We start from the raw sequence: 230,686 nt of genomic DNA on the forward strand, positions 1-230,686 counted from the left end.
TCGGGTTAAATCAGCAGGACAATATCTTCATCAATCCATATATCGGATCCTTGAATGTACTGAATGAACAAGAGGTTCGACGTTTAAGGAGAGCGCATAATTTTTTATGGACGGTTCGTTTTCAGTTGCACTATATCGCAGGACGAGCTGAAGACCGATTGACTTTTGATATGCAGCCCATCATTGGGGGGAGGATGGGATACACACGACATGGACAACAAGTCGGTGTTGAACGATTTATGCGACATTATTTTCTTACGGCCCGCGAAATAACGCGTTTAACCTATGTTATCGAGGCGGCTTTATATCTTCATGCCCAACGGCTCAAAATAACCGATTACCAAAACAATAAATTTCTTGAACATACCGGTTTTGCCCTTTTAGAAAACCAGCTTTTTCCAACGCCAAAAATTTCATTTGACAATCAACCCATTTACATGATGCGGATGCTTAAGATTGCCCAGACCCAAAAACGTGCCATTCATCCTCTGGCAATTCATCAAATGATCAGAGCGGAACGACAGACCAACCTATTACGTGGGGACAAAGAGGCTTCCCATATTTTCCTTGATCTGTTATGCGATATACCGAAATTACTTACTTCAAAGGCACGCTATAAACGTCTAAGCCAGAATAAAAATGAACGTCAGATAGCTGTTCCGTTTGACCCAGTCTCGGACGAACAATATAATTTTCATTGGCTGCAAATCCTTAATACAACAGGTGTATTGGGTCAGTTCATTCCTGAATGGCGTCATATGGTGGGACAGATGCAATTTGATACCTATCATGTATTTACCGTTGATCAACATAGTATTGAAGCTGTCAAACTTTTGGCGCTACTCGAAGCAGGATATTATCCCGAGGATTTACATTTTGCCTACAAACTCATTCAGGGATTACAGTCACGACGGGCATTATATCTTGCCACCCTTCTTCATGATTCAGGCAAAGGCAAAGGTTCAGATCATTCTGAACTTGGTTCTCAAATGGCGGTTAATATTTGTGCAAGATTGCATATGTCAGCCGATGAATCAGATACCGTTTCCTGGCTTATCCTTCATCACCTGCTTTTAAGCAGTACTGCATTTCAACGCGATATCGATGACCCAAAAACAATTTTGGATCTGGTTGATACCATTCAATCTCCAGAACGTCTTCGTTTATTATTTTTACTAACCGTTTCTGATATTCGTGCCGTTAACGATAAAGTTTGGAATGCATGGAAAGCTACCCTTTTAGTCGAACTTTACAACCGAATATCCGAGGTGTTAGAAGGAAGTCTTGCAACTGCTGAACAAGATACCCGAGTCCACCAGAGTAAAGATAGTATCACCAACCTGTTGAATAGCAAAGAATTCAATTCATGGGAAATTGATAATTTTATCAAGCTGGGATATGCCAGTTATTGGCTATCTTTTGATCAAGACACATATTTGCGCCACGCGGAAATAATTACAAAAGCGAATCAATCAAGCTCTCCCCTAACGGTCCATACCCATCCCATTCATGACCGTGGTGTCACAGAAGTCACCATCTATACACAGGATCACTCCGGTTTATTTTCAAAAATCGCAGGTGCCCTATCAATTGCTGGGGCATCCATTGTGGATGCACGAATTCACACCCTTACAAATGGCATGATTCTGGATACATTCTGGATACAAAATGCCTCCAAAGATGTTTTTGATGAACCCCACCGCCTGAAAAGAGTTGAGGAATTAATTCATTCAACTCTCGAACAGAAAACAGACATAGAACAATGCATATATAATTATTCCCATCACCTGTTATATGGAAGACGTATGCGGGCAATTCATGTCCCTCCCCGTGTTGTTATAGATAATCAGGCTTCTAACAGTTTTACCGTCATTGAAATTAATGGACGTGACCGGATTGGTTTACTTTATGATGTGACAAAGACTATTAAGGAACAAAATCTACAGATAAGTTCCGCCCATATTACAACTTATGGTATTAGAGCTGTGGATGTTTTCTATGTTAAAGACGCGTTTGGTCTAAAAATTCAAGATAAAACCAAATTATCTCTCATAAGAGACGCTATTCTTCAAAAACTATACCAAGCTGAAGAAAAAATTACTGGTCAACAATCTGAAAAATCTAAGGTAACACAGCATCAACCTCAGTCAGAAAATATCAATTTATAAATTTACTTACTTTTTTTTCCAATGCAAGTTTTACCTTATCAATAACAGCTTGCCAGCTCTCTTCCCCATTCCCCGCTTTTTCTTGTTTGAATAATGTCAAAGTTGGATACCACAAATTCTTTTTTGGTATATCGGGACTTTGATTGTACCATCGCCAGTCCCCACCATAACGGTTTAAAAGCCAGGTCTCTTTACCTAAAATACCGGCAAGATGCGCTATTACAGTATCAACTGTTATGATCAAGTCCATTTTCTGCATAATTATGGCTGTATCAAGTAAATCACCCTGTGGTAAAGTCAATATTTTATATTTATCAAGTAATTTCTGAGAAAAATTAATTTGTAAAGATTGAAAAATCACATGTTGAATTGAAAATAACGTTGATAATAATTTAAAAGATATAGACCTTATTCGGTCAAATCGATAATCCGGACTACCTGCCCAACAAATTCCAACATGAAATTTGTTTTCATGCAAAACTATTTCATTTGTTTTATCAAGAATAACTGTAGGCATAATTGGAATGAAATTAATATCTAACAAATAGGGCAAACTCATTAATCTTGCCTGGAAATCAATTGGCTGATTAATTTCCTCCCCTTTTACAATAACTTTACAAATATTATTTAATTCTTGTTGAACAATAACCAATCCAACCAATCGATATACTGGTAAAGGAACTTCCAAAATTATAGAAAGGTTTTTATCTAAATATGGTAGATACCGGATAAACTGAAGAATATCCCCCAATCCCTGTTCTGATCTTATCAGCAATGTGCCTTTTAGCACTTTCCCGTCCCAAAAAGGTATATCAGAATATTCTGGAGCAATTTCAAGTAAAGGATGACGAGATTCCATAAGTCTCCAGCCTTCTTTAAATTGACACTTAGCCAATAATATCGATGACAAATTATATTTTATTCTGTTCTGATCTTCCTCTGACAAAAAATGTAAATCATCATCATGAAACAATCTAATATACAGTTTTTCAGCCTCGTCAATCATTCCTAATTCAAAAAATAACGTACCTAAATTCAAGCCTATTTTCAGATCTGCCGGAAATTTGTCATAAACCTTCTTCAGTAACTTTAGAGATTTCAGCAATGATCCCTCTGCCATATAAACAAGGGACAAATTAACCTGACATTCTGAATTGTCATTCTGCTTATCAAATGCTTTTTCCAAATAATGTTTGGCTTCATCAATTTGATTTAATTGAAATAATATCCCCCCTAAATTAGCATAGGCACCGTAATCATCATGTTTTAAATGAATAATTTTCTTATAAACAATAACAGCTTCATCCAACAAATTTAACGCCTGCAAAACCAATGCAAGTTTGAATAGAAAATCTATTTCTCCTGGATTATTCCTGACAGATTCCTGTGCAACCGACAAAGCTGTTTCATAAAAATGCCGATCCCAATAAAAATCGATCAAATCATTCCAATAATTGAATGTCTTCTGTTGTAATTCAACCGCCTGCTTAAATGCCTGTTCGGCACGTGTATAATCATCTAAATCGTTATAAACTCTTGCTATGGCGTTTAATGCCCGATCATCGGATGGTTGTAAAATAATTGCACTTTTTAGCGCTGATTTAGCCTCATTTAAATGACCCTGACAATGCAACGCTTTCCCAAGAATTACATAATATTCAGGTTTGGAAGAAAGTTGGACGGCCCTACCTGCGAAACCTATGGATAGATCAAACCTTTTGGCCATATAAAAAACAAGTGAGCGCCCATATAATGCATCTGGTTCATCAGGATTGCTTTCTAAAATTTCAAAGAAAGCTTGATCCGCTTCTTGAAATTTTCCCTCGGATATGTAATCCATACCCAATTTTATCAACAGCTTATAATTTGTCATAAACAAATGTCACTTTATAAACAGAAGAATGGTCAAAAATTAATCAATACAAATTTTTTGGTTTAAAATTTCGTGCGTTATACATTTTTTTTATTCTATTATGAGAATAACAGTATTAAATAAGGTTTGTCTCTATCATAATCTTTGATTTTAACTTATAAATAAACAAAAATTAACTGGTAATAGAATATTCATCATGAGCATTTTAAAATATTGTTTCATTGCCCTGTCCATGATCCTGATGGTTGTGTTCGTCTCTTTTGACAAGGGTATGGCAAAGCAAAAATTAGATCAACCCTCTCTATTACCATCCAATGCGTTACAAAGCGTTGCAACTGTTAATCAATATATTCCAAATTATATTGCGGTTGATACGGAAAAAAGAATTTTTGTTCAATTTTTCAATTACAATAGAGATTCAGGCCCTTCTCTGGCAACTATAAACGCTGATAACTCAGTTACTCCATATCCGGGAGGTCAATGGAATGACTGGAACAAGACATCCAACCTTGATCCCTCAAACGCATTTGTTGGATTGTCTGGAATGACCTTAACACCTGATGGTTATCTATGGATCATTGATAATGGTATCGATAAATTCGGGAACAAGCCAAATAAAAAAGGCATTAAAATAATTAAGATAGATACAAAAACCAATAAGGTTGTTGATACCTATCCCATTCCTTCCTCTGTCATTTTGCCTAAATCGGTTTTTAATGCGTTGGCTGTCCACGACCATCATGCTTATTTTGCAGATAAAGGTGCCCCCGCCTTGATTATTATGGATTTAAACAATAATCAAGCCAGACGTGTCTTAAGCAATTCATCCAGCCTATATTCTCGACAACCCATTATCGTCAATCATAATCTTATACGTCCAAGTAGCGATCAGAATTCTTTTTTCAACGTTAACCAAATCGCAATCACCCCCGATGGGAAAAGACTTTATTATCAGGCTGTCAGTGGTCCACTTTATCGTATCGACACCATGTATCTCAATGATCCTACATATTCGGAATCCGAATTAAATGAAGCGATGATTCTATGGCTTGAAACTCCCTCTTCAGGTGGGATCACATGTGATAATGAAGGCAATCTTTATTTTACTGACATCTCCACAAACAGTATCTATCGTTTTACCCAGGGACGCATTTTAAATAAAATTGTTACGGATCCCCGCCTACAATGGCCCGCTCATCCTTTTGTTCTACAGGATAAAACCCTATATACTCCTGTAAATCAGTTTATCCATCATTCGGCACTGGATCATAATAATCATTCAACGATTAAATGGCCTTTGACGATTTACAAAATTGACCTTCCACCCTTAAAATAAACTCTATCTAAAATACAGGTTACCATGCGTTACATATCCACACGGGGACAAGCCCCAATTTTAAATTTTTCTCATACGCTCCTTACGGGTCTTGCAGAAGATGGAGGCTTATATATTCCTGAAACCTGGCCACACCTTTCCCATAATGATCTTAGAGAATTGAGAAAGCTTGATTATTCAGAACTTGCCGCAAAAATTATTGGTTTATTTACAGGGGATGATATACCTGCTCCCATCCTTTTGGATTTATGCAAACAATCCTACGCAAACTTTAACCATAAAGCAATTGTCCCCTTGGTTCAGCTCGAACACAACCTTTTTGTTCAGGAACTTTTTCATGGTCCCACCCTGGCTTTTAAAGATATGGCGATGCAGCTTTTGGGACGCCTGTTTGATTATGTTCTCAGTCAACGAGAGGAGCATATCACAATTGTAGGTGCGACGTCAGGCGATACAGGCTCTGCCGCAATAGAGGCTTTTAAGGACAGTAAATATCTTACGGTCACTATTTTACATCCCTATGGACGCACTTCAGAAGTTCAGCGTCGTCAAATGACAACCGTCCTTTCACCCAATATCAATAATATTGCCATTAAAGGTTCCTTTGATGATTGCCAGGATTTAGTCAAGTCCATGTTTGCGGACATGCCATTCCGTAAAGAAATGCATTTATCTGCCATAAATTCCATTAATTGGGGGCGTATCGCCGCACAAATTCCCTATTATATTTATGCGGCACTATGTTTAGGCGCTCCTGACCGTGAGATTTCCTTTACTGTCCCAACAGGAAATTTCGGCAATATACTTGCTGCATGGACGGCAAAGAAAATAGGACTCCCCATTAGATTTTTAGGAGTCGCCTCCAATCATAATGATATCCTAACACGCTTTTTATTAAATAATGACATGAGTATACAAGAGGTAAAACCGAGTTTATCTCCCTCAATGGATATCCAGATTTCTTCGAATTTTGAACGGTTGCTTTTTGAATTGCTTGATCGTGATGCAGCGCAATGCTGTCAAATCATGCAAAATTTCCGCAAGGATGGAAAAATGAATATTCCTGAACAATCCTGGACAAAAGCGACGCAGAATTTTAAGGGAATGTCACTGAATAATGAAGAAACGAAAAAAGCCATTACAAAAATTTTCAAAGATTCACTGTATCTTGCAGACCCACATACTGCAATCGGGATAATAACCGCACAAAAATATCTTGAAAAAGATGTCCCTATGGTAACTGTTGCAACAGCTCACCCGGCCAAATTCCCTGATGCGATAAAACAGGCAACAGGAATTCTTCCTCCACTGCCACTTGCAATGGCGGATTTATATGAAAGAAAAGAAAACTATCAAATTCTTCCTGCAGATTTACAAGCGATTGAAAATTCAGTCCGCACTGTAGCCTATCAAAATAATTTTTAATTTTAGGATAATTATGAATCAAGCCATAAATATCACACGTCTTCCTTCCGGCATGTTGATCGTGACTGAACAGATGAAACATGTAGAAACCGTTTCCATGGGAGCTTATGTTTCAGTCGGGACAAGATATGAAAAGGCTGAAGAAAATGGAATATCCCATTTTCTGGAACATATGGCTTTCAAGGGTACACACTCGCGCTCTGCATCCGTTATTGCGGAAACGGTTGAAAATGTTGGTGGACACATCAATGCCTTTACCGCCCGCGAACTTACAGCCTATTATCTTAAACTTTTAAAGGATGATGTGGAACTGGGGACAGATATTCTAGGCGATATCTTGACCCATAGTATTTTTGATGCGGAAGAATTTGAAAAAGAAAGAAGTGTTATTCTTCAGGAAATCGGTCAAGTTAATGATACACCTGATGAAATCATTTTCGATTATTTCCAGGAAACCGCTTATCCCGATCAACCAATGGGACGTCCCACTCTTGGGACAAGCAGTATTATCAGATCTTTGCAAAAAGAACATCTGCAACACTATATGAATTCACATTATAATGCGGAAAATATTATTTTCTCTGCAGCTGGTAATATTGAACACAATAAAATTGTTGCGTATGTAAACAAATATTTCAAAGACTTACCAAAAAAAAAATCAGTCTCTCCTGTTGCAGCCCTATATAAAGGTGGGGAATTCAGAAAATTAAAACACTTGGATCAGGCACATATTATTCTGGGCTTTCCATCATTTACATTCAAACATCCATGTTATTATGCCTCCATTCTTTTATCTATTATTCTCGGTGGCGGAATGTCCTCTCGTCTTTTTCAGGAAATACGAGAAAAAAGAGGGCTTGTTTACACAATCTACGCTTATAACCTTACCCATCAGGATGATGGAATATTCAGTATTTATACAGGTACTGGTAAAGAACAGGTCAAAGAATTAATGCCTGTTCTTGTACAAGAATTGAAAAATATTCAAAAATACATCAAGCCCGAAGAATTACAACGCACCAAGGCTCAATTAAAGTCTTCCCTGTTAATGTCAATGGAAAGCACTAACAGCCGTTGTGAACAACTTGCACGTCATTTACAGATTTATGGCCGGATCATTTCCCCCCAGGAAATTTCCAAACGCATTGATGCTGTCACCCTTGATGACATATGCCAAGCTGCAAAACACATTTTTACCCGTGTTCCCACGCTAACAGCACTGGGTCCTATTGAAAACGTTCCATTTCTATCAAGTATTACCGAAAGTCTTGCACAATGACAGATCATAAAGATTTTATCAAAAACCTGATTTTAAAGGCTAAAAAGGCAGGGGCGACCGATGCGGATGCAATCTATCTTGAATCTACATCCGTTGGTGTGCAGGTCAGAAATGGTCAGGTGGAAGAGCTTGAACGTTCCGAATCAAAAACAGTTGGATTAAGAGTTTTAGTTAACAAACGCGTTTCAACAGTCTCAACAACTGATTTGCAACAACAGAATATGGAAAAGCTAGTAGAGCATGCTATTTCAATGGCAAAAATATTGCCAGAGGATCCCTATGCCGAATTGCCCGCACCCTCAGAAAAAAATTATATTGAACCGCAAAAGCTAGATCTGTATGACCCTACAGAACAATCAACCAAACAGATGATTGAACAAGCCAAAGCCGTGGAAACTGCCGCAATAACCATAAAAGGAATAACAAATAGTATGGGAGGAAGCTGCAGTTATGGCAAGACAGCTATGACCTTGGCAAACAGTAAGGGTTTTTTGGGATCTTATCAACGTACCTCTCATTCGCTGGCTGTTTGTGTTCTGGCAGGAACCGGTACAGAAATGCAAAGAGATTATGACTTTCATTCCTCTGTTCATTTTCAGGATTTACAGTCCCCCAAAATCATCGGTGAAAATGCCGCCCGTAAAACGTTGGCCAAATTAAATCCTTCCAAACCCAAAACAGGTATATTATCTGTCGTTTTTCATCCTCGGGTTGCCAACAGCATTGTTTCTCATCTGGCAAGTGCATTAAATGGTCATGCAATTGCAAAAGGAACTTCTTTTTTGAAAGAGAAAATGGGACAGTTTGTTTTTCCCGAAAATATAACCATTATTGATAATCCATACAAAATAAGAGGGTTGGCATCTCGTCCTTTTGATGCTGAAGGATTGTTTCCTGAAGAATTGAAACTGGTTGATTCTGGTAAAATAGCCAATTGGTTGTTAGACAATCGTACAGCAAAACAACTCGGTCTGCAAAGCAACGGTCACGCAACCAGAGGTCCATCATCTCCACCCACACCAACGACAACCAATCTGTATATTCAGCCTGGCGAACAAACCCCCGAAGAATTGATGAAAGATATTGCAGAAGGTATTTACATAACAGAACTATTAGGTTCATCGGTCAATATTGTCACAGGTGACTATAGTCGTGGTGCCAGTGGGTTTATGATCAGAAATGGAAAAATTGCTGAACCAATTATGGAATTCACACTTGCTGGCAATCTAATGGACATGTTTTCAAAACTTCACGTCGCAAACGATCTTGATTTCAGATATACTACTAATAGTCCAACTCTACGGATTGATGAAATCAGTATTGCTGGACAATAATTTGATAACCTTAAGAGATGGATCAATAAAATGAAACGTGCGACCTTACACAGCCGTACACTGTTATTTTTATTAAGTGCTGCTTTGATTAGCCCCCCGCTCCTCATTTCTTCCTCTCATCAAGCTGAAGCAAGAGCAGGACGAGGGTTTTCCATGGGTAGCAGGGGAAGCAGAACCTTCAGCTCACCTTCCTATACTAGAATAACACCTAATGGAGGACAATCTTTTCAACGTACCATGACGAGACCTCCAGCAACTAATAATTCAGGTTTTAATGCGCGCCCTATAGCACCGTCAGCTCCAACTACGCGACAGATATCCCCCAATAACGCAACTGCTCCGCAAAGAGGAAATTTTCTTAAAGGAGTTGCCGGAGGAGTTGCCGGAGCAGCTGCCTATGATATGTTGATGGGTCATCATCAAACCAACGCCCAAACTCCTGCTGCTAATGCCAATCAAAATACTGATCAGAACATGAATCCGTCAGATCCCAATACAATGCAATCACATCCGACACCAATGTCTCAACAGACACCCAAAAAACATAATTCATCAGGATCTCTTGTATGGATTATAGTTCTTGGGCTTCTGGTATGGTTTGGTATCCGTTATTTTCGCAAAAATTCTGCCATTAATAAAGAACAAGGAAACAATAATTCAATAAATCCGATTAAGGAATATATCAAGGAATCAAATATACAACTTAATCAAAACGATTATACTGTTTTCCAACAACGACTCATCGAAATACAGGAAGCCTGGAATCATCAGGATTTGGGAATTATGCAAAAAATTGCCACTCCCGAGATGGTGTCTTATTTCAATGAGCAACTTACCGATTTGGCTAGTAAAGGTCTGCATAACAGCACTTCAAATGTACAATTTGAACAAGGGGATCTTTCCGAAGTTTGGACAGAAGGTACACGTGAATATGCTACAGTGGCTATGCGTTATTCGCTAATCGATATAACGACCGACAATAACGGAAACGTTGTAGAAGGTAATCCAAATCAGCCTGTAACTGTAACAGAACTTTGGACTTTCGTACGATCGGTTGATCATAATTGGTGGTTGTTGTCTGCCATCCAACAACAGAAATAATTTAAACTTTGATTAAGGTGATAATATATAAAATTCCACTTAATCCCAAAAATGCATAAAATAAAATTTTATTCCTTTGAATGTTACGGCGTTTTTTTTCCTGCCTTTCTTCAAGGGATATTTTTTTTTCAAAATATATCATGATTGATATTAGACACCCCATAAATCATAAATATAATGATCTATAATCAAGGCTAAAAATAAAAAGAAGAGATAAATCAAAGAAAAACGAAAAGACCATCTTGCCGCTTTATCGCTTCTTAAACTTTTTCCTGAATGATCCTGTTTTTCAAGTAAAACACAAATGGACATAAACATAAATCCGACATTCAATATCAACGCTGCCACCATATAGACGCTATGCGTGAAATGAAAATACACAGGCAATAAACTGACAATGGCCAACAAAATAGTATATATGAAAATCTGCCACCGTGTATGTCTGGCCCCTTTTACAACTGGAAGCATGGGAATACCAGCCCGTCCATAATCCTTACAAGCATATAGGGATAAAGACCAAAAATGGGGAGGTGTCCAGAAAAAAACAATCAAAAATAGTATTATTGGGAATAATTGGATCTGTCCAGTTACACTTATCCAACCTATCAAGGGTGGAAAAGCACCCGCTGCCCCACCAATAACAATATTTTGCGGGGTTGATCTTTTTAACCAAACTGTATAAATCACACTATAATAAAATATTGAAAACGCCAGTATAAAACTTGCAAAAAAATTTGTAGCCAGAAACATAAGGATGACAGAGATAATGGATACAGTTACCCCATAAATCAAAGCATCTGAAGATTGAACCCTCCCCGAGGGCAAAGGACGGGTTATAGTCCTGTTCATAACACGATCAATATCCTGATCGTACCACATGTTAATGGCACCAGCACCTCCTGACGCAAGACAAATACAAATAATACTTATCAAAGAAATAAAAGGGTTTGCATATCCAGGTGCCAAAATAATGCCGACAATTCCTGTAAAAACAACCAAAGAAATAACCCTCGGTTTTAACAGAAGGAACCAATCCCTGACATTGCTTCCAACAATTAGTGGGTCGAAGCGTATACGCTGGTTGACAGCATTATTCTCAATCTGAATTTTACTCATCTGTTTTGCTTGTTTGCAGTAAACATGGGAGAAGGCAATTTCCATTCATTCGTGATTGCACCTTTACCCCAATAATTGGCTACAGGTTTAACCACGTTATAAAATATGGCATTGATAATCACACCCTGAAAAACAAATATGGATAGTCCCATAAATATGTCACCCCAAAAAACTGTGTTTCTACCTAATGGGATTATTTTCAATGTCAGAACAATTCCAATCATTGTAATCACAAAATGTGAAATTCCCATTGATTCTGAATATTGTTTTCCAAAAATTTTACCCATCCAAAAATAAAACCCTGCAAAAATTGATAATATAATTGCATAAGTTAGAGTTGAATGAATCTGATTTATTCCTTGAATTAATCCTTTATATGGCCAAGCAAAAAGTAAAAGGAACAAGCAACCCAACGACCATAACATAGGCGTTGATATGTTTTTTAAGCCTGTTTTAAACAAGTTCAATGCAAAAATACTTAAAACACATATCAATCCATATAAACCAACAGCAAATATAGTTTCGATGTTCACAAATGAATCTGTCTGAAAGTAGACTTCTGTAAATATGGATTTATTCCAAAATAAAAATAATAGAAGAGAGAATGCTGTTGTAATGCCAATTAATAAAATTTTATCCGATTTGATTCTGTTTTCCGAGATTGTCTGAAAAATATGAAATAAGATACCAAATGATGGCAAGATTAAAACTACAACCATGGGAAAAACGAAATTTTTTACAGTTTGTGAAATCGCCCAATCCAACTGCATATTATAATTGAAATAATCTCGTGTTAATATTCCCAATAATATTGATCCCACTCCCAATAAAAAACTCGCACTTATAACATGCATCCAGGCAAATAGGGGAATTGAGTAATATTTAATATCCTGCCCACGATTATTAATAAAAGTAACAAGGACATTAATTGAAAATAAAACCGCACCAATTGACCAAAATACCAGGCTTATCAAGCTCATCAATCCAGTTTCTGAATTAAAAAAGGAAAAAAAATTAAAGAAAAATCCCGTCCATAATAAAATGATAGAAAGGATATTGACTAATGGAAACGCAAAATTTCTACTTCCAATTAAAACAGGAAAGAACCATGAACCGAAGGCTACCATTAATGCTGGCTGTAAGACAAAAAAAACCATCATTCTGGCATGAGTCTGGAAAATGTTAATGGTGGCAGTTTTGTCATGAATTTGAAATAATAAAGGTAGAAATTCATTCAGTTGGTAATATAAAGCGGTGATCCCTCCACTTAATCCTGCCAAGATAGCCAAAATAATGGCACTCATTCCTACTTTATAATTGATTTTCATTAATAATTTTCCACAAATATACTTTTTTTAGATTATATCTATCTTTCAAAACTAACCAAAGTAAATAATCCTAAAGGCGGAACCGAATTTACTTCAGCCCTTTTTAACACTTCTGGTGGTAACAAGGACTGAATGGCAAAATCGGGATGCCAACCCAATGCCTTGGAGGCAGGAGCCATAATTCGTTCAACATATGACCGGAGTCCTTTTTGAGCTATAAAATGATTCACAAAAAGAATATGCCCACCAGGCTTCACTACACGTTGTAATTCCTTAAACAATCGGTCTGGATGAGGCACAACCGAGGCAACAAACATGCCGACCGCAATGTCAAAAGAATCCGTTTCAAAAGTCGTTGCTTCAGCATCCATTTCCAACAATGCATCAACATTATCGATTTTTTCTTTTTTCACACGCTGTTTGGCCTTTTCCAGCATATCGGTTGAAAGGTCAATACCCGTCACTCTTTTATCATTATGATAAGAAGGTAAAGCTAGGCCAGTTCCGACACCCACCTCTAATATTTTTTTCCCCGGTAAAGAATTAACCTTTTCAACGGCACATCGTCGGCCAAATGAAGAAACTGTACCAAAAACAGTATCATAAACCTTGGCCCAGCGACGATAGGCAAGCTTAACTGCATCTGCATTTAAGGCAGTATGAGGTAAAGGAGACACGCTATTGCTCCAAATTTGGTGAAATAACAAAATAATACAAAAATAACACCTTATAATCCAATTTCACAAAAATAGAAATTTTTTTTATTTATCTTAAAATTAAAGTATTATTTTTTATAATTTTTCTTTGGATAATCAAAATTCATCGAACACTCTTTATTGTTTCCCGAATTATGTCTATACTCCATTTTGTTAACAAATTAAATAAAATATAATTAGGACTTAAGCGTTAAAATGTTAATGACAATTGTGGTATGGATCCTCGCGATTGGATCAATCATACTATGGAGCTATAATTTTACTTACCTAAAACATCGTGAAATATACGAGTGGTTTGATAACAAATTTGGCAAGGATGACCCGATACCGCCAATGCCTTCAAAATCGAATTCTGATCAATCCAGTGATAACAAAGAAAAATAATCTTTAATTCTTTTTCATTATAGATAGGATTCAATAACATTCCAGATACAAGCGGCAGAATTCATTTGATTAAAACGGTCCAGCTCTTGTAACCCTGTTGGTGAGGTGACATTAATTTCAGTAAGGTAATCCCCCAATACATCTATCCCAACAAAAATCAACCCCTGCTCTTTCAGGGTTTTACCTATTTTAGAGCAAATATAAAGATCCCGTTCAGTTAATTGAGTTTTCTCCGCCACTCCCCCAACATGCATATTGGATCGCATATCTCCTTTTTGCGGAACTCGATTGATTGCACCGATAGGTTCCCCATCAACTAAAATAATCCTTTTGTCTCCCCTTTTAACGGAAGGCTCGTAACGTTGCACCATCAGGGGTTCATTGGATATTGAAAACTGCATTTCTAACAATGCATTAAAATTCTCATCCTCATCCTGAATGCGGAAAACGCCTACACCCCCATTCCCGAACAACGGTTTAACAACAATATCTTTGTATTCCTCCCTAAACATCCGAATTGTTTCGACATCACGAGAAACAAGCGTGGGAGGCATTAATTCAGGCCAAAATGTAGCCATTAATTTTTCCGGTGAATTTCGAACGGATTTTGGATTATTTACAACAAATACCTTGTCCTTGCCCACACCATGAATACGTTCCAGAATATGTGTGGCAGTAATATATCCCATATCAAAAGGTGGATCCTGGCGCATCAACAGCACGTCAAAATCTGCCAGATTCACGGTTTCCACTTCTCCAAATTTTACATGATCACCTGTAACCTTTTGAATATTAACTTTTCGACCTCGTGCTGTTACATACTTACTTTTTTCATTATTGAACAAACTTAAGCTATTTACAGAATAAACAAAAAGTGAATAACCACGAGCCTGTGCCTCGAGCATCAATGCAAATGTTGAATCTCCATGAATATTTATCTTTTCCAAAGGATCCATTTGTACCGCGATTTTTAACATTTTTAAATATCCATTCTATTCTGACTCTGCATCATAAGTGATTTCTAAAATTTCAAGGTATTTTTCACCAACAGGGGTTTGCAACCTTATTTCATCCCCTACTCTAGCACGCATTAATGCCCTAGCTACAGGGGATACTAGACTTATTTGCCCTTTTTCCGTGATTGCTTCATCTGTTCCAACAATAGTAACCCTATGCTCACAATCATCCTCGGTTAAATAGCGCACTGTAGCACCAAAAAAAACCCGATCTTTTCCCTGTTGATCAATGGGGTTTACAATTTGTGCGTTCTCTAACCGTTTGGATAAAAATCGAACCCGACGATCAATCTCACGCAATCTTTTTTTTCCATAAAGATAATCTCCATTTTCAGATCGATCTCCATTACCGGCTGCCCATGAAACAATCTCCACTATTTTTGGACGCTCTTCATGCAATAGTTGCAATAATTCCTTTTTCAAACGTGTATAACCCCAAGGGGTGATATAAGGTAAAGACATATAAACAAACCTAAATTATAAAATAATCCCTATATTCCCATAAAGGAATAGAATATCCTGCCTTTTAAAATTTGCCCCGGTTTTAAGATAAACAAGCCGCGATCCGAAATTTCTGGCATATTGATTGCATTATTCATGTTAGTTGCCGGTTCCATAGTAAAAAAAGATTGGTCTGGTGGGGTATATACAACAAAATGCCGAAAAATAACGCTGGCAGAAACCGTTAAGAAACTATTACTATATTTCCAGCGGATAAACGCTTCGCGATCCCAGTTCACATAACAATTATCCAGAAAATCGTCTTGTTTCAAAATACGCATTTGATCAAAGTTCCATTGATCTTCGTTCAACATGCGACCCTCTGGCAATCCATCCGGACCATTGTTCCATACAGACGGTGCCGAAAAACCGATTTCAACAAGATTTCTTCTTGGCAAATAGGGATGAAAGCCCATCCCGATAGGTTGTTTGCAAATATCAGTATTTTTACATGACATTTGTATAAACAATCCACTTTCATAAACACAATATCTCAACCTAGCAAAATATGCATAGGGCCATTCCTTTTGAGATCCCTTATCCGGATTATAATTCAAAGTTAAAACAACACTATTTTCCGTAAAGGATTCAAGATCCCAAGACCTTTGCCATGCATTACCATGAATGGAATCCTTTCCGTTCGACGCATTGGGGGTTAATTGATAAACACTGTTATTGAATTTAAATTTACCGTTTGCAATACGATTAGAATAAGGCAACATTGGATAGGCTGCAATAATCTGGTCAGAATGTCTCGTCAAGGGCGAACGCTCGACTGGATAAAAAATCAATAAATCTTTTCTCAACCAATATGCTATGGCTCCACCCAAAGAAGGATATATGCCAATTCTATTATTTCCCGCCTTAATTTCTAGCATCCTGCATCCCTATTTAATGTTTCTTTGATCTTTGATGCCTCGATGGACTATAGCCTCCCCCACCAGGTCCAAGAGGTCTTGGTTTAAAATTGCTTTTTAGGATTCTCCCCTCTTCTCTGGTACGAATTGTCGGTTCAATATCAGAAATTAATCCCATATCTAAATCTTCCAATCTCTTTATTTCATCTCGTATACGAGCAGCCTCTTCAAACTCAAGATTGGTGGCAGCGTTACGCATTTCCTTTTCCAATTCTGCTATGGTTCCTTTCAGGTCCTTCCCTACCAGAGAATGAATATCAGAAAATTCTGTTGGGGAAACCGTTACATAATCCTGTTCATAAACAGAAGCAATGATCTCTCCAATTTTCTTTTTTACCGTTGCTGGCGTAATATTATGATCTTCATTCCATTGTGTCTGTTTTTCACGACGTCTTGCAGTTTCTTCGATCGCATATTTTAAACTGTCCGTCATTTTATCCGCATATAATAAAACACGCCCATCAACATTTCTTGCTGCCCGTCCAATCGTCTGTATCAAAGAGGTTCTTGACCTTAAAAATCCTTCTTTGTCAGCATCAAGAATGGCCACCAATTGACACTCTGGTATATCCAGACCCTCCCTTAGAAGATTAATCCCTACCAGGACATCTATCACACCCAAACGCAAATCCCTTATAATCTCTATACGCTCCAAAGTATCGATATCTGAATGAAGATAACGAACCTTTATATCAGCTTCACTCATATAATCAGTTAATTTTTCAGCCCATTTTTTGGTTAGAGTTGTAACAAGAACACGCCCACCCTTCTTGATGACCTTATTTGCCTCGGATAATAAATCATCCACTTGCAATTCAATTGGTCTTATATCAGTAACAGGATCAGTCAAACCGGTTGGACGTATGACCTGTTCAATAAACACGCCTCCTGTTTTCTCTAACTCCCAGGGACCTGGTGTCGCACTGACAAAAATGCTCTGGGGACGATAACAATCCCATTCCGCAAAATTAAGTGGCCTATTGTCCATACAAGAAGGGAGTCGAAAACCAAAATCCGAAAGCGTTTTTTTACGTGCATAATCCCCCCGTTCCATTCCTCCTATCTGAGGTACGCTTACATGACTTTCATCCACGATAAGCAAGGCATCTTCTGGCAGATATTCAAAAAGAGTAGGTGGAGGTTCACCGGGATTGCGTCCTGAAAGATAACGGGAATAATTCTCAATACCCTTACACAATCCTGTTGTTTCGATCATTTCAAGATCAAAAGTTGTACGCTGTTGAATACGTTCGGCCTCCAACAATTTGCCTTCAGCTACAAATTGATCAATTCTTTCCTTCAACTCAACCTTGATATTTTTAATTGCCTGATTCAAGGTTGGTCTTGGCGTAACAAAATGACTATTGGCATAAATAGTTATTGACTTTAAATTTGCTGTATTAACCCCGGTCAAAGGATCAAATTCGTTAATTGATTCAACCTCATCCCCAAAGAGCTGAATTCTCCAAGCACGATCAGCGTTTTGAACAGGAAAAATATCTATTGTTTCGCCTCTTACACGAAACGTTCCCCGCTGAAAGGCCATATCATTTCTACGATATTGCTGTTCTACCAAAGCTTTTAGCAAATCCTCACGATTTAACACTCCACCTTCCTCAACCCGCACAACCATATGAGAATAGGTTTCTGGAGATCCAATACCGTAAATACAGGAAACAGAACCAACTATAATAACATCATTACGTTCTAGTAAAGCCTGTGTAGCCGCATGTCGCATACGGTCAATCTGTTCATTGATCTGACTATCTTTTTCTATATAAGTGTCAGATCGAGGCACATAGGCTTCCGGTTGATAATAATCATAATAACTGACAAAATATTCAACCGCATTATTTGGAAAAAATTCTTTCATTTCTCCATAAAGCTGCGCTGCAAGCGTTTTATTGGGTGCTAAAATCAAGGTTGGTTTTTGCACGGCCTCAATAACCTTGGCCATGGTAAAAGTTTTGCCTGAACCTGTTACACCCAATAAGACCTGGTCACGATCTCCAGCCTCAATTCCATCAGTAAGTTGTTTGATGGCGTTTGGCTGATCTCCTGAGGGCTGAAATTGCGATACAATTTCCAACCTGTTCATTTTCGGCTTTGCCGGAATCTTTTCTGGATGAAAAATGACAGTTCCGCTTCTTTTTGGTTTTTTCATGGAAATTATCTGATTTTGTTATGATTTCTATATTTGATTTAAGATTAAGACTTTGTATTTGCTATATTATATAGCATAATAAATGGGCTACTAAAATGAACAATCCCAGTTCATAGATCAAAAAAACAAATGTCTGTTTTCATCGCCTGAAATATTCGATAAAATCCATTTATATAAAAGATCATTCATTTAAATCAAACAGAGATACAATGTCTAATTCATCTTGTCACACCAATCAACCGAATCATAATACACTAAAATCCGAAAAGAAAAAATCGGATCAACTTCCTTCTTGGGACCTGACAGATTTGTACCCATCACCCGATTGTCAAGAATTAAAGAATGATCTGCAAAAAGCTCAAACCCTCATCACACAATTTTCAGAAAAATGGAAGGGAAATTTATCCCAGACATCAAGTCAGGAATTAAACCAGGCTCTTAAAAGTTATGAAATAATCAATGAAATATTGGGAAGAATTGGATCTTATGCTCAACTGATTTTCGCAACTGATTCGACCAATCTTCAAAATACCAAATTTTATCAGGATATCCATGAAAAAATAACTGGATTAAGCACGCAGTTTCTTTTCTTTACCTTGGAATTGAACCAGCTTAGCGAGGAAAATGTCAAGAATAAAATGCAAGACAACGAATTACTGCAGTGGAAACCGTTTCTTGATAAAATCCGTATATTACGCCCTTATCAGTTAAGTAATGAAATCGAAAAGCTTTTCCATGAAAAAGCAGTTACGGGAGCCAATGCATGGTCAAGATTATATGACGAAACATTGGCGACCCTGGAAATCCCCTTAAAAGATAAAACCGTTTCTTTAGGTGAGGCTTTGAATAAATTATCATCTTCACAGGCAAAAGAAAGAAAAGATGCAGCCCAGGGATTGAGTTCGGTATTTTCGAAAAATCTGAGACTTTTCTCGATTATTACAAATACGTTGGTAAAGGATAAGCAAATCTCTGACCAATGGCGTGGTTTTTCCCGTCCAGACTCACAACGAAATTGTGATAACCAGATTGAAGACAGTGTCGTTGATGCGCTGGTTACCGCTGTTACCAATAATTATCAAAATCTGTCACACCGCTACTATCTTTTAAAAGCAAAATGGCTGGGTGTGGACAAATTACATCATTGGGATCGTAATGCTCCCTTACCGGAAGATCATGATCAACCTATACGCTGGAGAGACGCGAAGACAATCGTTTATCAAGCGTATCATGAATTTGATCCTCGGCTGGGCAAAATGATTGATCAGTTTTTACATAGTCCATGGATTGATGCCACACTACGTACCGGGAAATCCTCTGGTGCCTTTGCCCATCCCACTGTTCCATCGGTTCATCCCTATATTCTTCTTAATTACCATGGTCGCAGCCGAGATGTCATGACATTGGCCCATGAGCTGGGGCACGGGATTCACCAGATTCTTGCTGCAAAACAGGGATATATTCTATCTGATACACCGCTGACCCTTGCTGAAACAGCCAGTGTATTCGGAGAAATGCTGACTTTCCAGAGCCTTTTAAAAAATCAAACAGATCCCAGACATCGTCATATTCTCTTAAGCCGTAAGGTTGAGGATATGTTAAACACAGTAGTAAGACAAATTGCATTTTATCAATTTGAACGCAAGGTTCACGAAGCCAGACATGAGAACGAGCTTTTACCTGAACAAATTGGTCAGTTCTGGCTTGAAACGCAACAAAAAAGCCTTGGTCCAGCTTTTGAATTTACACCAGACTATAATACATATTGGACATATATACCGCATTTCATCCATACACCTTTTTATGTTTATGCCTATGCGTTTGGTGATTGTTTGGTAAATGCACTCTATAATGTCTATCAGGAAGGGTTTCCCGACTTCCAGGACCTTTATATTGAAATGCTGAAGGCGGGTGGAACAAAAAGTCATAAAGAACTTTTGGCGCCTTTTGGATTGGATGCCTCTGATCCAGCCTTTTGGCAAAAAGGATTAAATGTAATCAATGATTTCATAGATGAACTGGAACAAATTTAGATGGTGCATAATAACGATAATCTTGATAAAACCAGTTTATTCAGTGGAATGAAACGTATGGTCAATTCTACCCGGGCGGTGGGGGGAATTGCCGCACGGTTGGCTGGTGAAAAAATGGGAATACCGATTAACAAAGCTTCCCATGCAGAAGAGTTGAAAAACATTCTTGGGAATCTCAAGGGCCCCATGATGAAGGTGGCGCAATTAATCAGTACCATTCCCAATATCCTGCCTGATGAATATGCCGATGAATTGGCACAGTTACAATCAAATGCCCCTCCGATGGGATGGTCTTTCGTCCGTCGTCGCATGAGGGGAGAATTGGGTCCGAACTGGGAAACCGCTTTTGACGAATTTTCACATGAAGCTGTCGCCGCAGCCAGTCTTGGTCAAGTCCACAAGGCAAAATTGCACGATGGAAGGGAAGTTGCCTGTAAATTACAATATCCCGACATGATTAGCACTGTTGAATCAGACCTCAAGCAACTTCGTCTATTAATTGCTTTATACCATCGATTGGACAATGCAATTAAACAGGATGAGGTTTACAAAGAACTTGTTACACGTTTACAGGAAGAGCTGGATTATAAAAGAGAAGCGGCCAATTTAAGACTTTTCTCCTATATGCTCAAAAATAATGACACAACAGTTATACCAAATGTAATTGAAAATCTTTCCACTGAACGTCTTATAACCATGGATTGGATAGAGGGAAAGAATCTAAGATCCCTGATCACACCTGAATTAGATCAGGCTCATAGGAACAATATTGCCCGCGCACTCTTTAAAGCCTGGTATATTCCTTTTTATCAATATGGTGTCATTCATGGTGACCCGCATATGGGAAATTTTCTTATCAATCATCAAAATCAACTGTGTCTTCTTGATTTCGGTTCGATACGAATTTTTCAGGGTAAATTTGTCAAGGGTGTTATTGATCTTTGCCGTGCCGTAGAAACTAACAATGAGGAATTAGCCTATCAGGCCTATACCTCATGGGGATTTAAAAATATTTCCAAAGAGACAATGACTGTTCTAAATGAATGGGCAAGTTTTCTCTATGCCCCCCTTACCCAGGATAAAGACCGTTATATACAAGATGATACAGATCCGGATTTGGGACGTAAATTGGCCAATAAAGTACATAAAGGGCTTCAACAGGCTGGGGGAGTGACACCACCACGAGAATTTGTTCTGGTTGATCGTTCTGCGATAGGACTTGGAAGTTTATTTACAAGATTAAATGCAAAACTAAACTGGCATCAATTATTTCAGGAAATCATTGCAGATTTTGATGTTGACAAACTGGATCAAGAACAAGAAAAGGCAATAGAATTGGCCCGTGTTCCTCCCCCTTTGGAATAAAATAACGGCTACAGTGATTTAGTATGGAAAATTTGCTAGATTACTGTAGATATCAGGCAGTTAAAAGATTTAATACAAACCTTTAACTGCCTGATATAATTTTTTGAATTTTTGATATTTTTCTTGATATTGCGCACTGACAGATTGATTGGGAACATAGGTTGCCTGTATGGAAGATTCTGGCAATAAATCTCCAAATGCTACATTTGGATGACAACTCAACATTGCCAATCTTGCGGCACCCAATGCTGGCCCCACATCTCCACCTTCACGATATTGCAACGTTTCTCCTGTAATATCAGCCAGCAATTGACGCCAAAAAGAGCTTCTTGCCCCTCCGCCAATCAAACTGATATGGTCTGGCCTTAAACCCGTGGCATGTAAAACTTCCATACCCTCCGCCAATCCAAAACTTACCCCCTCTATTACTGCCTTGGCTATATCCTTCCGATCATGTTGATGAGTTAAGCCAAACAACATTCCATTTGCCTGGGGATTATTATGAGGCGTTCGCTCACCCGAAAGATAGGGAAGAAAAATAACGGATGATGGAATTGAAGAGGCCTGTCCTGCCATTTCCAACAATTTAGGCACTGTCTGAATTCCCATAATCCGAGCAGCCCAATCCAAACAGGAAGAAGCACTCAGCATAACAGACATTAGATGCCAGGTGTTCGGCAATGCATGACAGAAACTGTGAACAGCCTGTTTACAATTATTCAAAAACCCATCACTCGCGACAAAATATACCCCGGATGTTCCCAAAGAAAGCATAGCCTGACCTTTTCGCCAGATACCAACCCCAATTGCTCCAACGGCATTATCACCACCACCGGCAATAACCGAAGCTTTTGAAGTCATTCCCCATCGTTGCGCTAATTCAGGTTTAACCGTTCCGGTTGCCTGATTGCCTTCAAACAATTGAGGCATATTTTTTCGCGTCAACCCACATGCCTTTAATAAATCATCATTCCATTGACGATTTTTGACATCAAGCCACATAGTTCCAGATGCATCAGACATATCAGATGCATAAATTCCCGTTATCAACCAGCGAAGATAATCCTTGGGTAATAGGACTTTATCAATTTGTTGATATACTTCCGGCTCATGTTTGCGAACCCAAGCTATCTTGGGTGCGGTAAAACCAGGCATCAGTATATTGCCTGTTATCTCTCTTGAATTTTGTACATTCTCCTCAATTTCATTACACTCCCGATAACTACGCCCATCATTCCATAAAATAGCAGATCGCAATATTTTACCATTTTTATCCAGCAAAACTGCCCCATGCATTTGACCCGTCAACCCTATCGCTTTTACATCTTTCAAGGAATATTGACTCGATAGTGACAAAAAAACCTTGTCTGTCGCCTCCCACCAATCAATTGGATTTTGTTCTGACCAAAGGGGGTAGGGACGATAAACTTTCAGTTTTTCAGTATGGCTGGCGACAATCTGATGGTTATCATTCAATAAAATACCTTTAATACCTGATGTTCCAAGGTCAATCCCGATATACATAACCATCCTTTATAATGAAATATAATACAAAAATAATATCACTTATTTGACTGTTCCAAGCGTGACGCAGGAATTTGAAAATCCTTTATTGCAACTTTCATTCAAAAGTTTTTTAGCCTTTCCCTTATTCTTTGGAAAATCCTTACCAGACAGAAAAGCCATTCCAAGATTATACATGGCCTGGGCATTCCCTTCCTTAACAGAATTTTGCAAATAATATTCTGCCTTGCCAATATCCTTCTTAACATCCTGTCCAGTCAGATATATCTGTCCCAAAAGACGGGCCGCTTCGGAATTTCCATTACTAGCCAAGATATCAAATAGTTTAATTGCCTCAGATACGTCCTTTTTTGTACCAACCCCCTTATAATACATCTTGGCAAGAATGAATTGGGAATCTAGATCTCCTGCCGCAGTGCCTTGCATATAATATTGGAAAGCCTGACTGTCATCTTTTTGAACCCCCAATCCATTTTCATAAAGTTGACCCAGATTATAATAAGCCTTTACTTTTCCCTGTTCAGCCGCCTCCTTAAACCAATAAATGGCCTTGGAGTAGTTCTTGTCAATCTGATCATTATTTTTATATAATTCTGCCAAAACAAACTGGGTTTGTGCATCTCCCTGATTTGCACCCTTTTGATAGTATAGAATGGCCTTATTGATATCCCTTTTCACCCCTTGACCTGTTTCATACATCAAACCTAGAGTATAGATCGCATGAATATTATTTTGCGCTTCAGCCTTTTCAAACCAGAATTTGGCCTGATCATAATTTTTTTCTATGAAAAATCCCTGTTCATATAATTTACCCAGATAGAATTGCGCCTGAGCGTTCCCCTGTATTGCAGATTTTTTATACCAATCAACAGCTGCTGACGGGTCTTTCGGAATTCCGCTGCCTTTTTCATACATAGTGGCCAATTGAAATTGTGCCTTACTATCTCCTGCCTGTGCCGCTTTTTTAAAAAGGTCAAAGGCTTTCTGAAAATCCTTGTTAACCCCTCTTCCTTCTAGATATAATTCCCCCAGGGCATAAATGGCGTCATTATTTCCGGAATTGACCGCCATGTTGAACCAGTTCAGTGCCTTGGAATAATCCTGGGAAACAATTTTTCCCTCTTCATACAAAATCGCCAATTTATATTGTGCTTCCGAATATCCTTTTTCAGCAGCCTGCTGCAATAAAGATAATGCCAATTGCGAATTTGGATTAACCCCTTTACCCACCATATACATCATTGCGAGATTGTATTGAGCTGTCACATTCTTTTTCGAGGCTTTTTCATACCAATAAAGAGCCTTGGAATATTCTTTATCAACCCCAGTCCCGTTTTCATACATATTGCCAAGTTTATATTGGGCGTCAGCATAACCTTTATAGGCGGCCTGTTCAAAACATCGTTGAGCCAATTTCGGACTTTTTGTAATATATTTCCCTTCCAGATAAAGATTTCCAAGAAAATACAAGGCATGAATATTTCCCTGATCAGCAGATTTTTTGATCAGTTCTATACCTTTAGTTACATTTCTATCATTTCCCTCAAGATAAATGATACCCAATTGATACTGCGCATTTGTCTCCCCCTTATCTGCAGCGGTTTGATACCAGCGAATTGCACGTGAAAGATCTTTTTTTACCCCCTTGCCATTCTTGTACATATTGCCAAGTACATATTGGGCCTTTACATATCCGTGACGGGCTGCCTTGCGATATAACTGAATAGCTTTTTGATAATTCTGCTCGGTGTTTTCGCCATATTCATACATCACACCCAGCATATATTGAGCCTCGACATTTCCCGCCTCAGCTGATTGCTCAAAATATTCACGTGCTTTTTTATAGTTCTGAGACGTACCCTCACCCTGCATATAAAGATTTGCACGATTAAATTGTGCCTCAATAAATCCCTGACGAATCGTTTTATAGAAACAAATGCACAAAAACACAAAAATTATGCAAATTACTGCTGCACTTTTACCGATAAAGGCAATCTTAGATCTGGACATAAACCCAACAATAACAAAAAAGAAAATGAATTAAGGCTGAATTATAAAGAATTTAATCGATAAAATAAACTTAACAAATCAATTTATTAAAGGCTCGGATTCCGCTTTATCTCATCTTGAAACCTGATAATGAAATATACCAGTTACAGATATCATGTTTCGCTTAATCGAATTAGCTCCATCCCTTTTTGATGATCGTGAGGTATTCCTCTTCCCTCTAGATACATTTTTCCAAGGATTAACTGTGATTTTTTATGATTTTGATCGGCAGCTTTTTGAAACCATGCCGCAGCCTTATGATTATCCTGGATAACACCATCTCCCTTATAATACATGACCCCCAAATTAAATTGAGCCAAAACATAACCTTGTTCCGCAGCTTTTTTAAAATAATCATAGGCCTTTTGAAGATTTATTCTTGATGTCTTTCCAGTTAAATAAAGATATCCCAAATTATATTGAGCATTCATATCATTTTGATCGGCTGCCTGTTCATACCAATACACGGCTTTGTCAATATTCTGAAGGACACCCTTACCCTCCTCATACATTTGTCCAAGCATGAATTGCGCCTTGACGTAACCCTGCATCGCGGCCTTGTTATAAAAGCTGAAAGCCCTCTTATAATCTAATTCGACCGTATTTCCAGTAAAGTACAGATTGGCTACAAAATATTGTGCCTCAACGTCATCCTGATAGGCGGCTTTCTCAAAATATCCTCTGGCTTTATTAGTATTTTTTTCTCCACCTTCACCATTCCAATACATCAAAGCTAGATTATATTCCGCTTTACGATCTCCCTGATTAGCAGACAGTTCAAAATATTCACGTGCTTTTTCAAGATCCCTCGAAACACCTTGACCATTCATATAGATGAACGCCAGATTAGTTTTTGCCTCCATATTACCTTTTTGGGCGGCCTGTTCGAAATAAACTCTTGCTTTACTATAATCCTTATCAACACCCTTACCATCAAGATAGATTAAACCTAGATTGAATAAAGCCTCACCCTCACCCTGACGGGCGGCCATTAAAAAATATTCATTGGCCTTTTGATAATTTTGCTCTACAATTTGGGCATCCATATAAATCTGCCCCAATATCATCATTGCCTTTGTATTACCTTTTTGGGCCGCAATTTCAAACAATTCAAAAGCTTTTTCAACGTCAGCTTTGACACCCAAACCCTCGTAATAAATTATAGCCTTATACAAAATACCTTGCGCATATCCCGATGCAGCAGCTTTTTCAAAATATTCCAAGGCTTGTTTGTAATTTTGTGAAACACCATCCCCGTTAAAATACATTAAACCTATATCAACAGGATTGTTTCGTATTGCAGGTGAAGTTTCAATTTGTATCCGATGATTTTTTTTATTATTGGATTTATTGATTATATAAAATAATGCAATGAAACCTGTACATAAAAGAATAATTATAAAAAAAATCATATGAACCCTATCGATTCAAATTGAATGTTTAGATCCAAAATAATTCTGAAAACGAAGATAATCAATAGTAAAATTAGTTATTTATAATTCGAAAATACTTGTTCACACTAAATTAATACTTGCCTCTTATTCAGTAACAACTTTATATTTCCTATAAATCATCCAATTTGAATTTTTAAGAAAATTTGATCATGAAAAACATTAAACCAATTTCTCTTGAAGATTGTCTTCCTCTCAGACAGAAAGTCTTATGGCCTTCATTAACAGTGGAGGAATGTATTGACCCAGAAGATCAATATTCAAAACATGTTGGATATATTCTTGATAACCAGGTTATCAGCTGTTTTTCCATTTATCCAAAATTGCAAAACAATTATCAAATTCGTAAATTTGCAACTTCCCCCTCTTTTCAAAGAAAAGGTATTGGGACAAAACTTTTCACAACTGTTCTTAATGATCTGAAACAAAAGAAAATTGAATTTGTGACGCTGAATGCAAGAATAACCGCGGTTGAATTTTATAAAAAATTTGATTTTTATTTGTCCGGAAAAAAATTCATTAAAAAAAATATACCATTTATTCCAATGCAAATCGCATTGAAAGATTTTAATTTTAAATATAATTCAATTGAATAATTATTCTAAAGATATACAACTATACAGGATAAAAATTTATTGAATGGCGGAGAAGGTGGGATTCGAACCCACGGTACGCTATTCACGCACGGCGGTTTTCAAGACCGCTGCCTTAAACCACTCGGCCACCTCTCCGACTTATGAAAACTTCATATATGATTTAACGTGGATTTGGCAAGCATTTTTTTTACTTTTATTAATAAAACTGATTTTAAAAATGAAATATCATTATAAGATTAATTTGTTTAGATTAATAATAAAATAAAACATTAAATCGTCAAATCTTTGATAGAGTGACAAACATATCAGGTATTTCTTGATTATGTCTTATAAACCTTCTTTTTATCGGATATTTTATTACAATATTGGGCAATGATCGCAATTACAAATAGCTGAATTTGATGAAAAATCATTAAAGGCAATATTATCATTCCCACCATTGAGGGAGGCAATAACACGTTTGCAATTGGAACCCCGGAAGCTAGAGATTTTTTTGATCCACAAAATACAATGCTGATTTGGTCCTGCCAACAAAATTTAAAAAGTTTCGATAGCAAAAAAGAAATTATTAAAATTGAATCTAGTAAAACCACGTCAATTAAAATCAGTTTCATAAACTGATACAAGGATAATTTGTACCATAAACCTATATTCACTGCCTGACTAAAAGCTGTATAAACAACGATCAGGATTGACCCACGATCAGAACAGGATAAAAGACGGGAATTTTTTAATGCCCATTCCCTTATCCACGGCTGCAGGATCTGTCCCATGATAAAGGGTAATAACAATTGGTAAACTATGTTAAGATTATCTCTTGAAAAAATAGCCTGATGATGATTTGAAAATATTGATCCAACCAAAAAAGGAGTTATGAAAATTCCCAGAATATTTGAGGCAGTAGCTGAACATATTGCAGCTGGCACATTTCCTTTTGCGATTGATGTAAATGCAATTGACGATTGTACTGTAGATGGTAAACAGCATAAAAAAAGAATGCCCATCCATAAGTCAGGCAATAACATTTTTGGGAATAAATAATGCAAGCCTAATCCCAGTATAGGAAAAATGACAAACGTACATGCAAAAATTAGTAAATGTAATCTCCAGTGAAAAATACCCTCAATCACTGCTTGACGAGATAACCTTGCACCTTGCAAAAAAAACATAAGAGCAATGGCTATTACAGCCAGATTGTTAAAAAAAAGAACACCCGAACCATGACATGGAAAAAAGCTTGCCATTGCAACGGTCATTAATAGTAAAATTAAAAACGGGTCCAGATATTTCGGCATTGAAAATCCTTAATCTTTTAGTTTTGATCCAAATCATTATCCAACTATTATAATTTTCAATCTTTTGTAAATAACCCTTTAATATCTTTCTTAATATCGATATAGTTTAATTCTTTTTTGAAAATGAAAAATGTTTCTATGGTTATGAGTATATTTTTAAAGTCTTTGCCTTTTTTCGTGCTGATGCTTATTTATTCACTATTTAATAATGCAGTAGCTTTCGCTTCTGTAACTTGGCATTCATACTGTTCAAATATATCATCAGACACTGTTGATCATCATATCAATTCTTTACAAGTTACTAATTATACTGTCAAAATTCCGGATAATTCCAATGTTTTCCTGAATAGCAAACAGTTAATGGTAAACCAGAGCGGTAAAACCTTGTCCAAAGATCAGTTGCAAAGAGTTACCAATATCACATCGACCGGATTGTTGACCGTATTTCTGAAATATCAAATCAATTCCTGTAACAAAAATTACTATACTGATTCTATTACACCTATATTAAAACAACTTAAACAAAACGAACAACTTACCATTATATGGCGAAACATTTTAATAAAAAATTTAAACAATGCCTACAAAGCTGATGAAATACGGTTGCAAGTTCAAAATATCGCTGACAATGTAAATTTGAAACTGTTTTTTTCAGGTCTGAATGAAATAAACCCCTCTCAAAAATCAAACCTTTTCCTTCCAAGAGAAGGCATTTTGAATCTGAATACCCCTTCAAAATATTATCCCCTAATTTTAGCCGCCGCGAGTGGCAATAATGAGGATAAATTTTATGACCTGTCATTACCATTAAAAATCAATAACTTAATGATGCAGAACAATTTAACCCATATTACTGCGTATGGAAACGCCTTACTTGACCGAGAGCTCAACTTCCAATCGGCAAAAGGTAAAATCACTGTAAGCAATATGGAAAAATTGATTGCAAACAGTGGTTCTACCCGTATAAATAATCTAAAGACAGCATTGATTTTGGCTAAATTTGCCGGACGTTCTGTCGGAAACAATAATCTTGAATGGGATATAAACTGGCAGGGAAATCTGTTCAAGGTTAATAATGTTCCCATTCCCGTATGGTAATTTAAACAAAGAATATGAATTAAACAGTAACCTGATTAATGGGCTTGATACCATACCGATTATTTTCTGAACCGGGAAAACTTGCTATAACAAGAAAAATAATCTGAATTAAAAAATTGAGGTATAGATAGGGTAAGGGAATAATCATCAACAAAACCCACCAACCTGACAAATTAAGATCATGCAGGCGACGTATGAACAGCACAAATGATGGAAAGATCGTTAATAAAAAATATATTAAAAAAAATAGATGAATATCATAATAATAATAATGAAAAGTCACTCTGTAAATCAAATGAAAATATTCATCTATACAAAATAAAAAATATAGAATTAGACTATTTAAAACTGCAAAACACCAAAAACCTGATCTGCTTGTCCTGCCACTGAAATAAAAATAATGAAGTATAGCATCCCACCAATTCGATATAAAAATTGAAATCACCCGACCCAATCGAATATTATGCATCTTCATTATTTTATTTATTTCTCAAAAAAAAGCGAAACCATGGCTTCCCATGACTGCACCAATGATTGTAATGAAACTGATGGTTAATAAAAACCAGTGTAATCTCTGAACCTTAACATATACCTTATCAGGTTGTTGCTGGCCACTATTCCCTAATTTTTTATTGAGTATAAAGGGTTCAATTACAAATAACATGGTTGTAAAGATTAACCACACCAAAAACATGGCATGCATCCACCAAAATTCTATATGCTCAAATCGATTCCATATTTGCATTCGCCATACCATGTAAAACCCGGATAATCCGGCTATCAAAGTTGTAAAACGAGCCTGTGTAGCAAAACGGCTTTCAATACGATGAAATATAGACAATCGTTCGCTGGATGAAAAATTTTTACGAATGGTTGGTAGAAGAACCGTTGTCACCATACATACTCCACCTATCCAAATTACAATTGCCAATACATGTAAAGCCCGCGCCAAAATTAAATCTGACATCTTGTTTCTCTTGAATTAATTAATATGTATATTTTTTACATCAATTTAATTTGAAAAAAATAAAAGTGCAATTATAATTTGCAAGGTAATAATATAAATAGCGAAATTTAATATTCAAAACTTTGCAATAGCAAAGAAAATGCCTGTGTAAAATTGTTTCGATTGGGGTATCTCAGATAATATCCTGAAAAAGAGGGGCAGTATTCAGATAAAACATGTACAAGATGTTTTTGCTGAATGGCGTGATAAACCTCTTTCAAGGGAATATAGGCAAAACCAAAACCATCCAGTGTGGCCTGTATGACCTGGGTTAGGGTATTACAAGAAAATTGACCTTCCATATGGATTATTTGTGTATTACCCTTTACAACAAATTCCCAATCATACTGATTTTGCATAAAAGAAAGAAAGTAGTTTATAGATTGATGTTTGAGCAAATCATGCGGCGTTTTTGGAATTTTTTTATCTTGTAAATATAATGGTGACGCGACAACCGCTATTTGGACAGGTGCGCTAATTTTTATTGATAAGAAATCTTTGTCTACAACTTCGCCAAGGCTTATTTTTGCATCATATTTTCCATGAATTTCTTTTTGAAGATTGGAGGAAACCTCTACATTAAATTTTATATCAGGATAATGTCGCAAAAAATTTCGCAAATGAGGCCATACAACAAAGTTTGCAGCATGTTCATCTGTTAAAAGATTGATATTTCCAAAAGGCCTTTTTTTCAAATCAATAATCTTGCCAAGCTCTTCAACAATTTCCTCTAATCTCGGCGCAATATTTTTCAATAAAATCTCACCAAGCTTGGTTGGCTCTACACTTCGTGTAGTACGGGATAATAATTGCACATCCAGATTTTTTTCAAGATTTCGCATGGTATGACTTAATGCGGATTGGGATACACCTAATTTTGATGCTGCTTTTGTGAAACTTCTTTCTTTAGCAATTGTTAAAAAAACCAAAAGATCATTGACATTTTTTTGCAACATAATCTAATTTCTCTACTTAACTTTATTTATTTCTTAAAAAACATTTAAATTACGTAACATTATCATTAGATTAAAAAATATTCAATGATTTTAATAAATTATGTCTTATTAATAAATAAATTCATGAATGCTTCAAAATGTCATTTCTAACTAAATTCAGTCTGCTTAATTTAGGAAATGACGTTTTATTATCGGTAAATTTCAACAAGCTTGCTTAATAAGAATTGACAACGCTGAATCCGTTTTGCAAACGGGGTTTCTCGCAAATATATCAATTTACCATCAGGACGCAATCTCACAGACTGATCTTTAATACCGGCTATCCATTGTACTAATCCTTCAGGATTTTTGAATTGATTGTTAAAAAACTGAACAACAACCCCTTTCGGTCCAGCCTCAATGCGATTAACACCAACTTTTTTACAAAGTTTTTTCAGTTTCATTACATGAAGCAGATTACTTACTTCTTCAGGCAAGGTCCCAAAACGATCTATCAATTCCACTTGCATGGCTTCAATATCATCATGATTTTCCAGATTGCCTATTCGTCGATATAAACCCAATCTTACTGATAGATCCGTCACATAGGTTTCCGGGATCAGAACAGGTAATCCCAAAGTGATATTGGGTGTCCAATCCTGATTTTCCAATAACTGATTATTTTTTTCTGCACGGAGGCTTGCTACTGTTTCTTCAAGCATCTTCTGGTATAGCTCAACGCCAACTTCCCGAATATGACCAGACTGTTCTTCTCCCAGCAGATTACCCGCCCCTCTCAAATCCAGATCGTGAGATGCCAAAGTGAATCCTGCCCCAAGATTATCCAGTGACTGCATTATTTCCAGTCGCTTTTCAGAATTCTTGGAAAGAAAATGATGCTGTGGCCATGTCAAATACGCATATCCACGCTGTTTTCCCCGTCCCACACGACCTCTCAATTGATATAACTGACCTAATCCAAAATGATCAGCCTTATAGATTATCAGTGTATTGACAGTTGGCATGTCCAGTCCACTTTCAACAATATTGGTCGAAAGCAATACATCATATTTACCTTCATTGAATTCAGTCATCACCCGTTCAAGTTCTGTAGGGGATAACCGCCCATGAGCTTGTACCAACCGTAAATCTGGAACTATATCCAAAAGTTGATCTTGCAGGTTTTGCAAATCCTGAACACGTGGTGCAACACAGAATATTTGCCCCCCTCTGAATCGCTCCCTTTGAATAGCCTCTCGAATAACGATACGATCAAAGGGCATGATAAAAGTTCTAACAGCCAAACGATCAATTGGAGGCGTTGCGATTAGACTTATCTCTCGCATTCCAGTCAATGATAATTGCAACGTCCTTGGTAATGGGGTGGCAGATAATGTCAATACATGAATATCTTCACGCAAGGTTTTCAATTTCTCTTTGTGCGCAACACCAAAATGCTGTTCTTCATCTATAATAAGCATACCCAAATTTGCAAACTTGATCGTCTTGGCTAGTAAAGCATGTGTACCAATCACTATATTGACATTGCCATCTGCCAATTCCTTTTTGATCTGTGCCGCATTTTTTGATGTCACCATTCTGGAAAGTTGGGCAATTTTTACCGGAAATCCCTCAAAACGTTTCACAAAGGTTTGATAATGTTGACGTGCCAATAGGGTTGTCGGTACCACAACCGCCACCTGGCCTCCATTCATGGCCACAATAAAAGTGGCACGTAATGCCACTTCTGTCTTACCAAAACCAACATCACCACAAATCAAACGATCCATGGGACGTCCGGAAGCAAGATCCTGAATAATATCAGCAACAGCCCTTGCCTGATCATCCGTTTCAATAAAGGGAAACCGTGCACAGAACTCCTCCCACAATCCTTCAGGAGGGGTCTCGATCGTCGCTTCCTGCATCAAACGGGCCGCGGCTGTTTTCAATAACTCACCAGCCATGTCCCGAATACGAGCCTTCATTGTGGCTTTACGTTTTTGCCATGCAGGACTTCCCAGTTTATCCAGAGCAACACCCGTTTGATCAGATCCATAACGGCTCAATAACTCAATATTTTCGATAGGTAAGAATAATTTTTCATCACCATGATAAACAAGTGCTAGACAATCGTGTGGCGCAGCACCTATTTCCAGATTAACCAGTCCTTGATAACGACCAATCCCATATTCCTGATGTACAATAAGATCTCCCTCGCTAATTTCAGAAGCTTCTGAAATGAACTGCTCGGCTTTTTTCCGTTTTCTATGTGGACGTGAAATTCTTTCCCCTAACAAGTCGGCTTCAGAAACAAGAATGAAATCATCGGCAACAAATCCGCGATCCAAACCAAAAGTCAATAATCCAACAGAAGCTTCCCTGAAATTTTTAACTTCTTGCCACCCTTCCAGTTTCTGAACGGCGATTTTGTGTTCTTTCAATAATGTAGCGATGCGCTCTCTTGATCCGTTTGTCCAGCCGGCAACCAATGTTTTCCGTCCAGATGAATACCATTCCCTGAATCTTGACTTGAACATATCAAAAACATTATCGGCTTCAACTGTCAGATTACTTTTAGCAAAAACTATACCTGGCCTTCCCCCTGCATCCATTCCACTGGATCCGTCAGGCATTGCAAAAGGATAAAAATACACTCCTTTATATCGCGTGACTATATGATTCCACTCAGATTGAGTAAGATATAGCAAATCAGGTGGTAAGGGACGATATACAACTTCGCCATTTCTTACTAGCTGTTTGCGGGCTTCATAATGATCAGCAATCATTTCCAGTCTTGGTTGCAATGCCTCCTCGGCCTGATATGAAAAAGACAGTTTAACATCAGAAACATAATCAAAAAACGTTTCCATCTTATCATGAAAAAGAGGTAACCAATGTTCAAGTCCTTGAACCATTCGGCCTTCCGAAACGGCTTCATAAATTGGATCACTCATTGATCCCTGACCAAACAGTTCTCGCCATTTCGTACGAAACCTTGATATGCTTTCCTCATCCAGAGAATAAGCTGCGGTAGGTCTTAAAACAAGTTCCGTAACTTTCCGAGTTGAACGTTGCGTAATCGGATCAAAACAGCGAATTGAATCTATCTCATCTCCGAATAAATCCAAGCGGACAGGCTCTTCTTCCCCAGCCAGGAAAATATCAAATAAACTACCCCTCAAGGCAAATTCACCCGGTTCCATAACTGTATCCGTACGATTGTATCCCTGCGCAACAAGAAGTTCGACTAAAAATTCCTGATCCAGACTTTCACCCTGTTTAAGGGTCAGAGCACGTCCTGCAAAGACTGATCTGGGTGCTATTTTTTGTAATAGTGCGGGTATTGTCGTCAATATGATCCTTGGCCCGGTCAAGGGTTCAAGTAATTGCGTCAATGTTGCTACCTGTTCCGAGGTTATCGCCTTGTTCGGGGATACACGGTCATAAGGCAAACAATCCCAGGCAGGAAAATTCAAAACATTTAATTGAGGTGCGATATAATAGAGTAAATCAGCCAACCGGTTCATATCTATATCATTCCGTGCGACATGAACCAGAACATGGTTATCTTTTTGATAACATTCCTGAGCAATTTTACTTAATAAAAAGGCATCATATCCCTCGGGAGCTCCCCATATCGGCAAAAAATTTTTAAATTGCTTTTTTGAGGCTCCCCCCATGCGATTTCTCCTTAATGTTTATTCGGTTTATTTTGTTGAGCAAAATGATATAGCGAAAGAAAAACAGGACTCTCAATTTTTTTTGGGTAAGGCTCGAAACCTGTCAACCATAACATCAGATCTGTATCAGCCAATTCCATTATTTTTTCAAAATCCTCAATTTCAATAATTGTCATTGCTGGTACATTCATCATCGCAAACTGACCGATGATTAAGTCAGCCTCGAAGGTCCCTCTATGAGTTGCACGATAAATCAGTCTGCGTTTTCGTGCCTCAAGTGAACTTATATTTTCTTTTTGCTCTACCATTTAACATATCCTATACTGATATCTAAATTTAAACAATTCTACACTCTCATAACCAAAATAATCATGAGTCCCCCCTCTATTCCACCTTCCCTTTATCTTTCCATAAAACCTATATTGTCCCCCTTATCCAGTCTTAAAGGTATAGGTCCGAAATTGAGCAAGTTAATGACCCATGCAATTGGTGGTGAGCGAATTATTGATTTACTCTTTCATTTGCCCACTTCAATAATTGACCGACGATATCGCCCCAAATTGCAAAATGCAATCCCTGGAAAAATAGTTACACTTCAAATAGAAATTACCCATATTGAAAAACCCCGTCATCATAAACAACCCTGGCGTATATTTGTTAACGATGGCAGTGCTAAAGCTGAAATGATATTTTTTTCATCGTGGCAAGCGAAAAAACTAACCCTTGATACAATATTTGTTGTTTCAGGTCTCTTAGAAAATAAAAATAACAAACTGATTATAACCAATCCACATTATATTGAACCTATATATAACCAACAGGTCATTCCATTAATTGAACCTGTATGGCCCTTAACAGCAGGCCTTTTCCCAAAAAATCTTTCAAAAGCTTTACGCCTGGCATTAAACCTATGTCCCGAATTGCCCGAATGGATCAATCCTTCCCTTTTACATCAACACCATTGGCCAAGTTTTAAAGAAGCGCTTCATTTGCTACATTTTCCAGGAGATTTCCCCACTTTTTTTGAAAATCAAACCTATGAAGCTATTGAAAGTCGGGCACGTTCCCGTTTGGCATTTGATGAGTTATTCGCGGAACAATTAGCCATTACAAAAATAAAACATACAAATCAGTTAACCACAGGAAAATCCCTGATTGGTGATAATCATCTTATTTGCCACGCTTTACAAAAATTCGGATATTCACTGACATTTTCCCAAAGACAGGCATTCAAAGAAATTCAGACAGATATGGAACGCCCTTATCGCATGCTAAGATTATTACAGGGAGATGTCGGTTCCGGTAAAACCATTATTGCTATAATGGCCGCCTTACATGCTGTTGAAGCGGGATTCCAAAGTGTTATTATGGCACCCACTGAAATTCTTGCCAGACAACATTATGAAACCTTTATGAAACTTGCTCCTGTTGAAATTTCATTTTTAAGCAGTTCCATAAAAGGAATAGCTCGCAAGGAAACCCTCGATAAAATTAAAACCGGAAAAACAAAAATTGCTATCGGTACACATGCCTTGTTTCAGGAACAAGTTGTTTTTCATAACCTGGCGCTTGTCATTATTGACGAACAACATCGTTTCGGTGTTGAACAACGCATTAGACTGGGGGAAAAGGGGGAAAATACAGATACACTTGTAATGACAGCAACCCCTATTCCAAGAACCCTTTTACTGACAAGATGGGGAGAATTGCAGGTTAGTCGCCTTACAGAAAAACCTGCAAATCGGAAACCTATCCATACCACGCTGCATGCATTAAGCAAAATTGATAAAATTTTGGAAGGTATTAAAAGAGCCATTCAACAAGGTTGTCAAATATTCTGGGTCTGTCCTCTAGTTGAAGAAAACGAGGTTATGGATCTGGCTGCAGTCAAAAATCGTTACATGAGCCTACAGCATTATTTTGGTATCGAGAATGTAGGCTTAACGCATGGCCAACAAGATACTGGCGAAAGACAAGCTGAACTTGATAAATTTGCACAGAATAAAACCAAAATACTAGTTGCCACCACAGTTATCGAGGTTGGTGTCAATATTCCCAATGCTAATATCATGGTTATTGAACATGCAGAACGTTTTGGTCTTGCACAATTGCATCAATTACGTGGGCGTGTTGGAAGAGGAGAAAAACAGTCATACTGTCTTCTTTTACATGATGATAAAATTAGTTATATAGCAAAAAAAAGATTATCCCTCATACGCGACACAGAGAATGGCTTCCTGATAGCTGATGAGGATTTCAGGATACGAGGCGGCGGAGAGGTAACAGGTCGTAGACAATCCGGTTTACCCAATTTTAAAATGGTCAATGAAATCCTGTTGGATCATTGGATTAATACAGCCTGGAAAGCTGCTGAATACTGGTATAACAAAGAAACTCAAGCCTCTATTGATGAAAAAACGTCAATACAAGTTTTACTCATGTTATTTGAAAAAAATAATATTCAAAACCTTATCAAAGCAGGATGATTTCCAGAATAGCATCACAGTAATGCAACAAAACAATTTTCAATAAATTATAATTTGTAATTCAAAAAATCTGAGGAAACATCATTTTAAGATAATTAAATTAACATAAATTTATTTTTCAATTATTGAAATAATTTCATATTTAATTTGCCACAAATCAATAATGTTATAACATATTGACAAATATTTCCTTTCTCTTTTTTATATTTTCATTTATTTCAAAAAAATTAAAGTTCATATAATGATTTCAAATAATTTAATTTTAAAACAAGATTTCCGTTCATTTGAAAAAATATCAAAGCAAAAAAAAATTTGTATTTCATCCCCTGCCATTTTATCTCTTCCCAAAAATTTTAATACTATAACAGGTAAAAGGGATTTCATGCGTGGGTTGTCTTATTATAACGTAAGATCAAATCCTAAAAAAAATGATCAAATAACTTTACCTCTTACGTATTTGACTCTATTTACCCTTAAAAACGCATATTTTATCGTTTTCCCGGGACTGGACGGAGTAATCGTAACATCCGAAGGATATATCGTTGATGAACCTTCTTGTTTTTTAATAAAACAACAATTGCCACCCAGTGAAAATCATTCTGGCTTTTTATTTCCAGACATTGAACAAAAGTCCAGTTTAGATAATGTTTTTGTGGGTTTTGACGCTGCTTGCTTTAATTATTATCATTGGTTATTGTATGGAATCTCCAAAACACAATTAGCCAATTCCATATTGCCACCTGATACAATTCTTGCCTTACCATCTGAACATAGCCTATTCAACAATCGGCAATGCGCTTTCTCCCCAACAACTTATGTTCAAAGCCTTGAATATAGTGGATTGATTAATCGTGCCACTTTTATGAATTATGGTATTTACCCTGTAAAAAATCTGCATTTCTTCTGGCATAAACCCCTGATGCCGGAATTATATCTAACATTTGATGAAATTTATACCTTATTCGATACAATCCAGCTCCCTGTCAATACTTCATTACCCAAACGTTTTTACATTTCAAGGGAACATCATCCAAATCCTCGAATTAGTTTTGATGAACAACGTATTATTGATAAAGTTTTGAATGAGAAATCAATTGAAAAAGTGTTTCTTGAAAACATGGATTTTGCTGCACAAGTCAATCTTTTTCGTCAGGCTGATCTGATTATCGCCCCTCATGGTGCAGCTTTAGCAAATATGGTCTTTGCAAAAAAAGATACAGCTCTATTGGAGTTAAATAGAAAACTGGATAACCAAAATCATCTGCGTAATTGTTTCTATCTTCTTACCGCAGTTAAAAAGCAACGTTATGGTTGCATAAATTTAAGTGATCAACCTTTAACAGAAAATGATTTATCCAGTGCGATAAATCAATTGATAAATTAGAATTCCTTCATCTGATCATTAAATGCAATATTAACAAACAAAAATCAAGGTAAGGTAAATTAAAAAATATTATAATATTTTAACAGTTCACCCTTTAGGAAAAATCTTTTCCGCAGTTTAATAAATCCCCCAATGATTAATAAACCCAATATTCTCAATTATGATTCAGTTTTCAAATATCGCATAAGCAACGCATATTCGAGAGAAAGATTTTTCTGGACAGGAATGTAGACAATATGACTATTTCCTGGGGCGATTTTAATGGCTTCCCCTTTCGTGTTTTCCATTTTTTCTAAAGTAAAGCTAACATTTCCGCCAGGAGTCATTATTTCTAGTTGATCACCAATTTCAAAACGGTTTTTAACCGCGATTTCGGCAAGACCATCCCTGAAATTACCAGTGAATTCACCAGCAAATTGCTGTTTAACCGAAATTGATGAACCTGTTTCATAATTTTGATATTCATTATGTTTATGTCGACTTAAAAAACCTTCAGTATATCCACGATGAGCCAGAGATTCCAAACTTGTCATCAAATTCATATCAAATGGCCGACCTGCCAAGGCATCGTCAATTGCCTTGCGATATATTTGAGCAGTACGGGCACAATAATAATGAGATTTTGTTCTCCCTTCAATTTTAAGGGAATAAACACCAATATTAACCAACTTTTCAACATGCTGAATTGCTCTCAGATCCTTTGAATTCATGATATAAGTGCCATGTTCATCCTCAAAAGCTGTCATCTCCTCATCAGGGCGTTTTTCTTCGCGCAGAATGAAAACTTTATCCGTTGTCTCCCCTTCACCCAAGGTTGGTGGAACATCATCAGATTTACAACATGTTTCAGATTGGTTTTTATTGACAATTTCTCCCAATTCATTTTCTGTTGCCTCTTCAACATCATATTTCCAGCGACAAGAGTTTGTACATGTTCCCTGATTGGCATCACGGTGATTAATATATCCCGACAATAGACACCGACCTGAATAAGCCATGCAAAGGGCCCCATGCACAAATACCTCCAATTCAATATCTGGAACATGTTGATGAATTTCTTCAATTTCCTTGAGGGAAAGCTCACGTGACAAGATAACCCGTGTTAATCCCATCTCTTTCCAAAATTTAACCGTGGCCCAATTAACAGCATTGGCCTGGACGGATAAATGTATGGCCATTTGAGGAAAATGTTGCCTCACCATCATAATTAGTCCAGGGTCAGACATGATCAAAGCATCAGGTTCCATGGTGACAACAGGCTCCAAATCTTTGATAAATGTCTTTAACTTTGCATTGTGAGGTGCAATATTAACCACCACATAGAAAGATTTTCCTTGAGCATGTGCCTCATCAATACCGATTTTAAGATTTTGGTGATTGAATTCATTATTGCGAACTCGCAGACTGTAACGTGGTTGTCCTGCATAGACCGCGTCTGCACCGTATGCGAATGCATATCGCATGGCCTTTAACGTACCAGCTGGACTTAAAAGTTCTGTTTTCAAAGATTGACGCATAACAAGGTAAAACTTTAATGAAATAAAAAAGCCTTTTTAACAAGGCCAAGAAATTTTTCAACCTTTTAAAAAAGCTATATGAAGATAAAATTATTTATCTTCATAATTTAATTTATCTAGGCAAGAGAACATGCCTCCGTTAACCGTCTGACCACTCTTTCTCGCCCAATCAGCGGTAAAAGCCCTCTCATCTCCGGCCCTTTATCCTCTCGTGTTAATGCCAGACGCAATGGATGAAAAAGAGATTTTCCCTTTCGACCACTAACCTCTTTCAAAATATTGGTCCATTGGCTCCAGGTCTCTTGCCCCCAAGGTTCAGTTGGCAAACATTCCAAGGCCAGATGAAGATATGATTTATCTTCATCCGCAACTTCAGGAATAATATCCTCATGAACCAAATCCCACCAATATCGCGTTTCAGACAATATATCGATATTGGGTCGGACAATATTCCAGAATTCTTCTGTAACAGCTTCAGGCAATCGATCTCTGACTTCTGAAAATTCCATTGTATGTAAACACTTTTTATTCAATGCCAACATTTGTTGAATATCGAACCTTGCTGGTGAACGCGAATATGAGGATAAATCATAATCCTTTGCCAATTCGTCAACAGACAACAATTGTGGATCTCTTGATGTCCCCAATCTTGCCAGATAGGAAACCACAGCTTTTGCCTCCAATCCATCCTCGCGTAATCGGCGCAAAGAGATACTTCCCAATCGTTTTGAAAGCTTACCCCCATCCTCGTCAAGCAGTAACGGTAGATGTGCAAACTGGATCGTATTTGGATGATCAGTCAATGCCTCAATCAAATCCAGTTGAACACCTGTATTTGTCACATGATCCTCACCCCGGATAATATGCGTAATGCCACTTTCAAGATCATCGACAACTGATGCCAAAGTATATAAAACGGTACCATCCGCCTTGATCATGACTGGATCGGAAATGGAGGATAATTTGACGTGACAGTCACCCATAACCAAGTCTTTCCATTTCATTTCACGCCCAGAAAGCATGAAGCGCCAATGAGGTTTTTTTCCGTTTGCCTCTGACTCTTTTCGTTGTTCAGACGTAAGCTTAAGCATTGCCCGATCATAAATAGGAGGCTTATTTTGCCGACGACGCAACTCTCTCTTAAAATCAAGCTCCTGTTTAGTTTCAAAGCATGGATACAGACGCCCAGACTGTTTTAATTTTTCTATTGCCAATTGATAACGATCCATACGTTCAGATTGACGCATGAATTCATCCCAGCCAATCCCAAACCATTTTAATGCCTGATATATTTCCCGAACATATTCCTCCTTGGAGCGTTCAACATCCGTATCATCAATACGCAACATAAAGGTTCCACCATGATGACGGGCATAAAGTGCATTAGCAACTGCTAGACGGGCATTTCCTACATGCATTAAACCAGTAGGACTTGGGGCAAAACGTAATTTCATAATCTGTACTTGTATTTTAATTAACAAAGAAAACTTATATTATTTGTCGTCTTCAGGAAAATCATCCTCTTCCACCAAACGACGTGGATCAAGCGCACGCCAGTCCCTTTCCATTGGCGTAGCAACATTTTCAATAAACATCATAATGGAATCCGAAGAATCCCAATTCTCTTTTTCTCGTGAATCAACAACTTTCGCATCTTCTCCAAAAGCTGACCAAGCATCAAAGATTTCCTGTCGTGAAGCTCCCGGAATACGGCATCTTTCAACACTGTCCCGAACATAAGTTTTGGCGAATGCATTGGCATGTTCCAAACTGTAAAAACCGGCAACCACTTCAGTGACCTCATTTTTTTGCTCACTCGAAAGATCAAAGATCTGTACATTATATTCTCTCTTGTCTTCTTTGTTCTGATCTTCTTGATTTTGCAAATTATTTACCCCATTCATATATTATAAATTATCATATTCCCAAGTTAGGCATATACTGTCGGGCAAGATTAATCAAAAATTCCCGACCTTTTTTAACCAAAGGTTTGCCATTATAGGCAATAATATCGGCAGTTGCATATGTTTCATTCCATAAAACAGGAATGAATGAACCGGTCCCGACAATATCAACCGGGGCTCTTGCTTCAGAAATGATACGACATTTCTCGATATCAAACCCCGATGAGGCAATGATCTTAACCCTATCAAATCCGGCCTCATCAAGTTTTTTACGCATATACCATATTGCAGCCGCAGAGACACCTGTTCCTGCCAGATATGTCAATTCTTTTTCGGAACAATAGCGTTGAATTGTTTCAGGAGCATATCGCATTAACAGTTCATATGATGACTGTCTATTCAGTCCTTCAATGTATCGTCCACCATGAGTATCCAAGCGCAGCAAAACTTTACCCTGGGCCGCCAATTCTGGAAAAGCCTTGCAAACCGCCAATCCATCGGTAATTTCTTGACCAAAGTAATCAACCAATACACCAAGTTCCTGATCTGGAAACTGCCCATGAAACATTTCAGCAGCTTTAAGGGTTGAACCGGCATAACCGATCAAGGCGTGCGGCATTGTTCCAAGTCCATGATGTAATCCATAAAATTTTGAGGTTATCGTACTCGCAGTCCCGATAAATCCTTTCGCTCCGTTCTTTTTTTGTGCTGCCTTGCTACCAACCCATGCAGCATACTCCACCAACTCCTGCATTTCATAACCGGCACAATGTCGCGCATCCATCGCGATGAAGCTTGTATCTGGCAAAAGTTGGGTCATCTGAAACGCATTGCAGGCGGCAACACAACAGGCGCCGAGTTTTTGCAATAATATGGTTTCCAGTGTGACAAGCTGTTTAAAGGATCCCTTTAAGTATAGTATCGGCAACCCTGCTCCAACCCATTCCCCTTCTGGAAATGCCAGTTTATAACTGGCATTAATTTTTTCCCTGGCGATAATATGCTCTAGCCATTCAAGAGCAATACGAGGTGCAGAAATTACAGGACGTCGTAAAAAAACGGCATAAACAACTTCTGTATCCCCATATTGCTCGATTATTTTCTGTGTACGAACAAAATACATATCCGTACGATTTAATATTTCCTCATTATTACCAGGTACTGTCACAGCCAAGGTAGATGACAGAATTTTATCCACGTTCTTTTTCTCTAATCCATCAGTCATCCATTTGACTTTCAATAATATTACAAAACAATATTCCTGTTAATGAGCCGCAAAATTTCTTTTGGTCAACTCATCAGCAAGCAGAAAAGCGATTTCCAAAGACTGTTCAGCATTTAAACGAGGATCACAAAATGTCTGGTATCGTTTTGCAAGATCAGACTCCTTTAGATGATGGACTCCACCGATACATTCCGTAACATTTGTTCCGGTCATTTCAACATGAATACCACCCGGAATAGCGTTTGAAGAAGTCATTACATCAAAAAAACCTATAACTTCAGCAAGTATTGAATCAAATGAACGTGTCTTGACCCCGTTACTTGTTGAAATCGTGTTCCCATGCATTGGATCGCAAAGCCATGTAACAATATGACCAGAATCTTTAATCCCCTGAACTATCTTGGGCAAATAATCCCTAACTTTTGCAGCCCCCATGCGACTGATCAGAGAAATACGTCCCGGTTCATTGTTTGGATTCAAAATATCCAACAATTTTAATAAATCCTCCAAATCGGCAGATGGACCAACCTTGATACCAACCGGATTTTTAACGCCTCGCAAAAATTCAACGTGCGCACCATCAGGTTGACGTGTTCTATCACCTATCCATAAAAAATGCGCCGAACAATTATACCAGTCATCGGATGTTGAATCAATTCGTGTCAAAGCCTGTTCATAGGGCAATAATAAGGCTTCATGAGATGTGTAAAATTCTGTTTCATGAATTTGCGGCGTATTTTGTGATGTCAAGCCACAAGCTTTCATAAACGCTAGAGTTTCATCTATTCGATTGGCCAATTTGTTGTATTGTTTTGCCAGAGGCAGGCGCTTGACAAAATCCAGATTCCAGCGATGGACTTCATTTAGATTAGCATAGCCACCATTTGCAAATGCACGGATCAAATTCAAGGTCCCAGCTGACTGGAAATAGGCAATTTCCATTCTTCTCGGATCTGGAGTACGGGCCTCTTTCGTAAATTCAGCTCCATTGATAATTTCGCCACGGTATGATAAAAGACTCATACCGTTCTTATTTTCATGTGATGAAGAGCGTGGTTTGGCAAATTGACCTGCAATGCGACCAATTTTTACAACAGGAACTTTTGCTCCAAACGTCAGGACGACAGCCATTTGAAGAATAACCCTGAACATATCCCGAATGATATCAGCCGTAAATTCCTCAAAATTTTCAGCGCAAGGCCCACCCTGTAATACAAATGCCTTACCTTCCGCTGCTGCTGCCAATTGCTTTTTCAGTTTACGCGTCTCACCTGCAAAAACCAAAGGTGGATATTGGAATAATTTATCTTCGATTAATTTCAATACGGATTGATCTGGATATTCTGGCACCTGTTTAATTGGAAATGAACGCCAAGAATCTGGTGTCCAGTTCTTATTTACATTAGCATCAGACAATATCTTACTATCCATTGTAAATCCTGTTTCAATAAAAGCTTAAATTACAAATATTTTATCTAATATTTTACATTCAAACATACAATAACATTTTCCTAAAAAAACATATTATTTATCTTATAATATAAAAAATTAACCATATTTATAAAATAATTAACCAGCAGCTTTAATATTGTATGGTGTTTCATATAATATACTCTATACAGATACACGATTTTTATATAAAACTTTCCTTAAATATCTTTGACCTTGAACGAATGGGAACAACAGTTAATGATGATTTTCTCTCGCCGGGCTTTTCTTGCCAGCTTAACCGCATTTATCCTTTATTCGGGTATTCCGCAAGAAACTAAAGCCGCCTCCACCGTTCAAACTATTCGTGTCGGTATCATTAGTGGTCCTGAAGAGGAACTGGCCCTTACCGCCAAGGAAGTTGCAAAAACAAAAAACATTGATATTCAACTGGTCAATTTTGACGATTACAATATTCCAAATGAAGCGCTTGTTGGTAAAGATATTGATGCCAACGCTTTCCAAACAGTTCCCTTCATGGATGCGCAAATTCAAGCAAGAAATTATAAATTGGCCGTTCTTGGAAAAACATGGGCAGAACCACTGGGTTTTTACTCACATAAAATCAAATCCATCCGTGATCTTCCTGACCAAGCAAAAATCGCCATTCCCAATGATCCTTCCAATCAAGGCAGAGCTCTTAATCTTCTAGTGAAAGCCAATCTCATCCAACTACGGCAGAATGCTCCGGCATTACCTAGACTTGGGGATGTCATCAGTAATCCACATCATTTTCAACTTATTGATCTTGACGCCGCCCAATTATCCCGTGCCCTAGATGATGTCACAATGGCCGCGGTCAATACGAATTTCGTCATACCGGCCGGGATCAATCCAAAATCTGCTTTACTTAGAGAGGATATTAAAGACAGTCCTTATGACAATATCTTGGTTGTACGTAAAGGGGATGAAAACCGCCCTGAAATGAAATTGTTGCTGGAGAGTTTTCAATCCGATGCCGTGAAAAAGGCAATGGAAGATAAATTTCACGGCGCTATATTGCCTGCATGGTGACACATTCTTTTCCTCAATGCAGTTTAATTGATAAAAATTTATGACTTCAGATTTACCCGTTATTGAATTTGACAATGTATGCAGAAATTTTGGCAATCATGCCGCATTATCCAACCTTACTTTCTCGATTCAAAAAGGAGAAATAGTTGGAATTATCGGACACTCTGGAGCAGGAAAAACAACTCTGCTACGATGTTTGGCGGGGCTGGAAAAACCAACAAGTGGCAAGGTCAAGATTGAAGGAAAAGATATAGCCCATTTGCCTGAAAAGGCTCTTATTCCATTGAGACAGCGAATTGGGCTGGTTTTTCAGCATTTTAATCTACTTAATTCTAAAAATGTTTTAAATAATATTGCCCTTCCCTTGAAAATTGCAGGGATTCCTAAAGCCAAGCGAATTGAGAAAGCAAAAGAATTGCTCGAACTGGTTGGCATTCCTGACAAGGCCCTCAATTATCCAGCCCAGTTATCGGGGGGGCAAAAACAACGTGTTGGAATAGCAAGAGCCCTGGCAGCCAATCCCGCCCTTTTGTTATGTGATGAGGCAACCTCTGCCCTTGACCCAGAAACGACACGTTCAATAATTGAACTTTTATTACGAATTAATCAGAAACTAAAACTTACAATTGTTTTGATCACTCATGAAATGAGTGTTATCCGCCTTTTAGCAGATCGAGTTTTTGTTCTGCAAAAAGGTAAAATCATCGAGGAGGGAGCAGTCGGTAAAGTTTTTGCTCATCCGCAATCGGAAACAACCCAACAATTATTGCAAGAGGAACAGCCTTCCCTTCCCCAAAGTATATCGCAAAATATTCATCCCAACCCTGACAGGAATGACCATGCCATTCTACATGTCGTCATGATGGGCAAGGTTGTAAGAGATCCCTTAATAGCTAATCTTCAAAAAGATTATCAAATTTCCGCAGTACTGTTGGAAGGAAACATAACCCATATACGTGAAACACCAATTGGCACGACATTTCTTGCCGTTCCTGCGGATCAATGGCAACAAACAATAACAGCTCTTACAAGCATGGGTGTTGAGACAGTTGAAAAGGTTGGTTATGTCCGTCTTTAATCTTGATCAAATGAATAATCTCATAAGTCAGTACTCTCATATTTCAACATATCAACTTGAGCAGTTATATATTGCTATTGGCCAGACATTGGAAATGACTCTAGCTTGTGGTTTGCTAACCTTGACAGGTGGATTACCTCTCGCCCTTTTCCTGGTTATCACCGCACCTGACGGTTTAAGGCCCGCACCGATATGTAATCGATCGATTGGATTCATTATTAATATATTCCGATCCATTCCTTTTATAATATTGCTAGTGGCCCTAATTCCCGTAACACGATTTCTTGTTGGAACCGCTATTGGCACGACTGCAGCAATTGTTCCGTTAACTATTGCAACTATTCCCTATTTTACCAGAATAGCGGAAGTTTCCCTTAAGGAAGTCGACCGTAATCTTATTGAGGCAGTTAAAGCGATGGGAGGAAGCAATTTTACAATTATTAAAGAGGTTCTATTGCCTGAAGCTTTACCGGGACTCATTTCCGGTTTTACCGTGACTCTAATCCTGATTATTGGAATATCCGCCATGGCTGGGACCATTGGGGCAGGTGGATTGGGTCATTATGCTATACAATATGGATATCAACAATTCAGATCGGATATTATGGGAATTGTAATCGTTATATTGGTGCTCATGATTTCAGGAATTCAATGGTTGGGAGATTATCTTGCAAGAAAATATAATCACCGTTAATCCTTAGATAAAATTAAAATTACTGATATTTCTGAAATCATCAAATATGTTTTTATTTCATTTTATGTTATAGATTGAAGAATAAACCCATCCATTTCATCACGGGCTTAACTTTTCAAATTTGGTATATTATATCAAGAACGTAAATTATAAATCTATATCAGCTATTTTTTAGAGCCATAAAGGATAAATTATAATGAATTGGTTTAAAACTGGATTGTATACAGTTTTACTTTCTACGACTTTACTATCTGTCAAAACTTATGCACAAGTTACGCCAATCAATCAAGAAGAAAGCGGAACTTTACCAGGCTTATCCAAACAATCCGTTCAAATGAAATCCCAGGAAGCTGAAAAAGGGGGTGAACATATTACCGTTCGAGGACACCGTGAACCACCTCCCGGTTATACCTATGCGCCTTCCATGAACATGCAAAATGGACCAGATCCCGAGCATCAACAAGCTTTGGCTGAATCGAAAGACAAGGTAAGTGGTGCCAATCTTTCAAAATATGGTACCGCGTATCAAGAAAGTGGCCCAATGGGACAGGGAAAATTAGGGGATTCAACAGGAAATGGATGGTTAACCCCCCGATAATCAAACTTTTAATTTTGTTTATCTGTAACCCTTGCAACCTGACGAAGGGTTACAATTTCCTCCGCAGAAGTTGGATGAATACCGATTGTTTCATCAAAAACTGCCTTGGTTAAACCTGCCGCAACTGCAACTGAAAATCCTTGCAGCATTTCTGGTGCGTCATCTCCGACAATATGAAGTCCAACAACCTTTTGCGACGATTGATCAACGATCATTTTAATAAAGGTTTTAACCTTACGTTCCGTTAAACTATAGCGCATTGACGTAAAATTGGAGATATAGATATCAACTGCTCCTCTTAGTGCAGCCTCTTCTTCAGTTAAACCAATGCTTCCAATTGGTGGATTAAAAAATACAGCCTTTGGAATGTAGTCATAGTTACTTTTACGAATTTTATTTCCGAATAAACGATCAGCTAGGGCATGTCCTTGAGCAATGGCTACAGGAGTAAGATTAACAAAATCTATCACATCACCGATGGCATAAATATGGGGAATTCGAGTTTCAAAATCTTCATTAACAATGATTTCCCCTTTTTTCCCCTTTTCAATCCCAATTTTTTCAAGATTTAATCCTGACAAATTGGGATGCCGACCAGTGGCAAAAAATACACAATCTGTTTGCACCACTTCTCCGTTATCAAGATAAAGATGATATTGCTCACCTTGTTTAATAATCTTTTTTGGATGGGCTTTGACATGTTGGATAATATCCTTACGCTGTTCAATCGCATCATAGACAGCCTGACGTATATCCTGATCAAATCCTCTGAGGGGAACAGGTTGACGATAGACCAAATCCACATATGAACCCAGTCCGGCAAATATGCCGGCAAACTCAAGTGCAATATATCCAGATCCAATGATGGCAATATTTTCCGGACGTTTTGACAAATAAAAAGCTTCATCTGAAGTAATGGCGTATTCATTTCCTTCAATATCAAGTTTCGTGGGTGATGAGCCTGTTGCAATAACAATATGTTTGCCTGTAATAAATTTATCTTCTGCTTTTTCATCAGATAATACAGAAGATGAGATTTTAAGAGTATGATCATCTTTGAAAGAGGCATGACCTGTAAATAGATTCACTCCCGCCCTTTCCAACATGGAAATATAAATATTATTTAACCGTTTTATTTCCTTGTTTTTTGCCTCAATAAATTCAGGCCAATGATGGTGTCCGGGAACCGTATCCCATCCATATCCATGACTATCTTTGACCTGGTTGTTAAAATTGCTTGCATAAACCATAAGCTTTTTTGGTACACAGCCAATATTTACGCAGGTACCACCCCAATATTGTTTTTCAACAACCGCAACACGGGCACCATGGGAAGCTGCAATACGGGCACAGCGAACACCGCCTGAACCTGCTCCTATAACAATAAGGTCAAAGTCGTATTTCATGAATTATTGCTCCGCAAATGCTTTTTCAATTACAAAGGAACCAGGTGATGAACCGTTACCTTCTACAAAACCTCTTTTTTCAAGAATTGACTTGGTTTCCGCCAACATTTCTGGAGAACCGCAAATCATAGCACGATCATGTTCGGGATCCATAACAGGTAAATTAATATCAGAAAACAGTTTCTCATTTTCAATCAGGGTCGTGATACGATCTCTTACAGGAAATTCCTCACGAGTAACTGTAGGATAATAAACCAGTTTTTCTTTCACATATTCTCCCAGAAATTCATTATTTGGCAAATCATTTAAAATATAATTATGATAAGCCAGTTCCCCTTTGATGCGTACAGTATGGGTCAGGACCACTTTTTCAAAATTCTCGTATACCTCTGGATCACGAATAAGGCTCATGAAAGGTGCCAATCCGGTTCCCGTTGAAAAGAAATATAAGTTTCGACCGGGTTTCAAATTAGGAAGCACCAGGGTTCCCGTTGGTTTACGTCCAATAAGAACCGTATCGCCGACCTTCATATGACATAAACGTGAAGTCAAGGGGCCATCAGGAACCTTGATTGACAGAAATTCAAGATGTTCTTCATAATTAGCGCTTGCAACACTATAAGCTCGCAATAAAGGTTTGCCATTTACCTCGATTCCGATCATGCAAAATTGACCATTTTCAAATCTTAAACTTGAGGTGCGTGTACAAGTGAAAGAAAAAAGACGGTCCGTCCAATGATGAACAGATAAAACCTTTTCAGCATTTAAGTGACTATATTCTTTAGAGGGCGGGGAAAGACGAAAAGAATCATCAATCATCACTGATTCTGTCATTATTTACTAATCTCCTGCAATATTGGTCAATTTATATGAAATTTATCTTATATATTGAAACCCAATTCGTCATTTTTAAAAAATTACCGTGTTTAAAATTATCTATAATAAGAAAATACTGATAAAATTTTTTGATTCAATCTTATTTAATCAATTTTTTCAAATTATACATAAATATAAGGCATTAAAATAAAAAAACTTATATTATAAGTACAATATGTTGCGAAAAACCTATATCATCTTTTATCTTGTATTCTAGATATGTACTAAATAATAAAATTCAATTTTTTAATCTGTTAAATCATATGAACTCATCCCCTGCTGAACTTGCCCTTTACAAAGTCTTACAAGAAACCCGGCTAGATATTACGCCTCAAGAGGAAAATCGTCTAAAAAAACTCATTGAACGCCAACTTGAAACTGACTCTGACACGATTACACCAGCAAATTTTATAAAACTTCTCTGTACTATTCGTAGAAAGGGATGGACCAAAAAATTAACCCAGCTTGTCCAACAAAAAAAATATGTTTGGGTTCAACCCGAAGATATTGCATGGGCGGTTTCGTTTATTCACACACCTGAACCCAATGAAACTAATTTTGAAAATGCATTGCAGCTTGCCCTAGGAAACCGTTTGAAACAATCAAGCGGCAATGCCCATGAGGCAATTCAAAATTTACAGCTTGAAACCAATAATGTCTCAGCTAGAACATTCGATAATGAACAATTGACAATTATGGCAGATACCGTTGCCATGGCTTTTGATATACAGGATAAAGATAGTTTTATTGATCAGATTTTGACAGATTATAAGATCAATAAAGAAAAAGATGAACAGTTACTACAAACAGCCAAGGCCCGTAAGAAACAGGAGATAAAACGACAAAGGGAATGGGAAAATAGCCTTGTAAGCTTCAAGGATATACCCGCAATATTGCATTGCTCGTCCAGGGATGCCCTAAAATGGATTGGGCAGAACAGAATTCCAATTGCCCAGAAAATAAAGAAACACGGAAAAGATATTTGGAAATTTGATCCTGTTGAATTGAGAAAATTACGCAATCAAATTTCAAGTTGGATCGAAGAAGTCCCTAAGGGAAAAAAGGGTAAATATATAAACCTTGGTGACCTCAATATCAAAAACAAGGTATTGGCCAATGTAGCGGCAATGGATCGATATGCAGGGCATTTTATAACAGCCCGCTCCCTGAAAAGACATATCACCATTGTGACTGGACCAACCAACAGTGGAAAATCTTATACTGCCTTGGAATCAATGGCTAAAAGTGAGAGTGGAATTGCCCTTGCACCACTACGTTTATTGGCGCATGAATTCAAGGAAGCCCTGGCGGAACGTGATATTGAGGCATCCTTGAAAACGGGTGAGGAGCGCAATATTATCCCTGGAAGCCGTTTTCTGGCAGCTACTGTAGAAATGTGTCCGATGGACAATCCTGTTGATGTGGCGTTGATTGATGAGGCGCAAATGCTGACAGATCCTGATCGTGGCGCAGCATGGACGGCTGCAATTATGGGCGTTCCGGCACGCCATGTTTTTGTTCTGGGTTCACCAGAATGTATCCCTATTGTCAAACGCATTGCCAATTTATGTGATGATCCCTATGACGAGATTATCCTACAAAGAAAAAGTACCCTTATCACTGCCAGTTCACCAATCAGGTTATCAAAATTGAGAACGGGTGATGCACTTATCGCCTTTTCAAGAAAAGAGGTTTTGGATCTACGTTCCCTTCTAATGCAGAAAGGCCATCGCGTTGCTGTAATATACGGGGCTTTGAGTCCGGAAGTCAGGCGGGCGGAAGCAAAACGCTTCAATAATGGCGAGGCAGATATTTTAATCGCAACAGACGCTATCGGTATGGGATTAAATTTATCCATCAAACGTGTTATATTCAGCACGATCTTTAAATTCGATGGTCAAAACAGGCGCTCCCTCACATCCCAGGAAATCAAGCAAATAGGCGGACGTGCAGGTCGATATGGCAAGCATGAAAACGGAATTGTAGGTATTATGGCTGGTGCGGGCGATCCTGCCTTCATCCATCGTAATCTGGAGGCCCCTCCAATCCAGGAAAATGATTTGCGACCCCTGGTGCAACCTGACAGTGATATTGTTCAAGCAATTGCCAATGAAATCAATTCAACAAGTTTATTCGGTGTATTGACACGCTTGAAACGGGCTGTTTTACGTCCTGATGATCCCAATTATAGATTGGCAAAAATGGAGGAAACATTCGCGATTGCATCCTCACTGGAGGGAGTGGATGGTCTTTCCCTTAAAGATCGCTGGACATATTCAACATGTCCGGTCGATGACCGTGACAATGGCATTCAACGGCTTACCCATTGGGCAGCGGATCATGCTGCCGGCAAAACCATATCCGCCCCTGGATCTGGAAAACTACCGAATCCAGTCCAGGCATCCCGACGCGAACTTGAACGCGCTGAAAAAATGCATAAACGCCTGGTAAGTTGGCGCTGGCTATCCTTGCGTTTTCCCGATTTTTACCCAGATCTGGAAAATGCCGAGAAAAATACGAAGAAATTAAATGAATGGATTGAATCAGTCCTTCGCCAAAAACGCAGGAAGATTGAATTGTAATTAAATTCATGTGAATAATTTATTAACTGTTTTGAAAATATTTTCAAATCGATCTAAAGTTTCCTTTGATAAATTATTACAAAATGCAGGGTCGGTTGAAAATTGATAAGCGGGTTTATAATGATTAAATCTATTTTCATGCATAAGGTTATTCACCTGTTTTATAATACCTTCTATTTTCTTATCTAAATCTTCTATTTCAATCTTTTTTACTGGAAATGTCTTGTTAAATAATTGTAAATACTCCTGAGGTTCAAAAATATCCTCGATATCTGCTTTTTGTCTGTTCTCCAAAAATTCGTGAAAAAATTTTATATTCTTTAACGGAATAATTTTTTCTTGGTGCATTTTATCTAATTTTACTTTGGCTTTTTGATCCTCAAATGAATCTAATAAACAAACCATTTTTAATTTAGAACCACGTAATAAAGAAATAAAAGTAGCAACTTTGTCCAAACCACCCGTGGGAACAATTGATATATCTTGGGTTAAACCTTCTCGATCTTGTGCTTTTAAAAATTCAGAAAGCGTTTCTAAATATAATAAATCTGATACCCCTTCGACTAATAAATTCTTAGGAGATATAAAAAGGTTTTGAGCGAGATCATATCCTAAAGCAGCCTGTAAAGGGAATAACGTATCTGGATCTTTTTGTTGTATCGTATCTTGGACAACTGATCCCTTATCAATTTTGGAAGCATTATCGAAAACGGTTCTTACTCTGCTTAAACGATCCATTTCGATCATAAAGGGTGAATGCGTTGTATAAATAATTTGATATTTATCTTTTAAGTAATCAAAAAATCTTAATAAATCTGCTTGAGCAGAAGCATGCAAATTTAACCCTGGTTCATCCAAAAGTAAAATATAAGAAGATGAAGGGTCTTCCTGCATTTTTTCAAACCAGACAATGAATGAAAAAAACCAATTAAATCCTTTGCTACGATTATGTAAAGGTAAAGTCATTCGAGTTTTTAAATTTCTAACCCGTAATTTAAGATAATGAGCAACGATTGTATAAGACTCTATTTTTTCTTCTGTCCTACCATAAGGCCCATTTACATTAAATGTCTTTGTCGCTTTTTCTTTTTTTGCTTCTATATCTAACAGAATTTCCAAATTATTATTTTGTTTCCAATAATCGAATAATGTATCCGAAATATTAATTGCAGTTGATTCTAATTCGGCTCTATATTTTTCGTAATCACCAGATTCTAAAACCTCTTTAAGATTCATATCTGCTAGTTCAAGAAAAGCTTTAGCTGTTTTTAAATCGTCTGTTAATTTTAAATTTTCTTTTTGAAAATCTTCCAACCGAATGTCAGAAGGTAATTGATAATATTCGTCATAGTAAATAAATTTAGGAATCCGTGGTTGTATAATTTTAAAATAGATATATTTTTCTATAAAATTGCTCCATTTAACTTTATTATCTATAATAAATGAATCTATTTTATCTAAATTTTCTATAGAATTCGCATATTTTTTTTTAATCTCAGCCAATTCTTCTGGAGAATTAATGTCTAAGAATTTTTCTAAATTATTTTCATCAATATTTATGTTCAAATTTTTAAAAAATTGTTGAGCATCAACGTTTACTTCTTGAATAGTATTTCCATTTTCAAAAGACGTCTCTCTAATGATCTCGCTATTGCCAGCCCAAATATTTTTACCCAATTGTTTTTCAATAGAAGTAAAAATATCATCCGATAATTCATAAATACAACGAATTGCTATTGAATCTTGATCTTTATTTCTTGATTTTAACTCTTTCCGTGGATAATCCAGTTGTAAGCTAAAAGTAAATTTACTATCACTTTGAAAATAGTTACTTTTTGCTAGACATTCTAAAAAAGCTGTTTTCCCTGATTCATTTTTACCGACTAAAACTGTGATATCATCTTCAATGTTAACTTCCTGTTCTTCTGTAAAAGATTTATACTTATGAATTACTACTTTCTTAAGCTTAATTGCTCTTTTAATTTTCATAATCAATCCAATAATAATTTTATTAAATTATAAAAATTATAACGATGATATAAAAAAGGCGAATAATTTTTTATTATTCGCATTAAAAATTTAACTATAATCAAAATCTTTTCGATAAAATGGATTTTGGAGAAGGCAATATCGTGGTTTTATCAATTAGGGTATCCACGACTTTATTCTTAACAGGCTTTAGTAAATTGGCCGTTTTAATACCTAACCTCCTTAATTTCCACAACCCCTTTTCTTCACGTGTATAAAGCGTTGCAATAATGTTTGTCAGGGTAAACATCGGCATGGTTTTGATTCTTAACCGTTTTTCGAAATGACGTAATTGTTTCGATGTACCGATTTCCTCTCCCCTTTTTAAACCTGCCAAAACTTCATCTGCCAAGATTTCCTGGGCAATCAGGGCAAAATTGTAACCATGGGCTGTGATAGGATGCATTCCAATAGCCGTATCGCCGACCAAGGCGGCATGTCTTGTTTCAAACCGGTTGGCAAATACAGTTTTCAAAGGATAAACATGCCGGGTGGAAACAAGCTCCATTTTTCCAAGCCGTCCATGTATGCGTTTCATTATTTCCAGATTGAATTGTTCGGCTCCCAATGATCTGACCCGATTCATTTCATCAGGAGGAAGAGACAATACAACAGAAGTGACATTATTATTCAATGGCAGTAAGGCAACAGTCTGTCCTTTGTCAAACCATTGCAAGGCAACTTGATGATGACGCAACTCATGCTTCATACGACATACCATCATATGTCGATGAAAATCATGCAGCAAATATCCAATTTCAAGACTGTCCCTTATTTTGGAGAAACGTCCGTCACTTACAACAGCCAGTTTTGTAGAAAAAACTGCATCGTCCTGATCTGCATTGGAATATTCAACCCGGGCATAATCAACAAAGCAATTTAATTTATTACAGCGTGTATTGGATAAAACAGTAATCCCTTCACGAGATTGAACCTCTTCAAATGTTGCCTTTCGGATCAGATGATTTGGAACAAGATAACCAAGAGCCTCTTCGCCCTTTCCCTGCGTGTCAAAAATCAAAGGATTGTTTTCTTCCCCATTCTCAACCCTGGCCTCCCTGAGCGAAGAAATTTCATCTTGAGGAATACGGTCCCATATCCCCATTGATTTCATCAATGAAACGGAATGATGGGTCAAAGCTATTTCACGACCATCAAAAGAAGGTTCTTGCAAAGCTGTCATTGGGGCTGGATCAATAACAGTGACTTTCAGACCAATCCCTTCCAGGGACAATGCCGCACTTAATCCTGCAGGACCCCCGCCAATCACAACAACATCCATCATATCTTTAATCTTTAACATCGTTTCATCTCTTTAACTATTTATGAATCAATTTTGAAATTTACTGCATTTCCCTGCCAGTTGGCGACATAATCATCCACTGAAACCCGTGGAGGTGCCTCAGATCCTTCCACAGGTGTTCCGATAAACATAAACCCGATCATTCTATACGGTTTTTTCAGTCCCAATAATTCCGTAATTTCAGGGACATCATTGGGGCCTGTAATCCATTTTGCACCAAATCCCAGAACATGGACAGCATTCAATATATTCATGGTTGCTGCTGATGCTGCCATCAACTGTTCATCAAGTGAGATAGACGTCTTGTCATCATGAAATTGACGAAATCCAAGTGCCAAGATCAAAGGGGCATTCGAAAAATTTTGCACTATTTTGGTTATATAAGCGGGGGGATAACAAGAATCCGGTTTTGTAAGGATCTTTTCCAATGATCTTACCCATTTTTCTCGATACTCTTTACCAATAATCACAAAACGCCAGGGACGTAAGCGCCCATGATCAGGAGCCCGCATCGCTGTTGATAAAATTTGATGCAATTCATCGTCATTTGGCGCAGGTTGAGTTAATGAACCACATGAAAAACGAGAAAGCAGAAAATCAATATTTGACATAAAATTATCCATTACAATAAAGTTATTTATAATTTTACCATTTATAATGTAAGTTTCATATCAAATCTAAACTTACTGTAATTTCCACGAGACAAAAATACGTAAAAAGTATTATGAATTTAAGTTCTATTCATAAGAAATTCATGATTTCATAATTTCATTTCTTACTCTTTAATCTTGGCATTCCGGCAAAAGCAAGTTATTAATTGAATGTCAAATATAATTTATATTTTAAAGTTATCTTTTATGAATACGCAAAGACAGGTATCCGTACATCGCAAAACCTCGGAAACAGATATCCAGCTCACCCTGAATCTTGATGGAGCAGGTCAGTCCAATATCGAAACGGGAATCGGTTTTTTTGACCACATGCTGACAGCTCTTACCAAACATGGCTTGTTTAACTTGGACATAATGGTCAAAGGCGATCTACATATTGATTTTCATCATACAGTGGAAGATGTCGGCATAACTTTGGGTCAAGCATTCCAGAAAGCTATTGGAGAGAAAAAAGGAATCTGTCGGTTTGGACAAGCCTCTGTTCCTCTGGATGAGGCCTTGAGCGAAGTCGTTATCGATATTTCTGGTCGCCCATACCTGGCATGGAACGTGTCTTTTCCAACAGAAAAGATAGGAAAGATGGATACCGAATTATTTGAAGAATTTTTTCGTGGGTTTGTGATGAGCGCCCATTTGAACCTGCATGCAATATTGCATGCGGGTCGTAATTCCCATCATATTGCCGAGGCAACATTTAAAGCAGCTGCACGTGCTTTGCGAATGGCTTGTGAATTCGATCCACGTGCTTTGCATGCCATTCCATCAACCAAAGGTGTGTTGTGAAATATTTTACTGTCTATGCAAACCAAAACCAACCTTCCGAATTAAAACTGGTGCCTGAGGGTTTTTCTTGGCTCGTATTTATACTTGGACCTGTTGGTCTTTTTGTCCAAAAAAGCTGGATTCATGGATTAATTCTTTTAAGTATTTGTTTTTCACTGATTATCTGGATACATCCATCTTTCTTCTTGATGGCTTTGGTACATTTTATAGTAGGTTGCTTTGCCTTCCACTTTCAAAGAACGGAATTGCAATGGGCAGGATGGAATCTTCAAACCGTAATTGCCGCACCCAATAAGAAATTTGCTCTTCTTCGTTTACTTGATAAAAAACACCGTTTAACAAACTATATCAATTCATGAAACATAAACCCGACAGCATTATTGTTATTGATTATAACGGCGGAAACCTTGCCTCCGCTCAACGCGCCCTGATTGCAGCGGCCCACATGATCAATCTGCCTGTTAATGTTGAAATCAGCAACAAACCAGAACATATTCAAAATGCGGACCGTCTTATATTACCTGGTCAGGGAGCGTTTGCAGATTGCATGAGTGGATTGCAATCCATTCCCGGTTTGCTTGAATCGTTAAATGCCAAAGTTCGGCAAGGGACCCCTTTCCTAGGAATTTGTGTTGGCATGCAAATAATGGCTGAACAAGGATTGGAACATAAAACAACCAAAGGTTTGGGATGGATCCAGGGTAAAATAAAACCTATCGATACAACAGATTTACCTTTACCCCATATGGGATGGAATGAACTAAATTTTAAAGTAAATGCACATCCTGTTATAAATGGAATAAATCCAGGTGATCATGCATATTTTGTCCATTCATATGCTTTATCCGCTGAAGATAACAAGGATATTATCGCTACAACCGATTATGGCATACCCATTCCGGCCATCATCGCCAAAAAGAATGCGATTGGCACGCAGTTTCATGTCGAAAAGAGTCAACAAGTTGGATTACATATTTTGGCAAATTTCCTAAGATGGAATCCTACCCCCGCTTAGCAAGTATTTATTAATTACAATGGATAACATCAACTCAAACCTACTTCCAAAAATCGAATTAGAACAAATTACCACTCTTGATAATGATGATGATTTGCATGCAATCTGTGAATCTCTGGAAGCCGCAATACTGGCTGGTTATCATTGTCGCTGGGTTAAGGCACCACCAAGACAATTGTTGGAAAGCTATATAAAGGGATCGTTACTTGTTCCCGAAAAAACTCTTTTCACAGGTCGAATGGATGGACATATTGTCGCATTTTGCGAGGTTGAAACACCACTAAAAGAAGAGGAATCTCCCTATATTGCTGCAAAAATCACCATTTTTGCAGTTGCACCCTATGCCATAAATGTCGGCGTCAGTAAACGTTTACTTCTAAAAATCGAACAGACCATTGCCCAACTAGGTTTCCCGATCATTAATGTGCAAATTGATGAAAGTCAGAAAAAATTATTTCAGTTTTATTTGAAAAATGGATATCATCATTGGGCAACCCACCCTTATTATCGAAAAATCAACGGGCAAATTTTCAGGGGATATTTTTTATATAAATCCTTTTTGAACCTACCATAATTTTAACTTCATGAAGTGTAACTTATTTATGTCCAGCTTTTCTTCAGCAATCCATCCCCTAACATTATATCCCGCAATTGATTTGAAAAATGGTCAATGTGTTCGATTACGTCAGGGTGAAATGGATCAGGCAACAATATATTCTGACAATCCCGGTGAACAAGCTCGAAACTGGAATAATCAGGGTTGTAAATGGTTACATGTTGTTGATCTTGATGGTGCCTTTGCAAAAAAATCTGTTAATACAGAAGCTATTTTAAGCATTCTTGCCAATTCTCAGGTGCCTGTTCAACTTGGAGGTGGAATACGGGACCTAAATGCTATCGAATATTGGCTTTATAAGGGCATAAAAAGAGTTATTCTCGGTAGTGTCGCCGTTAAAAATTCCAGACTAGTTTATCAGGCCTGCAAATCCTTTCCTGGTCAAATCGTGATTGGTATTGATGCCAAAAAAGGATATGTATCCACCGAAGGTTGGGCGGAAACCTCTGAAATGAAAGCCCTGGACCTCGCCTTACGTTTACAGGACAGCGGTGCTTCTGCCATTATCTTTACTGAAATTGAACGAGATGGCATGTTATCCGGACTTGATCTTGAACAAACTGCCAATCTTGCCCATCATCTCCAGATACCGATTATCGCCAGTGGAGGCATTGGTAACCTTGCACATATTGAGGCATTACGAAACATTGCCAATCAGGAGCCAGGAATAGAGGGGGTAATTGTTGGTCGAGCCCTCTATGATGGACGCATTCGGATCAATGACGCTTTAAAGGTGTTGGAAACATGTTGAAAACCCGTGTCATTCCCTGTCTTGATGTCAAGAACGGACGTGTGGTCAAGGGAGTCAATTTTGTCTCCCTACGTGATGCCGGTGATCCCGTTGAACAGGCATTGGTTTATGATAAGGCAGGTGCCGATGAATTGACATTTCTGGATATAACCGCAAGCAATGAAAACAGAAACACCATCATTGATGTGGTGAATCGTACAGCGGAAAAAATTTTTCTTCCTTTGACTGTTGGCGGGGGTATTCGTACACCGGACAATATACGTGCGCTTCTTTTAGCAGGAGCGGATAAATGCGCCATTAATTCCGCAGCCATTAAAAATCCGGATCTTGTTAATGATGGAGCCAATAAATTTGGCAGTCAATGTATCGTTGTTGCTATTGACGCACGATCTGATAATAAAGGTTCATGGGAGGTCTACAGTCATGGTGGTCGTAATCCAACGGGTATTAATGTCATTCAATGGGCAAAGGAAATGACCAGGCGTGGTGCTGGTGAGCTTTTAATTACCAGCATGGATCGTGATGGTACGGGAAAAGGTTTTGATCTTGACCTTCTGAAAGCAATTAACAGTAATGTTCGTGTCCCTGTGATTGCTTCGGGAGGGGTGGGTCAATTACAACATTTTACCGAAGGCGCACAAACAGGAGCAACAGGATTACTTGCAGCCAGCGTTTTTCATTTTGGCCAATTTACGATTGAGCAGGTAAAAAAATCTCTGGCAGGAAACAACATTCCCGTCCGCCTTTCCTGATCTGTATTTAATAAAGGAAACAAGGTATGAAATCCAATCTAAATGGTGAAATTCTTGATCGTCTATATAAAAAGATTGAAGAAAGAAAAAATAATGACCCTCAAAAAAGCTATTCCGCCAAATTACTGAAAAAAGGGTCACACAAGGTTGCACAGAAATTTGGTGAAGAAGCTGTTGAATGCCTGATTGAATGTGCCACAAAAAATCCACAAAACCTGATCAGTGAAAGTGCCGATGTTTTGTATCATTTGTTGGCCATGTGGGTTATAACAGATATATCGCCTGAAGATGTTTGGGCGGAACTTCATAAAAGAGAGAAAATAAGCGGGATCGAGGAAAAGGCTTCTCGTAATTTAAAATCTTCAAAATAACAGGTGAAACAATGGCTTCAACTTCAGTTCGTTACGATTCTCAAAATATATTTGCTAAAATTTTGAAAAAAGAAATTCCAGCAAAAACAATTTATGAAAATGAATATGTGTTGGCGTTTCACGATGTAGCCCCCAAGGCACCAATTCATGCCTTGGTCATTCCCAAAAACCCTTATACCTCCTATGCTGATTTTTCTCAACGTGCAGCCCCCGAGGAAATTGTAGCTTTTACCAAGGCTGTTGCACATGTAGCCAATTTATTGGGTCTTGACAAAGATGGTTATCGCATTATCAGCAATATTGGCAGGAATTCCGGCCAAGAAGTTTTCCATTTTCACTTTCATATTCTTGGTGGGAAAAAGTTACCATTTGCTTAATTAAAATTTTTCCATGATTATTAAAGCAGATAAAGAAACACCTTTAGCAAAGGCAATGAATAAGAAAGAAATCAAGGGATTCATTCGTCTTCTTGCCAAGGCACGTCCGGACGCTAAAACTGAACTGAATTATTCTTCACCCTACACGCTTTTAGTATCCGTTGTTTTATCGGCTCAGGCAACTGACATATCTGTTAATAAAGCCACAAATAAATTGTTCAAGATTGCATCTACACCTGAAGCAATGGTTGCTCTTGGTGAGGAAAAATTAGTTCCCTTTATCAATTCCATCGGTTTATGGCGTGCCAAATCCCGAAATGTTATAGCGCTTTCCAAACAATTGATCGAAAATTATAATGGGCAAGTCCCGCAAACGAGAGAGGCTTTGGAAGCTTTACCCGGTGTTGGAAGAAAAACGGCGAATGTAGTATTAAGTGTTGCTTTTGATCAACCTGCCATGGCAGTTGATACGCATATATTTCGAATAGGCAATCGCACGGGTCTAGCTCCCGGCAAGACACCCCTCGATGTTGAAAAAAATCTAGTAACAAATATTCCCCGAGAATTGATTGCGAAATCACATCATTGGTTGATTTTACATGGACGCTATTGCTGTAAGGCTAAAAAACCTGAATGCTGGCACTGTCCTGTTGTGCAAATATGCCATTACCAAGATAAAAACATAAGTCCGTTTTGATTTATTCACTCAAAGCTTCGGGTAAATTCGGAATACCACGTTGAATTGGTTCCATAACCCATGGACGATTGCCTCTTAATGACAAATCATTTTTGATCTTGTTTGAATTCAACCATATGCTATGTGATCCATATACCCAGTTTTTTTCTTTATCAACGAATGATATATCAGGACATAAACGCTGTTCCCATAATAAAGAAATTTCCAACCGCATAGCATGACATATTTCAGCTTGGGAAAAGAAATTCTCAGGTTTTTTTAATATGATCAAAACATGTTCATCCAGCAATTTGCAATAAAAATCCTTGCAAAGAATATTTCTGTCATGATTGTGAGAAAATTGAATTCTCACTTTTGATACACCCAAGTATTGTTTCCATCCCTCAATCGTATATTTATTGCATCCATGCTGACAAATTACCCATATAAACCCAGTTCGTCGAATGGCAATCATTTGTCCATCCGCAGAGGTTACCAGATCAGGATTTTTACCCCATAAACAGGATATAATCCCTATCGTAATCAGAAGAATGCCGGTACTTTTTAATCGAGTCACGCATAAACAGATAATGCATAATCCAATAAAATAGCATGTCAACCCCCATCCAGGCATATCCTTAACCCATATAACCGCATAAGGGAAATCATTAACAATTCGGGCTGTATTAATTACCAAATTAATTCCATACGCCATCAAATGTAAAAAATAATAATCAATTCCTGTCCCAATAGTTACCAGGGATAGTAATCCAGTTGGCATGATCAAAAACATTGTTACAGGAACCGCAATCAAATTTGCCAAAATAAAATATAAATTCAGTTCATGAAAATGAGCCATAACAATTGGACATACTGCCAAGCCAGCCAGGAAACTGATCCATGCAGCCTCTGAAATATAGAAAAAAAAATTTTTTAAACCACAAGTATTCTTGGATTTTTTTAAAAAACGGTCATATCCCCAACCATATCCTGCAATTATAGCCATCACAGCTGCCATAGACATTTGAAAGGATACGTTCATGATCGATGAGGGTGAAAAAATCAAAATCATCAATGCTGCCAGCATCAAATTATGCATTGATAAACTTCGACGATCCATAGACATAGCGAAAACGATCAAACTTGCCATTATCAGACTACGAATTGCCGGCAAATGAAATCCTGTAAGAAAAAGATAGATACAACCTGCAATCCATCCAATTGATAACGCAATCATTTTCACTGGCCAATGCAAGGCAATATATTCACTTCGCAATAAAAGCCAGCGTACTGTACCGCCAACAATCAACATCACCGTTCCCAGATGTAGACCAGCAATGGCCAATAAATGGGCAAGTCCGGCCACAGCAAAAACATGTCTTTTTTCTTGAGATAAATTCGCATCAATTCCGGTTAATAGAATTTGCGCAATTGCACCAGTCTCACCAGGCAATAAAATCCTGATACGACAGGCTATTTTTTCACGTATCAATTGTATTGAGGTTTTATCGCTTTTTCTAATTACGTTAATAGGAGCGATAGCATATCCATAAGCACCAATATTTTTAAACCAATCATGAAATTGCAAATCATAACTCGCCATTCTAACTGGAGGAAATGGATGCTTCAGCATCGCTTTAACCTCTATCCAATCTCCGACATTAATTTGGGAATGATCGGTATGGAATAATGTAATTTGAATATATCGATGCCATTCTTTCTGTTCAGATTCTGGATATGATAAAAAATGAACACGATGCACTAAAACACGGGTTTTTCCACTTGATAAAATCTCTATTCGACGAATTTTTCCTTTCATTGTAGCCGCATGCGTTGGCAAACGGTAAAAAGGTTCCTGTCGATGTGTTTGTAACCATGCAAGACAAAACCCTGATCCCAATAAAAAAACAACACAGTGAAAAATATAGAGATTTAGTTGAAGGGGATAACGCCATCGAATGACTGCCATTCCTATCAAACCGAATATTGAAAATATAAAACCATAAGATAAATCTGGTTCACTCGTAAGAGTGAAATAAATCAGACTTCCAAGACCCAATATCACAGGCATCCATAATTTCGAATGGTCGGTTTCCCTTACCAACAGAGCAATGACATTTTTTATGCTGTCTAAAATAGTTCAAAAACTCCATAAAAATATTTTTTTTCTAGACTTCATATCTTTATTTTTAATAATTAATATAAACATTATTTCAATTCATTTTTCATTCTACGTGCAAGAAAGATACCCATGACCGTTCGTACACGTTTTGCTCCAAGTCCAACGGGATTGCTTCATATTGGCAATGCTCGCGCTGCACTATTCAACTATCTTTATGCCAAACATCATCATGGCGAATTCTTATTACGGATTGAAGATACTGACAGAGAGCGTTCCACTCAAGAAGCTGTTGATGTTATTCTTGATGGACTGGCATGGATGGGGTTAACACCAGACGAACCGCCTGTTTTTCAATCGACAAGAATTAAAAGACACCAGGAAATCGCTCTTCATCTTCTCGAGACAGGAAAAGCCTATAAATGTTTCTGCACACCAGAGGATTTGGCTCAAATGCGTGCCAAGGCACTGGCTGAGGGAAAACCTCCCCGTTATAACGGATACTGGCGTGACCGTGATCCATCCGAGGCACCCTCCAATGCACCTTATACCATTCGCATCAAGGCCCCCAAAGAAGGTGAAACCGTTATTCAAGACCTTGTTCAAGGAGAGGTCACCGTCGCCAATATCGAAATGGATGACATGATTATTCTACGCGCTGATGGAACCCCAACATATCAACACGCTGTTGTCTGTGATGATCATGACATGAATATCACCCATGTCATTCGTGGCGATGACCATTTAACCAATAGTTTTAGACAATTAATGATCTATCGCGCGATGGAATGGAATATTCCCAAATTTGCCCATCTTCCCCTTATTCATGGTCCCGATGGTGCGAAATTGTCCAAACGACATGGTGCAAGTTCGGTTGTTGAATTTCGTGATGAAGGATATTTGCCTGAGGCTTTATGTAACTACCTGCTTAGATTAGGCTGGGGTCATGGAGATGAGGAAATACTTAGTCGGAAAGATCAAATTAGGTTATTTGATCTGGATGGTGTTGGCCGTTCTCCATCTCGAATGGATTATGCCAAATTAACACACGTTAATGGATACTGGTTAAGACAGGCAGATGATGTAAGACTAACCAAAGATGTATTGTCTCGTTTGAAGGGACGGAAAGACCTTGATTTAAGCCAGAATAATGAACAGAAAATCAAATTATTGATGCCTGGATTGAAAGAACGCGCCAAAAATCTGAATGAATTGGCTGAAAATGCTTCTTTCCTTTGTATGTCAATTCCATTAAATTTTACGGACAAGGCACAAAAATTATTGAATGAAAATAATCGTGCCTTGTTGAGTAAACTTGTCGTGGAACTGAATGAACTACCTGAATTCACAAAAGAGTCTGTCAATAGCTGTTTACATGCATTTGCTGAAAAGGAAAACCTGAAATTGGGTAAAGTTGCCCAGCCTTTACGGGCGGCTGTAACAGGAAGTACCATGTCGCCAGGAATTGATGATACACTTCTCGCATTAGGCAAAAATGAGGTTTTGGCTAGATTAGGAGCTGTAATTAATGGTTAATTCCTTTGGACAGCATTTTCTTGGTATAGAAGGACTTCCCGAAGACCAAATTGAAATATTACTGGATCGGGCAGAAAACTATGCCTTACTAAACCGTTCTCGCAAGACCCCTCGCAATCTGTTGAGAGAACGTACGTTAATCACCCTGTTTTTTGAAAATAGTACCCGCACTCGTACATCTTTCGAACTGGCGGGGAAACGTCTGGGTGCTGATGTCATTAACATGTCCGTTTCCACTTCTTCGGTCAGCAAGGGGGAAACATTACTGGATACGGCCTATACTTTAAACGCTATGCGAGCTGATTTGCTTGTCATTCGACATGCACAATCTGGTGCCCCTGCGCTTCTTGCCCAAAAGGTCGATGCAAGTGTCATCAATGCAGGCGATGGAACTCATGAACATCCCACTCAGGCTTTGCTCGATGCATTAACAATTCGTCGCCACTTTGGAAAATTGACAGGTTTGACTGTTGCAATATGTGGAGATATAGCTCATAGCCGAGTTGCCCGTTCAAACATAATCCTTCTTAAAACAATGGGTTGCAATGTCAGGGTTATTGGTCCAAGAACCTTATTGCCTTCAACAATCGCTAAAATGGGTGCCACCCCTTATTACTCAATGGATGAGGGGGTTAAAAATGTTGATGTTATCATGATGTTACGTCTTCAAAGAGAAAGAATGAGTGCTGGATTAATTCCAAGTACTCGTGAATATTTTCGTTTCTTTGGACTAGATCGAAGACGGTTAAACCTTGCAAAGTCAAATGCATTGGTCATGCATCCTGGACCATTAAACCGGGGAATAGAGATTGATAGTCATGTTGCCGATGATCCACATCAAAGCGTCATACAGGAACAAGTCGAAATGGGTGTTGCCGTAAGAATGGCAGTTCTTGAAAAATTCTCTCACATAAAGGCGCAGCCATGAAACCAATTCTTTTCACCAATGTCCATTTAATTGATCCTCAATCAGGATTGGATCAACCGGGAAAACTTCTTGTCAAAAATGATAAAATTGCCGGGATAGATCTTCCGGAAACAGAAGGGCAACCATCAGATTGCGATGTCATTGATGGAAAAGGAGCCATTCTTTGTCCTGGTCTTGTTGATATGCGTGTAACCGTGGGAGAACCTGGATTTGAATATAGGGAAACCATTGCCACCGCAGCAGAAGCGGCTTCTGCAGGTGGGATAACCACCATGGCAATTCTACCCAATAGTAACCCCGCCATCGATAATCCTGCGTTGGTAACCCTGCTAAAAGCCAAGGGTGAAATAACAAAATCCGTATCCATTCTTCCTTATGGTGCATTAACTGTTGGTTGTGAGGGAAAGGAACTTGCAGAAATAGGCTTGCTTCAAGAAGCTGGCGCCATTGGTTTCACGGACGGAGACAAGGCGCTTGCAGATACCCGTTTGATGATGCAGACCATGGCCTATGCAAGTGGATTTGACGGATTGATCATTCAGCATCCCGAAGACCCCAGTCTGGCCAAAAATAGCAGTGCCACCCAGGGAGAGCTGGCAACAAGACTTGGTTTGCCTTCTGTCCCAACTGCGGCTGAAGCAATTATGATTGCCCGTGATTTACGATTGGCGGAACAAACAAATTGTCGATTACATTTTGGACATATTTCCACCGCGGAGGGACTTAATCTAATTCGACAGGCAAAATCAAAGGGATTTAATATCAGCTGTGATACCGCCCCAGTCTATTTTGACTTGAATGAAGAGGCAATTGGTGATTTTAGAACCTATGCCAAACTTTCCCCACCACTCCGTTCCGAAGCGGATCGTCTTGCAATCTGTCAGGGATTAGCAGATGGAACCATTGATGCAATCGCCTCGGATCATCTTCCAAGAGATGTGGATGACAAACGTTTACCCTTTGCAGAGGCGGCTCCGGGCGGAACAGGGCTAGTTACCCTTTTAAGTGTTACCCTTATTCAAGTCAAAAATGGCAATCTGCCCCTTGCAAAGGCTATTTCACTTTTAAGTAACAATCCTGCGAAAATCCTGCGTCAACCTATCGGAACGCTTGCCAGAGGAAATGTTGCAGATTTATGCTTATTTGATCCGGATCAAACCTGGCAGGTTGAAGCGGGAAAATTACCAGGACGGGCTCAAAACACCCCATTTGACAATCGTGTCCTTCCAGGTGTCGTCCTTGGAACCTGGAAGATGGGACACTGTATTTACAAAAGAGAGACTCTATGATTTGGCATATACCCCAATATGCATGGACATTAATGGCAGGCATTATCCTTTTGTCCTATCTGATTGGCAGCATTCCTTTTGGAATGTTGGTTAGCTATATTGGTGGAATGGGAGATATTCGCCAAATCGGTTCAGGCAATATTGGCGCCACAAATGTTTTACGTACAGGCAAAAAAAAACTAGCGGTTTTAACTCTTTTACTCGATATGGGGAAAGGTTCTTTTGCAATATGGTGTGCCTATATTTTTGCCATTAACTATACAGTTCAGGCCGAATCACTTGCCGCAATTCTTGTAGTAGTCGGCCATTGTTTTCCCGTTTGGATAAATTTCAAAGGTGGAAAAGGTGTTGCTACGGGGTTGGGTGTCAGCCTTGCCTTAACACCTATTGCTGGCCTATTATCATGTATTGTATGGTTACTTGCCGCCAGATTGTCCCGAATTTCCTCTATAGGAGGGTTGTCCGCATTTGTTGCATGGCCTTTATTCATTATGATTTTCAATCATCTTGATCTTAAAACCCCTCTTTTATTTCCCGCTCTTCTTATAAGTTTACTCATATTTTTTCGTCATAGAACCAACATATACCGTCTCAGCAACGGTACAGAACCTCGTATTGGTGAAAAAAACCAAAAAAATTAAGCTAAATGTCCAAGAAACCATTATCTTCCACCCTATCTGTAAAACAATTACTTCCATATTTAAAAATTGCCAGAACGGAAGGGATCGGTGGAATCCGTTATCGACAATTACTTGACCATTATCAAACCCCTGAAGCTGTTTTGGAAATTTTACCAAAATTAAAACGTTCAAAAGATTCAACAAAAAAATTTCAAGTTCCTGATAATAAAATACTTCATAGAGAAATTGATCAAACACTTGAATTGGGGGGACAATTCGTTCTTCGTGGAACTCTGGAATATCCGCCCTTGCTTGATATGCTTGAAGATGCCCCTCCTATTCTGATTGCCATGGGCAATATCGAGTTATTAAAAAAGAGAAATGTTGCTATTGTCGGGGCGCGTAATGCTTCTATACATGGCATTAAAATGGCGGAAAATCTTGCGGCTGATCTGTCCGCACATCAAATTGGCATAACCTCTGGTCTAGCCAGAGGTATTGACAAAGCAGCTCATAAAGGGGCCTTATACACAGGTTTCACCATTGCCGTAATTGGTTGTGGAATCGATATTTTTTATCCAACAGAACATAAAGACCTTCAAAAATCAATAGCAGAAAAAGGAGTTGTTTTAACTGAATTTTCTATTGGAACCCAACCTCAAGCCATGCATTTTCCACGCAGAAACCGTATTATTGCTGGATTGAGCTGGGGATGTATTGTCATTGAGGCTGCCCAGCATTCCGGCAGTCTTATCACGGCTAAACAAGCGCTTGATTATAACCGTCCCGTTTTTGCAGTACCAGGATCTCCCATTGACCCACGTTGTAAAGGAAGCAATAACTTGATTAGAATGGGGGCTATATTAACAGAAAATGCCATGGATATAATATCCGAACTCCCCCATCCCCTTATCCAAGAAAACACCTATTCCAATACTGATCTTTTCACCTATTCTTCCGCAGCTGAAAATATATCCCTCCAGAACAAGAATCTTCCACAGGTCAATATACCTGATAAAAACAATTCAAGAACAATTGAAGATGATATTCTCTTCCTACTTTCTGCCACCCCTACACCTATCGATCTAATCTTGAGAAATGTTCATTACCCTACCAATGAAATTCAGAGTGCTCTTTCCTTGCTTGAAATCCAGCAAAAAATTTTTCTTTGCCATAATGGCTATATTTTAAAATGAGGAAATCAAACGAATTCTTGAATTTTTCTTCTATTTTCGTTTTAATATGTAAATCACATCCATTTAAAAAATTAATTAAAAACCAAAATAGCAGTTGCTTCTTACTAAAGAAAAGATAGTATTCTGTTTCTAATTGAAGAAATCATTTTTACTAATCCGTCTGGAGAGAAAATGACAGACGTCATCGTTGTTGAATCGCCTGCCAAGGCCAAAACCATAAATAAATATCTTGGAAACAAATACACTGTTCTCGCCTCTTTCGGGCATGTCCGAGATCTTTCTCCGAAGGATGGAAGTGTTAGGCCGACTGAAAATTTTGCCATGGATTGGGAAACGGATGAACGTGGAAACAAGCAGATCAAGGCGATTGCCCAGGCCTTAAAAAATGCCAAAACACTTTATCTTGCCACTGACCCCGATCGTGAGGGGGAAGCAATTTCCTGGCATGTCCAATCCATTCTGAATGAAAAGAAATTACTTAAAAATATTAATGTCGAGCGTATTACCTTCAATGAAATTACCAAACAGGCAGTTCAATACGCTATTCAACATCCCCGGAAACTGGACCAACCTTTGATTGAAGCATATCTTGCACGACGTGCACTTGATTATCTGGTAGGCTTTACATTATCACCAATTTTATGGCGGAAATTACCTGGATCCCGAAGTGCAGGACGAGTCCAATCTGTTGCCTTGCGTCTTGTATGCGAACGTGAAGCTGAAATCGAGATTTTTCAATCCAAAGAATATTGGACCATTCATGGCACTTTTATCTCTTCATCCAATAAGGATTTCACGGCAAAACTTACCCATTTAAAAAACAAAAAACTTGAACAATTTGATCTAAATACGAAAAATCTGGCAAAAGAGGCTTGTACATATTTAAATAATCAACAGTTTAGCGTTCGTACCATAGAGCGAAAAAAAACAAGAAGGAATCCATCCCCCCCCTTTACCACCTCGACATTACAGCAGGAAGCATCAAGAAAATTAAGAATGAGCGCACAAAACACGATGCGTACCGCACAACAACTTTATGAAGGAATTGAAGTCAAGGGGGAAACCGTTGGTTTGATTACCTATATGAGAACCGATGGAGTACAAATGGCCAATGAAGCAATTCAGGCCATTCGTAATCATATCAATACCGAATATGGCGAAAAATTTGTACCAAAATCACCACGCAAATACACAAGTAAGGCAAAAAACGCCCAAGAGGCACATGAAGCCATACGACCTACACATATCAATTTCACTCCTGAACAAATCAGTTCTTATTTAACAGCTGATCAGAAACAACTTTATGATCTTATCTGGAAAAGAGCTCTTGCCAGTCAGATGGAATCCGCAGAACTTGATCAAATTTCCATAACAATAACAGATGAAAAGCAGGAAAATTGCTTTAAAACAACGGGATCAACAATAACATTTGAGGGTTTCTTAAAAGTTTATACAGAAAGTTTTGATGATACAGATAAAGATGAGGCGGAAAATAAAAACAACAAAGGGTCACTCCTACCCCCCTTAAGAGAAAAAGAGACTCTTCAAACCAAAGAAATTTTGCCTAGTCAGCATTTTACTCAACCTCCTCCACGCTATAGTGAAGCTTCACTTGTTAAAAAGATGGAGGAACTGGGTATTGGTCGTCCATCTACTTATGCATCCATTCTCGGGGTTTTACGTGACAGAGGTTATGTTACTCTTGAAAATCGTTATTTTATTCCTCAGGATCGTGGACGTTTGGTTACTGCTTTTCTAACATCTTTCTTTAAACGTTACGTTGATGTCGATTTTACCGCCACGTTAGAGGGACAACTTGATGAAATTTCCGATAGTAAAATAGATTGGAAAAAAGTTTTACAGGATTTTTGGAACGATTTTTCCAATGCCATCGAGCAAACAAAAGAACTGAAAATCTCTGATGTTATTGATGCGCTTGATCATGATCTTGGCTCTCATTTCTTTTCCGAAACAACGGACAGGTCCGACCCCAGAAAATGTCCTGCCTGTGAAAATGGCAAACTTCATCTAAAACTGGGTCGCTATGGGGCGTTTATAGGATGTACCAACTATCCTGAATGTCAATATACTAGAAAATTAACTCTGGATAATGCTGATCAAGAAGATAATGAGATTTTAAAAGAAGGCAGCAAAATCCTTGGAAATAATCCAGAAAATAATGAAGTAATCTCACTTCGTAAAGGACCTTACGGATTATATATACAATCTGGTGAGGCTGATCCTGAAAATAAAAAGATCAAACCCAAACGTGCCGCTATTCCAAATAATATTGATGGAAATACACTTACCCTGGATCAGGCCATTGCCCTATTATCTTTTCCAAAATTACTTGGAGAATATCCTGAGACAGGTGAAAAAATCGAAATCGGATTGGGACGTTTTGGCCCTTATATCAAAATGGGAAATATTTTTGCCGCCTTGGATAAAAATGAAGATATTTTATCAGTAGGATTGAATCGAGCCTTGGAGGTTCTTGCAAAAAAAATGGCTTCTATCCGTAATCTGGGGCTTCATCCAAAAGATAAGGAACCTGTTTTATTAAGAAAAGGACGTTTCGGATTTTATATACAGCATAAAAAATCTGTTGCATCCCTACCAAAAGGAGATAACGGAGATAATACAACCCTAGAGGACGCATTGAAACTTCTCGAAGAAAAAGGAAAAGAGTTAAAGAAAACGCCAACAAAAAAGAAAAAAACAGTAAAAAAAACAAAAAAATAATATGATTTTTAACTAGATTATTGTGTTTTTTACGTGACAGATTTTGTTATTTTTATATTTAGGTTTTAATAATCTTAAAGTTGCTATAGCTTTTTTAATATTGGCTAACCTTATATTTAAAATATTTTATTGTCTTTGGAGAACAATCATTTTCCTCCTAATACGACATTTCTGTTTCTTTAGACTGACGCAAAATGCGATATGTTTTCTATGTTTCATTTTGCAAAAATACAAACCTTTATTTTATTGTCTGTATATAATTCTTGCATTTAATACCTATACCCCTATATACGCACAATCCACTACATCCACAAAACCAAAAGATATCGCCCCGTTTAATCAACATAGCTACGAAAATGTCATCGCCACCGCATTGACTTTTCTACAACCCAGAATACTGGAAGAACATACGATAAAAGAATTGTCTTTATGGGGACTGAATGGCTTAAATGCCGTTGACCCCTCTTTATCAATTCATGAAATCGAAGATAAGCTTGTTCTTCAACAGTCTCAAAAAATTCTAGCTAACTATCCCTTGCCGGCAGATAACGATATACCCCAATGGGCAAAGACCATAACGGATATTTCTACCAAGGGATGGGAAAATTCCAATTTAATTCAATTGGCAAACAATCAAGGTCTTACCCAAGCTTTTTTTGATGAATTATTTGATCATATGGATCCCTATTCAAGATATGTCGCTCCCAATTTTGCATCCACGGATCGTAATCAACGAGGAGATGGTGAGGCAAATATCGGAATTACCATCTCCAAAGATAAAAACTATATCGTTATCAGCTCTATCAATACCAATGGTCCCGCTTGGTCAGCAGGACTTAACGTAGGTGAACGTATCTATAAAATAGATAGCAAACGTACCTATAAACAATCTGTTGATACAATTAATAACTGGCTAAAGGGCAGCAACAATTCATCTTTGACTCTTGTCTTGGGCTCACACGGTAGAAAAAAAACAAGAATCGTACATTTGAAAAGAGAAATTGTTCCACCAGCGACCGTATTTGCATTTACAAATGATAACATAATTATTTTGAAAATAACCTCCTTTTCAACTTTCACTGCGGAAGAAATCAATCAGTATCTTGATCAAGCTGTTCAAGATATGAAATTAAAGGGCCTGATTCTTGATCTCAGAGGAAATAGAGGAGGTGTTTTGCAACAGGCCATAACAAGCTCTGCATTATTGCTGGATCATGGTATTGCAGCAACGACACAAGGACGAGATCAAGAGTCCAATCACGTATGGGCAGTACAGGGAGGAGATATAACCAATAATGTTCCCATTGTTATTTTGGTTGATGGCAGAACTGCAAGTGCTGCCGAAATTTTAACCGCTGCGTTATCCGATCATAAGAGAGCCGTCGTAATCGGCAGCACAACTCTGGGTAAAGGTCTTGTACAAACCATTGCACAATTACCTGATGGAGGAGAGCTCTTCGTTACATGGAGCAGGGTTATTGCCCCCTTGGGATGGCCAATCCAGGGCTTGGGCATCATTCCGCAAATATGCACAAGTCGTGGAGTTAATTTCACTCAAAAACAAATGAATGAATTAATTAATGATCAATCTTCCTATGCACGTGATGTTATCTTTTCTAGACAATCACGTTTTCCGGTTGAAGCAAAGGACATTCTTCAAATTAGAAATGCCTGTCCCCCTGCCATCGGTTCAGATATTGATCTTGAGATTGCCGATGATTTGCTTCTTAACCCAAAGCTTTACCAAAAAGCACTTGATATGATCCCGAATGATTAAGTTGTATAGACAACCAAATTGGATTTTTCACGGTATTAATATTTTTTTGATTATTACATTGCTAAATGATAACAATTAAAAATTGCTCTCTTGTATTTATTTAAGTTTGAAAATAGTATATTGCTTCTATTCAAGTAAATTTAAATTATGTGATGTTTCAATGACATTTGATATATTTTTCGAACAAAAAATTTTTTTTACTTCTTTCTTCACTAAAAAAAGGGTATTTCAGTTCGAAGAATATTTTACTAAAACAATTTGCAGCTGATAGCTAGATTTAAGGAGTGAAAAATTAAGATGAGTTTGAAATTCCCTCTATTTGCTGCATCTATATTTAATATTTCTACCCTTTTATGTTTAACCACTTTTCTCATGCCCTCAACCACGATAAAAGCACAACCGGTTAAAGGTTTGTATGTAACAGGTGCTGGCGGGCTTAGTATCAATCAAGATCAAGTTGTGCGTCAAAATCCCATTATGCCTGATGGTCGCGATAAATATACACCAGGGGCCACTGCAGTAACGAGTCTAGGATATGGTCTTGGAAACGGTTTTCGAGTTGAAGTGGAGGGAAATTATCGCAACAATCCCTTGAAATATCAAAATCTCGGTTCCTATAAAGCCCGTGGTGAGGGCCGCCAACAAACTTATGGATTTATGGTTAACGCCCTTTTTGATATGGATGTGGGAAGCCCTTATATATTTCCATATTTCGGTGCGGGGATTGGTTATGGATGGTCTACAATGAATGGAGTAAAACTTCGCACCTCGGATCATCGTCTTACTGAACACATGGGAGGTACATTCGGACAATTCGCTTACCAGGGAATTGGAGGGCTATCATTTCCAACCCCTTGGATTGTTGGATTGTCCTTCATTACAGAATATCGATTCTGGACAATGCTGGCACCCCAAAGTCATACCGCCGATGTATGGGGTACCCAAGGAGGAAGAAACATTACCCATCCTTATGGTCATACTAAAGGCAATCGGGATACAACCACCTATTTTAACCATTCCATTTTACTCGGGTTACGTTATGAATTTAACCCTGCCCCTCCTCCTGCAGCACCTGTTGATGAAACCCCTGTAGTTCCTAAGGCTAGAAAATCAAGATTATATCTTGTGTTTTTTAACTGGAATAGTTACAGCCTGAGTAATCGAGCGCGACTTATTGTCCGAGAGGCTGCCCAAGCATACAATAACGTGGAAAACACCCGTATTGAAGCGGATGGTTATACAGATACATCTGCTAGTCCTGACATTAAGGGAAAAAAATACAATATCGAACTTTCCCTAAAAAGAGCCAAGGAAATCAGATCCGAATTGATACGAAATGGTGTTCCGGCCGGCAATATTGATATACATGGATATGGATCACAAAATTTGCGAGTACAAACAGGATCCAATGTAAGGGAGGCACGTAACAGACGTGTGGAAATAATTTTACGCTAAATAGTTTCATCGTGGAGGGAATATCACATATTCCGGATTTCCCTTACGATACAGTTTTAAATAAGGATTTAAACCAATCCATTGAACAAAGGTGTTGATAGATAACGTTCCGCAAATGAAGGAACAATCGTTACAATGACTTTACCTTTGTTTTCTTTACGGGCTGCCAACTGAATACTCGCAAACAGAGCTGCACCTGAAGAAATACCCACAGGAATACCATCCAATCGAGCAACGCGTCTTGACGTGGCAAGAGCGTCACTTTCTGAAACCATCAGAACCTGTTTAAGTAAATCGGTATCCAAAATACCTGGTTTAAATCCTGCCCCTATTCCCTGAATACCATGAGGACCAGGCTCTTCTCCGTTAAGAACAGCACTTTCTGCAGGTTCAACACCAAATATCTCCACCTTTGGATTATGTTTCTTCAATCCTCTGGCAATTCCTGTAATGGTTCCACCTGTTCCGATACCGGCAACAACAATATCGACTTTTCCTTGCGTATCCTGCCAGATTTCTTCCGCAGTGGTATACTCATGGACAAGTGGATTCACGGGATTTTCAAATTGTTTTGGCATCCAGGCATGAGGTGTATTTTCTACAATTTCTTTTGCTCGAGCAATTGCCCCAGCCATTCCCAGATGACCTGGGGTCAGTTCAACCTGCGCATCAAGAAAACGCATCATTTTTCGACGCTCAATCGATGCCTTTTCAGGCATTGTAACGATCAGCCGATAACCTTTCGCTGCGGCTATAAATGCCAAGCCAATTCCTGTATTGCCTGATGTTGGTTCAACTAATACACTTTTATGAGGACTAATAATCCCTTCTTCTTCCGCCTGATATACCATTGCGGCGGCAATTCGATCCTTGACTGAAGATAAAGGGTTAAAAAATTCTAGCTTTAATAAAATATCAGCTTCGATATTATCCTGCTTTATTAGATTTCCTGGCCTTACAAGCGGTGTCCCACCAATTGTATCAATCAAAGAATTATAAATTTTACCTCTAGGTTGTGCCAACCCAAAACGATTATTTTTTGTCATAACAATTCCCATTACTCGTTGATTAAGGATAATAATCGCTATAAATAACCTATTTATGCAAAATATTTCCACATCACAGATTTTATTTATAAAAAATACTATTTTTCATCTTAAATAATTATTATATACTATTAATATTAGGATATAAATTTTAAATTAACTAAATATTTCTTTAAAACCTTAGGAAAAATATTTAATGCTCTTAAGACAAGATCGTGCCATTATCGCTATTCTTATTGTAACAGATATCGCCTTTTACTCAAGTCACAATAATACCGTAAGTGCTTCTGACATTTCTTCAAGGACAAAACTACCCAAAAGAAGTATTGAACCGATTTTACAACTTTTATCCAGAGCTTCAATCTTGGAAAGTACTCGTGGACCACGAGGTGGGTATCATCTGGCTAAACCAAAAAGACTACTTTCAATCGCTGATATCATTAAGGCCATTTCGGTTGATGAAAAAGAAAAATATGAAGAATTTACGTTTCCACTTTTTCAACAAGTTATCAAACCATTATGGCAATCTATTGATCAAAAAATCATGAAGGAAATAGCTTCAATAACGATGCAAGATCTGATCAGAAAAGCTGAGGAAAAAGGAATGAAGCGTCCTCGTCCCACAGCTATTAATTTTACTATTTAACGTAATGGTAAATTCAAATCATCATTTAGCTTTTCTTACGGTTTTTCGATGATGGGAGACAGCTCTATGACGTGTTACCTTTTTTCGAGAAGTCGTATTTTTGTTCGCGGGTTCTATAGCGGGTTTAGGAATCTGAACACCTGTATTGTCTACTGTTACATCTACTGACAAAACCGTTTTATTGCTCCCATCCTGATGTAAAAGATTCACAATGAATCTATCTGTTCCTGCATATGCCAAAGATGGCGTATATCTTATATAGGTTCTTTTATCATAATTATAAACAAATGTCTTGCCATGTTCAGGAACAGTTGCAATACCAAAAGAGATGAAGTTGTTTTTGGAGTCAGGTTGCACAACATTGAATTCACATTGACCATCATCGCTGCGGACTGTCATCGTCGTTTTCCAACTTCCATCCGCTTCTTTAACTATAGGTGTTATTTGACAAACAGATGATTTTTTTGAATATTTAAAAGGATTGGCAGCCTCCCTATCGGGTTGGGCCACTGGTTGCTGATTATGTTGACAAGCTGCCAAAGCAATTCCCAATGAAACCAAAATAAAAGATGAACGCAAACGCACGAAACTAGCCTCCATTTATTAAATCCTACCTATAACTTGGCAGTTTACAATTACAAACTTGATGAGAATATTAGTTTAAACCCGGATTGGTAAAAAAGATGTAAGAATTTATTCCTACCTTTTGTATCAATTACACATCCACTTACAAAGATCACTACCAGATAAAAACAAAATCACCAATAACTTTATGATATTTTAGATGAATTTTAACTTTTTTATTTTCGTTTATTATTGCAAAATGTGAATATAAACTATTGCATTATGTACAATTCCTGTTATATCCGATTTAATAATGTCATATACAACTGCAATAAACTTTTATAGAATAAATCCAATATTCTTTTAACTACCCAACCAATCTTTTTAGTTCATATCCGATTTGGAGCACTCAATGTCTCTATTAGTTAAACGTTTTCTCTTCTCAGGATTAATCGCTGCGGGAATGTTTTCGAATCCATCATGGGCTTCAACAGCCACTTGCAATAATTCCCCTTCTCACGAAGCTTTTAACATAGAAGGCTTGAAAAGCGAATTAATGGTGACAGCCCTTTCATGTCAGGCTCAAAATCAATATAACGCCTTTATCAATCAATTCCGCCCGATTGTTAGCAGTGAGGAAGTTAAATTGAAGGGTTATTTCCGGTCAAGTTACGGAAAACGCTCAGGAAAGGCATATCAAAAAGCATATGATGATTACATCACACAGCTAGCCAACGTACAATCCTCTCAGGGACTTAAAGCGGGAACAATTTTCTGCATTCAAAGAATGTCCATGTTTGATGAAATCAAACCATTGAAAACGGCAAGTGAATTGTCTCAATATGCAGAGGCAAAAGATATTCTCCAACCAGCATCTTATGAAATCTGTCAGGCACCTGCAACACATAAAAAAGGCAAAGTCGTTAGAAAAAGACGAATCACACGCAAAGCGGCTGTTCACAAAAAATAATCTCAAAATTTAAGAGTCATGAAGAAAACATTTTGTAAAAACGTGTTTTTATGCGAAATACACTTATATGAGCGATTTATTTTCTTCAAACAATTCTTCTAAAACCCATTTTGCAGACAAGAAAAATGTAAAAGGGATAAAATCTGTTACCAGCGATTATAACGCCAAAGACATAGAGGTTCTTGAAGGTTTGGAGCCTGTCAGAAAGCGACCTGGTATGTATATTGGTGGTACGGATGAAAACGCCCTGCACCACATGGCAGCTGAAATATTGGATAATGCCATGGATGAGGTCGTTGGCGGTTTTGCAAACACCATTCACATAAAACTTGAACAGGATAACAAATTGACCATTCGCGATAATGGACGCGGAATTCCTGTTGACCCTCATCCAAAATTTAAAAATAAATCCGCCCTGGAAGTAATTCTAACCACGCTTCATGCAGGAGGGAAATTTTCCAATAAAGTCTATAATACTGCTGGGGGTCTTCATGGAGTTGGATCTTCTGTTGTCAATGCCCTATCTTCTTGGATGGAAATCGAAATTGCCCGTGATAAGATGCTGTGGAAACAAACCTATGAACGCGGATTACCGATTACTCCATTAATTGAATGTGGTTATATACAAAATCGCAGAGGAACCCAAATCAGTTTTATTCCTGACATCGAGATATTTGGCAAACTGCAATTTTCACCGAAACAGTTGTATAAACTGTGTCGCTCCAAGGCGTTTCTTTATAAAGGTGTCACCCTAAACTGGTCGTGTGATCCTGAATTAGTGAATAACACTGATATTCCAAGGGAAACAATCCTGCATTTTGCTAATGGACTTGAAGACAGTTTGAAAGAAGAAACCGACTCGGACCAGTTGATCTGTCCTATATGGTCCGGTGACGTCAATTTACCCAATGATTCAAAAGGTGAAAATACAGGCAAAATTGAATGGTCTTTGGCATGGCTGGAAAAAGGTGAAAGCGGTTTGGCATCGTTTTGTAATACCATACCGACGCCATTGGGTGGAACCCATGAACAGGGCTTCAAAAATGCCCTGTTAAAAGGAATTCGGACATGGGGGGAAAACCGGTCCAATAGAAGATCCTCAATCATCACTTCTGATGATATGCTGGGATCTCTTGCGGCAAAATTATCCATCTTTATTCGGGATCCAGAATTCCAGGGACAAACAAAAGAGAAACTAAGCTCAAAAAATACAACCAAACTTGTTGAAACCGCACTACGGGATCGTTTTGATCACTGGTTGGCAGCCGATCCAAATCAGGCAGATCAACTTTTCTCTTTCCTTCTTGATAAAGCTGAAGAACGTTTACAACGTAAAGAAAACCGGGAAACAGTTAGAAAAAGCGCAACAAAACGTTTAAGATTACCAGGTAAGCTGACCGATTGCACAAGTTCTAATACCAATCAAACAGAAATCTTTATCGTAGAGGGAGATTCTGCTGGAGGATCGGCCAAACAAGCCCGTAATCGCGAAACTCAGGCAATTTTACCTTTGAGAGGTAAAATTCTCAATGTTGCAAGTGCTTCCAATCAAAAATTAAATAATAATCAGGAATTAAAAGATTTAATAGAAGCCTTGGGTTGTGGCATAGGTTCCGCATTTGATATCGATAAACTACGCTATGGTCGCATCATTATCATGACAGATGCGGATGTTGATGGTGCGCATATTGCTTCTTTATTGATGACTTTTTTCTATCAAGAACTTCCAGAGCTTATTCTTCAAGAAAAAATTTATCTGGCTCAACCACCCTTATACCGTCTTAGCCAAGGAGATAAAATTATTTATGCCATGGATGATAAGGATAAAGACCGTAATTTATCAAGGTTGAACAAAAAAAAAGGTAAAATTGAAGTTTCTCGTTTTAAAGGTTTGGGTGAAATGCCACCCAAGGATTTAAAGGAAACGACAATGGATCCCAAACACCGTATCCTATTGAAAGTCATCATTCCTCATGATGAAAAAGAAATCACGGAAACACGTGTTTCTGATTTAATGGGAAGAAAATCAGAAATGCGCTTCCAATTCATACAGGAGCATGCCGGTTCTGTTGATTTACTGGATATTTAATTCAATTATATTATAAATATTCGTTTTATCTGCCATGGAAAGGAATTATTAAATTCCTTTCTATTCGTTGTTAAAACATTTTATCGATGCCTAGAAAATTAAATCTTTTTATTTAGGCACCTTCAACACCATGTCCAGCCATCAACCGAGGTTTTACATGCTCGTCAAACCGCTTTTCATCAATCAATCCCGATTTTAAAGCCGCCTCTTTAAGACTTAATCCTTCAACATCCCCCATATGTGCAATTCTAGCCGCCCCATCATATCCAACGACAGGTGCCAGAGCTGTAACAAGCATTAATGAATTATCAATATATTTTTGAATACGCGCATTATTTAATGTTGTCCCTTCAACTGAAAATTCACGAAAGGCTTTAGCTGCATCCCTTAACAATCGGCTGGCGTGTAGCGTATTCATGATAACCAGCGGACGCGTTACATTTAACTGCAAATTACCCTGTGAGCCAGCAAAGGCAACGGCAGCATCAAGACCCATGACCTGCATGCAAACCATGATCATTGCCTCACATTGAGTCGGATTGACCTTTCCAGGCATAATTGACGACCCCGGTTCATTTTCAGGCAAATGAAGTTCTCCAAGTCCACATCGTGGTCCTGAAGCGAGCCAACGAGTATCATTTGCTATTTTTAATAGAACAACCGCAACGCCACGTAACGCAGACATCGTGGCCACCATAGCGTCAAGTCCACCCAAGGAGGCAAACTTGTTGGGCGCTGTTACAAAAGGATAGCTGGTGATTTGAGCGATTTTTTTAGCAATCGCCCTGGAGAAACCTTTTGGCGCATTCAATCCTGTTCCAACAGCTGTTCCACCTGCAGCCAGTTCAAACAATTCTTTCTCTACTGATTTTAAACGATGTAAACTTTCCTTTAATTGAGCAGCCCAACCAGACCATTCTTGACCAACGGTTAAAGGAACTGCATCCTGTAAATGGGTACGACCGATCTTTACAACATCCATCCATTCCTTAGCTTTATGCTCAATGGCATTATGTAATTTTTGTAATTCTGGAAAAAGATGCCTTTCCAATTCCATTACCATAGCGACATGCATAGCTGTCGGGAAACTATCATTGGAAGACTGTCCCATATTCACATGATCATTGGGATGAACAGGTTTTTTGGAACCGATCTCCCCCCCTAAAAGCTGAATGGCCCGATTGGCAAGCACCTCATTTACATTCATATTGGTTTGTGTACCTGAACCCGTTTGCCAGACACAAAGAGGGAAATGATCATCAAGCGCACCCTCGGCTGCCTCTTCAGCAGCCTGAATGATTGCTTTTGCCTTCGTTTCATCCAAACGGCCCGCTTCACAATTCACCTCTGCGGCGGCATGTTTAACAATACCGTAGGCATGATAGACCTCACGCGGCATGACATCCCCACCAATATTGAAATGATGCAAGGAACGTTCAGTCTGTGCTCCCCAATAACGATCCGCAGGGACCTCTATTTTTCCCATTGAATCACTTTCTTGACGCAATCCTTTTTTATCAATTCCAATTGCCACTTCGCCAGAAACAGATTTGATCATAATTTACCTTTTAAAAAAATTATTAAAATAATCATTATAAATCATAAAAAAAACCCACGCATAAGCCAAGAGAGGCAACGTGGGTATTAATCAAATATATTCGCTTAGACTATCAAATCTTAGCGAACAAAAATACTGTGCATATTATTAATATTATCGGCCACAATATGACCATGATTCATCAATTCTGCTATACGGTCTGAATTTGTAAAGGCAGTCACTACCGGATTAAAAACCGATAAGAAACTGTTTGGATAAATCCCCATCCACAGGATAATTACAGCTAATGGTACCAAGATTGTCATTTCTCTTGCGTTTAGATCCCGAATTGAATTGATAACCGGATTAACAATTTTTCCAAATATGACATTGCGATACATGACCAGCATATAAACAGCACCTAATATCATGCTTGATCCTCCCAGGAAAGCAACCCAGAATGATATATGTAAAACTCCAATCATGACCAGCAATTCACCCACAAACGAACCCGTACCAGGCAGTCCAACATTGGCCATGATAAAGATCATTCCAAGCAAGGCCAGTTTGGGCATTTTACTAGCGATACCTCCAAACGCCTCGATATCTCTTGTACCAATACGATAGGTGACAGCGGCAACACATAAAAAAAGTGCCGCAATTGTTACCCCATGAGTAAGAACCTGTAATAGGGCGCCATCAATTCCCTCTGGTGTCAGAGAGAAAAATCCTATGGCAATAAGACCCATATGAGAAAATGATGAATAGGCTATAATCCGTTTAATATCTGTTTGTTTATAAGCGATTATTGCACCATAAATAATTGCACATATACCCAATCCCATAATCAGCATTGCATAACGGTGAGATGCCTCAGGCAACATTAAAACACAAAATCTTAATAATCCATAGGCGCCTGCCTTAGACATGACGCCAGAAACCAGCAAGGTGGTCGACGCCGGACCCTCAACATACGCGGCTGGTAACCAAGCATGCAGAGGAAAGAGAGGCAATTTGACTCCAAACGCGAGGATAAAACCCAGCAATAACCACCCCTGGACAGCAGGTGAGAAAGATGCGTGCATTAAAACGGGAATATCCGTGGTACCTGTATTCACCCATATCCACAAAATCCCAATCATCATAAATAAAGAACCAGCAAACGTGAATAGAAAGAATTGCAAAGAGGCAAAAATCCGTTTCGGACCTCCCCAGATTCCAATTAACATGCTGCTTGGCAGCAGGGTCGCTTCATAAAAACAGTAAAATACAACCATATCTAGGGCGGAAAACAGGCCAATCAATGTCGTTTCCAACACCAGAATAGCAACCATATAATCACGGATACGATCCGTGATCATCTGCCATGCGGCCATTATTCCAATCAGGGTCAATAAAGTTGATAGGATAATAAAAAATAAACTGATCCCATCCACGCCAACATGATAGGAAACACCAAATCCCGAAATCCATGAATTTTGAATTTCAAATTGATATCCATCATGTCGAGGATGAAATTCACTCCACATAACAATTGACAGACCAAATGTTATGATACTTGTCCATAAAGCAATCCAACGGGAAGTACGTGCAACCTCTTCAAAGGATCCACGCATAAGAAAGATGACCAAAGCCCCAAGCAAAGGCAAATACGTTACTAATGTAAGCAGTACTGAATGCACGGTATTCTCTTTTTTAATCTATTTAAACGTAACAATTGTTCGATTATATACAACTTTCTGACCATATTGCCCAGAAAGTTTTTATTTTTGTCAATATTACTTAAAATTAATTTTTCCTTAATATCAATTTATTAGGAGCGATGAAATAATTTTTCCATATCTTTTTTGCTCCATTTCAGCCATGTCGGTCTTCCATGTGAACAGGTTCCTGCCCTTGGAGTGGCCTCCATCTGACGTAAAAGGGCATTCATCTCTTCCTCATTTAAAGAGCGGCCTGCCCTTACACTGTTATGACATGCCATTCTGGCAAGAATAGCATCAAGTTGGGTATGGACAGATTCAATATCATTAACCGACATCTGTTCTTTATCCTGCAATTCTTCAGCAAGATCAATCAAAAGCGACTGTGCGGAAATGCTTCCCAAAAGTTGTGGCAGAGCCCTGACCAGAATCGTTTTTTCACCAAAAGATTCTATTTCTATTCCCAAATCGGCCAAACTGTCCTTAAAACCCATAAGACAACAATAATGAACAGCAGAAAATTCAATTGCTTCCGGTATGAGTAAAGGCTGTGTTTGTATTCCAGCCTCTAAATACTGTTGACGTAATGCCTCATGAGTTAAACGTTCATGAGCTGCATGCTGATCAACAATGACAAATTCTTCATGTTCTGTTACCGCAACAATATACGTTTTGAAAATTTGTGCCACGGCATATCCCAAAGGCAAGGTTGCAGTAGTTTTTTGATATTTTTTACCAGGAAATCTTGATAACGTATCGCCAACATCCTTGAAAGATAATCCTGCTTCCAATTCAAAACTGTCCCCGGCACATGCATCTTCTTCTTGAATAAATTCTTTATTGTTTATACCCATTCTTTGCTGATACGCGGGATATTGAATAGAAGCTTTTATGGGATGATATTGTGTGGTGGGAAAAACATGCAAAGATTCAGGATTAACATTTGCAACTCCCGCACCAATAGCCAGACTCTTTTGAATGCTACCAATTATCAAGGCTCGAACTGCAGCTTCATCAGCAAAACGCAATTCAGTTTTGGCAGGGTGTACATTCACATCTACCTGATCCAAGGGTAGCTGCAGAAAAAGTACGGCGACAGGATAACGTCCTTTTTCAAGAACTTGACGATAACCAACACGAATAGCCATTTGCATTACTGGATCAGCAACAGGCCGATCATTAACAACCATAATTTGACCATTTGTTGTTGCCCGATTTACAGATGGAGCACTGATGAAACCAGATAATTTCAAATCCCCCCGATCGAAATTCAACATAATCAGTTCTTCGTCATGAATATCAGAAAACACTGCCAAAATACGATCTTTTTGCGATTGAATCGGTAGATTCAAAACGGTCTTACCATCTTTTATAAGAGTGAATGAAACATCGGGGTGAGAGATGGCCAAACGCTGTATAATCATTTCACACCGATTATATTCAACTCGAGCGGTTTTCAAGAATTTACGTCGTGCAGGAAGCGCATAAAATAAATCTTCTACAACAACTTGTGTTCCCATTTGACCAGCGGCCGGACTGGGATTTATAATTTTTCCACCTTCAACCGAGATCTGCCACGCACTTTCCGCCGATTTGACACGCGAAATAATTTTCAATCGGGCGGCGGCCCCAATGGAAGGCAGAGCTTCCCCCCTAAATCCCAATGTTTTAATATTTACAAGATCATCTTCAAACAATTTTGAAGTACAATGTCTTGAAACTGCAAGAGGCAGGTCGGCAGCCTCTATTCCACAACCATTGTCAATGACCTGAATATGATCAATACCACCGTTATCAAGATTGATCTCAATTCTGCCTGCCCCTGCATCAAGCGCGTTTTCCACAAGTTCTTTAACAACGGCGGCAGGACGCTCAATAACTTCTCCTGCAGCAATTAAATTAACTGTATGTTCGGATAAAGGGCGAATAATCATTATTCTAATAATGACTTGGAGAATTGCAAATTTTTTTATAACCCTCTTTTGTCAAAAAACCTATTTTTGCGTCGTTGTTGGTGTTGCCCCGTCATCAGGACGCAAACCCAAACTCAAATTATTATGTAATCGTTTATTTTCAGCCGCACTGTCAACAGCCAAATCTGAAGGCTTGCCATTTTTCCAGAACATGACCTGGTCAACAAAACCATTCTGCGTGACCAACTCATTATGACGCTCCTGATCAGCTGATTGATTGGCATCCTGAATCAACCGGGTTTGACCCTGGCTTGGAACATCTTTCATGCCTTCCAAGGCAACATCGGGAGAAAGAATTTCCAATGCCTGCTGACGTATGGACTGTTCTTGAGGTCTGACTCCATTTTCATCAGGCTTCATCAAACTATCATTAGGTGGCATTGATAAAGGTGCGCGAGTCGTAACGGTATATTCATCAGGCATTGATCTTTTGATACCAAATGCACGGGAAACATCCTGACCGGAACAGGCAGAAAGCAAAACAACAATACCGATTAGGGATCCCATAGGCAATAAAAATTTCAAACCTGATTTACGCATTATCATCCGTCTTATTCCTTAACAAAATCCGTAAAAGCAATAATAGTTAATAATATGAATCTATTTCGTATCATATTAAACTATTCTTCCCAACCAAAAAAAGCATCCATTAACAAGATAATCACACCACAAACAATTGCGCTATCTGCAACATTGAAAACATACCATGACCACCCTGCAACATGAAAGTGAATAAAATCAACCACTGCGCCAAAGCGCAAACGGTCTAAGATATTTCCCAACGCTCCGCCAACAATGGCACCCAGACTCATGATAACCCAGATTTTACGGGCACGAATCATCCATATGAATAAACTTGCCGCAATCACAAAGGCGGAAACAGAAAAAATAACGGATCCCCATGAACCAAACTGACCCAACATGCCAAAAGTAATTGCCCTGTTCCATACCATAGTGAAGTTGAAAAATGGAATCACGGGAATAGAACCTTTTTGGGGCAAATTTACTATATTGAGAATACAGTATTTGCTGATCTGGTCCAGCAAGAATATCAGAAACAGCATTCCCAATCCCCAATACCATTTTTTCAAATGATTAACTTGCATGACAACGGAACTTTTATTCATGAAAATCCCTAAACCAAATATTACGAAACAACATCAATGCAACGCAAGCACAATTCTGGATAACTTGAATTGCCTCCCACTTCATCGAGAACTTTCCAGCAACGTGCACATTTATGTCCTGTTGCTACCCGAATACGAGGTGCGGCATGACCCTCTCCACCCTGTTTGGTTTCCACTGAATATAAAGATGCCGAACCCGGTATAATATTGATATCAACCCGGGACACAATAACCAGTTCAGCCCAGTCATAATGACCGAACAAGGCGGCTTCTTCCTCTGAAAAATTCAATTCTACAGCAGCTTGAAGCGAAGACTTGATAATCCCTTCCCGACGCATATTTTCAATTTCCGTCGTAATGATACGACGAATAGAACGTAATTGAATCCAACGTTTTGCCAGATCATCATTCAACCATTTCACAGGTATGAGAGGAAATTCTTCCAAATGAACAGTCGCATTCTCACCAAAGCGAGCAGTCCATGCATCCTCTGCAGTAAAGCATAACACCGGTGCCAACCAAGTGCATAAACATCTATGCAAAACATTCAATACGGTTCGAACCGCCCTACGACGTATATTCTCTTTTTTATCACAATAAAGTGAATCCTTGCGGATATCGAAATAGAAAGCCGACAAATCACTTGTACAAAAATAGTGTAAAGCAGGATAAACCCCAACCCATTCATGAGTATGAATAGCTTTTTGAATAACCTGATTCATTTCATAAATACGATGCAGAACCCATTGCTCAAGTTCAGGAAGATCTTCATAATCAAGTTTTTCCTTATCTGAAAACCCTTCCAAACCTCCAAGAACCCAACGTAACGTATTTCTTAAACGTCGGTATAATTCACCTTGCTGTTTTAAAATCTCTTTTCCAATTCGAAGATCTTCATTCGTATCAGAGTTCATTACCCATAAACGCAAAATGTCTGCACCAAGTTCATCATTGACATTCTGGGGTGCAATAACATTACCGAGGGATTTTGACATTTTACGTCCCTGTTCATCCATTACAAATCCATTAGTGACAATGGCCTTGTAAGGTGCAACTCCACGTGTTCCCACACATTCGAGCAACGATGACTGGAACCAACCACGATGCTGGTCGGAACCTTCCAAATACAAATCCGCAGGAAAATCAAGTTTGTCCCTACCCAGGACAAAAGCATGCGTTGAACCACTTTCAAACCAAACATCCACAATATCAAACACCTGTTCATATTCTTCACTATTGTAATTTTCACCAAGAAAACGCGAGGGAGAAGAATTATACCATGCATCTGCACCTTCTTTTTTGAAAGCTTCTACAATCCGTTGCATAACTTCAGCATCCCTTAAAACCTCACGGGTTGCCTTATTGACAAAAACGGCGATTGGCACACCCCAGGCACGTTGCCGGCTAATACACCAGTCGGGACGCGAGGCAATCATGCTGGTCAAACGGTTACGGATTTGTGCGGGAACAAATATCACATCCTCTAGAACTGACAATGCATTCTCACGAATTTTTCTATTATCATCCATTGCTATGAACCATTGCGGGGTAGCCCGGTAAATAATCGGGGCCCGTGATCGCCAGGAATGAGGATAAGAATGCACGATGGAGGATTGGGCAACAAGACCAGTAAATGGTTTGTTTGCATTCCTTGCCTCATCTCTGGATAAGTTTAACTCTTCACAGACAGGTTCAGCCGCCTTGAAAACATGGATACCGGCAAATAGAGGGACATCCGAAGCGTAACGCCCATCATCTTCAACATATTCCGTTACACCAATTTGATGTTGCTGACATAAATAAAAATCATCTTCACCATGTGCGGGAGCACAATGAACCAATCCTGTTCCCGCTTCAGTCGTGACGAACTCGCCTGCTAATAAAGGGACATCAAAATCATAGCCTTTTCCCCGCAAGGGATGCGCTGCAACTGCACCTGCCAACGCGTTTCCTTCAAGCGATGCCTCTTCCTTGAATTCCGTAATACCTGCCTGTTCACAAAATGAGGTCAGCAAATCCTGTGCAATAAGAAAATTAGCTCCAATGGACACGTGGGAATCAGCGTTAACAGCTTTAACACTGATAATTTGATAGGTTATATCGTTATTGTAAGCTATGGCTCGGTTCGCAGGAATTGTCCATGGAGTCGTTGTCCAGATAACAGCCGAGACATTTTCCAATAAATGCTGGGGGGTTGGATCTTTGACAAAAGGAAAAGCTACAAATATAGTTGTCGATGTATGATCGTGATATTCAATCTCAGCCTCAGCCAGAGCTGTTTTTTCAACCGGGCTCCACATAACCGGACGCAGGCCACGATATAAACTGCCATTTAATAGAAAACGACCAATTTCTTCAACAATGGCTGCCTCTGAACTGAAATCCATTGTTGCATATCGGTGATCCCACTCTGCCTGAACCCCAAGTCTCTGAAATTCGGATGATTGAATTGACAACCAGTTTTGGGCATAGCTGCGACATTCTGCCCGAAATTGCAATACTGGGATATCATCCTTGTTTTTACCTGCCTTGCGATATTTCTCTTCTACCTTCCACTCAATGGGCAAACCATGACAATCCCAACCGGGAATATATCGAACAACCTCTCCATTCATACGATGGGAGCGATTAATCACATCCTTGATAATCTTGTTAAGCGCATGTCCGATATGCAAATGTCCATTGGCATAGGGAGGGCCATCGTGCAGGGTAAAGACCTTTTTCCCTTCCAAAATCCGTTGATCCGATTGCCGGATAATAGCCTCATCCAATCCTATTTTTTTCCAACGTTCCAAAATTTCAGGTTCCCGTTGAGGTAACCGCCCACGCATTGGGAATGAGGTTGAAGGTAAAAAAACTGTATCTCTATACAGGTCGGTAGATTTGGATTCAGCCATGATTTCGTTCTAACTGTAAAATTAAAGTAGATTAAGACAATATTTGATTTTATAAAATAAAACCAATTTCTAAAAAATAAAATTTATCATTATTAATAATTCTTTTTTACAAGGAATTAACAGATTCATTTTTTATTTTAAAAAATTCTTTCGCATTATTTGCATCCCGGGCTATTTGTTTTTTCAATTCATTCAAATCACTAAAACGTTTTTCATCACGAATAAAATGATACAAATAAACCGTAATCTTTTGACCATAAATATCCTGGTTAAAATCAAACAAATGAGCTTCCAGACAGGCTCTGGTCTGTTTTCCAATTGTTGGACGGTATCCGAGATTGGCCACTCCTTCGTGCATTCTCCCATTGGCCAACCGAATTTTAATCGCATAAACCCCGCATTTGGGCTCTACCTGTTCCCCCAACTGTAAATTCGCAGTTGGAAAACCAATTGTCCTGCCCCTTTTATCCCCATGCTCCACTATATTCTGAATGCACCAGATCCTACCCAAATAATGGGCAGCCTTTTCAGGATTTCCATTTTTCAGACAGGAACGGATAAGGCTGGAAGAAATCACCGTTCCCTCTTCCCGCAAAGGTTTTACAATCGTAACGCCAATACCCAGTTTATCCGCTTCAGAAATCAAAAAATCGGTATTTCCTTGACGATTGTGCCCGAATACAAAACCCTCACCACAAGCTACATGAAAAATCCCGAATGATTTATAAAGAATTTGATGAATAAAATTCTTTGCATCTAGCGCAGCAAATTCTTGATCAAATGTTATCTGAAAAATATTTTCAACACCCAGAGCAGACAAGGCTGCATTTCGCTCATCTGCATTCGTCAATCGAAATGAAATTTCCCTGCCTTCGAAAAGCTGTCTTGGATGAGGTTCAAAAGTTACTACAGATAAAGAACGGTTTGGAAACTGTTTTTTTAAAGTCTCCAATAAATAAGCGTGCCCACGATGCACACCGTCAAAATTGCCCAAAGCTGTTACAGAACCCCGGGCTGATAGCGGAATTGCCTGTCCGTTTGTATAGATAGTCGTCATAAACGGCAAATTTTCTTTCGTTATTAATCTAAAACCTCTTCTGAAACAACAAAACCTTATTTCTGTGTTTCGGATGATACAGGGGTTTTTTCCTTATTATCGTTAAAGGAAACAGAGGTATCCCCTTTGTTGTCGACATCTGGCAAAATTGTCTTGCTTTGTGGAGAAGAGGTTTCATCGTCGGCAATATTTTTCTTGAAAATCTTGATACCCCTGGCCAGATCCCCCATTAATGTTGAAATCTTTCCTGATCCAAAAACCAGCAAAACCACAATCAATACAATCAGCCAATGCCAAATACTCATACTGCCCATAATATATTTATTCCTTACACAACTTACACATGCAGACAATTTTCGGAAAATTCAATCGACTTTTTCTAACTTAAACACAGGAAATATCATAATTTAATTAAAATTATCATACTATATTTTACTTTTAACACCAAATTGCAAATCACGCGGTTTTTTGTTACCTTGATCACGACTTGTTGGGAATAATAAAACCATAAGTCGCATATCGCTTGATCCCGATTTTTCCCGTAGGTGCCCACCAAACCCTTACCAAAGACCAGTCATTACGTGATGAAACATCTATAATTGGCGCCTTGTGATCAATTCTCTGCGCTTCCCAATTGGCATGATCAACAATAATCGTGCGTGAATCCTGAAGTTTTTTTACGACAGAAACATGCCCATAAGGCAATCTGGAAGTTTTACGAAAAACCAATATTGCCCCCGGTTCTGGCCTTTTGGTTCTATAATATTTCCCTCTTGATTGATACCACCAACTATAGGCTGCCCCCTGAAGTTCAACACCAGTGATCTTGCGGGCATAGGGTGCACATTGCAAGGAGCCATGATAGCTTCTTCCCCCTCCACAGGCAGCCAGCAAGGGTAGAATTCCAAAAAACATGATTAAGACGCGAACAAAAAATCCTGATTTCATTTTCCCCTATAAAGAACGTATTTTATTGATACATTCTTCTGCCTCTGCATGGGTCATCGATAAAACTTCTTTTGAGATTGTAAACGAAAATCCACGCCTTGCAAGGATCATTTGTTCACGATCCTTCAGTTCAGCTGTTTTTTTTAACAAACGCTTACGAAATGGTCCAATCTTCCTTTTCCGTGCATAGGCCAAAGCGGATAGCAGCTCAAGATGATCATCATGATATTCTTGCAAGGAGGACTGAATTAAGGAGGGATTGATTCCCTTTTGTATAAAACGTCCCTGAATTTGTTTTTTGGAACAACCCGCACGGATCAAGGATGGCATTTTGGAAAAAATAAATCTGTCATCATTAATACCGCCATTTTGCTTCAATTCATTGACAATCTGATCAATCTTATCGTATGCCTTCTTGAGAATTTCATCGTAATCTTGATCGTCCTCCTTTTGAATTTGTTTAATCCAACGATTGACTTTCTGCCTTAAAAGTTTAACCAATCCTGCCTCGGTATTATTATAACGGGCAAGATAATTCAGTGCATACTCTTTTAAGTCAGGAAGCTGTATCCTGTTTGACATGATTTGCATCACTTCCCTTTAAACATTATCCAATCAATTACCCTTGATTATATTAGGAATAAATTGACTTTTTTTTCTCAATCATTAATTATGTCTGTTTCCTTCAATAAAATCGACAAGAGAGATTATGATTTCCGCTTTGATGCCCACCTATAATCGTGCAAACCTTGCCTTTGACCATGGAAACGGCGTGTGGCTTTTTACGGTTGATGGGCGACGATTTCTGGACTTCGGGGCTGGAATTGCAACATCATCTCTAGGTCATAATCATCCCCTTTTATGTAAAGCTATTTCGGAACAGGCAAAAAAAGTCATTCATGTTTCCAATTTATACCAAATTCCTCAGGCAATAAAATTAGCCGAAAGATTAATAGCAATAAGTTTTGCCGACAGTGTGTTTTTTTGCAACTCTGGGGCAGAGGCAAACGAAGGAGTCATAAAGGCTATTCGTCGCGCCCAATATAAAAACAACCATCCAGAAAGAACAGATATCATCTGTTTTAATCACGCTTTTCATGGAAGAACTATTGCAACTTTGAATGCGACAGGCAATCAAAAATATCTGGAAGGTTTCGGGCCTAAAATACCTGGAATCAAACATATTCCAATACATGATATTGACCTGGTGAAAGAAGCCATTAACCAGAATACGGCAGGATTTCTGATCGAACCCATACAAGGCGAAAGTGGAATCACTGTTATTTCTCCTGATTTTCTAAAGGCATTGCGACAAATCTGTGATGAGAATGATCTTTTCCTAGGATTTGACGAAGTTCAGTGCGGAGTTGGCAGAACAGGTAAATTTTTTGCCTATCAATGGACAGATATTGAACCTGATATTCTTTCATTGGCAAAGGGTATCGCCGGGGGCGTACCTATGGGCGCTTTTCTTGCCAAGGAAAAAATCGCCAAACACATGACCTTTGGAACGCATGGATCAACCTTTGGAGGAAACCCTCTTGCATGTGCGGCTGGAAATGCAGTTATGGATATCATATTGAAACCTGGATTCCTGAAAAATATACGAGAAACAGGACTGTATCTAAAGGAACAACTGCAACAATTAACCGAGATTTATCCAGATGTTTACGCTGAAGTTCGCGGAAAGGGTCTTTTATTGGGATTAAAGGGAGCCATTCCTGCAAACGAAATTCAAAATGCAGCCCTAGAGCAAAATCTACTGACCGTATTGGCAGGAAATAATGTCATTCGCATAATTCCTCCCCTAATTATAACCAAGGAGGAATGCTTGGATGGTATTCACCGGTTAAGAAATGCTGCCGAGCAATTACGTAAAAACCTGAAATCTGTTCAATGAGTAATTTCTATGAATAACCCAATTATTTCTCAATCAAAAAAAATAAAACACTTTTTAGAACTCAAAGATATTAGTAAACAAAATTTAAGAGATATTATCACCCTCGCCTCTCAAATCAAAGGAATGCAGGAAGATAGAAAATATCCCTCACATCCTGCCCAACCTCTGAAAGGACGTTCAATCGCACTTATCTTTTCCAAACCTTCAACCCGTACGCGCGTATCTTTTGAGGTTGGAATTCATCAACTAGGCGGTAATCCGATTGTTTTATCAACCAGTACAATGCAGATTGACCGGGGCGAAACCATTGCCGACACTGCCCGCGTTCTTTCAAGATTTGTGGATGGCATAGTTCTTCGAACAGGCTGTACCGAACATTTGACCGAATTGGCACAATTAAGTTCAGTCCCCGTTATTAACGGACTGACTCCCGCCTCGCATCCGGGACAAGTCATGGCTGATGTCATGACCTTTGAAGAACATAAAGGTCCTATCAAGGGACGTGTAATTGCCTGGATTGGCGATGGTAACAATGTTGCAAATTCTTTCATTGAAGCTGCCGCACAATTTGATTTTACTCTTAAATTAGCCACCCCACCCGATTTATTGCCCTCAAAAACCATACTGTCATGGGCCAAAGAAATGGGGGCAGACATTCAGCTGACTACAGATCCAAAAAAGGCAGTTAAAGAAGCAGATTGTATTGTTACCGATACCTGGGTTAGCATGTCTGATAATGATTCTGAAAAACAACAACGCTTGAAATTATTGCATCCTTATCAAGTTAATCTCGATTTAATGAAACTAGCCGCCCATGATGCCATTTTCATGCATTGCTTGCCTGCCCATATCGGTGAAGAGGTAACCGCTGAGGTTTTTGAAAGTAAACAATCAGTTGTTTTCGATGAAGCTGAAAATCGTCTTCACGCACATAAAGCCATTCTGATTTGGGCTTTGATGGGTGATAATTGGCGTGATTACGGCTCCCGTTAATTCCATTCTTGAAATAGACAATATTTAGCCTATCTTTTCAAAAAAGATTTCTCGGCTATTCGCTTTTTTCTTGAGAAGATAACCATGAAAAACCTTCATCATTCCAATAATGATCGACCCAATGTTCCAGATATTACCTACGGCAAAGGAATTACGCCTTTTTTCTTCCCTTCGGCAAGAGGAAGGCTCATTCGTTTGGGACCTGTAGCTCATTCCATTCTTGAACGCCATAACTACCCAGACTGTATCACCAAACTGGGAGGTGAAGCTTTGTCATTAGTTGCTGGCCTGGCTTCATCATTAAAATTTGAGGGATCATTTTCCCTGCAAATCAAGGGAAAGGGAGTCGTGTCAATGTTGGTTGCTGATTGTACCCATAAAGGCGAGCTACGCTTCTATATTCGTTATGACAAAAACAAAATAAATGATTTTACTGAAAATGCATCAGCAAAAACCCTTTTGAAAAAAGGATTATTCGTTCTGACCATAGACCAACAAGACAAAAAAGACAATTATCAGGGGATGGTTGAACTGACAGGAGAAACGCTTGCAGAAATGGCCAGTCACTATTTTGAAAATAGTGAGCAGTTTCCCTATTCAATTCAATTATATTGCGAATGCTATCAAAATAAATGGCAAGCTGGCGGCCTAATTCTTGAAAAAATTGCCCATGAAAATTCAATCGTTTTGAAACCAGCCGCTGAAAATGATGAAAAAGAATGGGAAACAATATGTATTTTAGCCAACACTTTAAAAGCTTCAGAGTTATTTGATAAAAATCTTGCTTCAGAAAAATTACTTTATCGTCTTTTCAACAGTTTGGAATTTTCTGTTGGCAAGCCGAAAAATGTCGCTTATGGTTGTCGTTGTTCCCGATCAAGGTTACAAGAGGTCTTGAACAATTTTTCCAAAGATGAACTTGATAGCATGGCAGAAAATGGAAAAATTATCATGACATGCGAATTTTGCTGTTACGATTTTATTTTTTCTCGTAAAGAAATCTAATAAAAATAATATCGATTAATAAGCAAATTCAAAATAATGTTAAAATTTTCTATTTGTTGAATATAAACAAATGTGAATTTTATAGAATTTTTACTAATTATAATATTCACTTTTTAATTTTTAAATGACCAAAAAACAGATAAAAAACTGTTTTAATAAATAACACCTAATAAAATTATAATTTCTTCGTATTGTTTCAAACAAATAAGCTTTTAACTCTCTATTATCATAATCATTGTCATATTTTATTCTAAACAAATTATATCATTCATAAAATTGGAATAGTAATATGATATAATTTTTTCAAAAGATTTGTTATCATGACTAAATTTTGGAATAGGATTATATCATGATAAACAGGTTAAATATATACGTATAATTAACCTGTTTTAACGTAACCAGCAATTAATGAATTTATAAATATCAAGGGGTTGTCATGTCATTCGAATTACGCAAATCGTTATCATATCGATTTAAATTTTATTTATCTGCATTTTTATGGATTAGTCCGGTCGTGATATTATCAGCTTGTGCACATAAAGATACCACTCAATATGCACCACTAACATATGATTATCTAACCCCTATATTCCTGAATGTTGGACAAATAAGCATACAGGATCATTCTAACGCAAATCAATATCCAAGGGATATTTCCAATTTAAGCCCGACCCCTCCCGCCATGGCCTTGAATAACATGGTTAATAATCGTCTTAAAGCAAGAGGCACATCCGGAAAGGCTATATTTACAATCAGCCGAGCTTCTTTGCAAGAAAACAATGATGATGCCGTTTACGGGCAAATTGATATTAGTCTTGATATTTATAACAACAATAATAGAAAAGTTGGCTCAATTCAGGTCAGTACAAATCATACATACCAGACTGATCATAATAAGGGAGACTTAGATAGCCGAGCAAATTTATATGATATTACCCAAAAAATGATGCAAGATGTCAATGTGGAACTAGAATATCAAATTCGCAATCATTTGGAGCCCTGGATTGTTGATGCCACAGGCACACCAATTTCAGACTCAATTAAAACACAGGATTTGAATGATAAGGCATCTTCAACCGCTGTAAAACATGATATGTCCCCTCCAGATCACAGGATTATAGCACCTGCCACCAACAAACCTCCAGCTTCAAACGCAGATTTAAATGCTGTTTTCCCTGATGGCATTCCCAACAATGAATCTGCCGCACCCCCAGTCCATGATACACAACCTGTTTCTTCAACTAAAGGTAAATATCCTGTTGGGGTATTGGGAACACTGCCTCAATCAGCCATTTCCAAAAAATACTAGATTCTAAAGCAATAACAAGGAAAATGAACGTACACCCTGGGCGCCATGGATCAATACCCCTTCAATATCTGCGGTGGCCGAGGGACCTGTATGTAGTGCTGCATAATGATTTCGCCTCCATTCCGGACGTGCATACGCATCATGCAGGTTTTCCACGATTTCAGAGCTGTTCAATAAAACGACCAGATGTTGCGGTAAATAACCCAAAGTATTTACAACCAGATCTTTTTCGGTAAGACAAACAGATCCTGTTTCAGCCACACCAAAACTTGCCCTGACAACTGCATAGTCAATATCATGCAAACTATTCGGAGGCGTTTGATCCGTTATATTATAATCACCCTTTATTTCCTTAACAACAGAACAGATATTCTTTGCGTTTGAAAGTTTTTCATAAATCGACTCAAAAGGATTATCGGCATGATTTTCCAGTAATTCACCCCCCATCTGCTCAAAAACTTTCTTAAATTTTTTTATCAAATCAAGATCATTCTGGTGAAACAAGGGAACAGAAGGAGGCTTAACATATTCATCAACACAGGCCTTGCGGATTTTGCCTAAAATGATATCACGACTATTCATTAACACTTTCCTTTTTCAGATAATTCTTTTCATACCAGCCATGAAAGGTCTCCTTGGGTGCAGGTGGCAAGTCTCTCTGCTTTCCCCATTTATTGAGGTTATTGTAAACAATAAAATGTGGGAGATATTTCAATGCCCGATCGGCATTTTTTATCGCGGCCCTGTACAGGGCTGGATTGCCCAAAATTTTCCCGGCGGCCTGCATCAATATTCTTTTTGCAAGGGACAATTCACCCTTTTCTGCCAATGTCTCTCGCCACTCAAAAATTTGTTCATGAATATTGATTTTAACAGGACAGACATTAGAACAACTGCCATTCAAGGTTGAGGCAAAGGGAAGGTTGCGAAATTTATGGGCATTGTATCCCGGACTAAGTATCAAACCAATTGGCCCTGCATAGGTACTTCCATAACTTAATCCACCACTACGACGAAACACGGGACATGTGTTCATACAGGCACCACAGCGTATACATTTCAAGCCTGCCTTGAATTTCTTGTCAGCTAAACGGGTGGAACGCGTATTATCGACCAGTATGACATGCATTTCCCCGCCATGATGTCTGGGCCCCCGGAAATAAGATGTATATTGTGTTATTGGGGAACCTAGCGCACTACGTGACAATAAACGAATGAATACTGCCAGATGTTCAAGCCCTGGAACTATTTTTTCAATTCCGACCGTTACAATATGCATCCCGGGTGTATTGGCAGAAAGATCGGCATTCCCTTCATTCGTGCAAACAACCACCGCACCCGTTTCAGCAACCAAAAAATTTCCTCCTGTCATGCCAGCTTCGGCTTTCAGGATCAAGGGACGATTTGTTTCGCGCTGGGTTTCGGCAAGATAATGTATATCATTATTGCCCGCCTGTGCCCCGAGAGTTTTGGTAAAAACCTTGGAAACATCCGTACGGGATTTGTGAACAGCCGGAACAACAACATGACTTGGATCCTCATTGTCCAATTGCTGGATCCGTTCACCCAGATCCGTTTCAATTACGTTGATCCCCTCCTTTTCCACAGCCTTTCGCAAACCACATTCTTCCCCAAGCATGGATTTGCTTTTCACTAAAATTTTGGTCTGGCGTTTTTTCATCAACTCGATGGCAATCGAATTACACTCTTCAGCATTTTGCGCCCAATGAACATGAATACCATTATCTTTGGCATTTTTTTCAAACATTTCGAGATAATGAGCAAGATGATCAAGCGTGTGCTCCTTGATATCCGAAGCCAACTGTCTAAGTTCCTCCCATTCTGGGATAAGATGCATTTGCGCATCACGCTTTTTACGTAAATCCCATAAACGATTATCATGCATTTTCTCGTGGGCCTGCGCAGCGATAAAGCGATTGGCGGCTTCAAGCTGATCTATGGGTTTATTACCTTTGACAACCGCACCCCTTGCGCCAACTTCATGTTGAAGCGCCACATCATTCACGTCTGAATTAATATTGACATTCATTGTAGATCTCCATTCAGAACGCGTGCAATATGGGCATATTTCACGGGAATTTTCATCCGTTGCGCGCATCCCTGCTGATGCATGAGACAAGAGCTGTCTGCGGAAATTACGTATTCTGCACCGCTATTATATTGGTCCATAACCTTATCCTGACCCATTTTTGCTGAAACACCCTCCTCAAAAACTGAAAAAGTCCCCCCAAAACCACAACACTCATCAGGACGTGTCAATTCAACAAATTCAATTCCTCTTACCTTTTCAAGCAAATCCCTGGGTTTTGAGAAATATGGTTCCCTCAATTCTGACATGCTCGCATGTCTTAATCCTCTCAATGCATTGCAATTATTATGAATGGCAACCTTGTAGGGAAAAAACGCCCAGGGAAAAGAATCAATCTTGAGAATATCATGCAGAAACTCAACCAGATCATAAGTATGCGTTCTGACATGTTTTACCTCATCAGTCTGTTCGATGGCATCAAAATTGGAACGAACCTGATGCGTACAGCTTCCCGATGGCATGACAATATAATCAAATTGCGAGAAATTCCTCACAAACAGGGTTTCAGTCGCGGCAGCCTCTTTATGACACCCCGTATTAGTCATGGGTTGACCACAACAGGTTTGATCAAAAGGATATGTAATATCCAGATCAAAACGTTCCAATAACTTTAAAGTTGAAATACCAACTTCAGGTTCCAATGCATCCATATAACATGGAATGAATAACCCTACCTTCATTTGTGCAAACCTTGATATCCATTTATAATTATTATATTTTCAATGGCAATTTATCACTTTATGAGTTGTTTCACTACTTGTAATTATTATTTCGATTTTTAATTTTTAACATTTTCAATATTTTTTATCACCAAATCCGGGGTCAGGATTTGGGGCAACACCCTGGGGTTTCCATAGGCAGGATAATAGATATAAAGTGGAACCCCTTCCCGTCCAAACTGTTTTAGAAAACGACTGATTTCATTATTGTGATGTGTCCAATCACCAATCACATATTGAATATGATGACGATGGAAATAGTCTCTTACTTTTCGGTTGGATAAGGCAACCTTATCATTAACGAGACATGTTAGACACCAACTTGCCGTCATGTTAACAAATACAGCTTTATGATCAATCTGCAATTGCTGAACATTCTTTAATGAAAATACCATATATTCCCTATTTTCCACTGTTTCATTAGAGGATTGTACAAGATTCATTTCCGTGATCATACCCCCTAACAAAATGAAAATCAGAATAAGCGTGATACTGGAAACCCTTTGAAATACACGTGTAGCAGTTTTATATCGCAATAGCTGATTTTTACCCAATAACCATGCTCCAAATCCAATTAAAACACAGCCTAACAAAACAGTTAATAAAGATATGGACTGATCATGCTGATAAATTACCCATACCAGCCACACACAGCTAAGTAATAGGGGAAATGCCAAAAATTGCTTCAATATTTCCATCCATATTCCTGGCCTCGGTAAAAAACGGGTCAATTTTGGAATAAAAACCAATAGCAAATAGGGAAAGGATAGACCTAATCCCATTCCTATAAATATAAAAAAAGTTTTTTCGGCTGAACTATTTAAGGCGGCTGCTACAGCTATACCCATAAATGGTGCGGTGCAAGGTGTTGCAACCAAGACAGCAAGAATACCTGTAAGAAAATCAGAAAGGTAAGAGGATGAATTTGTTCTTGAATAAAATGAAAAATTTATTGTGAAGGCATCCAGAAGATTTAAGGCAATGATAAATAATAACCAGCATAGAATTATCAAAAATGAAACCGATTGAAACTGGAAACCCCATGTTATCTGTTTTCCCATCCAGCGCAGACTTATAAATATGAGCGATATACCCGTAAAACTGCTTAAGATCCCTGCCGTGTATGACAGACATGACCGGTATTGATAGGCACGGTTTTTATTTCCCAAACGACTTAAGGATAATAATTTCATGGCAATGACAGGAAAAACGCAAGGCATGAAATTTAACAGGCACCCACCAAGAAAGGCACTGCTGATCAATAAAAATAGATTCAGAATATGTGAGACAGGTTTCTTTTTAATTATGGGATGAATTGACCAGTAATGAATCTTGCCATTGTAATCCTTCAATGCCAAGATACCAGCCAAGGACTGATCAAGCGGTTTTTTAGATAATAGGGGCAATTTCAATTCAAAATATTCTGGATTGATTTTAAAATGCTGTTTTTGATCTTGATCAATCAATCCCAATCTTTCTGGCATAAACCAAGCATCCTGCACTTGATCAAACAGAGAATCTGTTTTATTGCCCCACAATTTTCCATTTGGTGTAATGAATAAATTATGTTGCAAAGGCATGGGTTTATTATTCAGTGATTTTTGAATTAAGATCGCTTCATTTGCCTGATTGATTTTTCCTTTTGGTAGATCAATTGTAAATTCGGCCTGCACGGGAACACAGATATTGGCACAAATCAACCACGTCGCCTTGATATGAAGATGCAGATCTTTGGCACGATAGGATTCTGGAATATGAAGATAAAAAGGTAAAATAACTTCCCCATCATATATGTAAGACAATAAACCTTTTTCAAACAACCGTTTGGGAACAGGCCATTCTATTTTTGGAAATATAATTTTTCTATCATGGTTGATTGAAACTTGTAACGAAGCAGGATCTCCCGCATCTCCCGGATTCAGCCAATAAGTGTGCCACCCTTGCTCCAGTTTGATTTTAAGGGCTAGTAAAGACCGATCAACATCATCATTGAAATCGCTTGCACTGATGATACTTGCCTCAACATGCGCTTTAAAGATTTTATCGCTTTCTTTACCCCAAATAACATGCGTGTTAAACCCTATTACAACCAATAATATAGTAATCCAGAATCGCACTTGATTTAATCCTGTCCCTGTCAATAATATTCCATTTTTATCTTAAAGATGAGATAAACAAAATTAATAATCATTCATGTCACCAAGGCATTTTATCGACTAGTCTCAACTTATGTTTAAACCTGATCCCATTTCCCTACCAATACAGAATACCTTACCAGAACTCCATGATCATCTACTTACCTATCAGAACTGTATTCTTGTAGCTTCACCAGGGTCAGGAAAAACAAGCCTTGTACCCTTGTCATTATTACAGGCTCCATGGCGAAACGGACATAGGATCATCATGCTGGAACCACGACGCATTGCCGCCCGAGCCGCAGCAAAACAGATGGCCTGTCTATATCATGAAACCATTGGCCAAACGATAGGTTACAGAACCCGCATGGAAAAAGTGGCCAGTTCAAAAACCCGTATAGAGGTTGTTACACATGGACTGTTCTTGAGACATCTTTTGAACAATCCATTTCTTGACCAAGTTGCCGCCATTATTTTTGATGAAATTCATGAACGTTCCCTTGAGTCTGACCTCTGTCTTGCCTTGTGTCGTGATCTTCAAAAAAACCTGAGACCGGATTTAAGGCTCATCGCAATGTCGGCTACACCATCCTTGTCTCAACTACAAAAAATATTAAACTGTCAGATTATTGAAAATAAATCAAGAATACATCCTGTAACAATACATCATCGACAAAGAGATATTCATGCAATAAAAGATTTGCCCAAAATAACCGCTGCGGAAATAGAGAATGTTTATTACAAAAATCAGGGTAATATACTGGTATTTTTACCAGGCGTTACCGAAATTCATCGCACAATGAATATACTTGCATTGCCAGATGCTGAAGTTCTTCCTCTGTATGGCGAATTACATTCCACAGAACAGGACAAGGCCTTGCGATCTGTCAGTGCCAAAGATAAAAGGCGGATAGTTTTGACCACTTCCATTGCTGAAACTTCCCTAACCGTTCCTGGCGTAAGGATTGTCATTGATGGAGGTTTTCGTCGTGCTCCTCAATTGGACGGAGACACTGGACTAACACGACTTTTAACACGAAGAATATCTAGGGCAGCAGCTGATCAAAGGGCCGGAAGGGCTGGACGTGAAGCTGAGGGAATTGTCTATCGTCTATGGACCCAAGCGATGGAACGAAGTTTTATCCCGCATGATTCTCCTGAAATATTATCCAGTGAATTAAGTGAATTCTTATTGATTTGCAAAACATGGACAGACCTTATGGGAACCTCAATAAAGGAATTGGTCTTTCCTGATTTTCCTTCCAATGGCCTTCTTGAGGCGGCCAGCAATTTACTGACTTTATTAGGTGCGTTAAATGAAAAAGGGCTCATCACTGATTTTGGTAAAAAAATTATTCAATTCGGTGCGCATCCACGTTTGGCGTCAATGATGTTAAGAGCAAACTCAAATGAAGAAAAGGTATTGGCGGCCGATCTGGCTGCATTACTGGAAGAGCGTGATCCTTTTCGTAAAAATCATGACCAATCCTGCGATATCCAAACTCGTCTGAACTGGCTACAAACCCTACCTCATAATCAACATGATAAGGAATTATGGCACCGTATCCACCATATAGGCCAGGAATATCGCAAAAGATTAAAAATACCACTCACCCAAAAATCTCTTGGAAATCCTGCCAAATTATTATGCGCCGCTTTTCCCGACCGATTGGCACAAAAACGTGATGAAATTGGATCATTCCGATTGGCAGGCGGTGGCAGTGCATATCTTTCTCAACAAGATATATTGGCAAAGGAAAAACTATTAATTGTTGCAAATATCCATACTCAGAAAAAAGCCAGAATCTGTCTGGCAGCACGCATGAATTCCGATATTCTTCCCGATTTTATCCTTAATCAGTCCCGTCAGGTAGAAAATATTTCTATTGACCCAACCAATGGAAAAGTCATTGCCCGAAAACAAGTAAAATTTGGGCGGCTTATTTTACAAGACAGAAACGATATAGTCCCAGCTGAAAAGGCTTATCCGGTCTTGCTTGGTTATGTTAAAAACAATTTTTATAAGGCTTTGAACTGGAACGAGGCTACAAAACAATTACAGTCACGTGCTTCATGGGCAAGACAATATTTAACAGAAGAAAAAATTCCGGATTTAACTGATGACAAGCTTGAAGTGCATATTGAAAAATGGTTATCCCCCTGGATCACACAAATCAATAATTTGAAAGATCTAAAAAAAATAGACTTAAAAAATATTCTCGAAGCCTATCTTGGTTATGATATTTGCCAAAAACTAAACCGGTTATTTCCTGAATTTATTATATTGAATCATAATAAATTTTATATTGATTATACACAACCCGCACCCATTATTTCAGCACATGCACAAAAATTTTATGGTATAAAAGATACTCCTTCTATTGCAAAAGGACAAATTCGATTACAATGCTGCCTTCTGTCCCCAGCCAATAGACCTCAAGCAGTAACCAGTGATTTGAAAAATTTTTGGAAAGAGGGTTGGAAAGATATGAGAAAAGATATGAAGGGGCGTTATCCCAAACATCACTGGCCAGAAAATCCCATGAATGACGAATAATAGTTTATTTAATAACTTAAATTTTTTGAATAGATTAATAATGTTTGTACCAATTGAATATTCAAACCGGATAAAAAAAAAGCTAGGTCTCAATCTCAAGACTTATCTCATTATTGTTTTATTCAATTTTCCCGTCTATGCCCAGGATATAAATAAAAAAGATATCGAACCATCAAAAACAGTCATTCCATCCGACACATTTACGGCCTCCGCAACACCACTTGTAGAAAATGGGCCTCTGACCTTCTCCCCGCTAGTGAAAAAAGTTGTACCAGCCGTTGTTAACATTTCGGTTTCCCAAAATATATATACAAAACAATCCAGAAACATTCATATACCACCCTCCTTAAAGGGAACACCATTTGAAAAAGAATTCAGGCAACGTCAACATACCCGCAACCGTAGGGTTACAGAAGCTGGGTCTGGTTTTATCATTGATCCCCATGGGATCATAGTAACCAATACGCATGTAATCGGGACTTTCAACAACATAACAGTATATCTTGCGAATGGAAAACGTTTCACAGCAAAAGTTATCGGTAATGATTCTCTCACAGACATAGCAGTCATCAAAATTGATAGCGATCATCCCCTTCCCTATGTACAATGGGGTGACAGTCGCAAAGTGGAGGTTGGTGACTGGATTCTTGCTGCAGGAAACCCTTTTGGCCTTGGTTCTTCCGTCACTGCCGGAATTGTATCAGCTCGTGGTCGCGATATTGGTTCCAGCCCTTTTGACGATTTTTTTCAATTGGATGCTCCAATGAATCCGGGAAATTCTGGAGGACCATCCTTTAACCTTGCCGGACAAGTTGTCGCCTTGAATACCGCAATTGTTTCCCCTACCGGAAGTTCTGTTGGAATTGGTTTTGGTATCCCCTCTGAAATCGCCGCCCCCATTGTTACTCAACTATGTAAAACAGGATTTATTGACCGAGGATGGCTTGGTGTTACCCTTGAAGAGGATTCTGGACACAATGGAGTGAAAATCATTGATCTTGATCTGGATGGCCCGGCCTACAAGGCAAAAATCAAAATTAATGACCGCGTTGAATTAATTGACGATCAGCATGTAGACACAATTCGTACTTTTATTAAAACAGTGGCCATTGCACATCCTGGATCAAATTTACAACTGACAATAAGGCGCAACAAGAAAACCATCAAACTTGATGTTACGGTTGGTCATCGACCAAAAGATGATGTAGAATAACAAATTTTTTTTATCTCTTGCTAAAATAAAATTTTTTTATAGATTGATATCATGAATACGAATAATTTTATTACATTGGTGATCAATTTTATCTTAAGATAACAATTAAATGAATATTTTAATCCGTTTAACAAATATAATATTTAATCTTTACTAATTACAAATGGTTATAAATACTATTAATTGATCACTTGAAATTATTTAATCATAAAAAATCGTTATAATTTATGTTTTCCCCATAACTTTGATTGAGGAATTTTTTGATGCATCGTCGTTTCATACAAACCCCTGTATCTCAATTTTTATTGTTTTGCAATAATACTAAAATAAATTTTTCGTTAATTTGCATCTCTGTGATATTTACTTCACATTACACATATGCAAGCAATGCATCTAAATCCGATATAAACAATTCATCAATCAATAATATATCCGACAGTGTCAATGTATTGGATGAACAACGATATACGGGTTCCCTTCTTTCCCCTTCAGGTGCCATTACCAAGGCAGGTATCCTTGCTTTGGAACCGTATCTCCAATCTACAATCAGCCGTGGGGCCTATCAATCCGATGGCAGTGTCAAAAATAGCAAACACAGAACAGATTCAGCGGACAGTTTCCTTTTGATCAAATACGCCATTACCGATAATCTGACCATTCAGGCAACCCCACAGGTTAATTATGCCTGGAACGGTAAAACCACATCCAGCAGTGTACATATTTCTGACTTGCCTGTAGAATTTCAATATCGCTGGATTGACCAGGATAACGCACATTATCGACCCAGCTTCACGACTTTCCTGGGCATGAATTTTCCTACCGGCAATTTTGATCAGTTGAACCGTTCCCTTGATGCTTTTGGAAGTGGACAATATACCCTACGTTTTGGTCTTCATTCCCAAGCTGCCTATGAAATATTTCATCGCGCCATACGCTTCCGCTGGTGGGGTGTAGGTCGAAAACCTATTGGTCACCGAAATATCAAGGGGATAAGCAACTATGGTACAGATCAGGGTTTTGCAGGCACAGTCAGAGGTGGCTTATTTGGCAACGCCGGATTTTCATTTGAATTTGGAATAACCAAAGCATGGGTATTGGCCTTTGACTTTCAGTATGATTGGGCTCAGGGGACACATATTAAGGGAAATTATAATCACCAGCGTTATTTACGCCATATCACAGGTGCCTCTCATGATTTTCAAATCGCTCCTGGTATAGAATATAATTTTACACCGGCCGTTGGACTTATCGCTGGTGCGGCATTGACCGTTGACGGCCATAATACCAATGATTTCATTCAACCTCAATGTGCCGTGAACATCGTTTTTTAATCTGATAAAATTTAACTTTTCATCAATATTGCAACCGTAAGCGATTGAACTATATAGAATAAGCAACTATCTGATAACCTTATAATTTATAACAATTATAAGGTCATTTTATAGAAGCATTATGAATTATCCCTGACTAGGAGCCATTTTATGACTCAAATTTTCAGCAATTCCTGTATTCTATTTCGTATGCTTAAAAACAGAATTAAAATTAGTTATTTTTGTTTTGTTTTTTTCAGTTTACTCAACCCTTCTGTAAACGTATACGCTGTCCCGAACGACATTGCGCTTGAAGCTACACAAGAGGAAAACAAGGAAGATACAGGTTCCAAAATTTTACAGGAACAAAGATATACAGGTTCCTTGTTGGCACCATCCGGGGCATTGGTCAATGCCGGGACTTTTGTTATCGAACCGTATTTGCAAAACACAATAAGCCGTGGTGCCTATCAGGCAAATGGAAAAACCAAGAATTCCAAACATAGAACTGATAATACCCTGAATTATACATTAGTTAAATATGCAGCAACCGATCGCCTGTCAGTTCAGATTGTGCCCCAGATCCGCTATACCTGGAACGGTCACACAACAGCTAGTACAGTTCATTTCTCAGATTTACCTTTTGAGATTCAATATCGTTGGATTGATCAAGAAGATGCCCATTACCAACCTAGCCTAACTACTGTCCTTGGCATGATCTTTCCAACAGGCAATTATAACAATCTTGGTCGTCATTTGGACGGTGCAGGAACAGGCAATTATACGCTGAGATTTGGATTGCAGTCCCAAGCCGCATATCAGGTATTTGATAAAGCCATTCGAGTTCGTGTTTGGGGTATGGGCAGGGAACCTCTGAATTCCGTTAATCTCCGCAATATTAGCAGTTACGGTACTGATACTGGATTTCGTGGAAAAGCAAGATCAAAACTTTTTGGCAATACTGGTTTTTCCCTGGAGTACGGTCTGGATAAAAAATGGTTAATGGCTTTTGACCTTGTTTATGATTGGGCAAAGGGCACTCGAATAAAAGGAGGATATCTTGATAAACCCCATTCCTATCAACGTAAAGTAAATGGTGCCTCCCATGACATTCAGGTTGCACCAGCAATCGAATATAATCCCTCCACCCGCATAGGTATTATTGTTGGAACGGCTTTAACCGTGGACGGGCATAATGCAAATAATTTTGTTCAGCCTCAAATGGCGGTGAACTTTGTTTTCTAATTCAATCAATTCAGAAATACCAAACGCGATAATCGTTGATCTTGTATAACAACAATCGCGTTTTGACGAAACTTTCTTGCTAATACGATCGCCTTTCTAGGATCCATGACAACCATAAATAATGGCTCTGAAAAATTTCTTAAAGTTCCTGTCCCTTTTCTGTAATCATAGCCTGACAAATACAAGGAAAGTTTTTGCATCATGCGCTTGTTCCATCCCTTGGCCTTTATTCTTCCTCCCGGATTACAGGCACTCATCATAACCAGTTTCTCACTTTTATAGCGTTTTGGTAAATTTAAAGGATAGTGCCCTATTCTGATTTTAACAGTTCCAGCCTGATATATACTTTTAATATAGTTAGATCTAATTTTATTTGTCGCAGGTAATATTCCAGTCATTATTATATCTTTTTATAAGATTGATCCTCACCAAATGTTGAATTTTTATGAACTTGTACAGATAATAAAAGACCAAATCCAAACATTACCGTCAGCAGGGCTGACCCTCCATAGGATACCATTGGTAACGGCACACCCCCCACGGGTATGGCACCCATAACCATTGAAAGATTAACTGCACAATAAAAAAAGAAATTCATCGTGATCCCCAATGCAAGCAAGCGACCAAACTGATTACGTGACCGCATGGCGATAACCATGCCACCCACAATGATTAACAGTAATAACCCTATAACACAGATTCCCCCCACAAAACCCCATTCCTCTGCAATCATCGTAAAGATGAAATCAGTTTGTTTTTCTGGTAAGAAATTCAATTGCCCCTGTGTACCATGCAAATATCCCTGTCCCCACATTCCACCAGATCCCAATGCTATTTTTGACTGGATGATATTATATCCCGCTCCTAATGGATCATTTTCAGGATGCATGAAAGTGGTAATCCTCGCTTTCTGATAATCATGCAAATGATTATAAACCAACTTTATGACAAACGGGATCGGTGTTAGTAACAAAAGAATCAAATACCAGCGCATACCTGCCGCAAAAAAAATAACAGCCCCTATACAACCTATAATAACCGCTGTGCCCAAGTTCGGTTCTTTTAATACAAGAACAACAGGTAATAATACAAGGATTGCAGGAATAATCAGGCGTAATGGATTTGCCATCTGCTTCCAGCTAATTTTGTAAAACCAGCTGGACAATAAAAGAACCAAGGCAATTTTCATTAATTCAGAAGGTTGCAAGGCAATACCGCCAATTATAATCCAGCGCTCTGCTCCTTTACCCACATGCCCCATATGCAATACTGCAACCAATAACATTACAGCCAGTCCATAAAGAGGCCAAGCCAGTTTTACCAATATTTGCGGAGGAGTTAACGCCAACCCTATCATGATTATAAAACCCACGCAAAATTTAACAAATTGTGAATGAGCATAAGGATGGGAAGATCCTCCCCCAGCGGAATATTGGGCAAAATAACCAACCATTGCAAGAAGGCAGATCAATCCAACAAACAGCCAGTTAACTCGCCAAAGCTTGCCCAGAATTCTAAAATTTGGTTCTGCTCTTAATAAACGTTTCTCAAAAACCATTATGTCTATACTTCATTCAACTTCAGATGGTTTTGAATCACCTGTTTCCGTTCTTGTATTTTTAGACTGATCTTTTTTCCAACTTTTTGCAGGATCACACTTTAATGTTGCAACCATCATCTCACGTGCCAAAGGCGCCGCAACAGAAGCCGCAGCATTACCATGTTCTACAATTAAAGAGATAGCATATTGTGGATCATCATAAGGTGCAAAACAAATAAACAGCGCATGAGGACGATATTTCCATGGCAAATTAGCAGAGTTGAAATGGCCACTTTCTCTCAATGCACGGGAAACACTCTTTACCTGTGCCGTACCCGTTTTTCCAGCCAGTAACATACCATGATAGTCCATTTTTGCTTTTGCACCCGAACCTTTGTTTTCATTGACAACAGCATACATTCCAAACCTGATCATTTTTAGAAAATCAGGCTTGATATCCAGTTTTTGCCAATAGTTTGGATCTGCTTGCGGAACCAAAATATTATTGCGCTTCCTAATAAGATGCGGATCAATTTTTTTACCCGTGGCAATTCTCGCCACATAAGTGGCAAGCTGCAATGGGGTTACATGAACAAATCCCTGTCCAATACCGCTGACGATTGTATCACCTACATTCCAGTGATGTCCTCGGGACTCACGCCATTTAGGAGTGGGAATTAACCCGGAACGCACATGAGTCAACTCAATCGGCAACTCCACTCCCAAACCGAGCTTATCACATGTGGCATGAATTGCTTCCATTCCCGTCCTGCGGGCAACCTCGTAAAAATATACATCACAAGAATATTTTAGGGCACCATGCAAATCCAGTGACCCATGTCCATATTTATTCCAGCAATGAAACCGGCTTCCCCCATAATCATAATAACCCGGGCAATGAATACGCGTATTTTCCGTAATCGTTGAAGCTTCAAGCGCAGCTAGCGCAACAGCAGGTTTAAAGGTTGAACCGGGAGGATAGGAACCTGCCACTGCCTTGTTTGTTAAGGGACTCCTTTCATCTTGAATCCAGGTCTTCCATTGTGCATGACTGACACCACTGTCAAATAAGGAAGGATCAAAAGATGGATTACTGACCATTGCCATCACTTCCCCATTCCGACAATCTAAAACAACTGCACTGGCGGATTGGTCCGCGACGATTGAGGAAATTTCCTTTTGCAATTCAACATCAATGGTCAAGGCCACATCCTGGCCCTGGATACTATCAACATGGCCTAATTCTGTAATGATATGTCCCACGGAATCTACTTCAACCTGAACCTCACCGGCCTTTCCACATAGATCATTTTCCTGAGTCTGCTCGATCCCGGACCGACCCACTCGCATACCTGGCAAAGCCAAAATGGTATTCTGTGCAATGTCTTTATCATTTGGGGGCGCTACATAACCAACAATATGAGCCAACAAACCTTCCAATGGATAAAGTCTTTTAGTACCCACATCAATGACAATACCTGGTAGGGAAGGCGAATTCACCTCGATAATCGTCATTTCGTCACGAGACAGAAAATCTTTCAACATAATGGGTATAAAACGACGTTGATGATCCAAATTCCATTGTATACGGGCGTAATCATGCTCATCCAAGGAAATTAAATCAGCAAACCGTTCTATCACATCAGAAACATTGTCTGTTTCTTCAGGTATAAGCATGGCCCTCCAATTTATCTTGTTATTGGCAAGAATGGCCCCGAAACGATCAAGGATACGTCCACGAGGTGGAGACAATAACCTTTTGCTTATAAGGTTTTTCTTGGCCATTTTTATATATCGATCGCCATTTACAACCTGCAATTTATAAAGACGATTAGCCAATAAAGACAAGATCCCTGTTTGAGCCGCTAGAATCAAAATTGCCCGCCGCGTAAATACACGTCGCGAATTCGTATCTGACAATACATTTCTGATACGATAGGGTAATCTTTTCTTCATTTTACAAGTTGTTCTACACCTGTTCGGGATCAGCTATGGTACGATGGGCCCAGGTAAACATGATTGATAAGAGCGGATAAAATCCTATAGCAAAAACCATCTCAAATATAAAGTATGAAACTGAAACCAGCTTTAAACTTAACAAAGAAATCAACAGCCATTGTATAAAAAAAACACTCAATGCAATTATTGAAAAAATTAACCAGACTATTAAAAAATTATATCTTGCCAGACGAAAACGCTGCGTGATTGCCATTCCATAAACAATAAGTAAAATGAAAATCACAACACCAGGTGAGGAAAAGTTTAGGAGATCAATAAGAAACCCCAGAAAAAAAACACCAATTGCCGGCATGGAAGTTGGACGATAAATTGACCAAAAATAAACCGATGATATCACAATAGCCAATAAAAGTTCATTACGGCCAGGAATATTCAAGGGAACTGAAAAGATTAAAATTACAAACAGATTAAATCCCATAGGAACCATCCAACGAATGACAGCATCAATTTTTTGACACCTCGTTAAAGAAGGACGTATCCCTGGATGCCTTTTATGTGTTTTACTTTCAGATGATTTTTCTTTTTTAATCATTCCTAATCATGGCCTAGTAATTCAGGATTGGCGACGGGCCTGGTTTTCATCTTCTTTTTAGCCAGATTTACACGTCCCGGTGCATCAGGTGGAATGATATCATAATTTTTAAAATCAAAAATTCGAACAATTCTCAGACTTTCCAATGAAGTGTAAGGCACAACAACGGGATGTCCAGGTTCAAGATAATGTACGAAACCAACAGGGATTCCAGTCGGAAAAGCGTTTCCTTTATTGTCAGTCAAAACTTTCTCCCCTTCAGTTGGAGGTTTATCTTCCGGGTAAAAAATCAATTTGGGATAAAGACTGTTATCACCAGCCATAATCGCCTGTACATGTGAACTCATCAAATTAACAGGAATTCGACTGGCAAGATCATTGATTAAGAGTATCCTGGCAGAACGATCACCAATTTCTGTCACTCTACCTATCAAACCGAAACCACTCAAGGCAATTTCACCGGCGTGCACGCCATGCCCCGGTTGTAGCATCACCAAAACTGCCTTATGATAAATTCCGCTTCCATCTGCGGCAACATGTGCGGTAATATAGGATATTGTCGGATCGGGTATCCAATGCAATTGATTTTTCAATTCAACATTTTCCTCTGCCAATCCTATTGCAACATGATACCATCCCTTAAGTTGCGCATTTTCCTCTTCAAGTTTCTTTTTTTCCTGAGAAATATTTTTAACTGTATTAACATTCAGAAAAAAACCATGAACAATATCAAACGGTCTCTCCACCAAAACATAGGCAGGCAAAAGAAAATCAATAACTTTTAACCGTATATCTTCTATTAATTTGGGTTTTGCCTGGCCAAGCAACATGATTAAACTCGCCATTACAAATAAGAATGGTAAGATTAATTTTGCCAACGCTTGCTTGATTTGAATGGATATAGGAATCATTATCGTAATATTTTTACGTTATTTTTCATTTTAAACCAGCTACTTAATATATAAGATGAGCAATATACCAAACTGTATATTGCTTATTAATATTAACGCTATTTTTTATATTTTCTCAATTGTGTTGACGTAACAACTAATACATAGTTGTTAAAACATTCCTAAGCTTTTTCATTTCCTCCAATGCACGTCCTGTTCCCAAAGCCACACAGTCCAATGGATTTTCTGCAACAATAATAGGTAACCCTGTCGCCTGTCGCAAAACATCATCCAGTCGAAGCAATTGACTGCCCCCACCTGTCAACATAATCCCTTTATCAACAATATCAGCAGCCAGTTCCGGAGGGGTATTCTCTAAAGCAACGGATACTGCCTCGACAATTTGAGAAACCGGTTCAGCCAAACTATCGGCAATTTGCTCCTGGGAAACCAAAACTTCCCTGGGCACTCCATTCATCAAATCTCGGCCTTTTACTTCACGCCAAGGACCGCCATCCTCCTTGGAGGAATCGGGAATAGCGGCTCCCAGTTCCATTTTCAATTTTTCCGCTGAACTCTCTCCAATTAAAAGATTATGATTACGACGTATATAGGCAATGATGGCATCATCCATTCGGTCACCACCAACTCGAACGGAACGCGCATAAACAATTCCCCCCAGGGAAATTACTGCAACCTCGGTCGTACCTCCTCCGATATCAACAATCATGCTGCCAGAGGGTTCCGTAACTGGCAAACCGGCCCCAATTGCAGCAGCCATAGGTTCTTCAATCAGCTGAACCCGTCGAGCACCTGCACTTTCTGCGCTTTCCTGAATAGCTCGCCTTTCAACGGCCGTTGATCCTGATGGAACACAAATTACGATTTGCGGGCTGGCAAACATACGACGATTATGCACTTTATGTATGAAATGCTTAATCATCTCTTCCGCAACTTCAAAATCCGCAATGACACCATCCCGCATTGGCCGTATAGCAGTTATATTACCAGGCGTTCTTCCCACCATATTTTTGGCCTCTTCCCCAACAGCCAAAACCTGCTTTTTCCCACGAACATCAGCAATGGCAACAACTGATGGTTCATTCAATACTATTCCACGACCTTTGACATAGACTAGTGTATTAGCCGTTCCAAGATCAATTGCCATGTCTGCAGACATAAAACCAAACAGACGAGAAAACATCCAAAACTCCCGACAACAAACTTATAATTCTAACAAAAAATTTGTCTTAAATTTCTATCATCACAATTTGATAGAAATTACCAACCCCTACTTTTCACAGTATTTCCTTTCGACTTACTCATTTACAACCAATGGAGCAAGCGTTATCTGGCAAATGCTATATAGCCTTATATATTATTTTTACCTTAAAGTATCGTTCACTAAAAAAAAATGTAAAAAAATCATTTCCTACAATGTAATTACCCTATTTTGACTAATATTTTTCTCATTTAAATAAAAAATCATTTTAAAAATAAAAACGAATCGAAAATATAATTATTTATACCCCCTTTGCATATTATTTATGTTTCACTGTTTATACGTTTTATTCTGACTTTTTTATGTCTTTTTAGAAATTTATTTTAATAATCAAAAATCAAATTTTCATAAAAATGACAAAAAACATGTTTTATATAAATAAATAACAAGGAGAATTTATAAATGTTTAGAGTTAGCAAACAAACTTTTTTGGGGTTTTCAACCGTTATATTATCTGTTTCTTTTTTAACTGCCTGTGATAATGGCTATAGTGCTGGTGGAAGGGCAGGAACTGGTGCACTTATTGGTGGTGGAACCGGAGCAGCCATCGGGGCCCTTGCAGGAGGGGGAAGAGGAGCCGCTATTGGAGCTTTATCTGGTGGCGCGTTAGGGGCAGGTGTTGGCGCTTTGACAACACCTAATCGTCCAGGACCCAATTATAATAATCAGTACTATCAAAACCAACAATATCGTCAGCAACCAGTTAATAATTACAATTCATCCCGTCGTTAATCAAAAACGGCGTCAAAACGCCGTTCCATTTTTAAGAAACGTTTTCTGGTTTCTGTCGCTGACGCTTTGTTAACAATTTATTTAAAGCATGGACATAGGCCTTAACAGCAGAAACCACGGTATCAACATCTGTTCCTTGACCATCAACTGTTTTGCCATTTTCTTCCAACCTTACAGTTGTTTTTGCCTGTGCATCCGTTCCCTGCGTAACAGCCCCGATCGAAAATAGGGATAATGTTGCTTCAGGATGAGGGAAAATTTTCCTAATCGCATTGAAAGCTGCGTCAACCGACCCGCTATTTCCCGTAAATTCGACTTTTTTATTTTGTTTGTCAACTTCAAGAGTCAATAAAACCTCAGAAGCTCTTATCCCACTTTTAATTGACATATCAATAAACCGGATAAATTCATGATCTCTGACTTCATCATCAACCAAAGCCGAAATATCATCATCGTAAACCGTCTTCTTTTGATCAGCCAACGTCTTGAATCGCTGAAACGCCTCGTTTAATTTCTCATCAGAAAATTCATCATATCCCAATGATTTTAATTTGTCCCTAAAAGCAGCACGACCCGAATGTTTACCCAAAACAAAAGAAGAACGGTTCCAGCCTACACTTTCAGGTGTCATGATCTCGTAGGTTTCTGCATTTTTCAACATTCCATCTTGATGGATACCACTTTCATGTGCAAATGCGTTTCTACCTACAATTGCCTTATTCGGTTGCACATCGAACCCGGTAATCGTTGATAAAGTCCGTGAGGCATTTAATAATTTCTTAGAAATTATCCTGTTATCATAAGGAAATTCATCATGACGTGTCCGTAAAATCATTGTTATTTCCTCCAGGGCAGCATTCCCGGCCCGTTCACCAATTCCATTGATCGTACACTCAACTTGCCTTGCTCCACCTTGCAGTGATGCGATAGTATTAGCCACCCCTAATCCCAAATCATTATGGTTATGACAAGAAAAAATGACCTGATCAGCACCTGGAACCCGTTCCAACAAATCTTTAAATATACGACGCATATCTTCAGGAGTTGAATAACCAACCGTATCAGGAATGTTAATTGTTGTCGCTCCATTTTTAATGGCCACTTCAACACAGCGACATAAAAAATCTGGGTCTGTGCGTGATCCATCCTCCGCTGACCATTGAACGTCATCTGTAAATTGTCTGGCCTTTTTATTTCCATCGGCAATAATTTCCAAAACGGTTTCAGGTTCCATGCGCAATTTATATTTCATATGCAGTGGAGAAGTCGAAATGAAATTATGAATACGTTTACGCTTGGCCGGTTTTAAAGCTTCCCCTGCCTTTTCAATATCATTTTTACCACCTGAACGTGCCAAGCTACAAATAACTGAGTCTTTGATTAGCTCAGCAATTCTGTAAACACTTTCAAAATCTCCTGTTGACGCAACGGGAAATCCTGCCTCGATTACATCAACTCCTAATTCAGTCAATATTCTAGCCATTCTCAGTTTTTCATCCAAATTCATTGAAAAACCAGGGGACTGTTCACCATCACGTAACGTTGTATCAAAAAAAATAACTCTATTTTTGTCAATTTTTCCAAATGATGGATGATTTATATTCATATCCGATGAACCTTCATAATCGTTTACAGGCATATTCTGGACGCAGCTAACGCCCTCAATTTGCCTATGAAAAAATAAATTTTTAAAGGAAATTACAAAAAAAACCCCTAAATAAGATAACCTATTTTACAAGGTTATCTTACCTAGGGGCTGCTAAGTTGAAAGATCAAACAAAACACAGATATCCGTTCTCTATTTTTAAAATAGAAAAAATTTTTTTCCATAAGAGAGAATACCATAAATTTCATGCTGATATGACATCACTTTTCCCCAAAAAAAGCAAGTCCTATTTTTTAGCCCGTTAAATGTGTTACACTTCCACCAATTGTAAAATACCGATCAACAGCATTTTTCATGGACATGGCTATTAACTGTCTATATGAAGACTGACGTAAAGCGGCCTCATCTCTACGATTAGACATAAACCCCATTTCAACAAGAATTGATGGAATGTTTACCGATTTCAAAACCACAAAAGCGGCATGTCTTTTGGGATTAGGCAACAAACCAACACGGGAATTAAACGATAAGACAACATTTTGTGCCATTGCTGCTGATTCTTTTTTTGTTTCCATTTTAACCAGACTGGCCAATATCTTTTCCACCGCTGGAGAAGTTACATGAATATTGGGGCCACCATAACGATCAGCTTGATTTTCAACTGAAGCCAATGCAGCAGATTGTGCATCAGATGCATGATTGGATAAAGTATAGACACTTGCACCTCGCACAGATGAATTCCGCAAGGCATCCGCATGCATCGATATGAAAAGGTTCGCCCCTTTTTTCTGGGCAAAATCTACACGTCCATTCAAGGGAATAAAATGATCTGAGCTTCTTGTCAGATAAACTTGATATCGTCCGGAGCGTCTCAACTGATTGGCAAGTTCCACAGCCGTAGCGTATGCAACATGTTTTTCATAGGTTCCAGAATATCCTATGGCTCCAGGATCTTTTCCACCATGACCAGGATCCAGCACAATTAATGGTAAAGCAGGTCTGGCTTTGCCAATGATAGCTGGCGTCTTGGTTTTACCTTTGAATGTCCTCACCTTGGAAGTGGATTTAACTTGATTACGACCTTTTCCAGTTATTCCAATTCTTTTTTGCCTTTTTTGTTTCATTGCAAATGAAAAGGAAGGAAACAAAACTCCTATTGACATTAATAACGTATTTCGTCTGGAAAAATTTAAAGCCATTTCAATCTATATTACCTTATCAAAATGTATATTAATAATGTTAATTCATGTCTAAAAATCTGTATACCCAAAATAGGATTCAGCGTATAATTCGACATTATTGCAATAATTCTACATTTTTTTTGATCAAAAGCCATAAATCACGTTTTTAGCAACAAAAAACCTTTGCTTTCATAGCGCGTTTTGAGATATTAAAATAATTATTAGGTCTTTATTTTTAATAACAAATCAATAACCTAATAAAGTCCTATAAATTATTGTTTATTTTTGATAGCAAAATATGTCCATTTAATGTTTACAAAAATTTAATGAAAGCAATCTAGAATTTAAAATTATTTTAAATCTTATAACAATTCAGAAATAAACAAAAAAATGATCGAAATTCCTAATTAAAAATGCTTCATGGTTACATTTCCCTTAAGACGATAATTAAAAACATGTTTCCAACAAAAAGCATTTCTTCAAAAAACTATGGATTGTGACTACAATCACCGGAGTATTAGTAAAACATGAATAAAAAAATGCTGATTGATGCCAGCTATAAAGAAGAAACACGCGTCGTGATCCTTGATGGCAATTACATCGAGGGATATGATATTGAAAATTCCGCAAAGAAACAAATAAAAGGTAATATCTACCTAGCCAAAGTAATCAGAATTGAACCCAGTCTACAGGCTGCTTTTGTTGATTATGGTGGAAATCGCCATGGTTTTTTAGCTTTTAATGAAATTCACCCTGATTATTATCAAATTCCCGTTGCAGACCGAAAAAAACTGCTGGAAATCCAAGAATTAAATAAAATGGAGGAAGAACCAAATCCGAATCAAGAATTGGATCCTGATCAGCCTTCCTATTATGAAGACATGGTTCATTCCCATAATAGCATAATCAAGAACTATAAAATTCAGGAAGTTATTCATAAAAGACAAATTATCCTCGTTCAAGTGGTAAAAGAGGAACGTGGAAATAAAGGCGCGGCATTAACAACCTATCTATCTTTGGCAGGACGCTATTGTGTTTTAATGCCAAATTCCTTACGGAATGGCGGAATTTCTAGAAAAATCACTTCACCATCTGAAAGAAAACGGTTGAAGGATATTATCACTGAACTGAATATCCCATCACATATGGGAATGATTATCCGTACTGCAGGAGCCCAATGCCCAAAAGCAGATACCCTAAAAGATGGGGAATATCTGCTTCACTTATGGGATGAAATACGCAATCTAACCATGAAGTCGATTGCGCCAGCTCTTATTTATGAAGATTCCAACTTATTGAAATTGACATTACGTGATAATTATACACAAGATATTAATGAGATTTTGATAGATGGCGAGGATGCTTGGTCTCAAGCGAGAGATTATATGCGTGCATTGATGCCGCAAAATGTACATAAGCTTCATCTGTGGAGAGATCAAAAACAATCTCTTTTTTCTTATTACAAGGTTGAAAATTTGATTGATCAAATGCTTTCCCCGATTGTCCAACTAAAATCAGGGGGATATTTAGTCATTAATCAAACAGAGGCTTTGGTTGCTATTGATGTAAATTCAGGCCGTTCAATCAAGGAAAAAGATCTTGAAGAAACTGCATTGAGAACCAATCAGGAAGCCGCCAATGAAATTGCACGCCAGTTAAGGTTAAGAGATCTGGCTGGATTAATCGTTATCGATTTCATTGATATGGAAAACAAGAAGCATAATCATATTGTTGAACGTCGTTTGAAATCTCTACTTCACAAAGACCGTGCACGAATTCAGATCGGTTCCATCTCCTCCTTTGGCTTACTGGAAATGACCCGTCAAAGATTACGTCCCTCTATTGCTGAATTTGCCTTCACTGCATGTTCCGCTTGTAATGGAACAGGTATTATTCGAAGTGACGCCAATATTTCTTTACAAATCATCAGACAGATTGATGAAGAAGCTCGTAAAATCAAACCAGGAATTTTAACCGTTTCCATTTCATCCGGTGAAATTGCCTTGAATATTCTCAACCAAAAACGCAGATGGCTGGCGGATATTGAAAAGAAATATAAAATCAAGATTGAATTTACAATTGATTCAACCCTGTCCTCTCATAATGTCCGTTTTTCAAGCAAAACTGATTCCTCACTTGATATGGAACCTGATGATGAAATACTTCAATCTACACCAAATGTAGTTCAGGAGAATCTTTTTGTCAGGGAAATACCAATCCAATCCTATCTTGAATATCAGACAAATTCAAAAACAGATTATAGACAAGATGAGATAGAGAATAAAGTTATTGATCTAAAACCTGAATCAAAAGTATTACGTCAAAATTCTGTCTCCATAGAGCATAAACAAGACGATACAAATCTCGATTCTTATTCGGAACAATATAAGGAAAACAAAAAAACATACAGTAACTCCAAGGATAAAAAACAACCCCATCATTCCCGTCGTAACCGTTATAAAAGAGGACAAGGTAAGGCTCAAAAAAATAATGACTTTACTCCCATTCTTGAGGCTGAACCTATACCAGAACCTGTCATCAATGAAAAACCTGAAGAAATAACTGTGACTCCAACCTTTGTTTCAATTGAAATTGATGCCGATAAAAGCCAGAATCAGCATGAAGAAACTGAATCTTTGATAAATCAAGTTATTGATAATTCTGACGCTGTAAATAAAGAGGATGAAACTTCAGATAATCTGGAAATAAAAGAGGAAAAACCTGCTCCAAAACGTCGACGGGCCACTAAAACCACCAAATCCACAGGCACCACCAAAACGACACGTAAAAGAGCATCAAGCAAAAAAGAGTCAAAAGAAAACGAAACCGAGGAAAAATCGGATAATAAAGAGGAAAAGGAAACGAAGATTAAAAAAACTACCAGAGCACGTAAAACAACTACAGCCAAAAAAACAACGCTTCGAAAACCCAAAAAAACCAAGGAAGCTGATGAAAATAACGAACAACCCTTAATTCAGCCCATTGTCATAGATGATACACCGACCAAAACGCCACGTTCCGGCTGGTGGAAACGGTAATTTTCGTTTTTTTATAAAGGCTTAAAAGAATTACTTTTAAGCCTTTATTATTATGCCAAAACAAAAAATCATTCAAACTTTTTATAAATGTATATATAATATACATATTCGAAACAATAAAAGTTATCAACATATTATGCAACTTTCCCGATATACAGATTATGCGTTAAGAACCCTGATCTATTTACATGTTCATCATGATCGGCTTTGTTCTATCCATGAAATTGCGACTTGTTATTCGATTTCACAAAACCATCTAATGAAAATTGTCCATAGATTGGGTAAACAAGGGTTTATCAAAACATTGCGTGGAAGAAATGGAGGATTAACTTTAAACAAAGATGCTGGCAGTATCAAACTTGGAGACATTATTCGCAACACAGAGGAAGATGAAACCTATGTCAAATGCGATCAATGCCTTATTCAATGCACTTGCAACCTACCTGCATTTTTAATCGAGGCAATGAATAATTTTTATAAAACACTCAATCAATATTCTTTAAACGATCTTTTTAAAAATCCAAAACAGCTTGAAGCAATTTTGAAATATATTGAACTAGTCTGAAAACCTAAAGCTAAAATACTCACTTTTTTTATCATATTAATCAACAGAATTATATGATGTCCTTTTATAATTTTTTAAAAACGTGTAAAGCAATTGATTAATCGCTTTATAATCAAAAAATTAATTATTTTAATTTAAACAGGATATATCAATGCATCGCTACCGCACTCATAATTGTGCCGCTCTAAGATCCCAGGATGTTGGATCAACTGTCAAGCTTTCTGGATGGATTCATAGTAAAAGAGATCATGGGGGTTTACTTTTTATCGATTTGCGCGACCATTTTGGTATTACCCAGATTGTTATTCCCGCCAATTCACCTTTGATGAACACTGCGGAAAGATTGAGAGTGGAAAGCGTTATTTGCATTACAGGTAAGGTTGTCGCTCGTGAAGGAGAAACCGTTAATCCAAAACTGCCAACAGGACAAATTGAAATTCAGGCTGAAAATCTTGAAATTATTTCCGAAGCTGACGTATTGCCTTTTCAAGTGACTGGCAACGAAAACTATCCGGAAGATTTACGTTTAAAATATCGTTATATCGATCTGCGTCGAGAACGGGTTCATCGCAATCTGATGTTAAGGTCAAACATTATTGCAAGCCTTCGCCATAGAATGATTAAACAGGGTTTCACTGAATTTCAAACTCCTATCCTGACAGCTTCTTCACCTGAAGGTGCCAGGGATTTTCTGGTTCCTGCCCGTCTACATCCTGGAAAATTTTATGCATTGCCACAGGCACCGCAACAATTCAAACAGCTTGCAATGGTGGCTGGTTTTGACCGCTATTTCCAAATAGCCCCCTGTTTCCGTGACGAGGCTGCACGTGCGGATCGTTCTCCAGGAGAATTTTATCAACTTGATTTTGAAATGTCTTTTGTCACTCAAGAAGATGTTTTTGAAACGCTGGAACCTGTTATGGAGGGCATTTTCAAGGAATTTGCACCTACACATACTGTAAGTTCAGCACCCTTTGAACGTATTCCCTATAAACAAGCCATGAAAGAATATGGCAGTGATAAACCAGATTTAAGAAACCCCTTAAAACTTGTTGATGTTTCCGAAGCGTTCAAAAATTCTAGTTTTGGTCTCTTTGCAAAAATTGTTGAGGCAGGAGGAGAAGTTCGTGCTGTTCCCGCTCCTGGTGCAGGATCATTTCCCCGCTCTTTTTTCGATAAGTTGAATAAATGGGCCAGAGAAGAGAAAGCGGGTGGTTTGGGATACATCATCTTTGAAGACAATGGGGCAAAAGGACCAATTGCCAAAAATTTGGATGAAGAACGTTGTGAAATGATCCGCCAGGCCTGTCATTTAAAAAGTGGCGATGCTGTTTTCTTTGTAGCTGGACAGGGCCCTGATATGGTTAAATTTTCCGGTTCTGTTCGAACAAAAATTGCAACAGAACTTGATCTAATTGAGAAAAATGCCTTCCGTTTCTGTTGGATTGTTGATTTCCCTATGTATGAAATCAATGAAGAAACCGGATTGATTGATTTCTCTCACAATCCCTTCTCCATGCCTCAGGGTGGACTTGAAGCACTGATAAACAAGAATCCTTTGGAAATTAATGCATATCAATATGATATCGTCTGCAATGGTATTGAACTTTCTTCAGGTGCAATTCGAAATCATCGACCTGACATCATGATCAAAGCCTTTGAAATTGCCGGATATCCAGAGGAAGAAGTCGAAAAGCGTTTTGGTGGTATGCTAAACGCATTCCGTTATGGAGCTCCGCCTCATGGAGGTGCCGCACCTGGTATTGATCGCATGGTCATGCTTCTGATGGATGAACCCAATATTCGTGAGGTTATTCTATTCCCATTAAATCAACAAGGTGAGGATTTAATGATGGAAGCGCCTGCCCCGATTTCTGCAGAACGATTAAAAGAATTGTCCTTGGCAATCAGTGTACCAAAAGTGGCAGTAAAAAAATCTAATGAAACTGTTGAAACAGATAAAAAATAAATGATAATTTCAGCCACTCCAATATATTTTATAGAGTGGCTAGAAACAATTAAATTGTTGAAAATCTCGAAATGATACTTTATTGAAAAATTTTAGGCATTCTAAATTTTGGTATCAATAATGAAATTTATCTATAACAAAATTACATAACTAACATTATCGTGATTAATTCTTTACAATACTCAACCTTTAAAAACTCAAATTGCGAAATATAATAACAATTATCTATCTTTAAAGATAATTAAAATTCCTTTATACCTCCTATTTCAGGATTAAATATTACATACATTTTATTATTACAAAATTAATCTACAAATTTTAATATGGGAAAATGGCATTGCAAGAAAAAAAACATCAAGAAAAAACAGCCCTTTCATATTCCGATGGGCAATTAGCACACACCCTCCAACGCCGCCATATTATCATGATCTCTATCGGTGGTATTATTGGGGCCGGTCTTTTTGTAGGTGCCTCTGCCTCAATTAAGCAAACGGGACCTGCTGTTCTTTTGTCCTATGTCATTACTGGATTTCTCATTTTTTTTGTTATGCGAATGCTTGGCGAATTGGTTATTGAAAAACCAGAGGCAGGTTCCTTTCTCAATCATATCCGCCGTGGACTTGGCGATCATGTTACCTTTATATTAGGATGGGGGTACTGGCTTTTCTGGATTTCTGCCATTGCTGCCGAGGCCATAGCCGGTGGTATTATTTTACTACATTACATGCATATTCCCGAACAATACACATTTCTGGCAACCATGGTTCTGGGACCTTTATTGGTTATTATCATGATGATAACCAATCTATTTTCTGTCAAGGGATATGGTGAATTTGAATTCTGGTTTGCCCTGCTTAAAATCCTAGCTATTACGGCCTTTATTATTCTTGGCGGTATAGCAATAAGCCATTTGGGTGGATATTACACAACAAAAATTAATAATATATGGCATTTCCAAAGCTTTTTTCCAAAAGGCATTCTTGCCGTTTTCACAATCATTCCAACCATCCTATTTACAGTTACTGGATCCGAAGTGGCTACCATAGCGGCAGCTGAATCCGATAAACCTGCGGAGAATGTCGCTTATGCCAGTAAAACAATTATTTTCCGAGTTATCACCTTTTACGTTATTTCAATTGGAATTATTGTCTCTATCCTGCCCTGGAATTATGTAATCCCGGGGATATCACCTTTTCTAATGGTTTTGCAAAAGCTTGAAATTCCATATGCCTCGGATATTATGGCAATGACCATCCTGATTGCTATTCTCTCTTGCTTAAACTCATCTATTTACGCAACCTCCCGTACACTCTTTGAACTGGCAGAATTTAATGATGCACCCAGATGGCTAATTCATACCAATAAAAATGGCGTTCCCAAAAGAGCAATTATTACCGCCTCCATCATCGGTATAATAATTTCGATTTTCTCGGTAATTTCGCCAAAAGTTTTTTTCACTTATATTTTAAGCTGCGCTGGATCCATTATCCTGTTTGTCTATATTGCAATAGGTTTATCTGAAATCGTAATTCGCTCAAAATTGGAACGAACCAAACAAAAACTAACATTTAAGATGTGGTTTTTCCCTTATCTATCCTGGTTTACAATCATGTCGTTTGCCATGGTGATTCTTGCCATGTTTTTTAATCATGACAGTCGAAATCAAATTACACTCAGCTGCCTTACCTTAATTTTGATAAGTATCTGTCGAATCATTATGTGTCGATACAATAAAATCAAATCTGTGGTTTAAAATTCATCAATTTGCTCATATTTATAATTCTGATAATAATTTTTAATTTATAGTTACAGGGTTTGATATGGGTGAAATTATTTTAGATCTCAAAGATTTGCGATGCCCCTTACCTATTTTGAAGGCTAATCGGGTTTTACAAACTCTTGAACCTGGGGATTGTTTACGTGTCTTGGCGACAGATCGTCATACAATCAAGGATTTTCATGAATTCTGTCGTAAAACTGGTCATTCACTGATTGCTTTTTCAGAACAGGGAAATAATTTATCTTTTCTAATTAAAAAAAAGTAAAATTGCACAAAACAATTTTTAAATCTATAAATTGGTTTCTTTTTTCAAAAGAGGTATAAAGAAATAATATTTATCAGATATAAACTTGTTGGAAGTTCAACATGACAGATGATCTCTCTTCCCTTTCATTTGAGGATGCATTAAATGAATTGGAAAAAATCGTTCATAATTTGGAAACTGGACAACAAAAACTTGAAGAAGCCATCGTATCTTATGAACGCGGTGCCTTACTTCGACGTTATTGTGAAAAAAAATTGAATGAAGCCGAGGCTCGGGTAAAAATGATTGTCGAAAAAGATAACCAAAGCCTTGATACTGAAACTATTGAATAAATTTAGGGTTAATTACCATGACTTCTGTTGAAGCACAAAATCAGTCTCTTAATCAATCGCTTTCATCACGTGCCCAAAGCCTTGAAACAACACTTGATAAATTCCTTCCCAGAATGAAGGGGGGCGAGGCAAATCTGATTGAGGCAATGCGCTACGCTGTACTTGGGGGGGGGAAAAGATTAAGGGGTTATCTTGTTACAGAAGTCGCTTCTCTCTTCAATATCCCAATGAAAAGCGCGCTTTATGTGGGCGCTTCTGTTGAAATGCTTCATGCCTATTCATTAATTCATGATGATTTACCGGCAATGGATGATGATGATCTGCGTCGGGGAAAACCCTCCACCCATATTAAATTCGGTGAGGCGATTGCCATTCTTGCCGGTGATGCTTTACAAACCAAAGCCTTCGAAATTTTAACATGGGAAGATGTCAGCGAAAACCCGGATATTCGTATTGAACTGGTTAAGTCCCTTGCTGAAGCAAGTGGATCCAATGGGATGGTCGGTGGACAAGTTATTGATATGGAAGGTGAAAATCGTCATCTGACCCTTCCTGAGGTAATCAACTTGCATGCCATGAAAACAGGCCGCCTAATTTGTTATTCCGCTGAAGCTGGAGCCATTTTAGGCCAGGCAAATACCGACTTGCGCAATCATATCATCAGCTATGGTCGAGATTTGGGAACAGCTTTCCAGATCGCTGATGACATTCTTGATGCCACGGCAAGTGCAGAGGAACTTGGTAAAACAGCCGGTAAGGATAATGCCTCTGGAAAATCAACATTCGTTTCTTTGCTTGGAATTGAAGATGCAAAAAAGGAAGCAAACAGACTTATCAGTAAAGCCATCCGTCATTTAGAACCTTTCGGATCCGCCGCCGATAATTTACGCGCTTTGGCAAATTATGTTATTACCAGAAGAAATTGATTTACAATAAACAAATACTCATTCAATAATGGCTAACACTAAAAAACGCGTCGATATACTTCTCTTTGAAAGAGGCATGGTTGAAAGTCGTACAAAAGCGCAGGCCTTGATTATGGCGGGGCTGGTTTTTACGAAAGATCGTCGAATTCATAAGGCAGGGGATATCGTATCTGAAACCATTGAACTTACTATTAAAAATCAAGAACATCCTTGGGTATCGCGTGGTGGTTTAAAACTGGATCATGGATTGAAATCTTTCAATTTATCCCCCAGGGGGTTAAATTGCCTTGATATCGGGGCCTCCACAGGAGGGTTTACCGATGTTTTATTAACGAATGAAGCGAATAAGGTATACGCAGTCGATGTTGGGCATGGACAATTGGCATGGAAAATACGTCAGAATACACGCGTGATCGTGAAAGAAAAATGTAATGCCCGCTATCTTACATCGGAAATAATTCCGGATCCCGTTCAAGTCATCGTCTGTGATGCAAGCTTTATTAGTCTAAAAACAATTTTACCTGCCGCCTTATCCCTGTGTCAAACTGGCGGATGGGCAATAGCGTTGATCAAACCACAATTTGAAGCTGGACGCGAACATATTGGATCAAAAGGAGTTGTCCGCGATTCTGAGATTCATACAAAAATTTGCCAGGACATTAATAATTGGTGGCAAAATCTGCCCAACTGGCAAGTATTGGGAATTGAGACTAGTCCCATTACCGGCCCTGAAGGCAATAAGGAATTTCTAATAGCCGCACGTAAAGAATCCCCGTAAATCATAAAACAACTTTTCCCTTATATTATTTAAAGTTAATTTTTTGAATCAAAGTGTTTATAAATGGTTATACATCAGCATTTATCCATTCCAACCTTACAATTTGATCAATATCTTTTACGATTGATCCAAAAAAAGGATATCAAAAGCATACATAATCATATTAATGATTGGAATATTGCAAAAATGCTGAGTGACGTGCCATTTCCTTACTCACAAGAATTATTGGAAAAATGGTTTGAAACCACCCTTCAGCAAATCAAGGCAGGACAATCCTATCACTTTTCAATTATCGATACACAAACCAATCCGGACACAGTTGTAGGTTGTATAGGTTTAACCCTGAATATGGCAGAACAATCTGCCAAAATAGGATATTGGGTTGCTCAGAGATACTGGGGCAATAATATCGCTACCCGAGCCTTGAAACGCTTAACAAATTGGGCGTTAGCCAATCTAAATATCAATTACATTCATGCCACTGCCGCTGATGACAATATTGCCTCTATAACGGTTTTGAAAAAATGTGATTTTCAACCCTATGGTCAGGGCAAGGAGAAATTTTTAGCTCGTGCTGTTGAACAACCCGTCTCATATTTCCTTTTACAACGGGAAGATATTTGTCCCAACAATCTCACACCCAATCAAAATATTTATACATCAAAAGAAAAAAAAATATTATTAGTTGTAGCCGCCGCACTTATTGATATTGAAGGTAGGCTTTTACTCGCCCGTCGTCCGGAGGGAAAATCAATGGCAGGAATGTGGGAATTTCCGGGCGGAAAAGTTGAACCTGGGGAAACACCTGAAACAGCATTGATTCGAGAATTGAAAGAAGAAATAAATGTCGATATTTCTAAAAGCTGTCTCGCCCCATTCACATTCGCATCCCATGAATATCAGGATTTTCATTTATTGATGCCATTATATGTATGTCATCGTTGGAAAAATGACCCCATACCAAGAGAAAAACAGCAACTTGCATGGGTTACCGCCAATGAGCTTGACCGTTATCTTGTCTTGGAGGCTGACAAACCATTTATTCCACTCTTGAAGGATTTACTCTTCTAATCTTACCTCGTCAGGAATATGAAAAATATTCTGCCTTTTTCCAGCAATATTATTGTCAAAAGTGAATAAGACACCAGCTTTTGGATATTTTTCAAGATCTTTTTTTGATATTTTGGCACGTGCCGATGTAACAAAAGCCGTTTTTAAATCATTACCACCAAAAGCTATTTTGGTTAAATTCGGACAAGGAAAATCTATTGATTTCAATTTTTGTCCATCAGAGGAATAGACATTTATTTTATGTCCTTGATAAAGACAAACCCACAGATTGTTCTCGCAATCAAGCGCCATGCCATCAGGATATCCTTCCATTTCTTTTAAAAAAAGTCGTTTGTTTGCAAGTTTTTGCCCATCTTCAATATCAAACGAAAAAATTTCATGTGCATTGGAATGACTGCAATATAGGATCTGTTTGTCTTCATCAATTACAGGCCCATTAAGTACCGCATATTCCCTATCCTGCCTTATTACATAAGGTTTAGCCTGATCCCATTTTAACAAATAGAGCGATCCTGTTAATTTTTTTTCTTTTTCATCCATTGATCCAAACCAAAGTTGACCTTTGGCATCAATATATCCATCATTAATTCGATTATTTGGAAATTTTTCCTCTAAGGGATAAAATAACGTCACACTGCCATTAAATAGGCTAAACCAATATAAACCGTCTTCCATACCGCATAAATAAACAGATCGATTGGTTGGAAAAAAAAATGTAGGTTTCTTGTGAGTATTCCAGCTTTTCTTCTGATTGTCATTTAAGCGGTATTGATGAATTTTTTTGCCCTCAATATCAACAAAATAAACCGCTTTTTCAGAGGCATTCCACATAACCCCCTCCCCCAATTCTGATTGGATTTCCCAAATGGCGGATGGACATGACGAATTAATTGTAATCATTATAAACCCCTTTTTGAAAGGCTTTTTAAATTAAACAAAAAGAAATTCAATATTTGCAATAATAATTATTTTAACATAAAACTGTTTATACTAAACATTTACTTTGGAATTTTCTTAAACAATTCTTAATTTTAAATATAATTCTCTGTAATTTTTCAATACTTAAATATTGTAACTGTTTTAACAATTGGACTTTTGTAAAATGACTCTAAATCCAACTGCTTCAATTATGGTTATCGGAAATGAAATTCTTTCAGGCCGTACCCAAGACGTGAATATAAATTATATTGCGAAAGGATTAACCTGTTCCGGAATTAAACTCATAGAAACCCGTATCATTCCTGATGATCAAAAAATAATCATCAAAACAGTTAATGAATTACGTGCTGCATATGATTATGTGTTTTCTACAGGGGGAATCGGTCCTACCCATGATGATATAACTTCCGAGGCTATAGCAGAAGCGTTTGGTGTACCCAATCCAATTCATCCAGAAATATCCCGATTATTGGAAGAACATATTGGCAAGGAAAAATATAATGACGCCCATAGAAAAATGGCTCGTTTCCCATTAGGGGCTACACCCATTCCTAATCCTGTATCCGTAGCGCCGGGATATGTAATCAACAATGTATATGTTATGGCTGGCGTTCCCCAAATCATGCGTGCAATGTTTGATCAAATATTGCCCACCTTACACCATGGCAAGCCAATTGTTTCAAAAAGCTGGTACGCTCTTCATGCCTCTGAAGGTAAAATTGCGCATGATCTAGCACATATACAGGATCAGTTTCATAACCTTGATATTGGATCCTATCCATTTTACAAAAATGAAGATCAAAATGGAATAGCATTAGTTGTCAAAGGTCAGGATCAAGATGCTATTCAGCGTGCCGCTCAACAAATCCATCAGTTGTTTATCCGGATGGGATACGACCCGCAAGAGGGTGAGCCCATTTAAACCCAGGTTTAATTAGTTTATTTCCTCACGCCCCATAGCGAGGAACTTATTTCTACGTTTAGCCTGAAGAACCTGTTCTGGAACTAAGGCGAGTTCGCCAAATGCAGCTTCAATCGCCTTTTGAACATTACTGATCGCAGTTTCTGGATCTCGTTGCGCTCCACCAACCGGTTCCTCGATAATTTGATCAATTAATTTGAATTTCAACAAATCCTGAGCCGTCAAACGTAATGCGCCTGCCGCCTGAGCCGCTTGTGATGCATCCCGCCATAATATGGAGGAACAAGCCTCAGGAGAAATAACTGAATAAATCGCATGTTCAAGCATCAGAATTTTGTCAGCCGTTGCCAGAGCAATTGCCCCTCCCGATCCACCTTCACCAATGATAACGGAGACAATGGGAGTTGTTGCCCTAAGGCATGTCTCAATTGATTTTGCAATGGCCTCAGCCTGACCATGTTGTTCCGCATCAATCCCAGGCCATGCTCCTGGCGTGTCAATCAACATGATAATCGGTAAATTAAATTGTCCTGCCAGTTTAATTAAACGTTGAGCTTTTCTATATCCTTCAGGCCTGGCCATCCCAAAATTATGCTTTAGTCTTGTATCAAGATCGGAACCTCGCTCTATCCCGATCACAATAACAGATTGCCCTTTGAATCTTCCCAATCCACCGATAATGGCATGATCTTCTGCATAAAGACGGTCCCCTGCCAATGGCATGAAGTTTTCAATCATACCTTTAATATAATCCAAAGCATGCGGACGTTGCGCATGTCGTGACACCTGAACTTTTTGCCAGGGTGTTAGTTTGTTATATATAACTCGCAGCTGTTTTTCAGCCTTTTCCGTAAGCGTTTGCAATTCTTCGGCAATATTAATTTCTGTGGCGGTTTCAACACGTTGCAATTCATAAATTTTATTTTCGAGTTCTGCAACGGATTTTTCAAAGTCCAAAAATTGACGCATGATTATAAAAGATTACCAATTAAACGTTAATAACAGATCAGTGTAATGTATATTATCAATCAAATAAATTTTTAATTGTATAAATTACAATATTTTTTTAATAAAATTATTTTTTCATACTCAGGGGATGAAAATCCTGCACTATTTTTTTTAGGTGTTCAGTCTGTAAATGGGTATAAATTTGTGTCGTCGAAATATCAGCATGCCCCAACATCATCTGCAATGAACGCAAATCTGCCCCATGTGCCAACATATGACTGGCAAATGAATGACGTAAAACATGGGGAGACAGCCTGCAAGGATCAAGATTGGCCTTTAATGCGACTTCGAACAATATTTTATCAAATCCCTGCCGCGTTAAATGATTTTGCGGGTTTCGTCCAGGAAACAGAAAGACACTCTTTAAACTCGCATCATTTTTTTTAAGCACCAATGCCGCTTTTACCGCTGCATCTGAAACAGGTATTAACCTTTCACGTCTGCCTTTTCCGTATATTCGCAAAATTTTTGTTGCTTGCTGAATCTGGTCCTTGCGCAGAGATAACAACTCAGATATGCGTAATCCCGAACTATACAGAATTTCCAAAGCTGCCTTGGCAACAAGTGACCGTCTGTAATCGTCAAGGAATTCACTTGCTGATAACAGGTTAAAAACTTCCTGTTCGCTCAGATATTTGGGTAATGATTGTGGCAAAGAGGGGGATTGCATTAAATAAGTGGGATCATCGGAGCGAATATTCTCCTGAACCAAAAAACCATAAAACTGACGCAGACATGATAACCTTCTTATTGCTGTTCGCGCTGTTTTTCCCTCTCGACCCAAAAATTCAAAATATTGATGAATATCACGTTTAGAAACCCTGTCTATTTCTAGATCTCTGGCTTGCAAATAATCCATAAAATCTTTTAAATCAGTTTGATACGCCTGATATGTATTTGCGGTAACCCCTCTCTCTGCCACCAGCATTTCCAAAAAGAAATCAATCAGATCCCTGTTCATGATTTATTCAAAATCTATTGATTGGGCATTGTATTCAACGCATTTCCAGGAACTTTTCCAGGCTGGGGAATTGTTGGAGTGTTCATAGGAGCAGGCGCTGAAGCATTATGAGCGTTTGCATTGTTGTAGGGAACGATAATGGGGGGAGCGCCAGGGACAACAGGTACAGATGGCAAGGTTGTATGTTGCTGGGCTTTGGGAATGGAAATAACCTTGTGAACTTCTCTGATCGGCGTTTCGGGTGTTTGCAAGCCAAAAAACACTACCCCTGCCACAAGCAATATAACTATTAATCCAAAGAGAATAACAAATAATCGACGCATTATGGCTTCCTGATGTAAAATTACTCGTTGATGTTTTAATAATAACAGCTTGATTTCATACCATACTACAATTAATTTTTAATAGTCTGGATTTTATAAATTCTTTCAAAAATTAAATAAAATCTCAATTTATCAATTTTTATTCCTGTATTTGATCGACCACATGACTGATATACCTAGCAAATTACTAAATCGACCACTTGTTTTAATCGGTCTGATGGGGGCTGGAAAAACAACGATTGGTAAAAAAATTGCAGACTTGCTTTCCATACCCTTCATCGATTCGGATAAAGAAATAGAAATTACGGCTGGATGCAGTATCGCCGATATTTTCGAACAATATGGAGAAGAGGAATTCCGTCGTGTGGAAAACCAGGTTATCCAACGTTTATTGGATCAAGCCCCCTTGATTCTCGCAACAGGTGGTGGAGCTTACATGCATCCGAAGACAAGAAAAACCTTAAAGGAAAAAGCAACCACCCTTTGGCTACATTGTGATCTGGAAACACTTTTCAAGCGCGTTTCCAAAAATACCAACCGCCCCTTATTGAATGTCAATAATAAAAAAGAAATACTCTCCTCCCTTATGGAAAAACGTTACCCTGTCTATGCCGAGGCAGATATTGTCGTTGAATGTAAGGATAAAGACATTGATACAACAATTAATCTTGTTATCTCAGCTCTAGAAAATTCAAGTAAAATGCATATTTTACCCATAACCCTGTCAAAAAATCATTACGACGTAATCATTGGTTCTGATATATTACAGCAATGTGGAACACTGATTTTACCTTTATTAAAGCAAAAGAAAGTTTTTATTCTGGCGGATCAGACAGTTGCCGACCTTCATCTGGACAAACTTATCCATAGTCTTGATTTAGTACACGTAAATTATGAAGTTATCCTGCTTCCTCCTGGGGAAAAAACAAAATCCTTTCAATATTATGAAAAAGTCACGCAAACATTGTTAGAAAAAGGGGTTGAGCGAAATTCAACGATTTTGGCATTCGGTGGTGGTGTTACAGGAGATTTGGCAGGATTTTCAGCTGCCACCGTGTTACGTGGAGTGCCATTCATTCAAATCCCCACCACCCTGCTTTCTCAAGTCGATTCTTCCGTAGGCGGAAAAACCGGTATCAATACATCGGTGGGTAAGAATCTGCTTGGGGCCTTTTACCAACCAGAAGCCGTTCTCGCAGATACAAAGATTTTGGACACACTCCCTCAAAGAGAATTACAGGCAGGTTATGCAGAAATTGTTAAAGCTGGTTTGATCAATGATCCAGAATTATTCAAATGGTGTGAAAAAAACGGTAAAAAAATCATAAGTAAAGAACATGCTTGTCTGGCCAAGGCCATCGAAATGGCTTGTCAATTTAAAGCAAGGGTTATTCAAAATGATGAATATGAACAGCAATCGACAGGCAGAAACCTCCTGAATCTCGGTCACAGCTTGGGACATACCCTGGAAGCGGAACTGGGTTATGATGGTCGTTTACTGCACGGAGAAGCCGTTGCACTGGGTTGCTGCCTGATTTTCAAATTATGCACTCAAATGGGAATATGTCCGGAGAAAGACACACAACGTGTCATTCATCATTTCGAATCTGTAAACCTACCTGTTACAATAAAAAGGCTTCCCCAACCCATACGGGCCTCAAATCTTCTTAATCATTTGAAACATGATAAAAAAAGCCAAAACAATAAAATAACGTTTATACTTGTCAATGGGATAGGAAAAGCTTTCACATCACAAGATGTTAGTGAAAAACAGCTGTACAATCTCCTAATCGAGGACGGTTGTATACAGGACTAAAATTGTTGCATATAAAACACATGAATTAATTCTAATCAATAAAGTATATATGAAAGATTGTCATTCAATAAAATCTTTTATAAATTGCCGAATATCTGAAAATCTTTATAGAAATTAGAAGGTAAAGACCTTTTCTGTGTTTTTTTAGTTACATTACATTAATAACTATAATCACCGCATTAAAATTCTTCTAATTTTTCAAAGATATAGATTATAGTAAATTATAGAGTATAAATTTAAAGAGCTTCCGCCTTAATTGGCGGTCTATCGCTCGAAACTTATAAAAGAAGGATGTGTCAAGATGCGTCTTCGCACTGCATTGCTTGCAACGACTTTCGCGGTTGCTACTCCCGCCGCAGCGATGGCTAGCACAATTACTGGCCCTTATGTTAGCTTAGGTGGCGGTTATAACCTTGTTCAAACACAACATGCCCATTTCAAAAATGGTACCAATGCCGGTGGCAGGCTTGATAACGGTAAGGGAACCTCATCAAAACTGCGCCATAATACCGGTTTCACAACCATGGGTTCTTTTGGTTGGGGATTTGGTAACGGTCTCCGCGTGGAAGTTGAAGGTGTCTATAACTACTCCAACATCAGCGGACGTCATGGAACCCCTGTTTCCGCATACAAAACCAAAGGACATGACCAAGGTTATGGCGGATTGATCAATGTTCTTTATGATATTGACTTGCGTCAATTCGGCATTGACGTCCCTGTCACCCCATTCGTGGGTATTGGTGCCGGTTATCTCTGGCAAAATATGGCTCCATTAGATACAGTTTACCGTAATGGCAATAAAAACCGTATCGGTGGAACAGGTGGAAGCTTTGCCTATCAAGGTATCGTCGGTGCCGCCTATGATATCCCAGGCGTTCCAGGATTGGCAGTTACAACTGAATACCGTATGATGGGTCAATTGGATGATCATCGTTCATACAATTCAAGTGCATGGGTTGGCGGAAATCATTATAACAGCCACAGAGGCGTTAAAATGGATCACCGCTTCAATCATCAATTTATTCTGGGTCTGCGTTATGCATTTGACACCGCACCACCAGCACCTCCTCCAGCTCCACCAACTGTAGTTGCTCCACCACAACCATCTGTAGCTCGCACCTACCTAGTATTCTTCGATTTCGACAAATCAGCATTGACACCTCGTGCACGTGAAATCGTAAGAGAAGCTGCTCAGGCTTCAACACGTGTTCAAACAACACGTATCGAAGTTAACGGATATACAGATAACTCTTCTGCACATCCAGGTCCTCGTGGTCAACGCTATAACATGGGTCTTTCAATTAGACGTGCTAAAAGCGTGAAAGCTGAATTAATCCGTGACGGTGTTCCAGCAACAGCAATTGATATTCACGGTTATGGTGAATCTCATCCATTGGTTCCAACAGGACCAAATACACGTGAACCACAAAACCGTCGCGTAGAAATTATTCTTAAATAATTTTCAAGAAATTATCTGAATAATGTAAAAGAGATACTTAGAATTAAGTATCTCTTTTTATTTTGAAAAACAATCAGGCCAATTTATTTTTGAAGGTTCTTTTTGATATCAATCGGTCATAAACAACAATTTTTTCAATTTATCAAATTTGGTATTGTTGGATCATCCGGTCTGGGAATTGATATTCTAGCTGTATACTTGTTACGACCCTTAACTGGATTAACCATGGCAACCCTTGCTGCTTATTTTATAGCCGCAAGTTCTAACTGGTTCATAAACAGACTCTGGACATTTGGAAATATTAATCATCGTCATTCTATTTTTACACAATGGATACGATTTATTATGACCAATATTCTTGGTTTTTGTTGCAATAGAGGAGTTGTTTTCTTTTTATTTTTCCTAAATTCGTTTTTTAGGTACTATGCTTTTATACCTTTAATTATTGGTGCAATGACTGGAATGCTAGCGAATTTCCATTTATCGCGCAAATTGGTTTATAATGATTCTATATCAAAAAGGTAAATTATTTTTTCCAACGTTCCAAAAGGCAGTTTCCAATTGAACAACATCCTTAAACTTACGTAGAATCATTGGATAACGTTGTTCCGCCCCATACTGAAAAGCAATTTGATCCAGAAACATAATACTTTTCTTTACAAGACTGTAATAGCTATCACTTCCGTACGTTTCCAACCAAGATAAATACGGATGGTCCCTTTTATCAAATTCTTGATCATTTAATAAATTCAAACCGATTTCACCATACCCTATCAAACATGGTAGTATTAGAATTACGATATCTAACAAATCACCCTGCATACTTTTTGTAAGCAAATATTGACTGTATGCAATAAGCTCGATTGATTTCCTTTCATTTTCAATAAAATCAATTTCTATTCCCCATTGCTTGCAATATGATAAATGCAATGGAAGCTCTATTTCGATAAGCCCTTTCAATAATGATAAAAAATATTGCATTTCCCATAATGAATTACTTTTATAAATCGCTAGGGCCTCAACACGACTGTAATCAAGAAGATATAAATAATCCTGAACTAGATATTTTCTAAATTCCTCTGCCGGCAAGCTTCCCTTACCCAGCGCCTTGACAAACGGATGATGGATAAATTGTTGCCATTCCTTCTGGCAATCCTGTCGTAACCGACCAAATAATCCTTCAGAAAATAAAGAATACGTATTTTTATCATTATCAAACATTAAATCTTGACTTTCATGACAAAAGCTTAAATAGCTGTACTATAAAAAACATTTTGAATAATAATATATACGGTTAGATTAATTTCCATATTACTCTTATCCAGTTCGTTTAAAATATTATTTTAACATATCAGGATTGTTCATTCTACCATGTCCACAACAATGCCAAGCACAAATGAAATACGGTCGCACTTTTTGAATTATTTTTCTAAAAATGATCATCAAATTGTACCATCCTCATCTTTGGTTCCCCAGAATGACCCTACTCTGCTTTTTACAAATGCAGGAATGGTACAATTCAAAAATGTGTTTACCGGACAGGAACAACGTCCCTATTCACGTGCCACAACTGCACAAAAGGTTGTTCGGGCTGGTGGCAAGCACAATGATCTTGATAATGTTGGATATACCGCTCGTCATCATACTTTTTTTGAAATGCTCGGAAATTTCTCTTTCGGAGATTATTTTAAGGAAAAAGCAATCTATCTGGCATGGAACCTAATCACTGGCGAATTTAAATTACCCAGGGAAAAACTCCTTGTCACCGTTTATTCGGATGATAATGAAGCAGCTAATTTATGGAAAAAAATAGCTGGCTTTTCCGATGACCGTATTATCCGTATTAACAGTTCAGATAACTTCTGGCGTATGGGAGATACAGGCCCATGTGGACCATGTTCAGAAATTTTCTATGACCATGGCGAAGATGTATTTGGAGGCCCCCCAGGATCCAAGAACGAAGATGGAGACCGTTTCGTAGAAATATGGAATTTGGTTTTCATGCAATATTTTGAATATCCACCAGGTACACGAAATCCCTTACCCCGTCCATCAATTGATACAGGAATGGGATTGGAACGATTTGCCGCAATTATGCAAGGGAAAAGAGACAATTTTGATATTGATACTTTTCAGGTCTTGATCAGGGCATCTGCTGAAGTTACTAATACAGATCCATTTGGTCCCCATAAAGTCAGTCATCGTGTCGTTGCAGATCATCTTCGCTCTTCGGCTTTCCTTATTGCTGATGGTGTCTTACCGTCCAAAGACGGACGAGGTTATGTATTACGTCGTATTATGCGCAGAGCCATGCGTCATTTACACATGATCGGCACTCAACAACCGGTATTTTACAAGCTTTTACCTGCATTAATCGAGGAAATGGGAAGCGCCTATCCTGAACTGATACATTATGAAACTTTGATTTCTGAAACCTTATACAATGAAGAACAACGTTTCAAATCAATGCTGGATCGGGGTCTTTCCCTTTTGAATGAGGAAAGCGGCAAATTACCGTCACATGGTAAATTGTCTGGTGATATTGCTTTCAAACTGTATGATACTTATGGTTTCCCTCTGGATTTAACAGCTGACGCGCTTCGTGAAAAAGGATTGACCGTTGATCACGAAGGTTTTGATAAAGCCATGGCCGAACAACGTAACCGAGCCAGAGCCGCATGGGTTGGTTCCGGTGATAATGCAACTGAAACAATATGGTTTGAACTCAAGGATAAATTTGGATCATCTGAATTTCTTGGATACAAGAATAATAGGGCTGATGCTGAAATTCAGGCAATTATCATTGATGGTCAATTGGTAAACCAAGCAGAAAAAGGTAAAGAAATCAGTATCTTGTTAAACCAGACCCCCTTTTATGGTGAAAGTGGTGGTCAGGCTGGGGATCAAGGAATCATTTTCAATAAAAGCAGTATTATCGAGATTAAAGATACGCAGAAGAAACTTGGCGAACTGATCCTTCATCATGGAATTGTAAAAAAAGGCCAGATTAAAATCAATGATACGGTCACGGCTGAAATTGATACTGCTTACAGACAGACAATTCAGGCACATCATTCTGCCACCCATCTGTTACATCGTGCATTGAGAGAACAATTCGGGACACATGTCACCCAAAAAGGAAGTCTGAATACAGCAGAACGCTTAAGATTTGATTTCAGTCTCTCCAAACCGATTACACGCAATGAACTGGATATTGTCGAAGCTAAGGTTAATGCACAAATCCGGAAAAATTTACCGGTCAGAACGCAAATCATGACGCCGGAACAAGCTAGTAGACTTGGTGCAATAGCATTGTTCAATGAAAAATATGGTGAGGAAGTCCGTGTGGTTTCAATGGGAAATGGAAATGATATTGCCAATCCACAAACGGCATGGTCCATTGAACTTTGCGGTGGAACCCATGTCAATCGCACCGGAGATATAGGTTTATTTCATATAATTTCTGAAAGCGGGGTGGCTGCCGGAATAAGACGCATTGAAGCCGTTGCTGGTTTGGCCGCGGAAAATTATTTCAAACAGAATTTAAATATATTAAATGAAATAGCCTTTCTTCTTAATACTGCCTCTGTACAACTTACCGATAGAGTGCAGTTCTTATTAAACGAAAGAAAAGAGCTAAAACAGCAAATATCCAAATTGCAGCACCAATTGACAATCGGCAAAGACATGCAAAATGACATTGAAACAATCAATGGCATTGAACTTATTTTCCGTGATGTTGGTGAAATCCCGCCAAAAGAATTAAAACCTTTGGCTGAAAGTCTTGTTAAACAGCTTCAAAATGGAATAGCTGTCGTATTGTCATCCTTTGGTCACAAAGCATCCATCGTTGTTGCCGTAACTGCTGAATTAAGCAAAATTGTAAGTGCAATTGATTTGGTTAGAATGGCGAGTTCGATTGCGGGCGGTAAAGGTGGTGGTGGAAGACCAGATATGGCGCAAGCTGGAGGACCTGATATTAATAAGGCAAATGATATTTTTGAGAAAATAAAAAGCCATATCAATTCTTTATGATACTGAATTCAAGGCAGGCTCATCATGGCCTGCTTTTTCATTATAATTATTGGTTATTTATCCTGCATGATCATACTTTCGCCGTAAAATTGTACATAATATCATACAGTTAGCTGTTCAATTCATTCCGAAATGAAAGATCACAATATGTCGGAAAACAACCCTCAACTAACCCTCTTTGATATTTTAAAAGGTGTAAAGAAATTTCGAACGGATATTTATCCGGAACGTAAAGAATTATATTGTCAACTTGCCAATGGACAATCCCCTAAAACACTTTTCATAACTTGTGCAGACAGTCGAATAAGTCCTGAATCCCTGACCCAGCAACCTCCCGGAAATTTATTTGTCTTGCGTAATATTGGCAATATTGTACCTGCTTATGGTAACAGCTTCGGAGGAGTAACATCCGCAGTTGAATATGCAGTTTCCGCCCTAAAGGTTTCTACAATTATTATTTGTGGACATTCTGATTGTGGCGCGATGAGTGCCCTTATACATCCTGAAAAATTGAATTCAATGCCAGCCGTAAGAAAATGGTTGCAATATGCCGAAACAGCCCATGCCATTACGGATGCACTTTCTGCCACTGATGTCGGCCCCGAAAGCATCCAAAGTTTAACGGAACACAATGTCCTGCTTCAACTTGCACATTTAAGAACTCATCCTTCAGTTGCGGGTGCCTTGGCAAAAAAAGAAATCATACTTCAAGGATGGTATTATGATATTCCAAAAGGTAAGATTTATGTGTTAGATGAAGAAACAAGAAATGATATGACCGTCGATGAAGCTATTTTTATGTTGCAGAATCGTATCAACCAAAATACCAAATCTTAAGAAAACTATTGCTGTATTGAGCTGCTGGTTTGCTTTTTTTGCATCTTTTACGCTGCATGCCAGAACAATCAAGATAACCACCTGGAACACAGAGTGGTTATTATCAAAATCAGATTTTGATAAATATGAAATACCAAATGATATTCAAGCAAGACACTCCAAGAATTTCACAAGATTGTCTTTATATGCAAGAAAATTGAACAGCGATATAATTGCCTTACAGGAAGTGGGATCAGTCGAAACCGCAAGACGAATCCTTCCTGAAGACCAATATGATTTTTATATAACTCAGGATAATATCGCCCAACATCCTGTTTTGGCCATTCGAAAAAAACTTTCTTACAATATTATAAAAAACCCTGATCTTACCGCTTTGAGTAAGAATGACAAAACCCATATTTTACGAAGTGGTCTTGATCTTACCCTATACGATCATCGCATAAATATTCGAATTCTGGTTGTACATTTAAAGGCTCATTGCCCTGAAAGATCTCTTTATTCCCAACAAAAAGCATGTAATATCTTGAATCAACAGAAAATAATTATCCAAAAATGGATTGCAGACAGAATAAAAGACAAACAGGCTTTCATTATTTTAGGAGATTTTAACCGTATAGTGTCATTTAATGATGAATTTTTTCAATCCTTGTCAACAGAATCTAGTTTATCAATCCCAACATCTCAACTTGCTTCACCATGCTGGGGAGGCAATTATTTTCTCGATGGATTTATTTTGGATCCAATCTTAAGTGAATCCACTATTCCTAATACGTTAAAAGTATTGGTATACAAAGAAAAACAATATATGATGCATGCTGATCTGTCAGATCATTGTCCTGTCTCTTTAAATTTGTCTTTATAACAAAAAATGATTTGTTCTTTTTTCACCTAAGATTTTTTAAATTTCCTCAATAATAAAAGCCTTTTATCACCTAATTTTTAAAAGGATCAATCTCGCAAGAAAGGTTAACCCTTTTATGATTTAGACAATGAAATCAGTTAATATTAAAAACTATCGTCTCCCCAGCCTCCATCATCATCACCCCAGTCACCACCATCATCAGAGCCCCAATCAGCAGAATCTCCAGAATTACCCCAATTTGTATCATTTCCGCTGTTACTGAAACCATCATCAGCATAATTATCAAATCCGGCACCAGAATTGTTACCAGCATCAAAATTCGGATCAACTGCGGTACCCTCACCCGTAAAGGGATCACTGCCAGCTGCTGTTCCTGCAAGCGGATCATTCGGATCTGCAGCAGACATTGGTGCAGCACCATTAACTGCATGATGGCCACCAAACAATCCACTCAATGCATTATAAGCCATCATACCCCCGGCAACACCAGCTGCCGTTGACAATGCACTGCCTAAAAATCCATTTCCACCCCGATTAAACATTCCTCGTTGATAACCTGGGGGATAATTCACAGCCGGAGGTTGTTGCTGTCCATAAGGAGTATTCATAGACTGATTTGTTTGTGGTTGTGGCCGATTAGGATTTCCTCCCCACCCTGGCGGCATTTGTTGGGATTGAGGCGACATTTGAGTTTGCGACCGGTTTCCGCCACCAAAAAGCCCTCCCAGAAATCCTCCTGAACGAGGTTGGCTTGATTGGGCCTGAGCCTGTTTCAGCTGTTGAATCTGTTGTTGCATCTGCTGTAATTGCCATTCCAGCTGACGAATACGATTCTGAGATTCAACCAAGGCGGCTTCCTGAACAATGGCCATTTGTGTCATACGATAACCCGCTTCAGGATATTTCTGCAAATTACTGTTAATCAGTTGATTGGCTTCAGAATCAATAGGGGGTAACGGACTGGCTGTTCCAACCGTATTTGGAGAAGCTGTTTTTTTCCCACTGACACGTTCAAAAAATTGATTGATCAATTGCTGTTCGTCATTATTCATCTTTGATTAACCTTTAAAATTATCTTTGGATTTCTCTTTGTATTTTAATTATAAGACAAATTTTTGAAGATGATTCACTTTTCTTGTCATATCATCAAGATCGTATTATTTATTTAATCTTATTCGTAACCATCGATAGACTAAAAAATAATTAACACTTATTATTCGTTATTTTTGCATTCTTTTGGAATTATATAATTCATGCCATCGCATACACCCTTTCAACCAGCTTCAACAAAAAAAACGTTATCATTCCAGGGACTGATCTTAAAGTTACATGAATTCTGGAATTCTCAAGGTTGTGCATTATTACAACCTTATGATCTTGAAATCGGCGCGGGAACATTATCACCACACACGACATTACGAGCGTTGGGCGACAAACCTTGGAAAGCGGCCTATGTTCAACCCTGTCGGCGTCCAACAGATGGACGATATGGTGAAAACCCCAACCGTTTACAACATTATTATCAATATCAGGTTCTACTGAAGCCATCCCCTGAGAATAGTCAGGAACTATTGCTTGAAAGTTATAAAGCCATCGGTATCAATCCAAAAGAGCACGATATTCGTTTTGTTGAAGATGACTGGGAAAATCCCACAATTGGCGCGTGGGGACTTGGATGGGAGGTTTGGTGTGACGGTATGGAGGTCACTCAATTCACCTATTTCCAGCAGGTTGGCGGGATAACAACCTCTATTCCTTCAACTGAACTTACATACGGCCTTGAACGATTGGCCATGTATATTCAGGGCGTTGAGAATGTCTATGATTTGGCCTTCAATGATCACGGTCTGACCTATGGAGAGGTTTTTCTCAGGGCTGAAAAGGATTATTCCCGTTACAATTTTGAATGTGCAGACACGACCCTTTTATTCAATCATTTCAAGGATGCAGAAAAAGAATCCAATGCGTTGGTCCAACAGAAACTTGCTCAGCCAGCCTACGATCAGTGTTTGAAAGCAAGCCACTTATTCAACCTGCTTGATGCCCGTGGAGTCATCAGCGTGAATGAACGCGCTTCCTATATTGGTCGCATTCGTAATTTGGCAAAACAATGTTGTGAAACTTGGCTGGCAGAGGAAAAATAATATGTCGGAATTGTTTATTGAACTATTATCGGAAGAAATTCCCGCACGCATGCAAAAGCAAGCCATGGAAAATCTTAACCGTTTACTGAATAATGCGCTGATCAATCTTAATCCCACTGATGCTAAAACATTCTCCACACCAAGACGTATCGCTGTTTCTATGCAGATTGACGCTACCATTCCGGCACAAGAGCTGGAGGAAAGAGGACCACGAATTACAGCCCCAGAAAAAGCGTTAGAGGGTTTTTTACGCAAACATGCGGCTCAAAAAAAAGATTTGATTGAAGAGAACGGTTTTTGGGTTTTGAAAAAAATTAAGCCTGAACAATCAGCCAGCCAATTTATTCAAGAAAAAATTCCGCAACTTTTATGGCAATTCCCCTGGCCTAAATCACAGCGTTGGGGAAATGGCAGCCAATTTACATGGGTTCGCCCATTGCATCGCATCACCTGTATTCTAAATGGTGAGGTTGTTCCTTTTACCTTGGCAAAAGAAAATGATGATGCGCATGGATTATCCAGCGATCAAATCACTGAAGGCCATCGTTTTCTTTTTCCTTCCCCCTTTACCATCCACAATACAAAACAATGGCAGGAAACATTGTTTTCCCATTATGTTATTGCCGATTCTGAACAGCGTCGCAATAAAATTCTTGCAGACATATCCAAGCTTGCAGAAAATAACAAACTTCAACTCGTTTCTGATGAAGGACTTTTAAACGAAGTTACGGGACTTGTTGAATGGCCCGTCGCGTATATGGGTAAAATTGATTCCATTTTCATGGATTTGCCACAAGAAGTAATGCAAGTTTCAATGCGAGTGAATCAACGTTATTTTGCACTGAAAAATCAAGATGGCTCACCAGCAGCACGTTTTATTTTTATAGCGAATATTAGACCAGACGATGATGGTTCCTTAATCATTGCCGGAAATGAGCGTGTTTTGAGGGCACGTTTTGCCGATGCCCGTTATTTTTGGGAACAGGACCGTAAAACACAACTTGTATCATATAACAACTCATTAAATGATGTTATTTTTCATGCCAGACTCGGCAGCCAATACGAACGTGTGCAACGTATTGTCAAAGTTGCAGGCTTTCTTGCAAACGAACTTTGCGCCGATGTGGTTCATGCACAACGTGCTGCTTTACTTTGCAAGGCTGATCTTGCAACAGGAATGGTTGGTGAATTCCCGGAACTCCAAGGTATTATGGGGGGATATTATGCTCAACATGATAACGAAAATCCTGCCGTAGCACTTGCAATCAAGGAACATTACAAACCTTGTGGTCCAAAAGACCAGACACCCACTGAATCATGCTCTGTTATCGTTGCACTCGCGGATAAAATCGATTTGCTAACCGCATTTTTTGCCATAGGTGAAAAACCCAAAGGATCTGGTGATCCTTTTGCATTAAGACGGGCTGCCTTGGGGATTATCAGAATCATCCGTGAAAACAATCTCTCTCTTGATTTAGAAAAAGTATTTGAATTCTCCATTTCAACACTTCCGAAAGATTTACAACAAGCTTCAGATCTGAAATTTTTGGCAAATTTCATGAATGAACGACTTATTATTCAGTTACGAAGTGAGGGTTTACGACATGATATTTTATCAGCAGTTTCACAAAAAAATCATTTAACTGATATTTCCGAACTTCTTAAAAAAGTTAATGCCATAAATCAAATTCTTGAATCATCCGAAGGAAAAAATCTTCTGGCCGCTGTCAAAAGAGCAAGCAACATTCTCAGAATTGAAAACAAGAAAGACGGCCCTCATCACGGTGAACCCGATCCGTCTCTTTTCCATACTGATGAAGAAACAAATCTGTACAGTCATTTAAAGCAAGCTACACAAATGATTGAATCAGCACTTGATCATAAGAAGTTTGAATTTGCAATGAATACTATAGCTTCCTTACGCTCTGAACTGGACATCTTTTTTGATAAAACTATTATTAATGATCCAAATGAAATCATTCGTCATAATCGACTTAAACTTCTCAATCAAATTGATAATGTGGCTAACCTTATTGCTGATTTTAGCCAAATTGAAAAATAGTTATATTAGATTTTAGCTGGGTCTGTTAATTCATAAAACAGCTGGGGCTTGACTTTAAAATGAGGTGAATAGGCTGAATCATTTTTATAAACCGCCTTTTCACCCCATTTTTTTTCCATAAATTCCATTTCATATGTGAAGCGTTCTTGGTGTTCAGGTCTATCATCACTACCTCTTGAATAGCTTTCATGATGAATGGCAATCACATCCATGCACATAATAATTCGATAACCTGCCTCTCTTACTTTCAAACATAGATCGACATCGTTATATGCAATTTTTAAATTAATTTCATCAAATCCATCTACCTCATGAAAAACTGATGCCTTTACCAACATCATGGCCGCTGTTACTGCAGTCAATTCCTGTGATAATACAGAACGTCCGACATAACCAAAATCATTCTTGATCATCCCCCTATTCATATGTTGGGCAACTTCCCCAGGACCAACAATAATGCCTCCATGTTGTATTCTTCCATTCGGATATAACAGTTTGGCTCCCACAATTGCAATATCATCAGCAAATTCCGCCTCATTCAACATGATTTCCAGCCAATCCTCATTTTCAATAAATACATCATTATTTAAGAATAAATAAAAATCGGATTTTATTTTTTGAGCAGCCAGGTTATTCAAACGTGAAAAATTAAATTCTTCTTGTACTGTTAAAAAATTTACAGTCTTTTTTCGTGAATAGTTTTTTATAAACTCCAGAGTTTCTGGTTTTTTTGACCCATTATCAACCAATAATATATTATAGTGGCTATAATTGGTTTGGTCCAAAATACGGTCAACGCATTTTTTGGTAATTTCAATCTGATCTTTGAAAGGGATAATAATTGTAACAGTTGATTGCGGTATCTTATTCCATGCAACCTTATACATCGTAGCATTCTCTATCGAGCTTACCATAGTTTCTTGACCCTTACGTTTCAAATGATCACTTACACAGGCTATACCCGCTTTTACCGCATATTGTTTATTGGCGGTTGTTTCCGCTGTTGAATTCGGAGTAATACGCCAGTGATACAAAATCTCCTGAACATGATGAATTTGCGATGATTTTAAATATTCTGTCAATCGCAAAATAAAATCATGATCCTGTGCACCATTATATTGCGATGACAGAAAACCGACTTTTCTAACATAATCAACATGAATCATGACAAAATGACAAATATAATTACACCCTAACAAATAACGGTAATTAAAATCAGGTTTTAAATTGGGTTCGGTAAATTCACCATTGTTATCAAGCTTATCCTCATCTGAATAAACAAAATAGGCATTATGACACTGCGCCTCCATTATCATCATTTCCAATGCTTCAGGAACCAGCAGGTCATCATGATCAAAAAAAGCAATCCATTGACCTTTTACCTGTTTCAATCCTTCATTGGTAGCTTCGGAAATACCCATATTACATGTCAGTGTAATTGCCTTGATCCTGTTATCATACAAAACATATTTTTTGATTTCTCTCTGTATTGATGCTGATTTTCCTCCATCATCAATCAAAATCAATTCCCAATTTTTATAAGTTTGACATAAAACAGAATCAACAGCCTCCCTAAAATGAGATAAATCAGGTTTGTAAACAGGACATATAATTGAAATTTTGGGAGATTTAAGTTTTATCTTTAAATCTTTCAAATTTTGTCTTTTTTTATCAAGTAATTTTGGTAAACTCGAGAAATATTTTTGTGCCCATAGATGATATTCATCAATTACATATTCCGGATAAGCGATTAAATTTTTAATTTCACTTTTTAGGGAATTAATTTCATTATATAGACTATCTATATGCTGATTCATTATTAATAGTTTTTGTTCCAACAAATCATCAACAAGGCTTGTTTGATAGGGGCTGTTTTTCACTTCTATATAATCAGGCATTACATACACGCGAAATTCCGCCTTAAAACATTTTCGAAGCACTTTGGGTATAACAACCGCAAAACCGCATCTTGGCTCACCATTATAAGCATTTGCCACATCAGGACGATATCTATTGGCCTGAACCATTTGTAATTCAATCCCATTCATGACAACAAGAATTGAACAGTTTCCTATATATTCTCCTGTTTTCAAATCCTTTTTCAAAACCCATCCAACAATTGAACCATTCTTCCATCCATCAATAAAAGATTCATATTCAACAGAATCGTTATTTCTTAATAATTGAAAATATACATAGGATACTTGCTTATTATTCTGTTTTGAATCAGAGATTATAAAAGGTGTTTCATCAATAAATTGAAATGATAGTTTATGCTTCTTATTATCCCTGTATCTTTCTGGTATGGAAAATTGAAAACCGATATCGCCGCGAAAGAAATTCAGCTTTTGCTGGAGAGTTTTATTTTCAATATCGCATTTAATTTCAGAAATCTTTACATCATCGATAAAAGCAGAAACAATTGTAGGTTTTTCAGGTTTAACTACGTTAATTGCCCATCCCACAAATACTCCCTCTTCAACTCTTTGACAGAAACCCGTACAGCGAGATTGAGCATTCATGAACCCCATCCTTTTAGTTAACTTAAATTTACTATTTCTTGCAAAAAATTATAATTTTTCAAAAATAAATATCATTATAAAAAAAGGTATGTAAAATTTACATACCTTTATTGAACTTCATTTAATATTTTATCACATCAACGGGCTACTAAAACCATAATCATTTGACGATTTTCGATCTTGGAAGTTTGTTCTGGCTTTGCAACATCTTCCATATCAACACGGAATCGATCCAACAATTGAACACCCAGTTCTTGATGGGCCATTTCACGTCCACGGAAACGTAACGTGATTTTAACCTTGTCACCACCAGCAATAAAACGCTTTGCCGCGTTTAGTTTTACCTGATAGTCATTTTCATCAATATTTGGTCTTACCTTAATTTCCTTAATATCAATGACTTTTTGTTTTTTACGTGCCTCATTCTTTTTTTTCTGCTGTTCATATTTGAATTTGCCGTAATCAACAATTTTCGCTACTGGCGGATCAGCATTTGGACTGACTTCCAATAAATTCAGTCCAACAGCATAAGCCATTTTCAAAGCTTCACGTGTTGGCACAATACCTAACATTTCACCATCAGCACCAACCAGGCGAACCTGTGCAGCACGGATCTCATCATCAACCAAGGGTCCTTCACGATTAGTCGCAGGGGTTATCGATGTTTTTACTATGGTTAAGCTCCTTCTATAAATAAATCATTGAAAAGGGGATTACTTACTCAAAAATTAGAAAATTGAACTTATCAAAAAAATCAATCTTGTAAATAACCCATTTCCTAGATTTAATAATAAACAACTTCTTAAAACACTATAATAGATTTTAAAAAAACTATCTAGTCTTCACAATAAAATTTAGCCTTTCGCTGCGCAAAGGGAACTCGTCCTTTATCTGGCGGTGATGCCTCTCGAGACAGTTGATCCATGGCTTCATTCAAAGCCATGATCTCTTGTGATTTTCCACCCAATCGACGTACTGCCAATTGACGTTCTTCCGCCTCCTTGCGCCCAATAACCAAAATGACAGGAACATGTTGCAGACTATGTTCACGAATCTTTGCATTGATCTTTTCGTTTCTATCATCCAATTCCACACGAATTCCCTGGGCTTTCAGCAGGGCAACGACTTCTCGGGCATAATTCTCCACATCATTTACAATCGTTGCCACAACTACTTGGACAGGTGCCAGCCACAAAGGGAAATGACCTGCATATTGTTCTATCAAAATACCAATAAACCGTTCAAATGATCCTAAAATTGCCCGATGAAGCATAACTGGGCGATGTCTTGCGCTATCTTCTCCAATATAAGCCGTCTTAAGCCGTTCTGGCAGAACATAGTCAACTTGCAACGTGCCACATTGCCAATCCCTTCCTATCGCATCACGTAAAACAAATTCCAGTTTGGGGCCATAAAAAGCGCCTTCCCCTTTATTAAGCTCAAATTCTACACCAACCTGTTTACAGGCTTCCTTCAAGCTATTTTCAGCACGATCCCAAATCGCATCATCTCCCGCTCTTTTTTCTGGACGATCAGAAAATTTGATGCGAAAACTCTCGAAACCAAGATCTTTGTATACTTCTGACAACATTTGGACAAACAAGGCTGTTTCAGAAGTAATTTGATCTTCTGTACAAAAAATATGCGCATCATCCTGAACAAATGACCGAACACGCATAATCCCATGTAGTGCTCCAGAAGGTTCGTAACGGTGACAGGCTCCAAATTCCGCCATCCGAAGGGGAAGCTCACGATAGGAACGCAATGTATGATTGAATATTTGGATATGACATGGACAGTTCATGGGTTTCAAAGCGTAAATGCGATCTTCATCCTCAACGGAAGCAATAAACATATTTTCCTTGAATTTGTCCCAATGCCCTGATGCCTCCCATAATGAACGGTCAACAAGTTGGGGGGTTCGCACCTCCTCATATCCATAACGACGTTGGACACGCTGCATATAAGCCTGTAATTCGGTATAAATTTGCCATCCTTTGGGATGCCAGAATACGGAACCTACGGCTTCATCCTGCAGATGGAAAAGATCCATCTCTTTTCCAATCCGTCTGTGATCGCGTTTTGTCGCTTCTTCCAATTGCGTCAGATAGGCATCAAGCTCTTTTTGATCACGCCATGCCGTTCCATATATACGTGACAGCATGGCATTTTTTGAATCCCCACGCCAATATGCACCAGCAACCTTCATCAGTTTAAAAGCTTTACCGACATCCCCGGTCGTTCTTAAATGCGGTCCACGGCAAAGGTCAAGCCACTCCCCCTGTCTATAAACTGTGATCGTTTCTGTTTCTGGCAAATCCCGAATGAGCTGGGCTTTATAATGCTCCCCATTGGTTTCAAAATATTCAATTGCTTTCTGCCGAGGCAGAACCTCTCTGACAAAAGGTTCATTACGCGCAATAATCTCATGCATTTTCTGTTCAATTTTACCAAGATCCTCTGGCTTGAAAGGTTCTTCACGGGCAAAATCATAATAAAAACCGTCCTCAATAGCTGGACCAATAGTAACCTGGGTTCCCGGATATAGTTCCTGTACTGCCTGGGCAAGTACATGGGCAGCATCATGACGGATTAACTCTAACGCCGCCGCATCTTTTTTTGTAATGAATTTTACTGACGAATCTTCATATATTTCAGTTAATAAATCGACTAATTTTCCATTCAGCTCCATTGCTAAAGCTGCACGGGCCAAACCTGCCCCAATAGATTGTGCAATACTTAAACCCGTAACCGATCCTTCATATTCACGAACAGATCCATCAGGCAAGGTAATAGATGGCATACTTAAAACTCCAGAACGCTATAATAAACCTAATAATAAACTTTAATGAACCCAGTTCAATTCTTGTGCAACCTTTTTTACGGAAAGATTTCTTAAATCCGCCTCATACAATATTTTGACATGTTTTCCACGTGGTGCGGTCAGCGCAGGATTACTTGATGATGAAAACAAAACAACAGAACACCCCCCCACCAATGCGGCAATATGCATTGGTCCTGTATCATTTCCGAGCGAAAATTGTGCATTTTTCATTAAGTGCCCCAACTGAAACAAACTTGTTTTACCAATCAAGTTCATTGCCTTCGGACATAATTGCAAAATCTGTCGGGAAATCTCTTTCTCTTCTTTTCCTCCAGCAATTATAGGGATCAACCCTTTTTCAAGACATATATTCGCAATCTCACCATAATACTGAATAGGCCATCTTTTCTCCATACGTCGTGCCGAGCAACCAGGAACTAACACAACATAGGGTCGATCCATGGAAAAATCAATCATTTCGGATAAAAACCAGGATAAATCAAGCTCGGGATAATCAGTTATACCAACCTTGCTTAACTGATCTTTCTGGCGATCAAATGTATGCAAGCGATTACGCTCCTCATTGTCATGTCTATGCGATGCTGTTTTTGCAATCGCCGATCCTTGTCTCTGTCCTGTAAACCTAAAGTAACGTGTCGATCGATGAGAAGTTTGTAAATCAAAGATATAATCATATCCCCGTAGTTTTTTCACTAGCCTAATCAATCCCGCAATATTGAACCAGGAAGGTTTATCATCAACAATAACACGATCAAACCAAGGTGATCTTTTAGCCAGATCAACAAATGGTGCAGATGTTAACAAGGTGATCTCTGCATTGGGATAATACTGACGAATGGCCGCAAACGGGTAAAAACTTTGGATAAAATCCCCCAAAGCACCCAAACGTATAATCAAGATTCTTTTAACTGACATCATTGATCTTTAATTTGTTTTCAGCAGGTAATATCTCGTTATAAACAGAAAGGGTTTTGCATTGCATCTGTTGCAAAGTATATTTTTTTTGAACCGCCTCCCGGGCAAGCCGACCGATCCAATTTAAATCTGCATCTGTTTTTTCCATCAACTGATCCAAAACAAATACCAAATTATTAACACTGCCGGGCTTAAAAAGGTAACCTGTAACATTTTCTTCAACTGTTTCTGCCGCCCCACCATGATTGGCAACAACCACAGGTTTCTCCATAGCCTGGGCCTCAATTACGACACGTCCAAAAGGTTCAGGTTTAAGGGAAGGTACTACAACGATATTTGCCAGTGCATAGACCGCAGGCATATCCTGGCTATTTCCCACAAAATAAATCGAATTTTTTATTTTTAGATAATCGGCTAAGGCAAGCAACTCTTTTAAAAAATGATCTTTTTCTTTGGCGGGACCGACAAAAATGCAGATCCAGTTCGGATGATTGAATTTTAATTCAGCAAAAGCCTGCAATAATAATTTATGTCCCTTCCACTCCGTAATTCTTCCCGGCAATAACAGGATCTTTTGCTCTTCAGAAATTCCCCAACTCTGTGCCAATGAACTTATTCGGTTACCTAACGGCAAACTCGGATCAAAAATAGTTAGATCAACCCCGCGTGGAATGATACATAGTTTTTGCTGGTTGACATGATATTCTTGTTGTAAATGATTAGCAATATAATGACTGATCGCTATCACCTTTTCCCCTTTGGTCATTACCTGGTTGTACCAACGTTTTCCGAACCATTTGGCCTGAAAAACTCCGTGCCAGGTTGTGACAAAACGGATATGACATTTTTTTACTGCCAACCATGCAGACCATGCCGGCGCTCTTGAACGTGCATGAACAATATCTACTTTATAATACTGGATAATCTTAATTAACGCATAATGATTTTTCCAGATTATCCACGGATTTTTTGAGCTTAGCGGTAAATGAATGTAAATTGCCCCAATTTTTTCGAGATAATGCTGCCATATTCCATCTTCACTGGCTACAATTGCAATGCCACCCGCCTGTATGATTGCTTTTGCCATATCAACAGTTCCCCGCTCTACCCCACCTGTACCCAATGCTGGTAGAACTTGCAATATGACCGGTTTATTTTCCATTCCGACTAAAATTTCATTAAAAATCTAAATCGGCATAATATTTGGGAGGGACTACACCACTTACCCGATCATTTAACAAGGCACGAAAACTGGGACGGGATTTTATCCGAACATACCAATCCTTTACCATTGGATATTTATCCCAGTTAATATCACCAATATAATCCAAGCTGGAAAGATGGGCTGCAGCGGCAAAATCAGCAATTGACAAATTATTTCCTGCCAGCCAAACCCTGTTTTCAGCTAGATAGGCAATATAATCAAGATGAAATTTTATATTCTGGTAGCCTTCTCTCAATGCTTGAGCATTGGGATTGCTATTTCCAAAAAGACGTTTGAACATTTTCTCAAACAGTAAATTTCGAGTGATTTCTCGATTGAATTTGTCATCAAACCAGGCAACCAATCGTCGCACCTCCACTCTTTCCGCCAAAGTGCGACCCATTAATAACGTGTCAGGATAGGCTTCTTCCAAATATTCGCTGATCGCATAGGAATCACAAATAGCCAGACCCGTTTCTTCTACCAGGACAGGAACGGTACCAGCAGGATTCATCGACAGGAATTCATCCCGTTTTTTCCATACAGCTTCGGTCATCAATTCAAAAGATAACCGTTTTTCTGCCATTATCAGCCGAATTTTACGACTGAAAGGACAAAGGGGAAGATGATACAATATTCGCATAAAGCCTTGCCATTATTCCACAAAATCTCTTTAGTGTAACATAATATGTTTTTTTACTGAAAATATTTTAAAATCAGTTTATCACTACAGTTTAACCATATAGCTTAACTTTTAATCAATTATAAAGGCTTAAATTCATCTTTTAAAAAATTACAAGATATTTATTTTTTCGTATATTATTATTTTATTTTTCAACTTTATCAAAACGTAATAATTTAGACGTCATTAATTTATTGATCTGTCAAACAGGAAATACACTCGTGGTGCATCATTCTTCGCATTCACTGCCCCCCTTACGGATCCGAGGCCGTTCGTTTTTGGCACTGGTTCTTTCACCAAAAGCCCCTCTTGTAAATTGGTTACAAAGCCTAGACGAACAAATTAAACGTTCTTCACAATTTTTCTATGGCAAACCTGTTATTCTCAATCTTGAACTCTTGACGGGCGATGAAGAAGGATTGGAAAAACTTTATCATGAACTTTTAGGCAGAAATATTCAGATTATCAGTATGGAAGGATTGCCATCCAACCCTTCTGCATTAAAGGACTGGCCTAGAAATTTCATTCTTACAGGAGGAAAGAATATCGACAATTTAAATCCCCCGATCGATTCTCCAGCTAAAAATCAATCCGTTCCTTGCTATATTACTGATGATCCCGTTCGATCAGGACAAAGCATTTTTTTTCCGGAAGGGGATATAATTGTTGTTAATTCTGTTGCATCGGGAGCGGAAATTAGCGCCGGTGGATCCATTCATGTTTACGGCGCCCTGCGGGGACGCGCTATTGCCGGTATAAGTGGACAACCCAATGCCAGAATATTCACCAGTCATATGGCAGCAGAACTATTGGCTATTGATGGATATTACATGACAGCAGAAGAAATTCCAGAGGCTTTTAACAATAAATCTGCACAGGTTTTTTTAAAAGAGAATGTTATTACTGTAACTAATCTAACAAAAACAAGGTAAATAATATTATATTCTGATATTTTTAGTGTTTTATTTGCCGTAAAATGATATTTTTAACATATTGAAAATGGATTATCATAAAGGAACAAGTATGTCGAAGGTAATCGTTATTACCTCAGGTAAAGGCGGGGTTGGTAAAACGACAACAACCGCAGCGATTGGAGCGGCCCTCGCCCAGACAGGACAAAAGGTTGTCGTCATTGATTTTGATGTCGGTTTAAGAAATCTTGACCTTGTAATGGGATCAGAAAGACGTGTGGTGTTTGATTTTATCAATGTAATACAAGGTGAAGCCACGCTTTCTCAAGCATTGATTAAAGATAAACGTATCGAAACCCTTTTCATTCTAGCCGCCTCCCAAACACGGGACAAAGACGCCTTGACTGAAGAGGGTGTCAAAAAGGTTATTGAGGAATTAAAAGAGAAGTTTGACTGGATAATTTGTGACAGTCCGGCCGGAATTGAACGCGGTGCTAAAATGGCCATGCATTTTGCTGATGAGGCTATTGTCATTACCAATCCCGAAGTATCCTCGGTTCGTGACAGTGATCGTATCATAGGCATCCTTGACAGTACAACTGATAAAGCCCAAAAAGGTGAAAAAATTAACAAACACCTGTTAATTACACGTTATGCAACAAACAGGGCAGCCCATGGCGACATGCTTAACACAGATGATATACTTGATATTCTTTCCATTCCCTTGATTGGTATCATTCCTGAAAGTGAGGAAATTCTCAAGGCTTCAAATATAGGTACTCCGATAACACTTTCTGCACCCAACTCTGCTCCTGCCCGTGCCTATGTAGATGCAGTTAAACGCTTGCAAGGAGAAAAAATAGACATTACCATTCCGACTGACAAAAAAGGGTTTTTTGACTGGTTGTTAAAGAGGAATAGATGATGAGTTTTTTATTTTCAAATTTCTTTAATAAAAAAAGTTCAGCGCCCGTTGCCAAGGATCGTTTACAGATCCTGCTGGCTCATGAACGTTCTTCTTCCAGCAATCAAAATGATTCAGATTTATTGCAAAAATTACAAAAAGAAATTATGGCGGTTATCCAAAAGCATATCTCCATTGATCAAGAAAAAATTCAGGTCAAAATTGATCAAAGATCTGCCTGTTCAACATTGGCTATTGATATTGAGGTTCCCCAACAACGTCAAAAAAAATTTTGATTTATACTTGATAATATCGATAGACTTTTATTATGTATTTGAGGAGCTTGTTATTGATCTAGAATAAAACTCCTCAACATTTATTTAGAAATGAACTTTTTTATCAAGCTCTTTCAAACCTCTTTTTCCATAATTGAAGGATGCAATACGGTCTGCTGAATCCTGAACTTTTTTGGGTATGTCAAAAGGATCAATCATAATTTCAACAATACGCGGTACTAAAGTATCATTTTCCAGTTTTTCCAGGCTTGTTTCCAATTCATCCTCAGTTCTGACTTGATAGTATGAATAGGGTTTATTATCACTCAAAGCATCAAATAGTTTATGATAGTTCCATTCAGGAATATCATTAAACGAGGAATATAACCCCATAATGCTGCGTTCGATTGTATAACCTTTATTATTCACCAAAAAAATGATTGGATTAAGATCATGCGCAAAAAAAGCTGATACTTCCTGCGCTGTTAATTGGAATGACCCATCCCCGACAAATAATATTTGGCGCCGTTTAGGTGCTGCCATTAATGAACCAAACAAGGCAGGCAATGAATACCCGATTGATAACCACAAAGGCTGATTAATGATGGTAATTCCGGCAGGAAGAGCCAATCCCCTGACACCTCTCATCGAGGTGCCTGCATCCGTAACAATGACATCATTTTCCTGAATGAAATGATCCATTTTTGTCCAAAAACGATTGAGGATTAATGCCTTGCCCTTTTCAACTGTCCATGAATGTTTTTTATTTTTATGAATGGAAGAGAATAAATTTGACTGTCGGGACAAGTCATTTTTTATTAGGCTTTTCAATAGGTCTACAGCACAGACATCCTCAAACACTTTTTTACCAACGATAGTGCTGAAGGGCATGATATTGATCATATTTTCTGGAATATTCTGCGTAAAATACCCAGAATTACTGTCTGTAAATTTTACGTTAATTCCTATTAAGCAATCAGAATTTTCAATGATATCTAAAACGGATCTGACAGAAGCCCCGCCATTATATTCACCAACCCATTGCAATAAACCCTGATCCAAAATTGCCTGTGCCGCTGATTGGGTGGCAAATGGAATATTCAATTTTTCGATAAGTTCTTGCGTAAGTTCTCTAAGTCCAAATCGATCTATGGCATTACCCAGCAGCATAGCCGGGCGTTCAGCATGTCGCAGACGTTCTTTAATGCCATGCAAAAGATTTGAAAGTTGTAAGGAATCACTCATTTGTAATGAACAGACCAGTTTGTCATCAGGGACATCAATCTCGAAAAACGTTATATCCGATGGGATTTGAATATAAACAGGTCTTTTTTCCCGTTTGCAAACTTTCAATACACGATCAATTTCCCCCACTGCATTTTGTGGCGTAAGGCGCGCCTGAGCGACAGTATAGGAGCGGTAACAATTCATGACATCTTCATAATTACCCTCCGCCGTGGTATGATGCAAAAAGGATCTTTGATTTATACTGTGTAAAGGTGGCGCTCCAGAAAGACAAACCATTGGCACGTATTCGGCATATGCTCCTGCAACACCATTAAGGGCACTCAGGTCACCAACACCATATGTTGTTAGTATTGCAGAAATTCCATTTAAACGTGCATAACCATCCGCAGTATAGGCCGCGTTCAACTCATTACGATTTCCAACAAATTTTATATCTTTTCTTTTTTCTGCCTGCATCAAAAATTGAAGATTATAATCCCCAGGCACACCAAAAATTGTGTTGATCCCAATTTGAGATAATCTATCCAATAAGAAATCCCCAATTGTTTTTTTCATATATTATCTCCTAATTTTACAATGTATTTCTTAAAATAGTCTTAAATTTAGAGACTGTTATCTCAATTGAAGAATCTCAAATTATACGAAATAAATATTTCAAAAAAAATTAACACTATCGTGAGGCAATATGCTGTATGGCTTTAACCATCGACATAACCCCATTACTTCGATTTGCTGACAACGCCCCTGCAAGTCCCAGATCCTTAACAAATTCAGGATCGATTTTCAAAATTTCCTCTGCTGTTCTTCCAGAATAAATCCTTAGTAACAAAGCGATCAGACCTTTAACTATCACGGCATCAGACGATCCAGCAAAATAATATTTATTTCCTTCCCGGGAGTAATTTAACCAAACCTGACTTTGACAACCAACCACACGAAATTTATCATTTTGCCATTCAACAGGAAAAGCAGGCAAATTATTTCCAAGTTCAATCAAATAACGATATCGCTGCGTCCAATCATCAAAAAGATCAAACTCATCCCTAATGGCATCAATCGCCTCTACCGCGCTTTGTTCTTCGGGTAAAATAAAAGAACCTGAAATTGACATAGATAAATCTCGTACAGCCAGACAAATTACAAATTAAAGAATAAAACGACTTAAATCACTTTTACTCGCCAAGGAAGCAACTTTTTCCGTTACATCCTTTGCCGTTATCTGAATCTCCTCACCTGAACGTTCAGAAGCTGTAAAAGAAACTTCTTCGAGAAGCTTTTCCATAACGGTTGCCAGACGACGCGCACCGATATTCTCAACTCTTTCATTAATATCTGTTGCCAATTGGGCAATTGAATCAATTGCATCATCCGTAAACTGTAACTTGACTTTTTCCGTTTCCATCAAAGCGATATACTGTTTTAAAAGTGACTGTTCGGGTTCTGTTAAAATCCGACGCATATCTTCACAGGTTAAAGCCGATAATTCAACACGAATCGGTAGACGCCCCTGTAGTTCCGGCAATAAGTCAGAAGGTTTAGCCAAATGAAAAGCACCAGAGGCAATAAAAAGTATATGATCGGTTTTAACCAGACCATATTTTGTTGAGACAGTCGTTCCCTCTATTAATGGCAGTAAGTCACGCTGTACCCCTTCACGGGAAATATCGGCACCACCACGCCCACCACCTCCTTCATAAGAACGGGCACAAACCTTGTCAATTTCATCCAGAAAGACAATTCCATGATTTTGTGCACGCTGTATAGCTTCTTGCACAAGCGCATCATTATCCAGAAGCTTATCAGATTCTTCACGAATTAATGCCTCCCGGGCTTTTGCAACCGTCATACGGCGTGATTTTTCAGAACGGTTCATGAACCCTTTCATCATATCGGTAAAATTGATAATCTGGGCCGATGGCATCCCCGGTATATCCATTTGATTAACAGGAGAGGATATATCCGCCACTTTAATCTCTATTTCCTTGTCCTCTAAATCTCCATTAACCAGCATCTGCAGGAATTTATTACGTGTTTCTGCTGTCGCTCCATCTCCCACCAACGCCGTTACTATTCTTTGATTTGCGGCATCTTTTGCCTTTTCAACGACATTGCGACGTTTTACATCACGCAACATGACCAAAGATGCTTCAACCAAATCGCGAATAATGCTTTCCACATCACGACCGACATAACCGACTTCGGTAAACTTAGTTGCCTCAACTTTTAAAAATGGAGCTTGTGACAAACGGGCTAATCGACGAGCAATTTCCGTCTTACCACAACCCGTTGGTCCAATCATCAAAATATTCTTAGGAACGATTTCTTCCCGCATCCGGTCAGATAACTGAGCTCTTCTCCATCGATTGCGCAAAGCGATAGATACAGCCTTTTTTGCTTCATGTTGACCAACAATATAACGATCAAGTTCTGCAACAATTTTTTTCGGAGTATAGGTCGGGATTTGCATATATTATTTACTTTCTGCGTTCAAAGTCTCTACAACAAGGGAGTGATTGGTATAAATACAAATATCCCCAGCAATTTTCATGGCTCGACGTGCGATTTCTTCCGATGTTAGTCCATCAACAGTCAAAAGCGCCCTTGCGGCCGCCAGAGCATAATTACCACCGGAACCAATGGCTACCACCCCGTCTTCTGGTTCCAGTACATCACCATTACCTGTTAACGTGTATGAATGAACATGATCAGCCACAAGCAGCATTGCCTCAAGTCTTCTTAAGTAACGATCCGTTCGCCAATCCTGAGCCAACTCGACACAAGCCCTTTCCAACTGATTGGGATAACGCTCCAATTTCTTTTCCAAACGTTCCAGCAAGGTAAAAGCATCCGCTGTCGCCCCTGCAAAACCAGCCAATATAGAACCGTTTTGTCCTATTCTCCTGACTTTCCTCGCATTACCTTTTACAACTGTATTACCCAGTGTTACCTGGCCATCACCTGCTATTGTCACCTGCTTTCCGTAACGGACACATAAAATAGTCGTACCATGCCACTGAATAGGATCATACGTAGATGAAGTGTTATTTTGCATATCTAGGGTTAACCTTACATAAAATTATATGATAATAATTATCCGAACTGGTTAAGAAATCAATTCTTCTATACGCTTTGTCAAGACCCCAAGTGAAAAAGGTTTGGTTAACAATTGTATTTTATTGTCAAATGTCATGGTATTTATACCATGTGCATAACCAGTAATAAATAATATTGATAAATTCGGCCAGATCTTACGCGCAAATTCAGCAAGTTTGTTTCCATTTACTCCTGGCAACCCGATGTCGGTTAATAGTAAATCGACATGCATATGATTACAATCCAAATCTTGTAATAATGCCATTGCCTTTGTGCCATCTTCAGCGGCAATTACCTCAAACTGCATTTCATCCAGCAATTCCACCAATAATGGGCGTAAAATGGAGTCATCCTCAGCAACCAAAATTATTTTTTTTGTTTTTTGTTTTTGTGCTTCAATCAACATTTCCTTATGCCTTTACGTCAAAAGGAAAAATATAGTGTTCAGACTCTATAATCATTTTAAAACTATATATTCACTTCGTTATCTATATTATCATTTAAAAAAAATATTAAAAAGCGATTAAAGAATAAAAATATGCATCTACGTTTTATATAAAAATCATATTAGATTGGTGACATAATATAATATTAATTTTTGATTTCTATTTAATTAATTTATATTAATATTCAAATATGTTGATGGAAATTTATTAAATATCTATCTTTCCATTTCACTATATATGGGTAAATATATACTTATATTTGTTCCTGCTCCCAATTGACTTTGCACATTAACCTGTCCCCCCGACTGTTGTGCAAATCCATAAACCATTGCCATTCCCAGTCCTGTTCCCAACCCCATTTTTTTTGTTGTGAAAAAAGGTTCAAAAATATGAGCAATGGTTTCAGCACTCATTCCCTCGCCTTCATCCTGAATGATGGTGATTGCATAAGAACCCGGATTTAAATGAAGCCGTTTGCCTTCATCCGGACTAATATCTTTCTTATCCAAAATGATAGTTATTACACCTCCATTTTTCATGGCATCTACTGAATTGATACACAAATTCATGACAGCCAATTCAAATTGTGATGGATCTGTCTTAACCGTCAAAATACCCGATACATTATTTTTAAATTCAAGATGAATTCTATTTGATTGGTTGGCTTCAATCTGCTCTTTGAACCTTCTTTCATAACGCATCTGAAGAGTTTGGGACAATAGATCAAAATTTTTACGAATAATCTTGGTGAGATCCACTTCCTGCAAAGATAATTTCTTTCTTCTGCTGAAACTCAAGAGTCGCTCTGTCAATGTGCTGCCTTTTTTTGCCGCCTCCAAGGCGTTATTCTGCAACTGCTTAATTGTATCCATGATTTCAGAATTACCCGAAACCTCCAACAGCTCTTCGGATAATTCCAACGAACCGATCATTGTTGTCAACAAATTGTTGAAATCATGAGCAATTCCCCCAGCCATTGTGCCAAGAGCCTTCAATTTTTCCGACTGCCGCAACTGCATTTCCAATTCTTTCTGTTTAGTAATATCCAGCTCCATCAGTACAGAAGGATGCGTAATTTCACCCTTTGCTCTATCCAGCAATAAACGGGTAATCATAAACCATTGTGACGATTGTTTGGAATTATTCGAGGGAACCTCCAATATTTCCACAAAGCGCTCCTCTTTTTTTAAACGCTGGTTAAATCTTGACAATTCTTGCGACGTAAAGGACGGTTCAGTTTCCTCTTCTGTTTTTCCAAGGCATTCGGCAATGGTCAATCCCCGTCGATTGGCCGCCAACTGGTTCATACGGGTGAAACGACCCTCTTCATCTTTGAAAGCAAGGCCATAGGGCAGATTATCCAACAACCCTTTTAACAATAAACGTTCATGCATTAGTTTTCTTTGAAATTCTGATCTTTTAACGGCCCGTTTTACAATTTCCTTTACCATGAAAGGATCCAGCGGTTTTGGAATAAAAAACGATATTCCCCCTTCATTCAACGCCTTGATCAGAATATCCGTTCGGCTTTTTGGTCCCAAAAGAATACGTGTAGCAACAATAAGATTACGAACACGGGCAAAAAAAATATTTCCGAACATGCAGGGCATGAAATTATTATAGATAATGGTGGAAAAATGAGCCCCCTTTTTAATCATATCCAAGGCATGATAGGAAGATTCTGTAAGATATAAAGAGTAATCCTGACCCAGAATTTGTTTGAATTCCTTTAAAATCCTGGAATCATTATCAATGATTAATATCGAAGGCTGCGTATTGTTACCCATACCCAATTCTCTAAAAAGTATTTATTGATATATATGGTTTGCCTAGATCAATAATTAAACAGGATCTACAAAAATACCATTCCACTTATTTTTCTCAGAATATCTGATATGGCAAGTAAATTCACTGAAAATTAATATGTTTCGGTTCATTAATTATTTTAATTCAAAAAATTAAAGATTTATATAAAGAGTTTTATTATAAGATTTATATCAATATGCTACAGTGTATCTTCTTTTTATTCAGTTTAAGGATAGTTTCGTGAATAAATTTTTCTCTAATAATACACGATCAGAAGAACGGCTAGGCCACATCAGCCAAGAATATACCGATTCAAGAAATTCATCCAAAGTGTCCAATCCATTTTTAAATATTCTCTGGTTCGCTTGTCATTTCTGCTTTTACTTGATCCAGCAAGTCGCCGAAATTTTCGCCCCGTTATTCTTGGTTATTGGTATCATATGGAAATTATTGCCTGCCATCACTTCTTCATTAATAGCCATTATCTCCTCATCAGATCCTCAAACAGGTGAGCTTGTGAAACATGGAGGCAACCTGATTCCCCATTCAATTATGATTGCAGGACATAGTTTAACTGCAGGAAAATTAATTTTCGATGGCGTTTTACTTATTATGTTAACCGCATTATGTGCGACCGTAACTGTTTATTTGGGACGTAAATTATAATCCATTTCCTTATCTGCCATGAAACCTTTCTGCAATGATTCAACTTGACAAGGTAAGCCTTTATTACAGACAAGACTGTCCGATTTTATCAAATGTCACACTCCATATTCCCCAAGGTAGTTTTTGCTGGTTAACAGGACCATCAGGAATTGGAAAATCAACCTTGCTCCAGATGTTCCATCTTGAAATAATGCCTAATGCTGGGCAATTACAAATTTTGGAAACAAACATACATAAAAACCGTCGTTTAACTATTTGCCACTTAAAACAAAGAATAGGCATCATTTATCAAGATTTTAAACTTATTCCCAATTTAAGCATTTATAATAACATCGCTCTACCCCTTCGACTGCAGAATACGGATGAATCCATAGTAAGTCGTTGGACAAATCGAATTCTCCAATGGATGAATTTGCAAAATAAGGCTGAACTATACCCTCGAACCCTTTCTGGAGGGGAGCAACAACGCGTTGCAATTGCCCGAGCTGTCATTCACAGACCTGATATTTTGTTGGCTGATGAACCCACCAATGCGCTGGATGAGGAACAGGTATTACGTTTAATGGATCTTTTTTTTGATCTTAATGATTTGGGGTGCACAATCATTATCGCCACCCATAATGATAATCTCATCCATCAATTCCCTGCCCCTAGACTAAAATTAAATAATGGACAAATACGAATTGATGATGCTTTTAAAACATAAAACCACTGATGGATTGAAAGTCAATCTAGCTTTACCCGGGCAATTTTTAATTCCCCTTGTTGCTGCAATGACCTTTTTGGCCACCCTGATGATTGCGGGAACCTATGCTGGTCAAAATCTAGCAAATCGTTGGAATACAGGGGCAGCGTCCACAGTAATTCTACAAATTCCCCAAAATAACCTCCAGATTTCGTCTCAAAATACAAAACAAGAGAATTCCGACAATAATGCATCAATCCGGCAAATTATCACCCTTCTCTCGACCTCCAGGGAACTTGTCTCTTTTCACAAACTTGATGATAATGAAATAAATGAATTATTAGCCCCTTGGCTGCATGAAGATTTTGACAATCTTGCCCTTGCCATTCCCGCAATCATCGAATTACATTTAAAAAATAATACAAAAATTTCAGGCCAGCTTGAAACTTCCTTACGCAAAATCGAACCCAATATCGTTATTGAAGAAAGTAACTTCTGGGGTCAACGCTTAAATGTTCTTGCAAATAGTTTGCAAACCTGTGCATTTCTTGCTTTTCTTACCGTGATTTTTGTCGCAGCCATTGTAATAGCCATCGCCACCCGAACTGGTTTGATACAATGTAAACAAACAATCGAAATACTTCATAATCTAGGCGCGTCAGATCACTATATATCCATACGCTTTGCACGAAGGAATGCATTTCTTTCTCTTATCGGAGGTGGCATCGGCTTAATTTTCTCAATTCCCTTATTGTTTTTTTTAACCTATCTGAGTCTGCCCTTCAGCAGCAATCCGAACTGGGAAACAGTTTATCAGGGGTGGTTTAGCATTTTAACCTTGTTACCATTTAATCTATTGATTTTAATTATCATTTTACCTTTATGCAATTATTTTATAGGCTGGATTTCAACAACACTCATTGTTTATTATTGGTTAAGACATTTGACATAAAATGAAAAAAAAAATCTCTCAGAATTTTTTGATCAAGATTATTGGAATCATCATTTTTTTATGGTTAAGTGGTTTTGTTGTTTTTATATATGATTTGTTAAGTTTCTCATCTATCCCCCCTTTAACGGACGGTATCGTCGTATTGACCGGTGGAACCGGAAGAATCCATACAGCCATTAGATTTCTTGAAAAAGATTGTTCTCAATATCTGCTTATATCTGGAGTTGGAGCAACAACAACCCTGCAAGATTTAAAGAATTCAATTACGAATTTTCCTGCAATTTCATGTCAAGACCATATTTTACTGGGACATAATGCAACGTCCACCATGGGTAATGCCATTGAAACAGCGGCATGGGTTCATTATTACCGTTTGCAATCCCTGACGGTAATAACTTCAAATTATCATATGCGTCGAGCCATTCTTGAACTTAGAAACCTTATATACGATATTCCTCTTTATCCCTTCTCAATCAACACCATCAATAAAGATAATGTTTTAAAAATATCTTCTATTCGATTATTATTTATCGAATACAATAAGCTACTTATGGCCTATACAGGATTAATTCACACGACAAAACCAAAGCATGATTTAATCAATATTAAACATTAACGGATTTCATGACCTTTATGACTTTTATTCGATCACTACTTTTCTCAATATATTTTTTTACCCTAACCCTGTTCATGGGTCTTTTTGCTTTTTATATCCGTTATTTTGCAAAAAAACATGCCTTGGCCTATGCACAATTATGGACTGAGCTTTCAATCAAGGGTCTTACAAAAATCTGTAAAATAGAGATTGATATAAAAGGCAAAGAATTCTTACCCAATGACTCATCTTTTATAATAGCGTCTCAGCATCAATCCGCCTTTGATACCCTGATATGGATGAATCTTTTACCGCGTCCTGCCTATATAATGAAAAAAGAGTTGATACATCTTCCACTTGTCGGGCCAATGCTTCTCTTATCCGGAATGATTCCCCTTGACCGTCAAGGAGGTGCAAGGGCTTTGAAAAAACTTGTCATGAATTGTAAAAACGCTATAAAAGATCAACGACAAATTATTATCTTTCCTGAGGGTACACGTTCACAATATGGTAAAAAAGTTAAACTGCAAGCCGGTGTTGCAGCTATTGCAAGTCAACTTGACCTTAAAATTGTTCCAGTTAGCACCAATTCAGGGTTACATTGGGGGCGCCACTCTTTCATAAAAAAACCTGGAACAATTTATATTAATTTGCATCCAGTCATTACAGACCTGTCAAATCGCAAGAAAGTGTTATTTGCCATAGAAAAAAGCTGGGATAATAATATCATGTAACATTTTTTATGAATTGTGGATAAGTTGGTGGATCTATTTATTGAAAATAAAATAACTTTAAAAAAAAGAACACAACGAAAAGATAATAATTTGCGCCTACAAGCCATTCTTTACGATTCCTTTTCGATTTAACACATGCTTTGACAAAATGTGGATAATTTACCGATAATTAATAATTCTCCATAATTATTATCGCAAAATTAAATCTTGCTAAATCATGCTTGCTTACTTAATATCCACACATTAAAAATTGAAATCATTCCTTTTTAAGCCTATCAAAATTGATCTTTTGCCTTACGTAAGCGTGCAAACTCCTCAACGGTCAAGGCCATCAAAAAAGGATTGGTTCTCTTTTCAATTGCCAGCATGACAGGCAAGGATGGTTTATTTTCCGAACGCAATTGCTGCACTTGCTTCAAACGATTTAACAAATCTTCATTGTTTGAATCCACTGTCAGGGCAAAACGACCATTATCTTCAGTATATTCATGAGCGGCATAGACCATAATTTCATCAGGCAGGGACTTTATCCGTTTGAAACTTTGAAACATCTGTTCTGGACTACCTTCGAATAAACGACCACAACCAAGGCTAAATAGAGTATCTCCTGTAAAAATTATACCTAAATCATATGAATAATAACAAACAGATCCCAGAGTATGACCTGGCGTATTTATAACTTCAAAAAAACCGAAACCCAGGTCGATATGTTCATGATCCTGTACATAATCCGTAGCATCCACAATACTGTTTCTTTCTTTATCAGGCGCATATATCTGACAATTAAATTTGTCTTTCAATTGGCGAATGCCCCCTGTATGATCTGAATGATGATGCGTGACAAGTACCGATTGCAAATTCAGCTTTTTATCTTTTATAGTATTAAAAACGGGAGTAAAATTACCAGGATCGACAATAGCTGCATTTCTGGTTTTTTTATCATATAATAGCCACGCATAATTGGTTTCATAAAAAGGAATAGGCTTAATAAGAACAGACATTCTCTTTCTTTATTTCAATATTTTATTCTTGTATAACAAAACGATTCTTCTGGAAATCAATAATGAATCCTAAGGCTAATTCTAGTATTATACCAAATAATACTCAACCAGGATCAGTAATCTATCTTACTGATAAGTTTCTGCACCTGTGGCCAGATCTACGAGGGCTTTCTTTGCTCACCCTTGGTACTATTCCTCAAGATTTCATTCTGCAATCTTCACCCCATAATCATATTCAGGGTAATCTTGCAGAGAACCTAAATGAATTATCCAATTTAGAAAATTTTCCATCAGTAAAAACATGTTGTTTTACATACAATCGTTTTCCTTTCGCAAAATGCAGTTTTGACCGAATCATTTTTTATCCATTCTTTCCGATCGGCATCTATAACATTCATAAAACTTTAAGGTCTTGTTGGGAAATTTTAAAAGATGATGGCAAAATTTTGCTTTTACTTCCTAATAAATTAAAATGGTGGGGAATATTTAATTTATCTAATTTTTTTGAGTATCAAAAAAAAAGTTTTTACATTTATCAATTAAAAAAAATATTAAAAGACCATATGTTTCAACTTGTTTATTATGAAAAAATTATTTATTTTCCATCTAAAATAATGAATTCCTTTTCCCTATATGGAAATAAGCTGTTAGAATTTTTAGGTCATTTTTTCATTCCCTTTGGAGGAGAATACCATCTGATTGAAATCCGAAAAAATCTCTATGCCCCGATTACAATCTTTTCCGCTTCAAAAAAAAGAATTTTAAATCAAAAATTACCGAAACCCAACTGGAATCGCAAAAGAAAATTGTAAAAATAACAAACGACCATCCCCTAAGGAATTCCCTGATGTCTATTTTACATTCAATCCGAACAAATATTAGTAAACCGCACAAAGCTGGATATCCTTTTCTCTGCATCTCTGCTTTGATAAGTTTTATTGGCTATCGCATTCATGCTCGGATCGGACATTTAATTGGTCTTATAGGAAGCTTATTTTTTGGGTTTTGCTGGTATTTTTTTCGTAATCCCAAGCGAATTATCCCCCATAAAAATGATATTCTTATTTCCCCAGCAGATGGAACTGTTTCAGCCATAAACTATATTCCCCCTCCTGTTGATTTAGGTTTGGGTGACAAACCGGTCTGGCGCATTTCTATTTTTCTTTCCATTTTCAACGTCCACTTACAACGCATCCCTGTCGCTGGAAAAATTACCGCACGATCATATATCAAGGGAAAATTTTTTAACGCTTCGCTGGATAAAGCATCAGAACATAATGAACGCAACGCAATTTGCATAACTTTACCAGATGGAAAAAAGGTGGTTGTTGTTCAGATTGCCGGATTGATTGCCAGAAGAATTGTATGTAATGCCGATATAAATCAACAATTTAATATGGGTGATATTTATGGGTTGATCCGATTTGGCTCCAGAGTGGATCTTTACCTGCCCGATGGGTGTCAACCCTGCATTGAGGTTGGGCAAACAATGATCGGCGGCGAAACGATTGTTGCAAAATTATAAACGCTCTTTTAACCCAGAACATAAATTAATGTTACGACAAAAAATTCGTCCCCGAGTCAAGGGAATTTCCTTTAATCGGATTATTCCAAACTTATTGACAATTCTTGGATTGTGTGCCGGTCTGATCAGTATTCGCAGTGCAATTCATGGAAGGTTCAATGAGGCTGTTATCGCCATATTAATTGCTGCCTGTTTTGACGGGTTGGATGGGCGAATTGCCCGTTTATTACGTGGTACAAGTCGATTTGGTGCAGAATTGGACAGCCTTGTCGATTTTTTGTCCTTCGGGGTTGCTCCAAGTCTTGTCTTATATTTATGGTCCCTTAAAAATGGAGGGGATTATTCTTTTATTCCCTGTGCAATATTTACGGTATGCATGGCTTTACGTCTGGCACGGTTTAATGCCGCACTTGATGATAACAAGCCTCAATATGCCAGCAATTTTTTTACGGGTGTCCCTGCCCCGGCAGGTGCTGGAATAGTTTTATTTCCTGTTTTTCTTGGCTTGGAAAGCAAGCATTATCAAATTGATTTTCTTAATTCCATCGCCCATTCCGAAATCCTGACAATTACAATTTTAGTCATAACATCTTTTTTGCTGATTTCTACCTTACCGATCTGGTCATTCAAAAATTTTAAAATTCCCACACCTTACGTCATGCCTATATTTTTAAGCACCTGCATCTTCGCAACTATTTTGGTAGCAGATCCTTGGGGAACCTTGGCTTTAAGCGGGATTTTATATCTGAGTCTAATTCCGCTGAGTTATCGCAGTTACCATCGTCTAAAAGCTGATGCCCAGACAATTCTTGTGAAGACGAAAAAGGGGGAGGACTTTTTGAATAAAAATTAGAAGACGTATTCCGTTTCAATTTCATTAAACAATCCATAATTGTGGAAGGTAAAGGCGGACATCCTTCAATTTGCAAAATACATTCCTCGTCACCAACATTTTCACCCAAGATCGCATAATTACTTGCAAAAATATGTCGGTTAATTGCACATGATCCAATTGTTACAATCGCTTTTGATTTAGAAATCAATTTCCAGCTTTTTTCAATATAAGGAAGCATAGCACGAGTAATCAGCCCTGATATTAACAACAAGTCTGCATCAGCAGGATGTCCAACAAATTTTATCCCCGCATCTTTTATATCATATGCGGTCCCGTTTAAGGCCTGCAGTTCAAACGTGCATCCATTACAGTCTCCGCATCCAATATGAAATACATGCATATCCTGTTTTTTTTGACCGGCAAATTTTTGAACAGGTTTTATTTTTCCAGTTAATGAATCGATTAACGATTTAATAAAAACCACTAGTTTTCCTTTTATAGATCTACGCCTGTTACCAAATGACCAAATGACGCCTTTATCAATACATGATTATCAAAATGTTCATTTTTTAATACATCTTGCAAGACATAGGCCTGATTGGCACCAGGATCACGTATAAATACGTCTTTTATAACCCCCGCTTCTAGTCTCACATAATACCATAAATCCCCTTGTACCCCTTCACAAACACCAACCCCTTCCCCATTTAATTTTTCAATAATAATTTCTTGAGAGGATTTGAACGCTTCCTCATTATTTTCTTCCCTTAGAAGTATATCAATTATATTTAACGATGTTTTTATTTCAACAAACCATAATTGCATACGTGCATCAACATCCCCTTTTGTAAAATTCGGAGGTGGCAGCCATTCCAATCGGTATTCAGACATATACCGACGCAAATCCACATCCCGTCCGGAAGCCCGCCCAACAATTCCACCTATATTGAAATCAATTGCTTTTTTTAAAGATAAAATTCCCATATTTTGAAGATAGTCACCCAGGCCAGGCAAGGTTATAGCCAAATTAAATGCCTGATCAATCAAATATTTAATTTTTTTAGGAAAATGTCTTTTTTTATCATTTTCTTGCCCTAAAAAAACAGCACCAGGAAAAACACAATCCATTAACCAGCGATGCCCAAAATAATGTATATTCCAACGCATAAGGAGTTCACGCGCCAGATCACACCGGCTGGCAACCAACTCTACTTCTAACACGCGAAATAAACGTGTTAAATAAAGTAGATAGGCTGCAATTCTGGATAATTCAGAATATAAGATACGTTTTCTCAAAACAGGCAAGGAAGGGACAAAATTTGCAATATCTTCAATCGCATGAGAAAAGGCAATCTGATGCGCAACGGAATCAAGTGCGTTAATACGGCTTATTAAAGGTAATATTTCCAAACTATTTCTATTATACAGATTGGATAGAATTCCTCTATGCGTATATCCGTACACTGATTCAGCTCGGATAATCCGCTCACCCATATTAAGAAAACGCCACAGCACAGGCAATTTTTCTGTCGCATTGGAGGGATCAATAACCGTTATCTCCCCTCCATTATTCAGTAAATGAGAGACAGATGGATTTTCTTGTCTTTCTGGAGGCCATAAGACAGGCCCTGGTTTTTCTGACAATGGCCAGCAGTTATTCCATAAACCCCGATCCAACCATGGGCGTAAATCAACAGCATTCATTGCTTCCTTACCCCATAACTCCCAGATCATTCTTTCATATATAATGGCAGCGGGTCTTACAGAAGACAAGGCCAGATAACGGTTCATTGATGCGGAAATACGAACGCCAATGGGCTTGTATCCATTCTCAAGAAATAAAACAAAAACAGTATCCCCCTTACACCACATCGTTAGGAACATAAGCCGATCAGTTTTTAATGCTGCAAGCATCTCCGTCCATTCTTGTTCATCAAGAGAAATGAAAAACCTACTATCTGTTTGATGATTTTTAAGACAATCTATTAATTTTAGGGAACGCTGAACAAATGTTTTTTTATCAACCATTTTTCAGAAACAATCACTTTTGTATAAACTGCATTGCAATTTGAAATAGCCAATATTTGGCAATGATAGGAATAACCAAAGAGGGTAAAAAAATCAGGCTCAATAAACATCCACCCTCTTTTGTAAAAATATTTCGAGAAAATAATTGAATATTATTTTTTTTAAACAGAAAAAACCCTCTTACAAAAAACAATAAAAACAAGCATGATCCCAACCAGGGAAACTGTGCAAACAAACTCGCAATCAAAATTGCACATGCAAAAAATATGCCAAATGGCGGAAATGCAGATATGGCAATGACAAACCAACCTCTAGAATCCACAGCAAAAGGACTTTTTCGAAGAATATACCCTAACGGTGCATAAATAACCAGAACGGTTATGAAAAGGCAAAAACTGTATAAACCCTGAAATTCATTGGAAAAAATACCAGCCAAAGCTGCCAAAATAGTGATCAAAAACGGGGAATACAAAAAAGGATCATCATTCTCCTTTATAATAATGATAATGAAACTGATCAACCCTAATATCATGAGAAATGATTGAGGGTTTTGATAAGATGAGATTTGAAATAATCTTATGAATAAGGAGAGAAAAGCAACTGGGATGATAAAAAAGATAATACTGCCAATTAAAGTGGGCAAATGATTGACAAAACGTAGAAAAGTAATGAATACGGGAAACAACCCGATCATTTGAACAATACTAAACGCCAAGATAAAACTGCCAAAACGGGGTAACAAGGGATAGGTTTGTCCAACAGATAACTCAAGAATGAAAACACCCATCAAAGCCATTATCATAAAAAAAAGCATATAGCGGAAGTATTCCCAGGCCGCCTGTATCTGTTCTCCCCCACCATGAATAAAACAAGCCAAAAAAGACAGGAAAATCATGCTATGCAAACAAATCTGCGCTATAAAAAAATTATTAATAGCTACAGCCATCATGGCGGTACAGATAATTAATTGATAGAGGCCGAGACTATAGGATAATTTTTTTTGCTTTCCAGATGAACTTAATTGGCCAGGAACCATGAATTTCAAAACTATTGATGCAATAATGCTACCTATAGCGATCATAACCCTTAAAAAACTTGTTAACTCGTCATGTTTCCAAATAACGGAAAGATAAAAATCATCATGAATAAATGCCGATGCAACCGTAATAAAAAAAAGGATTATTGTTACAATAAAATGACATCGGATTTTTGCACGCTGATGATGACAGGCATAAATTCCTATGATTCCTGCCACGGGCCAGAGAACACAACTCCAATACAAAATTTTTGCTAAATCACCATTTCCGAACACAGTCAACCTGTCCAAAACGTTGCATGATAAAAATAGAAGCTAGCAAAAACACAACATAAAAAGCAAAAAGAGTAAAAAATGCATAGAATTGACTATTCAATCCAACGACAAGGGTTAAAGCATTCAATACACATAGCATACCAGCAATTTGTCCTCCGATTGCTTGACTGCTCATGCTATAAAATACCCCAACCAGAATTATAGATAAAACTATTCCATATTCCAAGCGGAACAATGAAGGCGGCAATACATGGACAACAAGGGAAACAGCAAGAATGGTCAAGAATAATCCTGTAAATAAGGTTTTCAAAGTATACTGGAAATATTGTCCTTTCAAAATGACCGTAAAAAAAATTGCCACAATGAAAAGCATAAAAAAACTCAATAACGTAATTTTACTGTTAAGTGCATTCTGCCAACCAGATAAAAGACAGCATCCCGTCAGTATAGAATGAATAACTGCCTGTAACGAAGACGAGGAAATGCCGCTTATCGTAATCAGTAATAGCAGACTCATAAAAAAGGCAAATACCATTCTATATTCCGCCTAAACCTGCAAAATAAATGACAACGGCCACAAAATTCAATACTGTTGCGATACCAATTTTGTAATAACCCTTGGACAAAAATAAGAAATTTCTCATTATAGAAATTACAATACATTCTATGACAATTTTACTACTCCATGCCAATAATCCAAAAAAAGCGGTTAACAACCAATACATCAAGGATTTTGTCTGTAAATCAAAGATGGCAATACTCTGGGGCCATATTAAAAACGCAATCAGGGATAGCCAGATCAGAAACTGGAGACTGGAAATATAAAACAAGATTGCCTTCTCGTCTCCATCAAACCCATCTTTCTCAATAAAATTCAAAAAATCCGGTATATCTAAAACAAGAAAAAATAGAGAACATGCACATATAAAAAGAGGGCATAGGGCCAAATTTATCAAACTTGTGGAATTATGAAAAAAAAGGACAATATGCGAAAGCTCTGTACTTTTTGTATTTAAACGGCAAACCATAGCGATCAGTAAAATTGCAGGAATATACATGAAGGTTTGGAACATAATCCGCTGCGAATTTTTGAAACATAACAGTGAGCAATCTTGAAAAACAAGAAAAAATATCAAAAAAGGTACAAATATTAACAATATCGTAACAAAGATAAAATCGGAATTATTGTTAACCAGGGTATTTGTTGAAAATATCGGAATAGATATTGCCACAGTTACTAATAATCCAATAGTTATTAAATAAATCAGGGTATTGACAGACAATATTTTTTTAAAAAGAAAATTTAAAATTCGTGAATATATAATTTTGATATTTTGTAATACATATTGGGATGATTCCAAAGGTTTTCCCTGAATTTTTCCATTCAACCTTTCCATAAACACCATAATTAAAGGTGCCATACCTAAAATCAATAATACATGAAATAGGATCATTAATAGGGACATCAGCCAATACAGAAATATCATCTAACAAAAAATCCTATTAATAACAAAGAGATAATAATTATAGATATAAAAACTTTCTGCTCATTTTCCCAAATCAATAAATTAAAATAATTTCTATAATTAGAAAAGCAACGATAAAATTTTACACTTTCTACATATCCTTTACGTTTTATAACCAAATATTTTTTAAAAAGTAAAATATCAGCCAATGTATAGATGAATGTTTTTTCACCAAAACCGAAACTGGTTTTATCAACATGACCCTCATAGACACCCTGTTCTGAAACAACATATTTTTTTGTTTGATTTATCAACGCTTTAAATTTAATTTTCTCTTTCACAAGATAAAATAAACCCGCCAAGATTAATAAATATATCATTGGAAAAACAGGGGAAAACGAAAATTGCAATTCATCATTTTTGAATGCAAACCAGTATAATTTTTCCGTGTGAATTAGATTTTTTTTTATTGGATAGATTAGAAACGATATTATTCCCGGGCAAAAGGACAAAAGAAATAGACCGGATAAATAAATCCTGATCCCTTTTCCTTTTTTTTGTAAAAAATTAAATGATAATTTTGACGATAGATTAAATTGATGCCGATTTTTTTTATAAAGATTTATAAGTAAGTTGATCCATCCCAGAACCAAAAAAAGAAAAATAACAGAATTACATCCTATAAAAAATAATGCAAATATCATATTAAATAAATAATGACTGAATATGACATTCATGCCTAGTTGCAAATTCCCCCATAACAGCGTAAATCCGGGAAATGGAGGAAAACCAGACAACAACATTGCGAGGCAAAAAAAGGTACAAATTGAAAGTGCCGTATTGATTTGTCTTTTCAAAAAAGATGTTAATAGAAAAGCCAGTGCAAATCCTAAATTCTGAATTAGTAATCCAAAGAAAAGAAAATCATACGTCAAAGACAGTATGGCTAATTTTTGAAAATGAATTGAAAATAAAAGGATGCAAACAAGCTCAAGCCATAATGCATTGCTCAAAGAATATAAATATCGTAACCGATCGTATACAGTTACACTTTTTAAACTGGACCAACCCAAACGCAATGCAGATGTTAAGCCTAGAAATCCAGTAAATAAAATCAAGATAAGGGAAAATTTGTAATCATTAACACTGATGATAAATCTTAATAATACATAAAATCCAATCAAGCTTTTTAAACAAATCAAATAGAAAGAAATATCACCAATTCTATTAAGTTTCTCATCAGATTTTTCGTTATGAAAAAAATCAAATAATCCAAGCAGAAAACATATAGGCAAAAGTGATAAAAAAAACAGACAATCTATATTATTGGATTGCATAATCCTAGAAAAATCAATATCTTTTGGACTAAACTGGTTATCACTCATAACAGGTAAAAAGCTCATGACCCCCAACAAACATGCAAAAACAATCCAATAAACCAAATTTTTCTTCTGATCTGCCTGATAAATAATCAATAAAACCAATGATAAAAGAAAAATCAGAAAAAAGAAATTTCCTGCAACAAAAAAGGATATGGCGATAATATTTAAAAAGAGGAAATAGCAATTTTTAGACAACAACGGTTGATAATATAAGAATAAAAAGGCAGTCGTAAACAACAACAAAAGGAAAAAACAAGATAGCCCATCTAAATAGAAACTGATTTTATATACGTCACTTAGAATAAAAGGATAAAATGATAATGGGTCGGAATGAAATACCAGTGCAAGAAAGGCAAGAAAAGCCCCAGTGATAGATCCATAAAGTGGAAAACTAAAAAATAACTTAGGAAAGTAATATCTTTCAGATTTTATAAACCCAACGTTAACAAGATAGAGTATACTTGTTTGATAAAACAATAAAACGATTCCTAATATGATCAAACACAAAATTAATGTTGACAGAATTTTACCCCTAAAAACTCATAGTAATTTCAAATAATATGATTTTACGAATAATATTTCATAATCGCTTGATCAACTGTATCAACCTTTTTCCCACCCTTTTTCTGTTTGTTTCCAATAAGTCAAATCATGCCCAGCCTTTTTCAGTTTACGCCACCGTTCACGAGCCGCCAATACAAACTGTTCCTCTTTTCCATCAAATAAATCAAACACCCGTTCAAATTGACTGATATCATTCACTGATTGACCATGAACAACAAACAGATAGGCTGCCTGATTTGGATTTTCCTCAAAAGTCGTCAACCAAATTGGTTGCCATTCAGGATATTCATCCCGATAGTCTTTTGCATGACAACCATGTGGTAACCAAATAGGGTTTATAATATTCCATAAAATCTCTGTCAGTTTTTTCAACTGTTCATCATCCTTGCATAGAACAATCCCTTTTTGTTTTTGTTGTCTTGTGCGTATCAGCAAAGAGGGAAGCGCCTGCTCCATACTTGTTCGGGTCAAATGATAAAAACCAACAGAGGTCATCGAATTCCCTTATTTTTCGTAATAAGTTTCAACAAAATGGTTTAACAGATTTACACCGAAAGCTGTCGCCCCTTTTGGACCGCAATAATTGGGTTTTGCCGTGTAGGCTGTTCCGGCGATATCCAAATGAGCCCATGGAGTATCATTAACGAATCGTTTTAAAAATTGTGCGGCGGTAATGGATCCTCCATCACGCCCACCAATATTTTTCATATCCGCAAAGTCAGAATTGATCGCTCTATCATAAGCATCGCCCATTGGCATACGCCATAATTTTTCTCCGGAATCATGACCGGTTGTCGACAATTTACCTGCTAGTTCATCATCATTTGAAAAAAGACCGGCATATTCATATCCAAGTGCAACAACCATGGCTCCGGTTAATGTTGCAAGATTGACCATGAAACGCGGTTTGAAACGATCCTGCGTATACCAAAGTAAATCTGCCAGTACCAATCGTCCCTCTGCATCCGTATTCAGAACCTCGATTGTCTGTCCAGAGGCACTGCGAACTATATCTCCGGGACGTTGTGCATGACCAGATACCATGTTTTCAACCAGACCTACAACACCAATGACATTCACCTTGGCTTTACGCTTGGCCAGAACAGACATCAATCCTGTTACAGTCGCGGCGCCAGCCATATCCATTTTCATGTCTTCCATGCCATTCGCTGGTTTTAAGGAAATCCCTCCGGAATCGAAAGTGACACCCTTTCCAAGAAAGGCGAGAGGCGGATCTTTATCATCAGGATTTCCTTTCCATTGCATTACAACCGTATAAGGTTCGTTGTTACTACCTTGAGCCACACCCAAAAGAGCACCAAAACCTAATTCTTGCATTTTCTCTTTATTGATTACTTCAACCGTCAAACCCAATGATTCAAGTTTTTTGATACGATTTACAAATTCGGCAGGATTTAACTGATTAGCGGGTTCATTAACAAGATCCCTGGTCAAATAAACCCCGTCAGCCACCGCAGACAAGCCCGTCCATTGTTTTTGCGCCCCTTCATAGTCAGAAGCCATAATTTTTATCGCTTTTAATTGCCTGAATTCATCTTTTTTACTTTTATCAAGGCAATATTTTTTAAATTCATAATTTTTCAAAACGGCGCCTAAAACAAGATACCCCGCATATTCCGTGAAATCCCAGTCCGCCATAATATGAAAAGATTCCACTTTCCTTTGCAAGGCCTGAAGCGCAATTCCACCTGCTTCTTTGGCTTTACTGACGGAAAACTTATCCTTCACTCCCAGACCAACGACCAAGATATAATCATGATTTTCATCAGGAGAAACAAGTTTGCAAACCTGTCCAAACTTACCCGTATAATTATCTGCCTTCATCGCCCGATCCAGGGCATTATAAATAATCTTATTAATAACCTTTACAGAATCACCACCCTCATCATTCTCAAACGAGAATAACACAATATTACCTTTTTCTGGTTTATGCAGGTTCGTAAACTGAATATCGAGTGTCACGAAATTATCTCCCCTAAAATAAAGTTACTATATTCTATTCAAATTTATCATTGATCGTAGTATTTATGACTATAAATTACGTCCATTTTTTGAAAAAAAGATACCGAAAATCAATCTGTCACTGATTTTAAAGTATTTTTCTCAGCTTTCTGCCTATCTTATCAGATCAATTGACCCTAGTGTTGGATTTTATTTAATGACCCATTTTTCTGATACAGAACTTGTATCGAGAGTTATCTCCATTGCTCAACAGGCTGCTGACGAGATCAATTCTATTCGTAAAACGAATTTTGACATAAAAATCAAAGACGATTCAAGCCCTGTTACCGAGGCTGATAAAGCTTCAGAAGTAATAATTATTCAGGGGCTGAAAAAATATACTCCCTCTATTCCCGTTATCGCTGAAGAGGAAATAGCTTCAGGGATACAAATTCCGGTAAAATCCGAATTCTGGTTGGTTGATCCCCTGGATGGAACAAAAGGCTTCATTCAACATAGTGACAATTTCACGATTAATATCGGTCTGATAAGGGATCATAAACCTGTTCTTGGTGTTGTGGCCTGTCCTGCTTATCACGAATATTTTTTTGGTGTTGTGAATAAAGGGGCTTGGAAAATTGATAAAACTGGCCGAATTATACCCATTCATGTTCTTTCACCACCCAATCAACAGTTTCGTGTTCTTTTTTCACCTCGATGCATAAAAAATCCATCCTTTGAAAAATTTTTGAAATTATTTAACACTTCATCTGTTGAACGTTTTGGTTCAACCTTAAAAATCCTGCGCATTGCAGAGGGAAAGGCAGATTTACACCCTCGTTTCAGTCCAACCATGGAATGGGACACCGCTGCACCTCAGGCAATTCTCGAGGCTGCAGGTGGAATTATTCACGATTTCAATAATCAGCCATTGCAATATGGTAAAAAAAATTGGAGAAATCACAATTTCTACTGTTCAAGCATACCGATTGATTCTTATTTAAAAAATACAGACTTTTAATTTCAATGACACTTTTACTTACCAACACGCCATTCAATATCCACAAAGCCGCCTCGATTTTACATGATGGCGGATTGGTTTCCTTTGGAACTGAAACAGTTTACGGATTGGGCGCCGATGCCACCAATAACCACGCTATCGCAAAAATTTATCAGGCAAAAGGACGTCCAAATTTTAATCCGCTTATTATCCATTTTGCACAACTTGAGCATATTTTCCAATTTGTTGAAAAGAATGATCTGGCATATGAATTGGGTCTTAAATTTTGGCCTGGTCCATTAACTCTTATTTTAAATAAACAAAAAAACACACAAATCAGCCAAGCTGCAACAGCTCATCTGTCAACAATGGCCGTCCGTATTCCAAATTCGTTAACAGCCCGTCAGCTTATTGAATACAGTCAAAAGCCGATTGCCGCACCTTCCGCCAATGTTTCGGGCCACGTCAGTCCTACAACAGCTCAACATGTCTATCAGGAACTTAATGGAAAAATCGATGCTGTTTTTGATTCTGGTCCGTGTCAAATTGGTGTCGAAAGTACAATTTTGGATGTAAGCGGTGATTATCCCAAATTACTTCGACCTGGCGGAATTTCTGCTGAATCTCTGAGTTCCATTTGCGGACCGCTATCTTTTAAAGATTCTGTAGAAACAAAAATCACCGCACCCGGGCAATTAAGTTCGCATTATGCACCTTCTTTAACGGTTCGTCTGAATTGCACACATGTTTTGGCAAATGAAGCATTGCTTGCCTTCGGTAAAACCACCTTACAGGCCCCTCTTTCGGTTAACCTAAGTCCGACTTCAAATCTTGAAGAAGCTGCGAGGAATTTATTTGCAAATTTGAGATTTCTTGATACAGAAGGGAAAAAACTCGGATTGCAAAAAATTGCCGTTATGCCTATTCCCGATTATGGCATCGGTCGGGCTATTTGTGATAGACTTCAACGTGCTGCTGCACCTAGACCATAGTTGGAATCATGACCGAAAACATTGATAAAAAAGAGCTGAAAATACTGGCCGATATCCTGGCTTTGGTTCTTGAAAATGAACCAGGTCAATCAGCAAATGCCCTTGAAACCCTGAAAAAAAGGGCAAAAAAGAATATGGTTACTGGTGGAGCAATAAAAAACATTTTTTATTCCATTGCAGAAAATCCACCAAAACCTGAAACAAAACCATCATCCCGCAGTCGTAAAAGCACTACTAACAATGCTGATCTTATCAAAGCACGATCACAGATTACCAGCCTTACTCAAGATATTAATCGATTGGATACTGTCATTCGCAGCTTACGGGTTCAAAACGAATCATTACGTTCCGAATTATTGTTGACGCAACAATCACGGGCAGAAATTCAATCAGTACTTTATAGTAATCAGGCCAAAGAACCCTTTAAAAAAATTCTTGGCATCATTTTTTTCATTTGTGGTTTATTAATTGGCATTGCCACTACCGCTATTTATCACTCTGTTTCTTCAACACCCCCTCCAAATAATTCAATTTATTTAAATTAATGTGAGTTTTTATGGATAATTCTGATTTTATCAATAACCTGACCTTTATTCTTGACACACAAGGAATAATTACAGATCCTAAGGAAAAAATTTCCTATGATACGGATTGGCGCGAAATTTTTCACGCTAACAGTCTTGCCGTTGTCCGTCCAAAAACAACAGAGCAGGTTGCTGAAATTGTAAAATTATGCAATGACTACCAAATTGCAATTGTACCTCAGGGCGGAAATACAAGTCTGGTGGGAGGAGCCTCCCCCACTCCAAATAAAAAGCAAATCGTGCTTAGCCTCAATCGTATGAATAAAATCAGGGATATCAATACAATTGACTACACTATGACCGTCGAAGCGGGTCTTGTTCTTGAAGAGGCGCAAAATATTGCTCTTAAATCTGATTTATATCTCCCAATCATGATATCATCACAAGGATCAGCCCAAATAGGCGGAATTATCGCCACTAATGCAGGTGGTAACAACACCTTACGTTACGGTAATACACGTGAATTCATTCTAGGATTGGAAGTAGTTACAGCAAAAGGTGAAATTTTAAATATTTTGCGGCATTTGAGAAAAGACAATACGGGTTATGATCTTAAACAATTATTTATAGGATCAGAGGGAACGCTTGGCATTATAACGGCGGCAGTTATCCAGCTGCATGCGAAACCAAAATCAACTGAAGTTGCGTTATGCGCCCTTGCAGACATCCATCAAGCCTTGAAACTTTTAAGACTTTTTCACAATTATAATCCTGCTGCACTACAAGCTTTTGAATATATTTCATCAACAGGAATGCAATTAGTTCGTTCTAATATCGAGGACATCTATTTTCCCCTTGAAACAGAAACATCAACTTATATTTTGGTTGAACTGGCTCTGCCTGAAAAAGGAGATAAATTAAAAGCATTACTGGAAACCGTTCTTGAAGAGGCTTTTGAAAAGGGAATTGTATTGGATGCAGTTCTGGCCGAAAGTGAAACTCAACGGCAAAACCTATGGAAATTGAGAGAGGAACAAGCCGAATCCCAAAAAAGGGCTGGTGCAAATATCAAAAATGACGTTTCCGTTCCAATTTCAGCCATTCCTGAATTTATTGTTCGTGCCACCCAAGCTTGCCAGGAAACGTATCCAGGTATCCGCGTTGCTCCATTTGGTCATTTGGGGGATGGAAATATCCATTTTAACCTTGTTCAGCCTGAACATGAAGATCCTGATAAATTTATGCAAAAAAGTCACAATTTAATGAATATTGTATCCAAAATCGTGTTTGATCTACACGGTTCTTTTTCAGCAGAACACGGTGTGGGACAACTTAAAAATTATATGATGTCCGAATGGAAAAGCGAAACTGAACTTGATTTGATGAAAAAAATCAAAAAGGCACTTGACCCCGATAATCTTTTAAATCCTGGAAAAATATTCCCCAAATCTTAAAGATCACTAATAAAATCATCTGCAACTTATTCAGAAAAAAATAAATTAGTAATATTTTATTCTTGCAATATCTGCCTAGAATAAAATATTGCTATTATCATTCGTTATTATAATTAATTTTACTTTTGTATTTAATTAGAGAAAGCCTTTTAGGTATAAAGCAGGATATTAACTAATGCAATTTTTTACATTCTTGCGTCTACCTATGATTGACCGTTATATTTTACGGCAATTACTAATTGCCCTGATTGCCACCACGGGTGGATTGGCAGCTCTAATCTGGTTAACCCAGTCTTTACGTTTTGTCTCTTTGGTTGTTGAAAGAGGACTGTCTCTTAAAGTTTTCCTACAATTAACCGGCTTGTTAATCCCATCTTTTGTCGCCGTTATTTTACCGATAACAACATTTGTCGTTGTCCAATTCATTTATCAGCGACTGGATGGTGATCGTGAAATCATTGTTATGCGCGCGGCTGGCATATCCTCTTTTTCCCTGGCGAGACCAGGTTTGATATGCTCTATTATTTCAATGATTTTCTGTTATTTATTAAATGTTTGGATTGTTCCAACCTCCTATCACACTTTCCGGAAATTTGAATACAAAATTCGCAATAAAATGGCGGCATTCATGCTGGAGGAAGGAGTATTCACTAACGCTTCTGATAATTTAACCGTTTATATTAAATCCAAAGACAGTAACGGAAATCTACAAGGAATACTAATTGAAGATGATCGCCAACCCAATAATAAGGCAACCATTCTGGCAGAAAGAGGAAATCTGGTCATTCTAAATGATCAACCTCAAGTTGTGTTATTTAACGGATCCAGAGAGGTCATTGATCACAAAACCGGCCGTTTGAATATTCTAAATTTCGAACGTAATACCATTGATTTGTCCTCTAATCGTAACGATGCCGCACGATCCCGTGATGCAACAGAAATGTCAATTTACGAGTTATTACATCCCGATCCAGAAGAGGTTGCCAATAAAGATTACGGGAAACTTGCCGTAGAGGCTCACCGACGATTAACCTCACCTCTGACAATTATATCTTTTACACTCATTGCTCTTGTCAGTGTTTTAAAAGGAAGTTTTGCTCGGTTTGGCAATATTCTAAGACCTCTGGCAGCAATTTTTACGATTGTGGGTTTGCTCGCCGCCTCGCTGATTATGCAAAATTTGGCCAGTCGCAATACCAACCTGATTTTTTTAATGTGGATTATTGCCATACTTCCAGGAATAATCGCTGGTGTAACTTTATTCGGATCTGAAATGATGGCTAAATTATATCATAATGCATCATTCCATCCTTCCTCATACAGCCGAAAGTTATAGATTATGCTCACCGCTTATACAATCTCGATCTATATCGCTCGACAATTTTTTTCGGCTTCCATTTCCATGATTCTGGCCTTGACAGGATTGGTATCATTATTCGACTTTATTGACCTTTTACGTCGCATTGCCACAAGACCAGGAGTTTCAACAAGTATTGTTGCGTATATTGCCCTAGATCATATTCCCAACTTCTGCATGCAAATCCTCCCCTTTGGAATTCTTTTGGGGGGAATAATCTGTTTTTGGAAGCTTACACGATCTTCTGAACTTATTGTTACCAGAGCAGCAGGAATTTCCGTATGGCAGTTCCTAATGGCACCTACTGCCTGTGCCTTTATAATAGGGTTATTTTCCACACTAATCATATCCCCCATTTCTTCCACCCTTTACAGACAGGCAGAAATTCTGGATCAAACCTATTTAACAACCGGTGGTGGAAAACTCACGAATATGTCAGGTGGCTCTTTATGGATAAGACAATCTGATAAAGAATTAACCTCTCGAGGTGTGGCAATTTTGCATGCCCAACAAGTACATGTTATCAACCGCAATTTACATTTAAGCGATGTTAGTGTTCTAAGATTAGATGAAGCGAATCATTTACTGGATCGTATTGAATCACCATCAGGGTATTTGCAACATAATCTTTACTGGGTATTATACAATGCTTATTCTATAAAACCGAATAAGTTCCCGATTAAATTAGGAACTATTAAAATACCAACTGATTTAACTTTACATAATATCGAAGATAGTTTTTCATCTCCAGAGACCTTATCATTTTGGGCGTTACCAGGATTTATTAAATTGCTAGACAAATCAGGTTTTTCATCCATTAGCCACAGGCTTCATTTTCAAGCGCTTTTAGCCCAACCTTTACTTGCAAGTACAATGGCTTTGGTTGCGGCGGGGTTTGCCACTCGATCAACTCGACGCGGAGGTGTTGCAAGAATGATAGGCTCTGGTATTGCAGCGGGATTTGCCTTATTCACTATTTCCAAAATAGCTGAACGTTTTGGAGAATCAGGTGCCTTGCCAACTTTTATCGCGGCATGGGCTCCGACCGTAGCCGGCTTGTGTCTCGCAATATCTCTACTTATTCATCTGGAAGACGGCTAATGTCTAGATCCATATCCTCCTTACTTATTCAAAAAATTATGAAAGCAAGAATTCTTCAAAATCAATATTACTCTTTTCTTGCATTCAGTATTTTAAGCAGTTCTTTTATCGCTAATTTATGGATTTTTTGTTCTGTCACCAATGCCCAACAACAAATGCAAATGGCTCATAGTAATATTGGAAAAACCAATGCGGCACCTTTCAGTGGAAAAGACCCCATAACATTTCAGGCTGACAAAGTTTCCTATGATTCCAAGGCTGGAGAGGTTGTTTGGGAAGGTGACGTGCATATTTGGCAAAATGATCACACCTTGAGGGCTGATAAGGTTACTTTTAACAAAACAACAAACATCGCTACTGCATCAGGTAATGTCGCCATGGTCGAACCCGATGGTGAAATCTTGTTTACCCAGCATACACAACTGGGAAATAATATGCAGGAGGGAATTATGGATCAGGTCTATGCCCTGCTTGCTGATGGAGGTAAACTTGCTGCCAACGGGGCACGTCGGACAGGAGGAAAAGTCCATGATTTTAGTCGATCAGTTTATACCGCCTGCCCCATTTGCGCGAAAAACCCCAAAAAATCACCTTTTTGGCAGTTTCGATCCTATCAGGCTATCCGTGATATGGAAAATCAACGCATTGATTTCTCAGATACTTTCATTGATTTCTGGGGAATTCCAGTATTTTACATGCCTTTCTTTTCAATTACGGATCCATCTGTAAAACGGCGTAGTGGTTTCCTAATTCCCAGTATCAATTGGAGCAGTAAATATATCGGGGCCTACACAACCATTCCCTATTATTGGGCTATAAATAAATGGTCTGACCTAACCTTTATTCCTCTTTTTGCGACCAAAACAGGGCCACAGCTTTCCACAGTCTATCGCGCCCGTTTCAACAAGGGAATGTTAAGAGTGGAAGGTGGCATTGCCGATGATACCGTTGGTCAACATGCCTGGTACAATTCCTATGCCGACCGATCTGTAGATAAATTTAAAAAAGGTGCACAAGGCTATTTATTCCTAAAAACAGAATGGGCATTGAACGATCACTGGCGTTATGGTGGAAATATCAATGTCGCAAGTTCTGCAAATTACATGCGTGATTACCGTATTAACGGTTATGGACAAGATACTTTAGAATCTGATTTGTATCTTGAAGGGTTTGGTGAAGGATCCTATTCAAAAGTTAGCGTACAAGCCTTTCAAGGATTAAATCGCGGGGTTATCAACAATTCCGATCTTCCTTTTTCTTTACCTCGATATACTTATAGCTATTTTGGACAACCTGATGCACTAGGCGGAAGATTTTCATTAAACACCACTGATTTTGTTCTTTATCGTCCACGTGGTGTTAATGACCAACGTGGTGAAGTTGCCTTGAATTGGGATAGACCTTTTGATGATAGTGCAGGTAGAAAATGGCTTATTACACTACATGTTGATTCAAATATATATCGAGGAACACATCTAAATGAACAGCCCGGGTTTTACAGAACCAGAAAAAGTCAATTTACAGGACAAGCACTTCCTACATTTGCCGTTAAAATGAATTGGCCCTTCCTGAGAGAGTTTCACATAGGTGACTCAACAGGAACTCAAATCATAGAACCTATTGTTCAATTAATTGCCGCTCCTCATTCAAAAGGTGGCCGCAATTTCTATATGCCCAATGAAGACAGCTGGAATTATGAATTCACAGATACAACCCTTTTTGCCTTAAACCGTTTTCAAGGCACTGATCGTTTGGATGGCGGCGCCCGTGCCAATGTTGGTGTACATGGGAATTGGACCTGGAATGGCCATCAAGTCGATTTTCTTGTCGGGCAAAGCTATCAGGAACATATTCAAGGACACATGCCAGCACGTTCAGGTCTCGATCATCATATGTCTGATGTAGTCTCTCGCCTGCGTATATCCCCTGTCCAATGGTTAACCGCAACAGGAAGAACTCGTGTTGACCCTTATGACGGTAAAGTCAATTTTGCAGACGCTTTATTCAATTTTGGATTCTCTCATTTTGGCATTAATGGTGGATATATATATGAACCTGTAACCCCTTATTATTACTTCTATAGAAATCCATATGATCATGAGGGCGCCTCCAAATTATATTGGCAGAAAACAAACGAATTGACATTGGGTGTTTCAACCGATTGGGATCATTGGCATGCCTCCGCCTTTGGAAGAAGAAGCATTTCACGAAAGGAAACAGTTGCCTATGGAGGTACTGTTGGTTATCGAAATGACTGTTTTAGTGCCGATGTAATTTATTTCAAACAAAAAACAATGATTAACGGTGAAGAAAATAGTGACATGGTCCTATTTATGCTAAACTTCAAGACAATTGGCGTATTTGGAATTAACGGATGATGACAATTATTATGTTTATGCTTTCAGAAACTGTATTAAAATATAAAAAATATATCATATCATTCCTATTGGCTGGTTACGTTTTTACAGGTCACGGTATTGCACATACCATGGCAAATATAAAACATCACGCCATTTCCAATTCCCCAATACCTCCAACAACTTTGCATGATGGTGGAGATCTCTCATCTACAGCAACCTCATCTGATGATGAAAACAAAATTATCGCCATTATTAATGGTCAATTATTGACACAGCGCGATATAGCAAATCGTGAGAAACTCTTTGAATTAACAGCCGGAATTCATTTAAGTCCTGAAGTGATGCAACATATGCGTCCACAACTGATTAAACAGATGATTACCGAGCGCCTGCATATTCAAGAAATGCTAAGACGCAGCGTCAACATTTCCCCTGAACAGATTGCCAAGGCAATTTCAGGAATTGAAAAACAAAATAATATGCCTGAACACGCCTTAAGAGATAAATTGGCTGAGGATGGAGTTTCTTTAACCACTTTAATTGATCAAATCAGATTACAAATTGGTTGGGGAAAAGTGGTACAACAAGAATTGGGCACCCAATCGCGAATTACTGCGAAAGAAGTTGAACAACGTGAAAAAGCCCTTAAACAAGAAGTGGGACAACCTGAATATCTTATCAACGAAATCTTCGTACCGGTTGAAAATGCTCGTCACCCTGAACAAGAATTGCAATTTACTGAAACCATTATTCAGCAATTACGTAATGGTGCTGCTTTTCCAATTGTAGCTGCCCAATTTTCACAATCCCAGAGTGCTTTACAGGGTGGTGCATTGGGATGGGTTCAAGAAGACAATCTGGATCCAGAAGTGGTAGCTATTGCAAGAAAAATGCCTATTGGTGCAATCTCAAATCCTATTAAGGTAGCAGGCGGCTATATTATCGCAATGCTTAGCGGACGCAGAACCATTGGTAATGAGATGGGAACCCTGATGAAAATACGACAGGTTTTCCTACCTTTTAGTTCCAAACTGAACCCTCAACAACCAACCCCGCAACAGGTTGCCACATTAAACCAAACAACAAAATATAAAAGCACCTTACATTCATGCCAACAAATGGAAGATGCCAATAAAAAGGCTGGAAACATAAGACCTTCCGATCCTGGAGAACTTCAACTTGAACGCTTAAATCCTGAAATGGCTAACATACTTAAAGATTTGCAACCGGGTCAAATCAGCAAACCTTTAGTTTCCCTTGACGGTATTTCATTGCTTATGGTCTGTTCAAAGGAACGCAAAAATCTTTCCGACATTTCTGCAAGTGAAATTGCCAATCAGTTATTGAATCAACGTGTTGAACAAGCCTCTCAACAATTAGATCGCGATTTACATAGACAAGCTATTATCGAATATCACACCCCTGTACAAAATAATGACTCCGACAAAAAACAAACAAAACAACATTCTTCCCCCTCTAAAGGAAACAATTCATGAACATAATCTCTTGGCTAAAAAATCACTGGGACAACATTTTTTGCTTGATCCAAAAATCAACGAACAGATTATTGATCTTGCTGGAGATCTTGAAAATAAGAACATTATCGAGGTTGGCCCAGGCCCAGGGGGACTCACACGTGCTATTTTATCAAGTAATGCCGAAACGGTCACAGGTGTAGAAATTGATAATCGTGCCGTTATCCTATTACAAGAATTAAAAAAATATTACCCGCAACGATTTAAAATTGTTGAACGAAATGCTTTGGAGTTTGATTTAAGCACTTTATGTCAAGCACCAAGACAAATTATCTCAAATTTACCTTATAATGTTGGAACCGCTCTTTTACTAAATTGGTTAAAACAGGCAAATCACTGGGAACGCTTTACTTTGATGTTTCAGCAAGAAGTTGCCTATCGAATTTGTTCGGCACCGAATACTGAATTTTATGGTCGGTTATCCGTTATTTCTCAATGGATTGCGTCCTGTACCATTCTTAAGCAAATTCCACCGGGTGCTTTTTTTCCTCCTCCAAAAGTTTATTCATCCGTGATACAAATTATTCCATATAAAAAACAACCTTCCCCTGCCTTATTTAAAGCAATGGAGACCATTACTGCCGCCGCCTTTGGCCAACGTCGAAAAATGTTGCGAAGTTCTCTTAAATCAATTAACGGAAAAACCCTACTTGCAAAAGCCAGTATTGATGAAACAAGAAGAGCGGAAACTTTGAGTATTAATGAATTCGACCTGCTAGCCCGTCTTTATCTTGATAAGCAACATTCATAAAATTCAACTTGGACACTTATTTTTCAAACATATAATTTCGTGTCAAAGGTACGGCGGTTAAGGAAGGAGAAATTTGCAACTGAAAATTCATATGATTATGGTAATAAAAAGACAATTCTGCCGCTGATAAATAAAATTCAAACATTCTATAGAATTTTTCATCGTACATAGCAATTATATCCTGTTGATGGTTTTTAAAATTCCCTAACCAAAAATGAATGGTTTTTGCATAATGTAAACGCAGAATTTCACAATCAGTTACCCATAAGCCGTTTTTTTCAATAGCAGCAAATGTCTCACTTAACGAAGGAGAATAACCGCCAGGAAATATATATTTATTAATCCATGCATTTGTCGAGCCTGGACCATCTGATCGACCTATGGAATGAAGAAGCATAACTCCGTCAGGCATCAATATATTTTTAATTTCCTTAAAAAAATCCGTATAGTAATGTATACCCACATGTTCAAACATACCAATTGATACAATTCGATCGAAAGATCCCTTAACTAGCCGATAATCCGTTAAATAAAATTGAACTTTATCTTGTAACTTTTCCTCTTTGGCTCGATTCCTGGCAACTTGCAATTGTTCCTGGGAAAGTGTTATCCCTGTTACTTCCACATCATATTCTCTGGCAAGGAATAAAGCCATGCCGCCCCAACCACAACCGATATCTAAAATTTTTAGATTGGGTTTATTTAACAAAAGCTTATTGGCAATATGTATTTTCTTTGCTTTCTGAGCCTCCGCCAGATTTTCATTTCCATTTTTAAAATAAGCACATGAATACTGCAAATCTTGATCCAGAAAAAGCTCATATAAATTTTTTCTTAAATCGTAATGATGTGCAACGTTTTTCTGGGATTGCTGAATACGATTTAGTTGTGACCAGAACCGTTTGCTATATCGCCATATGGAAGCAATTTTTTCACCGATATGATCATGAGATAAATCATTACTCATTAAAATATTCAGAACATCGTAAATTGAACAATTGACAGGACGGATTTCGCCACTCATATAACCCTCACCAAAAGCCAACCCAGGATTCATAAGTAATCGTTTGCATATTTCAAGTGTTAGCAATTCAACACAAGCATAATGCTTACTTTGTGCATGTCCATAAAATTTACTATGCTTATCAGGATAAATAACCTCCAAATATCCTTTTTTTATCAAATGCTTAAAAATTGAATCCATTAATTTCATCATATCTTGCTTATTTCTTATCATTTTGAAAAAATAGAATAATCATATGAGAAAATTTATTTCTATTTGTAAATCAATGATATCGCAAAAAATTATTCATTAACAGATAAAAAAAACGAGAGGATAAACCTCTCGTTTTATCAAAATTCCTTGAAAAAAAAATATATTCAAAATGTTTTATTCAGAAACAGCTTTTTCCTCTGAAACCGCTTCAGTTGGGTCATCCTGTGGTGTATTTTCAAAAACTTCCACAGCGGTTGCTTCACCTTGTGCCTGACGTTCAGCCTCTTCGACGGAACGGGCAACATTAACTTTAACATCCAAATGGATTTCAGGATGAAGTTGAACTCTCACCTGATATAATCCCAACATCTTAATTGGATGGTGAATTTCAACCTGTTGACGGGAAATCGTTAACCCTTCCTTGGAAACACCTTCACTAATATCCCGTGCGGAAACAGATCCATAAAGGTTTCCGCTTTCGCCTGCCTGACGAATAATCGTTACAGAAAGTCCCTCCAAACGTTCCAAGAGGCGTTCAGCTTCTTCACGATGTTTAATGTTTTGTGCTTCAAGCTGGCTACGTTCCCTCTCAAAACGTTCACGATTTATCGCTGTTGCACGAATGGCCTTACCTTGAGGAAGCAAATAGTTACGGGCATAACCAGGCTTAACTTTAACAACGTCCCCCATTTGCCCCAATTTTGCTATTCTTTGAAGTAGGATAACTTCAGTTGCAGACATATTAATGTTCCTCCTCAATCCTGAACAAATGGCAATAAAGCGAGGAAACGGGCACGTTTAATTGCCTGTGCCAATTCACGCTGTTTTTTTGCGGATACGGCTGTAATACGGCTTGGAACGATTTTACCGCTTTCTGATAGAAAACGAGATAACAAACGAATATCCTTATAGTCGATCTTTGGTGCATTTGCTGATGAAAAAGGACATGTTTTGCGTCTGCGATGAAAAGGACGACGAGCACCAACAGCAATACGACGTGCAGCTATATTTACCTGAATTTCTTCTGACATGAATTAAGCCTCTCTATCCTCTTCAACTTCGATTGAAGAAACAACCACTTCTTCGTCAACCAGATCGGAAGCATCTTCATCTTCTGAAGCATGTTTACGACCGCTGTCAAAGCGACCGGATGCTTTTGATACAGAACGATTTGAATTACGTTCCTTTTCATCCCCTTTACGTGAAAGTGTTGGAGAAGGTGTATCATCAATTTCTTCCACCCTTAGGGTCAGAAAACGTAAAACATCTTCATTCAGATTAAATTGACGTTCAATTTCCTTGATGGTTTCTGGTTTAGCATCAATGCCCAAGAGCATATAGTGACCTTTACGGTTTTTCTTGACTCTATAAGCAAGGTTGCGTAATCCCCAATATTCGCGTTTTTTAACGGAACCTTCTTCATTTTCAATCAAAGAAGCAATTCCATTAGCAATGTCTTCAACTTGTTGTTGAGTCACATCATTACGTGCAATAAACACGCATTCATATAATGGCATAATATCTCCCTTCGGCTGACTTCAACCCAATTACCAAAAAATTATTGGCATATATTCTTTCATTTAGTGGGTATAGCCAAGGCATAGCCGTTAAACCTTGGCAGGAAAGAAGATTTCTAGAAACCATAAAAAATAAAAAAATGCAAGTCCTATAAACTATAATCTTCCATAAATAATTAGTTTCCTTATTGTTTATTAGAAAATATCTATATAGAAGACTACAATTTTAAGAGTTGTATCAAATTGAAAAAATCTTATTGGATCTTAATTATCATCCAAAAATGACCGTAATTTGCGGCTACGACTTGGATGTTTTAATTTACGCAAGGCTTTTGCCTCAATCTGGCGAATACGTTCACGTGTGACATTAAACTGCTGTCCAACCTCCTCCAGCGTATGATCTGTATTCATCCCAATACCAAAACGCATTCTCAAAACGCGTTCTTCCCTTGGGGTCAAGGAAGCCAGAACACGTGTCGTCGCCTCTCGCAAATTTGTCTGGATTGCCGCATCCAATGGAATAACAGCACTTTTATCCTCAATGAAGTCCCCTAAATGGCTATCCTCTTCATCACCCACTGGAATTTCCAGTGAAATAGGTTCCTTAGCAATTTTTAATACTTTTCTTACCTTTTCCAGAGGCATCCCGAGTTTTTCCGCCAACTCTTCCGGCATTGGTTCCCTGCCAATTTCATGCAGCATCTGTCGTGAAGTCCGCACTAATTTATTTATTGTTTCAATCATATGAACAGGAATACGGATTGTTCGAGCCTGATCGGCAATTGAACGGGTAATTGCCTGACGAATCCACCAAGTTGCATAGGTTGAAAATTTATATCCCCGACGATATTCAAATTTATCAACCGCTTTCATTAAACCAATATTGCCTTCTTGAATCAAATCCAAAAATTGCAATCCACAATTCGTATATTTCTTTGCAATTGAAATGACCAAGCGCAAATTCGCTTCGATCATTTCTTTCTTGGCACGAGACGCATCTCGCTCACCATACGAAACTGTAGAAAAAACCCGTCTAAATTCTGTTACCGGCAATCCCACCTTTTGAGAAAGCTCGGCAATTTGATCACGATATTGACCAATTTCTTTACCGTATTTTTCAACGTAAAGTTTCCAGTATTTGCCAGGTAAATTTCCAACCGCTTCAAGCCAGTCAGGATTCAATTCATGACCATGATATTTTGATAAAAAGTCATCACGGGAAATTTTGCATTTTTCCGCTGCACGCAACATACTTCCCTCTAAGCTGGCAAGCTTTTTGGAAACCGTTTTCAACTGTTCAACAAGAAATTCGATTTTATTACTTTGCAAATGAATTTGCTGAACCTCTTCAATAAGCTTATCCCTTAAAGCCTCATATTTTGTCTCAAATTTACTGGTAAGTTTTTCACCGGCCTGAATCGTTTCCAAGCGCTGAGCCTGTAACTCATACAATTTGGGATAGTTCTTTTCAATTTCACTGAAATGTTTGAGGATCTCGTCCTTGTGCTTTTCCTCTAGAGCAGCAAGAGAAAGATTATTTTCTTCATCCGCGCCACTCTCCGTTTCCTCACCATCCTCATTTTCCTCCTCACTGTCGTCAGAAGTATCATGATCAAGCGAAGCGGACAAAGAATCATCCATATTTGACAACTCAACCTGGTCATATTCATTCTCAGTTGCTTCCAGATCAACAATATCCCTTAACAGCACCTCTTCAGTTTTTAACTGTTCATACCACCCAATGATTGCCCTAAAAGTCAGGGGGCTTTCGCATAATCCCCCAATCATCTGGTTCCGTCCAGCCTCAATCCGCTTGGCAATGGCAATTTCCCCCTCACGCGAAAGAAGCTCTACCGCCCCCATTTCACGCAAATACATCCTAACGGGATCATCAGTTCGACCTGTATTCGTTTCAGTTGCAACCGTTTCTTCCGAATCATCTTTATCTGACTCATTTTCGGATTCTTCACCATCCGCATCCTCTTCTTCATTCTCTATAATCTGGATGTTCATTTCTGAAAAAATAGCCATAACATCTTCAATCTGTTCAGAAGACATTTTATCTTGGGGCAAGATAGCATTCAATTCATCTAAAGTTACGTAACCGCGCTCTTTCCCTTTACTTATCAAACGTTTTACAACAGCGGATTGTGTATCCAAAACATTTGTATCGTTATCACTTGAATTTTCTTCAATTTTAGATGGTGTTGTGACTGCCATTTTTGCCTCAAAAAAGCTTCCTAATTCTACCTAAACCTTAACTTCAAACTTACCTTTAAGGTATGCTTTAAATTATTTATAAAATTTATATGCTTGCTAATATTAACATTGGCTCACAAAACTGACTTTCGCACGATGAATACTATACAGAATTACTAAACAACATTTACAGCCAAATCTAAAGCAACATATATTAGACATGATATCTACGGAAAGATAAATCAAGTCTTTATCATATCCCTAGCTAACAATTATTATAAGAAATCATCCTCCTGTTCGTTATTTGAACCTGTCCTGGCAATTTCAAGGGCTTTTACACGTGCGACAAAAATATTCTGATGCTGTTCATCTGGAGATTCAACCCATGCTTTGCGAGCCAGCTCAACCTGGTTTTCAAGTTCCTGAATATTCAATAACCCATAGAAATGCCACCATTGTTTTTCAATTAAATGTAAATCAAATTTTTGCGATAATTGATCTGAAGAAGAAATAGAAAATTCATCATTAATTGCATTAATTAAATCAGAAAAACCCTCTTTTTCAAGGAAATTTATTCTATCATCTAAGGTCGTTCCTTCAAAAGGAATTCCAACAAAAAATTCTCTCAACTTAATAAATTTTGTAGGCAAGTATAGCTGACAAAAAGCGGACTCCACAGAAAAAAGAAGTTCTGGATAATGCAGCAAGATAGCGAATAAAATGCAAATCCTTTTATAATCAATCTGTTCCTTATCAATTTTTTGAATCCGATTTGACAAATTTACATCAGTTTTTTTTGCAAATGTTCCATATCGGTCGGCTTTTGGATAGAATTGCTGATAAAAGCGATCCAATAAAATACGGCGATATTCCTTTGACAGAATCTTGTCATCAATATGCTGAGCAATTGAAATTAGTCGCGTTTTCAACGCAGCCCGTTGTTCAGGAGATTTTATATCCACATAAGCCGATACAATCCCGTATATGGCATCACATAAGGATTGTTTTTTAGGAATAAGCTTTAAAAATGCCTCTCCACCCTGATTCTTAACAAAACTGTCAGGATCCTCACCTTCGGGAAGTGTCAAAAAATTCAATGTATGTTCAGAAGTTAAAATCGGTAAAGATTCCTCAGCTGCATGCAACATGGCCTTGTGCCCAGCCCTATCCCCATCAAAACAGAGAACGGGTTCGGGGGTTACACGCCATAACAAACCCATCTGATCTTTTGTCAAAGCCGTACCCAATGGTGCAACCGCTCCATGAAATCCTGCCTGATATAACGCAATGACATCCATGTACCCTTCAACAACGAGAACTGTATTATATAATGGATCCACCTCCTTTCTCACAAAAAGTGATGATAAATGATTTAGCCCAAATAAAGTACGACGCTTTGAAAATAAAGGGGTTTCTGGACTATTTAAATATTTCGGCTGTCCATCGCCAATAATTCTTCCGCCAAAAGCGATAGGTCGACCCTTACGATCATGAATGGGATAAATTACTCGATTAAAAAATAGCTCCCCACCCCATTCAGTATCAGATTTTTTTCGTAGAAGTCCAGCCTCTCCAATAAGTTCAAGATCATATCCTTTTTCCTTTAAGAAATGGATAAGACCTCCACGACCATCTCCAGACCATCCCAGTTTAAACGTTTCAAAAGTTTCTTTCAGAATTCCACGTTCAAGTAGATATTGCTTACCTGTCTTAGCCAAAGGTGTATCTAGGGCCAAACGATAATAATCCTGTGCGGCAAGCATAACATCGTATAAACTATGCTGTTTTTCAATCCTTTGCCTGTCCTGATATGTCTGTTCAGGAATATCCAATCCTGCCAGCGCGGCAAGCTCTTTAATTGCCTCACCAAAGGTTCTTCCCTCACTTTGCATAACAAAGGAAATAACATCACCATGGACACCACATCCATAACAATGAAAATGATCCTCATAAATATAAAATGAAGGTGTTTTCTCCCCATGAAAAGGACAACACGCTTTCCAGAAACGCCCTGAACGAGTAAGTTTTACTTTCCGTCCGATAACGGTATGAATCGGGATACGTTGCCGCAATTCTTCCAGAAATCTTTGATCAAACGCCACAAATCACCCTAAATAAATTAAGAGAGTTTAGCCTTTACCAATCCGTTTACCTTAGAAAAATCAAGAACAGAACCATAATTTTCCTTTAGGTAACCCATAACCTTGCCCATTTCCTTAATAGACGAGACTCCTGTCTTTTCCACTGCCTCATCTACAACGTCCCGCATTTGATCTTCATTTAGTTGCGCAGGCAAAAACGTTTCAATAATCGTGATTTCCCCCTGCTCCTTTTCAACCAAATCCTGACGATTTGCCTTTTGGTACATTTCCATAGATTCACGACGGGACTTTACCATACTTTTAAGCATTGTGATAATTTCATCTTCGCCAACCTGATCAATGCCCTTTGGACGAGCATTAATATCCAGATCCTTCAATTTGGCCCCAATCATCCGTAATGTGGCGACTTTGCCTGTCTCTTTAGCCTTCATGGCGGTTTTCAATTCTTCTTTAAAACGTTCACGCAAACTCATTTTTTTCTCCATTCTTAAAGTATAGCATTTTTTGATAAGGAAAAAAATTCCCATCATATTTATTTACATTCAGTGCTGGGATTTTTTTTCCCAATCCTATATACATATATTAATAATTATATTCGTCCAACATAAGGTCTAGGGACATGACAGATATTAACACAGTTATTTCCAAGCTCGGCGGTATTGAAAAGGCGGCCAAGATTGCCAGAGTCTCTACCGAAGCAATTCGCAAATGGAAGCAGGCTCATGCCATTCCTTCTAAACACTGGGCTACAATAATACAAGCAACAGGATTAACTTTAAAAGATTTGCAACCTGAAAAAAATAATTATAACGATAATTCTATCAGCTTAAAGACCCAACGCCCATCAAAAGCAAATGCCATCCTTTTACTGGAGGATGGAACCGTCTTGTGGGGAATGGGATTTGGTGCCCATTCTTCAAAAAACAACCTTGCCCTTGGAGAAATCTGCTTTTCTACCGGAATGACGGGATATCAAGAAACCCTCACAGATCCATCTTTTGCTGGCCAGCTTATTACCTTTACCTTTCCACACATTGGAAATGTAGGTACTAACGACGATGATAACGAGGCAGATACAATTGTTGCAAAAGGACTGATCATCAAAGAAAAAATTACTGAACCTTCCAACTGGAGATCGACCAGTCATTTAAACAGCTGGCTTAAAAAGCAAAATGTGACAGGAATTTATGGAATTGACACTCGTGCCCTTACCCTCCTTATCCGTGAAAAAGGTCCACAAAATGCTTTGATCTTTTGGCCTGAAGACGGAAATTTTGATCTGGAATTTTTACGGAAAGAAATTAAAAGATGGCCTGGATTAAAGGGAATGGATCTCGCAAAAGAGGTTACTTGTCCAAAATCCCATTCCTGGAAAAAAGATGTCTGGTGCTGGAAAAGCGATAAAAAAAATCAAAACAAGCCTGCCTATAAAGTCGTGGCCATTGATTACGGTGCAAAATATAATATTTTTCGTAATCTTGTCAATGTCGGATGTGACCTTGTCGTTGTTCCCGCTACAGTATCAACTGAGGAAATATTGAGCTATAGCCCTGATGGTGTTTTCCTTTCGAATGGGCCTGCCGACCCAGCGGCAACAGCTCATTATACAGTTCCAGTTTTAAGGGATTTGCTAAAAAGAAATATTCCAATTTTCGGAATTTGTCTTGGCCATCAGCTTTTGGCTCATGCCTTGGGCGGTAAAACTTACAAACTGGATCAGGGACATCGCGGGGCAAATCAACCTGTTAAAGATTTAAAGACGGGCAAGGTTGAAATTACCAGCCAAAATCACGGTTTTGCTGTTGACCCAAAAAGCTTACCCGATACCGTACACGAAACGCATATCAATTTGTTCGACCATTCCAACGAAGGGATTGCCTCAAAGATTTATCCGGCCTTTTCCGTACAATATCATCCAGAAGCAAGCCCCGGCCCAACCGATAGCCATTATCTTTTCAAACGCTTTGTTGAATTGATGGATCAGCATTCCTCTTCCCATAAAAGATCATAGAGTAACCAATATGCCTAAAAGAACTGATATATCATCAATCATGATTATTGGTGCTGGTCCAATTGTTATTGGCCAGGCCTGCGAATTCGACTATTCGGGTGCCCAAGCCTGTAAGGCCCTGAAGGAAGAAGGGTATCGCGTAATTTTATTGAATTCGAATCCAGCGACAATCATGACAGATCCTGATATGGCTGATGCAACCTATATCGAGCCAATTACTCCTGAAACGGTAGAACGCATTATTCTGAAAGAAAAACCCGATGCCATTTTACCAACCATGGGGGGACAGACAGCTTTAAATACCGCCATTTCCCTTGCAAAATCAGGTTTTCTAGAAAAAAATAATGTTGAGCTGATTGGCGCAAAAGCCGATGTTATCGACCGGGCGGAAGATCGTTTGAAATTTCGTGAGACCATGGATGCCATTGGTATTGAAAGCCCTCGCAGCGCCATTGCTCATTCTATGGAAGAGGCAAGAGAATCCTTAAAGAAAATTGGATTACCTGTGGTCATCCGTCCATCTTTTACTCTGGGTGGATCTGGGGGCGGTATTGCATACAACACGGATGAATTTGAAAATATCATCAGTGCGGGTTTGGATGCCTCTCCAACAACAGAAGTCCTGATTGAGGAAAGTATTGTTGGATGGAAAGAATATGAAATGGAGGTGGTCCGTGATAAGGCGGATAACTGTATCATCATCTGTTCCATCGAAAATATTGACCCCATGGGAATTCATACCGGGGATTCAATCACCGTCGCACCGGCACTGACTCTCACCGATAAAGAATATCAACGCATGCGGGATGCCTCGATTGCATGCCTGAGAGCGATTGGGGTTGATACAGGTGGATCAAATGTTCAGTTCGGTCTGAATCCAAAAAATGGACGTATGGTCATTATTGAAATGAATCCCCGGGTTTCGCGTTCATCCGCTCTGGCTTCAAAGGCCACCGGTTTCCCCATCGCCAAAATTGCGGCCAAATTGGCGGTAGGTTACACCCTTGACGAACTCAAAAACGATATTACCAAAACAACACCTGCTTCTTTTGAGCCAACCATTGATTATATTGTAGTTAAGATTCCCCGCTTTACCTTTGAAAAATTTCCTGGTACCCCAGCCCTGCTCAATACAAGCATGAAATCTGTTGGTGAGGCGATGGCTATCGGACGTAGCTTCCCGGAAGCACTTCAAAAAGGTCTGCGTTCTATGGAAATCGGTTTGACGGGACTTAATCCGGTAACCATTCCCGGAGATGGTGACGAAGATTCTTTCCGTGCAGCTCTTTCCCAACCAAGACCCAATCGAATTCTAGTGGCCGCTCAAGCCATCCGTGCAGGAATCTCACTGGAAAATATCCATGAAGCCTGCCATTTTGATCCATGGTTTTTACAACAACTTCAACAGATTATTCTTGTTGAAAATCAGATCGAGAAAAACGGATTGCCCTCTGATCCATTTGAACTAAGAAATATCAAGGCTATGGGATTTTCTGACAAACAGCTTGCAGAATTGACACAAAAATCAGAAAAGGAAATCGCGCAATATCGTCAAAAACTCAACGTTAATCCAATTTACAGACGAATTGACACCTGCGCTGGTGAATTTGCCTCTTCCACTTCTTATATGTACTCAACCTATGAGGGTGGTTTTAATACACCAATTTGCGAGAGCCATCCAACTGATCGTGAAAAAATCGTCATTTTGGGGGGTGGCCCCAATCGTATTGGACAGGGCATTGAGTTTGATTATTGCTGTGTTCATGCTTCATATGCTTTAAGGGAAGCAGGATATGAAACCATTATGGTCAATTGCAACCCTGAAACTGTCTCAACCGATTATGACACGTCTGACCGTCTTTATTTTGAACCTCTAACGGCAGAAGATGTCATTGCGCTTATTCGTCGCGAACAGGAAAAAGGGGTCTTAAAGGGATGTATCGTGCAATATGGTGGACAAACGCCACTTAAACTTTCCAAAGCACTGGAAGAAGCTAACATCCCCCTATTGGGTACTCCAGCGGATGCTATTGATCTTGCAGAAGATCGGGAACGTTTTCAGGCCCTGTTACAAAAACTTGGTTTACGGCAACCGTCAAATGGAATTGCTCATAATGCCGAAGATGCCGAAATAATTGCGGAAAAAATCGGTTATCCAGTGGTTATTCGCCCCTCATATGTGCTGGGCGGACGAGCCATGGAAATTGTCCATGATAGAAATAGTCTGCATCGTTATCTGAATGAGGTTCTTTCCTCTGCTGGTGTCGATGTATCTTCCGGCCCATTATTGATTGACCAATATCTTAATGATGCCATTGAAACCGATGTAGACTGTCTGGCCGATGGAGAGGATGTCTATGTCGCCGGCGTAATGGAACATATCGAGCAAGCCGGCATTCATTCTGGTGACAGTGCCTGCTCTATTCCACCTTACACCCTTTCACCCGCCCTGGTAACAGAATTGCAGGCACAAACCACGACCCTGGCAAAAGCTTTGGGGATTGTTGGATTGATGAATGTACAATATGCAATCAAGAATAATGAAATATTCATATTGGAAGTCAATCCACGCGCCTCAAGAACTGTTCCATTTGTTGCAAAGGCAACCGGGGTACCCATTGCCAAGATTGGGGCAAGAATCATGGCCGGGGAAAAATTGAGATCCTTTTCGTTGAAACAGCGTTCTGTTAGTGGTCATGTCGCCGTTAAAGAAGCGGTGTTCCCCTTTGCACGGTTTCCCAATATAGATATCATTCTCGGCCCTGAAATGCGATCTACAGGTGAAGTCATGGGTATTGACACGTCATTTGAACGTGCCTTTGCAAAATCTCAATTGGGTGCCGGTGTAACCTTACCCTTAACAGGCAATGTTTTCCTTTCGGTACGTCATAGTGATCGCCCCTCTCTATTGCCTCTGGGCAGAAAACTGATAGAAATGGGATTTAAAATTCTGGCCACACGTGGAACAGCCGAAACCTTAAAGAATGCTGGTATTGAAGCCAAGGTGGTTAATAAGGTATTGGAGGGTCGTCCACACTGTGTCGACGCGATCCTTTCCGGAGAAGTCCAGCTAATTATCAATACTGTTCAGGGTGCACAGGCAACCGCCGATAGTTTCGACATACGCCATTCCGCGCTGACCCATAATATACCCCACTATACAACTATGGCAGGTGCCGCCGCCGCCGTCCATGCCATTGCAGCTTTGCGTGAAGGCAAACTGGACGTGGCCCCGCTGCAATCTTATTTTAATCATTAAAATTCTAAGGTTATTTTCTTAATTAAAGCAGGTGATTATTATAAACCTGCTTTTTTTTATTAACTATATGTTTCCATAAATCCGGTAAAAATACTTCTTGCACAAGTACTGATTGACTGGAACAAATGAATACCGATCTTCTTGCCCATAAATCAACATGGCGATAATCTATTGGCAAGAATTCTCTAGGATATTTTGTTATTTCAATTTTTGATCTTTCAAAAAGATCTTTTTGAAATAATATAGATCCGAGCGGTTTATTGCCAATTGCCTGAAAAAGGTTTCCCCTGCAATCCTCCCCTTTGGACAGGATAATGCTACGGGCATATACCCAGGCTTGACCTTGTCCCTCCAAAACAACCTGCCTGACCTGTTTCAGACTTGGATAACCAACCTCTAATATCCCGCATTCATCTTCCCTGATTTTTTGTTTTTGTTCAGACAGACGCTTTAATGAAAATTGATTTTGACTTAAACGAATTAACCGTTTTGTCAAAGATTCCGAATTAAACAGCCATTCATCTTCATGTTTTGAAAGACGGGATTTCCATCGGGAGTGATCTGCCCAGCATAACTTTTTATGATACATGAAATCAAATATAGAGATTGAGAATTGATTTAGAAATAAAATAATGTAATATGCTACAAAAATTTTCTTTATAGAAAAATATGTTTATAATAACAATTGTATTTATATAATATTCTTAATTTGTTTCTTAAAGGACATTCAACTTTGCAAAAATTTCCAATGACGGCTCAAGGGCTACGACGTCTGGAAGAAGAGCTACGCAGACTTAAAGATAAAGAAAGGCCAGAAATTATACGTGCGATCGCTGAGGCACGCAGTCATGGCGACCTTTCTGAAAATGCAGAATATGAAGCGGCGCGTGAACGCCAGTCTTTTACTGAAGGACGCATACTGGAACTTGAACAGATAATTTCATCGGCTCAGGTTATCGATCCATCAAGCTTATCAGGAAACACTGTTAAATTTGGCGCAAAAGTTGTTTTGATTGATGAAGAAACAGAAAAAGAGTCCACCTTTCAAATTGTTGGACTTCATGAAGCCGATATCAAATTAGGTCTATTGTCAATTTCATCCCCTTTGGCCAAAGCTCTGATCGGTAAGGAAAAAGGAGCAACGATCTCTGTCCCTGCACCTGGGGGAGATCGATCTTATGAAATCCTTGATGTTATCTACGCTTAACCCCTGATTTATACTATTATGATTTCAATTAACGACGTCCATGATGCGGCGCAACGGATAAATAAAAATATTATCCGCACTCCCACCCTATTTTGTCAGTCCCTGTCAAAAAGAGTAAATGCAGATATCACCTTGAAACTTGAAAATCTTCAAGCCGTTGGCTCTTTCAAGGAACGTGGCGCTGCCAACCGACTTGCCCTGCTGACTGAAGAGGAAAAAAAACGGGGGGTTATCACCGTTTCAGCCGGCAACCATGCCCAAGGCGTTGCACGCCATGCACAATTATTAGGCATTGATGCGATTATTGTCATGCCGAAATTCACACCTGTGACAAAAATCAACCGAACTGCGGCCTGGGGTGCCAAGATTGTTTTGGAAGGTGAAGATTTTACCGAGGCCACCCAATATGCCAATCAACTCGCCAAGGAAGATGGACGTGTTTTCATTCATCCTTATGATGATCCCGCAGTCATGGCTGGACAGGGAACATTGGCACTGGAAATTTTCGAGGATACAAAATCAGATCTTGATTACCTGATTGTTCCCGTTGGCGGGGGTGGACTGATTTCAGGATGTGCTGTTGTAACTGCCGCTTTAAGACCCTACACAAAAATAATTGGAGTTCAAAGCGATCGTTATTTTTCATATTCCTTTGCCACTCATAAAGCGTTAAAACCACCTGGCGGTGCAACCATTGCGGAAGGTATAGCCGTTCGCAAACTAGGTTTTTATCCTTTTGAAGTCATAGAAAAATATGTGGAAGATATCGTTTCCGTCCCAGAGGAGGCCATTGAGGATTCTATAACCCTTGTAGCGGAACATGCCAAGCAAATTACCGAAGGAGCGGGGGCAAGTGGTCTGGCTGCCATTCTAACCTATCCAGAACGGTTCAAGGGTAAAAATATTGCCTTTCCCATCAGCGGGGGAAATATTGATACACGTATATTGGCCAACACCCTACTTCGAACCCTCCTACGGGAAGGAAGACTATTACGTCTAAGATTCTCAATTCCTGATCGTCCAGGTGTATTGGCTGACATTTCCCACATTATTGGAACTGAAAAGGGTGGAAATATCATAGAGGTATCACATCAACGGTTATTCTCGACCTCAAGCGTTCAATCGGCCATTCTCGAAATTATGGCGGAAGCACGCAGTGCAGAACATGCAGAGGAAATTATACAAAGTCTTCGAGAAAAATATACTGTCGAAAGAATTTAGTCTGAATTGATTGAATACGGATATATTTCAACCAATTCGTATTCAATCACCTTAATTAATTCAATGATTTTAAATCCTGTATAAACATTTATTTTAAAATTTATTTAAAGCTGTTGAATTAAACATTCAAAAATATTTTTTGATAAATTCATAGTCATATTTAAACTTTTATATAAAAAATTAATACTATTAATTATAACACTTTTAAATTACTTTTATTATTCATCAAATTATTTATAAAATATTGAGTATTCACCAAATAAAGTAATTTTAAACTTAATTATTTCTTTTAAGCCGCTTTTTAAAGAAAATAAATCATATATAATCAATTCTTCATAACAATGACAATTTCAAGATTTTATGCCACTTTATTTTCTTAATCTGTTTAATTTTCTTGTAGCCGATGTTCGGGACGGTTTAGGACCTTTCCTAGGTGTGTTTCTGCAGCAAAATCATTGGCAAGTTAATAAAATCGGTTTTGTCATGACATTGGCTGGGTTAACCAGCATAATCATCACCACACCCGTAAGTATGCTGATTGATCATATTCGTTACAAAAAAAATATAGGTATTATTGCCACAATCAGTATCATTATCGGCTGCTATTTTATCTATCATTATCCCAATCTGCCAATGACAATCATTTCTCAAATGTTAATTGCCATTGCCGGAGCAACCCTTATTTCAGCAACAGTCAGCATAACAATGGGATTGGTGGGACCCGATCTCTTTGATAAACAAATTGGGTATAATGAATCATTTAACCATGCAGGAAATGCTTGTGCAGCCCTTATAGCCGGAATAGCAAGTTATTATTTTGGATTAAAGGCTATTTTTATTTTAATGAGCTGTTCAGCATTCCTGGCTATTACAGCCCTTGCATTAATCCCATCCAGACAAATTGACAATAAAATTGCACGGGGATTAAATGTCAACCAAACCAGTCCCCAACCCTTTTTCAAACTCTTAAAAAATAAAAAACTTTTTATTCTTGCTGTTACGATCGGTTTGTTCCATCTTGCCAATGCAGCGATGCTTCCACTTTTAAGTCAATCAATGGTCGCAAAAAATATTATCAATAAACCGGGATCCTATACCGCCATGACGATCATAATTGCTCAGACAACAATGATCCCAATGGCCATTTTTGCCGCGTTTTTTGCAAAACGGCATGAATATAGAATTCTGCTTATTTTAGCCCTTGTTGCACTACCTGCAAGAGGATTACTGATTGGAACAATTCAACATCCCCTTGTTTTGCTTCCTGCCGAAATTCTTGACGGTGTTGGTGCTGGTCTGATCGGTGTTGCCATCCCTGGAATCGTTGCCAAGATAATGCAAGGATCAGGACGATTTAATACGGGACTAGGCATTATCTTCACATGTCAGGGATTATGCGCATCATGCAGTCATTATCTTGCAGGAACAATAGCAAAATACCATGGTTATGATCAGGCTTTTCTCACGCTTTCACTGATTGCCCTTTGTGCCCTGGTTTTCTGGTTGGTTTTTACTAAAGACGTATCTTTTGGCTAAATGAACTATTTTATTTGTCTTTCAAAATTGAGTGCGATCCCGTTGATACAATACCTTTCCCCATTTGGCGCAGGTCCATCCTGAAACAAATGACCCAAATGTGCCTTACATCTGGCACAATGAACCTCAATCCTTTTCATATGATGACTTGTATCTACTTCCGTTTCGATCGCACCATTTATTACAGAAAAAAAAGATGGCCAGCCACAACCACTTTCAAATTTCATATTTGCCTTGAACAGGGGTGCATGACAGGCAATACATTGATACACCCCTTCTCTCCATTCATAATTCAAAGGACTGCTGCCGGGTGCTTCAGTACCATGATCTCTGATAACGTGTAATTGCTCTGGAGTTAGATTCATCATCCATGAATTCTCTTTTTTCATTTTTAAAACCTTTATATTTTTAATTTTTTATAAAAAAATCTATTATTTACAAATTATTTCAATAATAATAAATAATTTTAATTTATTTAAACAATTATACTTATATTTATTAATTATTTTTATATAATTTCGTTAAAATTACTGATATTATTTCAAGCATTAAATAAATATCCCCATGAAATCAGATTATGAATCATAATATTATGATTTTCCAAAATATGGTTAGTTTATAAGATCATAGTCAATCATTGATAAAATTTAAATTCTGATTGCATTCATTCATCTACTTAACTAACTTTTAACTATATAACGTTCATCAAAAACGAAAATCAAAACGATCCATGAACAAATAAACAGGACATAAAAATGACTCAAAAAAAATATCGCCCCGTTATGCTGACAATCCTTGACGGATTTGGGTATAACCCAAATAAAAAAGATAATGCTATTGCCAATGCCAGTATTCCCAATATTGATGCACTTTTTAAAAATTCTCCACATGCTCTTCTTGATGCAAGTAATGAAGATGTTGGATTGCCTCATGGACAAATGGGAAATTCTGAAGTCGGACATATGAATATCGGCGCTGGCCGTGTCATTATGCAAGAACTTCCAAAAATTACCCATGCCATTAAAACTGGAGACATTCTGAAAAAACCATTGTTTAAGGATTTTGTTGAAACCCTGAAGAAAAATGGCAAGACTTGCCATTTACTCGGACTTTTCTCACCAGGAGGCGTGCACGCCCATCAGGAACATGCCATTGGTCTGGCCAAGGCCTTACACGATTATGGCATTAAAGTTGCACTACATGTCTTTACTGATGGACGTGACACTCCTCCTGAATCTGCGAGGGGCTATATTGAGACGGCTTTAAATGAACTACCAAAGGATGTAAAGATTGCCACTGTTTCAGGACGTTATTATGCAATGGATCGTGATAAACGTTGGGATCGTGTTGAAAAAGCCTATGATGTTATTGTAGAGGGCAAGGGTCCTCACAAAACGGATGCGTTAGCTGCAATCTCTGAATCATATAATCAAAAAGTTACCGATGAATTCATCGTGCCAACAGTTATTGGTGATTATAAGGGAATGGAGGATCAAGATGCCGTTTTATCCTTTAATTTCAGAGCTGATCGTATCCGTCAGTTAATGGATGCGTTATTGGAACCTGATTTTACAGGTTTTAAACGTACCAAAACCGTCCAATTTTCTAAAGTGTTGGGGATGACACAATATAGCGATACATTAATCAAGAAAATGGGCGTGCTATTCCCACCAGAAACATTAACCAATGTTCTGGGTGAAATCGTTTCCAACGCTGGATTGAAACAGCTCAGGGCTGCGGAAACGGAAAAATATCCTCATGTCACTTATTTCTTGAATGGTGGTCGTGAAGACCCCTTCCCTGGCGAGGATCGTATTCTGGTCAACTCTCCAAAAGTTGCAACTTATGACCTTCAACCTGAAATGTCGGCACCCGAATTAACTGAAAAAGTTGTAAATGCCATCAACAGTGAAAAATATGACCTGATCGTTGTCAATTTCGCAAATCCTGACATGGTGGGTCATACAGGTAAGATTGATGCTGCCATTAAAGCGGTTGAAGCGGTTGACAAAGCTATAGGAAAAATTGTTCCAGCCATCAGGAAACAACATGGAGCCCTAATTATTACGGCTGACCATGGAAACTGTGAAATGATGGTTGATGAAAAAACTGGTGAACCTCATACTCAACATACGCTTGACAGAGTTCCCGTTATCCTTGACGGTGTTGAAAATGTTCAACTGCATGACGGTCGTTTGGCAGATCTGGCACCAACGATTTTAAAATTGATGAATTTACCACAGCCCAAGGAAATGACAGGTAAAGTGCTGATCAAAGAATAAAATATTTATCAACCGAGTTTTGCATGTCATTAACGAACCTTTAGAATAATTCATTCTAAAGGTTTTTTATGATCTTCATTTTATCACTGTAAAATTTTAATATATCAATGATTGAATATTTTTACATAAATTGAATTTATCGAGGCCGTTCTGAAACTCTGTCATTTATCTTCATTTTTTAAATTTCATGTTTTTATATTTATAATCCAGATAAGTATTTTCCTTACCGGATTACCCCATCATGCCTGTGCTCAAGAGCAAAAGCAAACGAGATTACAGCAAATTCTGAATAAAAGCGAACAAACACAAAAAAAGCTTTTGAAAGAAAAAGAAAAAATAAATTCAAATTTGGAAACTATTCAAAAAGAAAAACAACGTGCAATTTTAAAAGCCCGGCAAGATAAAAAGCGAACGCATCAAATCAATAACAATATGGTTCAGGCAACTGAAAAACTACAGACAACCGAAACCCGAATTCAGGAAATTAACAAGGAAATAACAAATCTGAAATCTAAGATTGTAACCTTGAATATACAGTTGCAAAACGAATCAAAAAATTTTTCCAAATTCCTCCCCTTAATTGAACGGTTATCCCTATATCCCTCAGATACATTACTCGCGGCGCCTTCGCCATCCTCTCATACAACAATAGGTTTGTCCATCATACAGAACCTATCCAAGCAGCTGGAAAATCAGGCAAAAGTTCTTAAGCAACATAAAGAGGAAATCAATCAGCTACAAAATCAATTTACAATTCAGATCACGAATCTTGCCCAACTTCACAAAAAACAGGAAAATGAACAAAATCAATTAACCAAGGCTTTAAAGCAGGCCCGCATCACTCAACAGGAATCTGCCAAAACGGTTTTTGAGATTTCCCAGAATGCCGCTAATGCAGCTCAGAAGGCGCAAAGTCTTAATGATGCAATTCGACAGATCAATCTAACAAAAATCAGGGCACAACGCGCTTTAAAAGCTGAAATTATCCGCGCGCAAAGAGCACATAATATGGCACGATTGCAGAAAGCACGAAAAGAGTCAGCCATGATCTCATCAGCCAACAACGGTCCTGGTCTCAATTCAAGAACCACATCCAAGGCCAATGCACCCGTCATCGGACCCATTGTCTCATTATGGGGAAGTAAAACAGAAACTGGTCCAGCGCAGGGAATTACCTATGCCCCCCAATCTCAAGCAACAGTCCGTTCCCCTTGCAGCGGATTAATCGAGTTCGCTGGACCTTTTAGAGGGTATGGGCACATGATCATTCTGAATTGTGGAAAAGGCTACCGGTTCGTGTTGGCTGGTATGGATAGTTTATCCGTAGCCATTGGACAATCGATCCAAAAAGGGATTATGATCGGTCAAATGCCGGCCTGGTCAGGCGGAAAAACCGGACGTCCCACCCTTTTTGTGCAATTACGACGGGGCGAGAGAGCAATCAATCCATCTCCTTTTTTATAAGATAATTTCATTTAATTTTATAATGGTAAAGATATTTCTTAACATATAACATGATTTTATTTATAAAAGACAGGTTAACATTTCCACTTTAGGATCAAGTATTAGGAGAAAATCAGCATGAAGTTCCGTACAGGATTATTGCTAGGTACGACACTTTTTATCGCTGGCATTGGATTGGGACCACAGATTCAAAATTGGATACGGTCGGATAACCAACTGACCATTCAAGCATTGGCCGAAGATGTAAAAAAAGATCAGGTACAAAATAACAGTGCTGAAACCTATCGCTTACTCACCTTATTTGGAGATGTGTTTGAACGCGTTCGAGCCGGCTATGTTGAGCCTGTTGCGGACAAGGACTTGATCACCAATGCGTTGAATGGAATGTTGACAGGACTTGATCCCCACAGTTCATATATGACGGAAAAACAATTTGCCAACATGCAGATTCAAACCAAAGGTGAATTTGGTGGCCTTGGCTTGGAGGTACAAGAAGATGATGGGCATATTAAGGTAGTTTCACCAATTGATGGAACACCTGCCGCACGGGCCGGTATAAAACCCGGGGATTATATCATTGCGATTGATGGCAAAAATATTGACGGAATGACCCTTAATGCAGCCGTCGATAAAATGCGTGGCAAACCTAAAACACAAATCACCCTGACTTTGATCCGTCTGAAAGAACCGAAACCTATTAAAGTAACCCTGATCCGTGAAATCATTCACATTCAAGTAATAAAGTCAGCTCTTTATGATCGTATAGGCTATATTCGAATTTCTCAGTTTAACGAAGAAACAGAGAAAAATATGCGTCAGGCCTTTGATAAACTACAAAAAGAAAGCAACCATAAACTTGCAGGTCTGGTCATTGACCTTCGTAATGATCCAGGCGGGCTACTTGATCAGGCTATTTCTGTCAGCCGGGATTTCATTAAGGAAGGTGCCATTGTTTCAACCAAAGCACGCAATCCTAAGGATAATCAAAGATGGAATGCCAAGGGGAAAGATATTACCAATGGATTGCCTATTGTCGTTCTTATTAATGGAGGTTCAGCATCGGCAAGTGAAATCGTGTCTGGAGCCCTGCAAGATCATCATCGTGCTGTCCTCGTAGGGGAAAAAACCTTTGGTAAGGGATCTGTTCAATCTGTCATGCCTATTCCTGGAAATGGTGCAATCCGCCTAACGATAGCGCGATATTACACACCATCTGGCCGTTCAATCCAGGGGTTGGGTATCAGCCCCGATATCAAGGTGCAAGATAGTTACGATGCACCAGAATTTAGCATTCGTGAAGCTGACCTAAATCATATTATCAAAAATGAAGGCGGAAACCAAACCAAAGCTCCCATCAGAAATGATCTACCTGCAATTGCGAAATCAATACCGGCCCAGCCTCCTAAAGATTGGGCAAAATTTGATTATACGAACCCCTCAACTGATTTCCAGCTACAACAGGGTCTAAAAGTTATAAGATCCATGGCCGGATTATCCAATGATAAACCTTTTCCTATCCCATTAAAAAAATCGGCCTCTTTGGACAGTAAAGGTAAAAACACCGTTCAGCAAAAACCTTCCAACGATAACAAAGCCAATTCTTCAAAACAAGAACAAAAGCAGCCCAATCATCAGGACAAGTCTGTTCCTGATCATCCTGCTATCCATTCCAAATAAGGATTTTATCATGAAAGCCCTACCTTATCGTCGTAATGTTGCAGCTTTTATCCTTAACAAAAAAGGGGAAATTTTCATTGCATTACGCCATGATCTGGCAAAAGATGGGATATGGGCCTTTCCCCAAGGTGGGATCGACAAAAATGAAACCCCGCAAGAAGCGCTTAAACGTGAATTGTTGGAAGAGATTGGTACAAGTAACATAGAAATTCTGGAGGAATATCCCGAATGGTTATCCTATGATTTCCCATCCAATATAATTGGCAATCCTCTTAAACGTAAGTATAAAGGACAAAGCCAAAAATGGTTTGCTGTTAGATTTCTGGGGAAAGATAGCGATATTGATCTAAATACCCATAATGAAAAAGAGTTCAATGAATGGAAATGGATTTCATTTTCCGAATTGGCGAAAATCAACACCGGGTTCAAACATGATCTTTATCAAAAAATAGCCGAATATTTTCATAAATACATGTAATTAGCTATCTGCCTTTTTTTTCTTTGCTGTATAGCCATCCAGAAAAAAACAAAATGGTACGAGAAGAAAAGCCAAACAACCTAAAATCATAAATACATCGTTAAAGGCCAAAATTGCCACCTGTTTAATGAAATCCTGATAAAGATACTTCATGGCTGTTTCTGCCTGATCCTGTGTTGCATATCCCAATTGCTGAGCCACTGCACGCATATGTGCCAAATAATCATTAAAAGGCTGATGGAAAGGAGACATCCAATGTACCATGTGTGCCTGATTTACCTGCCTTCTTTCAGTGATTAAAGCTGTTGCTCCAGAAATACATAAGGCCCCCAATACGTTTCTTGTCATACTAAACAATGCCGAAGCATCTGCATTATATTTTTCTTCAATTGTCATAAAGGCAATAGTTGAGAGAGGAACAAATAGGAAAGCGAGACAAACCGATTGTGATATCCTGTACATGACCAAATGCAAAAAATCCGAATTTGGCACCAAGTTGGCTGAATAAAACAACGCGCAGCCGAATAGGAAAAAACCCATCGCTATTACATAACGTATTTGAACAACATTGATCACTTTGCCAATAACAGGAATTAAAATGATGATGGCAATCCCACCTGGTGTCAGAACCAATCCCGAAAGAAAAGCCGTGTATCCAATAATCTGCTGCGTAAATTGTGGAACAATTACAGCTGATGCATATAGACATCCACCCAATCCAGCCATTAAAATTGAGCTTATTGCAAAATTACGATCTTTGAATACTTTTAGATCAACAACAGGATTTTCAGTATAAAGAAGCCATATTATTGCGCCTATGATACCAATTACGGAAAAAAAACCCAACCAACAGATGAAACCCGAACCAAACCAGTCAGCATTTTCCCCACGATCCACCATGATTTCCAGGCAACCAAGTCCCAGCGTTATTAAGCTGACTCCAATATAATCAATTCGTTCACTACGCTTTCTGGCCCATGGCGGATCATCAACAAGCATGGCCACTGCAAACACTGTTATAATACCGACAGGAACGTTAAGAAAAAAAATCCACCGCCAGGAATAACTATCCGTGATCCAACCGCCCAAGGATGGACCCAATACAGGTGCAACCACAGTGGCAATTGCCGTTAGTCCGAAAGCTGCCCCCCGTTTATCTGGAGGGAAGGTATCGAGAATTATCGATTGCTGGTTTGGTTGAAGCCCCCCTCCAAAAAATCCTTGCATTAGACGGAATAAAACGAGCTGAGCCAAGCTATTCGCGATACCACATAAAAAAGAAGATACGGCAAACATGAATATACAAATAAGAAAATAACGTTTTCGTCCAAGGATCCTTCCTAACCATCCCGAAATTGTTAAAACAATTCCGTTAGCCGCCAGATAGGAGGTCAATGACCAAGTCGCATTATCATAGGTTGTTGATAAACTGCCGGCAATATGGGGCAAAGATACATTGACAATTGTCGTGTCCAGAATTTCCATAAAAGCGGCAAGAGTTACGACAATGGCAATTAACCATGGATTATGTTTTGGCTTCCATTCCTCTTTTACGGTATTTAAGGTAGCGGATTGACTCATTTCGTGTAAACCGTTGGCACGACTGAAAGACCTATGGCCAAGGGAACCTTGGGATCCAGTCCTTCATCAATCAATATTTTAACAGGAACACGCTGTACAATCTTAACATAGTTACCCGTAGCATTTTCTGGTGGAAAAGCACTAAAGACAGATCCCGTTCCTGCCTGGATTGAATCAACATGGCCCTTTAGATTCATAAATGGATATGCATCCACCTCAATTTTAACCTTTTGACCCGGACGAACATTGGTAATCTGTGTTTCCTTGTAGTTTCCAATTACCCAAACCTCTGGTTCAACTATGGATAAAAGGGATTGACCAACGGTTACATAACTGCCCTGCTCAACGTTACGTTTGGAAATCCATCCATCATGCGGTGCCCTGATTTCAGTCCATCCAACATTTAAAGCGGCCGTTTCCAATTGTGCTTCTGCTGCCTTAACAGCCCCACCCTGATCAGAAACCTTACTTTTGACATTGCCAATATTGGCTTCGACTGGAGTGGCAATTAAATAATTACCTTCAGCTCTGTCCACTTCCGCTTTTGCCTGGTTAAAAGCGGAAGTGGCATAATCAATCGCCTGCTGGGTTGTAGCAGGACGCGCAATATTATGTTGACGAACATAATCCGTTTTGGCTTTGAATAATTGCGCTTTCGCGGCTTCCAGTTGTCCCTCGGCAACTTTTAGCTGACCTGGATAATTCTTTTTTGCAACTTCCAATAAATATTGTGAGGCAAGATACTGAGCTTTTGCCCTTTCCAAATTACCTTGCGCCTGTAAAAGAGATGCTTTGTAATCCCTTGCATCAATCCTCAACAAAACCTGACCCTTATGGACAAACTGATTATCATTGACCAATAATTCAGTCACGTAACCATTGACATGCGGTGCGATCGTAATGGCACGCCCGGCGGTAAACGCATCATCCGTACTAACATCATTACGTGTAAACCACCAATATAAACCAATTAAAATGACAACAATGATCATAATGAAAAACATTAGATACCGGATTGCCTTTTTTTTATTTTTGGGATTGGTGGATTTTTTTTCTTCAGATGAATCAAGATCCTGTTTCGAGTCAGTTGTATCCGCTGTCATAAATGTCCATCCACAATGATAAAATTATTAATAATCCAGATTCTGAGTCTGTATCAATCTGGCATACATGCCCTGCTGTTTCATTAAATAATCATGATTTCCCTGTTCTACAACTTTTCCATCCGAAACAACGATAATGACATGGGCTGTTCGTATAGTAGACAAACGGTGGGCCACAATTAAAGTCGTGCAATCCCTTCGCAGTTTAGCCAAGGCTTTTTGTATGACATGTTCACTTTCCGTATCCAATGCACTTGTCGCTTCATCCAATAACAATAAACGAGGGTTTCTTATTAACGCACGTGCAAGGGCAATTCTCTGACGCTGACCTCCTGAAAGACATTGTCCACCATGACCAACATTTGTATCCAGGCCTTTTGGTAAATCTCCAAGAAAACGATTGATAGCTGCCCCTTCCAAGACTTTTTCGATCTCCTCTTTGCTTGCATACGGATTACCGATCCGAATGTTATCGATAATAGACATATCAAATAACAACGGATCTTGTGGAACATAGGCGATTGCTGAACGCAATTCATGAATTTTGATGTTCCGCAAGTCAACTCCGTCAAAAATGATCTGTCCCTGCTGTATATCGTGTAGACGAGGGATCAAAGTCAACGCCGTTGATTTTCCCGCACCCGAGGGACCAACCAGGGCAACAGTCTGGCCCGGTTCAATTTCAAAATTCAAACCATGCAATCCGACTTCACGATCTGGATAAATAAAATGCACATTTTGAAATTGAATTTTCCCTTTTCCATTAGGTAAAGGCAGTGCATTCATTTTATCTTTTATTTTGATAGGTTGATCAATAATATTAAAAATACGGTTTAGACCAGATATGCCTTCCTGCATTGCCGCATTTAAAGATCCCAGGGCCCGCAACGGTCTTGCCGCCAAAAGCAAAGCCGCTACAAAGCCTGAAAAATCCCCCAAGGTTGCACCGCCCATCGCGGCACGCCAGCCAGCAAATCCTAAAACCGCCGCAACGGCACTTCCTCCCAAAACCTCCATAATTGGATCAACTTTTGCACGACCTCGAATAATTTTTAGAGTAGCATCATATAATTGATCAAATGATTGACCCAACCGTCTGATTTCACGCTTTTCCATTCCATAGACACGAACGGTTCTAGCCTGTGAAAAAGTCTCATTCAATAACGCTGCGGTTTTTCCAACCTGTTCCTGCATATTTCCGGATGCTTTGCGCACTCGCTTTCCCAATTTTTGAATAGGTACAGCAGCGATTGGATATAATAGAGCCGCGATTAAACTCAACTCCCAATCCATATAGAACATCGAAACAATCAAACTAATAACCGTAATTGCATCTCCAAACGCATTAACCATTCTTATCATGGCTTCACGTATGGATAATGCATCAGTGGTAAAACGGGCGGAAAGCTGTGCGGGGGCTTCCTTTTCAACTAACGAGATATCTGCATGAACCAGATGCAAGAACATTTTTTTCTGCAGCCCCCGTATAATCTGTAAAACCAAATCTTGTACGGAAAGCGTCTGAATATATTGTGACGCGGCCTTTGCGGCCGTCACCATAACAACCAGGGCAGGGATCTGATACAAAATTCGAGGATCATTATCCTTAAACATATCCAATGCGCGCTTTATCACCAAAGGGTATAAAGCTGTCAATCCGGCCATAAAAATTGTCGAGATAACAATCAATAAAATACGTTTCGGATAAAAACGTATTTGCTCTCTCCATAAACGTTGAAGAAAAGGCCAACTTTTATCTTCCCCCAGTATCAGGGATAAAAACATCTTTCTTTTAGTTTGTTTCTTATTGTTTTTTTGTTCTTGATTCACACTTTGATACTTTTACATGGAGCAAATGATATGAAAGCTTTTTAACCCAAATTAAAATATTAAATCGAATATTTAATCTGTATTTTTCAAACTGTGTCTTTTTAACCACTCTATACAATCCAAGGCGGAAGCATAACATCCACCATCAATCCACCATATTTTAACCGATTCAAGAATTTTCCCCATTATTGGACCTTTTTCAACTCCCAGTTCAATTAAATCCTTACCTTTTACGGGGAAAACTGGTGTCGGTATATCAATAACCCGTTTACGCCATTTATCCCATAGAATGAAATCATCATCCTGGTGTTTAATCTGTTCTAGCCAGCTTTGGCCAATAAGAACGTCAAGAGAATATAATGCCTTTAATTGAACAAGCCGCTTATCCGATGCATCGGCTTTTAAGGATAACGGTTTTTCCAATCTTGATAAGAATTTAGCATCTTTATTGGACAATTTAAACTTTTTTGCAACTAATGTGGCAGACCCCTTAATTAAGGCAGACAAGCGAATAATTGCATTATCAGGCACTCCTGCCGCGATAAGTTTAAGAAACGGATCAATACGATACCCAAAAGGCATTAAAATGGTTAAAACCCCATATCTATCCATCAAATTTAATACATCCCCCGCTCTTGGACCCGTGATAATCTTTCTTAATTCTGACCAAACTCGCTCTGCCGACAAAGTATCAAGCTGTGTCGCATAAAACTGAATGGCATTCACAGCATCTAAATCCGGTTGAGTTTTGCCATAGCGTGCATAAAAACGAAAATATCTTAAAATCCTTAAAAAGTCTTCTGCAATACGTTCATGTGCCGTTCCTACAAAACGAACATGACCTAATGAAAGATCTTCCTGTCCATGGAAATAATCCCATAATTTTCCATTTTTATCACAATATAAAGCATTAATTGTAAAATCACGTCTGGCAGCATCCTCTCGCCAGTCCTGTGTCCAAACAACCTTGGCATGTCGCCCATCAGTCTTAATATCCTTACGTAATGTCGTTATCTCATATGAATGATGATTTATTATTGCCGTAACTGTTCCATGTTCAATACCTGTAGGTATCCCCTTTATCCCTGCCCGACTTAATTTTTCAATTATACGGTCAGGGAGATCCATGGTTGCGATATCAATATCAGAAATTGGTTTCTGAACAAGCAAATCCCGAACCACACCGCCAACTAAGCGTGCATTAGGAAAAATATCCCATAATTTTTTTAAATCCTTTTTGGATTGATCAGGTAATTTATCCAAAATATTCATGAAACAGTCACTTTTATAATCATTCTATTGAAACGACCCATCCTATTCCTTAGAGATTAATTCAACAACAGACCCATCAATAATTCTTTGCGGCTTTGCAAACCTGTCAGTAAACAATACAAAATTAAAATTATTTTCTTGAAAATTTATATCATTCCCATTTCAATTCTTTCTTGATGAATAATGGTTATGTTATAAATCTATCATATCCACATCATTCCTATTCTGAATTTTATCATTATGTCATAACAAATAAACTGTAAATGCATATCCATGAACTTAATATGCAAAATATCTTTTGAAATATGATATAAAGAAAGTGTTTCTTATTCATGATTGATTTGATAAAAGAAATATTAGCTTCAGGATTTTGGTTTCTATCAAGAGAATAATCACATGAATTATCAATCTCGTTTATTATCTTTGCTATTCTGCCTTGCGTTCAGCGGATATTTTACATTACCTGTCCTGTCTGGCGTTGCCCAGACAGCAAAAAACAACCCTGAACAAAAAACATCAAAAGTAACTTCTTCATCCAAAAACAACAAGCAAAATAGTCAAGCAAACAAAACATCAACAAATGATGACGATGATGATCCAACTGATGATGATTCAAATGATGATGATAGCAAAAATCCAACACAATCCCTCTTTGAAGCGATCAATGTCGGAAACCTTTACGCTGCACAAGATGCTTTAAACCGTGGTGCCGATTTACATGCAACCAACGTCTTGGGTCAAACACCTCTGGAAATGTCCATTGATCTTAATCGCGATCGCATCACCTTTTTGCTTTTGTCAATGCGTGGCTATAATAACTCACCTCAAAAACTAAATGGTGATAGAGAAATATCAACGGTTTCGGTTAAAAGTGAAAAAGGACATTTATCCATTAAAGGTCAAAATCAACGTAAAACTGTTTCAAATCTCAACCAATCAAACACATATTCACATTATAACAATATTTCCAAACCTGAAATCGGCTTTCTCGGTTTTAACAAAAGCTAGGTTTTACATTCGAATTTAAGATTTGGCCAATTTAGTCATTGCATTATATTCATTACGCAATATATCAAGAGCATATAATCCTCCATTTCTTTCGAAATGCCAAAAGGTCCATCCATTACAAGAAGGTGAATTTGTTACAAGGGCCCCAATTTTATGAATGGAACCTCTTTTGTTTCCACTGATAACAGTGCTATCGGATGTTACTGTAGCAAAAACGCGTTTATTTCGATCCATCAAGATTGTTCCTGGCTGAATAAATCCCTGTTCAATCAGGTTTCCAAAAGGAACACGAGGAATCTCTCGTTTGGAAGGGGTGACTTTAATATCTTCAATCGATAACGGCTTTTCATTGTTCACACGTCGAAGGGCGGCTTTCATATAGTCTGGATGACGTTCAATCCCGATATAACGTCGCTGAAGTTTTTTTGCCACAGCAAGGGTTGTTCCAGTTCCAGCAAAAGGATCCAATACAACATCTTCAATATTTGTAGAGGACAAGATAACGCGATATAGCAGGCTTTCTGGTTTTTGGGTCGGATGTAATTTTAGTCCATGTTCATTTCGAAGTCTTTCATGTCCAGTACATAAAGGCAGAAACCAATCAGAACGCATCTGAATATCATCATTTAAGGTTTTCATGGCCTGATAATTGAAACAATATTTACTATCAGCATCTTTGGCTGCCCATATTAATGTCTCATGCGCATTGGTAAATCGTCTTCCCTTAAAATTTGGCATGGGATTGGATTTCCGCCAAACAATATCATTCAAGATCCAGAAACCAAGATCCTGTAAAATTGCTCCAATTCTGAAAATATTATGATAGGAACCAATAACCCAAATTGTTCCATTTTTTCTCAATAAACGATGACATTCCTTCAACCAGCTTCGACAAAATTGATCATATAGTTGGAAACTCTTAAATTTATCCCAATCTTCATTAACCCCATCCACGATTGTATCATCTGGACGACGCAATTCTCCCTGTAATTGCAAATTATATGGGGGATCGGCAAAAATACAGTCAATTGACGCAGAAGGTATGGTTTTCATGACCTGAATACATTCACCATTCAAAATCTGATCCAAAGGTATATTTAATTTTACTGCTTCACTCATAAAATCCTTGACCTTTTACTTGCTCTTTTTGCTCTACATCCATTGAAAACGAAAATTGTCTTACGGTGATATATCCTTGGCGATGATGTGGAGAACAACCATATTTCCTCAAGGCCTCACGATGCATAACCGTTGGGTACCCCACATTATGCTCCCATCCATACCGATCCCATTTCCGTGCCAGACCGACCATCAGCTTATCACGCAAAACCTTTGCGATAATTGATGCCGCAGCAATTGAATATGAAAATCCATCCCCCTTGATAATGGTTTGCGTGGCACATCCAAAATCAGGAGCGATCGTTCCATCAACCAATACAAGATCAGGAAGAATATTTAGTTTTGATACAGCCCTTTGCATTGCCAAGCTGGCAGATTTCCTGATATTTAAATGGAAAATTTCATCAACTGATGCCGCGGCCACACCAATCTTGACATGCGGCATTTGATTTAAAACCGCATAAATTTCTTGTCTCAATGCAGATTTGATTTTCTTTGAATCATCAAGCAATTCTGAAATATCCTCAGGAATATTTTCCTGAAACATTACAGCGGCAGCAACAACAGGACCAGCAAGACAACCCATTCCCACTTCATCCACGCCTGCAATTGATACTTTATGATGCATTCTACTCAAATAATTCGTTTCTAAACCAATAACCTACTATACTCAACGAGTCGCAAATGAATAGCCCTAAAATGAAAAAAATAAAAAAAGCTGTTAATAACTTCTGATTAACAGCTTTTTTAAGCCTAAATTTTAAATTTAATTATTAACTTATTTACATTTACGATGTTTACAACAACATTTAAACATCCTTGATAAAAATGTTCCGGCAATCAAAGCGATAACCAATGCTGCAACAGGACGGTTCCGAATGAAATTCATCAAGCATTCCATTTTTCCCTCAGAACCATATAGACGCGAAAATTCATTATCGGCAACACCCGCAAAATCCTCAAAACGTTTTCCTTTTTGATCAGATGCTTTATTTCTTAAATCCTGGCCTTTTTCTCTGGCCTGGTCCGCGACGTTTTGAACCTTGTCTTTTAATTGATCAATAGTATCCTGTTTTTTATCCTGGGCACGAGAAAAGGCATCCTGTGCTTTATCTTTGGCATCATCAATCGAGCTGCCAATTTTTGCACCAACTTCCCTTAAAGTATCTTCCATATTCTTTGACATTGTTCCCTCCTTTAAAAAAGGATTGCAATCTTATCATTTTTTTATGTTTTTAAGTGTATCTTTTGCTTCGTTTTTCACCGATTCATAATTTTGTTTGGCATGGTCAACCGCGTCCTTTAATTTTGCCTTTCCATCCGTTAATGTATTTTCAATTTTTTCAGCAGTATTTTTAATAAAATCTTTTACATTACTCATATTATGCACCTTTTATAATAACAATTCATAGACTATTGGTAATTATGACAACTCCAAACCAAAAAGTCTATAAAATTATCAATCACTTATATTACAATACCGCTTTTTAGAGATATAAAATTTCTAGGGTTAAGGAATATTAAAAAATGAAGTGATCAACTTAAATATTGATTAAATTCTGCAATGATTTATTTTGTCACAATTAGTTTTGTTATTTTGATTTTTAATTATATAAATTTAGATATTGCCATTAAAAATAAGTTTCTTGCATATGACTTTACCCCAAAATACAACAAATTCTGATAAATCTCACTCACGTTTTCATCCATGGTTAAAAATATTTTTATATATCGGTCTAATAGCTGTCATTATTGGGGTGGCATATCGTTTTTATGGTGTATTTTCATCAACTTCCGAGCATTCCCATTATGTTGTTGAACAACCAGTTGCAGCAACAATTGTAAAGAAAAGCCATCTACCTGTTATTCTAACTGAACTTGGAACAGTCGTTCCCATTTCCAATGTTACCGTACAAACACGAATTTCCGGCTATTTACAACAAGTATTTTTCACGGAAGGGCAATTGGTTAAGAAAAATGATTTACTTGCCCTTATTGACCCACGTCCCTCAGAAGCTTTGAAGGCACAATATGAAGGCAATTTAAAAGCCGACACGGCCTTACTGCAACAGGCAAAATTGGATAATAAGCGCTATCAAACCCTTCTAAAACAAAACAGTATCGCCCCCATGACGGCTCAAGATCAGCAATATAAGGTTGCCCAGCTTGAAGGACAGGTCAAAACAGATCAGGCCCTAATCAAACAGCAAGAATTAAATCTTATCTACTGTCACATCCGTGCACCTGTTGACGGTCGCATCGGGATCAGACAGGTTGATGCGGGAAATTATATTACCGAAGGCCAAAGCGGAGGATTGGCCACTTTAACCCAAATGACCCCCATGTCGGTTATTTTTACCTTACCTGAAAATCAATTGGGCATTGTCTTGGAAGCTTTGAAAAATAAAAAAGAACTAACCGTTGAGGCTTGGAACACCGATAATACGACCAAACTTGCCACAGGAAAAACAAGCGTGATAGACAGTCAGATTGACACATCAACAGGAACCGTTCGGTTGAGAGCCATTTTTGAAAATAAAAACTGGGAACTTTTTCCAAACCAATTTGTAAATGCCCATTTACTAGTCAAGGTTATTAAAGATGCTTTGATTTTACCAAATAATGCTATTCAAACAGGACCAAATGGTTCCTTTGTGTATGTTATTCAAAAAGATTCAACGGTTAAAATACAGACAATCAAAACAGGATATAATGATGGTGAACATACGGTTATAACCGCTGGTTTAGTTGAGAATGAAAAAATAGTTACTGACGGAATTGATACTTTACATGAAGGTTCAAAAGTCATCATTCCCGAAAATACGCAATCTTCTGAATAATAATTAACTTGAAAATCATAACAGTTTCCCAATTTTGTCAAGTTTATAAATAAATAGAGATTTTTATGAATCCATCACGCCTTTTTATTTTGCGCCCCGTGGCAACAACCCTTCTTATGATTGCCATCATGATCTGCGGAATATTAGGCTATCGTTTCTTACCCCTGTCCGCGTTACCTGATGTTGACTATCCAACAATAACCGTTTCAACATTTTATCCGGGCGCAAGTCCGGATGTCATGATGACCTCGGTCACAGCACCATTGGAAAGTGAATTGGGATCCATCCCTGGATTAAATCAAATGATTTCCCAATCCTCTGGAGGGGCTTCAGTCATCACGTTACAATTCAATCTTTCAGTCTCCATGGATGTCGCAGCCCAGGAAGTGCAAGAAGCTATCAATCAGGCCAACTCCCTTTTGCCCACTGATTTGCCTGCACCTCCTGTTTATGCAAAAGTAAATCCTGCTGATACACCTATCCTTACGCTTGGCATTACTTCAAAATCTCTACCCCTGACCGAGGTTGAGGATTACGTTAATAACAGGTTGGCCACAAAAATAAGCCAGATTAATGGGGTAGGACTGGTTACCCTATCAGGAGGACAACGTAAGGCAATCCGTGTACAAATCAATATTCCTAAAATAACTTCATATGGAATTGATCTGGACAGTATCAGAACAACAATCGGTAACGTTAATGTCAATTCCCCCACCGGAAATTTGGATGGCCCAAAACGCGCCGTCACCATCCAGACCAATGGACAAATAAAAAATCCGGAACAGTTACTTAACCAAATTATCGCCTATAACAATAATGGGCCTGTTCGATTACGTGATGTGGCCACCGTCATAAACGGTCCAGAAAATAGTCAATTGATGGCATGGGCAAATAAAACACCAGCCTTGATTTTAAATGTACAACGGCAACCCAAGGCCAATATCATCTCGGTTGTTAACAATATCAATGAAATATTACCACAATTAAAAAAATCATTGCCTTCTGGTATAACATTAACGCCATTGACTGACCGCACGACATCCATTCGCGCTTCAATTCATGATGTAAAATTTGAGCTCATTCTGTCAATTATCTTGGTTATTTTGGTCATCTTTATCTTTTTAAGAAATATTTCTGCAACAATTATTCCCAGTCTTTCCGTTCCCCTATCCTTGATCGGAACCTTGGCGGTAATGTATCTTTTTAATTTCTCACTAGATAATTTATCCTTGATGGCATTGACAATAGCGACCGGTTTCGTTGTGGATGATGCAATTGTTATGATAGAGAACATTACACGATATATCGAAATGGGCGAAAACCGAATTCAAGCCGCTTTAAAAGGGTCAGAAGAAATAGGGTTTACAATCATATCGCTTACGATTTCTTTAATCGCTGTCCTTATCCCTCTATTATTCATGGGGGATATTATTGGTCGTTTATTTTACGAATTTGCAGTTACCCTGTCTATTACAATCATCATATCCGCCATTGTTTCTCTAACCCTGGTTCCAATGTTGTGTGCGCATATTCTGACCGAAATCGAAAAAAAACAGAACAACTATTTTTTTGATCGTGTGATAGACAGAATAATAGAATTTTACAATACCGGACTACAATTTGTCTTCAAACACCAGCCTCTAACCTTATTTATCACCTGTTGCACCTTTGTCATAACCCTCATAATGGCTTACTACATCCCCAAGGGTTTCTTTCCCGTTCAAGATAACGGTATGGCACAAGGCATATCCATCATGCCTCAAAATGCCTCGCTGAAAGCGGTCGCAAACAAGCAAAAAGCTCTGGCAAACACAATTTTAAACGATCCAGACGTGGATAACCTTTCATCATTTATCGGCATTGACGGACAGAATATGACCCTTAATCAGGGACGTTTCTTGATCAATTTGAAAAACCGAAAGGAACGTAAAACATCTATTGAAAAAACAATCAAAAGAATAACCCGGGCATCAAAACAGGTTGTTGGAACACAACTTTATCTTCGACCCATACAAGATCTCTCGCTAGAAACAACTTTTTCAGCCACCCAATACCAACTTTTGATCGAAAATCCGGATTACAGGCAACTTGAACTCTGGATACCTAAAATTGTTAACCGTCTGCAAAAAGAACCTGCCCTTTCCGATGTCTCCTCAAACCTGCAATCACAGGGATTGGTTGCCAATATCACCCTTGACCGTGCCACAGGTGCTCGTTATTCCATCACACCTCAAACAATTGATAATGTTTTATATGACTCTTTTGGCCAACGCCAAATTTCCACTATTTTTACAGAATCAAACCAATACAGGATCATTCTGGAAGCCGATCCAAAATTTCAAAAACATTTGACCTCTTTGAACCAGCTTTATCTTCCCGGAATAAATGGCAACAATTCCGCTTCAACTTCTGGTCCAACAAGAAATCCAACCTCCGGTCTGGTTCCTTTATCCCAGGTAACAAGAATCACTCATGACACCGCACCCCTTCTAGTCACCCACTTCGGTCAGTTTCCAGCCATATCGATTTCCTTTAACATCAACAAGGGTCATTCCCTGGGGGAGGCAACACAAATCATTAATTCCATCCACAAGGAACTGAATCTTCCCTCAAGCTTCCAAGTCAGTTTTCAAGGAATAGCGGCTGCATTTGAAAAGAGCCTTAAAAATGAATTGTTTCTTGTTATAGCGGCCATTATTGCTGTTTATATTATCCTTGGCATTCTTTATGAAAGCTTCATTCATCCCATAACTATTTTGTCAACCCTTCCCTCGGCCACGATTGGTGCACTATTTGCACTATGGATTGATGGATGCAACTTAGATATTATGGGAATTATTGGCATCATTCTATTAATTGGAATTGTCAAAAAAAATGCCATTATGATGATTGATTTTGCGCTGGAGGCTGAAAGGAAAGACAAGAAATCCTCACTGGAGGCAATTCATCAGGCAGCACTTCTACGATTCAGGCCCATTCTGATGACAACCCTGGCGGCCATGTTAGCGGCTATTCCCATGATGCTGGGAACAGGAACCGGATCTGAACTAAGGCATCCTTTGGGTATCAGCATTTTTTGGGGGCTTCTTGCCAGCCAATTGCTCACTCTTTTTACAACTCCCATTATTTATCTATATATGGAAAGATTTAAAAACTGGGGGCATCATTTTTTTTCATCATTATCCAATCACCAACCAATTGATGAAAAACCTGAATCATGAATATAGCAAAACCCTTTATACAACGGCCTGTTGCAACAATTTTACTCACAGTTACATTATTTCTAACAGGTATACTGGGTTACGAACTATTACCGGTTTCTGATCTTCCCAACGTGGATTTTCCTGTAATCATGATACGTGCCCAACAAGCGGGCGGCACACCAGAGGAAATTGCCAGCTCTATTGCTGCACCATTGGAGAGAAGGCTGGGACAGATACCTGGCACCAATGAAATGACTTCACAATCAACCCAAAACCAGGTCAGGATCATTTTACAATTCGATCTTTCCAAAGATATCAATAATGCGGCAAGGGATGTAGAAGCCGCCTTACAAGCCGCACGTGCCGACCTTCCCTCTTCGATGCGTTCCAATCCATCCTATTTCAAGATGAATCCCTCCACCTCTCCCATCATGATCTTGGCCATGACATCCAAGACCAAAACCTTGCCACAGCTTTATGATTATGCGACAACTGTTTTGCAACACCAGCTCTCAAGTATCAAAGGGGTCGGGCAAGTTGAACTGGGGGGAAGTTCACTACCGGCAGTCAGAATTGAACTAAACCCGCATGCTCTTTACAAATACGGTATTGGATTTGAAGATGTCAGGGCGGCACTGGCATCAACCAACGCTCATACACCCAAAGGTTTTATTGAGGAAGGTGACAAACGCTATCAATTAGCAACCAATGATCAGGCAACAAAGGCTGAAGCCTATCGAAACCTCGTAATTGCATATAGAAATCATGCACCTGTCATGTTAGAGAACATCTCAACAGTAAAAGACGACGTTGAAGACTTACATCATGCGGGATATTATAACGATAAACGCTCCATCATTCTGGTTATTTTTCCTCAAGCTGGTAGTAATGTCATCAAGACAACCAGTTTGATTCATAAAAAGTTATCATTGATAAAGGCAGCCTTACCAGCCGATGTGAATCTGCACATTGCCATTGATCGTTCAACCACAATCAGGGCAACCCTGTTTGATACCCAAATGACATTGGTCATATCTATTGTTCTAGTCATAACGGTTGTTCTGGTTTTTCTAAGAAACATTCGAGCCATTATTATTCCTGCCGTTGTTTTGCCAGCCTCCATTATCTCCACATTTGCCATTCTTAAATTATTGGGTTATTCACTTGATACGTTTTCCTTAATGGCGCTAACCATCGCAACCGGCTTTGTCGTGGATGATGCCATTGTTGTGCTGGAAAATATAAACCGGCATTTGGAGAATGGTATATCTCCCAAAGCTGCCGCTTTATATGGTGCAAAGGAAGTCTCGTTTACGGTAATCTCGATCACTATATCTTTGATTGCCGTGTTCCTGCCGATATTGCTGATGGGTGGTTTGATAGGAAAATTGTTTCATGAATTTGCCATGACCCTTTCTATAACCCTGATTATTTCGATGATCCTTTCCCTGACTCTAACTCCCATGATGTGTGCTTTTATTCTTATGCGACACCAAGGAAACAATAATAAACGGGGATATAAAATTAATCATTATTTTATAAAATTATTTGATTATTGTGATCAACTTTATCAAAGCACTCTTTCGCACATCCTTAAATATCCCCTTCTCGTTGCCCTATCAATTCCTGCAACGATTATCCTTATGATTTTCCTTTTTATAACCATGCCTAAAGGTTTCATGCCTAATGAGGATATCGGGGTTTTGTTATGCCATCTTCAGGGCGATCAATCCATTTCCTTTCAAAACATGAAAGAAAAAATCCAGTTTGTTCAGAAAATACTTATAAATGATCCGGATATTGCATCCATTTCCTCCTTTACTGGAGGCAAAGCGGTCAATCAGGGAAATATCTTTATTTCCTTAAAAGATAAAAAATTACGAAAAAACAATATTTTTGAAACTCAAGCGCGACTTTCTAAAAAATTACAAAATATGGTTGGCGCGAAATTCTATATTTTCCCTCCCAATATATTACATGTAGGCGGGCGTTCAAGTAACGCAAACTATCAATATACTTTACAATCAGATTCCTCTAGCGAATTATATAAATGGATGCCCAAACTTGTTGAAGCACTAAAAAAACATCCCGGTATCATCACAGATGTCTCTTCCGATGTCCAACAGGGAGGTGAGGCAATCAATATTGATATTCTTCGGGATACAGCCGCACGAGTTAACTTAACACCACAACTTATTTCAAATACGTTGTTTGATTCTTTTGGACAGCGTGCCGCTTCAATTATTTATAATCCGTTAAACCAATATCGGGTCATTATGGAAACGGATCCGCGTTACGCCCCTCATACCGGTGCCTTGAATCAGGTATGGGTCAGTGTTGCAGGAGGATCACCCGGTGGCGGAACCGTATCAAATACAATCCGTGTCAAATCGAATGCATTTTTAAGTCAAGAGGATAAAATCGAGCAGGATAACTTTAGAAACCAGATCGCGAATAGACTTGCCGGGGGTAATGGTGCATCCAATGGTTCAGCTGTCTCCACCAATCATGAAACCATGATCCCATTATCTTTTGTCACTAACCAGAACAAAGCATTGACCTCATTATCAGTCAATCATCAGGGTATGTTCGTTGCCGCGACTTTATCATTTAACTTGGCAAAAGGAAAATCACTGAGCGATGCCATTCAGCTCATCAAAACAGAAACCGTCAAAATTCATTTACCAAAAAATATAGCAGGAAGTTTTTCTGGCAATGCAGCCCAGTTCCAGAGTAGCATCAAAAATAATATCATTATCATATTTGCCGCAATTGCCGCCGTTTACATTACACTGGGTATATTATATGAAAGCTACATCCATCCTTTAACAATTCTATCCACCCTTCCCTCGGCAGGTGTTGGCGCATTACTGGCGCTTGATCTGTTCGGGGAAGAATTTACTATTATAACCATGATTGGCATTATCCTACTTATTGGGATTGTCAAAAAAAATGCCATTCTTTTGGTTGATTTCGCTATCAAGGCAGAAGAGTCAGAAAACATGGATACAAAATCAGCAATTTTACTAGCATGTAAATTACGCTTTCGTCCCAT

At 38.3% G+C, this 230,686-nt stretch carries 192 protein-coding genes, 1 tRNA gene and 2 pseudogenes (2 of these 195 running past the window's edge); 98 read left to right on the forward strand and 97 right to left on the reverse strand.

The features are described from left to right. Nucleotides 1-2,168 carry the 3' portion of a [protein-PII] uridylyltransferase gene (locus tag GN303_RS05705; protein WP_110438217.1) on the forward strand. The gene continues 760 nt to the left of window position 1, outside the view, so the window shows 2,168 of its 2,928 coding nt (coding positions 761-2,928); its start codon lies off the left edge, out of view; it ends in the stop codon at nucleotides 2,166-2,168. On the opposite strand, the gene GN303_RS05710 is transcribed toward GN303_RS05705, so the two are convergent. Continuing rightward, nucleotides 2,158-4,041 (reverse strand): tetratricopeptide repeat protein, encoded by a 1,884-nt coding sequence (locus GN303_RS05710; RefSeq protein WP_110438218.1) that lies wholly within the window; start codon nucleotides 4,039-4,041, stop codon nucleotides 2,158-2,160. The two genes, GN303_RS05705 and GN303_RS05710, sit on opposite strands and share 11 nt — an antisense overlap. Nucleotides 4,042-4,237: 196 nt before the next feature. Between GN303_RS05710 and GN303_RS05715 the strand changes: the two genes are divergently transcribed. From GN303_RS05715 to GN303_RS05735, 5 genes are read left to right on the forward strand one after another with little or no spacing between them, the layout of a single operon-like run. Then, nucleotides 4,238-5,377 (forward strand): L-dopachrome tautomerase-related protein, encoded by a 1,140-nt coding sequence (locus tag GN303_RS05715; RefSeq protein ID WP_110438219.1) that lies wholly within the window; start codon nucleotides 4,238-4,240, stop codon nucleotides 5,375-5,377. A gap of 24 nt (nucleotides 5,378-5,401) precedes the next feature. Beyond that, nucleotides 5,402-6,802, forward strand: coding sequence for a threonine synthase (gene thrC, locus GN303_RS05720; protein ID WP_110438220.1), 1,401 nt, complete (start codon nucleotides 5,402-5,404; stop codon nucleotides 6,800-6,802). A gap of 13 nt (nucleotides 6,803-6,815) precedes the next feature. Next, nucleotides 6,816-8,081 (forward strand): M16 family metallopeptidase, encoded by a 1,266-nt coding sequence (locus GN303_RS05725; RefSeq protein WP_110438221.1) that lies wholly within the window; start codon nucleotides 6,816-6,818, stop codon nucleotides 8,079-8,081. After that, nucleotides 8,078-9,415 carry a TldD/PmbA family protein gene (locus GN303_RS05730; protein ID WP_110438222.1) on the forward strand — a complete coding sequence of 446 codons (1,338 nt, stop codon included), beginning with the start codon at nucleotides 8,078-8,080 and terminating at the stop codon, nucleotides 9,413-9,415. The genes GN303_RS05725 and GN303_RS05730 overlap by 4 nt, the downstream gene beginning before the upstream one ends. 30 nt (nucleotides 9,416-9,445) lie before the next feature. Next, nucleotides 9,446-10,516, forward strand: a complete 1,071-nt coding sequence (locus GN303_RS05735; protein ID WP_231504007.1) for a Tim44 domain-containing protein — start codon at nucleotides 9,446-9,448, stop codon at nucleotides 10,514-10,516. Between the two features lie 150 nt (nucleotides 10,517-10,666). Here GN303_RS05735 and GN303_RS05740 read toward each other — a convergent pair whose 3' ends face one another. From GN303_RS05740 to GN303_RS05750, 3 genes are read right to left on the reverse strand one after another with little or no spacing between them, the layout of a single operon-like run. Then, nucleotides 10,667-11,632: a heme o synthase gene (locus tag GN303_RS05740; RefSeq protein ID WP_110438223.1), complete on the reverse strand. Its 966-nt coding sequence runs from the start codon at nucleotides 11,630-11,632 to the stop codon at nucleotides 10,667-10,669. Further along, nucleotides 11,629-12,960: a cbb3-type cytochrome c oxidase subunit I gene (locus GN303_RS05745; protein WP_110438224.1), complete on the reverse strand. Its 1,332-nt coding sequence runs from the start codon at nucleotides 12,958-12,960 to the stop codon at nucleotides 11,629-11,631. Before GN303_RS05745 ends, GN303_RS05740 begins: the two co-directional genes overlap by 4 nt. Before the next feature lie 38 nt (nucleotides 12,961-12,998). Then, nucleotides 12,999-13,673, reverse strand: coding sequence for a class I SAM-dependent methyltransferase (locus tag GN303_RS05750; RefSeq protein ID WP_370552722.1), 675 nt, complete (start codon nucleotides 13,671-13,673; stop codon nucleotides 12,999-13,001). A gap of 204 nt (nucleotides 13,674-13,877) precedes the next feature. Between GN303_RS05750 and GN303_RS05755 the strand changes: the two genes are divergently transcribed. Next, nucleotides 13,878-14,060: a hypothetical protein gene (locus GN303_RS05755; protein WP_146206645.1), complete on the forward strand. Its 183-nt coding sequence runs from the start codon at nucleotides 13,878-13,880 to the stop codon at nucleotides 14,058-14,060. Between the two features lie 17 nt (nucleotides 14,061-14,077). On the opposite strand, the gene gshB is transcribed toward GN303_RS05755, so the two are convergent. From gshB to uvrB, 4 genes are read right to left on the reverse strand one after another with little or no spacing between them, the layout of a single operon-like run. Continuing rightward, nucleotides 14,078-15,037, reverse strand: coding sequence for a glutathione synthase (gshB, locus tag GN303_RS05760; RefSeq protein WP_110438226.1), 960 nt, complete (start codon nucleotides 15,035-15,037; stop codon nucleotides 14,078-14,080). Nucleotides 15,038-15,052: 15 nt separating this feature from the next. Beyond that, a complete protein-coding gene (gene greB, locus GN303_RS05765; RefSeq protein ID WP_110438227.1) occupies nucleotides 15,053-15,538 on the reverse strand; it encodes a transcription elongation factor GreB in 486 nt (161 codons plus the stop codon). A gap of 29 nt (nucleotides 15,539-15,567) precedes the next feature. Continuing rightward, the gene (locus GN303_RS05770) at nucleotides 15,568-16,455 is read right to left on the reverse strand and encodes an aldose 1-epimerase (protein WP_110438228.1); all 888 of its coding nucleotides are present in this window, start codon (nucleotides 16,453-16,455) and stop codon (nucleotides 15,568-15,570) included. Between the two features lie 13 nt (nucleotides 16,456-16,468). Then, entirely contained in the window at nucleotides 16,469-18,658 is a 2,190-nt protein-coding gene (gene uvrB, locus GN303_RS05775) for an excinuclease ABC subunit UvrB (protein WP_110438229.1), read from the reverse strand. A 209-nt stretch (nucleotides 18,659-18,867) separates the two neighbouring features. On the opposite strand from uvrB, the gene GN303_RS05780 reads away from it, so the two are divergent. Together GN303_RS05780 and GN303_RS05785 are read left to right on the forward strand one after the other, a co-directional pair. Beyond that, nucleotides 18,868-20,691 carry a M3 family oligoendopeptidase gene (locus tag GN303_RS05780; RefSeq protein WP_110438230.1) on the forward strand — a complete coding sequence of 608 codons (1,824 nt, stop codon included), beginning with the start codon at nucleotides 18,868-18,870 and terminating at the stop codon, nucleotides 20,689-20,691. Next, entirely contained in the window at nucleotides 20,692-22,056 is a 1,365-nt protein-coding gene (locus GN303_RS05785; protein WP_110438231.1) for an ABC1 kinase family protein, read from the forward strand. It abuts the gene before it with no gap. Between the two features lie 69 nt (nucleotides 22,057-22,125). Here GN303_RS05785 and xylB read toward each other — a convergent pair whose 3' ends face one another. The 3 genes from xylB to GN303_RS05800 form a co-directional block, all read right to left on the reverse strand. Continuing rightward, a complete protein-coding gene (gene xylB, locus GN303_RS05790; RefSeq protein ID WP_110438232.1) occupies nucleotides 22,126-23,580 on the reverse strand; it encodes a xylulokinase in 1,455 nt (484 codons plus the stop codon). A gap of 42 nt (nucleotides 23,581-23,622) precedes the next feature. Next, nucleotides 23,623-25,590 carry a tetratricopeptide repeat protein gene (locus tag GN303_RS05795; RefSeq protein WP_110438233.1) on the reverse strand — a complete coding sequence of 656 codons (1,968 nt, stop codon included), beginning with the start codon at nucleotides 25,588-25,590 and terminating at the stop codon, nucleotides 23,623-23,625. A 152-nt stretch (nucleotides 25,591-25,742) separates the two neighbouring features. Beyond that, complete coding sequence (locus GN303_RS05800) at nucleotides 25,743-27,041, reverse strand: SEL1-like repeat protein (RefSeq protein ID WP_110438234.1); 1,299 nt, start codon at nucleotides 27,039-27,041, stop codon at nucleotides 25,743-25,745. A 191-nt stretch (nucleotides 27,042-27,232) separates the two neighbouring features. Here GN303_RS05800 and GN303_RS05805 point away from each other — a divergent pair, with 191 nt between their 5' ends. Then, entirely contained in the window at nucleotides 27,233-27,676 is a 444-nt protein-coding gene (locus GN303_RS05805) for a GNAT family N-acetyltransferase (RefSeq protein WP_110438235.1), read from the forward strand. A gap of 44 nt (nucleotides 27,677-27,720) precedes the next feature. Here GN303_RS05805 and GN303_RS05810 read toward each other — a convergent pair. Then, nucleotides 27,721-27,811, reverse strand: a tRNA-Ser gene (locus GN303_RS05810). Between the two features lie 185 nt (nucleotides 27,812-27,996). Continuing rightward, nucleotides 27,997-28,971 (reverse strand): bile acid:sodium symporter family protein, encoded by a 975-nt coding sequence (locus tag GN303_RS05815; protein ID WP_110438236.1) that lies wholly within the window; start codon nucleotides 28,969-28,971, stop codon nucleotides 27,997-27,999. Between the two features lie 144 nt (nucleotides 28,972-29,115). On the opposite strand from GN303_RS05815, the gene GN303_RS05820 reads away from it, so the two are divergent. Beyond that, nucleotides 29,116-30,069: a hypothetical protein gene (locus GN303_RS05820; RefSeq protein WP_146206646.1), complete on the forward strand. Its 954-nt coding sequence runs from the start codon at nucleotides 29,116-29,118 to the stop codon at nucleotides 30,067-30,069. Between the two features lie 19 nt (nucleotides 30,070-30,088). Here the strand turns inward: GN303_RS05820 and GN303_RS05825 are convergent, their stop codons facing one another. From GN303_RS05825 to GN303_RS05845, 5 genes are all read right to left on the reverse strand, one after another. Further along, the gene (locus GN303_RS05825; protein ID WP_110438238.1) at nucleotides 30,089-30,544 is read right to left on the reverse strand and encodes a DUF805 domain-containing protein; all 456 of its coding nucleotides are present in this window, start codon (nucleotides 30,542-30,544) and stop codon (nucleotides 30,089-30,091) included. 15 nt (nucleotides 30,545-30,559) lie between these two features. Beyond that, on the reverse strand, nucleotides 30,560-31,036 hold the full coding sequence (locus GN303_RS05830) for a hypothetical protein (protein ID WP_110438239.1): 477 nt from the start codon (nucleotides 31,034-31,036) through the stop codon (nucleotides 30,560-30,562). Nucleotides 31,037-31,143: 107 nt separating this feature from the next. Beyond that, entirely contained in the window at nucleotides 31,144-32,031 is an 888-nt protein-coding gene (locus GN303_RS05835) for a LysR family transcriptional regulator (protein WP_110438240.1), read from the reverse strand. Nucleotides 32,032-32,219: 188 nt separating this feature from the next. Beyond that, entirely contained in the window at nucleotides 32,220-35,690 is a 3,471-nt protein-coding gene (gene mfd, locus GN303_RS05840) for a transcription-repair coupling factor (RefSeq protein WP_110438241.1), read from the reverse strand. A gap of 11 nt (nucleotides 35,691-35,701) precedes the next feature. Further along, nucleotides 35,702-35,998, reverse strand: coding sequence for an FAD assembly factor SdhE (locus tag GN303_RS05845; protein WP_110438242.1), 297 nt, complete (start codon nucleotides 35,996-35,998; stop codon nucleotides 35,702-35,704). A gap of 63 nt (nucleotides 35,999-36,061) precedes the next feature. Here GN303_RS05845 and recG point away from each other — a divergent pair, with 63 nt between their 5' ends. Together recG and GN303_RS05855 are read left to right on the forward strand one after the other, a co-directional pair. Then, complete coding sequence (gene recG / locus GN303_RS05850; protein ID WP_110438243.1) at nucleotides 36,062-38,176, forward strand: ATP-dependent DNA helicase RecG; 2,115 nt, start codon at nucleotides 36,062-36,064, stop codon at nucleotides 38,174-38,176. 382 nt (nucleotides 38,177-38,558) lie between these two features. Then, the gene (locus GN303_RS05855; protein WP_158523854.1) at nucleotides 38,559-39,560 is read left to right on the forward strand and encodes a glycosyltransferase family 61 protein; all 1,002 of its coding nucleotides are present in this window, start codon (nucleotides 38,559-38,561) and stop codon (nucleotides 39,558-39,560) included. Between the two features lie 158 nt (nucleotides 39,561-39,718). Here the strand turns inward: GN303_RS05855 and trhP are convergent, their stop codons facing one another. From trhP to GN303_RS05880, 5 genes are all read right to left on the reverse strand, one after another. Continuing rightward, nucleotides 39,719-41,077, reverse strand: a complete 1,359-nt coding sequence (gene trhP / locus GN303_RS05860; protein WP_110438245.1) for a prephenate-dependent tRNA uridine(34) hydroxylase TrhP — start codon at nucleotides 41,075-41,077, stop codon at nucleotides 39,719-39,721. Between the two features lie 116 nt (nucleotides 41,078-41,193). After that, nucleotides 41,194-42,531 carry a glutamate--tRNA ligase gene (gene gltX, locus GN303_RS05865; protein ID WP_110438246.1) on the reverse strand — a complete coding sequence of 446 codons (1,338 nt, stop codon included), beginning with the start codon at nucleotides 42,529-42,531 and terminating at the stop codon, nucleotides 41,194-41,196. Nucleotides 42,532-42,570: 39 nt separating this feature from the next. Then, a complete protein-coding gene (locus GN303_RS05870) occupies nucleotides 42,571-42,963 on the reverse strand; it encodes a hypothetical protein (protein WP_110438598.1) in 393 nt (130 codons plus the stop codon). Nucleotides 42,964-42,994: 31 nt separating this feature from the next. Then, entirely contained in the window at nucleotides 42,995-44,206 is a 1,212-nt protein-coding gene (locus tag GN303_RS05875; protein ID WP_370533600.1) for a beta/alpha barrel domain-containing protein, read from the reverse strand. Nucleotides 44,207-44,245: 39 nt separating this feature from the next. Beyond that, complete coding sequence (locus GN303_RS05880) at nucleotides 44,246-45,637, reverse strand: class II 3-deoxy-7-phosphoheptulonate synthase (RefSeq protein WP_110438247.1); 1,392 nt, start codon at nucleotides 45,635-45,637, stop codon at nucleotides 44,246-44,248. A 258-nt stretch (nucleotides 45,638-45,895) separates the two neighbouring features. Between GN303_RS05880 and GN303_RS05885 the strand changes: the two genes are divergently transcribed. From GN303_RS05885 to GN303_RS05900, 4 genes are all read left to right on the forward strand, one after another. Continuing rightward, complete coding sequence (locus GN303_RS05885) at nucleotides 45,896-46,708, forward strand: MetQ/NlpA family ABC transporter substrate-binding protein (protein WP_231504008.1); 813 nt, start codon at nucleotides 45,896-45,898, stop codon at nucleotides 46,706-46,708. Nucleotides 46,709-46,748: 40 nt separating this feature from the next. Next, nucleotides 46,749-47,786: a methionine ABC transporter ATP-binding protein gene (locus GN303_RS05890; protein ID WP_110438248.1), complete on the forward strand. Its 1,038-nt coding sequence runs from the start codon at nucleotides 46,749-46,751 to the stop codon at nucleotides 47,784-47,786. A 40-nt stretch (nucleotides 47,787-47,826) separates the two neighbouring features. Next, entirely contained in the window at nucleotides 47,827-48,480 is a 654-nt protein-coding gene (locus tag GN303_RS05895; RefSeq protein WP_197037490.1) for a methionine ABC transporter permease, read from the forward strand. A gap of 196 nt (nucleotides 48,481-48,676) precedes the next feature. Next, a complete protein-coding gene (locus GN303_RS05900) occupies nucleotides 48,677-49,078 on the forward strand; it encodes a hypothetical protein (RefSeq protein ID WP_110438249.1) in 402 nt (133 codons plus the stop codon). Between the two features lie 8 nt (nucleotides 49,079-49,086). Here GN303_RS05900 and gorA read toward each other — a convergent pair whose 3' ends face one another. Then, nucleotides 49,087-50,484 (reverse strand): glutathione-disulfide reductase, encoded by a 1,398-nt coding sequence (gene gorA / locus GN303_RS05905; RefSeq protein WP_110438250.1) that lies wholly within the window; start codon nucleotides 50,482-50,484, stop codon nucleotides 49,087-49,089. A gap of 3 nt (nucleotides 50,485-50,487) precedes the next feature. Then, nucleotides 50,488-51,318, reverse strand: a complete 831-nt coding sequence (locus GN303_RS05910) for a ferredoxin--NADP reductase (RefSeq protein WP_110438251.1) — start codon at nucleotides 51,316-51,318, stop codon at nucleotides 50,488-50,490. Between the two features lie 305 nt (nucleotides 51,319-51,623). Here GN303_RS05910 and GN303_RS05915 point away from each other — a divergent pair, with 305 nt between their 5' ends. Beyond that, nucleotides 51,624-53,942: a helicase-related protein gene (locus GN303_RS05915; RefSeq protein ID WP_110438252.1), complete on the forward strand. Its 2,319-nt coding sequence runs from the start codon at nucleotides 51,624-51,626 to the stop codon at nucleotides 53,940-53,942. Nucleotides 53,943-53,948: 6 nt separating this feature from the next. Here the strand turns inward: GN303_RS05915 and GN303_RS05920 are convergent, their stop codons facing one another. From GN303_RS05920 to GN303_RS05930, 3 genes are all read right to left on the reverse strand, one after another. Then, nucleotides 53,949-55,931, reverse strand: coding sequence for an AAA family ATPase (locus tag GN303_RS05920; RefSeq protein ID WP_110438253.1), 1,983 nt, complete (start codon nucleotides 55,929-55,931; stop codon nucleotides 53,949-53,951). A gap of 100 nt (nucleotides 55,932-56,031) precedes the next feature. Then, entirely contained in the window at nucleotides 56,032-57,273 is a 1,242-nt protein-coding gene (ubiM, locus tag GN303_RS05925) for a 5-demethoxyubiquinol-8 5-hydroxylase UbiM (RefSeq protein WP_197037444.1), read from the reverse strand. Nucleotides 57,274-57,293: 20 nt separating this feature from the next. Then, on the reverse strand, nucleotides 57,294-57,884 hold the full coding sequence (locus tag GN303_RS05930; RefSeq protein ID WP_158523855.1) for a nitroreductase family protein: 591 nt from the start codon (nucleotides 57,882-57,884) through the stop codon (nucleotides 57,294-57,296). A 246-nt stretch (nucleotides 57,885-58,130) separates the two neighbouring features. Here GN303_RS05930 and hisB point away from each other — a divergent pair, with 246 nt between their 5' ends. From hisB to nth, 9 genes are read left to right on the forward strand one after another with little or no spacing between them, the layout of a single operon-like run. Next, nucleotides 58,131-58,727, forward strand: coding sequence for an imidazoleglycerol-phosphate dehydratase HisB (gene hisB / locus GN303_RS05935; protein WP_110438603.1), 597 nt, complete (start codon nucleotides 58,131-58,133; stop codon nucleotides 58,725-58,727). Further along, complete coding sequence (locus tag GN303_RS05940; protein ID WP_110438255.1) at nucleotides 58,724-59,086, forward strand: hypothetical protein; 363 nt, start codon at nucleotides 58,724-58,726, stop codon at nucleotides 59,084-59,086. Before hisB ends, GN303_RS05940 begins: the two co-directional genes overlap by 4 nt. Next, nucleotides 59,083-59,742 (forward strand): imidazole glycerol phosphate synthase subunit HisH, encoded by a 660-nt coding sequence (gene hisH, locus GN303_RS05945; protein ID WP_110438256.1) that lies wholly within the window; start codon nucleotides 59,083-59,085, stop codon nucleotides 59,740-59,742. The genes GN303_RS05940 and hisH overlap by 4 nt, the downstream gene beginning before the upstream one ends. A 19-nt stretch (nucleotides 59,743-59,761) precedes the next feature. Next, nucleotides 59,762-60,316: a GNAT family N-acetyltransferase gene (locus GN303_RS08895; protein ID WP_347375187.1), complete on the forward strand. Its 555-nt coding sequence runs from the start codon at nucleotides 59,762-59,764 to the stop codon at nucleotides 60,314-60,316. Between the two features lie 28 nt (nucleotides 60,317-60,344). Further along, complete coding sequence (gene hisA, locus GN303_RS08900; protein WP_347375188.1) at nucleotides 60,345-61,109, forward strand: 1-(5-phosphoribosyl)-5-[(5-phosphoribosylamino)methylideneamino]imidazole-4-carboxamide isomerase; 765 nt, start codon at nucleotides 60,345-60,347, stop codon at nucleotides 61,107-61,109. Next, complete coding sequence (hisF, locus tag GN303_RS05955; protein ID WP_110438257.1) at nucleotides 61,103-61,861, forward strand: imidazole glycerol phosphate synthase subunit HisF; 759 nt, start codon at nucleotides 61,103-61,105, stop codon at nucleotides 61,859-61,861. The genes hisA and hisF overlap by 7 nt, the downstream gene beginning before the upstream one ends. A gap of 26 nt (nucleotides 61,862-61,887) precedes the next feature. Next, nucleotides 61,888-62,232 (forward strand): phosphoribosyl-ATP diphosphatase, encoded by a 345-nt coding sequence (locus GN303_RS05960; protein ID WP_110438258.1) that lies wholly within the window; start codon nucleotides 61,888-61,890, stop codon nucleotides 62,230-62,232. Between the two features lie 11 nt (nucleotides 62,233-62,243). Continuing rightward, complete coding sequence (locus tag GN303_RS05965; protein ID WP_110438259.1) at nucleotides 62,244-62,609, forward strand: histidine triad nucleotide-binding protein; 366 nt, start codon at nucleotides 62,244-62,246, stop codon at nucleotides 62,607-62,609. 13 nt (nucleotides 62,610-62,622) lie between these two features. After that, on the forward strand, nucleotides 62,623-63,306 hold the full coding sequence (nth, locus tag GN303_RS05970) for an endonuclease III (protein WP_231504009.1): 684 nt from the start codon (nucleotides 62,623-62,625) through the stop codon (nucleotides 63,304-63,306). Nucleotide 63,307: 1 nt separating this feature from the next. Here the strand turns inward: nth and GN303_RS05975 are convergent, their stop codons facing one another. Beyond that, nucleotides 63,308-65,356 carry a ComEC/Rec2 family competence protein gene (locus tag GN303_RS05975; RefSeq protein ID WP_110438260.1) on the reverse strand — a complete coding sequence of 683 codons (2,049 nt, stop codon included), beginning with the start codon at nucleotides 65,354-65,356 and terminating at the stop codon, nucleotides 63,308-63,310. Between the two features lie 180 nt (nucleotides 65,357-65,536). On the opposite strand from GN303_RS05975, the gene gltX (GN303_RS05980) reads away from it, so the two are divergent. The 8 genes from gltX (GN303_RS05980) (at nucleotide 65,537) to GN303_RS06015 (ending at nucleotide 76,947) form a co-directional block, all read left to right on the forward strand. Continuing rightward, on the forward strand, nucleotides 65,537-66,940 hold the full coding sequence (gene gltX, locus GN303_RS05980; protein WP_110438261.1) for a glutamate--tRNA ligase: 1,404 nt from the start codon (nucleotides 65,537-65,539) through the stop codon (nucleotides 66,938-66,940). After that, the gene (locus GN303_RS05985) at nucleotides 66,933-67,868 is read left to right on the forward strand and encodes an aspartate carbamoyltransferase catalytic subunit (RefSeq protein ID WP_110438262.1); all 936 of its coding nucleotides are present in this window, start codon (nucleotides 66,933-66,935) and stop codon (nucleotides 67,866-67,868) included. The genes gltX (GN303_RS05980) and GN303_RS05985 overlap by 8 nt, the downstream gene beginning before the upstream one ends. After that, complete coding sequence (locus GN303_RS05990) at nucleotides 67,865-69,157, forward strand: dihydroorotase (protein WP_110438263.1); 1,293 nt, start codon at nucleotides 67,865-67,867, stop codon at nucleotides 69,155-69,157. Before GN303_RS05985 ends, GN303_RS05990 begins: the two co-directional genes overlap by 4 nt. Beyond that, complete coding sequence (gene plsY / locus GN303_RS05995) at nucleotides 69,154-69,798, forward strand: glycerol-3-phosphate 1-O-acyltransferase PlsY (RefSeq protein ID WP_110438264.1); 645 nt, start codon at nucleotides 69,154-69,156, stop codon at nucleotides 69,796-69,798. Before GN303_RS05990 ends, plsY begins: the two co-directional genes overlap by 4 nt. Nucleotides 69,799-69,803: 5 nt before the next feature. Beyond that, nucleotides 69,804-70,973, forward strand: coding sequence for a DNA-processing protein DprA (dprA, locus tag GN303_RS06000; protein ID WP_110438265.1), 1,170 nt, complete (start codon nucleotides 69,804-69,806; stop codon nucleotides 70,971-70,973). A gap of 171 nt (nucleotides 70,974-71,144) precedes the next feature. Further along, entirely contained in the window at nucleotides 71,145-73,715 is a 2,571-nt protein-coding gene (topA, locus tag GN303_RS06005; protein WP_110438266.1) for a type I DNA topoisomerase, read from the forward strand. A 220-nt stretch (nucleotides 73,716-73,935) separates the two neighbouring features. Next, entirely contained in the window at nucleotides 73,936-75,492 is a 1,557-nt protein-coding gene (locus GN303_RS06010; RefSeq protein WP_231504010.1) for a S41 family peptidase, read from the forward strand. A gap of 297 nt (nucleotides 75,493-75,789) precedes the next feature. Further along, a complete protein-coding gene (locus tag GN303_RS06015) occupies nucleotides 75,790-76,947 on the forward strand; it encodes an OmpA family protein (RefSeq protein WP_110438267.1) in 1,158 nt (385 codons plus the stop codon). 68 nt (nucleotides 76,948-77,015) lie between these two features. Here GN303_RS06015 and cysK read toward each other — a convergent pair whose 3' ends face one another. Then, nucleotides 77,016-77,993: a cysteine synthase A gene (gene cysK, locus GN303_RS06020; RefSeq protein WP_110438268.1), complete on the reverse strand. Its 978-nt coding sequence runs from the start codon at nucleotides 77,991-77,993 to the stop codon at nucleotides 77,016-77,018. 196 nt (nucleotides 77,994-78,189) lie between these two features. Between cysK and GN303_RS06025 the strand changes: the two genes are divergently transcribed. Then, on the forward strand, nucleotides 78,190-78,639 hold the full coding sequence (locus GN303_RS06025) for an RrF2 family transcriptional regulator (protein WP_110438269.1): 450 nt from the start codon (nucleotides 78,190-78,192) through the stop codon (nucleotides 78,637-78,639). 21 nt (nucleotides 78,640-78,660) lie between these two features. Here the strand turns inward: GN303_RS06025 and GN303_RS06030 are convergent, their stop codons facing one another. Next, nucleotides 78,661-79,224, reverse strand: a complete 564-nt coding sequence (locus GN303_RS06030; protein ID WP_146206647.1) for a hypothetical protein — start codon at nucleotides 79,222-79,224, stop codon at nucleotides 78,661-78,663. 391 nt (nucleotides 79,225-79,615) lie between these two features. Between GN303_RS06030 and GN303_RS06035 the strand changes: the two genes are divergently transcribed. Together GN303_RS06035 and parE are read left to right on the forward strand one after the other, a co-directional pair. Continuing rightward, complete coding sequence (locus GN303_RS06035; RefSeq protein ID WP_110438271.1) at nucleotides 79,616-80,173, forward strand: hypothetical protein; 558 nt, start codon at nucleotides 79,616-79,618, stop codon at nucleotides 80,171-80,173. A gap of 67 nt (nucleotides 80,174-80,240) precedes the next feature. Then, nucleotides 80,241-82,262, forward strand: a complete 2,022-nt coding sequence (gene parE / locus GN303_RS06040; RefSeq protein WP_110438272.1) for a DNA topoisomerase IV subunit B — start codon at nucleotides 80,241-80,243, stop codon at nucleotides 82,260-82,262. Between the two features lie 112 nt (nucleotides 82,263-82,374). Here parE and fumC read toward each other — a convergent pair whose 3' ends face one another. The 10 genes and pseudogenes from fumC to GN303_RS06090 all read right to left on the reverse strand — a co-directional run bounded on the left by fumC (nucleotide 82,375) and on the right by GN303_RS06090 (nucleotide 94,095). Further along, nucleotides 82,375-83,820, reverse strand: coding sequence for a class II fumarate hydratase (fumC, locus tag GN303_RS06045; RefSeq protein ID WP_110438273.1), 1,446 nt, complete (start codon nucleotides 83,818-83,820; stop codon nucleotides 82,375-82,377). Between the two features lie 119 nt (nucleotides 83,821-83,939). Then, nucleotides 83,940-85,481: a complex I subunit 4 family protein gene (locus GN303_RS06050; RefSeq protein WP_110438274.1), complete on the reverse strand. Its 1,542-nt coding sequence runs from the start codon at nucleotides 85,479-85,481 to the stop codon at nucleotides 83,940-83,942. 131 nt (nucleotides 85,482-85,612) lie between these two features. Further along, the gene (mutL, locus tag GN303_RS06055) at nucleotides 85,613-87,436 is read right to left on the reverse strand and encodes a DNA mismatch repair endonuclease MutL (protein ID WP_110438275.1); all 1,824 of its coding nucleotides are present in this window, start codon (nucleotides 87,434-87,436) and stop codon (nucleotides 85,613-85,615) included. 60 nt (nucleotides 87,437-87,496) lie between these two features. Then, complete coding sequence (locus tag GN303_RS06060; RefSeq protein ID WP_110438276.1) at nucleotides 87,497-88,021, reverse strand: DUF3035 domain-containing protein; 525 nt, start codon at nucleotides 88,019-88,021, stop codon at nucleotides 87,497-87,499. Between the two features lie 74 nt (nucleotides 88,022-88,095). Continuing rightward, complete coding sequence (gene lspA, locus GN303_RS06065; RefSeq protein ID WP_255412349.1) at nucleotides 88,096-88,602, reverse strand: signal peptidase II; 507 nt, start codon at nucleotides 88,600-88,602, stop codon at nucleotides 88,096-88,098. A gap of 20 nt (nucleotides 88,603-88,622) precedes the next feature. Then, nucleotides 88,623-91,499, reverse strand: a complete 2,877-nt coding sequence (gene ileS, locus GN303_RS06070) for an isoleucine--tRNA ligase (protein WP_110438277.1) — start codon at nucleotides 91,497-91,499, stop codon at nucleotides 88,623-88,625. Nucleotides 91,500-91,605: 106 nt separating this feature from the next. After that, complete coding sequence (locus GN303_RS06075; protein ID WP_110438278.1) at nucleotides 91,606-92,556, reverse strand: bifunctional riboflavin kinase/FAD synthetase; 951 nt, start codon at nucleotides 92,554-92,556, stop codon at nucleotides 91,606-91,608. A 140-nt stretch (nucleotides 92,557-92,696) separates the two neighbouring features. Next, nucleotides 92,697-92,870 (reverse strand): annotated as a pseudogene (locus tag GN303_RS08885) (twin-arginine translocase TatA/TatE family subunit); the annotation flags it as partial. 166 nt (nucleotides 92,871-93,036) lie between these two features. Beyond that, the gene (locus tag GN303_RS06085) at nucleotides 93,037-93,504 is read right to left on the reverse strand and encodes a CHAP domain-containing protein (RefSeq protein WP_230873441.1); all 468 of its coding nucleotides are present in this window, start codon (nucleotides 93,502-93,504) and stop codon (nucleotides 93,037-93,039) included. 6 nt (nucleotides 93,505-93,510) lie between these two features. Then, nucleotides 93,511-94,095 (reverse strand): regulatory protein RecX, encoded by a 585-nt coding sequence (locus GN303_RS06090; RefSeq protein ID WP_110438280.1) that lies wholly within the window; start codon nucleotides 94,093-94,095, stop codon nucleotides 93,511-93,513. A gap of 118 nt (nucleotides 94,096-94,213) precedes the next feature. Here GN303_RS06090 and GN303_RS06095 point away from each other — a divergent pair, with 118 nt between their 5' ends. The 4 genes from GN303_RS06095 (at nucleotide 94,214) to GN303_RS06110 (ending at nucleotide 98,711) form a co-directional block, all read left to right on the forward strand. Beyond that, nucleotides 94,214-95,404, forward strand: coding sequence for an aspartate aminotransferase family protein (locus tag GN303_RS06095; RefSeq protein WP_110438281.1), 1,191 nt, complete (start codon nucleotides 94,214-94,216; stop codon nucleotides 95,402-95,404). Nucleotides 95,405-95,413: 9 nt separating this feature from the next. Further along, nucleotides 95,414-96,397, forward strand: a complete 984-nt coding sequence (gene argF, locus GN303_RS06100) for an ornithine carbamoyltransferase (protein WP_110438282.1) — start codon at nucleotides 95,414-95,416, stop codon at nucleotides 96,395-96,397. An 84-nt stretch (nucleotides 96,398-96,481) separates the two neighbouring features. Further along, entirely contained in the window at nucleotides 96,482-97,402 is a 921-nt protein-coding gene (gene hslO / locus GN303_RS06105) for an Hsp33 family molecular chaperone HslO (RefSeq protein WP_110438283.1), read from the forward strand. A gap of 436 nt (nucleotides 97,403-97,838) precedes the next feature. Next, on the forward strand, nucleotides 97,839-98,711 hold the full coding sequence (locus tag GN303_RS06110; protein ID WP_110438284.1) for a hypothetical protein: 873 nt from the start codon (nucleotides 97,839-97,841) through the stop codon (nucleotides 98,709-98,711). A 3-nt stretch (nucleotides 98,712-98,714) separates the two neighbouring features. Here GN303_RS06110 and GN303_RS06115 read toward each other — a convergent pair whose 3' ends face one another. The 4 genes from GN303_RS06115 to GN303_RS06130 all read right to left on the reverse strand — a co-directional run bounded on the left by GN303_RS06115 (nucleotide 98,715) and on the right by GN303_RS06130 (nucleotide 103,681). Further along, nucleotides 98,715-99,293 (reverse strand): LutC/YkgG family protein, encoded by a 579-nt coding sequence (locus GN303_RS06115; RefSeq protein ID WP_110438285.1) that lies wholly within the window; start codon nucleotides 99,291-99,293, stop codon nucleotides 98,715-98,717. Then, nucleotides 99,286-100,761 (reverse strand): lactate utilization protein B, encoded by a 1,476-nt coding sequence (locus GN303_RS06120; RefSeq protein WP_197037445.1) that lies wholly within the window; start codon nucleotides 100,759-100,761, stop codon nucleotides 99,286-99,288. The genes GN303_RS06115 and GN303_RS06120 overlap by 8 nt, the downstream gene beginning before the upstream one ends. After that, complete coding sequence (locus GN303_RS06125) at nucleotides 100,758-101,501, reverse strand: (Fe-S)-binding protein (protein WP_110438287.1); 744 nt, start codon at nucleotides 101,499-101,501, stop codon at nucleotides 100,758-100,760. The genes GN303_RS06120 and GN303_RS06125 overlap by 4 nt, the downstream gene beginning before the upstream one ends. 98 nt (nucleotides 101,502-101,599) lie before the next feature. After that, nucleotides 101,600-103,681 carry a protein-disulfide reductase DsbD family protein gene (locus GN303_RS06130; protein ID WP_110438288.1) on the reverse strand — a complete coding sequence of 694 codons (2,082 nt, stop codon included), beginning with the start codon at nucleotides 103,679-103,681 and terminating at the stop codon, nucleotides 101,600-101,602. A gap of 88 nt (nucleotides 103,682-103,769) precedes the next feature. On the opposite strand from GN303_RS06130, the gene hrpB reads away from it, so the two are divergent. The 4 genes from hrpB to GN303_RS06150 all read left to right on the forward strand — a co-directional run bounded on the left by hrpB (nucleotide 103,770) and on the right by GN303_RS06150 (nucleotide 110,000). Then, nucleotides 103,770-106,232 (forward strand): ATP-dependent helicase HrpB, encoded by a 2,463-nt coding sequence (gene hrpB / locus GN303_RS06135; RefSeq protein WP_110438289.1) that lies wholly within the window; start codon nucleotides 103,770-103,772, stop codon nucleotides 106,230-106,232. A gap of 40 nt (nucleotides 106,233-106,272) precedes the next feature. Beyond that, nucleotides 106,273-107,445, forward strand: a complete 1,173-nt coding sequence (locus GN303_RS06140; protein WP_110438290.1) for a S1C family serine protease — start codon at nucleotides 106,273-106,275, stop codon at nucleotides 107,443-107,445. Between the two features lie 263 nt (nucleotides 107,446-107,708). Beyond that, nucleotides 107,709-108,776, forward strand: a complete 1,068-nt coding sequence (locus GN303_RS06145; protein WP_110438291.1) for a hypothetical protein — start codon at nucleotides 107,709-107,711, stop codon at nucleotides 108,774-108,776. A 150-nt stretch (nucleotides 108,777-108,926) separates the two neighbouring features. Continuing rightward, nucleotides 108,927-110,000 (forward strand): hypothetical protein, encoded by a 1,074-nt coding sequence (locus GN303_RS06150; RefSeq protein ID WP_197037446.1) that lies wholly within the window; start codon nucleotides 108,927-108,929, stop codon nucleotides 109,998-110,000. A 5-nt stretch (nucleotides 110,001-110,005) separates the two neighbouring features. Here the strand turns inward: GN303_RS06150 and GN303_RS06155 are convergent, their stop codons facing one another. The 6 genes from GN303_RS06155 to GN303_RS06180 form a co-directional block, all read right to left on the reverse strand. Then, nucleotides 110,006-110,398, reverse strand: coding sequence for a DUF3293 domain-containing protein (locus GN303_RS06155; protein ID WP_110438292.1), 393 nt, complete (start codon nucleotides 110,396-110,398; stop codon nucleotides 110,006-110,008). 2 nt (nucleotides 110,399-110,400) lie between these two features. Beyond that, the gene (gene rodA, locus GN303_RS06160) at nucleotides 110,401-111,558 is read right to left on the reverse strand and encodes a rod shape-determining protein RodA (protein WP_110438293.1); all 1,158 of its coding nucleotides are present in this window, start codon (nucleotides 111,556-111,558) and stop codon (nucleotides 110,401-110,403) included. Between the two features lie 12 nt (nucleotides 111,559-111,570). Then, complete coding sequence (gene mrdA / locus GN303_RS06165; protein ID WP_110438294.1) at nucleotides 111,571-113,496, reverse strand: penicillin-binding protein 2; 1,926 nt, start codon at nucleotides 113,494-113,496, stop codon at nucleotides 111,571-111,573. 13 nt (nucleotides 113,497-113,509) lie between these two features. Beyond that, a complete protein-coding gene (locus GN303_RS06170) occupies nucleotides 113,510-114,091 on the reverse strand; it encodes a hypothetical protein (RefSeq protein ID WP_230873081.1) in 582 nt (193 codons plus the stop codon). Nucleotides 114,092-114,093: 2 nt separating this feature from the next. Further along, entirely contained in the window at nucleotides 114,094-115,002 is a 909-nt protein-coding gene (gene mreC / locus GN303_RS06175; protein ID WP_110438295.1) for a rod shape-determining protein MreC, read from the reverse strand. Nucleotides 115,003-115,138: 136 nt separating this feature from the next. After that, nucleotides 115,139-116,185 carry a rod shape-determining protein gene (locus GN303_RS06180; RefSeq protein ID WP_110438296.1) on the reverse strand — a complete coding sequence of 349 codons (1,047 nt, stop codon included), beginning with the start codon at nucleotides 116,183-116,185 and terminating at the stop codon, nucleotides 115,139-115,141. Nucleotides 116,186-116,665: 480 nt separating this feature from the next. Between GN303_RS06180 and GN303_RS06185 the strand changes: the two genes are divergently transcribed. Beyond that, nucleotides 116,666-116,995 (forward strand): hypothetical protein, encoded by a 330-nt coding sequence (locus GN303_RS06185; RefSeq protein WP_196424861.1) that lies wholly within the window; start codon nucleotides 116,666-116,668, stop codon nucleotides 116,993-116,995. 31 nt (nucleotides 116,996-117,026) lie between these two features. Here GN303_RS06185 and GN303_RS06190 read toward each other — a convergent pair whose 3' ends face one another. Together GN303_RS06190 and GN303_RS06195 are read right to left on the reverse strand one after the other, a co-directional pair. Beyond that, nucleotides 117,027-118,601, reverse strand: a complete 1,575-nt coding sequence (locus tag GN303_RS06190; RefSeq protein ID WP_110438609.1) for a 2-isopropylmalate synthase — start codon at nucleotides 118,599-118,601, stop codon at nucleotides 117,027-117,029. A 293-nt stretch (nucleotides 118,602-118,894) separates the two neighbouring features. Continuing rightward, a complete protein-coding gene (locus GN303_RS06195) occupies nucleotides 118,895-119,800 on the reverse strand; it encodes an N-acetylmuramoyl-L-alanine amidase family protein (RefSeq protein WP_110438297.1) in 906 nt (301 codons plus the stop codon). 509 nt (nucleotides 119,801-120,309) lie between these two features. On the opposite strand from GN303_RS06195, the gene GN303_RS06200 reads away from it, so the two are divergent. The 9 genes from GN303_RS06200 to GN303_RS06240 all read left to right on the forward strand — a co-directional run bounded on the left by GN303_RS06200 (nucleotide 120,310) and on the right by GN303_RS06240 (nucleotide 130,506). Beyond that, nucleotides 120,310-122,820, forward strand: a complete 2,511-nt coding sequence (locus tag GN303_RS06200; RefSeq protein WP_110438298.1) for an Rne/Rng family ribonuclease — start codon at nucleotides 120,310-120,312, stop codon at nucleotides 122,818-122,820. A 136-nt stretch (nucleotides 122,821-122,956) separates the two neighbouring features. After that, on the forward strand, nucleotides 122,957-123,385 hold the full coding sequence (locus tag GN303_RS06205; protein ID WP_110438610.1) for an RrF2 family transcriptional regulator: 429 nt from the start codon (nucleotides 122,957-122,959) through the stop codon (nucleotides 123,383-123,385). A 151-nt stretch (nucleotides 123,386-123,536) separates the two neighbouring features. Beyond that, complete coding sequence (gene aspS, locus GN303_RS06210) at nucleotides 123,537-125,354, forward strand: aspartate--tRNA ligase (protein ID WP_110438299.1); 1,818 nt, start codon at nucleotides 123,537-123,539, stop codon at nucleotides 125,352-125,354. A gap of 331 nt (nucleotides 125,355-125,685) precedes the next feature. After that, the gene (locus GN303_RS06215) at nucleotides 125,686-127,107 is read left to right on the forward strand and encodes an amino acid permease (protein WP_110438300.1); all 1,422 of its coding nucleotides are present in this window, start codon (nucleotides 125,686-125,688) and stop codon (nucleotides 127,105-127,107) included. 67 nt (nucleotides 127,108-127,174) lie between these two features. Continuing rightward, nucleotides 127,175-127,399: a sulfurtransferase TusA family protein gene (locus GN303_RS06220; protein WP_110438301.1), complete on the forward strand. Its 225-nt coding sequence runs from the start codon at nucleotides 127,175-127,177 to the stop codon at nucleotides 127,397-127,399. Between the two features lie 101 nt (nucleotides 127,400-127,500). Further along, a complete protein-coding gene (locus GN303_RS06225) occupies nucleotides 127,501-127,731 on the forward strand; it encodes an exodeoxyribonuclease VII small subunit (protein WP_110438302.1) in 231 nt (76 codons plus the stop codon). 17 nt (nucleotides 127,732-127,748) lie between these two features. Beyond that, nucleotides 127,749-128,657: a polyprenyl synthetase family protein gene (locus GN303_RS06230; protein ID WP_110438303.1), complete on the forward strand. Its 909-nt coding sequence runs from the start codon at nucleotides 127,749-127,751 to the stop codon at nucleotides 128,655-128,657. 28 nt (nucleotides 128,658-128,685) lie between these two features. After that, nucleotides 128,686-129,435: a TlyA family RNA methyltransferase gene (locus GN303_RS06235; RefSeq protein WP_110438304.1), complete on the forward strand. Its 750-nt coding sequence runs from the start codon at nucleotides 128,686-128,688 to the stop codon at nucleotides 129,433-129,435. Nucleotides 129,436-129,498: 63 nt separating this feature from the next. After that, nucleotides 129,499-130,506 carry a bifunctional GNAT family N-acetyltransferase/(deoxy)nucleoside triphosphate pyrophosphohydrolase gene (locus tag GN303_RS06240; RefSeq protein ID WP_110438305.1) on the forward strand — a complete coding sequence of 336 codons (1,008 nt, stop codon included), beginning with the start codon at nucleotides 129,499-129,501 and terminating at the stop codon, nucleotides 130,504-130,506. Here GN303_RS06240 and GN303_RS06245 read toward each other — a convergent pair. Further along, nucleotides 130,495-131,406 (reverse strand): SMP-30/gluconolactonase/LRE family protein, encoded by a 912-nt coding sequence (locus GN303_RS06245; protein WP_110438306.1) that lies wholly within the window; start codon nucleotides 131,404-131,406, stop codon nucleotides 130,495-130,497. The genes GN303_RS06240 and GN303_RS06245 overlap by 12 nt on opposite strands. Before the next feature lie 202 nt (nucleotides 131,407-131,608). Here GN303_RS06245 and GN303_RS06250 point away from each other — a divergent pair, with 202 nt between their 5' ends. Further along, a complete protein-coding gene (locus GN303_RS06250; RefSeq protein ID WP_110438307.1) occupies nucleotides 131,609-132,367 on the forward strand; it encodes a competence/damage-inducible protein A in 759 nt (252 codons plus the stop codon). Between the two features lie 12 nt (nucleotides 132,368-132,379). On the opposite strand, the gene GN303_RS06255 is transcribed toward GN303_RS06250, so the two are convergent. The 3 genes from GN303_RS06255 to GN303_RS06265 all read right to left on the reverse strand — a co-directional run bounded on the left by GN303_RS06255 (nucleotide 132,380) and on the right by GN303_RS06265 (nucleotide 134,659). Continuing rightward, nucleotides 132,380-133,336 (reverse strand): acetyl-CoA carboxylase carboxyltransferase subunit alpha, encoded by a 957-nt coding sequence (locus tag GN303_RS06255; RefSeq protein ID WP_110438308.1) that lies wholly within the window; start codon nucleotides 133,334-133,336, stop codon nucleotides 132,380-132,382. A gap of 106 nt (nucleotides 133,337-133,442) precedes the next feature. Beyond that, a complete protein-coding gene (locus GN303_RS06260; RefSeq protein WP_110438309.1) occupies nucleotides 133,443-134,336 on the reverse strand; it encodes a tyrosine recombinase in 894 nt (297 codons plus the stop codon). Between the two features lie 14 nt (nucleotides 134,337-134,350). After that, nucleotides 134,351-134,659 carry a hypothetical protein gene (locus tag GN303_RS06265; RefSeq protein ID WP_110438310.1) on the reverse strand — a complete coding sequence of 103 codons (309 nt, stop codon included), beginning with the start codon at nucleotides 134,657-134,659 and terminating at the stop codon, nucleotides 134,351-134,353. A gap of 163 nt (nucleotides 134,660-134,822) precedes the next feature. Between GN303_RS06265 and aroB the strand changes: the two genes are divergently transcribed. From aroB to GN303_RS08945, 3 genes are all read left to right on the forward strand, one after another. Continuing rightward, nucleotides 134,823-136,475 (forward strand): 3-dehydroquinate synthase, encoded by a 1,653-nt coding sequence (aroB, locus tag GN303_RS06270; RefSeq protein WP_110438311.1) that lies wholly within the window; start codon nucleotides 134,823-134,825, stop codon nucleotides 136,473-136,475. Nucleotides 136,476-136,776: 301 nt separating this feature from the next. Beyond that, nucleotides 136,777-137,934, forward strand: a complete 1,158-nt coding sequence (locus tag GN303_RS06275; protein ID WP_110438312.1) for an OmpA family protein — start codon at nucleotides 136,777-136,779, stop codon at nucleotides 137,932-137,934. A 102-nt stretch (nucleotides 137,935-138,036) separates the two neighbouring features. Further along, on the forward strand, nucleotides 138,037-138,459 hold the full coding sequence (locus tag GN303_RS08945; protein ID WP_110438313.1) for a GtrA family protein: 423 nt from the start codon (nucleotides 138,037-138,039) through the stop codon (nucleotides 138,457-138,459). Here the strand turns inward: GN303_RS08945 and tenA are convergent. Continuing rightward, on the reverse strand, nucleotides 138,448-139,155 hold the full coding sequence (gene tenA, locus GN303_RS06285; protein WP_110438314.1) for a thiaminase II: 708 nt from the start codon (nucleotides 139,153-139,155) through the stop codon (nucleotides 138,448-138,450). The genes GN303_RS08945 and tenA overlap by 12 nt on opposite strands. Nucleotides 139,156-139,317: 162 nt before the next feature. Here tenA and alaS point away from each other — a divergent pair, with 162 nt between their 5' ends. The 3 genes from alaS to GN303_RS06300 all read left to right on the forward strand — a co-directional run bounded on the left by alaS (nucleotide 139,318) and on the right by GN303_RS06300 (nucleotide 143,668). Further along, complete coding sequence (gene alaS, locus GN303_RS06290; protein WP_110438611.1) at nucleotides 139,318-141,969, forward strand: alanine--tRNA ligase; 2,652 nt, start codon at nucleotides 139,318-139,320, stop codon at nucleotides 141,967-141,969. A gap of 147 nt (nucleotides 141,970-142,116) precedes the next feature. Further along, the gene (locus GN303_RS06295) at nucleotides 142,117-142,806 is read left to right on the forward strand and encodes a carbonic anhydrase (protein WP_110438315.1); all 690 of its coding nucleotides are present in this window, start codon (nucleotides 142,117-142,119) and stop codon (nucleotides 142,804-142,806) included. Between the two features lie 16 nt (nucleotides 142,807-142,822). After that, entirely contained in the window at nucleotides 142,823-143,668 is an 846-nt protein-coding gene (locus GN303_RS06300) for an exonuclease/endonuclease/phosphatase family protein (protein WP_146206648.1), read from the forward strand. Nucleotides 143,669-143,811: 143 nt separating this feature from the next. On the opposite strand, the gene GN303_RS06305 is transcribed toward GN303_RS06300, so the two are convergent. Then, nucleotides 143,812-144,720, reverse strand: coding sequence for a DUF2076 domain-containing protein (locus GN303_RS06305; RefSeq protein WP_110438317.1), 909 nt, complete (start codon nucleotides 144,718-144,720; stop codon nucleotides 143,812-143,814). Between the two features lie 201 nt (nucleotides 144,721-144,921). Here GN303_RS06305 and GN303_RS06310 point away from each other — a divergent pair, with 201 nt between their 5' ends. Together GN303_RS06310 and glyS are read left to right on the forward strand one after the other, a co-directional pair. After that, a complete protein-coding gene (locus tag GN303_RS06310; protein ID WP_110438318.1) occupies nucleotides 144,922-145,812 on the forward strand; it encodes a glycine--tRNA ligase subunit alpha in 891 nt (296 codons plus the stop codon). A 1-nt stretch (nucleotide 145,813) separates the two neighbouring features. Next, a complete protein-coding gene (gene glyS / locus GN303_RS06315; RefSeq protein WP_110438319.1) occupies nucleotides 145,814-147,874 on the forward strand; it encodes a glycine--tRNA ligase subunit beta in 2,061 nt (686 codons plus the stop codon). A 5-nt stretch (nucleotides 147,875-147,879) separates the two neighbouring features. Here the strand turns inward: glyS and GN303_RS06320 are convergent, their stop codons facing one another. From GN303_RS06320 to fzlA, 6 genes are all read right to left on the reverse strand, one after another. Next, nucleotides 147,880-150,396 carry a glycosyltransferase family 2 protein gene (locus tag GN303_RS06320; RefSeq protein ID WP_158523856.1) on the reverse strand — a complete coding sequence of 839 codons (2,517 nt, stop codon included), beginning with the start codon at nucleotides 150,394-150,396 and terminating at the stop codon, nucleotides 147,880-147,882. 137 nt (nucleotides 150,397-150,533) lie between these two features. Beyond that, entirely contained in the window at nucleotides 150,534-151,055 is a 522-nt protein-coding gene (gene infC / locus GN303_RS06325) for a translation initiation factor IF-3 (protein ID WP_110438321.1), read from the reverse strand. A gap of 176 nt (nucleotides 151,056-151,231) precedes the next feature. Then, on the reverse strand, nucleotides 151,232-153,199 hold the full coding sequence (thrS, locus tag GN303_RS06330; protein WP_110438322.1) for a threonine--tRNA ligase: 1,968 nt from the start codon (nucleotides 153,197-153,199) through the stop codon (nucleotides 151,232-151,234). A 42-nt stretch (nucleotides 153,200-153,241) separates the two neighbouring features. Next, entirely contained in the window at nucleotides 153,242-154,156 is a 915-nt protein-coding gene (locus GN303_RS06335; RefSeq protein WP_231504011.1) for a glycosyltransferase family 9 protein, read from the reverse strand. Then, the gene (locus tag GN303_RS06340; RefSeq protein ID WP_110438324.1) at nucleotides 154,146-155,318 is read right to left on the reverse strand and encodes a glycosyltransferase family 4 protein; all 1,173 of its coding nucleotides are present in this window, start codon (nucleotides 155,316-155,318) and stop codon (nucleotides 154,146-154,148) included. Before GN303_RS06340 ends, GN303_RS06335 begins: the two co-directional genes overlap by 11 nt. A gap of 16 nt (nucleotides 155,319-155,334) precedes the next feature. Next, entirely contained in the window at nucleotides 155,335-156,003 is a 669-nt protein-coding gene (gene fzlA / locus GN303_RS06345) for an FtsZ-binding protein FzlA (protein WP_110438325.1), read from the reverse strand. A 263-nt stretch (nucleotides 156,004-156,266) separates the two neighbouring features. Between fzlA and minC the strand changes: the two genes are divergently transcribed. The 3 genes from minC (at nucleotide 156,267) to minE (ending at nucleotide 158,153) form a co-directional block, all read left to right on the forward strand. Beyond that, a complete protein-coding gene (minC, locus tag GN303_RS06350) occupies nucleotides 156,267-156,974 on the forward strand; it encodes a septum site-determining protein MinC (RefSeq protein WP_110438612.1) in 708 nt (235 codons plus the stop codon). 91 nt (nucleotides 156,975-157,065) lie between these two features. Beyond that, entirely contained in the window at nucleotides 157,066-157,878 is an 813-nt protein-coding gene (minD, locus tag GN303_RS06355) for a septum site-determining protein MinD (RefSeq protein WP_110438326.1), read from the forward strand. Next, nucleotides 157,878-158,153, forward strand: coding sequence for a cell division topological specificity factor MinE (gene minE, locus GN303_RS06360; protein WP_110438613.1), 276 nt, complete (start codon nucleotides 157,878-157,880; stop codon nucleotides 158,151-158,153). The genes minD and minE overlap by 1 nt, the downstream gene beginning before the upstream one ends. Nucleotides 158,154-158,237: 84 nt before the next feature. Here minE and GN303_RS06365 read toward each other — a convergent pair whose 3' ends face one another. From GN303_RS06365 to GN303_RS06390, 6 genes are all read right to left on the reverse strand, one after another. Next, nucleotides 158,238-159,935: an alpha-keto acid decarboxylase family protein gene (locus tag GN303_RS06365; RefSeq protein ID WP_110438327.1), complete on the reverse strand. Its 1,698-nt coding sequence runs from the start codon at nucleotides 159,933-159,935 to the stop codon at nucleotides 158,238-158,240. 115 nt (nucleotides 159,936-160,050) lie between these two features. Continuing rightward, on the reverse strand, nucleotides 160,051-160,485 hold the full coding sequence (locus GN303_RS06370) for a SufE family protein (RefSeq protein ID WP_110438614.1): 435 nt from the start codon (nucleotides 160,483-160,485) through the stop codon (nucleotides 160,051-160,053). 39 nt (nucleotides 160,486-160,524) lie between these two features. Beyond that, on the reverse strand, nucleotides 160,525-161,847 hold the full coding sequence (gene hslU, locus GN303_RS06375; RefSeq protein ID WP_110438328.1) for an ATP-dependent protease ATPase subunit HslU: 1,323 nt from the start codon (nucleotides 161,845-161,847) through the stop codon (nucleotides 160,525-160,527). A 3-nt stretch (nucleotides 161,848-161,850) separates the two neighbouring features. Further along, nucleotides 161,851-162,432, reverse strand: coding sequence for an ATP-dependent protease subunit HslV (gene hslV / locus GN303_RS06380; protein ID WP_110438329.1), 582 nt, complete (start codon nucleotides 162,430-162,432; stop codon nucleotides 161,851-161,853). 51 nt (nucleotides 162,433-162,483) lie between these two features. Continuing rightward, nucleotides 162,484-162,879 carry a response regulator gene (locus GN303_RS06385; protein WP_110438330.1) on the reverse strand — a complete coding sequence of 132 codons (396 nt, stop codon included), beginning with the start codon at nucleotides 162,877-162,879 and terminating at the stop codon, nucleotides 162,484-162,486. A 255-nt stretch (nucleotides 162,880-163,134) separates the two neighbouring features. Next, a complete protein-coding gene (locus GN303_RS06390; protein ID WP_110438331.1) occupies nucleotides 163,135-164,706 on the reverse strand; it encodes an ATP-binding response regulator in 1,572 nt (523 codons plus the stop codon). Between the two features lie 259 nt (nucleotides 164,707-164,965). On the opposite strand from GN303_RS06390, the gene GN303_RS06395 reads away from it, so the two are divergent. From GN303_RS06395 to GN303_RS06415, 5 genes are read left to right on the forward strand one after another with little or no spacing between them, the layout of a single operon-like run. Continuing rightward, the gene (locus GN303_RS06395; RefSeq protein ID WP_110438332.1) at nucleotides 164,966-165,391 is read left to right on the forward strand and encodes a hypothetical protein; all 426 of its coding nucleotides are present in this window, start codon (nucleotides 164,966-164,968) and stop codon (nucleotides 165,389-165,391) included. Between the two features lie 34 nt (nucleotides 165,392-165,425). Beyond that, a complete protein-coding gene (locus GN303_RS06400; protein WP_110438333.1) occupies nucleotides 165,426-166,097 on the forward strand; it encodes a cell division ATP-binding protein FtsE in 672 nt (223 codons plus the stop codon). After that, nucleotides 166,078-167,028, forward strand: a complete 951-nt coding sequence (locus tag GN303_RS06405; protein ID WP_158523857.1) for a cell division protein FtsX — start codon at nucleotides 166,078-166,080, stop codon at nucleotides 167,026-167,028. Before GN303_RS06400 ends, GN303_RS06405 begins: the two co-directional genes overlap by 20 nt. A gap of 1 nt (nucleotide 167,029) precedes the next feature. After that, complete coding sequence (locus GN303_RS06410) at nucleotides 167,030-167,644, forward strand: YdcF family protein (RefSeq protein WP_110438335.1); 615 nt, start codon at nucleotides 167,030-167,032, stop codon at nucleotides 167,642-167,644. Nucleotides 167,645-167,661: 17 nt separating this feature from the next. Continuing rightward, a complete protein-coding gene (locus tag GN303_RS06415; RefSeq protein WP_231504012.1) occupies nucleotides 167,662-168,357 on the forward strand; it encodes a lysophospholipid acyltransferase family protein in 696 nt (231 codons plus the stop codon). Nucleotides 168,358-168,632: 275 nt separating this feature from the next. Here the strand turns inward: GN303_RS06415 and gloB are convergent, their stop codons facing one another. Beyond that, nucleotides 168,633-169,358 carry a hydroxyacylglutathione hydrolase gene (gloB, locus tag GN303_RS06420; protein WP_110438336.1) on the reverse strand — a complete coding sequence of 242 codons (726 nt, stop codon included), beginning with the start codon at nucleotides 169,356-169,358 and terminating at the stop codon, nucleotides 168,633-168,635. 62 nt (nucleotides 169,359-169,420) lie between these two features. Here gloB and GN303_RS06425 point away from each other — a divergent pair, with 62 nt between their 5' ends. Genes GN303_RS06425 through pssA form a run of 3 tightly spaced genes read left to right on the forward strand, consistent with a single transcriptional unit; the run spans nucleotide 169,421 to nucleotide 171,736 of the window. Continuing rightward, the gene (locus GN303_RS06425) at nucleotides 169,421-170,170 is read left to right on the forward strand and encodes a hypothetical protein (protein WP_110438337.1); all 750 of its coding nucleotides are present in this window, start codon (nucleotides 169,421-169,423) and stop codon (nucleotides 170,168-170,170) included. Nucleotides 170,171-170,202: 32 nt separating this feature from the next. Further along, complete coding sequence (locus tag GN303_RS06430; RefSeq protein WP_255412354.1) at nucleotides 170,203-170,883, forward strand: phosphatidylserine decarboxylase; 681 nt, start codon at nucleotides 170,203-170,205, stop codon at nucleotides 170,881-170,883. Nucleotides 170,884-170,911: 28 nt separating this feature from the next. Then, nucleotides 170,912-171,736: a CDP-diacylglycerol--serine O-phosphatidyltransferase gene (pssA, locus tag GN303_RS06435; RefSeq protein ID WP_110438616.1), complete on the forward strand. Its 825-nt coding sequence runs from the start codon at nucleotides 170,912-170,914 to the stop codon at nucleotides 171,734-171,736. Between the two features lie 76 nt (nucleotides 171,737-171,812). Here pssA and GN303_RS06440 read toward each other — a convergent pair. The 8 genes and pseudogenes from GN303_RS06440 to GN303_RS06475 all read right to left on the reverse strand — a co-directional run. Beyond that, nucleotides 171,813-172,118 (reverse strand): annotated as a pseudogene (locus GN303_RS06440) (NADH-quinone oxidoreductase subunit B family protein); the annotation flags it as partial. Between the two features lie 95 nt (nucleotides 172,119-172,213). Then, the gene (locus GN303_RS06445; RefSeq protein ID WP_110438339.1) at nucleotides 172,214-173,746 is read right to left on the reverse strand and encodes an NADH-quinone oxidoreductase subunit D-related protein; all 1,533 of its coding nucleotides are present in this window, start codon (nucleotides 173,744-173,746) and stop codon (nucleotides 172,214-172,216) included. A 13-nt stretch (nucleotides 173,747-173,759) separates the two neighbouring features. Beyond that, nucleotides 173,760-175,001, reverse strand: coding sequence for a hypothetical protein (locus GN303_RS06450; RefSeq protein ID WP_156188450.1), 1,242 nt, complete (start codon nucleotides 174,999-175,001; stop codon nucleotides 173,760-173,762). 40 nt (nucleotides 175,002-175,041) lie between these two features. Next, complete coding sequence (locus tag GN303_RS06455) at nucleotides 175,042-175,575, reverse strand: hypothetical protein (RefSeq protein ID WP_146206649.1); 534 nt, start codon at nucleotides 175,573-175,575, stop codon at nucleotides 175,042-175,044. Between the two features lie 19 nt (nucleotides 175,576-175,594). After that, nucleotides 175,595-176,131: a hypothetical protein gene (locus GN303_RS06460; RefSeq protein WP_146206650.1), complete on the reverse strand. Its 537-nt coding sequence runs from the start codon at nucleotides 176,129-176,131 to the stop codon at nucleotides 175,595-175,597. Nucleotides 176,132-176,541: 410 nt separating this feature from the next. After that, on the reverse strand, nucleotides 176,542-177,927 hold the full coding sequence (locus GN303_RS06465; protein ID WP_146206651.1) for a hypothetical protein: 1,386 nt from the start codon (nucleotides 177,925-177,927) through the stop codon (nucleotides 176,542-176,544). Between the two features lie 582 nt (nucleotides 177,928-178,509). Beyond that, entirely contained in the window at nucleotides 178,510-178,965 is a 456-nt protein-coding gene (locus GN303_RS06470; RefSeq protein WP_110438344.1) for a DNA polymerase III subunit chi, read from the reverse strand. A gap of 9 nt (nucleotides 178,966-178,974) precedes the next feature. After that, nucleotides 178,975-180,453: a leucyl aminopeptidase gene (locus GN303_RS06475; RefSeq protein ID WP_110438345.1), complete on the reverse strand. Its 1,479-nt coding sequence runs from the start codon at nucleotides 180,451-180,453 to the stop codon at nucleotides 178,975-178,977. Nucleotides 180,454-180,649: 196 nt separating this feature from the next. Here GN303_RS06475 and cysQ point away from each other — a divergent pair, with 196 nt between their 5' ends. From cysQ to rsmA, 9 genes are all read left to right on the forward strand, one after another. Next, nucleotides 180,650-181,453 (forward strand): 3'(2'),5'-bisphosphate nucleotidase CysQ, encoded by an 804-nt coding sequence (gene cysQ, locus GN303_RS06480; RefSeq protein WP_110438346.1) that lies wholly within the window; start codon nucleotides 180,650-180,652, stop codon nucleotides 181,451-181,453. A gap of 5 nt (nucleotides 181,454-181,458) precedes the next feature. Then, nucleotides 181,459-182,424: an L-threonylcarbamoyladenylate synthase gene (locus GN303_RS06485; RefSeq protein WP_110438347.1), complete on the forward strand. Its 966-nt coding sequence runs from the start codon at nucleotides 181,459-181,461 to the stop codon at nucleotides 182,422-182,424. Nucleotides 182,425-182,432: 8 nt separating this feature from the next. Continuing rightward, entirely contained in the window at nucleotides 182,433-182,969 is a 537-nt protein-coding gene (locus GN303_RS06490) for a hypothetical protein (RefSeq protein ID WP_110438348.1), read from the forward strand. An 11-nt stretch (nucleotides 182,970-182,980) separates the two neighbouring features. Next, nucleotides 182,981-184,402, forward strand: a complete 1,422-nt coding sequence (locus GN303_RS06495; protein WP_110438349.1) for an FAD-binding oxidoreductase — start codon at nucleotides 182,981-182,983, stop codon at nucleotides 184,400-184,402. A 175-nt stretch (nucleotides 184,403-184,577) separates the two neighbouring features. Continuing rightward, nucleotides 184,578-185,738 carry an LPS export ABC transporter permease LptF gene (lptF, locus tag GN303_RS06500; RefSeq protein WP_110438350.1) on the forward strand — a complete coding sequence of 387 codons (1,161 nt, stop codon included), beginning with the start codon at nucleotides 184,578-184,580 and terminating at the stop codon, nucleotides 185,736-185,738. 3 nt (nucleotides 185,739-185,741) lie between these two features. Next, complete coding sequence (gene lptG / locus GN303_RS06505; protein ID WP_110438351.1) at nucleotides 185,742-186,860, forward strand: LPS export ABC transporter permease LptG; 1,119 nt, start codon at nucleotides 185,742-185,744, stop codon at nucleotides 186,858-186,860. Next, a complete protein-coding gene (locus GN303_RS06510) occupies nucleotides 186,860-189,238 on the forward strand; it encodes an LPS-assembly protein LptD (RefSeq protein ID WP_230882771.1) in 2,379 nt (792 codons plus the stop codon). Before lptG ends, GN303_RS06510 begins: the two co-directional genes overlap by 1 nt. Further along, on the forward strand, nucleotides 189,235-190,716 hold the full coding sequence (locus GN303_RS06515) for a peptidylprolyl isomerase (RefSeq protein WP_110438352.1): 1,482 nt from the start codon (nucleotides 189,235-189,237) through the stop codon (nucleotides 190,714-190,716). Before GN303_RS06510 ends, GN303_RS06515 begins: the two co-directional genes overlap by 4 nt. After that, the gene (rsmA, locus tag GN303_RS06520) at nucleotides 190,655-191,506 is read left to right on the forward strand and encodes a 16S rRNA (adenine(1518)-N(6)/adenine(1519)-N(6))-dimethyltransferase RsmA (protein WP_110438353.1); all 852 of its coding nucleotides are present in this window, start codon (nucleotides 190,655-190,657) and stop codon (nucleotides 191,504-191,506) included. Before GN303_RS06515 ends, rsmA begins: the two co-directional genes overlap by 62 nt. Before the next feature lie 16 nt (nucleotides 191,507-191,522). On the opposite strand, the gene GN303_RS06525 is transcribed toward rsmA, so the two are convergent. From GN303_RS06525 to GN303_RS06555, 7 genes are all read right to left on the reverse strand, one after another. Beyond that, nucleotides 191,523-192,722, reverse strand: a complete 1,200-nt coding sequence (locus GN303_RS06525; protein ID WP_110438354.1) for an SAM-dependent methyltransferase — start codon at nucleotides 192,720-192,722, stop codon at nucleotides 191,523-191,525. A gap of 174 nt (nucleotides 192,723-192,896) precedes the next feature. Continuing rightward, entirely contained in the window at nucleotides 192,897-193,463 is a 567-nt protein-coding gene (rplI, locus tag GN303_RS06530) for a 50S ribosomal protein L9 (protein WP_110438355.1), read from the reverse strand. Nucleotides 193,464-193,477: 14 nt separating this feature from the next. Next, the gene (gene rpsR, locus GN303_RS06535) at nucleotides 193,478-193,753 is read right to left on the reverse strand and encodes a 30S ribosomal protein S18 (RefSeq protein ID WP_110438356.1); all 276 of its coding nucleotides are present in this window, start codon (nucleotides 193,751-193,753) and stop codon (nucleotides 193,478-193,480) included. A 3-nt stretch (nucleotides 193,754-193,756) separates the two neighbouring features. Continuing rightward, nucleotides 193,757-194,239 (reverse strand): 30S ribosomal protein S6, encoded by a 483-nt coding sequence (gene rpsF / locus GN303_RS06540; protein WP_110438357.1) that lies wholly within the window; start codon nucleotides 194,237-194,239, stop codon nucleotides 193,757-193,759. A gap of 264 nt (nucleotides 194,240-194,503) precedes the next feature. Beyond that, entirely contained in the window at nucleotides 194,504-196,459 is a 1,956-nt protein-coding gene (gene rpoD, locus GN303_RS06545; protein WP_110438358.1) for an RNA polymerase sigma factor RpoD, read from the reverse strand. Between the two features lie 254 nt (nucleotides 196,460-196,713). After that, on the reverse strand, nucleotides 196,714-198,540 hold the full coding sequence (gene dnaG, locus GN303_RS06550) for a DNA primase (protein WP_110438359.1): 1,827 nt from the start codon (nucleotides 198,538-198,540) through the stop codon (nucleotides 196,714-196,716). A gap of 17 nt (nucleotides 198,541-198,557) precedes the next feature. Then, nucleotides 198,558-199,013, reverse strand: a complete 456-nt coding sequence (locus GN303_RS06555) for a GatB/YqeY domain-containing protein (RefSeq protein ID WP_110438618.1) — start codon at nucleotides 199,011-199,013, stop codon at nucleotides 198,558-198,560. A gap of 146 nt (nucleotides 199,014-199,159) precedes the next feature. On the opposite strand from GN303_RS06555, the gene carA reads away from it, so the two are divergent. Both carA and carB read left to right on the forward strand, forming a co-directional pair. Then, nucleotides 199,160-200,551: a glutamine-hydrolyzing carbamoyl-phosphate synthase small subunit gene (gene carA, locus GN303_RS06560; RefSeq protein WP_110438360.1), complete on the forward strand. Its 1,392-nt coding sequence runs from the start codon at nucleotides 199,160-199,162 to the stop codon at nucleotides 200,549-200,551. A 10-nt stretch (nucleotides 200,552-200,561) separates the two neighbouring features. Continuing rightward, nucleotides 200,562-203,810 carry a carbamoyl-phosphate synthase large subunit gene (gene carB / locus GN303_RS06565; RefSeq protein ID WP_110438361.1) on the forward strand — a complete coding sequence of 1,083 codons (3,249 nt, stop codon included), beginning with the start codon at nucleotides 200,562-200,564 and terminating at the stop codon, nucleotides 203,808-203,810. A 22-nt stretch (nucleotides 203,811-203,832) separates the two neighbouring features. On the opposite strand, the gene GN303_RS06570 is transcribed toward carB, so the two are convergent. After that, the gene (locus tag GN303_RS06570) at nucleotides 203,833-204,399 is read right to left on the reverse strand and encodes a chorismate--pyruvate lyase family protein (protein ID WP_110438362.1); all 567 of its coding nucleotides are present in this window, start codon (nucleotides 204,397-204,399) and stop codon (nucleotides 203,833-203,835) included. Nucleotides 204,400-204,543: 144 nt separating this feature from the next. Here GN303_RS06570 and greA point away from each other — a divergent pair, with 144 nt between their 5' ends. From greA to GN303_RS06585, 3 genes are all read left to right on the forward strand, one after another. Beyond that, nucleotides 204,544-205,017, forward strand: coding sequence for a transcription elongation factor GreA (gene greA, locus GN303_RS06575; protein WP_110438619.1), 474 nt, complete (start codon nucleotides 204,544-204,546; stop codon nucleotides 205,015-205,017). Nucleotides 205,018-205,035: 18 nt separating this feature from the next. Then, nucleotides 205,036-206,238, forward strand: a complete 1,203-nt coding sequence (locus GN303_RS06580) for a threonine ammonia-lyase (RefSeq protein WP_110438363.1) — start codon at nucleotides 205,036-205,038, stop codon at nucleotides 206,236-206,238. A gap of 360 nt (nucleotides 206,239-206,598) precedes the next feature. Further along, entirely contained in the window at nucleotides 206,599-207,774 is a 1,176-nt protein-coding gene (locus GN303_RS06585; RefSeq protein ID WP_110438364.1) for an MFS transporter, read from the forward strand. Nucleotides 207,775-207,779: 5 nt separating this feature from the next. Here GN303_RS06585 and msrB read toward each other — a convergent pair whose 3' ends face one another. Continuing rightward, complete coding sequence (gene msrB, locus GN303_RS06590) at nucleotides 207,780-208,163, reverse strand: peptide-methionine (R)-S-oxide reductase MsrB (protein ID WP_110438365.1); 384 nt, start codon at nucleotides 208,161-208,163, stop codon at nucleotides 207,780-207,782. A 366-nt stretch (nucleotides 208,164-208,529) separates the two neighbouring features. On the opposite strand from msrB, the gene gpmI reads away from it, so the two are divergent. The 4 genes from gpmI (at nucleotide 208,530) to GN303_RS06610 (ending at nucleotide 213,675) form a co-directional block, all read left to right on the forward strand. Then, nucleotides 208,530-210,056: a 2,3-bisphosphoglycerate-independent phosphoglycerate mutase gene (gpmI, locus tag GN303_RS06595; protein WP_110438366.1), complete on the forward strand. Its 1,527-nt coding sequence runs from the start codon at nucleotides 208,530-208,532 to the stop codon at nucleotides 210,054-210,056. Between the two features lie 318 nt (nucleotides 210,057-210,374). After that, nucleotides 210,375-211,520: a murein hydrolase activator EnvC family protein gene (locus tag GN303_RS06600; RefSeq protein ID WP_110438367.1), complete on the forward strand. Its 1,146-nt coding sequence runs from the start codon at nucleotides 210,375-210,377 to the stop codon at nucleotides 211,518-211,520. 117 nt (nucleotides 211,521-211,637) lie between these two features. Further along, nucleotides 211,638-213,197 carry a S41 family peptidase gene (locus tag GN303_RS06605; RefSeq protein WP_110438368.1) on the forward strand — a complete coding sequence of 520 codons (1,560 nt, stop codon included), beginning with the start codon at nucleotides 211,638-211,640 and terminating at the stop codon, nucleotides 213,195-213,197. Between the two features lie 10 nt (nucleotides 213,198-213,207). Further along, a complete protein-coding gene (locus GN303_RS06610; RefSeq protein WP_110438369.1) occupies nucleotides 213,208-213,675 on the forward strand; it encodes an RNA pyrophosphohydrolase in 468 nt (155 codons plus the stop codon). Here the strand turns inward: GN303_RS06610 and GN303_RS06615 are convergent, their stop codons facing one another. The 4 genes from GN303_RS06615 to GN303_RS06630 all read right to left on the reverse strand — a co-directional run bounded on the left by GN303_RS06615 (nucleotide 213,676) and on the right by GN303_RS06630 (nucleotide 219,461). After that, entirely contained in the window at nucleotides 213,676-215,256 is a 1,581-nt protein-coding gene (locus tag GN303_RS06615) for a DHA2 family efflux MFS transporter permease subunit (protein WP_110438370.1), read from the reverse strand. Continuing rightward, the gene (locus tag GN303_RS06620) at nucleotides 215,253-216,359 is read right to left on the reverse strand and encodes an HlyD family secretion protein (RefSeq protein ID WP_110438371.1); all 1,107 of its coding nucleotides are present in this window, start codon (nucleotides 216,357-216,359) and stop codon (nucleotides 215,253-215,255) included. Before GN303_RS06620 ends, GN303_RS06615 begins: the two co-directional genes overlap by 4 nt. Before the next feature lie 27 nt (nucleotides 216,360-216,386). Further along, nucleotides 216,387-218,144 carry an ABC transporter ATP-binding protein gene (locus GN303_RS06625; protein WP_110438620.1) on the reverse strand — a complete coding sequence of 586 codons (1,758 nt, stop codon included), beginning with the start codon at nucleotides 218,142-218,144 and terminating at the stop codon, nucleotides 216,387-216,389. A gap of 117 nt (nucleotides 218,145-218,261) precedes the next feature. Beyond that, nucleotides 218,262-219,461, reverse strand: a complete 1,200-nt coding sequence (locus GN303_RS06630) for a CCA tRNA nucleotidyltransferase (protein WP_110438372.1) — start codon at nucleotides 219,459-219,461, stop codon at nucleotides 218,262-218,264. 396 nt (nucleotides 219,462-219,857) lie between these two features. On the opposite strand from GN303_RS06630, the gene GN303_RS08835 reads away from it, so the two are divergent. Further along, nucleotides 219,858-220,469 carry an ankyrin repeat domain-containing protein gene (locus tag GN303_RS08835; RefSeq protein WP_197037447.1) on the forward strand — a complete coding sequence of 204 codons (612 nt, stop codon included), beginning with the start codon at nucleotides 219,858-219,860 and terminating at the stop codon, nucleotides 220,467-220,469. Nucleotides 220,470-220,484: 15 nt separating this feature from the next. Here the strand turns inward: GN303_RS08835 and GN303_RS06640 are convergent, their stop codons facing one another. From GN303_RS06640 to GN303_RS06655, 4 genes are all read right to left on the reverse strand, one after another. Then, on the reverse strand, nucleotides 220,485-221,588 hold the full coding sequence (locus tag GN303_RS06640) for a site-specific DNA-methyltransferase (protein WP_110438373.1): 1,104 nt from the start codon (nucleotides 221,586-221,588) through the stop codon (nucleotides 220,485-220,487). Beyond that, nucleotides 221,581-222,216 carry a ribonuclease HII gene (locus GN303_RS06645; protein ID WP_110438374.1) on the reverse strand — a complete coding sequence of 212 codons (636 nt, stop codon included), beginning with the start codon at nucleotides 222,214-222,216 and terminating at the stop codon, nucleotides 221,581-221,583. The genes GN303_RS06640 and GN303_RS06645 overlap by 8 nt, the downstream gene beginning before the upstream one ends. Before the next feature lie 150 nt (nucleotides 222,217-222,366). Further along, nucleotides 222,367-222,774 carry a hypothetical protein gene (locus GN303_RS06650; protein WP_110438375.1) on the reverse strand — a complete coding sequence of 136 codons (408 nt, stop codon included), beginning with the start codon at nucleotides 222,772-222,774 and terminating at the stop codon, nucleotides 222,367-222,369. 33 nt (nucleotides 222,775-222,807) lie between these two features. Next, the gene (locus GN303_RS06655; RefSeq protein ID WP_155565769.1) at nucleotides 222,808-222,969 is read right to left on the reverse strand and encodes a hypothetical protein; all 162 of its coding nucleotides are present in this window, start codon (nucleotides 222,967-222,969) and stop codon (nucleotides 222,808-222,810) included. Nucleotides 222,970-223,240: 271 nt separating this feature from the next. Between GN303_RS06655 and GN303_RS06660 the strand changes: the two genes are divergently transcribed. From GN303_RS06660 to GN303_RS06670, 3 genes are all read left to right on the forward strand, one after another. Continuing rightward, nucleotides 223,241-224,428: an efflux RND transporter periplasmic adaptor subunit gene (locus GN303_RS06660; protein ID WP_110438376.1), complete on the forward strand. Its 1,188-nt coding sequence runs from the start codon at nucleotides 223,241-223,243 to the stop codon at nucleotides 224,426-224,428. A 65-nt stretch (nucleotides 224,429-224,493) separates the two neighbouring features. Next, nucleotides 224,494-227,649, forward strand: a complete 3,156-nt coding sequence (locus GN303_RS06665) for an efflux RND transporter permease subunit (RefSeq protein WP_110438377.1) — start codon at nucleotides 224,494-224,496, stop codon at nucleotides 227,647-227,649. Then, a protein-coding gene (locus GN303_RS06670; protein ID WP_110438378.1) for an efflux RND transporter permease subunit crosses the window boundary here: on the forward strand, nucleotides 227,646-230,686 show its 5' portion. It continues 229 nt past the right edge of the window; 3,041 of the gene's 3,270 nt are visible here — the first part of the coding sequence; its start codon is at nucleotides 227,646-227,648; its stop codon lies off the right edge, out of view. The genes GN303_RS06665 and GN303_RS06670 overlap by 4 nt, the downstream gene beginning before the upstream one ends.

The organism is Commensalibacter melissae (genome assembly GCF_009734185.1).
In the GTDB taxonomy this organism is placed as follows: domain Bacteria; phylum Pseudomonadota; class Alphaproteobacteria; order Acetobacterales; family Acetobacteraceae; genus Commensalibacter; species Commensalibacter melissae.

Bases quoted from the DNA above. Each gene is read 5' to 3' on its own strand.
- GN303_RS05710 (WP_110438218.1), bottom strand. From the start codon at position 4,041: ATGACAAATTATAAGCTGTTGATAAAATTGGGTATGGATTACATATCC.
- GN303_RS05715 (WP_110438219.1), top strand. From the start codon at position 4,238: ATGAGCATTTTAAAATATTGTTTCATTGCCCTGTCCATGATCCTGATG.
- thrC (WP_110438220.1), top strand. From the start codon at position 5,402: ATGCGTTACATATCCACACGGGGACAAGCCCCAATTTTAAATTTTTCT.
- GN303_RS05725 (WP_110438221.1), top strand. From the start codon at position 6,816: ATGAATCAAGCCATAAATATCACACGTCTTCCTTCCGGCATGTTGATC.
- GN303_RS05730 (WP_110438222.1), top strand. From the start codon at position 8,078: ATGACAGATCATAAAGATTTTATCAAAAACCTGATTTTAAAGGCTAAA.
- GN303_RS05735 (WP_231504007.1), top strand. From the start codon at position 9,446: ATGAAACGTGCGACCTTACACAGCCGTACACTGTTATTTTTATTAAGT.
- GN303_RS05740 (WP_110438223.1), bottom strand. From the start codon at position 11,632: ATGAGTAAAATTCAGATTGAGAATAATGCTGTCAACCAGCGTATACGC.
- GN303_RS05745 (WP_110438224.1), bottom strand. From the start codon at position 12,960: ATGAAAATCAATTATAAAGTAGGAATGAGTGCCATTATTTTGGCTATC.
- GN303_RS05755 (WP_146206645.1), top strand. From the start codon at position 13,878: ATGACAATTGTGGTATGGATCCTCGCGATTGGATCAATCATACTATGG.
- gshB (WP_110438226.1), bottom strand. From the start codon at position 15,037: ATGTTAAAAATCGCGGTACAAATGGATCCTTTGGAAAAGATAAATATT.
- greB (WP_110438227.1), bottom strand. From the start codon at position 15,538: ATGTCTTTACCTTATATCACCCCTTGGGGTTATACACGTTTGAAAAAG.
- GN303_RS05770 (WP_110438228.1), bottom strand. From the start codon at position 16,455: ATGCTAGAAATTAAGGCGGGAAATAATAGAATTGGCATATATCCTTCT.
- uvrB (WP_110438229.1), bottom strand. From the start codon at position 18,658: ATGAAAAAACCAAAAAGAAGCGGAACTGTCATTTTTCATCCAGAAAAG.
- GN303_RS05780 (WP_110438230.1), top strand. From the start codon at position 18,868: ATGTCTAATTCATCTTGTCACACCAATCAACCGAATCATAATACACTA.
- GN303_RS05785 (WP_110438231.1), top strand. From the start codon at position 20,692: ATGGTGCATAATAACGATAATCTTGATAAAACCAGTTTATTCAGTGGA.
- xylB (WP_110438232.1), bottom strand. From the start codon at position 23,580: ATGTATATCGGGATTGACCTTGGAACATCAGGTATTAAAGGTATTTTA.
- GN303_RS05795 (WP_110438233.1), bottom strand. From the start codon at position 25,590: ATGTCCAGATCTAAGATTGCCTTTATCGGTAAAAGTGCAGCAGTAATT.
- GN303_RS05800 (WP_110438234.1), bottom strand. From the start codon at position 27,041: ATGATTTTTTTTATAATTATTCTTTTATGTACAGGTTTCATTGCATTA.
- GN303_RS05805 (WP_110438235.1), top strand. From the start codon at position 27,233: ATGAAAAACATTAAACCAATTTCTCTTGAAGATTGTCTTCCTCTCAGA.
- GN303_RS05815 (WP_110438236.1), bottom strand. From the start codon at position 28,971: ATGCCGAAATATCTGGACCCGTTTTTAATTTTACTATTAATGACCGTT.
- GN303_RS05820 (WP_146206646.1), top strand. From the start codon at position 29,116: ATGAGTATATTTTTAAAGTCTTTGCCTTTTTTCGTGCTGATGCTTATT.
- GN303_RS05825 (WP_110438238.1), bottom strand. From the start codon at position 30,544: ATGAAGATGCATAATATTCGATTGGGTCGGGTGATTTCAATTTTTATA.
- GN303_RS05830 (WP_110438239.1), bottom strand. From the start codon at position 31,036: ATGTCAGATTTAATTTTGGCGCGGGCTTTACATGTATTGGCAATTGTA.
- GN303_RS05835 (WP_110438240.1), bottom strand. From the start codon at position 32,031: ATGTTGCAAAAAAATGTCAATGATCTTTTGGTTTTTTTAACAATTGCT.
- mfd (WP_110438241.1), bottom strand. From the start codon at position 35,690: ATGGGGGGAGCCTCAAAAAAGCAATTTAAAAATTTTTTGCCGATATGG.
- GN303_RS05845 (WP_110438242.1), bottom strand. From the start codon at position 35,998: ATGGTAGAGCAAAAAGAAAATATAAGTTCACTTGAGGCACGAAAACGC.
- recG (WP_110438243.1), top strand. From the start codon at position 36,062: ATGAGTCCCCCCTCTATTCCACCTTCCCTTTATCTTTCCATAAAACCT.
- GN303_RS05855 (WP_158523854.1), top strand. From the start codon at position 38,559: ATGCGTGGGTTGTCTTATTATAACGTAAGATCAAATCCTAAAAAAAAT.
- trhP (WP_110438245.1), bottom strand. From the start codon at position 41,077: ATGCGTCAATCTTTGAAAACAGAACTTTTAAGTCCAGCTGGTACGTTA.
- gltX (WP_110438246.1), bottom strand. From the start codon at position 42,531: ATGAAATTACGTTTTGCCCCAAGTCCTACTGGTTTAATGCATGTAGGA.
- GN303_RS05875 (WP_370533600.1), bottom strand. From the start codon at position 44,206: ATGACTGATGGATTAGAGAAAAAGAACGTGGATAAAATTCTGTCATCT.
- GN303_RS05880 (WP_110438247.1), bottom strand. From the start codon at position 45,637: ATGGATAGTAAGATATTGTCTGATGCTAATGTAAATAAGAACTGGACA.
- GN303_RS05885 (WP_231504008.1), top strand. From the start codon at position 45,896: ATGATGATTTTCTCTCGCCGGGCTTTTCTTGCCAGCTTAACCGCATTT.
- GN303_RS05890 (WP_110438248.1), top strand. From the start codon at position 46,749: ATGACTTCAGATTTACCCGTTATTGAATTTGACAATGTATGCAGAAAT.
- GN303_RS05900 (WP_110438249.1), top strand. From the start codon at position 48,677: ATGAATTGGTTTAAAACTGGATTGTATACAGTTTTACTTTCTACGACT.
- gorA (WP_110438250.1), bottom strand. From the start codon at position 50,484: ATGAAATACGACTTTGACCTTATTGTTATAGGAGCAGGTTCAGGCGGT.
- GN303_RS05910 (WP_110438251.1), bottom strand. From the start codon at position 51,318: ATGACAGAATCAGTGATGATTGATGATTCTTTTCGTCTTTCCCCGCCC.
- GN303_RS05915 (WP_110438252.1), top strand. From the start codon at position 51,624: ATGAACTCATCCCCTGCTGAACTTGCCCTTTACAAAGTCTTACAAGAA.
- GN303_RS05920 (WP_110438253.1), bottom strand. From the start codon at position 55,931: ATGAAAATTAAAAGAGCAATTAAGCTTAAGAAAGTAGTAATTCATAAG.
- ubiM (WP_197037444.1), bottom strand. From the start codon at position 57,273: ATGTTAAAGATTAAAGATATGATGGATGTTGTTGTGATTGGCGGGGGT.
- GN303_RS05930 (WP_158523855.1), bottom strand. From the start codon at position 57,884: ATGTCAAATATTGATTTTCTGCTTTCTCGTTTTTCATGTGGTTCATTA.
- hisB (WP_110438603.1), top strand. From the start codon at position 58,131: ATGAATACGCAAAGACAGGTATCCGTACATCGCAAAACCTCGGAAACA.
- hisH (WP_110438256.1), top strand. From the start codon at position 59,083: ATGAAACATAAACCCGACAGCATTATTGTTATTGATTATAACGGCGGA.
- GN303_RS08895 (WP_347375187.1), top strand. From the start codon at position 59,762: ATGGATAACATCAACTCAAACCTACTTCCAAAAATCGAATTAGAACAA.
- hisA (WP_347375188.1), top strand. From the start codon at position 60,345: ATGTCCAGCTTTTCTTCAGCAATCCATCCCCTAACATTATATCCCGCA.
- hisF (WP_110438257.1), top strand. From the start codon at position 61,103: ATGTTGAAAACCCGTGTCATTCCCTGTCTTGATGTCAAGAACGGACGT.
- GN303_RS05960 (WP_110438258.1), top strand. From the start codon at position 61,888: ATGAAATCCAATCTAAATGGTGAAATTCTTGATCGTCTATATAAAAAG.
- GN303_RS05965 (WP_110438259.1), top strand. From the start codon at position 62,244: ATGGCTTCAACTTCAGTTCGTTACGATTCTCAAAATATATTTGCTAAA.
- nth (WP_231504009.1), top strand. From the start codon at position 62,623: ATGATTATTAAAGCAGATAAAGAAACACCTTTAGCAAAGGCAATGAAT.
- GN303_RS05975 (WP_110438260.1), bottom strand. From the start codon at position 65,356: ATGCCTGTGATATTGGGTCTTGGAAGTCTGATTTATTTCACTCTTACG.
- gltX (WP_110438261.1), top strand. From the start codon at position 65,537: ATGACCGTTCGTACACGTTTTGCTCCAAGTCCAACGGGATTGCTTCAT.
- GN303_RS05985 (WP_110438262.1), top strand. From the start codon at position 66,933: ATGGTTAATTCCTTTGGACAGCATTTTCTTGGTATAGAAGGACTTCCC.
- GN303_RS05990 (WP_110438263.1), top strand. From the start codon at position 67,865: ATGAAACCAATTCTTTTCACCAATGTCCATTTAATTGATCCTCAATCA.
- plsY (WP_110438264.1), top strand. From the start codon at position 69,154: ATGATTTGGCATATACCCCAATATGCATGGACATTAATGGCAGGCATT.
- dprA (WP_110438265.1), top strand. From the start codon at position 69,804: ATGTCCAAGAAACCATTATCTTCCACCCTATCTGTAAAACAATTACTT.
- topA (WP_110438266.1), top strand. From the start codon at position 71,145: ATGACAGACGTCATCGTTGTTGAATCGCCTGCCAAGGCCAAAACCATA.
- GN303_RS06015 (WP_110438267.1), top strand. From the start codon at position 75,790: ATGAGTTTGAAATTCCCTCTATTTGCTGCATCTATATTTAATATTTCT.
- cysK (WP_110438268.1), bottom strand. From the start codon at position 77,993: ATGACAAAAAATAATCGTTTTGGGTTGGCACAACCTAGAGGTAAAATT.
- GN303_RS06025 (WP_110438269.1), top strand. From the start codon at position 78,190: ATGCTCTTAAGACAAGATCGTGCCATTATCGCTATTCTTATTGTAACA.
- GN303_RS06035 (WP_110438271.1), top strand. From the start codon at position 79,616: ATGTCTCTATTAGTTAAACGTTTTCTCTTCTCAGGATTAATCGCTGCG.
- parE (WP_110438272.1), top strand. From the start codon at position 80,241: ATGAGCGATTTATTTTCTTCAAACAATTCTTCTAAAACCCATTTTGCA.
- fumC (WP_110438273.1), bottom strand. From the start codon at position 83,820: ATGATCAAATCTGTTTCTGGCGAAGTGGCAATTGGAATTGATAAAAAA.
- mutL (WP_110438275.1), bottom strand. From the start codon at position 87,436: ATGATTATTCGCCCTTTATCCGAACATACAGTTAATTTAATTGCTGCA.
- GN303_RS06060 (WP_110438276.1), bottom strand. From the start codon at position 88,021: ATGATAATGCGTAAATCAGGTTTGAAATTTTTATTGCCTATGGGATCC.
- lspA (WP_255412349.1), bottom strand. From the start codon at position 88,602: ATGAATAAAAGTTCCGTTGTCATGCAAGTTAATCATTTGAAAAAATGG.
- ileS (WP_110438277.1), bottom strand. From the start codon at position 91,499: ATGGCTGAATCCAAATCTACCGACCTGTATAGAGATACAGTTTTTTTA.
- GN303_RS06075 (WP_110438278.1), bottom strand. From the start codon at position 92,556: ATGACGACTATCTATACAAACGGACAGGCAATTCCGCTATCAGCCCGG.
- GN303_RS06085 (WP_230873441.1), bottom strand. From the start codon at position 93,504: ATGAAATCAGGATTTTTTGTTCGCGTCTTAATCATGTTTTTTGGAATT.
- GN303_RS06090 (WP_110438280.1), bottom strand. From the start codon at position 94,095: ATGCAAATCATGTCAAACAGGATACAGCTTCCTGACTTAAAAGAGTAT.
- GN303_RS06095 (WP_110438281.1), top strand. From the start codon at position 94,214: ATGATTTCCGCTTTGATGCCCACCTATAATCGTGCAAACCTTGCCTTT.
- argF (WP_110438282.1), top strand. From the start codon at position 95,414: ATGAATAACCCAATTATTTCTCAATCAAAAAAAATAAAACACTTTTTA.
- hslO (WP_110438283.1), top strand. From the start codon at position 96,482: ATGAAAAACCTTCATCATTCCAATAATGATCGACCCAATGTTCCAGAT.
- GN303_RS06110 (WP_110438284.1), top strand. From the start codon at position 97,839: ATGTCATTCGAATTACGCAAATCGTTATCATATCGATTTAAATTTTAT.
- GN303_RS06115 (WP_110438285.1), bottom strand. From the start codon at position 99,293: ATGAATAGTCGTGATATCATTTTAGGCAAAATCCGCAAGGCCTGTGTT.
- GN303_RS06120 (WP_197037445.1), bottom strand. From the start codon at position 100,761: ATGAATGTCAATATTAATTCAGACGTGAATGATGTGGCGCTTCAACAT.
- GN303_RS06125 (WP_110438287.1), bottom strand. From the start codon at position 101,501: ATGAAGGTAGGGTTATTCATTCCATGTTATATGGATGCATTGGAACCT.
- hrpB (WP_110438289.1), top strand. From the start codon at position 103,770: ATGTTTAAACCTGATCCCATTTCCCTACCAATACAGAATACCTTACCA.
- GN303_RS06140 (WP_110438290.1), top strand. From the start codon at position 106,273: ATGTTTGTACCAATTGAATATTCAAACCGGATAAAAAAAAAGCTAGGT.
- GN303_RS06145 (WP_110438291.1), top strand. From the start codon at position 107,709: ATGCATCGTCGTTTCATACAAACCCCTGTATCTCAATTTTTATTGTTT.
- GN303_RS06150 (WP_197037446.1), top strand. From the start codon at position 108,927: ATGACTCAAATTTTCAGCAATTCCTGTATTCTATTTCGTATGCTTAAA.
- GN303_RS06155 (WP_110438292.1), bottom strand. From the start codon at position 110,398: ATGACTGGAATATTACCTGCGACAAATAAAATTAGATCTAACTATATT.
- rodA (WP_110438293.1), bottom strand. From the start codon at position 111,558: ATGGTTTTTGAGAAACGTTTATTAAGAGCAGAACCAAATTTTAGAATT.
- mrdA (WP_110438294.1), bottom strand. From the start codon at position 113,496: ATGAAGAAAAGATTACCCTATCGTATCAGAAATGTATTGTCAGATACG.
- GN303_RS06170 (WP_230873081.1), bottom strand. From the start codon at position 114,091: ATGATTAAAAAAGAAAAATCATCTGAAAGTAAAACACATAAAAGGCAT.
- mreC (WP_110438295.1), bottom strand. From the start codon at position 115,002: ATGATTCCTATATCCATTCAAATCAAGCAAGCGTTGGCAAAATTAATC.
- GN303_RS06180 (WP_110438296.1), bottom strand. From the start codon at position 116,185: ATGTTTTCTCGTCTGTTTGGTTTTATGTCTGCAGACATGGCAATTGAT.
- GN303_RS06185 (WP_196424861.1), top strand. From the start codon at position 116,666: ATGTTTAGAGTTAGCAAACAAACTTTTTTGGGGTTTTCAACCGTTATA.
- GN303_RS06190 (WP_110438609.1), bottom strand. From the start codon at position 118,601: ATGAATATAAATCATCCATCATTTGGAAAAATTGACAAAAATAGAGTT.
- GN303_RS06195 (WP_110438297.1), bottom strand. From the start codon at position 119,800: ATGGCTTTAAATTTTTCCAGACGAAATACGTTATTAATGTCAATAGGA.
- GN303_RS06200 (WP_110438298.1), top strand. From the start codon at position 120,310: ATGAATAAAAAAATGCTGATTGATGCCAGCTATAAAGAAGAAACACGC.
- GN303_RS06205 (WP_110438610.1), top strand. From the start codon at position 122,957: ATGCAACTTTCCCGATATACAGATTATGCGTTAAGAACCCTGATCTAT.
- aspS (WP_110438299.1), top strand. From the start codon at position 123,537: ATGCATCGCTACCGCACTCATAATTGTGCCGCTCTAAGATCCCAGGAT.
- GN303_RS06215 (WP_110438300.1), top strand. From the start codon at position 125,686: ATGGCATTGCAAGAAAAAAAACATCAAGAAAAAACAGCCCTTTCATAT.
- GN303_RS06220 (WP_110438301.1), top strand. From the start codon at position 127,175: ATGGGTGAAATTATTTTAGATCTCAAAGATTTGCGATGCCCCTTACCT.
- GN303_RS06225 (WP_110438302.1), top strand. From the start codon at position 127,501: ATGACAGATGATCTCTCTTCCCTTTCATTTGAGGATGCATTAAATGAA.
- GN303_RS06230 (WP_110438303.1), top strand. From the start codon at position 127,749: ATGACTTCTGTTGAAGCACAAAATCAGTCTCTTAATCAATCGCTTTCA.
- GN303_RS06235 (WP_110438304.1), top strand. From the start codon at position 128,686: ATGGCTAACACTAAAAAACGCGTCGATATACTTCTCTTTGAAAGAGGC.
- GN303_RS06240 (WP_110438305.1), top strand. From the start codon at position 129,499: ATGGTTATACATCAGCATTTATCCATTCCAACCTTACAATTTGATCAA.
- GN303_RS06245 (WP_110438306.1), bottom strand. From the start codon at position 131,406: ATGATTACAATTAATTCGTCATGTCCATCCGCCATTTGGGAAATCCAA.
- GN303_RS06250 (WP_110438307.1), top strand. From the start codon at position 131,609: ATGACTCTAAATCCAACTGCTTCAATTATGGTTATCGGAAATGAAATT.
- GN303_RS06255 (WP_110438308.1), bottom strand. From the start codon at position 133,336: ATGCGTCAATTTTTGGACTTTGAAAAATCCGTTGCAGAACTCGAAAAT.
- GN303_RS06260 (WP_110438309.1), bottom strand. From the start codon at position 134,336: ATGAACAGGGATCTGATTGATTTCTTTTTGGAAATGCTGGTGGCAGAG.
- GN303_RS06265 (WP_110438310.1), bottom strand. From the start codon at position 134,659: ATGCGTCGATTATTTGTTATTCTCTTTGGATTAATAGTTATATTGCTT.
- aroB (WP_110438311.1), top strand. From the start codon at position 134,823: ATGACTGATATACCTAGCAAATTACTAAATCGACCACTTGTTTTAATC.
- GN303_RS06275 (WP_110438312.1), top strand. From the start codon at position 136,777: ATGCGTCTTCGCACTGCATTGCTTGCAACGACTTTCGCGGTTGCTACT.
- tenA (WP_110438314.1), bottom strand. From the start codon at position 139,155: ATGTTTGATAATGATAAAAATACGTATTCTTTATTTTCTGAAGGATTA.
- alaS (WP_110438611.1), top strand. From the start codon at position 139,318: ATGCCAAGCACAAATGAAATACGGTCGCACTTTTTGAATTATTTTTCT.
- GN303_RS06295 (WP_110438315.1), top strand. From the start codon at position 142,117: ATGTCGGAAAACAACCCTCAACTAACCCTCTTTGATATTTTAAAAGGT.
- GN303_RS06305 (WP_110438317.1), bottom strand. From the start codon at position 144,720: ATGAATAATGACGAACAGCAATTGATCAATCAATTTTTTGAACGTGTC.
- GN303_RS06310 (WP_110438318.1), top strand. From the start codon at position 144,922: ATGCCATCGCATACACCCTTTCAACCAGCTTCAACAAAAAAAACGTTA.
- glyS (WP_110438319.1), top strand. From the start codon at position 145,814: ATGTCGGAATTGTTTATTGAACTATTATCGGAAGAAATTCCCGCACGC.
- GN303_RS06320 (WP_158523856.1), bottom strand. From the start codon at position 150,396: ATGAATGCTCAATCTCGCTGTACGGGTTTCTGTCAAAGAGTTGAAGAG.
- thrS (WP_110438322.1), bottom strand. From the start codon at position 153,199: ATGCCATCTATTACCTTGCCTGATGGATCTGTTCGTGAATATGAAGGA.
- GN303_RS06335 (WP_231504011.1), bottom strand. From the start codon at position 154,156: ATGTCAGTTAAAAGAATCTTGATTATACGTTTGGGTGCTTTGGGGGAT.
- GN303_RS06340 (WP_110438324.1), bottom strand. From the start codon at position 155,318: ATGGAAAATAAACCGGTCATATTGCAAGTTCTACCAGCATTGGGTACA.
- fzlA (WP_110438325.1), bottom strand. From the start codon at position 156,003: ATGCGAATATTGTATCATCTTCCCCTTTGTCCTTTCAGTCGTAAAATT.
- minD (WP_110438326.1), top strand. From the start codon at position 157,066: ATGTCGAAGGTAATCGTTATTACCTCAGGTAAAGGCGGGGTTGGTAAA.
- minE (WP_110438613.1), top strand. From the start codon at position 157,878: ATGAGTTTTTTATTTTCAAATTTCTTTAATAAAAAAAGTTCAGCGCCC.
- GN303_RS06365 (WP_110438327.1), bottom strand. From the start codon at position 159,935: ATGAAAAAAACAATTGGGGATTTCTTATTGGATAGATTATCTCAAATT.
- hslU (WP_110438328.1), bottom strand. From the start codon at position 161,847: ATGCAAATCCCGACCTATACTCCGAAAAAAATTGTTGCAGAACTTGAT.
- hslV (WP_110438329.1), bottom strand. From the start codon at position 162,432: ATGCAAAATAACACTTCATCTACGTATGATCCTATTCAGTGGCATGGT.
- GN303_RS06385 (WP_110438330.1), bottom strand. From the start codon at position 162,879: ATGTTGATTGAAGCACAAAAACAAAAAACAAAAAAAATAATTTTGGTT.
- GN303_RS06390 (WP_110438331.1), bottom strand. From the start codon at position 164,706: ATGGGTAACAATACGCAGCCTTCGATATTAATCATTGATAATGATTCC.
- GN303_RS06400 (WP_110438333.1), top strand. From the start codon at position 165,426: ATGATTCAACTTGACAAGGTAAGCCTTTATTACAGACAAGACTGTCCG.
- GN303_RS06405 (WP_158523857.1), top strand. From the start codon at position 166,078: ATGATGCTTTTAAAACATAAAACCACTGATGGATTGAAAGTCAATCTA.
- GN303_RS06410 (WP_110438335.1), top strand. From the start codon at position 167,030: ATGAAAAAAAAAATCTCTCAGAATTTTTTGATCAAGATTATTGGAATC.
- GN303_RS06415 (WP_231504012.1), top strand. From the start codon at position 167,662: ATGACTTTTATTCGATCACTACTTTTCTCAATATATTTTTTTACCCTA.
- gloB (WP_110438336.1), bottom strand. From the start codon at position 169,358: ATGTCTGTTCTTATTAAGCCTATTCCTTTTTATGAAACCAATTATGCG.
- GN303_RS06425 (WP_110438337.1), top strand. From the start codon at position 169,421: ATGAATCCTAAGGCTAATTCTAGTATTATACCAAATAATACTCAACCA.
- pssA (WP_110438616.1), top strand. From the start codon at position 170,912: ATGTTACGACAAAAAATTCGTCCCCGAGTCAAGGGAATTTCCTTTAAT.
- GN303_RS06445 (WP_110438339.1), bottom strand. From the start codon at position 173,746: ATGGTTGATAAAAAAACATTTGTTCAGCGTTCCCTAAAATTAATAGAT.
- GN303_RS06455 (WP_146206649.1), bottom strand. From the start codon at position 175,575: ATGAGTCTGCTATTACTGATTACGATAAGCGGCATTTCCTCGTCTTCG.
- GN303_RS06460 (WP_146206650.1), bottom strand. From the start codon at position 176,131: ATGTTCCAAACCTTCATGTATATTCCTGCAATTTTACTGATCGCTATG.
- GN303_RS06465 (WP_146206651.1), bottom strand. From the start codon at position 177,927: ATGAGCTTTTTACCTGTTATGAGTGATAACCAGTTTAGTCCAAAAGAT.
- GN303_RS06470 (WP_110438344.1), bottom strand. From the start codon at position 178,965: ATGACCTCTGTTGGTTTTTATCATTTGACCCGAACAAGTATGGAGCAG.
- cysQ (WP_110438346.1), top strand. From the start codon at position 180,650: ATGACCCATTTTTCTGATACAGAACTTGTATCGAGAGTTATCTCCATT.
- GN303_RS06485 (WP_110438347.1), top strand. From the start codon at position 181,459: ATGACACTTTTACTTACCAACACGCCATTCAATATCCACAAAGCCGCC.
- GN303_RS06490 (WP_110438348.1), top strand. From the start codon at position 182,433: ATGACCGAAAACATTGATAAAAAAGAGCTGAAAATACTGGCCGATATC.
- GN303_RS06495 (WP_110438349.1), top strand. From the start codon at position 182,981: ATGGATAATTCTGATTTTATCAATAACCTGACCTTTATTCTTGACACA.
- lptF (WP_110438350.1), top strand. From the start codon at position 184,578: ATGCAATTTTTTACATTCTTGCGTCTACCTATGATTGACCGTTATATT.
- lptG (WP_110438351.1), top strand. From the start codon at position 185,742: ATGCTCACCGCTTATACAATCTCGATCTATATCGCTCGACAATTTTTT.
- GN303_RS06510 (WP_230882771.1), top strand. From the start codon at position 186,860: ATGTCTAGATCCATATCCTCCTTACTTATTCAAAAAATTATGAAAGCA.
- GN303_RS06515 (WP_110438352.1), top strand. From the start codon at position 189,235: ATGATGACAATTATTATGTTTATGCTTTCAGAAACTGTATTAAAATAT.
- rsmA (WP_110438353.1), top strand. From the start codon at position 190,655: ATGACTCCGACAAAAAACAAACAAAACAACATTCTTCCCCCTCTAAAG.
- GN303_RS06525 (WP_110438354.1), bottom strand. From the start codon at position 192,722: ATGATGAAATTAATGGATTCAATTTTTAAGCATTTGATAAAAAAAGGA.
- rplI (WP_110438355.1), bottom strand. From the start codon at position 193,463: ATGTCTGCAACTGAAGTTATCCTACTTCAAAGAATAGCAAAATTGGGG.
- rpsR (WP_110438356.1), bottom strand. From the start codon at position 193,753: ATGTCAGAAGAAATTCAGGTAAATATAGCTGCACGTCGTATTGCTGTT.
- rpsF (WP_110438357.1), bottom strand. From the start codon at position 194,239: ATGCCATTATATGAATGCGTGTTTATTGCACGTAATGATGTGACTCAA.
- rpoD (WP_110438358.1), bottom strand. From the start codon at position 196,459: ATGGCAGTCACAACACCATCTAAAATTGAAGAAAATTCAAGTGATAAC.
- GN303_RS06555 (WP_110438618.1), bottom strand. From the start codon at position 199,013: ATGAGTTTGCGTGAACGTTTTAAAGAAGAATTGAAAACCGCCATGAAG.
- carA (WP_110438360.1), top strand. From the start codon at position 199,160: ATGACAGATATTAACACAGTTATTTCCAAGCTCGGCGGTATTGAAAAG.
- carB (WP_110438361.1), top strand. From the start codon at position 200,562: ATGCCTAAAAGAACTGATATATCATCAATCATGATTATTGGTGCTGGT.
- GN303_RS06570 (WP_110438362.1), bottom strand. From the start codon at position 204,399: ATGTATCATAAAAAGTTATGCTGGGCAGATCACTCCCGATGGAAATCC.
- GN303_RS06580 (WP_110438363.1), top strand. From the start codon at position 205,036: ATGATTTCAATTAACGACGTCCATGATGCGGCGCAACGGATAAATAAA.
- GN303_RS06585 (WP_110438364.1), top strand. From the start codon at position 206,599: ATGCCACTTTATTTTCTTAATCTGTTTAATTTTCTTGTAGCCGATGTT.
- msrB (WP_110438365.1), bottom strand. From the start codon at position 208,163: ATGAAAAAAGAGAATTCATGGATGATGAATCTAACTCCAGAGCAATTA.
- gpmI (WP_110438366.1), top strand. From the start codon at position 208,530: ATGACTCAAAAAAAATATCGCCCCGTTATGCTGACAATCCTTGACGGA.
- GN303_RS06605 (WP_110438368.1), top strand. From the start codon at position 211,638: ATGAAGTTCCGTACAGGATTATTGCTAGGTACGACACTTTTTATCGCT.
- GN303_RS06610 (WP_110438369.1), top strand. From the start codon at position 213,208: ATGAAAGCCCTACCTTATCGTCGTAATGTTGCAGCTTTTATCCTTAAC.
- GN303_RS06615 (WP_110438370.1), bottom strand. From the start codon at position 215,256: ATGAGTCAATCCGCTACCTTAAATACCGTAAAAGAGGAATGGAAGCCA.
- GN303_RS06620 (WP_110438371.1), bottom strand. From the start codon at position 216,359: ATGACAGCGGATACAACTGACTCGAAACAGGATCTTGATTCATCTGAA.
- GN303_RS06625 (WP_110438620.1), bottom strand. From the start codon at position 218,144: ATGTTTTTATCCCTGATACTGGGGGAAGATAAAAGTTGGCCTTTTCTT.
- GN303_RS06630 (WP_110438372.1), bottom strand. From the start codon at position 219,461: ATGAATATTTTGGATAAATTACCTGATCAATCCAAAAAGGATTTAAAA.
- GN303_RS08835 (WP_197037447.1), top strand. From the start codon at position 219,858: ATGAATTATCAATCTCGTTTATTATCTTTGCTATTCTGCCTTGCGTTC.
- GN303_RS06640 (WP_110438373.1), bottom strand. From the start codon at position 221,588: ATGAGTGAAGCAGTAAAATTAAATATACCTTTGGATCAGATTTTGAAT.
- GN303_RS06645 (WP_110438374.1), bottom strand. From the start codon at position 222,216: ATGCATCATAAAGTATCAATTGCAGGCGTGGATGAAGTGGGAATGGGT.
- GN303_RS06650 (WP_110438375.1), bottom strand. From the start codon at position 222,774: ATGTCAAAGAATATGGAAGATACTTTAAGGGAAGTTGGTGCAAAAATT.
- GN303_RS06655 (WP_155565769.1), bottom strand. From the start codon at position 222,969: ATGAGTAATGTAAAAGATTTTATTAAAAATACTGCTGAAAAAATTGAA.
- GN303_RS06660 (WP_110438376.1), top strand. From the start codon at position 223,241: ATGACTTTACCCCAAAATACAACAAATTCTGATAAATCTCACTCACGT.
- GN303_RS06665 (WP_110438377.1), top strand. From the start codon at position 224,494: ATGAATCCATCACGCCTTTTTATTTTGCGCCCCGTGGCAACAACCCTT.